Annotated in this window: 184 protein-coding genes, 1 tRNA gene, 7 pseudogenes and 1 riboswitch (2 of these 193 cut by a window edge); of the genes and pseudogenes, 85 read left to right on the top strand and 107 right to left on the bottom strand. The window is 64.2% G+C overall.

All coding sequences use genetic code 11. The features are described from left to right. From BJD12_RS20185 to BJD12_RS25130, 3 genes and pseudogenes are all read right to left on the bottom strand, one after another. Positions 1 to 696, bottom strand: a pseudogene (locus BJD12_RS20185) (DUF4097 family beta strand repeat-containing protein); it reaches 187 nt to the left of the window's first position. 11 nt (positions 697 to 707) lie between these two features. After that, positions 708 to 1,244, bottom strand: a complete 537-nt coding sequence (locus BJD12_RS20180) for a hypothetical protein (protein WP_005997095.1) — start codon at positions 1,242 to 1,244, stop codon at positions 708 to 710. Continuing rightward, positions 1,241 to 1,824 (bottom strand): annotated as a pseudogene (locus BJD12_RS25130) (RNA polymerase sigma factor). The gene BJD12_RS20180 and the pseudogene BJD12_RS25130 overlap by 4 nt, the downstream one beginning before the upstream one ends. 448 nt (positions 1,825 to 2,272) lie before the next feature. Between BJD12_RS25130 and BJD12_RS20170 the strand changes: the two are divergent. Then, entirely contained in the window at positions 2,273 to 2,521 is a 249-nt protein-coding gene (locus tag BJD12_RS20170) for a hypothetical protein (RefSeq protein ID WP_050812915.1), read from the top strand. Positions 2,522 to 2,795: 274 nt separating this feature from the next. Beyond that, positions 2,796 to 3,389, top strand: coding sequence for a mechanosensitive ion channel family protein (locus BJD12_RS20165; protein ID WP_005997098.1), 594 nt, complete (start codon positions 2,796 to 2,798; stop codon positions 3,387 to 3,389). A 147-nt stretch (positions 3,390 to 3,536) separates the two neighbouring features. On the opposite strand, the gene BJD12_RS20160 is transcribed toward BJD12_RS20165, so the two are convergent. Beyond that, positions 3,537 to 3,803: a DksA/TraR family C4-type zinc finger protein gene (locus tag BJD12_RS20160; RefSeq protein WP_005990928.1), complete on the bottom strand. Its 267-nt coding sequence runs from the start codon at positions 3,801 to 3,803 to the stop codon at positions 3,537 to 3,539. 131 nt (positions 3,804 to 3,934) lie between these two features. Between BJD12_RS20160 and BJD12_RS20155 the strand changes: the two genes are divergently transcribed. Next, the gene (locus BJD12_RS20155; protein ID WP_005990927.1) at positions 3,935 to 4,189 is read left to right on the top strand and encodes a DUF2789 domain-containing protein; all 255 of its coding nucleotides are present in this window, start codon (positions 3,935 to 3,937) and stop codon (positions 4,187 to 4,189) included. Positions 4,190 to 4,334: 145 nt separating this feature from the next. Here the strand turns inward: BJD12_RS20155 and BJD12_RS20150 are convergent, their stop codons facing one another. Further along, entirely contained in the window at positions 4,335 to 4,508 is a 174-nt protein-coding gene (locus BJD12_RS20150) for a DUF1328 domain-containing protein (RefSeq protein ID WP_003489471.1), read from the bottom strand. A 389-nt stretch (positions 4,509 to 4,897) separates the two neighbouring features. Between BJD12_RS20150 and BJD12_RS20145 the strand changes: the two genes are divergently transcribed. The 3 genes from BJD12_RS20145 (at position 4,898) to BJD12_RS20135 (ending at position 7,972) form a co-directional block, all read left to right on the top strand. Next, positions 4,898 to 5,425: a M48 family metallopeptidase gene (locus tag BJD12_RS20145; RefSeq protein WP_005990926.1), complete on the top strand. Its 528-nt coding sequence runs from the start codon at positions 4,898 to 4,900 to the stop codon at positions 5,423 to 5,425. Positions 5,426 to 5,460: 35 nt separating this feature from the next. Then, on the top strand, positions 5,461 to 6,717 hold the full coding sequence (locus BJD12_RS24385; RefSeq protein ID WP_005992016.1) for a 2OG-Fe(II) oxygenase: 1,257 nt from the start codon (positions 5,461 to 5,463) through the stop codon (positions 6,715 to 6,717). Between the two features lie 154 nt (positions 6,718 to 6,871). After that, entirely contained in the window at positions 6,872 to 7,972 is a 1,101-nt protein-coding gene (locus tag BJD12_RS20135; RefSeq protein WP_005992014.1) for a Glu/Leu/Phe/Val dehydrogenase dimerization domain-containing protein, read from the top strand. Between the two features lie 101 nt (positions 7,973 to 8,073). Here the strand turns inward: BJD12_RS20135 and BJD12_RS20130 are convergent, their stop codons facing one another. After that, a complete protein-coding gene (locus tag BJD12_RS20130; RefSeq protein WP_005992012.1) occupies positions 8,074 to 10,914 on the bottom strand; it encodes an autotransporter serine protease in 2,841 nt (946 codons plus the stop codon). Between the two features lie 159 nt (positions 10,915 to 11,073). Between BJD12_RS20130 and BJD12_RS20125 the strand changes: the two genes are divergently transcribed. From BJD12_RS20125 to pdeM, 11 genes and pseudogenes are all read left to right on the top strand, one after another. Further along, on the top strand, positions 11,074 to 12,249 hold the full coding sequence (locus BJD12_RS20125) for a thiolase family protein (RefSeq protein ID WP_005992010.1): 1,176 nt from the start codon (positions 11,074 to 11,076) through the stop codon (positions 12,247 to 12,249). Positions 12,250 to 12,372: 123 nt separating this feature from the next. Next, positions 12,373 to 12,714 (top strand): hypothetical protein, encoded by a 342-nt coding sequence (locus tag BJD12_RS20120; protein ID WP_005992008.1) that lies wholly within the window; start codon positions 12,373 to 12,375, stop codon positions 12,712 to 12,714. 227 nt (positions 12,715 to 12,941) lie between these two features. Then, positions 12,942 to 13,268: an XAC1346 family secretion chaperone gene (locus tag BJD12_RS20115; RefSeq protein WP_005992006.1), complete on the top strand. Its 327-nt coding sequence runs from the start codon at positions 12,942 to 12,944 to the stop codon at positions 13,266 to 13,268. 241 nt (positions 13,269 to 13,509) lie between these two features. Beyond that, entirely contained in the window at positions 13,510 to 15,231 is a 1,722-nt protein-coding gene (locus BJD12_RS20110) for a diguanylate cyclase (RefSeq protein ID WP_005992004.1), read from the top strand. Positions 15,232 to 15,327: 96 nt separating this feature from the next. Beyond that, positions 15,328 to 15,880 (top strand): annotated as a pseudogene (locus BJD12_RS20105) (bactofilin family protein). Beyond that, positions 15,877 to 16,242, top strand: coding sequence for a hypothetical protein (locus BJD12_RS24380; RefSeq protein ID WP_005992000.1), 366 nt, complete (start codon positions 15,877 to 15,879; stop codon positions 16,240 to 16,242). Before BJD12_RS20105 ends, BJD12_RS24380 begins: the two are co-directional and overlap by 4 nt. 244 nt (positions 16,243 to 16,486) lie before the next feature. Then, a complete protein-coding gene (locus BJD12_RS20095; protein WP_005991998.1) occupies positions 16,487 to 17,503 on the top strand; it encodes a ligase-associated DNA damage response exonuclease in 1,017 nt (338 codons plus the stop codon). Further along, on the top strand, positions 17,500 to 17,733 hold the full coding sequence (locus tag BJD12_RS20090; RefSeq protein WP_005991996.1) for a hypothetical protein: 234 nt from the start codon (positions 17,500 to 17,502) through the stop codon (positions 17,731 to 17,733). Before BJD12_RS20095 ends, BJD12_RS20090 begins: the two co-directional genes overlap by 4 nt. Then, positions 17,730 to 19,334 (top strand): ATP-dependent DNA ligase, encoded by a 1,605-nt coding sequence (locus tag BJD12_RS20085; protein ID WP_005991994.1) that lies wholly within the window; start codon positions 17,730 to 17,732, stop codon positions 19,332 to 19,334. Before BJD12_RS20090 ends, BJD12_RS20085 begins: the two co-directional genes overlap by 4 nt. Beyond that, entirely contained in the window at positions 19,331 to 21,832 is a 2,502-nt protein-coding gene (locus BJD12_RS20080; RefSeq protein ID WP_005991992.1) for a ligase-associated DNA damage response DEXH box helicase, read from the top strand. Before BJD12_RS20085 ends, BJD12_RS20080 begins: the two co-directional genes overlap by 4 nt. Beyond that, positions 21,822 to 22,466 (top strand): ligase-associated DNA damage response endonuclease PdeM, encoded by a 645-nt coding sequence (pdeM, locus tag BJD12_RS20075; protein ID WP_005991990.1) that lies wholly within the window; start codon positions 21,822 to 21,824, stop codon positions 22,464 to 22,466. The genes BJD12_RS20080 and pdeM overlap by 11 nt, the downstream gene beginning before the upstream one ends. A 337-nt stretch (positions 22,467 to 22,803) precedes the next feature. Here the strand turns inward: pdeM and BJD12_RS20070 are convergent, their stop codons facing one another. From BJD12_RS20070 to BJD12_RS20030, 9 genes are all read right to left on the bottom strand, one after another. Further along, positions 22,804 to 24,075 carry an FAD-dependent oxidoreductase gene (locus BJD12_RS20070; protein WP_005991988.1) on the bottom strand — a complete coding sequence of 424 codons (1,272 nt, stop codon included), beginning with the start codon at positions 24,073 to 24,075 and terminating at the stop codon, positions 22,804 to 22,806. 96 nt (positions 24,076 to 24,171) lie between these two features. Then, the gene (cspE, locus tag BJD12_RS20065; protein ID WP_003488188.1) at positions 24,172 to 24,378 is read right to left on the bottom strand and encodes a transcription antiterminator/RNA stability regulator CspE; all 207 of its coding nucleotides are present in this window, start codon (positions 24,376 to 24,378) and stop codon (positions 24,172 to 24,174) included. Between the two features lie 87 nt (positions 24,379 to 24,465). Further along, positions 24,466 to 25,218: an S-methyl-5'-thioinosine phosphorylase gene (locus BJD12_RS20060; protein ID WP_005991986.1), complete on the bottom strand. Its 753-nt coding sequence runs from the start codon at positions 25,216 to 25,218 to the stop codon at positions 24,466 to 24,468. A 222-nt stretch (positions 25,219 to 25,440) separates the two neighbouring features. Continuing rightward, positions 25,441 to 25,995, bottom strand: coding sequence for a hypoxanthine-guanine phosphoribosyltransferase (locus BJD12_RS20055; RefSeq protein ID WP_005991984.1), 555 nt, complete (start codon positions 25,993 to 25,995; stop codon positions 25,441 to 25,443). Beyond that, on the bottom strand, positions 25,995 to 26,996 hold the full coding sequence (gene nagZ, locus BJD12_RS20050) for a beta-N-acetylhexosaminidase (protein WP_005991982.1): 1,002 nt from the start codon (positions 26,994 to 26,996) through the stop codon (positions 25,995 to 25,997). The genes BJD12_RS20055 and nagZ overlap by 1 nt, the downstream gene beginning before the upstream one ends. A gap of 363 nt (positions 26,997 to 27,359) precedes the next feature. After that, complete coding sequence (locus BJD12_RS20045; protein WP_005991980.1) at positions 27,360 to 28,937, bottom strand: cryptochrome/photolyase family protein; 1,578 nt, start codon at positions 28,935 to 28,937, stop codon at positions 27,360 to 27,362. A gap of 170 nt (positions 28,938 to 29,107) precedes the next feature. Beyond that, positions 29,108 to 30,112 carry an NAD(P)/FAD-dependent oxidoreductase gene (locus BJD12_RS20040; protein WP_005991978.1) on the bottom strand — a complete coding sequence of 335 codons (1,005 nt, stop codon included), beginning with the start codon at positions 30,110 to 30,112 and terminating at the stop codon, positions 29,108 to 29,110. A gap of 42 nt (positions 30,113 to 30,154) precedes the next feature. Beyond that, a complete protein-coding gene (locus tag BJD12_RS20035) occupies positions 30,155 to 30,838 on the bottom strand; it encodes a DsbA family oxidoreductase (protein WP_005991975.1) in 684 nt (227 codons plus the stop codon). 126 nt (positions 30,839 to 30,964) lie between these two features. Beyond that, the gene (locus BJD12_RS20030; protein ID WP_005991973.1) at positions 30,965 to 31,489 is read right to left on the bottom strand and encodes a CYTH domain-containing protein; all 525 of its coding nucleotides are present in this window, start codon (positions 31,487 to 31,489) and stop codon (positions 30,965 to 30,967) included. A 191-nt stretch (positions 31,490 to 31,680) separates the two neighbouring features. Here BJD12_RS20030 and BJD12_RS20025 point away from each other — a divergent pair, with 191 nt between their 5' ends. Beyond that, positions 31,681 to 32,235 (top strand): hypothetical protein, encoded by a 555-nt coding sequence (locus BJD12_RS20025; RefSeq protein ID WP_228861588.1) that lies wholly within the window; start codon positions 31,681 to 31,683, stop codon positions 32,233 to 32,235. A gap of 47 nt (positions 32,236 to 32,282) precedes the next feature. Here BJD12_RS20025 and rlmD read toward each other — a convergent pair whose 3' ends face one another. Beyond that, positions 32,283 to 33,617, bottom strand: coding sequence for a 23S rRNA (uracil(1939)-C(5))-methyltransferase RlmD (gene rlmD / locus BJD12_RS20020; RefSeq protein ID WP_042827956.1), 1,335 nt, complete (start codon positions 33,615 to 33,617; stop codon positions 32,283 to 32,285). Between the two features lie 158 nt (positions 33,618 to 33,775). On the opposite strand from rlmD, the gene BJD12_RS20015 reads away from it, so the two are divergent. Beyond that, positions 33,776 to 34,498 (top strand): response regulator, encoded by a 723-nt coding sequence (locus BJD12_RS20015; protein WP_039424755.1) that lies wholly within the window; start codon positions 33,776 to 33,778, stop codon positions 34,496 to 34,498. Between the two features lie 118 nt (positions 34,499 to 34,616). On the opposite strand, the gene recO is transcribed toward BJD12_RS20015, so the two are convergent. From recO to rpoE, 10 genes are all read right to left on the bottom strand, one after another. Next, the gene (gene recO / locus BJD12_RS20010) at positions 34,617 to 35,339 is read right to left on the bottom strand and encodes a DNA repair protein RecO (RefSeq protein WP_005991966.1); all 723 of its coding nucleotides are present in this window, start codon (positions 35,337 to 35,339) and stop codon (positions 34,617 to 34,619) included. A gap of 141 nt (positions 35,340 to 35,480) precedes the next feature. Beyond that, positions 35,481 to 36,260 (bottom strand): hypothetical protein, encoded by a 780-nt coding sequence (locus tag BJD12_RS25040; protein WP_228861589.1) that lies wholly within the window; start codon positions 36,258 to 36,260, stop codon positions 35,481 to 35,483. Positions 36,261 to 36,283: 23 nt separating this feature from the next. Continuing rightward, a complete protein-coding gene (gene era / locus BJD12_RS20000; protein ID WP_005991962.1) occupies positions 36,284 to 37,183 on the bottom strand; it encodes a GTPase Era in 900 nt (299 codons plus the stop codon). Next, positions 37,180 to 37,860 (bottom strand): ribonuclease III, encoded by a 681-nt coding sequence (rnc, locus tag BJD12_RS19995; protein ID WP_005991960.1) that lies wholly within the window; start codon positions 37,858 to 37,860, stop codon positions 37,180 to 37,182. Before rnc ends, era begins: the two co-directional genes overlap by 4 nt. Next, positions 37,850 to 38,257 (bottom strand): DUF4845 domain-containing protein, encoded by a 408-nt coding sequence (locus BJD12_RS19990; protein ID WP_074052681.1) that lies wholly within the window; start codon positions 38,255 to 38,257, stop codon positions 37,850 to 37,852. Before BJD12_RS19990 ends, rnc begins: the two co-directional genes overlap by 11 nt. Next, positions 38,258 to 39,058: a signal peptidase I gene (gene lepB, locus BJD12_RS19985; protein WP_005991957.1), complete on the bottom strand. Its 801-nt coding sequence runs from the start codon at positions 39,056 to 39,058 to the stop codon at positions 38,258 to 38,260. A gap of 105 nt (positions 39,059 to 39,163) precedes the next feature. Beyond that, on the bottom strand, positions 39,164 to 40,954 hold the full coding sequence (gene lepA, locus BJD12_RS19980) for a translation elongation factor 4 (protein WP_005991955.1): 1,791 nt from the start codon (positions 40,952 to 40,954) through the stop codon (positions 39,164 to 39,166). 187 nt (positions 40,955 to 41,141) lie between these two features. After that, positions 41,142 to 42,743: a DegQ family serine endoprotease gene (locus BJD12_RS19975; protein WP_005991953.1), complete on the bottom strand. Its 1,602-nt coding sequence runs from the start codon at positions 42,741 to 42,743 to the stop codon at positions 41,142 to 41,144. A gap of 109 nt (positions 42,744 to 42,852) precedes the next feature. Next, on the bottom strand, positions 42,853 to 43,725 hold the full coding sequence (locus tag BJD12_RS19970; protein ID WP_005991951.1) for a sigma-E factor negative regulatory protein: 873 nt from the start codon (positions 43,723 to 43,725) through the stop codon (positions 42,853 to 42,855). Beyond that, the gene (gene rpoE, locus BJD12_RS19965; protein WP_005991949.1) at positions 43,722 to 44,342 is read right to left on the bottom strand and encodes an RNA polymerase sigma factor RpoE; all 621 of its coding nucleotides are present in this window, start codon (positions 44,340 to 44,342) and stop codon (positions 43,722 to 43,724) included. Before rpoE ends, BJD12_RS19970 begins: the two co-directional genes overlap by 4 nt. A gap of 235 nt (positions 44,343 to 44,577) precedes the next feature. On the opposite strand from rpoE, the gene BJD12_RS19960 reads away from it, so the two are divergent. Continuing rightward, positions 44,578 to 46,659: a 3-hydroxyacyl-CoA dehydrogenase NAD-binding domain-containing protein gene (locus tag BJD12_RS19960; RefSeq protein ID WP_005991947.1), complete on the top strand. Its 2,082-nt coding sequence runs from the start codon at positions 44,578 to 44,580 to the stop codon at positions 46,657 to 46,659. A 164-nt stretch (positions 46,660 to 46,823) separates the two neighbouring features. Here BJD12_RS19960 and BJD12_RS24375 read toward each other — a convergent pair. The 8 genes and pseudogenes from BJD12_RS24375 to BJD12_RS19925 all read right to left on the bottom strand — a co-directional run. Further along, positions 46,824 to 47,219, bottom strand: a pseudogene (locus BJD12_RS24375) (TonB-dependent receptor); the annotation flags it as partial. A gap of 3 nt (positions 47,220 to 47,222) precedes the next feature. After that, a pseudogene (locus tag BJD12_RS24370) lies at positions 47,223 to 47,519 on the bottom strand (tetratricopeptide repeat protein); the annotation flags it as partial. Between the two features lie 141 nt (positions 47,520 to 47,660). Continuing rightward, positions 47,661 to 48,626: a cation diffusion facilitator family transporter gene (locus BJD12_RS19950; protein WP_005991942.1), complete on the bottom strand. Its 966-nt coding sequence runs from the start codon at positions 48,624 to 48,626 to the stop codon at positions 47,661 to 47,663. Positions 48,627 to 49,188: 562 nt separating this feature from the next. Beyond that, positions 49,189 to 50,091 carry a 3-hydroxyisobutyrate dehydrogenase gene (mmsB, locus tag BJD12_RS19945; RefSeq protein WP_172797232.1) on the bottom strand — a complete coding sequence of 301 codons (903 nt, stop codon included), beginning with the start codon at positions 50,089 to 50,091 and terminating at the stop codon, positions 49,189 to 49,191. Positions 50,092 to 50,219: 128 nt separating this feature from the next. Further along, the gene (locus tag BJD12_RS19940) at positions 50,220 to 51,413 is read right to left on the bottom strand and encodes an enoyl-CoA hydratase/isomerase family protein (RefSeq protein ID WP_005991938.1); all 1,194 of its coding nucleotides are present in this window, start codon (positions 51,411 to 51,413) and stop codon (positions 50,220 to 50,222) included. Further along, entirely contained in the window at positions 51,398 to 52,195 is a 798-nt protein-coding gene (locus tag BJD12_RS19935; RefSeq protein ID WP_005991936.1) for an enoyl-CoA hydratase, read from the bottom strand. The genes BJD12_RS19940 and BJD12_RS19935 overlap by 16 nt, the downstream gene beginning before the upstream one ends. Further along, positions 52,192 to 53,373 (bottom strand): acyl-CoA dehydrogenase family protein, encoded by a 1,182-nt coding sequence (locus tag BJD12_RS19930; RefSeq protein WP_005991934.1) that lies wholly within the window; start codon positions 53,371 to 53,373, stop codon positions 52,192 to 52,194. Before BJD12_RS19930 ends, BJD12_RS19935 begins: the two co-directional genes overlap by 4 nt. Positions 53,374 to 53,383: 10 nt before the next feature. Continuing rightward, positions 53,384 to 54,889: a CoA-acylating methylmalonate-semialdehyde dehydrogenase gene (locus tag BJD12_RS19925; RefSeq protein ID WP_039420166.1), complete on the bottom strand. Its 1,506-nt coding sequence runs from the start codon at positions 54,887 to 54,889 to the stop codon at positions 53,384 to 53,386. Positions 54,890 to 55,023: 134 nt separating this feature from the next. On the opposite strand from BJD12_RS19925, the gene BJD12_RS19920 reads away from it, so the two are divergent. The 4 genes from BJD12_RS19920 to galA all read left to right on the top strand — a co-directional run bounded on the left by BJD12_RS19920 (position 55,024) and on the right by galA (position 63,526). Next, positions 55,024 to 56,412 carry a helix-turn-helix domain-containing protein gene (locus BJD12_RS19920; RefSeq protein ID WP_005991930.1) on the top strand — a complete coding sequence of 463 codons (1,389 nt, stop codon included), beginning with the start codon at positions 55,024 to 55,026 and terminating at the stop codon, positions 56,410 to 56,412. Between the two features lie 354 nt (positions 56,413 to 56,766). Beyond that, positions 56,767 to 59,460: a TonB-dependent receptor gene (locus tag BJD12_RS19915; RefSeq protein ID WP_039420164.1), complete on the top strand. Its 2,694-nt coding sequence runs from the start codon at positions 56,767 to 56,769 to the stop codon at positions 59,458 to 59,460. A gap of 299 nt (positions 59,461 to 59,759) precedes the next feature. Continuing rightward, positions 59,760 to 60,962 carry a glycoside hydrolase family 53 protein gene (locus BJD12_RS19910; protein ID WP_039420162.1) on the top strand — a complete coding sequence of 401 codons (1,203 nt, stop codon included), beginning with the start codon at positions 59,760 to 59,762 and terminating at the stop codon, positions 60,960 to 60,962. Further along, a complete protein-coding gene (gene galA / locus BJD12_RS19905; RefSeq protein WP_005991924.1) occupies positions 60,959 to 63,526 on the top strand; it encodes a beta-galactosidase GalA in 2,568 nt (855 codons plus the stop codon). The genes BJD12_RS19910 and galA overlap by 4 nt, the downstream gene beginning before the upstream one ends. A 644-nt stretch (positions 63,527 to 64,170) precedes the next feature. Here galA and BJD12_RS19895 read toward each other — a convergent pair. Further along, entirely contained in the window at positions 64,171 to 66,099 is a 1,929-nt protein-coding gene (locus BJD12_RS19895) for an alpha-L-fucosidase (RefSeq protein ID WP_005991921.1), read from the bottom strand. A 991-nt stretch (positions 66,100 to 67,090) separates the two neighbouring features. After that, positions 67,091 to 67,402 (bottom strand): hypothetical protein, encoded by a 312-nt coding sequence (locus tag BJD12_RS19890; RefSeq protein ID WP_005991919.1) that lies wholly within the window; start codon positions 67,400 to 67,402, stop codon positions 67,091 to 67,093. 310 nt (positions 67,403 to 67,712) lie between these two features. On the opposite strand from BJD12_RS19890, the gene BJD12_RS19885 reads away from it, so the two are divergent. From BJD12_RS19885 to BJD12_RS19875, 3 genes are all read left to right on the top strand, one after another. After that, positions 67,713 to 69,977: a methyl-accepting chemotaxis protein gene (locus tag BJD12_RS19885; RefSeq protein ID WP_039420159.1), complete on the top strand. Its 2,265-nt coding sequence runs from the start codon at positions 67,713 to 67,715 to the stop codon at positions 69,975 to 69,977. 663 nt (positions 69,978 to 70,640) lie between these two features. Further along, positions 70,641 to 71,165 carry a hypothetical protein gene (locus BJD12_RS19880; RefSeq protein ID WP_005994225.1) on the top strand — a complete coding sequence of 175 codons (525 nt, stop codon included), beginning with the start codon at positions 70,641 to 70,643 and terminating at the stop codon, positions 71,163 to 71,165. A gap of 348 nt (positions 71,166 to 71,513) precedes the next feature. Further along, the gene (locus tag BJD12_RS19875) at positions 71,514 to 71,879 is read left to right on the top strand and encodes a hypothetical protein (protein ID WP_005994223.1); all 366 of its coding nucleotides are present in this window, start codon (positions 71,514 to 71,516) and stop codon (positions 71,877 to 71,879) included. Between the two features lie 47 nt (positions 71,880 to 71,926). On the opposite strand, the gene mobQ is transcribed toward BJD12_RS19875, so the two are convergent. Beyond that, positions 71,927 to 73,513, bottom strand: coding sequence for a MobQ family relaxase (mobQ, locus tag BJD12_RS19870; RefSeq protein ID WP_005994222.1), 1,587 nt, complete (start codon positions 73,511 to 73,513; stop codon positions 71,927 to 71,929). A gap of 260 nt (positions 73,514 to 73,773) precedes the next feature. Here mobQ and BJD12_RS19865 point away from each other — a divergent pair, with 260 nt between their 5' ends. Then, positions 73,774 to 74,028: a hypothetical protein gene (locus tag BJD12_RS19865; RefSeq protein WP_042828215.1), complete on the top strand. Its 255-nt coding sequence runs from the start codon at positions 73,774 to 73,776 to the stop codon at positions 74,026 to 74,028. A gap of 39 nt (positions 74,029 to 74,067) precedes the next feature. Here the strand turns inward: BJD12_RS19865 and BJD12_RS19860 are convergent, their stop codons facing one another. After that, the gene (locus BJD12_RS19860) at positions 74,068 to 75,489 is read right to left on the bottom strand and encodes an XVIPCD domain-containing protein (RefSeq protein WP_005994218.1); all 1,422 of its coding nucleotides are present in this window, start codon (positions 75,487 to 75,489) and stop codon (positions 74,068 to 74,070) included. Continuing rightward, positions 75,482 to 76,174 (bottom strand): hypothetical protein, encoded by a 693-nt coding sequence (locus BJD12_RS19855; RefSeq protein WP_005994215.1) that lies wholly within the window; start codon positions 76,172 to 76,174, stop codon positions 75,482 to 75,484. Before BJD12_RS19855 ends, BJD12_RS19860 begins: the two co-directional genes overlap by 8 nt. Before the next feature lie 1,489 nt (positions 76,175 to 77,663). Between BJD12_RS19855 and BJD12_RS19850 the strand changes: the two genes are divergently transcribed. The 4 genes from BJD12_RS19850 to BJD12_RS19835 are packed head-to-tail and all read left to right on the top strand — an operon-like array spanning position 77,664 to position 80,394. Then, positions 77,664 to 77,915, top strand: coding sequence for a hypothetical protein (locus BJD12_RS19850; protein WP_005994213.1), 252 nt, complete (start codon positions 77,664 to 77,666; stop codon positions 77,913 to 77,915). A gap of 42 nt (positions 77,916 to 77,957) precedes the next feature. Next, positions 77,958 to 79,184 carry a His-Xaa-Ser system radical SAM maturase HxsB gene (hxsB, locus tag BJD12_RS19845; RefSeq protein WP_005994211.1) on the top strand — a complete coding sequence of 409 codons (1,227 nt, stop codon included), beginning with the start codon at positions 77,958 to 77,960 and terminating at the stop codon, positions 79,182 to 79,184. Between the two features lie 59 nt (positions 79,185 to 79,243). Continuing rightward, positions 79,244 to 79,537: a transposase gene (locus BJD12_RS19840; RefSeq protein WP_039421683.1), complete on the top strand. Its 294-nt coding sequence runs from the start codon at positions 79,244 to 79,246 to the stop codon at positions 79,535 to 79,537. Then, entirely contained in the window at positions 79,534 to 80,394 is an 861-nt protein-coding gene (locus tag BJD12_RS19835) for an IS3 family transposase (protein ID WP_005992929.1), read from the top strand. The genes BJD12_RS19840 and BJD12_RS19835 overlap by 4 nt, the downstream gene beginning before the upstream one ends. A 28-nt stretch (positions 80,395 to 80,422) precedes the next feature. On the opposite strand, the gene BJD12_RS19830 is transcribed toward BJD12_RS19835, so the two are convergent. Next, on the bottom strand, positions 80,423 to 82,258 hold the full coding sequence (locus tag BJD12_RS19830) for a site-specific integrase (protein WP_005992201.1): 1,836 nt from the start codon (positions 82,256 to 82,258) through the stop codon (positions 80,423 to 80,425). 268 nt (positions 82,259 to 82,526) lie between these two features. Here BJD12_RS19830 and mutS point away from each other — a divergent pair, with 268 nt between their 5' ends. The 3 genes from mutS to katG all read left to right on the top strand — a co-directional run bounded on the left by mutS (position 82,527) and on the right by katG (position 88,536). Then, entirely contained in the window at positions 82,527 to 85,082 is a 2,556-nt protein-coding gene (mutS, locus tag BJD12_RS19825; protein WP_005992203.1) for a DNA mismatch repair protein MutS, read from the top strand. A 248-nt stretch (positions 85,083 to 85,330) separates the two neighbouring features. Further along, entirely contained in the window at positions 85,331 to 85,945 is a 615-nt protein-coding gene (locus BJD12_RS19820) for a DUF937 domain-containing protein (RefSeq protein ID WP_039420179.1), read from the top strand. Positions 85,946 to 86,289: 344 nt separating this feature from the next. Then, on the top strand, positions 86,290 to 88,536 hold the full coding sequence (gene katG / locus BJD12_RS19815; protein ID WP_005992206.1) for a catalase/peroxidase HPI: 2,247 nt from the start codon (positions 86,290 to 86,292) through the stop codon (positions 88,534 to 88,536). Positions 88,537 to 89,063: 527 nt separating this feature from the next. Here the strand turns inward: katG and BJD12_RS19810 are convergent. Next, positions 89,064 to 89,471 carry an RNA-binding S4 domain-containing protein gene (locus BJD12_RS19810; RefSeq protein WP_005992208.1) on the bottom strand — a complete coding sequence of 136 codons (408 nt, stop codon included), beginning with the start codon at positions 89,469 to 89,471 and terminating at the stop codon, positions 89,064 to 89,066. Positions 89,472 to 90,203: 732 nt separating this feature from the next. Here BJD12_RS19810 and BJD12_RS19805 point away from each other — a divergent pair. Continuing rightward, on the top strand, positions 90,204 to 91,679 hold the full coding sequence (locus BJD12_RS19805) for an MATE family efflux transporter (RefSeq protein WP_005992210.1): 1,476 nt from the start codon (positions 90,204 to 90,206) through the stop codon (positions 91,677 to 91,679). A gap of 433 nt (positions 91,680 to 92,112) precedes the next feature. On the opposite strand, the gene rplS is transcribed toward BJD12_RS19805, so the two are convergent. The 8 genes from rplS to ffh form a co-directional block, all read right to left on the bottom strand. Then, the gene (gene rplS / locus BJD12_RS19800) at positions 92,113 to 92,520 is read right to left on the bottom strand and encodes a 50S ribosomal protein L19 (RefSeq protein WP_005989873.1); all 408 of its coding nucleotides are present in this window, start codon (positions 92,518 to 92,520) and stop codon (positions 92,113 to 92,115) included. Between the two features lie 144 nt (positions 92,521 to 92,664). After that, on the bottom strand, positions 92,665 to 93,423 hold the full coding sequence (trmD, locus tag BJD12_RS19795; RefSeq protein WP_005989874.1) for a tRNA (guanosine(37)-N1)-methyltransferase TrmD: 759 nt from the start codon (positions 93,421 to 93,423) through the stop codon (positions 92,665 to 92,667). A 66-nt stretch (positions 93,424 to 93,489) separates the two neighbouring features. Then, positions 93,490 to 94,002: a ribosome maturation factor RimM gene (gene rimM / locus BJD12_RS19790; protein WP_005989875.1), complete on the bottom strand. Its 513-nt coding sequence runs from the start codon at positions 94,000 to 94,002 to the stop codon at positions 93,490 to 93,492. A 43-nt stretch (positions 94,003 to 94,045) separates the two neighbouring features. Beyond that, the gene (rpsP, locus tag BJD12_RS19785) at positions 94,046 to 94,306 is read right to left on the bottom strand and encodes a 30S ribosomal protein S16 (protein WP_005989876.1); all 261 of its coding nucleotides are present in this window, start codon (positions 94,304 to 94,306) and stop codon (positions 94,046 to 94,048) included. A 109-nt stretch (positions 94,307 to 94,415) separates the two neighbouring features. Beyond that, positions 94,416 to 95,213 (bottom strand): aminotransferase class IV family protein, encoded by a 798-nt coding sequence (locus BJD12_RS19780; protein ID WP_005989877.1) that lies wholly within the window; start codon positions 95,211 to 95,213, stop codon positions 94,416 to 94,418. Then, positions 95,204 to 96,295, bottom strand: a complete 1,092-nt coding sequence (locus tag BJD12_RS19775; RefSeq protein ID WP_005989878.1) for an NAD(P)H-dependent flavin oxidoreductase — start codon at positions 96,293 to 96,295, stop codon at positions 95,204 to 95,206. Before BJD12_RS19775 ends, BJD12_RS19780 begins: the two co-directional genes overlap by 10 nt. A gap of 7 nt (positions 96,296 to 96,302) precedes the next feature. Further along, entirely contained in the window at positions 96,303 to 97,130 is an 828-nt protein-coding gene (locus tag BJD12_RS19770) for a DUF2314 domain-containing protein (RefSeq protein ID WP_005989879.1), read from the bottom strand. A 262-nt stretch (positions 97,131 to 97,392) separates the two neighbouring features. After that, positions 97,393 to 98,769 (bottom strand): signal recognition particle protein, encoded by a 1,377-nt coding sequence (gene ffh, locus BJD12_RS19765; RefSeq protein WP_039420145.1) that lies wholly within the window; start codon positions 98,767 to 98,769, stop codon positions 97,393 to 97,395. Between the two features lie 286 nt (positions 98,770 to 99,055). Here ffh and BJD12_RS19760 point away from each other — a divergent pair, with 286 nt between their 5' ends. Continuing rightward, positions 99,056 to 99,847 (top strand): cytochrome C assembly family protein, encoded by a 792-nt coding sequence (locus BJD12_RS19760; RefSeq protein ID WP_005989881.1) that lies wholly within the window; start codon positions 99,056 to 99,058, stop codon positions 99,845 to 99,847. Positions 99,848 to 100,216: 369 nt separating this feature from the next. On the opposite strand, the gene BJD12_RS19755 is transcribed toward BJD12_RS19760, so the two are convergent. Continuing rightward, entirely contained in the window at positions 100,217 to 101,266 is a 1,050-nt protein-coding gene (locus tag BJD12_RS19755) for an aldose epimerase family protein (RefSeq protein ID WP_005989882.1), read from the bottom strand. A 242-nt stretch (positions 101,267 to 101,508) separates the two neighbouring features. Between BJD12_RS19755 and BJD12_RS24365 the strand changes: the two are divergent. Continuing rightward, a pseudogene (locus BJD12_RS24365) lies at positions 101,509 to 103,092 on the top strand (alpha-N-arabinofuranosidase). Between the two features lie 156 nt (positions 103,093 to 103,248). Here the strand turns inward: BJD12_RS24365 and BJD12_RS19740 are convergent. Beyond that, a complete protein-coding gene (locus BJD12_RS19740; protein WP_005989885.1) occupies positions 103,249 to 104,214 on the bottom strand; it encodes a LysR family transcriptional regulator in 966 nt (321 codons plus the stop codon). Positions 104,215 to 104,348: 134 nt separating this feature from the next. Between BJD12_RS19740 and BJD12_RS19735 the strand changes: the two genes are divergently transcribed. Continuing rightward, entirely contained in the window at positions 104,349 to 104,624 is a 276-nt protein-coding gene (locus BJD12_RS19735) for a DUF2798 domain-containing protein (RefSeq protein WP_039420142.1), read from the top strand. 373 nt (positions 104,625 to 104,997) lie between these two features. After that, the gene (locus BJD12_RS19730) at positions 104,998 to 106,347 is read left to right on the top strand and encodes a glycoside hydrolase family 16 protein (protein ID WP_005989889.1); all 1,350 of its coding nucleotides are present in this window, start codon (positions 104,998 to 105,000) and stop codon (positions 106,345 to 106,347) included. A 31-nt stretch (positions 106,348 to 106,378) separates the two neighbouring features. On the opposite strand, the gene BJD12_RS19725 is transcribed toward BJD12_RS19730, so the two are convergent. Together BJD12_RS19725 and BJD12_RS19720 are read right to left on the bottom strand one after the other, a co-directional pair. Continuing rightward, the gene (locus tag BJD12_RS19725; RefSeq protein ID WP_005989891.1) at positions 106,379 to 106,747 is read right to left on the bottom strand and encodes a response regulator; all 369 of its coding nucleotides are present in this window, start codon (positions 106,745 to 106,747) and stop codon (positions 106,379 to 106,381) included. Continuing rightward, positions 106,740 to 107,903: a two-component system sensor histidine kinase NtrB gene (locus BJD12_RS19720; protein ID WP_005989893.1), complete on the bottom strand. Its 1,164-nt coding sequence runs from the start codon at positions 107,901 to 107,903 to the stop codon at positions 106,740 to 106,742. The genes BJD12_RS19725 and BJD12_RS19720 overlap by 8 nt, the downstream gene beginning before the upstream one ends. Before the next feature lie 157 nt (positions 107,904 to 108,060). Here BJD12_RS19720 and BJD12_RS19715 point away from each other — a divergent pair, with 157 nt between their 5' ends. The 6 genes from BJD12_RS19715 to trxC all read left to right on the top strand — a co-directional run bounded on the left by BJD12_RS19715 (position 108,061) and on the right by trxC (position 115,129). Beyond that, on the top strand, positions 108,061 to 111,231 hold the full coding sequence (locus BJD12_RS19715; RefSeq protein WP_005989895.1) for a response regulator: 3,171 nt from the start codon (positions 108,061 to 108,063) through the stop codon (positions 111,229 to 111,231). Beyond that, positions 111,204 to 112,052: a CheR family methyltransferase gene (locus BJD12_RS19710; RefSeq protein WP_172797228.1), complete on the top strand. Its 849-nt coding sequence runs from the start codon at positions 111,204 to 111,206 to the stop codon at positions 112,050 to 112,052. The genes BJD12_RS19715 and BJD12_RS19710 overlap by 28 nt, the downstream gene beginning before the upstream one ends. Further along, the gene (locus BJD12_RS19705) at positions 112,049 to 112,633 is read left to right on the top strand and encodes a chemotaxis protein CheB (protein WP_005989898.1); all 585 of its coding nucleotides are present in this window, start codon (positions 112,049 to 112,051) and stop codon (positions 112,631 to 112,633) included. Before BJD12_RS19710 ends, BJD12_RS19705 begins: the two co-directional genes overlap by 4 nt. After that, positions 112,630 to 113,754: a hybrid sensor histidine kinase/response regulator gene (locus tag BJD12_RS19700; RefSeq protein ID WP_005989900.1), complete on the top strand. Its 1,125-nt coding sequence runs from the start codon at positions 112,630 to 112,632 to the stop codon at positions 113,752 to 113,754. Before BJD12_RS19705 ends, BJD12_RS19700 begins: the two co-directional genes overlap by 4 nt. A gap of 381 nt (positions 113,755 to 114,135) precedes the next feature. Continuing rightward, a complete protein-coding gene (locus BJD12_RS19695; RefSeq protein WP_005989902.1) occupies positions 114,136 to 114,501 on the top strand; it encodes a DUF1428 domain-containing protein in 366 nt (121 codons plus the stop codon). A gap of 178 nt (positions 114,502 to 114,679) precedes the next feature. Further along, a complete protein-coding gene (trxC, locus tag BJD12_RS19690) occupies positions 114,680 to 115,129 on the top strand; it encodes a thioredoxin TrxC (RefSeq protein WP_005989903.1) in 450 nt (149 codons plus the stop codon). Positions 115,130 to 115,220: 91 nt separating this feature from the next. Here the strand turns inward: trxC and BJD12_RS19685 are convergent, their stop codons facing one another. Then, the gene (locus tag BJD12_RS19685) at positions 115,221 to 117,581 is read right to left on the bottom strand and encodes a TonB-dependent receptor (protein ID WP_005989905.1); all 2,361 of its coding nucleotides are present in this window, start codon (positions 117,579 to 117,581) and stop codon (positions 115,221 to 115,223) included. Between the two features lie 301 nt (positions 117,582 to 117,882). On the opposite strand from BJD12_RS19685, the gene BJD12_RS19680 reads away from it, so the two are divergent. Then, positions 117,883 to 119,520, top strand: a complete 1,638-nt coding sequence (locus BJD12_RS19680; protein WP_005989908.1) for a glycoside hydrolase family 43 protein — start codon at positions 117,883 to 117,885, stop codon at positions 119,518 to 119,520. Positions 119,521 to 119,743: 223 nt separating this feature from the next. On the opposite strand, the gene BJD12_RS19675 is transcribed toward BJD12_RS19680, so the two are convergent. From BJD12_RS19675 to BJD12_RS19635, 9 genes are all read right to left on the bottom strand, one after another. After that, positions 119,744 to 121,699, bottom strand: coding sequence for a response regulator (locus BJD12_RS19675; protein ID WP_208608568.1), 1,956 nt, complete (start codon positions 121,697 to 121,699; stop codon positions 119,744 to 119,746). Further along, entirely contained in the window at positions 121,689 to 122,564 is an 876-nt protein-coding gene (locus tag BJD12_RS19670) for a sensor histidine kinase (protein ID WP_005989912.1), read from the bottom strand. Before BJD12_RS19670 ends, BJD12_RS19675 begins: the two co-directional genes overlap by 11 nt. Beyond that, positions 122,561 to 123,571, bottom strand: a complete 1,011-nt coding sequence (locus BJD12_RS19665) for an ATP-binding protein (RefSeq protein WP_005989915.1) — start codon at positions 123,569 to 123,571, stop codon at positions 122,561 to 122,563. Before BJD12_RS19665 ends, BJD12_RS19670 begins: the two co-directional genes overlap by 4 nt. After that, positions 123,562 to 123,957 (bottom strand): ATP-binding protein, encoded by a 396-nt coding sequence (locus BJD12_RS19660; RefSeq protein ID WP_005989917.1) that lies wholly within the window; start codon positions 123,955 to 123,957, stop codon positions 123,562 to 123,564. Before BJD12_RS19660 ends, BJD12_RS19665 begins: the two co-directional genes overlap by 10 nt. Beyond that, the gene (locus tag BJD12_RS19655; RefSeq protein ID WP_005989919.1) at positions 123,954 to 124,316 is read right to left on the bottom strand and encodes an STAS domain-containing protein; all 363 of its coding nucleotides are present in this window, start codon (positions 124,314 to 124,316) and stop codon (positions 123,954 to 123,956) included. The genes BJD12_RS19660 and BJD12_RS19655 overlap by 4 nt, the downstream gene beginning before the upstream one ends. A 1-nt stretch (position 124,317) precedes the next feature. Then, the gene (locus tag BJD12_RS19650; protein WP_005989921.1) at positions 124,318 to 125,160 is read right to left on the bottom strand and encodes an STAS domain-containing protein; all 843 of its coding nucleotides are present in this window, start codon (positions 125,158 to 125,160) and stop codon (positions 124,318 to 124,320) included. Positions 125,161 to 125,948: 788 nt separating this feature from the next. Continuing rightward, complete coding sequence (locus BJD12_RS19645) at positions 125,949 to 128,273, bottom strand: tetratricopeptide repeat protein (protein WP_005989924.1); 2,325 nt, start codon at positions 128,271 to 128,273, stop codon at positions 125,949 to 125,951. Positions 128,274 to 128,297: 24 nt separating this feature from the next. After that, on the bottom strand, positions 128,298 to 130,166 hold the full coding sequence (locus BJD12_RS19640; protein WP_042827733.1) for an ATP-binding protein: 1,869 nt from the start codon (positions 130,164 to 130,166) through the stop codon (positions 128,298 to 128,300). Positions 130,167 to 130,390: 224 nt separating this feature from the next. Continuing rightward, positions 130,391 to 131,746, bottom strand: a complete 1,356-nt coding sequence (locus BJD12_RS19635) for a helix-turn-helix transcriptional regulator (RefSeq protein WP_172797400.1) — start codon at positions 131,744 to 131,746, stop codon at positions 130,391 to 130,393. A 914-nt stretch (positions 131,747 to 132,660) separates the two neighbouring features. Between BJD12_RS19635 and BJD12_RS19630 the strand changes: the two genes are divergently transcribed. After that, entirely contained in the window at positions 132,661 to 133,446 is a 786-nt protein-coding gene (locus tag BJD12_RS19630) for a winged helix-turn-helix transcriptional regulator (protein WP_005989930.1), read from the top strand. Positions 133,447 to 134,156: 710 nt separating this feature from the next. Here BJD12_RS19630 and BJD12_RS19625 read toward each other — a convergent pair. The 13 genes from BJD12_RS19625 to murJ form a co-directional block, all read right to left on the bottom strand. Beyond that, entirely contained in the window at positions 134,157 to 134,543 is a 387-nt protein-coding gene (locus BJD12_RS19625) for a DUF805 domain-containing protein (protein WP_005989931.1), read from the bottom strand. Positions 134,544 to 134,806: 263 nt separating this feature from the next. Further along, complete coding sequence (gene radA / locus BJD12_RS19620) at positions 134,807 to 136,201, bottom strand: DNA repair protein RadA (protein ID WP_005989933.1); 1,395 nt, start codon at positions 136,199 to 136,201, stop codon at positions 134,807 to 134,809. A gap of 196 nt (positions 136,202 to 136,397) precedes the next feature. Beyond that, positions 136,398 to 138,278, bottom strand: a complete 1,881-nt coding sequence (locus BJD12_RS19615; RefSeq protein WP_005989934.1) for a M61 family metallopeptidase — start codon at positions 138,276 to 138,278, stop codon at positions 136,398 to 136,400. A gap of 168 nt (positions 138,279 to 138,446) precedes the next feature. Continuing rightward, positions 138,447 to 138,782, bottom strand: a complete 336-nt coding sequence (cyoD, locus tag BJD12_RS19610; protein WP_005989936.1) for a cytochrome o ubiquinol oxidase subunit IV — start codon at positions 138,780 to 138,782, stop codon at positions 138,447 to 138,449. Further along, positions 138,782 to 139,414 carry a cytochrome o ubiquinol oxidase subunit III gene (gene cyoC / locus BJD12_RS19605; protein ID WP_005989938.1) on the bottom strand — a complete coding sequence of 211 codons (633 nt, stop codon included), beginning with the start codon at positions 139,412 to 139,414 and terminating at the stop codon, positions 138,782 to 138,784. The genes cyoD and cyoC overlap by 1 nt, the downstream gene beginning before the upstream one ends. Beyond that, entirely contained in the window at positions 139,411 to 141,411 is a 2,001-nt protein-coding gene (gene cyoB / locus BJD12_RS19600) for a cytochrome o ubiquinol oxidase subunit I (RefSeq protein ID WP_005989940.1), read from the bottom strand. The genes cyoC and cyoB overlap by 4 nt, the downstream gene beginning before the upstream one ends. Next, on the bottom strand, positions 141,411 to 142,346 hold the full coding sequence (gene cyoA / locus BJD12_RS19595; RefSeq protein ID WP_039423939.1) for a ubiquinol oxidase subunit II: 936 nt from the start codon (positions 142,344 to 142,346) through the stop codon (positions 141,411 to 141,413). The genes cyoB and cyoA overlap by 1 nt, the downstream gene beginning before the upstream one ends. A gap of 357 nt (positions 142,347 to 142,703) precedes the next feature. Continuing rightward, positions 142,704 to 142,779 (bottom strand) — tRNA-Thr (locus tag BJD12_RS19590). 137 nt (positions 142,780 to 142,916) lie between these two features. Continuing rightward, on the bottom strand, positions 142,917 to 143,867 hold the full coding sequence (gene ispH, locus BJD12_RS19585; protein ID WP_005989944.1) for a 4-hydroxy-3-methylbut-2-enyl diphosphate reductase: 951 nt from the start codon (positions 143,865 to 143,867) through the stop codon (positions 142,917 to 142,919). A gap of 65 nt (positions 143,868 to 143,932) precedes the next feature. Further along, on the bottom strand, positions 143,933 to 144,451 hold the full coding sequence (gene lspA / locus BJD12_RS19580) for a signal peptidase II (RefSeq protein ID WP_039423943.1): 519 nt from the start codon (positions 144,449 to 144,451) through the stop codon (positions 143,933 to 143,935). A gap of 306 nt (positions 144,452 to 144,757) precedes the next feature. Next, entirely contained in the window at positions 144,758 to 147,589 is a 2,832-nt protein-coding gene (gene ileS / locus BJD12_RS19575; protein WP_042827729.1) for an isoleucine--tRNA ligase, read from the bottom strand. Between the two features lie 6 nt (positions 147,590 to 147,595). After that, positions 147,596 to 148,681: a bifunctional riboflavin kinase/FAD synthetase gene (locus BJD12_RS19570; RefSeq protein WP_074059450.1), complete on the bottom strand. Its 1,086-nt coding sequence runs from the start codon at positions 148,679 to 148,681 to the stop codon at positions 147,596 to 147,598. A gap of 293 nt (positions 148,682 to 148,974) precedes the next feature. Next, the gene (gene murJ / locus BJD12_RS19565; RefSeq protein WP_039423948.1) at positions 148,975 to 150,567 is read right to left on the bottom strand and encodes a murein biosynthesis integral membrane protein MurJ; all 1,593 of its coding nucleotides are present in this window, start codon (positions 150,565 to 150,567) and stop codon (positions 148,975 to 148,977) included. Between the two features lie 116 nt (positions 150,568 to 150,683). On the opposite strand from murJ, the gene rpsT reads away from it, so the two are divergent. Then, entirely contained in the window at positions 150,684 to 150,953 is a 270-nt protein-coding gene (rpsT, locus tag BJD12_RS19560) for a 30S ribosomal protein S20 (protein ID WP_003484323.1), read from the top strand. Positions 150,954 to 151,044: 91 nt separating this feature from the next. Here rpsT and obgE read toward each other — a convergent pair whose 3' ends face one another. The 3 genes from obgE to rplU form a co-directional block, all read right to left on the bottom strand. Further along, positions 151,045 to 152,094 (bottom strand): GTPase ObgE, encoded by a 1,050-nt coding sequence (gene obgE / locus BJD12_RS19555; protein WP_005989954.1) that lies wholly within the window; start codon positions 152,092 to 152,094, stop codon positions 151,045 to 151,047. 248 nt (positions 152,095 to 152,342) lie between these two features. Then, positions 152,343 to 152,603, bottom strand: a complete 261-nt coding sequence (gene rpmA, locus BJD12_RS19550) for a 50S ribosomal protein L27 (protein WP_002807880.1) — start codon at positions 152,601 to 152,603, stop codon at positions 152,343 to 152,345. A 12-nt stretch (positions 152,604 to 152,615) separates the two neighbouring features. After that, the gene (gene rplU / locus BJD12_RS19545; protein ID WP_005989959.1) at positions 152,616 to 152,936 is read right to left on the bottom strand and encodes a 50S ribosomal protein L21; all 321 of its coding nucleotides are present in this window, start codon (positions 152,934 to 152,936) and stop codon (positions 152,616 to 152,618) included. Positions 152,937 to 153,228: 292 nt separating this feature from the next. Here rplU and uvrA point away from each other — a divergent pair, with 292 nt between their 5' ends. The 6 genes from uvrA (at position 153,229) to BJD12_RS19515 (ending at position 159,946) form a co-directional block, all read left to right on the top strand. Next, positions 153,229 to 156,195: an excinuclease ABC subunit UvrA gene (gene uvrA / locus BJD12_RS19540; RefSeq protein ID WP_005989961.1), complete on the top strand. Its 2,967-nt coding sequence runs from the start codon at positions 153,229 to 153,231 to the stop codon at positions 156,193 to 156,195. Then, positions 156,195 to 156,599, top strand: a complete 405-nt coding sequence (locus BJD12_RS19535) for an acyl-CoA thioesterase (protein WP_005989963.1) — start codon at positions 156,195 to 156,197, stop codon at positions 156,597 to 156,599. The genes uvrA and BJD12_RS19535 overlap by 1 nt, the downstream gene beginning before the upstream one ends. Positions 156,600 to 156,799: 200 nt before the next feature. Further along, on the top strand, positions 156,800 to 157,570 hold the full coding sequence (locus tag BJD12_RS19530) for an enoyl-CoA hydratase/isomerase family protein (RefSeq protein WP_005989965.1): 771 nt from the start codon (positions 156,800 to 156,802) through the stop codon (positions 157,568 to 157,570). A 71-nt stretch (positions 157,571 to 157,641) separates the two neighbouring features. Continuing rightward, entirely contained in the window at positions 157,642 to 158,547 is a 906-nt protein-coding gene (tesB, locus tag BJD12_RS19525) for an acyl-CoA thioesterase II (RefSeq protein ID WP_042827736.1), read from the top strand. A gap of 229 nt (positions 158,548 to 158,776) precedes the next feature. After that, positions 158,777 to 159,280 carry a putative signal transducing protein gene (locus tag BJD12_RS19520; RefSeq protein ID WP_005989970.1) on the top strand — a complete coding sequence of 168 codons (504 nt, stop codon included), beginning with the start codon at positions 158,777 to 158,779 and terminating at the stop codon, positions 159,278 to 159,280. A gap of 207 nt (positions 159,281 to 159,487) precedes the next feature. Then, entirely contained in the window at positions 159,488 to 159,946 is a 459-nt protein-coding gene (locus BJD12_RS19515; RefSeq protein WP_172797249.1) for a hypothetical protein, read from the top strand. A 351-nt stretch (positions 159,947 to 160,297) separates the two neighbouring features. Here BJD12_RS19515 and BJD12_RS19510 read toward each other — a convergent pair whose 3' ends face one another. Next, positions 160,298 to 160,879, bottom strand: a complete 582-nt coding sequence (locus BJD12_RS19510) for an EF-hand domain-containing protein (RefSeq protein WP_042827730.1) — start codon at positions 160,877 to 160,879, stop codon at positions 160,298 to 160,300. 39 nt (positions 160,880 to 160,918) lie between these two features. Here BJD12_RS19510 and BJD12_RS19505 point away from each other — a divergent pair, with 39 nt between their 5' ends. The 4 genes from BJD12_RS19505 (at position 160,919) to BJD12_RS19490 (ending at position 165,035) form a co-directional block, all read left to right on the top strand. After that, the gene (locus tag BJD12_RS19505; protein WP_042827731.1) at positions 160,919 to 161,833 is read left to right on the top strand and encodes an arginyltransferase; all 915 of its coding nucleotides are present in this window, start codon (positions 160,919 to 160,921) and stop codon (positions 161,831 to 161,833) included. A 51-nt stretch (positions 161,834 to 161,884) separates the two neighbouring features. Next, positions 161,885 to 163,108, top strand: coding sequence for an endonuclease/exonuclease/phosphatase family protein (locus BJD12_RS19500; protein WP_005989977.1), 1,224 nt, complete (start codon positions 161,885 to 161,887; stop codon positions 163,106 to 163,108). Positions 163,109 to 163,356: 248 nt separating this feature from the next. Beyond that, positions 163,357 to 163,959: a hypothetical protein gene (locus tag BJD12_RS19495; RefSeq protein ID WP_228860996.1), complete on the top strand. Its 603-nt coding sequence runs from the start codon at positions 163,357 to 163,359 to the stop codon at positions 163,957 to 163,959. 26 nt (positions 163,960 to 163,985) lie between these two features. Continuing rightward, positions 163,986 to 165,035, top strand: coding sequence for an XVIPCD domain-containing protein (locus tag BJD12_RS19490; protein ID WP_039425475.1), 1,050 nt, complete (start codon positions 163,986 to 163,988; stop codon positions 165,033 to 165,035). Positions 165,036 to 165,201: 166 nt separating this feature from the next. Here the strand turns inward: BJD12_RS19490 and purT are convergent, their stop codons facing one another. Further along, complete coding sequence (gene purT, locus BJD12_RS19485) at positions 165,202 to 166,404, bottom strand: formate-dependent phosphoribosylglycinamide formyltransferase (RefSeq protein ID WP_039425466.1); 1,203 nt, start codon at positions 166,402 to 166,404, stop codon at positions 165,202 to 165,204. Between the two features lie 131 nt (positions 166,405 to 166,535). Here purT and BJD12_RS19480 point away from each other — a divergent pair, with 131 nt between their 5' ends. The 5 genes from BJD12_RS19480 (at position 166,536) to BJD12_RS19460 (ending at position 169,466) form a co-directional block, all read left to right on the top strand. Then, entirely contained in the window at positions 166,536 to 167,405 is an 870-nt protein-coding gene (locus tag BJD12_RS19480) for an SPFH domain-containing protein (protein ID WP_039425469.1), read from the top strand. Between the two features lie 9 nt (positions 167,406 to 167,414). Continuing rightward, positions 167,415 to 167,699: a hypothetical protein gene (locus BJD12_RS19475; protein ID WP_005989987.1), complete on the top strand. Its 285-nt coding sequence runs from the start codon at positions 167,415 to 167,417 to the stop codon at positions 167,697 to 167,699. Further along, positions 167,696 to 167,875, top strand: coding sequence for a type II toxin-antitoxin system antitoxin (locus BJD12_RS19470; protein WP_005989989.1), 180 nt, complete (start codon positions 167,696 to 167,698; stop codon positions 167,873 to 167,875). The genes BJD12_RS19475 and BJD12_RS19470 overlap by 4 nt, the downstream gene beginning before the upstream one ends. 472 nt (positions 167,876 to 168,347) lie before the next feature. Further along, a complete protein-coding gene (locus BJD12_RS25035; RefSeq protein ID WP_228860997.1) occupies positions 168,348 to 168,653 on the top strand; it encodes a PH domain-containing protein in 306 nt (101 codons plus the stop codon). Between the two features lie 15 nt (positions 168,654 to 168,668). Next, a complete protein-coding gene (locus BJD12_RS19460; protein ID WP_005989993.1) occupies positions 168,669 to 169,466 on the top strand; it encodes a M15 family metallopeptidase in 798 nt (265 codons plus the stop codon). A 34-nt stretch (positions 169,467 to 169,500) separates the two neighbouring features. Here the strand turns inward: BJD12_RS19460 and BJD12_RS19455 are convergent, their stop codons facing one another. The 5 genes from BJD12_RS19455 to BJD12_RS19435 form a co-directional block, all read right to left on the bottom strand. Further along, complete coding sequence (locus BJD12_RS19455) at positions 169,501 to 170,175, bottom strand: DNA-3-methyladenine glycosylase family protein (RefSeq protein ID WP_005989995.1); 675 nt, start codon at positions 170,173 to 170,175, stop codon at positions 169,501 to 169,503. A gap of 1 nt (position 170,176) precedes the next feature. After that, positions 170,177 to 170,548: a DUF423 domain-containing protein gene (locus tag BJD12_RS19450; RefSeq protein WP_039426435.1), complete on the bottom strand. Its 372-nt coding sequence runs from the start codon at positions 170,546 to 170,548 to the stop codon at positions 170,177 to 170,179. 95 nt (positions 170,549 to 170,643) lie between these two features. Next, positions 170,644 to 171,825 carry a polyketide cyclase gene (locus BJD12_RS19445; RefSeq protein WP_005989999.1) on the bottom strand — a complete coding sequence of 394 codons (1,182 nt, stop codon included), beginning with the start codon at positions 171,823 to 171,825 and terminating at the stop codon, positions 170,644 to 170,646. Positions 171,826 to 172,190: 365 nt separating this feature from the next. Beyond that, positions 172,191 to 172,832, bottom strand: a complete 642-nt coding sequence (locus BJD12_RS19440; RefSeq protein WP_005990002.1) for a response regulator — start codon at positions 172,830 to 172,832, stop codon at positions 172,191 to 172,193. After that, positions 172,833 to 174,026, bottom strand: a complete 1,194-nt coding sequence (locus BJD12_RS19435) for a sensor histidine kinase (RefSeq protein ID WP_005990004.1) — start codon at positions 174,024 to 174,026, stop codon at positions 172,833 to 172,835. 231 nt (positions 174,027 to 174,257) lie between these two features. Between BJD12_RS19435 and BJD12_RS19430 the strand changes: the two genes are divergently transcribed. From BJD12_RS19430 to BJD12_RS19410, 5 genes are all read left to right on the top strand, one after another. Then, positions 174,258 to 174,857, top strand: a complete 600-nt coding sequence (locus BJD12_RS19430) for a GNAT family N-acetyltransferase (RefSeq protein ID WP_005990008.1) — start codon at positions 174,258 to 174,260, stop codon at positions 174,855 to 174,857. Positions 174,858 to 174,859: 2 nt separating this feature from the next. After that, complete coding sequence (gene minC, locus BJD12_RS19425) at positions 174,860 to 175,615, top strand: septum site-determining protein MinC (protein WP_058564149.1); 756 nt, start codon at positions 174,860 to 174,862, stop codon at positions 175,613 to 175,615. A 35-nt stretch (positions 175,616 to 175,650) separates the two neighbouring features. After that, positions 175,651 to 176,460 (top strand): septum site-determining protein MinD, encoded by an 810-nt coding sequence (gene minD, locus BJD12_RS19420; RefSeq protein ID WP_005994582.1) that lies wholly within the window; start codon positions 175,651 to 175,653, stop codon positions 176,458 to 176,460. A 2-nt stretch (positions 176,461 to 176,462) separates the two neighbouring features. After that, on the top strand, positions 176,463 to 176,720 hold the full coding sequence (gene minE / locus BJD12_RS19415) for a cell division topological specificity factor MinE (RefSeq protein ID WP_005994583.1): 258 nt from the start codon (positions 176,463 to 176,465) through the stop codon (positions 176,718 to 176,720). A gap of 141 nt (positions 176,721 to 176,861) precedes the next feature. After that, positions 176,862 to 177,359 (top strand): hypothetical protein, encoded by a 498-nt coding sequence (locus BJD12_RS19410; protein ID WP_050812885.1) that lies wholly within the window; start codon positions 176,862 to 176,864, stop codon positions 177,357 to 177,359. Between the two features lie 167 nt (positions 177,360 to 177,526). Here the strand turns inward: BJD12_RS19410 and BJD12_RS19405 are convergent, their stop codons facing one another. Together BJD12_RS19405 and BJD12_RS19400 are read right to left on the bottom strand one after the other, a co-directional pair. Then, positions 177,527 to 178,825, bottom strand: a complete 1,299-nt coding sequence (locus BJD12_RS19405) for a sensor histidine kinase (RefSeq protein WP_039420536.1) — start codon at positions 178,823 to 178,825, stop codon at positions 177,527 to 177,529. Next, on the bottom strand, positions 178,818 to 179,534 hold the full coding sequence (locus BJD12_RS19400; RefSeq protein WP_005994586.1) for a response regulator transcription factor: 717 nt from the start codon (positions 179,532 to 179,534) through the stop codon (positions 178,818 to 178,820). Before BJD12_RS19400 ends, BJD12_RS19405 begins: the two co-directional genes overlap by 8 nt. A 147-nt stretch (positions 179,535 to 179,681) precedes the next feature. On the opposite strand from BJD12_RS19400, the gene BJD12_RS19395 reads away from it, so the two are divergent. The 5 genes from BJD12_RS19395 (at position 179,682) to BJD12_RS19375 (ending at position 188,093) form a co-directional block, all read left to right on the top strand. Then, on the top strand, positions 179,682 to 181,415 hold the full coding sequence (locus tag BJD12_RS19395) for an ArnT family glycosyltransferase (protein ID WP_005994587.1): 1,734 nt from the start codon (positions 179,682 to 179,684) through the stop codon (positions 181,413 to 181,415). A gap of 98 nt (positions 181,416 to 181,513) precedes the next feature. Continuing rightward, the gene (locus BJD12_RS19390) at positions 181,514 to 182,278 is read left to right on the top strand and encodes a phosphatase PAP2 family protein (RefSeq protein WP_042828267.1); all 765 of its coding nucleotides are present in this window, start codon (positions 181,514 to 181,516) and stop codon (positions 182,276 to 182,278) included. Next, a complete protein-coding gene (locus tag BJD12_RS19385; protein ID WP_005994589.1) occupies positions 182,275 to 183,942 on the top strand; it encodes a phosphoethanolamine transferase in 1,668 nt (555 codons plus the stop codon). The genes BJD12_RS19390 and BJD12_RS19385 overlap by 4 nt, the downstream gene beginning before the upstream one ends. Before the next feature lie 110 nt (positions 183,943 to 184,052). Next, positions 184,053 to 186,071: a M2 family metallopeptidase gene (locus tag BJD12_RS19380; RefSeq protein ID WP_042828258.1), complete on the top strand. Its 2,019-nt coding sequence runs from the start codon at positions 184,053 to 184,055 to the stop codon at positions 186,069 to 186,071. Positions 186,072 to 186,203: 132 nt separating this feature from the next. Next, entirely contained in the window at positions 186,204 to 188,093 is a 1,890-nt protein-coding gene (locus tag BJD12_RS19375) for an XVIPCD domain-containing protein (RefSeq protein ID WP_005994591.1), read from the top strand. 270 nt (positions 188,094 to 188,363) lie between these two features. Here BJD12_RS19375 and BJD12_RS19370 read toward each other — a convergent pair whose 3' ends face one another. Together BJD12_RS19370 and BJD12_RS19365 are read right to left on the bottom strand one after the other, a co-directional pair. Continuing rightward, on the bottom strand, positions 188,364 to 188,768 hold the full coding sequence (locus BJD12_RS19370) for a hypothetical protein (protein WP_005994592.1): 405 nt from the start codon (positions 188,766 to 188,768) through the stop codon (positions 188,364 to 188,366). Positions 188,769 to 188,784: 16 nt separating this feature from the next. Further along, a complete protein-coding gene (locus tag BJD12_RS19365) occupies positions 188,785 to 190,038 on the bottom strand; it encodes a multidrug effflux MFS transporter (protein ID WP_042828259.1) in 1,254 nt (417 codons plus the stop codon). A 266-nt stretch (positions 190,039 to 190,304) separates the two neighbouring features. Next, positions 190,305 to 190,419: riboswitch (glycine riboswitch) on the top strand. Positions 190,420 to 190,508: 89 nt separating this feature from the next. Between BJD12_RS19365 and gcvP the strand changes: the two genes are divergently transcribed. The 4 genes from gcvP to BJD12_RS19345 all read left to right on the top strand — a co-directional run bounded on the left by gcvP (position 190,509) and on the right by BJD12_RS19345 (position 198,680). Further along, complete coding sequence (gcvP, locus tag BJD12_RS19360; protein ID WP_005994594.1) at positions 190,509 to 193,382, top strand: aminomethyl-transferring glycine dehydrogenase; 2,874 nt, start codon at positions 190,509 to 190,511, stop codon at positions 193,380 to 193,382. Positions 193,383 to 193,745: 363 nt separating this feature from the next. Continuing rightward, positions 193,746 to 195,416: a carboxylesterase/lipase family protein gene (locus BJD12_RS19355; protein ID WP_005994595.1), complete on the top strand. Its 1,671-nt coding sequence runs from the start codon at positions 193,746 to 193,748 to the stop codon at positions 195,414 to 195,416. A gap of 82 nt (positions 195,417 to 195,498) precedes the next feature. Beyond that, a complete protein-coding gene (locus BJD12_RS19350) occupies positions 195,499 to 196,353 on the top strand; it encodes an aldo/keto reductase (RefSeq protein WP_042828262.1) in 855 nt (284 codons plus the stop codon). 221 nt (positions 196,354 to 196,574) lie between these two features. Continuing rightward, a complete protein-coding gene (locus BJD12_RS19345; protein ID WP_005994599.1) occupies positions 196,575 to 198,680 on the top strand; it encodes a catalase in 2,106 nt (701 codons plus the stop codon). A gap of 278 nt (positions 198,681 to 198,958) precedes the next feature. Here the strand turns inward: BJD12_RS19345 and BJD12_RS19340 are convergent, their stop codons facing one another. The 3 genes from BJD12_RS19340 to BJD12_RS19330 all read right to left on the bottom strand — a co-directional run bounded on the left by BJD12_RS19340 (position 198,959) and on the right by BJD12_RS19330 (position 200,886). After that, a complete protein-coding gene (locus BJD12_RS19340; RefSeq protein WP_157999007.1) occupies positions 198,959 to 199,492 on the bottom strand; it encodes an Imm21 family immunity protein in 534 nt (177 codons plus the stop codon). A 56-nt stretch (positions 199,493 to 199,548) separates the two neighbouring features. Next, a complete protein-coding gene (locus tag BJD12_RS19335) occupies positions 199,549 to 200,280 on the bottom strand; it encodes an AraC family transcriptional regulator (protein ID WP_005994600.1) in 732 nt (243 codons plus the stop codon). A 129-nt stretch (positions 200,281 to 200,409) separates the two neighbouring features. Further along, positions 200,410 to 200,886, bottom strand: coding sequence for a hypothetical protein (locus BJD12_RS19330; RefSeq protein ID WP_005994603.1), 477 nt, complete (start codon positions 200,884 to 200,886; stop codon positions 200,410 to 200,412). A gap of 264 nt (positions 200,887 to 201,150) precedes the next feature. Here BJD12_RS19330 and BJD12_RS19325 point away from each other — a divergent pair, with 264 nt between their 5' ends. Next, entirely contained in the window at positions 201,151 to 201,546 is a 396-nt protein-coding gene (locus tag BJD12_RS19325; RefSeq protein WP_005994605.1) for a hypothetical protein, read from the top strand. A 182-nt stretch (positions 201,547 to 201,728) separates the two neighbouring features. Here BJD12_RS19325 and BJD12_RS19320 read toward each other — a convergent pair whose 3' ends face one another. The 3 genes from BJD12_RS19320 to BJD12_RS19310 all read right to left on the bottom strand — a co-directional run bounded on the left by BJD12_RS19320 (position 201,729) and on the right by BJD12_RS19310 (position 207,784). Continuing rightward, positions 201,729 to 203,864, bottom strand: a complete 2,136-nt coding sequence (locus BJD12_RS19320) for an alpha/beta hydrolase family protein (RefSeq protein ID WP_005994607.1) — start codon at positions 203,862 to 203,864, stop codon at positions 201,729 to 201,731. A gap of 589 nt (positions 203,865 to 204,453) precedes the next feature. Continuing rightward, entirely contained in the window at positions 204,454 to 205,299 is an 846-nt protein-coding gene (locus BJD12_RS19315) for a transporter (RefSeq protein ID WP_042828263.1), read from the bottom strand. Positions 205,300 to 205,831: 532 nt separating this feature from the next. Further along, positions 205,832 to 207,784: an OPT family oligopeptide transporter gene (locus tag BJD12_RS19310; RefSeq protein WP_005994611.1), complete on the bottom strand. Its 1,953-nt coding sequence runs from the start codon at positions 207,782 to 207,784 to the stop codon at positions 205,832 to 205,834. A gap of 482 nt (positions 207,785 to 208,266) precedes the next feature. Here BJD12_RS19310 and BJD12_RS19305 point away from each other — a divergent pair. Beyond that, positions 208,267 to 209,112: pseudogene (locus BJD12_RS19305) on the top strand (trypsin-like serine protease). Positions 209,113 to 209,340: 228 nt separating this feature from the next. Here BJD12_RS19305 and BJD12_RS19300 read toward each other — a convergent pair. The 9 genes from BJD12_RS19300 to BJD12_RS19255 all read right to left on the bottom strand — a co-directional run bounded on the left by BJD12_RS19300 (position 209,341) and on the right by BJD12_RS19255 (position 220,082). After that, the gene (locus BJD12_RS19300) at positions 209,341 to 210,159 is read right to left on the bottom strand and encodes an HDOD domain-containing protein (RefSeq protein ID WP_005994615.1); all 819 of its coding nucleotides are present in this window, start codon (positions 210,157 to 210,159) and stop codon (positions 209,341 to 209,343) included. A 321-nt stretch (positions 210,160 to 210,480) separates the two neighbouring features. Next, entirely contained in the window at positions 210,481 to 213,732 is a 3,252-nt protein-coding gene (locus tag BJD12_RS19295) for an error-prone DNA polymerase (protein ID WP_005994617.1), read from the bottom strand. Positions 213,733 to 213,897: 165 nt separating this feature from the next. Beyond that, positions 213,898 to 215,313 carry a Y-family DNA polymerase gene (locus BJD12_RS19285; RefSeq protein ID WP_058564061.1) on the bottom strand — a complete coding sequence of 472 codons (1,416 nt, stop codon included), beginning with the start codon at positions 215,311 to 215,313 and terminating at the stop codon, positions 213,898 to 213,900. Positions 215,314 to 215,322: 9 nt separating this feature from the next. Beyond that, a complete protein-coding gene (imuA, locus tag BJD12_RS19280; protein WP_058563327.1) occupies positions 215,323 to 215,973 on the bottom strand; it encodes a translesion DNA synthesis-associated protein ImuA in 651 nt (216 codons plus the stop codon). Between the two features lies 1 nt (position 215,974). Then, positions 215,975 to 216,580, bottom strand: coding sequence for a transcriptional repressor LexA (gene lexA / locus BJD12_RS19275; protein ID WP_005997492.1), 606 nt, complete (start codon positions 216,578 to 216,580; stop codon positions 215,975 to 215,977). A 507-nt stretch (positions 216,581 to 217,087) separates the two neighbouring features. Next, positions 217,088 to 217,591: a DUF6496 domain-containing protein gene (locus BJD12_RS19270; RefSeq protein WP_005997494.1), complete on the bottom strand. Its 504-nt coding sequence runs from the start codon at positions 217,589 to 217,591 to the stop codon at positions 217,088 to 217,090. A gap of 169 nt (positions 217,592 to 217,760) precedes the next feature. Further along, the gene (locus BJD12_RS19265) at positions 217,761 to 218,102 is read right to left on the bottom strand and encodes a cupin domain-containing protein (protein WP_005997496.1); all 342 of its coding nucleotides are present in this window, start codon (positions 218,100 to 218,102) and stop codon (positions 217,761 to 217,763) included. 64 nt (positions 218,103 to 218,166) lie between these two features. Next, positions 218,167 to 218,757 (bottom strand): GIY-YIG nuclease family protein, encoded by a 591-nt coding sequence (locus BJD12_RS19260; protein WP_005997499.1) that lies wholly within the window; start codon positions 218,755 to 218,757, stop codon positions 218,167 to 218,169. Then, the gene (locus tag BJD12_RS19255; protein ID WP_005997501.1) at positions 218,754 to 220,082 is read right to left on the bottom strand and encodes a DUF763 domain-containing protein; all 1,329 of its coding nucleotides are present in this window, start codon (positions 220,080 to 220,082) and stop codon (positions 218,754 to 218,756) included. Before BJD12_RS19255 ends, BJD12_RS19260 begins: the two co-directional genes overlap by 4 nt. A gap of 297 nt (positions 220,083 to 220,379) precedes the next feature. Here BJD12_RS19255 and BJD12_RS19250 point away from each other — a divergent pair, with 297 nt between their 5' ends. Genes BJD12_RS19250 through BJD12_RS19240 form a run of 3 tightly spaced genes read left to right on the top strand, consistent with a single transcriptional unit; the run spans position 220,380 to position 224,313 of the window. Next, the gene (locus BJD12_RS19250) at positions 220,380 to 220,958 is read left to right on the top strand and encodes a (2Fe-2S)-binding protein (RefSeq protein ID WP_005997503.1); all 579 of its coding nucleotides are present in this window, start codon (positions 220,380 to 220,382) and stop codon (positions 220,956 to 220,958) included. After that, positions 220,931 to 222,019 (top strand): FAD binding domain-containing protein, encoded by a 1,089-nt coding sequence (locus BJD12_RS19245; RefSeq protein WP_005997505.1) that lies wholly within the window; start codon positions 220,931 to 220,933, stop codon positions 222,017 to 222,019. The genes BJD12_RS19250 and BJD12_RS19245 overlap by 28 nt, the downstream gene beginning before the upstream one ends. Next, entirely contained in the window at positions 222,016 to 224,313 is a 2,298-nt protein-coding gene (locus BJD12_RS19240) for a xanthine dehydrogenase family protein molybdopterin-binding subunit (protein WP_005997506.1), read from the top strand. The genes BJD12_RS19245 and BJD12_RS19240 overlap by 4 nt, the downstream gene beginning before the upstream one ends. Before the next feature lie 362 nt (positions 224,314 to 224,675). Here the strand turns inward: BJD12_RS19240 and BJD12_RS19235 are convergent, their stop codons facing one another. Beyond that, entirely contained in the window at positions 224,676 to 225,227 is a 552-nt protein-coding gene (locus tag BJD12_RS19235) for a TetR/AcrR family transcriptional regulator (protein WP_228862365.1), read from the bottom strand. Positions 225,228 to 225,359: 132 nt separating this feature from the next. Here BJD12_RS19235 and BJD12_RS19230 point away from each other — a divergent pair, with 132 nt between their 5' ends. Both BJD12_RS19230 and BJD12_RS19225 read left to right on the top strand, forming a co-directional pair. Then, complete coding sequence (locus BJD12_RS19230; protein WP_005997509.1) at positions 225,360 to 226,433, top strand: NAD(P)-dependent alcohol dehydrogenase; 1,074 nt, start codon at positions 225,360 to 225,362, stop codon at positions 226,431 to 226,433. Between the two features lie 187 nt (positions 226,434 to 226,620). Next, positions 226,621 to 228,906, top strand: a complete 2,286-nt coding sequence (locus BJD12_RS19225; protein ID WP_042828686.1) for a glycoside hydrolase family 3 N-terminal domain-containing protein — start codon at positions 226,621 to 226,623, stop codon at positions 228,904 to 228,906. A 239-nt stretch (positions 228,907 to 229,145) separates the two neighbouring features. Here BJD12_RS19225 and BJD12_RS19220 read toward each other — a convergent pair whose 3' ends face one another. After that, positions 229,146 to 230,686: the end of a hypothetical protein gene (locus tag BJD12_RS19220; RefSeq protein WP_042828687.1), read on the bottom strand. 4,465 nt of this gene lie beyond the right edge of the window; the window shows 1,541 of its 6,006 coding nt (coding positions 4,466-6,006); the start codon falls outside the window, past its right edge — the gene reads right to left on this strand; it ends in the stop codon at positions 229,146 to 229,148.

The raw sequence follows: 230,686 nt of genomic DNA, 5'->3' as shown, positions 1-230,686 counted from the left end.
ACCCAGCGCGATCGTGCCGCTGACACTCTCTGCAGAGACGCTGCCGCCCGGCGCCAACCCAGCCACCGTCACCGCGGTCGAGCCAGACACGCTTTGCGAGCGCAGCTGCGAAACTTGGCCGGCACCGATCCGGATATCGCCAGAAACGGACTCGGCCGATACGATCCCGCTGGCCCCGGATTGCGCGTCGATCTGCCCGCTGACCGTGCCCAGCGTCACCCGTCCGCTGCTCACCATGCTGCGCAACGTCCCGCTGACCGTCTCCAGCTGAGCCTCCTTGGCACGCCCGCGCGCCACGACATCGCCACTGACGGATTTGAGCTGCAGCCGCGCAAGATCAACCTGATCCACGTCCACCGAGGCGCTGACCGCCTCCACCTGCAGCATGGCGGCACGCGGTACGCGCAACTCCAGCTGCGCCCCCTTGCCACTGCGGCTGCTACGCGGATAGATCACTTCAAACTGCAGCCGGTTCGAACTCGCATCGACCTCCAGCCGCTGGCCCTCGCCCAAGGTACCGGTCAGCGCCACCTCGTCGCGGTCCCAACCGCGCACACGGATCTGCCCGGCAATGTTTTCCAACTCCACACGCCCGCCGCTTGCCAACGGATGACTCTGGTTGACCGCAGTCTGCGCCGCCGCCGGTGCAGCGCAGACTGCAGCCAACAGCAACAGGGAAAAAGATGCGTAGCGCATGAGCATGGTCCTCAACTTAGAAAGGGTGTCTGGCCCTGAGCGGCAAGACGGGTCAGTTGCAGCCGCTTGGCGTAGGTGCGCTGCAGTTGCGACAACAAAAAGGCGGACTGCGGGCTCTGCGCGATGGCCGCATGGATGGCCTGCGCGCTTTGGTCCAGTTCGTCCAGCGCAGGGCGCAAATCCGCGGGCACCTGTTGCACCGGAACCTGGGCAATGGCCTGCTGATACTGCCCGGCCATCGCCCGTGCCTGCATGACGAGCGCAGGCTGCGAAGGACGCTGCGGCGATGTGTGTTGCCTGAGGCCAGGCACCACCGCGACCAAGGCCACGGCTGCCGCCAACGCAACGCCGAGCACCGGCACCGCCCAGCCACGGCGGCGCGGCCGGAGCGCCACGACAGAGGCGTGCGGCAACAATGCTGGCGCGATGCGCTCCCACACCTGCGCGGGCGGCTGACGCTGCTGCGGCAATGCCTGCAAACGCGCATGCAGCGCAGCGTCTTCGGCCGTGGGTTTGGCATCGATACGGTCAGGGTAGTCGGGGGTCATGCGTGTTCTCCAAGCCGGGCGCGCAGCAGACCGCGCGCGCGATGCAGTTGTGCTTTCGAACTGCCCACTGCCATCTGCAGTTGCTCGGCAATTTCTTGGTGCTTCCAGCCCTCGATGTCGTGCAACACCAGCACCGCCCGGGCACGCGGCGGCGGGGTTCCAGCGCGCGCTCCAGATCCATCCGTATCGAATGACACCCTGCGCCGTCGGGCACCGCCGCAAGCATCGCCTCGCTGTCGTCACTGGAGTGATCGCCAAACGCCGCGCGTGCGCGCAGCTCCATCAACGCGGTATTGACGGCAAGCCGATGCAGCCATGTGCCCAACGCGCTCTGAAAGCGAAACTGCGGCAATGCTTTCCACGCGGCGATGAAGGTGTCCTGCAGCACGTCGTCGGCGCGTGCGGCATTACCGCCGCACAAACGCCAGACCAGCGCATACAGCCGCGGCGAATGGCGGCGGTAGATCGCCTCATACGCTGCGCGTTCGCCAGCCGCTGCCGCACGCGCCAACGCCGCGTCGTCGCGGTCGGCGGGAGTGGCGCAAGGCAAGACATCGATGGGCACGGAGGTGTCGAGCATAGCCAGTTGGATGCACCAAACGGCGGAAAGGTTTAAAGCCTGGCGAATTTTTTTAGCACCGGTCGAAACACCCTAGATCTGCTGGCACGCCTGCGTTGCCGCATCGCCGGATCTCGGCGGGCGCCAGCCGTCGTGCCATTGGACGCGTTGCGGTGGTCATCCGTCGTACCCAGCGCGGCATCGACCACCGCTCCAGGAACGGCGAACAACACGTCGCGAGCAGTCGTCAGCTGGATAGGGATGAAGCACCCAGCACTGGAGCGTAAGAGTGATGCCTGCTGCATCAAGCACCGGCCGCGCCTGCTGGCGGCGGGCTCAGTCGTTTTTTATCTGCTCTAAACCTTTTGGCCGCCCGCCGCATCCAAATCTGCAATGGCGCGCTCTTGCGCCACATCGCTGCCAGCCGCCGCCACCGTGGCGTAGCGCTTGGTGTACGTTGGAGATCGTCATGCCACACCTGCTCGGCCTGGTTCTGGCCTTGTGCACATCCCACCACTGCGACGCGCTGCCACTGCAAGACGTTCAACTCAAGCTGACGCCTACCCGGGTCGATGTCTGCCTGCTGCAGCGCCGCTCGAAGCAGGCATCCTGCATCGGTGCCAGCGCGCCGGATCAGTGGGTTGCCGTCCACGCGATCGCGCAAACGCTGCAGCGGTTCGCGGCTTTGGTCACGCATGATGCGCGTGATCGGCGCTGACTTGAGGAGCGCTCACTGCGTGTGGGTGCTGCGCTGAGCGCAAACCCTGCGCTTCACTGCGTCGTCGGCACTACGCAGTGAGGGGTGTCCACGCGACAGCGACACCACCAATACGCTTGTCTGCACACACGTTACCGTCGCCAGGAAGGCAACCGACCGCGGGTTGGACGGGCCACCAGCAGCATTGCCACGCGCGCCAACGTTCATCCCCTGCACCGGTCACATCCGGGGCGCGCCGTTACAATGGATGCCCGCTTTGCCGCTGCCAGATCCGATGTCTGCGTCCGACCCCTTGCCCGCCATGATCCGTAGCCTGTTGCCTCACTGGAACCCGGAGTGGCTCGCAGTCGCAGTGCCAACGATCAAGATCGTGCTGATACTTGCCGTGGCCGCAGTGGTACGGTTGGTGTTGCGGCAACTGCTACGACGCCTGTGCACACGCTACAACGTGCCTGCCGAGATGATGATCGGCATCCGCCGCGTTGGTGGCTTCATCATTTCGATCAGTGCGTTGCTGATGGTCCTACGCGTGATCGGCGTCTCTGGCGGCACACTGTGGACAGCGTTCACCGGATTTGCTGCTGTCGGCGCGGTAGCGTTCTTCGCTGCATGGAGCGTGCTGTCCAATATCTTCTGCACCTTTCTGATCATCACCACGCGCCCGTTCCGGCTGCACGATCACATCGAACTGCTCGAAGGCGGCGACAAGCCTGGCCTCAAGGGACGTGTGATCGATATCAACGTGATTTACACGACCCTGGAAGAAACCGGGGACCATGCTGGGAGCGTTCTGCAGGTCCCGAACAGCCTGTTCTTCCAACGCACTACGCGACGGTGGCGCGAGAGCAGCAGCTTTAATGCGAACTGAGCCCTCAGTGGGTGAGCAGAGCGCAGCCACCATGATCTGCAAGCGCAGCGCTCTTGAACGTGTGCGCACCTGACCAAGCAAGTTGTCTTGTCGACAACTATTTGAAAGTTCAACCGAGACAGGCCGTTCGCGGGCGCACCAATAGACTCAGCGTAATTGGCTGTCTTTGCTGCCGCGACGGTTGAAGCCGCTTTGCGTGCTTTGTTCCAGGTCATGCGCCTCCTGGCAGTTCACACATAAATGCACGCCAGGCACCGCCTTGCGTCGCGCTTCGGGAATCGGCGCATCGCACTCTTCGCAGTGGGTCAGACTCGGCCCCTGGTGCAGCTGACTGCGCGCACGCTTGATCGCGTCTTCGACGGTGGCATCGATCTGGTCCTGCACCGCCCCATCGCCCGCCCATCCGGTCGCCATGATCGCCCCACCCTTGCTTGGTCAGGCTAACTAGATGGGCATTGGCGCAGGCAAATCCAAGCTGGCCGTGCACAACTCCCTCAAACTGGGTGATCTAACATTCAGTCATCCACACTTACGAAGGATTCGCCATGGAACAACCTGTCCACCCGTTCTCCGAACTGTTCGCCCAGCTTGGCCTGCCTTCCGATGAAGCCAGTATTCGCGCCTTCATCGCCGAGCACTCGCCGTTGCCGGGCGACGTACGTCTGGAAGAGGCGCCATTCTGGACGCCGGCACAAGCGCAACTCCTGCGTGAAGAACGTCTCGACGATGCCGACTGGATCGTGACGATCGACCAGCTCAATATCGCGCTGCATACCACGGCTGAAGACACCGGCGTCTAGTTCATATCCGTCGACTGTTGTGCTCGAGATCGTTTTCACCTGTCGCCTTGTACAACGTCTCGATGAAAAAGAGCGGCCAATGGCCGCTCTTTTTCTTGCGCACATGCAGCTTTTAGCAAGCCACTAACCGGCTGCACACCGCACGTCAGGTGACCTTCTTGGCGATCGTCATGCCCAATACAAACAGCACGATGGCAATGATAATGCCGGCCCAGAACAGGAACTTGGCAATTCCCATCGCGGCGCCTGCCATCCCGCCGAAGCCGAGCGCACCGGCAATCAATCCGATGATGGCGAAAATAATGGCCCACTTGATCATGTTGTTGTCTCCTAATCCGGCACGCTGCCGTTGTTCGATCGTGTGCTTGCGGCACAGCGCCGCAAAACATGCGCTGCACGCTACCCATCCACATGTGCCGCATTCGTGAATACAGCTGACACACGCCGCCACACGCAGGCTGCGTTCAGAGCCACTGGCACGCGGGTTTGAGACAACGACAAGCCGTGTTGACAGCCCGTCAACATCGCCAAGCGTTCTCGGTCGATCGCGTTTCAAGAGCATCGAGTCGATAGCGTGCATGCACACGGCAAACCGATCGCGCGCCCCTGCATGAAGCTGGTGGCATCGAGGCAATCGCAGGTAACGTTCAAACGCTACACCCATCACCTGCATTCCCCGATTGGCCAGCAACGCTTGCATCGGCGATCATGCAGGTCTTGCAGCAATCGATCGCCATGGACACTCTTCGCTATCTCGCCGGTTACCCGCCCGCCGTCCTGGATCAGGTCCGCGAGCTGATCGCACAGGACAAGCTCGCCGCGGTACTGGCACGTCGTTATCCGGAGCGGCACAGCATTCGCACCGATCGCCATCTATACGATTACGTGAAGGCAATGAAGGAGCGTTACATGCGCTCATCGCCGACCTTGCACAAGACGATCTACGACAACCATCTGCAGGTGGTGAAGCATGCGCTGGGCACGCATACCGCGATTTCGCGCGTGCACGGCGGCCGGCTCAAGGCCAGCCGCGAAATTCGGATTGCCTCGGTCTTTCGCGATGCACCGGAGCCTTTCCTGCAGATGATCGTGGCACACGAGCTTGCGCACCTGAAAGAGGCCGATCACAACAAGGCCTTCTATCAACTGTGCAACCACATGACCCCGGACTACCATCAGCTCGAATTCGACCTGCGCCTGTATCTGACCCACCTGGCACTCGCTGCCGACAGCTGATCGCGTTGCGCCGGGCCTCGCAGTAGGATGCCGCCATGCACGCCTCATCCCTCGCGCAGCTCACCCTTGCCGCACAAAGCCAACAGCCTGCGGCCATCAACGCATTGGCGCAGGCGCTGGTCCGCGCCGGCGAGACCGAGCAAGCCTTGGCCTGGTATGCCCGTGGCGCCGCCGCAGGCGATGCCACTGCCCAGATCGAGGCCGGCCGCATGCTGGCCTACGGCATCGGCGGTGCAGTGGATGTCACTCAGGCCATCGCGCACTGGCAACACGCCGAACGCAGTGGCGTGGCTGCAGCGTCTTATCTGCTGGCGACGCTAGCTGTTGGGGAGGACCCGCGACAGTTGGGAACACAAGCGCGTGCGCGGTTGCACGCGGCTGCGGCAGCACATTACCCGCCGGCGCTGCGTGCGCTAGCCATCCAGTACGGCCGAATCGATCATCCGCAGCAGCAACAGCATTGCGTGCGCCTGCTGGAGCAGGCCGCAGCCGCCGGCGACGTGCCAGCCGCGGCGCTGCTCGCCGAGCGCCTGCTGCGCGGCGAAGGCGTTACTGCCCAGCCAGAGGCAGCAAAACACCTGCTACAGCAACTGCAGCCACTCGGTGTCACCGCCCTGCCCGAGGTGCGAGTCGCGCCTCCTGATCCGGCCGAGGACACCGCGCTTGACCTCATCCACTTCACGCCGCGCAGCGCGCCAACGCGGCTCCACCAGCGTCCAACGATCGAACGGCATGCCGCCGTGCTGTCGGCCGACGAGTGCCGGCTGCTGATCCTGCTGGCACGCCCGCATCTGCGTGCGTCCCAGGTGGTCGACCCCGACGATGCAAGCAGCCAACGCACGCCGATCCGTACCAGCCGCGGCGCCACGCTGGACCCGATCCTGGAAGACTTCGCTGCCCGCGCTGCGCAGGCCCGGCTGGCGGCCTGCGCACGGCTGCCACTGACGCACGCCGAGCCGTTATCGGTGCTGTGTTACGCGCCTGGAGAGCAGTACCGCGCGCATCGCGACTACCTGCCGGCGAGCAGGATCGCCGCGGATCGTCCCGCTGCCGGTAATCATCAGCGCACCGTCTGCGTGTATCTCAATGCAGTCCAAGCGGGTGGCGACACGGAATTCCCTGTCGCCGGTGTCAGCGTGCAGCCGTGCGCAGGGGCGGTGGTGTGTTTCGACAATCTGCACGCCGACGGCCGGCCCGATCCTGAGTCGCTGCACGCCGGCCTGCCGGTCACTGCCGGGACCAAGTGGCTGGCGACGCTGTGGTTCCGGCAGCAATGCTATCGGGATTGGTGAACAGATTCATACACTGCGCCCTGCCGACGTGGTTTAAAATGTTGCAGCGCGACGTGATCGGACAGGGTCTGCAGACGTCGCTTTTTGTTTCCCCACTACACGGGCCCAGGCCCGGCGTCGGGGAGGCACATCACGCAGCCCCGCGGAGCCTTCGATGCTTTTCGAAACCCTCGACACCACCGGTCACGAGCAGGTGATCTTTTGCCACAACCGCGACGCCGGCCTCAAGGCCATCATCGCCCTGCATAGCACCCGGCTCGGGCCGGCGCTGGGCGGCGTGCGCATGCGCCCCTACCCCAACAGCGAAGCGGCGCTCGCCGATGCGCTGCGTCTCAGCCGCACCATGACCTACAAGAACGCGCTGGCGGGGCTGAACGTCGGCGGCGGCAAGGCGGTGATCATCGGCGACCCCAAGACCGACAAGAGCGAGGCGCTGTTTCGCGCATTCGGCCGTTTTGTCGACACCCTGGGCGGGCGCTACATCACCTCCGAAGATGTCGGTACCGACGTCAACGATATGGAACAGATCTACCTGGAGAGCGAGTACGTCACCGGTGTGCATCAGGTGCATCGCGGCTCCGGCGACCCGGCACCATTCACCGCCTACGGTGCGCTGCAGGCGCTGATGGCCTCGCTCAATCGCAAGCTCGGTCACGAGGAAGTGGGCAAGGCCAGCATCGCCATCCAGGGCCTGGGCCATATCGGCATGGAGTTGGTGAAGCTGCTCAAGGAGCGCGGCGCAAAACTCTATGTTGCCGATCTGAATCAGTCACTGGTGGACCGCGCGGTAGCCGAGTACGGCGCCGAGGCCGTGCGCCCGGACGAGATCCATCAGGTGGCGGCCGACGTCTTCGCTCCCTGCGCGCTGGAGGGGGCCATCAACGAACAGACCCTGCCGCAGCTCAAGGCCAAGATCATCTGCGGCACCGCCAACAACCAGCTGGCCAGCGCCGCCATCGGCGAAGAACTGCACAAGCGCGGCATCTTGTATGCGCCCGATTACGTGGTGAATGCAGGCGGGGTGATGAATGTGTCGCTGGAGATCGACGGTTACAACCGCGAGCGCGCCATGCGTCTGATCCGCAGCATTTATCACAACCTGGAAAAGGTCTTCGACCTGTCCACACAGTTGAATGTTTCGCCCCAGCAGGCGGCAGACCAGATTGCCGAAGCGCGCATCGAAGCCATCAGCAAACTCAAACTGCCGCTGGGCCGTACCGCACCGCGTTTCTTGCATAAATTGCGCGGCGAATAAGCGCGCCGACAGGCTCAGCCGCGTTTGACAACACCTGCGGTGGCGCAATCGCCGACGCACCATGACGCCCGGGCATTGCACCCGGGCGTCATGCAGACCGATCAGAAATCGGCGCTGTACTTCAGGCTCAACGCGCGGTCGTCGCCACGCTCGCCCACGCGTTGGTCGTAGCCAAAACGCAACTGGCTCTGCTGGCCCACCGGCGCCGAGGCCGCAATGCCGAACATGCCGCCCGAGCGCGCCGGCTGCATGCCGCGCAGCGGTGCCCATGCCTCCACTCCGATGAAGCTGGCATCCAGCATCAACCCCTGACTGCTCAGTGCCTGCTGCCATTCGGCATAACCACCCAGCTGCAGCCCGCGCCAGCGATAGGCCGAACGCAGACCGGCCAGCACTTGCGTACGCGAGGAGGTGCTTGCATCGGCACGCAGACCGAAACCATCGCCACCGCTTTCGCGGAAACCTTCGCTACGCAAACGCACGTAGTCCAGGCCCATGTACGGGGTCAGCGACGCAGTTGCATGGCCCCAGCGATAGCCGGTTTCCAGATTGCCGCTGAGATAGCTGCCACTGTAATCACTGAAGGCGCTGCTGCGGTCTTCGCCCAGTTGCAGGTTGCGCTCGATCTGCCGGTTGACGTTACCGAAGCCCAGCTGGCCCAGCGTGTACGCCGACCCCAGCGTCGTGCCCCAGTACAGCTGCGCCTGCACCTGCCGATCGCGGCCACGTGCGCCATCCAGATCGCCCAGGCTGTTGGAACGCGTTTCGCCAAACGCAAAGCCGGTGACTGCGCCAGACGCCAAGCGCAGGTCGTTGCCCATCATCCAGCCGGAGGTGGCAAATCCTGCAGTGGTCACCCCACCCTCGCCCGGTCCGCCCAGTGCGCGCTGCCATGTACCCAGCATGCGCGGCTGTTGCGACAGACCATCGAAATGCGCGGCCAACGCGCGTCGGCCCAGATCGATGGTGTCGAAGGTCATCGCCGCAGACGCGGCATGCGCACGTCCGGACAGGCTGCGCAGCGAGTCCGCTGCGGTCTTGGCATCGGGCGATTGCTGCAACGCCGCCGCGGCGCGAATGAAGCCGCTGCTGATGCCGCCGTTGCCCTGCAGCTGCTGCGCATCGACCTTCTGGAACGCCTGTTCGACGCGAATTGCCGACTCCATCGATGCCGTGCCGACTGCGCCCAGCGATGCGGCGACGGCCGTGACATCCATGCGCTGCAGCGACACGAACGCAGTGTTGGCCTTGTAGGTCACCGTGGCGTTGAGGAAGGTCACTGCCGGCCCACCGCTGGTCGTCGCAAACGTGCCCTGCAAACCGTTGGCCGCCTGCAATACCGGATAGGTCATGTTGTCGACGACATAATTGCGCCGGCCAAGCAATTGCAGGTCGCCGGCGATGGTCGCGGTGCCGGCGACATTCAAACGGTCGCCCACATTCAGCGCCAAACGGCCGTTGCTGGCCTGGGCGTAGTCGCCGTTGACCGAGAGCAGCGCGCTGTCGACCTGCAACGTGCCGGCATTGTCGACCCGTCCGCCGATCCTGCCGGCTCCGACCAGGCTCGCCCCGTTGGCGATCCCCACCCGCGCACTCTGCAGGCTGGCCGTCTGCAAGGTACCGCCAAGCACCTGCGTGTCGCCCGTAAAGGTATTGGCGTCGCTGCTCAACACCAGCGTGCCAGTGCCGCGCTTGGTCAATCCACCGCCGCCACTGATGTCGTTGGTCCAGGTCGACCGCAAGGTATTGACTGTGACATCCACCGTGCCCCAGTCGAAACGTGCCGGCCCCAGTACCGCCTTGCCCACGTTGAGCAGGCCGTAACCGAATGTCGGATCGACGCCAGCCGCGCCCAGATCGGTGGCGGTGCCCAACAGCGTCTGTCGGACCAGATCGTTGTTGAAGTACGGAAACGCCTGCCACACCAATGCCGCTGCACCCGAGACCAGCGGCGCGGCGAAGGACGTGCCGCTACCGTAGAAGTAACGGATATTGCTGGCGGTTGCATCAGGGTCGATAAACAGCGAGGTGCCCGGTGCCACCAGGCAATAACGCATCGCCACGCCGCAGGCATTGGAATACGAAGCCAATTGCGTCGGGTTGGCGGTATCCACCGCGCCGACCACCAACCATCCCCGTTCCAGATCGGCCGCCGGCAGCGTTCCATTTGGACCCAGCTGACTCGGAAGCGCCGCAGTGTCGGACGGCTGCGTCCGCGACTCGTTGCCCGAAGCGAACACCACCAATCCATCATTGCCGATGACGAACGGTCGATATTCCTGCGCGATCTGATTGGTCGCCGCCGGGTCGCTCCAATACAGGCCGCCCCATGAGTTATTCATGATGCGCACGCCTGCGCCGATCAGATCGGCATGCACTGGCCCAAGACCGAGCGGTCCGTCGACCTCATTGCCTTGACCACTGCCATCGTCCACCGGTGCGCGGTCGCTGATGATGCGCGCAGACACCAGGCCCGCACCCGGCGCAATACCACCCGGCCACTGCCCCACCGCACGCCCGGCCGCCAGTTGAGCGACAGACGTGCCGTGCCCGACCACATCGCCCACCGCGACATTATTGGTGCGCGGGTCGACATAGATGAAGCTGTCGCTGACCCGCCCCTGCAGGGCTGGGTGGTTGGCATTGATACCGCTATCGACGACCCCGATGCGATAGCCGGCTCCGGTGAAGCCCAGCGCCTGCGCTGCGCGTGCATTGGTCAATGCCAGATGCGCATCGACTGCTGGTTCCGGTGTCGGTGCGGTGACCGGCGGTGGTGGCGGTGGCGGCGAGGTGGGCGGCGGCGGCGGTGGTGAGGTCGGTGGCGGTGCAGTCGGCGTGGTCGGACGAATACCGCCTCCGCCGCCACCGCCGCCACAGGCAGTCAACGCCACAGCCAGCGCCGAGGCCAGGACAGTCCTGGCGACGTCTGTCTTCTTCATTTGAGTGTTCTCCCCGAACCCATTCCATGGATTGGGCCCCATCCCGGGCCCGAATCTCATCATATACGGCATCGGTCTGCCCCTGAAGCCGCACGTCGGTCAGCTGGCGCGAATCGGCCATGAGGCAGATAATCGTTTCACTTTAAACGGTATCCGCTCATGTCCGACATCGTCATCGTTGCTGCCAAACGCACTGCCATCGGCTCATTTCTTGGTCAATTCAACGGTGTGCCGGCACCGACGCTTGCCGCCGCTGCAATCGAAGGCGCGCTGGCGCAATCGGGAATCGCACCGACTGATGTGTCCGAGGTCATTGTCGGCTGCGTGCTGCCGGCCAACCTCGGCCAGGCACCGGCGCGTCAGGCCGCCATTGCCGCAGGTATCCCGACATCCACCGGCGCCACCACCATCAACAAGGTGTGCGGCTCGGGGATGAAGGCAATCATGTTCGGACACGACCTGATCAAGGCCGGTTCGGCGAGCATCGTGGTGGCCGGTGGCATGGAGTCGATGAGCAATGCGCCGCACCTGCTGCCCAATTCGCGCACTGGCAACCGCTACGGCAATTTCCAGGCGGTGGATCATATGGCATGGGATGGCCTGACCAATCCCTACGATGGCCAGGCGATGGGTGTGTTCGGCGAAGCCACCGCAGAAAAATTTGGCTTCAGCCGCGCCGATCAGGATGCTTTCGCGATCAGTTCGGTCGAGCGTGCGCAGGTCGCGCAGCGCAGAGGCGCGTTTGCAGATGAAATCGTTCCGGTAACCGTGGCGACGCGCAAGGGCGAGGTTGTGGTCGACAGCGATGAGCAGCCGGGCAAGTCCGACGTTGCCAAGATTCCGACCCTGAAGCCGGCCTTCAAGAAGGACGGCACGGTGACGGCAGCCAGCTCGTCGAGCATCTCCGACGGTGCGGCGATCACGGTGCTGATGAGCGCCGATGATGCACAACGCCGTGGTGTCACGCCGCTGGCACGCATCGTCGGCCACGTCACCCACTCGCAGGCACCGGAATGGTTCACCACTGCGCCGGTGTCGGCGATCCAGTCGTTGGTCGGCAAGATCGGCTGGCAATTGGACGACGTGGACCTGTTCGAAATCAACGAAGCCTTCGCTGTTGTAGCGATGACGCCGATCAAGGAACTGGGCATCGCGCATGAGAAGGTCAACGTGCACGGTGGTGCCTGCGCGCTGGGTCATCCCATCGGCGCGTCCGGTGCGCGCTTGGTAGTGACATTGGTGAATGCGTTGCGCACGCGCGGCGGCAAGCGCGGAATCGCAACGCTGTGCATCGGCGGCGGCGAAGCGACTGCCATTGCTATCGAATTGATTTGATTGCCATTAACAGCGAATTTGCAAAGCTGAATGGGCGGGCGCTTGACACTCGTCTTCGGGCCGTCATCATGTCGGGGGCGCGCAATAGCGCGTTGCCTAATCTAATCGACGAGGATTGAAACAATGACCATCAACAAGCTGCTGATCGCAATGGCTCTGGGCCTGGCCCTGACCGCTTGCTCGAAGCCGGAACAGGCTCAAGACGCTGCTGCTTCGGCCAACGAAGCTGCAACCGACGCTCAGACCGCTGCCGACCAGGCTGCTGCCTCGGGCTCGCAGTCGGCTGACGCCGCTCAGGCTGCTGCCACCACTGCCGCTGCTTCGGCCGACACCGCTGCTGACGCTGCCCAGGCTGCTTCCGGCGCCGCCACCGACGCTGCTGCTGACCAGGCTGCCGACGCTGCCAAGACGGCTGAAAACACCGCCGAAGCTGCTAAGGACACCGCTGAAGAAGCCAAGAAGTAATCACTTCTTAGCTCTAAGCGCGTTCGGAGAAAGCCGCTGGTTTCCAGCGGCTTTTTCTTTGCCTGCGATTTGAGTCGGGTGGTCCGCGCATCGATGGATGCGCAATGGATTGCGGGCTCCAGACCTCTGCTTGCGCGACGCCGCTGGCGAGCCGTACCTTGACGCAGACTGCATCCGCTCCTGCCTAAGCTTCGTTCTCCAACACCGGAACAGGAACAGGACCACCCATGAAGACGATCCGCATGCTGTCGTTGAGCGCCATCGCCGCCCTCACCCTCGCCGCCTGCCAGGGCCCTGATGCCGAACAGGCCCGACGCGATGCCGCATCTGCGGCCAAGCATGCTGCCGCTGCGACCGAACAGGCCGCAGACCGTGCCGCTGTAGAGGCCAAGGCCGCCACCGCCGATGCACGCGTGGCCGCACGCGAGATGGCAGCCGACGCCAGCCGCGCAACCGCAAACGCTGCCGACGCCACCGCCGACAAGACCCGCGAGATGGCCAACAAGGCCGAGCAGAATGCCGACAAACACGACGCCGAGCATCCGCAGCACTAAGCGCAACGAAAAACCGGCTGCGCTCGCCGGAGGGTGAGCGCAGTCCACTACAACAATGGCGTTTCCTCGCGTGCCCGCGTGCCAGGGCAGCATCCAGCCAGCAAGCTGCAGCCTGCAACGTCGGTTCGCCGTTCTGTCGGCTGATAATGCTACGTCTACGCGCGAACAAATTCGTGCCGGCGCGCACGTCCTGCACTGACATTGAGCTCGTGTTGTCGAGGCTGGCAGGCTAGCATTCGGCATGCCCACCTCTTTTACATCGCGGCGCCGCAATCAGCTGGCACTGGTTTTTTCTGCACTGATCTTTGTTGTCATCGGCGTCGGCATCTTCGTCGGCGCGCGCCGCTCGCTGGCCGATGCGGCCCTGGTCTCGCACACGCATGAAGTGATTGGACGAGTCGACGAAATCCAGGCGCGCCTGCTGGATGCCGAATCAGCGCAACGCGGCTTCCTGCTTACCGGCAACGAGGCGTATTTACTGGACTATCAGACCAGCGTGGATCGCCTGCCGATTCTGTTAGGCAATCTGCGCCGGTTGATTGCCGACAATCCTGCACAGGAACAGCATCTGGCGCAGCTGCATACCCTGGTGGAGACGCGGTTGCGGCAGATGCAACAGGTGCTGGATGTGTACTCGCAGAGCGGCCTGGAACCGGCACGTACACGCATCCGGCAGAGCGCGTTCCGCACCACCAGCGCCATCCGCGAGCAGGCATTGACCATGGTGCAACGCGAACAGGAACTCCTGGCGCAGCGCGCGGATAGCAGCCGGCAGAGCGCCGCCCTGCTGCTGACATTAGCCCTAGCCGGCATCCCGTTCGGGCTGTTGGTGGTCGGTGGCGTCTACGCGCTGCTGATGCGCGAATTGCGGCATCGGGCGCAGGCCGAACGCTTGGCCGCCCAAGCCAATCGCGAACTGGGCGACAGTGTCGTCGCATTGCAGCGCAGTACCGCCGATCTCAACCTGCTCAGCCGTTACACTGGCCTGCTGCAAAGCTGCATCAGTGCCGAAGAGGCGTTGGTGGTGACCAGCCGTACTTTGGCCAGCCTGCTTCCGGGCGTTGCCGGAAGCGTGTACTTGCTGCGCGCTTCGCAAGATCGGGCCGAAGCGATCAGCCACTGGGGCGAGCCGCTGGTGGAGAGTGCGCCGCAGCTACTGCCGGAAGAATGCTGGGCATTGCGTCGTGGCCAGCCGCACATCATCGAAGACCTGGCGCGGGATGCGCTGTGCGCACACATCGACGAGCCCGACAGCCAAACGCCGATCACCACCGCGTGCCTGCCGATGTCGGCGCAAGGCACGCAGCTTGGCTTCCTGTTTTTGTCTTCTCCCGGCCCCGGGCCGATGCCGCGCCTGGAAATTGCCGAGGCAGCTGCCGAACAATTGTCGTTGGCGCTGAGCAACCTGCGCCTGCGCGAGTCGTTACGCCGTCAATCGATCCGCGACGCGCTGACCGGGCTCTACAACCGCCGTTACCTGGAAGAGTCGCTGAGTCATGAGCTGGCGCGTTGCGCACGACGCGGCCTGCCGCTGTCGGTACTGATGCTGGACGTGGACCACTTCAAGCAATTCAATGACAGCCAGGGGCATGCCGGTGGCGACCTGCTGCTGGCTGCAGTCGGCGAGCTGTTGCTGACCCGGTTGCGCGCCGAGGACGTGGCCTGCCGTTATGGTGGCGAAGAATTCACCGTGATCCTACCTGAGGCCGATGGCGACGAAGCCATGCGCCTGGCCGAGCAGATCCGCAGCCATATCGCGGCGCTGGCGGTCAGCGATGGCCAGCGCGCATTGCCGCGGGTGACCGCCTCGATCGGCGTGGCCAGCTATCCGGCTGATGGCGAACTCGGCGCAAGCCTGATTCAAAAAGCCGATGCTGCGCTCTACGCAGCCAAGCATCGCGGGCGCAACCGGGTCGAGCGCCATGGCTCTGGTGCGGCGCACGGTACCGACCTGGGCGGGTGAGCAGGCAGGTCGTCGACACTGGATTGCGCGCTTCGTCACACAAAAGATCGATTGACGCAGCGATAGTCGGCCTTGACCCCGAAGCGAGGTAGTCCGATGTCGATGTGGCGCGATCAAGGTCCCAACAAGAAAGACGGCGTTCCCGCAGCGCCGGATGCTCCTGCTGCCGATGGACGCCTGTTTACTGCCGACGCCAGCCCTGCCCCACCGGTGCCGGCCGCAACCACTGTGCCCAGCGTGGTGCCCACCGCAGCGCCAGAGCGAGGCCAAGGAATCACTGATCGCCGCCGACATCAGCATTGAAGGCAAGATCGAGGGTGCCGGCCACGTGCGGCTGGCCGGCCGCTTCAAGGGCGACGTCAACGTCAAGGGCGATCTGACCATCGAACGTGGCGCCAAGCTCAACGGCGGCGTACGCGCCAACAAGGTGATCATTGCCGGCGAGCTGGAAGGCAATATCGAATCGGCGGCGCAGGTGGAACTGCAGACGTCCGGTGTGTTGGTGGGCGACGTCAAGGCCGGCAATCTTACCGTGGCCTCCGGTGCCCGCATGCGTGGCCAGGCCGACTTCGGCTGGGGCGAGGACACCGGCAAGCCGACAAGCACCAGCAAGACGACCGTCAGCGGCGACAACGACGCCACCACATGAGTGCACCCCGCCCGGGCGCGCCCGGAGCCACGCGCAGCTGCCCGCATTGCAAGGCAACGATCCTGGAAAGCGCCATCATCTGCCCTGCCTGCAAGCACCATCTGCGCTTTGACTCGGCGGCGGCGCAACATGCGCAGCCGGCCCCGATTGTGCCGCTGAAGGTCGACGGCACCATCCGTCATCCAGCCGACGGCGACCCGTGGGAATACACCGTGGTGGTGGTGGTGCGTAACGGCAAGGGCGAGGAGATTCGCCGCCACGTGGTCGATGTGGGCGCAATGCATGGCGGCGAAGAACGCGGATTTACGCTGGCGGTGGAAGCAAGCGCGGTGCGCTCGCCTGGGCGTCGGACGCGGCATTAGCACACTGGGTACCGCGTCGTGCCCATGAAAGCAGACTGGACGCACTGGTGGCGCAAGTGTCGCAACCGAAGTGGCGCTGAGGGCAACGGCGTCCACCGCCAAACCGCGTACAGACACGTCATTGCGCGCCATGCAGGCCGGTGCCGGAAACGCACGCTTACATTTACCGCAGCCAGCCGGTCGCGCCGTTGCGTGCCCTTCCCATTCTCAGGATCTGCACACCGGCTTGGCCAGAGTTGCGGGCATGCGCAACGGCAACGACACGAACACACGCGGCGATCTGGTGGTGCTTGGCCCGGAGGGGCTGTATTGCCCGCAAGGCGACTTTCATATCGACCCCTGGCGGCCGGTGCCGCGTGCGGTGATTACACATGGCCACGGCGATCACGCGCGTGGCGGCATGGGCGAATACCACTGCACGCACGACAGTCTGCCGATCCTGCAATGGCGCCTCGGCGAACAGGTCTATCACACGCATGCCGATGGCGAAGCGTTTACGTTGGGAAGGGCACGCGTGTCGCTGCATCCGGCCGGGCATGTGCTGGGCTCGGCACAGGTGCGTATTGAAGTGGATGGCGAGGTCTGGGTGGCGTCCGGCGATTACAAGCGCCAGCACGACCCCACCTGCACGCCGTTCGAAGTAGTGCAGTGCGACACCTTCATCACCGAAGCGACCTTCGGGCTGCCGGTGTATCGCTGGCCGGAGACGTCCGAAGTGGCGGCCGATATCGTCGCCTGGCGGCGCGAATGCGCCGAGCGCGGCGAGGCGGCCATCTTGTATTGCTACGCCTTGGGCAAGGCGCAACGTGTGCTGGCCGAATTGCGCGCCTGGGACACCCAACCCGCGTTGTTGCACGGCGCGATTGCTGCCGGGGTAGAGGTGTATCGCCAGGCCGGCATCCCGATGCTGGACACCCAACCGGTCAGCGAGCATGCGCGCGGCGCAGACTACGCTGGCCAATTGGTGCTGGCGCCGCCATCCGCTGCGGGCAGCCCCTGGATCCGCCGCTTCCGGCATGCGCAACAGGGATTCGCCTCAGGCTGGATGCGCATTCGCGGCAATCGGCGTCGGCGCAATTACGACCGCGGCTTCGTGGTGTCCGACCATGCGGACTGGCCGGATTTATTGCGCACCATCGAAGACACCGGCGCACGCCGGGTGATCGCCACCCACGGCAATACCGATGCCTTGATTCAGCACCTACGCGAGCGCGGTGTTGCGGCCGAAGCCTTCCGTACCTATTTTGGAGCCGAAGAATGAACCCGCTTCCCGCCCGCCGCTATGCCCGCGCACGTCCGCGTCTGCGCTTGAGCGGCGCGTTGGCATTTGGCCGGTATGCATTGGCGTTTCGCGTGCATCGAGGTGCACCGGCCGCGACTATCGGCCCACCACGTCTGCAGCGCCGCCCACGCACGCTGGCCGCGTTTACCCGGCGTGCGCTGGAGCTGCGCGCGCCAGCGCATCGCGCTGCACCTCAGGCGCGGCTGTGAAGCGTTTTTCCGCGTTGTACCGCACGCTCGACCGTAGCACCGGCACGCTCGACAAGCGCGCCGCGCTGGTGGCGTATTTCCGCCAAGCGCCCGCGTTGGACGCGGCCTGGGCGCTGTATCTGCTGGCCGGCGGCAAGGTCGCCGGCGCACGCATGCGCATCGCCAGCAGCGGCGAGCTGCGCGAGTGGATCACCGAGACCGCCGGCATTGCCGATTGGCTGGTTGCCGACAGCTACGACCATGTTGGCGATCTGGCCGAAACGCTGGCGTTGTTGCTGGACGACCCGGTCACCGAAGCAGCCGATCTGCCGTTGGCCGAATGGATCGAACAGCGGCTGCTGCCCATCGCCAACCAGGACGTTGCAGTGCGCAAGGCATGCATCGTGCAAGCCTGGCGCAGCCTGGGCTTCGACGAGCGGCTGGTATTCAACAAACTGCTGACCGGCGCATTGCGCGTGGGCGTCTCGCAGCGCCTGGTGCAACAGGCCCTGGCCGAATTGTCTGGGGTGGATATCGCGCGCATCGCCCAGCGCATGCTCGGCAGTTGGCGCCCGCATGCGACCTATCTGGCCGATCTGCTGACCAGCGAAGAGCTGCCTGGCGATCGTCAGCAGCCCTACCCATTTTTTCTCGCATCGCCGCTCGAAGCCGAGGTGGAGACACTGGGCGCTATCGACGACTGGCTATTGGAATGGAAGTGGGACGGCATCCGCCTGCAGCTGATCCGGCGCGACGGCGAAGCGGCGCTGTGGTCGCGCGGCGAAGAACGCCTGGATGGTCGGTTCCCGGAAATCGAACACGCCGCAATGCAGCTGCCCGACGGCACGGTCATCGATGGCGAGCTGCTGGCCTGGCAGCCGGAGCAGCCGTTGCCGATGCCATTCACTGCGTTGCAGACGCGTATCCAGCGGCTCAAGCCCGGCCCCAAGACCTTGGCGGCTGCGCCTGCGCGCGTGGTGGCCTACGACCTGCTTGAGCTCGGTGGCGAGGACTTACGCGAACGCCCTTTGCAGGAGCGTCGCGCATTGCTGGACGGCGTACTTACTGCGCTCGACGATCCGCGCATCGTCGCCTCTCCGTTGGTGCAGGCGAGCGATTGGCAGGCCGCCGCGCAGGTGCGCGTGCAGGCACGCGAACGCGGCGTGGAAGGGCTGATGCTCAAGCGCGCCAACTCGGTGTATCAGGCCGGCCGCCGACGCGGCGATTGGTGGAAGTGGAAGATCGACCCGCTCACCATCGATGCGGTGCTGCTGTACGCGCAGGCCGGCCACGGCCGCCGCAGCACGCTGTATACCGACTACACCTTTGGGCTCTGGCACGAGGGGCAGCTGGTGCCGATCGCCAAGGCGTATTCGGGCCTGGACGACAAGGAGATTCTGCAACTGGATCGCTGGATCCGCGCCAACACCACCGAACGTTTCGGTCCGGTACGCGCAGTGAGCCCGCATCATGTCTTCGAGCTGGGCTTTGAAGCAGTCAACCGCAGCGCGCGGCACAAATCCGGGATTGCGGTGCGCTTTCCACGCATCCTGCGCTGGCGTCACGACAAACCGTTTGCCGAGGCCGACCACCTGAGCAGTCTGCAGGCACTGGCGCGGTGACAGCGACGCAGCAGGCACGCGGCACGCCCTTGCAACAGTGGCGCGACTGGTTCGCACAGCGCGGCTGGGCGCCGTTGCCGTTTCAACGCGATGTCTGGAAGCGCTATCTCGCCGGCGAATCCGGATTGCTGCATACGCCGACCGGCAGCGGCAAGACGCTGGCAGCGTTCGGCGGTCCATTACTCGAAGCGCTAGCTGCACGTGGCCGCACGCTACCGACCACATCGGCTAGACCTGCCACTGCCGCGCGCCGACAACAACAACGCAGCTTACAGGTGCTGTGGATCACGCCCTTGCGCGCGCTGGCCGCCGACACCGCGCGCGCACTACGCGAGCCGGTAGACGCGCTGGGACTGGATTGGCAAGTGGGCCTGCGCACCGGCGACGCCAGCGCGCGCGACAAACGGCTGGCACGCAGCGGCAAGCTCGATGTCTTGGTCACCACCCCCGAATCGCTGGCCCTGCTGTTGTCGTATCCGGACACGGCGCCGCAGCTGTCCGCACTGCGTTGCGTGATCGTCGACGAGTGGCACGAACTGCTTGGCAACAAGCGCGGCGTGTTGCTGCAGCTGTGCTTGGCGCGTCTGCGCGGCTGGGCGCCCGCGCTGCGCATCTGGGGCCTGTCGGCCACGCTGGGCAATCTGTCGCAGGCGCGCGATGTACTGCTGCCGCATCGCCCCGATGCGGCGCTGGTGTCGGGCGTCAAACCGCGCGCGATGACGCTGGAAACGCTGCTGCCCGACAGCGGCGAACGCTTTCCGTGGGCCGGCCATCTGGGCCTGGCGCAGCTGGCGCGCGTGCTTCAGAAGATCATGCAGCAGCGCACCAGCCTGGTGTTTACCAACACGCGCGCGCAGGCCGAGTTGTGGCACCAGGCCTTAAGCGCGGTGTGGCCCGACGATCTGGCCACGCTTGCACTGCATCATGGCTCGCTGGACCCCAGCCTGCGCGCCGCCGCCGAGCAGGGGCTGCGCGACGGCAGCCTGCGCTGCGTGGTCGCCACCTCGAGCCTGGATCTGGGCGTGGATTTCCCCGCGGTGGATCAGGTGCTGCAGGTCGGCAGCCCCAAGGGCATCGCGCGCCTGCTGCAACGTGCCGGCCGCGCGCGGCACCGCCCCGGCGAGTCCGGGCATGTAGTGTGTGTGCCTTCGCATGCCTTGGAACTGGTCGAATACGCCGCAGCACGCCGCGCGATCGCGCACGGCCATATCGAAGCACGGCCGCCACCGCGCCTATCGCTGGATGTGCTGGCCCAGCACTGTGTCACCCTCGCCCTGGGCGGTGGCTTCGACGCCGATGCGCTGTTCGCCGAGGTGCGCGGCACCGATGCCTTCGCTGCGCTGGAAAAACCAACCTGGAACGCGGTGCTGGACTTCATCGTGCAAGGCGGCAGCGCATTGGCGCATTACCCGGATTTCCACAAGGTCGTGCGCGACGAGCACGGGGTGTATCGCGTCACCGACCGTCGTGTCGCGCTACGCCATCGTTTGTCCATCGGCACCATCACCAGCGATGGCAGCGTGCGCGTGCAGTTCCTGCGTGGCGGCCGGCTGGGTGCGGTGGAAGAACAGTTCGTCGGCCGCCTGCGGCGCGGCGATCGGTTTCAGTTTGCCGGGCGATTGCTGGAACTGGTGCGCCTGGAAGACATGACCGCCTACGTGCGTGTCGCCAAGGGCGGTAGCGGTGTGGTGCCCAAGTGGATGGGCGGGCGTATGCCGTTGTCGTCGGCGTTGGGGCGCGAAGTGGAGGCGGTGTTCGCCGCGCCCGGCGATGCACCTGAAATGCAGGCGCTGGCACCGCTGCTGCACCTTCAGGCATCGCTCTCGTCGCTGCCCGGCCCCGATCACCTGTTGGTGGAAAGCATCAAGGCGCGCGATGGCCGGCATGTGTTCGTCTATCCATTCGCCGGACGGCAGGTCAACGAAGGGTTGGCCGCGCTGCTGGCCGCACGGTGGGGCCGACGTCAGCGCAATACCTTCAGCTTCGCTGCCAACGATTACGGCTTTGTGCTCTCGCCCGCGCAGGAGGTGGACATCGACGCCGATGTCCTACGCGCTTTGCTGTCACCGGCCGGGTTGTTCGACGACCTGCGCGATAGTCTCAACCTGGGCGAGCTGGCGCGCCGGCAATTTCGCGAGATCGCGCGCGTGGCCGGGTTGCTGTCGCCGTCCCTGCCCGGCCGTGCACCGCGCAGTCTGCGCCAGCTGCAGGCATCCAGCGGCTTGCTCTACGACGTGTTGCAGCGCTTCGATCCCGATCACCTGCTGCTAGCGCAGGCCGAACGGGAAGTCTTCGAAGGTCAACTCGAACTGGCACGCCTGGCGCACGCGCTGGAGGACTGCGCACGCCGTGAACTGCGCCTGTGCGTGCCACGCAGTCTCACCCCGTTGTCGTTCCCGCTGTGGGCCGAACGCGTGCGTGGCCAATTGAGTACCGAGGACTGGAAGGCACGCGTCCTACGCGCCGCCGAGCAACTCGAGCGCAAGCATGGGCGATAGCGTGCAGCTGCAGCTGGCCGGCGAAACTGTGGAATTGCTCGGCGAACGTGCCTTGTATCGGCCGGCACAGCGCGCCTTGTTGATCGCCGATCTGCATCTGGGCAAGGCCGATGTGTTCCGACGCGCCGGTATTGGGCTGCCCGCCGGCGGCACCGCGCACGATCTGGAGCGCCTGGACGCGTTGCTTGCGCAGCGCCAGGTGGAGGCGCTGTGGATTCTGGGCGACCTGTTGCACGGCCCTGCCCCGCGCGCGGCCTGGCATCGCCGTTGGAGCGCGTGGCGCGAGCAGCATTGCGAGCTGCGCGTGATTGCCATCCGTGGCAATCACGACCGCGCCGTAGCCGGTGCGGATCTGCAAATCGAAGCCGCCGGCGAGCAGGTCGAAGACGGGCCGTTTGTGCTGCGCCACGACCCGTTTCCGCATCCCACCGGTCACGTGCTATGCGGGCATCTGCATCCGTTGGCGGCGCTGCCCGGTCTGTCGCGGCGTTGGCCGGCGTTCTGGTTGCGCGAGAACGTCACCATTCTGCCGGCGTTCTCGCATTTCACCGCGGGCGTGGTGCCGACGCTGATCGAAGGCGAGCGCCTGGTGGCCTGTGTGGAAGGCGACGCGGTGGCCTTACCGGTGCGTTAGTCGCTACGCCACTGGGAGCGGCCAACAAACGAACAGCGCTCATGACCAGGCAGGGGGCGATAACGCTCAGCCTGGCATGTACGCCTCAAACACCTACCCTCGTGCACTCCGATTGTGCATGCGCTGTCTACATCTCGCACTGCTCGCCACACCTTTTAGCCATTGCTGGCAAGCGCGCATCCCCCGGCTACCTCAGTGTTTGTACGACGCTTACTGAAAGACCGCCGACACCACAACGAACCGCCGCTAGGCAGTGCAGCGCATGCGCGAACACCGAAGCGCGCTAGCGACACAGGCGCCTTCCAACCACTCGCCACGCGCGGGCACAGTCGTGTTGTCAGCCGCCGTTGGCAACGCTTTGCGGCCGTGGCAGCGCCTCCGGCAATGGTTGCGCCAGCGCGTCCACGAACTCCGGCGCCAGCGCCAACTTGCCGAACCAGCCATGCTGGGTGCCACTGAGCACGCGCAGCATGTGGCCGCGGCCGCCAGGGACGCGCCCCATCGGCTGCAGCAACAGATCGCGCCCCCGCGCCCACACATCGCGCTCGGATTGAAACAGTGGCGTGAGCCAGCGACTCCAGCGGTGATAGATCGCCACATGCGCCTGGCGCTCACGCTGATAGCGCTGCAACGCGTCATCGATATCTTCGCCCGCGCGCAGTGCATCGCGCATGGCCAACGCATCCAGCAATGCCATGTTGACGCCCTGGCCCAGCTGCGGGCTCATCGCATGTGCGGCGTCGCCGGCCAGCACAAAGCGGCCGCGATGCCAACGCGTCATCACCGCATCGCGATAGCTGGCGCGTGCCAGCGCGGTGTGTACCTGCACGCTGTCCAGACGCAGATGCGCGTCTGGCCACATCTGCGCCACTTCATCGCGCCATGCGCCGATGCCGCGCTGCTCCCAGGCGGCGAAATCGCTGCACGGCAAGCTCCAGAAAAAACTCAGGCGCGAGGTGTCGTCGCCAGGCCGCGTGCCGACCGGCAGCAGCCCGATCATCTTGCGCGCACCGATGTAGCGCTGGCGCAGCTCATCGACAAACGGCCAATCCCCGCGCGGCAACAGACACCACAGCGCGCCCCACGGATACACCCGATCCAGCTGGGTGCCCTGTACCTGTGCGCGCAGCGTGGACGCCGAGCCGTCGGCGGCGATGATCAGATCGTACGGACCATGCCAGTGCCCGCGCTGGTCCTGCACGCGCCTGCCCTCGTGATCGATGGCGGTGATCTGGGTATCGGTGTGCAGCTGCGCGTATTCGGGCCAGGCCTCGCACAGCAGCGAGAACAACGCACCGCGCTGCATGCCCACACCCATCAGGCGGGCATCCAGATCGCGGTATTGCATGTCCATCACCGCACGCCCGCACGGCGTCTCGCCATACAAGCGGCGCACCGGCGCACCGTGCACCAGGGCCTGCGACAACAGCCCCATCTTCCACAGTACCTGTAGCCCACTGGGCTGCAGCAGGAAGCCGGCACCGACCGGCCCCGGCTTGGCGGCGCGCTCGAAGACGTCCAGCTGATGGCCGTCGGCGCCCAGCAATACCGCCAGCGCCTGCCCCGCTGTTCCATAGCCCACTACCGCAATCCGTAATGCTTGTTGCATCGTCCCTGCTCTGGTTCGCGAACACCGGCCCCGCATGGACCGGTGCAAAAAAAACCCCGCCGTGGCGGGGTTCTTCAACCGCACAATCGAGTCAGATTACTCGACCGGCGTGATGTTCGAAGCCTGGGCACCCTTGGGGCCCTGGGTCACGTCATAACTGACGCGCTGGCCTTCCTGCAGGCTGCGGAAGCCCTTGGAATTGATCGCGGAGAAGTGCGCGAAGACATCGGCGCTGCCGTCCTCCGGTGAGATGAAGCCAAATCCCTTGGCGTCGTTGAACCACTTGACGGTACCGTTCGGCATGGTGATGCGAGACCTTTGCAATAATTAATGGGTGGTGTACGGCGTTGCGTACGCGCCGAGTATGCAAAGCTTATTCCCCAATGACAATCACCCGCGTGCAAGTTCGCCAATCAGTTCGGGCAACCCGGACGAGGCAGCATCCACGTTGGCCAATACCTCTGCCATGGTGATTTCCTGCGCGTCGCCGCACCCGGCCGCCCAGTTCGCCACGATCGCCAAACACGCATATTCCAGGCCTTTTTCGCGTGCAAGCCCCGCTTCGGGCATGCCGGTCATGCCGACCAGATCGCAGCCATCGCGGCGCATGCGGGCGATCTCTGCAACCGTTTCCAGACGCGGTCCCTGCGTCGCACCGTAGCAACCGCTTGCCACCATCGTGACTCCGGTCACCTTGGCTGCAGCGATGACCTTGCTGCGAAACATCGGCGAATACGGATGCCCAAAATCCACGTGCTGTACCTCGCTACCCGGCTCTTCGCAGTACGTGGACACGCGCCCCCAGGTGTAATCGATCAGTTGATCGGGACATGCCAGCACGCGCGGGCCGAACTGGTCGGTGATGCCACCGACGGTATTGAGCGCAAGCACACGCGAGGCGCCGATTTGCTGCAATGCAGCGATGTTTGCGCGGTAATTGACCTTGTGCGGCGGCAGCGAATGGCCTTCGCCATGCCGCGCCAGGAACGCCACCCGATGGCCGAGCAACATGCCGACACGGATTGGCCCAGAGGGTGCGCCGTAGGGCGTGTCCAGCTGGTAGGCCTGCACATCGTCGAGCTGCGCGAGCTTGTAGACACCCGTGCCGCCAATGACGGCCAATGCGATGGAATTGGAAGACACAACCGACCTCTGCAACGTAACGGACGTGGACGCGCGCAGGCGCGCATGGGTGCCCGCGCTACGGCGGGCCGGTGACTCAAGGCGACAAGCAAAACCTGGCGAGCGATCGTCCGGAGGAGCCGGGCGCCAGGGGCAAGAGCACTCTGCCAGCCGTGCAAACCACCTCTTCGCCGCGACCGCGTTCGCCTGGCGCCGCCGCCGCGCCGACGATCGCCGCGCGTCTTACTGCTTCATCGCGTAGATGGCAGGAATGCCGCGCAGCTGTTCGTTGACGTCCATGCCGAAGCCGAACACATAGCGGTCGGCCACTTCCACGCCCACGTAATCGGCGGTGACGCCTGGCACGCAGCGGTCGTGGCGCTTGACGGTCAACACCGCCACGCGCACATCGGTGGCGCCCTGCTCCAGGCACCACTGGCGCACGCCCTGCAGCGTGTAGCCCTCATCGAGGATGTCATCGACCAGGATGACGCGACGACCGAACAGCGCGGTGGCAGGGCGGTGCTTCCACACCAGCTCGCCGCCGACGGTTTCGCCGCGATAGCGGGTGGCGTGCAGGTAATCGAACTGCAGGTCCTGCCCACGCGCGCCCAGCTCCAGCGCCAATTGGCCGGAGAACGGCAACGCGCCGTGCATGATGGTGAGATACACCGGCACTTCGCCGGCGTAATCGCGTGCGATGGCATCGGCAATGGTGGCGACGGCAGCGTCGATAGCCGGGCGGTCGACCAGCAGATCGGCTTGGGCCAGGGCCTGGGAAATGGTGAGCGTGGACATCAGGCAATTGATCCGAAAGGGGCGGAAGGAGTGTTGAAAGAGGCGTCGGTGCCGGCAAGCAGGCCGTCCCAGCCGAGCGCGCCGCGACCGATGAGGCCGATCAGCGCTGCAGTATTGAGGCTGCGACCTTGCACGGCCTGCAGTGATTCGTCGACCAGTTCCGGATGGCAGACCAGCACCACGTCGCAGCCGGCATCCAGGTGCGCGTGCACCCGGCCCGCCACGCCGCCGGCACTGAACGAGGCGGCCATACCGATATCGTCGGAAAACACCACGCCGCGGAAGCCCAGTTGCCCGCGCAGGATCTGCTCGATCCAGCGCTGCGAATAACCAGCTGGCTCCGGCGCGACTTGCGGGTAGACCACGTGCGCCATCATCACCGCGTCGGCGCCGGCCTCGATGCCGGCCACGAACGGCACCAGATCGTTGGCCTGCAGTTGCTCCAGCGAGCGCGGGTCGCTGGCGTGATCCACATGGGTGTCTTCCAGCACCGTGCCGTGACCGGGGAAATGCTTGAGCGTGGCCGCCATGCCGGCGCCGTGCAGCGCCTGCACATACGCGCGGGTGAAGGTGGCCACGACCTGCGGGTCGTCGCTGAAGGCGCGATCACCTATGGCGCGGTTGCCGCGGCCCAGGTCCACTACCGGCGCAAAACTCAGGTCCACGCCGCTGGCCCGCACTTCAGTGGCCATCAGCTGCGCATGCGCGCGGGCCGCGGCGAGCGCGCCTTCCGGATCCTGCAGATATTGGGTACCGAAGCTCTGCAACGGCGCCAGTGCACTGAAGCCTTCGCGAAACCGCTGCACGCGGCCGCCTTCCTGGTCCACGCACAGCAGCACCGGGCGCGGTGCCGCAGCGCGGATGGAGGCCGACAGCTCGGCCACCTGGGTGCGCGAGGCGAAGTTGCGCTTGAACAGCACCACGCCGGCGACGGCGTCGTGCTGCAGCCAGTCGCGTTCCTGTGCGCTGAGTTCGGTACCGGCAACGCCGATCAGAAGCATGTTGGGGGACTCCCGGGCCAGGCGCCACGAGGGCGCAGCGCGGCATTGTCGCAGATGCGCGTGGCAGCGTCAGATCGCGCATTCAGGCAGGCTCGCGTCCATCTGCCCAAGCGCCTTGCTGCCAAGCGTTGCGCTGCCCGCGCGCAGACTCTGCCCGCCGCGTGATCGGTATCGAAGTCGCGCTCGTGCGCTGGCTGGGCGGGGCAGACAGTCGCAGCGCAATCCGGTCGCTGACAAGACCCAGGCAGCCACTACCGTTGCGCTTTCCGCGTCGCCCGCATCCGATGCCTGCAGCGGGGTCGCACGCGGCGCAGACGCAACTGTCCTCCGGCCGTCAGACTGACGATTTCAACGGTCGCTGCCTCAAAGACGCTCCAGAGTCGCCCGCCAATGTGCGGCCTGGGTCTGGATGCCCTCCAGCACCTCGGGCGCCATGCCATCGAGCTGCCGATACGGCATCGCCAGGCGTTCGTTCGTCCCCAGCAGCGGGCGCTGCCGCGCCAGGAAATCCCAATACAGCGCGTTGTAGGGGCAGGCCCGCGCACCGACACGCGCCTTGCGCTGGTAGCGGCAACCGCTGCAGTAATCGCTCATGCGATCGATGTAGGCCGCACCGCTGATATAGGGCTTGCTGCCCAGCAGGCCACCATCGGCAAATTGGCTCATGCCCACCGTGTTGGGCAACTCCACCCACTCGAACGCATCGATATAGACACCCAGATACCAGCGATGCAGCGCCTGCGGGTCCAGCCCCGCCAGCAGCGCAAAATTACCGATCACCATTAACCGCTGGATGTGGTGCGCATGCGCATTGGCCAGCGAATTACCGACCGCATCGGCCAGGCAACGCATGCCGATCTGCCCGTCCCAGAACCAATGCGGCAGCGGCGCGTGCTGATCGAGCCGATTGGACTGCGCATAGCCGGGCATCTGCGACCAGTACACGCCGCGCACGTATTCGCGCCAGCCCAGGATCTGGCGAATAAAGCCTTCCACCGATGCCAACGGTGCATGCCCTTGCCGCCACGCCGCTTCGGCACGCGTAATCACTTCGGCCGGGTGCAGCATCTTGACGTTGAGCGCGAACGACAACAGCGAATGGAATAGCCGCGGGCTGCGCGTACTCATCGCATCTTCGTAGCGGCCGAAATCCGGCAACGCAGTGGCGATGAAGGCATCCAGATGCTGCAGGGCTTCGTCGCGGTCCAGCGGCCATGGCAGCGCCTGCGCATTCGGCATGCCAAAACTGCGCACGCCGGCATCTTCAATGCTGCGCCACAGGGCGCCATGGTCGTGCGCAGCGCGCCACTCCTGTGGTGCTGGCGGATCGCCGGGCCACGGCGCGCGGTTGTCGTGATCGAAATTCCAGCGCCCCCCTTCCGGTTGGCCGGAGGCGTCGAGCAGGATGCGATGGCGCGTGCGCATGCGCATGCGGCGATAGAAGACCTCCATACGCCACTGCGCGCCGGCGCGAAAACACCCCGCCACCTCATCGCGCGCTGTCAGAAAATGCTCGCTATCGACCATGTGCGTGGCGAACGTACAGCCCGCGCTCCAGTGGCGCAGCGCCTCATCCAGCCGCCATTCGTCCGGCGCCTGATACTGCAGATGCCGTGCACGGTAATGCACCATCAAGGCCTGGAGATTGGCCGGGATGGATTGCCGATTACTGGGGTCATCAATCGCGACATAGCGCACGCGATGCCCGCCCCGCCGCAGGCGCGCGGCAAACGCGCGCATCGCCGCAAAGATCGCCAGGATCTTCTGCGCGTGATGCAGCACGTAATCGGTTTCCTCGCGTACCTCCATCAGCACGTAGACCACGCCTGGATCGTGCGTGGCATACCAGCTGTGCTGCGGATTGAGCTGATCGCCCAGGATCAGGCGCAGCGTGTGTGCAGGCGTTTGCGAGGCACTGCTGCGCGTATCGAACTCATGCATCGGGGCTGGGTTCACGCCTATCGGCAGGACGCGTTCGCAGCGGCCCGGCGCCCGGGCGGCGGGTATTGGGCAACGATCCGGGCGACATCATGTGCATCTGCCTGCAACGCAAAAAAAACCGCTCTGCCCTTGCGTAGCGTTGGTTCAACCACAGCGGCCGCGCCACCGATTCATGCATCTGTCTGGAGCGCGATATCGCCGGCACTCACCCGCTGCGCCAATGCGGTTCCGCTTTGCCACGCACCTTCCACCTTGCCGCCCGCCAACCAGTCGCCGCACATGCCCAGGCGAAGCTGCGCATCCCAGACGCAGCCGGCCTGCAACGGCGGATCGGTGCTGGCCACCTCCCACCGATAGGCATCGCAGGCCTGCGGCAGCGGCAGGCCGAGCGCTGCCAGTTCCGGCAGCAGCATGGCGCTGACGTCTTCGGGCGTGGCATCGACATGCAGCTGGCTCCAGTCGGCCGTGGCGTGCAGCAGCCAGGTCTCGGCGCCCTGCCGTGCCGGCTTGCTGGAATCGCGTGCCACCCAGCGCAACGAGCCGGTGTTGACGAACAGCGCGTCGTAGCCTGGATCGATACGCGCGTCGAACCGCAGCACCACCGCCCAGGCCGGCTGCATGCGCGCATCGCCGGCAATGGTCGCAAGCGCAGGCGCAATCCCCGCCAACAACGCAGCCGCATCCGGCGCCGCAAGTGCGAGCAGCACCGTATCGACCATCTGCATCGCAGGCTCGCCGTGCACGCGCAACGCCCAGCCTTGGCCATTGCGTTGCAAGCTGCGCACCGGCGCATGTAACCGAACATCCAGCCCTATCGCCAGTGCGTGCACGGGAGCGGCCATCTCCGGCACTCCAACAAAACGCGTCAACGCGGTTTGAGAAGCGCGCATTTCGGTTCCATCCCAGCGTGCGATGCGCGCAGGCCAGCGCGCCGCCACGCCGGCGGCGCCCCATGCCTGCGCCACGGCCGCAAAGTCCGGATCGCGCGCAGTGAAATATTGCGCCCCCGCATCGCACTGCCAGCCGGCGCCTGCACGGCCACGCATGCGGCCGCCTGGCGCATCGCCCCGCTCGTAGACCGTCACCACCGCGCCGGCAGCCTGCAGCGCCTTGGCACAGGCCAGCCCGGCCAAGCCGGCACCGATCACCGCGACCGTGCGCGGCTGGTGCGACATCGATGGGTCAGTCGCCGGCACGGGCATGACGCAGGCGATCTCTCACACCGCACATCCATCTGGTCCGCATGCATCGGCGCCGCCAATCGGTACCGATTCGGCAGCCAACTGCAGCAGCGCCTGCGCAAACGCCTCCGGCGGCTGTGCGCCCTGGATCAGGCTGCGTCCGTCGATGACGAAGCTGGGCACTGCACGAATGCCAAGCGCGCTGGCCTGTGCCAACTGGGCCTGCACCTCCACAATGCCTTCGTCGGAGTCGAGCATCGCCTGCACCCGCGAGGCGGCCAGACCGCCGGCCTCACCGGCACGCACCAGCGTGTCGGTTGCAGCCACGTTCTGGCCTTGCGCAAAATGCGCATGAAACAGGGCTTCCATCACCGCACCGACATCGCCCTCATGCGTGGCCAGCCAGAGCAAGCGATGCGCACGCAGGGTGCTGACCTGCACTTGCCCACGCCCGAAGTCGAACGGCAGCCCTTCCGCGCGTGCGGTGTCCTGGGTCTGCGCAAGCATCTGATCGACGCGCGCGGCACCGCCAAACTTGCGCGCCAGTGCGTCGCGCAATGGCACCGGCTCGGCGCCGGCATCCGGATCGAGCTCGAACGCGTGGTAATGGATGTCCAATGCCGGCAACTGCGCCCCAAGTGCGGCGATCGCCTGTTCAAAACGGCGCTTGCCGATCCAGCACCAAGGGCAGACCACGTCGGACCAGATGTCGATGCGCATGAGCGGGGATTCGTTGGTGGGGATTGGGGATTCGCAGAGGATAAGGCCAATCCCGGGGCGGAGAGTGGAAATCGTGATTGGTGATTGGTAACTGCATCGCCCGGGGCCGACGCATCACCCGTGCGTTTACGAATCCCGGCTGCCCGATCCCGGCTCCTCGTCTCCCAGCCACTGCGAGAACGGATGCGACGCCAATGCCAGGTTGTAATAGCGCACGTCGTCGGTGACTTCCGCACCGATCCATTCGGGCTTGGCGAACGCCTCGTCGGCACTGCCAAGCTCGATCTCGGCCACCACCAACCCTGCGTTATCGCCCAGGAATTCGTCCACTTCCCAGACGTGTCCCTGGTACTCGACCAGATGCCGGCGCTTGTCGATCAAGCCACCCACGCACAGGGCCAGCAACGCGCGTGCATCGGCGACCGGGATCGGGTACTCGAACTCCTGACGGGTATGCCCAACCTCGCGCGATTTCAGATTGAGAAACGCGCTCTCGCCCTGAACACGCACACGCACCGACGCACTTTGCGCACCACTGCGCATCGCTGCCTGGTCGTTGATATAGCCCTGCGCCATCGGGATCACTGCATGCGCAGCGCTACGCCAGCCGTCGCCGGTCACCAGAAATTTGCGTTCGATTTCAATGCCCATGGCGACAAGTATGGCGGGACCTGCAGAAAAATGCCTGGCCTACCCAGCGTCGCCAGCACTACACTCCGCCGCCTCTCATTCAGGGACAGAACGCCATGACAGGCCGCCGATACTCCACCATGCACGTTGCCGTGCTCACTGCCGCGCTGTTGTCCTCGACCGTCACAGCTGGCACCGCTGCTGCAGCCACGGTGTCGCTGGCCCAGGCCCAACAGGCACTCGATGCGGCGATCGCCGATGACAAGGCAGCCAACACGCAGGGTCAGGACGACGACCTCATGTCCGCCATCTTTCATCCGCGCTTGACCGCGTTGACCGGCTGCGTGCCGGCTGTCGGCGCCAAACCAGAGACGCTCGATTGCATCGTTACCGGGCAGGCCGGGCCCAGCGAAAAACACATGACGCTGCGGTTTGTCCCGAAAGACAATGCATGGGCCTTGCAGCACAGCGAGAAGGAAATGGAGGTCGCCGCGCCGGTACCGCCGCAAGCTCGCGTACAGGTGCTCCTGCGCGAAGTCATCAGCCAGTTGCTTGCGCAGGAGAATGACGCAACGATGCGCACGCGCATTCAAGACGCCGCGCGTACGGCGCAAGTCGCCGCTGTCGAGCGCTGCAAACTCGGCAGCGAGGCGCCGGTGGTCGAGTGCAACGTCATCGTTGAAGCCGAAGGCAAACGCGGCACGCGGGCGATGGCCTTCGCCCTGGTCGATGGGCAGTGGCAAAACGCCATAGACGCTAAAGACTGACGTCATGTCGTCCGGGCAACGGGTTACCGTCGCCCGGACGATAAGGTCTAGCGCCGTTCGAACACCGCAATGCTTTCCACATGCGCGGTGTGCGGGAACATATCCATCGCACCGGCCGACACCAGCGTAAAGCCCTGTTCGTTGACCAGATAACCGGCATCGCGTGCCAGCGAGCCCGGGTGGCAGCTGACGTAGACGATGCGGTCGAACTTCTTCAGCGGCAGTTGCTGCAGCACTTCCAGTGCACCCGAACGCGGGGGATCCAGCAGCAGCTTGTCGAAGCCCTGCCGCATCCACGGCGCGTTGCGCTGGTCCTGGGTCAGATCCGCCGCATAAAACTGCGCGTTGTCCAAGCCGTTGCGCTGCGCGTTTTCCTTCGCACGCGCGACCAACCCGGCATCGCCTTCCACGCCCACCACCTCGCGCACCGTCCGTGCCAGCGGCAGGGTAAAATTGCCCAGACCGCAAAACAGATCCAGCACGCGGTCGTCGGGCCTCGCATCAAGAAGGGCGAGCGCGTGCGCAATCATCTTCTGGTTGAGCGACGCATTGACCTGGATGAAATCCAGCGGCCGGAACGCCAGCTCCACGTCCCATTGCGGCAGGCGGAATGAGAGCGGCACGTCCTGTGGCCACAACGGCTGCACGCTGTCCACGCCGCCGGGCTGCAAGAAGATCGCAAACCCGTGCGTCTGCGCAAACTCCACCCAGGCCTGCCGATCGCGCTCGCTGAGCGGCTGCATGTGGCGAATGGTCAGCGCCACCGCATCGTCGCCGGCGATGAACTCGATCTGCGGGATGTCGCGCTTGCCGTCCATGCTCTCGACCAGGGCGGCCAGCAGCGGAATCTTCTCGCCGATCTGCGGGATCACCGTGTAGCAGACCGACAGGTCGGCCACAAAGCGCGGGTCCAGTTCGCGAAACCCCACCAGGGTCTTGTCCTTCTTTTCCACCCGCCGCACCGAGAAACGGCCTTTGCGCCGATAACCCCACGAGTCGCCAACCAGCGCGGGCAGCACCGCCTGTGGGCTGACGTGACCGATGCGCTCCAGGTTGTCCATCAGCACGCGCTGCTTTGCCACGATCTGCTGCGACTCCTCCAGGTGCTGCAACACGCACCCGGCGCACACGCCAAAATGCGGGCAGCGCGGAGCCACCCGCTGCGGCGAGGCTTCCAGCACTTCTACCGTCTTGGCTTCATCGAAATGGCGGCTGCGCGCGGTGGGCTCGGCACGCACCAGTTCACCGGGCAAGGCGCCGCTGATGAAGGTGACCTTGCCGCCTTCGCCGTCGCGGCGCGCCACCCCACGGCCGTCATGGCTCAGGTCGGTGATGGCGGTCTGGAAGGGAGTACGGTCGAAACGGTTTCGGGTTCTGGCCACGTGGCGACAAGCTGCGGGCAAAAAGGGTGCGTATTGTCGCAGATGCGATCGACCGAGGCCGCACGGTGTGATGTGGCAATTGTCGTGCCCTGCAAACACAGGCAAACTGCGCCTGCGCGCCGCAGCTCAGGACGCGGCACCGCTGACAAGGAGGCAGCATGAACATGGCGACACGTCAGGAACCCCATCCACGACTCTTGTTGGTGGAAGACGACCCGATCAGCCGCGGCTTTCTGCAGGCGGCCCTGGAAAGTCTTCCGGCCCAGGTGGATTGCGCCGATTCGTTGTCGTCGGCGCTGGATCGCGCACGCGAACGTCGCCACGACCTTTGGCTGATCGACGTCAATCTTCCCGATGGCACCGGTAGCGGCCTGCTGCGCGCGTTGCGTCTGCTGCACCCGGACGTGCCTGCACTGGCGCATACCGCCGATGGCGACATGGCCATGCAGCGCGGACTGCAGTCCGATGGCTTTCTGGAAATGCTGGTCAAGCCGCTGACCACCGAACGCCTGTTGCAGGCGGTGCGTCGCGGCTTGGCACGTGGTCGTTACAGCGTGGCGCCGGTCGGCGTGGTCGACATCGCCGCCAGCGATTGGGACGAGGCGGCGGCGCTGAGCGCCCTCAACGGCCAACAGCACCACCTCAACGCACTGCGCGAACTGTTCCTGGCAGAGCTACCGGGTACACGCGACGCGGTCACCTCCGCGCTGAACATCAGCGATGAACAGGCCCTGCGCAATCACCTGCATCGGCTGCAGGCCAGCTGCGGTTTCGTCGGCGCGGCGCGGCTGGCCGGCGCGGTCCGCCTGCTGCGTGGCGACCCGCAATCGCGCACCGCGCAGACCCAGTTTCATGCGGCTGTAGCAGCGTTATTGCACTGAGCTGAGGGTCTCGTCGTCGGCGCCGCCATGGGGTCAGGCGCTGACTGGGTGTCGACAGGATCGGATACGCGGTTGGTCGAATGGCACGCAGCGCTGCACTTGGGCGTGGCCGTGCAGATCAACGCCGCCGCGCCAGATCCTCGAGCATTTCCCAGGATTTCAGCCCACGCCCGTTCAGATGATGCAGCAGCACGCTGCGCATGCTGCGGCGCAGGCCGGGCATGTCATCGGTGGCCGGCATGCTGTCTTCCGCCAGGGCCAACAGCGCCGCGCCTGTCACGGTTTCGCGCCGATCCTGCGCCAGACGTTCGCTCAATACCCGCATGGCGCCCTCCTGCGGATCGAGTCGGTAGCGCGCCGCCGGGTCGATCGGCTGTCCGTCGCTGTCGTGCTGCAGATCGAAGGCAAACCCCAGCCCCTCCAGCACATCGCGCTCGAACCGGCGCAGCGACCACGCCAGCGACAAGTCCGACGCCAGGTGCGCCCGTGCCTGTGCATAGCACGCGTAGAGTTCCGGTACGGAATCATTGCGAGGGGCCAGGCGCAGCAGCAGCTCGCTGATGTAGAAACCGGCCAGCATGCGCTCGCCAACCAATCGCGGCGCGGTATCGAGCGCTTCGGCCTGACGCAGTTGCGCAAGTTCACCACGTTGCACGGCCGTGAACTGGATCAGTTGCAGTGGCTGCAGCGCCGCACGCAGGGCCTGCTTGCGCGGGCCCTGCACGCCCCGCGCCAGCAACCCGACCCGCCCGTACTGCTCGGTCAGCACTTCCACCAGCACGCTGGTCTCGCGCCAGGCACGCACATGCAGGACGAAGCCGTGTTCGTGTTCGATCAGCATCTCAAGTCAGCGCTCACCAGCACATCCAGCCTAGGCACTGCCGTCGCCATGCCTTCGGCAGTGGAGGTGCGAACACCACTCGCAGCATTTTTCGAAAGCTCCCGAAGACGAGAGACAGGGCAAATGCAACGCCGCAACCAGCTAGGAAGCGCTGCCTGCCTCAATACAGCGCCTCAATTTATCTCTGGCTTGGTGACCGTCGTGCCACTCGATTTCGAACACCTGTTTGTTGTCGATGAGTAACCTGTAATGCGCCCTGTCGTCTATTCCGCCAAGCATTGCCTGGGCACTTGGAACCGCGAAGGCGATCGTGACCAATTCAGTACCAGGAGTGAGATAGTGGAAGGCACGCACGGTGGTCGGCTTTCCATCGCCCCCGTCCAGGCCCACCTTAATCAAGCCGTCTTTCTTGGGCCGCGGCAGTCCGGGGCCTGTGAATGACATCAACGCACGGCGATAGTCGCCGGCAGGGCCGGCCAGAGTCACGATACCTTGCAGATTGCCGTAAGCCGCAACGCAATTATCGCCAGGCTTCGCGTCGGGACCAGGGTCGAAGTGCTGCCAGAAACCCTTGCGGAAGCGCTGATAATTCGGATCGCTCGCAAGCTTGGCTTTCTCGCTCAGGAGCATCTGCGCCATGCCCAGGGCGGCAGTCGCACGTGACTTCAGCGGGTCATATTCTGGCTGCGCAGCACCTGTTGAGGCGGCGCCATCACGGACGCACAGCGGCGTAGGGGCAAGTCCGGGACCACCCGGTGCCGTCCCCACCATACGCTCACCGGCTCCAGGTGTATTGGAGCATGGAAAGGTCTGCGCACCCACTGTAAATGGCAGCAATCCCAGCACCAGCGCGCCAACCACCGCCCTGCCGCCACTCCAAGGCCTTAGACCGATAAAGTTCGCTTTCTTGAGCCACATCATGCACCTCCCTGTTTAATTCAAGATCAGTCGCCGTACCCAAATGCCTTGAGCGCGCCCTCATCGTCCGACCAGCCTTCGCGTACGCGGACCCAAGTTTCGAGGAAGACCTTGGCACCGAACAGTCGCTCCATCTGCAGACGTGCCTTGCCGCCGATTTCCTTCAGACGGGTGCCGCCCTTGCCGATCACGATCGCCTTCTGACCCTCGCGCTCGACCCAGATCACCGCACCGATCCGCAGCAGCGCGCCATCTTCGGCAAAACGCTCGATTTCCACGGTGGTGGCATACGGCAATTCTTCGCCCAGCTGACGCATCAGCTGCTCGCGCACCAGCTCGCCGGCCAGAAAGCGCTGGCTACGGTCGGTGATTTCGTCCTCGCCGTACATCGCCTCGGCTTCTGGCACCAGCTTGAGCAGATCGCTCACCAACGCTTCCAGTCCCTTGCGCTTGAGCGCGGACACCGGATGTACGGCGGCGAAGGTACGCCCCTCACTGACCTGCGCCAGAAACGGAAACAACGCGGTCTTGTCCTTGAGCCGGTCGACCTTGTTGACCACCAGCACCACCGGCACCTCGGCGTCGCTGAGCACACGGAATGCCAGCGTGTCTTCCTCGTCCCAGCGGCCGGCCTCGATCACCAGCACCGCCGCGTCCACGCCTTCGAGCGAGCCGCGCGCAGCGCGATTCATCACCCGGTTCATCGCGCGCTTCTGCTCGCGGTGCAACCCGGGCGTGTCGACCAGCGCCAGCTGCCCTTCCGGGAAGGTGGCAATGCCCAGCAACCGATGCCGCGTGGTTTGCGGCCGATTGGACACGATGCTGACCTTGGCGCCGACCAGGGCATTGGTCAGGGTGGATTTGCCGACATTCGGCCGGCCGATGACGGCAACGCTGCCGCTACGGTGGGGAGTGGTTTCGCTCACGTGTTTACATCCAGTTGTGCGATGACGGTAGCCGCCGCCTGTTGCTCAGCAAGGCGGCGCGACGTGCCCTGGCCCTCGGCGCGGGCGATAGGCTGCTCCAGGATGCAGGCGACGTGGAACTGCTTGGCATGTTCGTCGCCGCTCTCGCTGATCAGAGCGTAATTGGGCAGCGGCAGCTGCCGTGCCTGCAGCCATTCCTGCAGCCGGGTCTTGGGATCTTTTTCGGCCTTGCCGACCGGCAATGCCGCCAGCGACGGTTCGAACCACGGCAGCACCACCGCGCGGCAGCGTTCGAACCCGCAGTCGAGATAGATCGCCGCGACGATCGCCTCGACCGCATCGGCCAGGATCGAGTCGCGCCGATGGCCGCCTGACTTGAGTTCGCCCGGGCCCAGCGTCAGCCGCTCGCCCAGATTGAGCGTACGCCCGATCACCGCCAATGCACCTTCGCGCACCAGCTCGGCGCGCGCGCGCGTCAGTGCCCCTTCGTCGGCCTTGGGCCAGCGCTGATACAGCGCCTCGGCGATCAGCAGGTTGACGATGCCGTCGCCGAGAAATTCCAGTCGCTCGTTATGTGGCGTCCCGGCACTACGATGCCGCAGCGCCCGGGCGAGCAGACCCGGATCGGCAAAGGCATGCCCGATCGGATCGCTACGTTGGAAGGTTCTATTCGACACTGCGCCCTTTCATGTCCTCGAAGGTGTCGAACTTGCCCACGATATCCAGATTGCCGATCAGCTCGCGACGCACTTCGTAGTTGACCTTCATCCGCCAGCCTCCATCGACACGCTCAAACTTGACGTCTTCTTTTTTGACGTTTTCCGAGTAATTGATGTACAGGCGACGAAAGAACAGGTCCTGCAACTTGGACGGATCCATGTTGGCACTCCCCGGCTCATTGGCCAGGCCCTTCATTGCAGTACGGACGGAGTAATACTCCTGATACATCGGAAACAGCTTCATCCCGATGTACAGGCCGAATCCGACCACCGCCAGCACCACCACGAACGACGTCAACGTCATACCGCTTTGCTTGCGCTTCATTGTGCTTTCCCCGGCACGCCGTGCGTGCATTTACTGGATTCCCGTCCCGATCCGCGATGGATCGAAACTCCCCTTGCAGAACCACCCTTCGCAATTGAGCCAGATCAAGAACGCCTTGCCGCGCAGATTGGCTTCCGGCAGAAAATGCGTCTGGGTCCAGAACCGGCTGTCTTCGCTATTGTCGCGATTGTCCCCCATCACGAAATAGCTGTCTGCCGGCACCGTCCAGTCGCCCTGGCCGGCCGGCATGTTGCGGTCCACCCACTCCAGCACGGTATGCGTGCGGCCCGGCAGGTCCTCGACCAGCAACGTGGTGCCGGTCATCTCGGCGCCCTTGCCCTTGCCGATGTACTCGCCCTTGACCGTGTAACGCATCGGCGTGTCGTTGATATAAAGCGTATCGCCATGAAAGCCGATCTTGTCGCCCGGCAGGCCGACCACGCGCTTGATCCAGTTCTGGTCAGGCGCATGCGGCGGCTTGAACACCACCACGTCGCCGCGCTTGGGCTCGCCGGTCGGGATGAACTTGGTATTGGTGATCGGCAGACGGAAACCGTAGGCGAACTTGTTGACCAGGATGAAATCGCCGATCAGCAAGTTGGGCATCATCGAACTGGACGGAATCTTGTACGGCTCGGCCACGAAGCTGCGCAGGATCAGCACCACCGCCAGCACCGGGAAGAACGCGCGCGAGTAATCGATGATTGCCGGCTCGCTGTCCAGCAGCCCGGCACGTGCGGCACGGCGCTTGGCCAAAAACAGCTTGTCCAGCAGCCAGATGAAGCCGGTTCCCAGCGTCAGCACAACCAGGATGATTTCAAACCATTTCATTGCGGTTCCTTCGGAACGTAATTCGGGATTGGGGGTTGGAGATTCGCAAAAACTCAGGAGCCGGCGTGCCTTGACCACTCCCGAATCACGAATCCCGAATCCCTGCTACTTATCCATCTGCAGCACGGCCAGGAAGGCCTCCTGCGGAATCTCCACGCGGCCGACCTGCTTCATACGCTTCTTGCCTTCTTTCTGCTTTTCCAGCAGCTTTTTCTTGCGCGAAACGTCGCCACCATAGCACTTGGCCAACACGTTCTTGCGCATCGCCTTGACCGTGGAACGCGAGATGATCTGCGAGCCGACGGCGGCCTGAATTGCCACGTCGAACATCTGCCGCGGGATCAGTTCTTTCATCTTTTCGCACAGCTCGCGGCCGCGCCGGTCGGCATGGCTGCGGTGCACGATCAGCGACAACGCATCGACCTTGTCGCCATTGATCAGCACGTCCACCCGCACGAACGGGCCTGCGTCGAAACGCACGAAGTGATAGTCCAGCGAGGCATAGCCCCGGCTCACCGATTTGAGCTTATCGAAGAAATCCAGCACCACTTCGGCCATCGGCAGTTCGTAACTGATCTGCACCTGGCTGCCCAGATAATTGATGCTGATCTGGGTACCGCGTTTTTCTTCGCACAGCTTGATGATGTTGCCGATGTACTCTTCCGGCGTCAGCACGTTGGCGCGAATGATCGGCTCGCGGATTTCCTGCACCAGGTTCAACTGCGGCAGCTTGGCCGGGTTGTCCATGTTGATGATGGAGCCGTCGGTCTTGAGCACTTCATACACCACGGTCGGCGCGGTGCTGATCAGGTCCAGGTTGTACTCGCGCTCCAGGCGCTCCTGCACGATTTCCATGTGCAGCATTCCCAGGAAGCCGCAACGGAACCCGAAGCCCATCGCCTCGGAGCTTTCTGGCTCGAAGCGCAGCGCGGCATCGTTCAGACGCAGCTTGTCCAGGGCTTCACGCAGATCCGGATAGTCCTCGGCATCGACCGGGAACAGGCCGGCGAACACGCGCGGCTGCATTTCCTGGAAACCCGGCAATGCATGCGGCGCAGGGTCGGCAGCCAAGGTCAAGGTGTCGCCGACCGGCGCGCCATGCACGTCCTTGATCGAGGCGTTGATCCAGCCCACTTCGCCTGCGCCCAGCGCTGCCAGTTCCTTGCGCTTGGGGGTGAACACGCCGACCTTGTCGACCAGGTGCGTGCGCCCGGTGGACATCACCAGAATTTTGCTGCCCGGCTTGATCTGGCCCTGCATCACGCGCACCAGCGAGACCACGCCCAGGTAGTTGTCGAACCATGAATCGATGATCAGCGCCTGCAGCTTGTCGGTATCGCGCGGCTTGGGCGGCGGGATGCGATGCACGATCGCCTCCAGCACCAGATCGATGTTCAAGCCGGTCTTGGCACTGACCGCCACCGCGTCTTCGGCGTCGATGCCGATCACCGCTTCAATCTCGGCCTTGGCGCGCTCGATGTCGGCGGTCGGCAGGTCGATCTTGTTGAGCACCGGCACCACTTCCAGGCCCTGCTCCACCGCGGTGTAGCAGTTGGCGACCGACTGCGCTTCAACGCCCTGCGCCGCATCCACCACCAACAGTGCGCCTTCGCACGCGGCCAGCGAGCGGCTGACCTCGTAGGAAAAGTCGACGTGCCCGGGGGTGTCGATGAAGTTCAGGTGGTAGACCTGCCCGTCCTTGGCCGTGTACGGCAAAGACACCGACTGCGCCTTGATCGTGATGCCGCGTTCGCGTTCGATCGGGTTGGAGTCGAGCACCTGGGCCTCCATCTCGCGCGCCTGCAGGCCGCCGCACAGCTGGATGATCCGGTCGGCCAGGGTGGATTTCCCGTGGTCGACGTGGGCAATGATGGAGAAATTGCGGATATTCCGCATTGAATCAGAGGACATTGAGGTGGGCGCCGGCGGTGCCGTCGTCAGGGTAACGCAGCATTATCGCACGCTTTGGCGCAGGGATTAGGGAGTCGAGATTGGCGATTCGAACGGAAGAGCAAAGGCAGGCACCGCGAGCGGAGCCTGCCCTTGCCAATCCCGAATCATCAATGACGAATCCCGGCTGCCCTCAGCCGCCGGCCTTCAGGGCCACATAGCTGGTGGCCTTGCCGTCGGTGACCAGCAGCATGACCACGTCGCCCTTCTTGTAGCTGGACAGCGCGCGGTTCAGCTCGGCGACGCTGCCGACCTTGGTGCGGCCGACGCGGGCGATGATCAGACCCGGCGACAACGGTGGCTGGGTGCTGCGTGCCGCCGCACCGGTGACTGCGGCGATGCGCACGCCCTCGCCTGCTTGCAGGCCCAGGCGACTGCGCTCGGCGGCGGTCAGGTCGGCTACCTGCAGGCCCAGCAATGCCACACTGGCCGGGGCCTCGGGCTTGGCGTCGGCCGCTGCGGTGCGCGGCGCGGTGTCTTCGCTGCCGTCCTGCAACGGCGCCAGGACGACTGACACCTGACGCGGCTTGCCATCGCGCAGGACGTCCAGGGTGACCTTGGCGCCAGGCGGCATCAGGCCGATCATCGGCGGCAGGTCGCTGGCCACCTCGATCGGCTTGCCATTGACCGCGCGGATCACATCGCCCACTTCGACGCCGGCCTTTGCGGCCGGGCTGCCAGCGGGAATGTCGTTGACCAGCGCACCGCGGCTATCCGGCAGGCCCAGCCCTTGCGCCTTGAGAGAATCGATCGGCCCCACCGCCACGCCCAGCATGCCGCGGCTCACATGGCCGGTGGCCTTGATTTGCTCGGCGGCACTGAACGCCAGGTCGATCGGGATCGCGAAACTAATTCCCATGTAGCCGCCAGACGCGGAGAAGATCTGCGAATTGATGCCGACCACTTCGCCACGGGTGTTGAGCAGTGGGCCGCCGGAGTTGCCCTGATTGATCGCCACGTCGGTCTGGATAAACGGCACGTAGCGCTGATCGGCGTACGGATTGCTACGGCCGGTGGCGCTGACGATACCGGCGGTGACCGAATGATCAAGCCCGAACGGCGAACCAATCGCCACCACCCACTGGCCCGGCTTGAGCGTGTTGGAATCGCCCAGGCGCACCGTCGGCAGACCCTTGGCCTCGATCTTCAGCAGCGCCACATCGAACTGCTCGTCGCTGCCCACCACCTTGGCCTTGAACTCGCGTCGGTCGGTGAGCTTGACGGTGACCTCGCTGGCGCCATCGACCACATGATGATTGGTCAACACATAGCCGTCGGCGGAAATGATGAAGCCCGAGCCCATCGATTTGCCCGCGATGCCGCCATCGTCATCGCCACCGCCCTGGCCCGGCCCCTGCCGCGGGCCGCCCGGCATCTGGAAATCCGGGCCGAAGAAGCGCTTGAAGAACTCCGGCATCTGCTCGTCGTCCGGCATGCCGCCCTGGCCGGGCATGCCACCCTGGCCCCCACGCCCGCCACGCGCCGAACGCGCCATCGCATCCTTGCGGGTGATGGTGGTTTCGATATTGACCACGCCCGGGCCGACCTGTTCGACCAGGTTGGTGAAGTCCGGCAGGCCGGCGACCAGCTGCGGCGCCGGCGTCGTGCTGCGGTTGGCGGCGATCGGCGCGCTGGCCTTGGCCGGTGCCGAGGGCGGCGTCTGCTGGGCGCAGGCCGCCAGCGGCAAAGTCATGGCGATCAGGCCAAACATCTGGTTACGCATGCGGTGATTCATCGAATTGCCTCCGATGGCAGGGCGACAGGGGCCGCAACCCGCGACGTGACACGGGCCCGGCAAGTTAACGGAAGGAAGCGCGCCGACTGGATGAAGATCGGCAGCAGGGTCAGTTCTGCGGGACCGGCACCGGCCGGCCTGGCGCGGCGTTGCCGGCCGCCTGGGGCGCAGGCTCGAATGGATAGAACGCCGGACCCTGGCGACTCTGGCTGAAACTGGCGTTGAGCGGGCTGTCGCCCGCGCTGGACAGCGCGGAGCGTGGCCACGGGCGCGCCTGCAGTGTCGTATCCGGATGCGTGAATGGATTGGCGGTCGCTGCCGGGCTCACCGCTGACGCAGGAGGCGGAGTCGCGGAGGCCACCATCCGTGCCGGAGCCTGTTGCTGACGCGTCGCCGCGCTGCGCGCCACCTGTTGCTGACGGGTGGCGGCACCGCGCCGCGTGGAAGCCAGTGCCGCAGCCGGCACTGCCGCGACGAGCGCACCACCGTCGCCGGGATCGGCCGGATCGGGGGCGGCCGGCGCCTTCGGCGCGACTGGCGGCTGTGCGATGGCAGGCATTTGCGCCGTGGTGGCATAGACCGGCACAGCCGAGGTTGACGGCACCGCTTCCGGCAAGCGCTCGCGCGCCATGAACAAGGCAATTGCGGCAACCGACGCAGCAATCGCCGCCCCGCCCCCCCAACGCCAGCGCGCGGCCGAGCGCGGTGCCGGCTGCGCTTGCGGCGCTGGCTCGTCGGCAATGGCGCTGCGCACACGCGCAGCAAAATCCAGCGGCGCCGGCGCACTGGCCGCACCGCGCAGCACGTCGCCGCACAGCTGCCAGCGTTCGTGGCAGCCAGCCAGTTCCTCATCGTGCGCCAGACGGCGCAGCAAGAAGCGCGACTCGTCGGCGCTCAACTCTCCGTCGACCAGCGCAGACAACTGCTGCCGGTAGTGACGTTCGAATTTGTCGGTGGTGGACATGGCAGGGTTATCGCTCATACACGGTGTCGCTCACGGGTAGCGCTTTCGGTCTCCAGCAGAGGCCGCAGCTCGATGTCGATGGCCTCGCGCGCCCGGAAGATGCGCGAGCGCACCGTTCCGATCGGGCAATCCATCTTTCGCGCGATGTCCTCGTAACTCAGCCCTTCCACCTCGCGCAGGGTGATGGCCGACCGGAGTTCTTCCGGCAGGGCTTGGACCGCGCGCATCACCGTTTGTTCCAGCTCCTGTCGCATCAATTCGCGCTCCGGGGTGTCGTTGTCGCGCAAACGGGTCGCTCCATCGAACTGTTCGGCATCGCTGATCTCGATGTCGTCGGTGGGCGGGCGGCGGTTGTGCGCAACCAGATGGTTCTTGGCAGTGTTGACGGCAATACGGTGCAGCCACGTATAGAACTGGGAGTCGCCGCGGAAACTGTTGATCGCGCGGTACGCGCGCACAAACGTATCCTGGGCCACGTCCTGACATTCGCTCCAGTCGGCGATGTAACGCCCGATCAACGCAACGATCCGGTGCTGGTATTTGCGCACCAGCACATCGAACGCCGCGCTCTCGCCGCGCTGCACACGCCGGACCAGTTCCAGGTCCAGCTCCTGAGGTGTATCGACTTCGGCCATGGTGGGCCGCACTCCTGTCAGCCCACCGAAGTCGGGCAATAAGACCGCCGTTGAAGAAGAAAGTTCATACCGATCGGTACGATCGTCGCGTATCAGGGTAGCGGCCCGGATGCGCCGCTGGCGACGCCTCCCGCGAAGCGCATGCCGTCCTGTCGACTGGTATGGGTATTTGACGTGATGGAAACAACCTCTGGATGATAACGGCCTTTCCTTATATCGCCGGACGGCCAGACGCATGCTTCCAGGTTTCGACGGGCTCCGATTCAGCCATTGGCAGGCCGACCTGCGCGAGGACGGCGTGCTCGTGCTCAGCCTTGATCGCCAGGGCGCACCGGTCAACGCGTTTTCGCAGGAGGTGCTGCTCGAACTGGGCGCGCTGGTCGAGCGGCTGGCGCTGGACCCGCCCAAGGGCGTGGTACTGCGCTCGGCAAAGACCAACGGCTTCATTGCCGGCGCCGACCTGAAGGAATTTCAGGACTTCGACCGCAAGGGCACAGTCAACGATGCGATCCATCGGGGCCAGCAGGTGTTCCAGAAGCTGGCCGAGCTGCCCTGCCCCACGGTGGCCGCGATCCACGGCTTCTGCATGGGCGGCGGCACCGAGATCGCGCTGGCGTGCCGGTATCGCGTGGCCTCCGACGATGCCAGCACCCGCATCGGCTTGCCGGAAACCAAGCTCGGTATCTTCCCCGGCTGGGGCGGCAGCGCCCGCTTGCCGCGCTTGATCGGCGCACCTGCAGCGATGGATCTGATGCTGACCGGACGCACCGTCTCGGCCAAGGCTGCGCGGGCGATGGGGCTGATCGACAAGGTCGCCGCGGCGGCCGTCCTGGTCGATGTCGCCGCCGCATTGGCCTTGAACGGCACCACGCGTCCGTTCAAGCAACGCGCTACCGCGTGGGCCACCAATACATTGCTAGCGCGCAAGCTGCTTGCCCCGCAGATGCGCAAGCAGGTCGCACGCAAGGCGCGCAAGGAGCATTACCCGGCGCCCTACGCCTTGATCAACGTGTGGGAGCGCGCGGGCGGCAGCGGTATCCAGGCGCGCCTTGCGGCCGAGCTCAAGGCGGTGGTCAAGCTCGCCAGCACGCCGACCGCGCGCAACCTGATCCGCATCTTCTTCCTGACCGAGCGGTTGAAGGCGCTGGGCGGCAAGGATGCAGGCGCGGCCGCATTGCCGCCGATTCGCCATGTGCATGTGATCGGTGCCGGCGTGATGGGCGGCGATATCGCGGCGTGGGCCGCGTACAAGGGCTTCGAGGTGACCCTGCAGGACCGCGAGCAGCGTTTTATCGATACCGCGCTGACGCGCAGTGGTGAGCTGTTTGCCAAGCGGGTAAAGGACGACGCCAAGCGGCCGGCGGTGGCCGCGCGGCTGCGCGGCGATTTGGCCGGCGCCGGCGTGGCGCAGGCGGATCTGGTGATCGAGGCGATCATCGAAAACCCGCAGGCCAAGCGCGACCTGTATCAGTCCATCGAGCCGCAGCTCAAGCCCGATGCGGTGCTCACCACCAATACCTCGTCGATTCCGCTGACCGAGTTACGTGGCCATATCCAGCGCCCGGCACAGTTCGCCGGGCTGCACTATTTCAACCCCGTGGCGATGATGCCGCTGGTGGAAATCGTGCAGCACGATGGACTGGACCCGGCCAACGTGGCGCGCCTGGCGGCGTTCTGCAAGGCGCTGGACAAGTTCCCGGTGCCGGTGGCGGGTACGCCGGGCTTCCTGGTCAATCGCGTGCTGTTTCCGTACCTGCTCGAAGCGGCCACTGCGTATGCCGAAGGCATTCCGGGGCCGGTGCTGGACAAGACCGCGGTCAAGTTCGGTATGCCGATGGGGCCGATCGAGCTGATCGATACGGTGGGGCTGGATGTCGCGGCCGGCGTCGGCGCCGAGCTGGCGCCGTTCCTGCAACTGCCGATTCCTGCGGCGCTTGCCACCGTGGAGTCCGGCAAGCGCGGCAAGAAGGACGGCCAGGGCCTGTACAAGTGGGAGAACGGCCGCGCAGTCAAACCCGAGGTGGCCAGCGGCTATGCCGTGCCGCCCGACCTGGAAGACCGCCTGATCCTGCCGCTGCTCAACGAAGCGGTGGCCTGCCTGCATGACGGCGTGGTGGCCGACGCCGACCTGCTCGATGCCGGCGTCATCTTCGGTACTGGCTTTGCGCCGTTCCGCGGTGGCCCGATCCAGCACATCCGCAGCGTCGGTGCGGATGCGTTGCTCGAACGCTTGCAGGCATTGCACGCCCGGTATGGCGAACGCTTCGCCCCGCGTCCGGGTTGGGATTCACCGGTGTTGCGGGAGCCGGTGGTATGAGCGTCCAGTGCCGGGATACTGCCTGCGAAAGCACGCGAACCGATTGATCGTCGGCTGTTGCGCATCACGTTGCGGCGGCGCAACCATCGAGTGGACCATCACCACTGAACACAGAACGGCGAGCCAAGGCTCGCCGTTCTTTTATAACCAGTACCGCAACGCACTCAGAAGCGCAGCCCCACACTGGTGAAGATGTAACGCCCAGCCTGGTCGTACCCCCCCAGGGAGTTGCCGTTGAAGGTCAGGCTACCCCCAACCAACGGCGGTTCCTTGTCGGCGATGTTGTTGACACCCAGCGTCCAGGTGACGTAATCGCCCAACTGCATCGAACCGGACAGGTCGAAGTAGTTGTACGCCGACACCTTGTTGTCCTGATTCACCAGGCGCACGTCGGTTGTGCCCGGGGTTCCGTCGGTGTTCTGGTAGTCCAGCTCACCGATATAGCGCCAACGCAGACTGACGGTGTAACGGTCGAAGTTGTAGCGCGTGCTCAGCACGTGCCGCCACTCGGCACTGTTGCATGCCACGTTGACCAAGCCAGCGCAGTCGTAGGTCACTTCCTATTCGCCGTCCACGTCTCCCTGCGCCTGTTTCACCACGGCAATGGTCAACACGATCATCGGATCGGCAGGGCTGGTTGCCCGCGCACCGTCCCGGTATGCGATCGCGGCCTGCGTGTCGCCCCGTTGGTAGGCATGAACCCCCAGGCTATACAGCGCCTGCGGGTGCGCCGGCGCCAGTTGCCGCACGCGCTGCCATAACGCTTCGGCTTGCTGCCAGTTCCCTGCCGATGCTGCGGCACCTGCCTCTTGCACGAGAGCGGCAACCCGCTCGTTCACTGGCCCGACCTGTAACGCCATGACACCCGCCGTGTGCAGAACTCATCCCGCACCGATCATACGATGCAGGCGATTACGCGCCAGCCGGCCGTGGGGTGGAAGCGCTGGCGCCTACCCGGGTATCGCCATTGCACGCTTGCGACACGCCCCAGCTACCACTGCTCAGTGGGAGTGACCGCCATGTCCATGCGCGTGCCCGTGGTGATCGTCATGCGTGGCGCCTGACGCGGACGTTGGCGTGCCGCAGGGTTCGGTACCGCAGTCGCCGCTTTCCACCTGCAGCGTGACGTGGGCGATCTCGAAACGGTCGTGCAGCAGGGTGCCGAGCGCGTCGCGCAGGCGATCGCGGTCGGTGCTGTCGCCAACCACGACATGCGCGGTGAGTGCGGGCGTGCTGGAGGCCAGGGCCCAGACGTGCAGGTCGTGCACGTCGTCCACGCCCGGATAGCTGGTCAAGGCCTGACGCACCTGCGCCAGGTCGATGCCTTTGGGGACGCCTTCGAGCAGGACATTGATCGCTTCGCGCAGCAGCACCCAGGTGCGTGGCAGCACCCACAGGCCGATCAGCACCGCCAGCACCGGGTCGATCCACTGCCAGCCGGTCCAGCGGATCAGCAAGGCGCCGATGATCACCGCCACCGAGCCGAGCATGTCGCTCCAGACTTCCAGATACGCCCCTTTGACGTTGAGGCTTTCGCCGCTGCCGGCGTGCAGCAGCTTCATCGCGATCAGGTTGATCACCAGGCCCAGCCCGGCGATCAGCAACATGCCGTTGGACGAGATGTCCTGCGGCGCGCGAAAGCGCTGTGCGGCTTCCCAGAGGATGTAGCCGCCCACACCGAACAGCAGCGCGCCATTGACCAGGGCACCCAAAGCTTCAAGACGGACATAGCCGTAAGTGCGGCGCGCATCCGCCGGGCGCCGGCTCAAGCGCACCGCGAGCAGCGCGATCATCAGACCGAGCGTGTCGGTGGCCATGTGCGCCGCATCCGACAACAGCGCCAGGCTATTGGACAAGAATGCGCCAATGACCTCGGCCACCAGGAAGGTGGCGGTAAGGCCTAGCGCCCACCACAGCGGTGTTTCGTGGCGGATTTCGCTGGGTGCGTGGTTGTGATCGTGTCCCATGGGGTGCAGTGGCCTTGTGCGATGCGCGCACCTTAGGCGCGTGCGATGGCGGAGACTATTACACCCATGCGTGATGAGATCACATCACGTGAGCGCGGCGCTAAGTGTTATTGCCCGGGCCAGGCAGCACCTTGAAGCGGCTAACAAAAGTTTACGAACACCGTCGCAATGGCAGCACGTGCTGAGCCACTGCCTTCATCGGCGGGTAGTGATTTCGTATTGGCAGTGACAGTGCTCGGGTCGAAGGAGGCTACCCAGACCGCACTTCATCGAACACCGCGCCGCATGCGCTGCTTGCAAGCTTGCATACCGGCCATCTCGACAGCCCCTTGCCCGCCTATTGTCGCGGGACCTTATGCGGCATGGATGCCGCATAAGAGCCTACAGGGATGTACTTGCGGCGTGTCCCGCGATGGTAGGCGGGCAAGGGCCTCGCAGCCAAGCCGCAGATCATCGCTTCGCACCTACGCACCCCGTTCGATCACTTACACGACGGAAGCGAGTTAAAAAAACGCCGGCGACGCCCACTTGGCGGTGAGCGTAGTGGCCGTATAAGCCGCTATCAAACCTTGGCGACCAGTTTGACCACGCTGGAAAAATCCAGTGCGCCGTTACCGGCCAGGCTGTTCATCGCATACAGGTTGCGTGCCAACTCGCCCAGCGGGATCGACACGCCGGCCTGCACCGCAGATTCGGCCACCAGGCCCAGGTCCTTGAGCATCAGGTCGTTGCCGAAGCCGCCGCTGTAACCGCGCGACGCCGGTGCGTTGGGCAGCACGCCCGGCCAGGGATTGCAGACCTCGGTGGCCCAACTGCGTCCGGTGCTGACCGCCATCATCTGCGACAGCACCGCCGGGTCAAGCCCCTGCGCGACGCCGAGCGCCAGCGCTTCACCGGTGGCGGCCATGATCACACCCAGCGCCATGTTGTTGCACAGCTTGGCGACCTGGCCGGCACCGTTGTCGCCCACATGGAAAATATTCTTGCCCATGGCTTCCAGCACCGGGCGGGCGCGCTCCAGCACGTCGGCGGCACCACCGACGATGAAGGTCAGCGTGCCGGCGGCGGCACCCGCGGTGCCACCGGACACCGGCGCATCCAGCACCGCCAGCCCCCGTGCGCGCGCGGCATCGGCCACCTTGCGTGCGGACACCGGTGCGATGGTGCTGCAGTCGATCACCAGCGCGCCATCGGGAATCTGCGTCAGAATGCCGCCATCGCCCAGATACAGCGCTTCCACGTGCCTGCTGGCCGGCAGCATCGAGATGACGATCTCGGCGTCGGCCAGCGTGTCGGGCGCAGAGCTTGCTGCGTGGGCGCCGGCAGCGGATGCCGCATCCAGTGCGCCCTGCACCAGATCGAAGACGCGGAGCTGGTGGCCGGCCTTGATCAGGTTGGCGGCCATCGGGCCACCCATGTTGCCCAGGCCGATAAAAGCGATCTTGCTCATCGTGTCGATCTCCAGAGTGGAGCAACTATCAAAAGTATCGGGACGCGCTCAGTGCGAGATGACGTGCAGCTGTGTAAGCGACGTTACGCACGCAACGCGCGCGCAAGTTGCGTGGATACGCGAGCCCTGCGATACACGCGGCATCATGTCTGGTGCGCACCAAGATCCGCCAACGGATGCTGCGCAGCCGGCCATGGTGCATTGAAAAAGCCGGCCGCCCATTGCGTATCCGCTGCGCTCAGCGATGCCGGCTGCCACTGTGGCTGGCGGTCCTTGTCGATCAGCAACGCCAGGATGCCTTCGGCAAAATCGCCGTGCGCGGCGGCATGCAGTGCCGCTACGTACTCGGTGCGAAACGTCTCAGCCAGCGTCGCAGTGCCGGGATGACGTTGCAGTTCCCACGCCAACCGTGCCGAGCCAGGTGCGCCGGCGGCCAGCGTCGCGCGCGCGGCCTGCAACCAACCGTCCTCGCTTTGCAGGGCAGCGATCGCATCGACCACCTGCTCCAGCGTGTCGCCGGATACCAGTTGCGCGATCAATGCCGCATGCAGCTGCAGTGGGCCCGGTTCCAGTGGCTGCGCGATTCCCTGCAAAAACGCACCCAGTTGCTCGCGATCGTTGCCGGCATCGCCGGTCCATGCGTGCGCGCTCAAGGCATCCAGCACGGCGCTGTATTGCGCATGTTCCAACCGCACATCGGCCAGACCGGCGTAGATGGCATCGCTGGCGTTGAGCGGTGCGCCGGTCAAGGCGAGAAACAGGCCGGCGCCGTGCGGCACGCGCCGCAACAGCCAGCTGCCACCTACGTCTGGAAACAGACCGACGCTGATCTCCGGCATGGCCAGGCGCGAGCGCTCGGTGACCACGCGGTGGCTGGCACCGGACATCAGGCCAATGCCGCCACCCATCACGATGCCATGGCCCCAGCACAGCAGCGGCTTGGCATAGGTATGAATGCGGTAATCCAGCCAATATTCCTCTTCGAAGAATGCGGCGGCATAGGGATTGTCTTGCGGCCGCGCACGGCGCTGGGCCGCGTCGGGCACGGCATCGCGATGCGCGCGCATGCTCTGGTACAGCCCATGCAGATCGCCGCCGGCGCACAGCGCTTTGTCGCCGGCGCCACGCAACACGACGCAGGCGATCTGCGCATCGCCGGCCCATTCCTGTAGCTGCGCATCCAGCAACCGGGTCATCTGCAACGACAAGCCATTGAGCATCTTGGGGGCATTCAAGGTGGCGACACCGATGCGATGCCCATCGGCGCAATCGCGCTGCTCGAACAGCACCGGCGCTGCGTCGGTCGGGCTTCTCTCCGTCATCAGCGGCTGCTCCACTGCGGAGCGCGCTTTTCCAAAAATGCGGCAACCCCTTCGGCCTGATCGGCCTGCTCGAACAGGTCGACGAAGGCTTCGCGCTCGGCAACCAAGGCCGCTGCGTGCGTGCCATGGCGAGTGGATTGCACCAGGCGTTTGCAGGCCGCCACGCTTACCGGGCTCTGCTTGCCGGCACGCTGCGCCCAGGCGACTGCCAGCGCGCGCGACTCGCCCTTGCCCACCACCTCTTCCACCAGGCCGATACGGTGCGCGGTGGCGGCGTCGATGCGCTCGCCCAGCAGGATCATGCGCTTGGCCCAACCCTCGCCGACCAGGCGCGGCAGGTTCTGGGTGCCCCCCGCACACGGCAGCAACCCGACACTGGCTTCGGGCAGCGCCAGATGCGCCTGTTGCTCGGCAATGCGCAGGTCGCAGGCCAGCGCGCATTCCAGACCGCCGCCCATGGCATAGCCGTTGATGGCGGCGATCGACACGCCACGGAACGCGCTCAGCGCCTCGAACGCTTCGCCGAAGCGACGCGCGGCCTCACGTGCAGCGGCCTTGTCGCCGTCGGCAAACTGCTTGAGGTCGGCACCGGCACTGAAGAACTTTTCGCCTTCGCCGGTGATCACCAGCGCGTACACGCTGCGGTCGGCATCCAATGCGTGTACCAGGTCGCGCAAGGCGGCCAGGCTGTGCACGGTCCAGGTATTGGCTGGCGGATTGCTCAACGTGATGATGGCTACATGCCCATCGCGCTCGACCTGCAGGCCGGTATGCACACGTCCTTCCCAAGCGCTCATCGCAGTTCCTCCTCGCCGTTGAGTAGATGCCGCGCCACGATCATGCGCATCACTTCGTTGGTGCCCTCCAGGATGCGATGCACGCGACTGTCGCGCAGCAGGCGTTCGATCGGGTACTCGCGGATATAGCCATACCCGCCGTGGATCTGCAGCGCCTCGTCGCAGATTGCAAAGCCGGCGTCGGTGGCGAAGCGTTTGGCCATTGCGCACCACACCGTGGCGTCGTGGCTGCCGGCATCGAGCTTGCGTGCGGCGGTATGCACCATCTGCCGCGCGGCCACCAGTTGCGTGGCCATGTCGGCGAGCTTGAATTGCAACGCCTGGAAATCGGCCAGTTTCTTGCCGAACTGGCGGCGCTCGCCCATATAGCGACGCGCGGCATCCAATGCGCCTTGCGCGGCGCCCAGCGAGCAGGCGGCGATGTTGATGCGGCCGCCATCCAGCGCCTTCATCGCCATCTTGAAGCCCTCGCCTTCCTTGCCGAGCAAATTGCCGGCCGGGATGCGTACATCGGTAAAGGTCACCCCGCGCGTGGGCTGGCTGTTCCAGCCCATCTTTTCTTCCTTGCGGCCGTAGCTGATGCCGGGCGCATCGGCTGGTACCGCGAAAGCGCTGATGCCGCGTGCGCCATCGTCTCCGGTGCGTGCCATCACCACCAGCACATCGGTGGCGCCCGCACCGGAAATGAAGGCCTTGCTGCCGTTGAGCACATACGCATCGCCATCGCGCTGCGCGCGGGTTTTCAACGATGCCGCATCCGAGCCGGCACCCGGCTCGGTCAGGCAATACGAGCCCAGCTTGGCGCCGCTGGTCATCGCCTCGCCCCACTGCGCACGCACGCCTTCATTGCCGTAACTGGCGATCAGCCAGGTCGCCATGTTGTGGATGCTGATAAAGGCCGATGTGGACGGATCGACCGTGGCCAGTTCCTCGAACACCACTGCCGCATCGAGCCGGCGCATACCTAACCCACCCACGCCTTCGTCGGTGTACAGGCCGCAGAAACCAAGTTCGGCGGCCTTGGCGATGGCCGCGCGCGGGAAGTGGCTTTCTGCATCCCATTGCGCTGCATACGGGGCGAGTTCCTTGTCGGCGAAGTCGCGTGCGGCGGCGCGGAAGGCCTCCTGCTCGTCGTTCAGATCGGCCGCGTTGGGGTGTAGCTGGATGGCTGCATTCATGACGATCGCATCACTTGAGAGAAATGGTGGTGTTGACGCCATGGCCCAGCGTCTGGTCGTCGAACCAGCGCGCGGTGACGGTCTTGGTCTGGGTGTAGAACATCACGACCTGCTTGCCGTACGGGCCCAGGTCGCCGAGCTTGGAGGCGCGCGAACCGGTGAAGGAAAACAGCGGCACCGGCACCGGAATCGGCACGTTGATGCCGACCTGGCCCACATCGATGTCTTCCTGGAAACGCCGCGCGGCTGCACCGGATTGGGTGAACAACGCGGTGCCGTTGCCGTTGGGATTGGCGTTGACCAAAGCAATGGCCTCGTCCAGCGTGGCGGCTTCCAGAATCACCAGCACCGGCCCGAAGATCTCTTCATCGTAGATCCGCATGCCGGGTTTGACGCCGGAGAAGATCGTCGGGCCGACGAAGTTGCCTTGCTCGAACCCCGGCACGGCCGGAGTGCGACCGTCCAGTTCCAGCGTGGCGCCCTGCTCCACGCCGGAGGCGATCAGGCTCTCCACGCGCTCGCGCGCCGCGCAGGAAATCAGCGGGCCCACGTCCGTGCCCTGCTCAGTACCCGCACCCAGCTTCAAGGTCTTCGCCTTGGCGACCAGGGCGGGAATCCACTGCTGCGCTTCACCCACCAGCACCAGCGTGGAAGCGGCCATGCAGCGCTGGCCGGCAGCACCGAACGCGGCACCGACCATCGCATTGAGGGTTTGTTCCTGGCTGGCGTCCGGCAGCACCACGGCATGATTCTTGGCGCCCATCATGCATTGCACGCGCTTGCCGGCCAGCGATGCGCGGCGATAGACGTGCGTGCCCACGTTGGTGGAGCCGACGAACGACAGCGCCTTGATCTCCGGGTGATCGCACAGCGCATTGACCACGGCTTCGCCACCGTGCACCACGTTGAGCACGCCCTTGGGAATGCCCGCTTCCAAGGCGAGTTCCACCAGGCGCATGGTCACCATCGGGTCCTGCTCGGACGGCTTGAGCACGAAGGTGTTGCCAGTCGCAATCGCCATCGGAAACATCCACAGCGGAATCATCGCCGGGAAGTTGAACGGGGTGATGCCCGCGCACACGCCTAGCGGCTGCAGCAGGCTGTAGGTGTCCACGCCGGTGGCGACGTTGTTGGCCAGCTCGCCCAGCTGCAGGTTGCCGATCGCCGCGGCGTGCTCCACCACTTCCAGCCCGCGGAACACATCGCCTTCGGCATCGGCCAGGGTCTTGCCCTGCTCGGCGCTGAGCAGCGCGGCCAGCTCGGGCATGTGCTCGCGGATCAGCTGCTGGTACTTGAGGAACACGCGCGCGCGCGCACCGATGGGCGTCTTGCGCCAGCTGACGAAGGCACGGCTGGCGGCGGCCACTGCGGCGTCGACTTCTGCCGTAGTGGCGAACGGCACCTGCGCCAGCACCGACTGGTCGGCCGGGTTGACCACGTCCTGCCACTGGGTGCTGGCGGAGACCAGCATTTCGCCATCGATCAACAGGGAGACGCGGGGGACGGATTCACTCATCGCAGGGCTCGCTCGCAGAAGACATCGGGCCGGCTGGCCCAGTACTTCGCATTGTTCGCAGCCCACGCCAGCATTCCCAGCCTACACCTGCTTAATCGCGCTAAGCTGGCAGCACAATCTTGCGAATCTTGCGAATGCCGCAGTCCTTGCCGCCCGTCCTCCGCCACCAGCTCGGCCTGCGCCTGCAGCGGCTGCGGCAGCGCCACGGCCTGACCCAGGCCGAGCTGGCGCGCCGGCTGGCGTTATCGCCCAGCTACCTCAATCAGATCGAGCGCAACCAGCGCCCGCTGACGTTGGCGATCCAACAGCGGCTCAAGGCCACCCTAGGCGATCTGGACGGCCTGCTGGATGTGGACGACCCGGCCGCCCTGGCCGACCCGCTGGACGAATCGCTGCGCAGCCTGGGCCACACGCTGTCGCCGGCCGAGTTGCGCGCGCTCACCGGCAACCTGCCGCAGGTGGCGCAGGCGCTGCTGGACCTGCATCGCGCCCATCAGCGCCTGCAGGAGCGCACTGCCGCGCTGGAGATGCAGATTGGCGTCGAGCATGCGGCGATGCCATCGCTGTCGCCCGGTGAGCAGGTGCGCGATTACTTCAATCGCGCGCACAACTATCTGCCCGAACTGGATGAGCGCGCCGAGGCGCTGTACGCCGAACTCGGCCTGACCCCGGAAAACCTGCCGCTGCGGCTGCGCCAGCGCCTTGCCGACCGCCATGGCCTGCTGGTGCAGGAGGCGCCCGATCTGCGCAGCGACAAGCGCAGCGTGGATGCGCAGGCGCGCGTGCTGTGGCTGCCCGCCCATCTGCGGTCCGGCCAGCAGGCGTTCCAGATGGCCGCGCACCTGGCCTTGCTGGAATGCGCACCATTGCTGGAGGCGCGTATCGCCGATGCCGGCTTCATGGATGCCGAACGCATCGCGCTGTCGCGGATCGGGCTGTCGAATTATTTCGCCGGCGCGCTGGTGATGCCGTACAGCGATTTTCTGCACAGCGCGCAACGCTCGCGCTACGACATCGAATGGCTGGCGGACCGCTTTGGCGTGGGCTTCGAGGCGGTATGCCATCGTTTGAGCACCTTGCAGCGACGTGGTGCGGCGGGCTTGCCGATCTTCTTCATGCGGGTGGACCGCGCCGGCAATGTCTCCAAGCGCCACTCGTCCACCGACTTCCACTTTTCGCACGTGGGCGGCGCTTGCCCGCTATGGATCGTCTATGAGGCGTTCAATCAACCGGACCGCATCCTGACCCAGATCGCGCGCATGCCCGACGGCCGCCGCTATTTCTGGCTGGCGCGCCAGGTCAGCAGCGGCGCCCCCGGCTACGGCCGCCCGCGCAAGACCTTTGCGCTGGCGATGGGCTGCGACCTGCGCCATGCCGACCAGCTGGTCTACGCGCGTGGCTGGGACCTGGGCGCGGTAGATGACGCGGTACCGATCGGCCCGGGCTGCCTGACCTGCGAGCGCAGCGACTGCGTGCAGCGCGCGTTTCCCGCCCTGCCCCGTTTGCCCGCCAGCATGCGCTGACAAAGTCACGTCGCTCCGTCGCCATCTGGCCAACATTTAATCGCCCGGCACATGCCCTCACCGGCCAGCGACCAAGCAGACGCTAGCGCTGCACTGCAGCATTCCAAGCCAAGATAGCTCCCGCAAAATGCTTCATTGGAATGGAATGACTCGCGCTTCTACCCTGAAGCGGACACATGCAGGACAGGGGACGCCAGCGCGCGCATCGCGCCTCTCGGCGCCACACAAACACACCGCAACACGCATTACCGCCTCACGCCACGCCCGCCCATTCGCGCCAGATCCACGTCGGTGCCGGCAGGCCGACGCAGCCAACCACCTTTTTCGGTCATTAGTCCTGGGAGGGATCAACCGATGCCTGTTCACCACACTGGTCATTCGGCCAGCCGGCGCATGCGCCGCACGCCGGTCCGCGACGTCCTCTGCACCACCATCGCCTGCGTACTGGCTACCGCGTTCAGCGCACACGCGCAGGACACCATACCGGTGGCACCGCCGGCCAACGCTACCAGCAGCGCCGCCAGCGATGGCCAGGCACCGGTCACGTTGGACAACATCACCGTCATCGGCCAGCGCGCCAGCCTGAATCAGGCCGTGCAGGCCAAGCAGATGTCCGATCACGTCATGGAAGTGATCTCCGCAGACAACATGGGCCAGATGCCCAATGTCACGGTGGCCGAAGCGCTGGTGCGCCTGCCCGGCGTCAACGGCACCCGCGACCGCGGCAACGAGAGCCTGGCCACCGTGCGCGGCCTGGGCCCGCGCATGACCATGGGCACCGTCAACGGGCGCGAGATCGCCTCGTCCGAGCCCAATCGCGCAGTGCGCTGGGAAGTGTTCCCCACCGAGATTGTTTCCACCGTCAAGGTCTACAAGACCCAGTCGGCCGACCTGGTGGCCGGTGGCCTCGCCGCCACCGTGGACATTTCCACCATCAGCCCGCTGGACTACACCGGCCCGGGCTTTGTCGGCACCGCCGGGCCGGTGTTTTACGACCACGCCAAGGACGTGGACGGCTACACCCCATGGGGCAGCCGCTTCGGCGCCAGCTGGGTGCACAAGTTCAACGACAATCTGGCGGTGGCCTTTGGCGCCACCTATCAGAAACAGAAGAACGCCAGCTCGTCGATCGGCAGCTGGGGCTATACCGATGCCGCCACCTCGCGCGACGTCGATGGCGATGGCACCGTCGATCCCACCCCGTTCGGCGCAGCCGACCAGCTCAAGCTGATCGACCAGACCCGCACCGGCGCGATGGGCACCGTGCAGTGGAGCTCGGGCAATTTCGAACTGAAGTTCGATGGCCTGTACTCGCGCATCGAGATCGACGAAGACCAGCTGCAGAACTGGTTCAACGGCCTGGCCTTCAGCACCTTTTCCGGCGCGACCAATCCGTACACCACGCCGGGCTCGTCCTACACCATCGTCGATGGCGATGTGGTGGCCGGCACGCTGGCCAACTCGAACCTGCAGGTCGACCATGTGGTCAGCCATTACAACGAGGTCAAGACGCTCACCGCCGGTGGTTTGAATGCCAAGTGGAACGGCGATGTGTGGACCTTGGGCAGCGACCTGTCGTTCTCGCAGGCCAAGCGCGACAACACCTGGCAGGCGGTGCGCTTTGGCAGCAACCCGGACACGGTGTCGTTCGACTTCCGCCGCAGCGTCACGCCCACCATCAGCACCAGCTCGGACACGCCCGAATACGGCATCGCCGGCCAGACCGAACCGCAGGCGCTGCGCGACAAGATCGCCGCGCTGGCGCTCAATGCCAGCCGTGCAGTGGATGCCGGCCCGTTCACCTCGCTGGAATTCGGCGCACGCGCCGCACGCCGCGAAAAACAGAACCGCCACTTCATCAGCAACCAGTCCGGTTACGACCAACCGATCTCGGCGTACCAGGATCTGATCTACCCGGTCGCCATGCCGGACTTGAACGTACCCACGTTGACCGGCGGCAACCTGGCCGAGATCGCACGCGTCGGCTTTGGCGGCTTCGACCCGGGCACGCTCAATGAGCAGATGCTCGACCACTGGAACGTCAAGGAAGATGTGCGCGAAGCCTTCGCCAAGGCGGTCTTCAGCTCGCAGCTGTTCGGCACCGATGTCACCGGCAACGTCGGCGTGCGTCTGGTCAATACCAAGACCAGCAGCAACGGCTTCGATTCGGTCGGCGGCACCGTGCAGGCCAGCAGCGACAGCAAGGAATACACCGACGTCCTTCCCAGCGCCACGCTCAACTTCCTGATCGACGATCAACGCATCCTGCGCGTTGCGGTGGCCAAGGTCATCGCCCGCCCGCCGCTGGACGAACTGCGCACCGGCCGTCGCCTGGACGACCCCACTGTCACCGTCGGCCAGCTCACCGGCAGCGGCGGCAACCCGCAGCTGGACCCGTTCAAGGCCACCCAGGTCGATGTCTCTTACGAGTGGTACTTCCACAAAGAAGCGCTTGCCGCACTGGCCGTGTATCGCAAGGAAGTGGATTCGAGCATCGGCTACCGCACCGATCGCGAAGTGATCAACGGCCTGGATTATCTGGTCAGCGCACCGTTCAATGGCGGTGGCGGCTACATCAATGGCGTGGAGCTCACCTTCCAGACGCCATTCTTCTTCATCCCGCACATGGAAAACTTCGGCGTCTACTCCAACTACTCGTTGGTGGATTCCAACCTCAAGGAATTCTCGCCGGAAGACAATCCGTTGCCGCTGAGCGGCCTGGCACGCAAGACCGGCACCTTCGACCTGTGGTACAGCAACGGAACCTTCGAAGCGCGCGTGGGCTACAAATACCACAGCCCCTACACGGTGGTGTACGGCTGGAATGCTGCGCGGCTGGCACGCCTGCAGAGCGAAGGTACCGTGGACCTGAGCTTGAATTGGCAGTACAGCAAGCAGCTGGGCTTCCGCTTCCAGGCCGGCAACCTCACCAACGAACCGCTGCGCGCCTACACCGACAACAAGCCCAACCGTCTGGCCAATCAGGACGACGGCGGCTACCAGCTGTTCGGACGCCGCTACCAGCTGGAAGCGACCTACCGCTTCTAAACATGGCGGCGAATGCGCGAGGCGCAGGTGCGGCCATGCATGGGGCACGCAGGACCCGGCAGACACGCGTTATCGCTGCCGGGTCCATGCAGCCCCCCCTACGCCCGGCGCCTGCACCGTCGCGTTCGATCGCGCCCTACCCACGTATCCGGCGCCTGCTGCACCGGGCAGCAGGCGAGTGACATCCAGACGCGGAAACACGGCAACCCTGGTTGCGATTCCGCACATCGCTCGCGCTGCACGACGGCCACATGCAGCATGCTGCTGGCCGCTCCATGGTTGATTTGTCGAGGAATTGCATGCGCTCTACACGCCGCTTCTGGACCCCCACGCTGCTGACGTTGGCACTGTCCGTTTCCGCACACGCCGCCCAGCCTCCCGCCACGTTGTATCTCGGCGCAGACCTGTCCTACGTCAACGAGATGGAGGAATGCGGCGTGCAGTACCGCGAAAACGGCGTGGTCACCGATCCGTTCGAACTGTTCCATGCGCACGGCGCCAATCTTGTGCGCGTGCGGTTGTGGAACGATGCGCGCTGGACCAAGTACAGCGACCTGGCCGACGTCAAAAAGACCATTGCGCGCGCACGTGCGCAAGGCATGCAGGTACTGCTGGACCTGCACTATTCCGACGATTGGGCCGATGGCGAAAAACAGCTGATTCCCAAGGCCTGGGCCAGTATCACCGAGACCGACGAGCTGGCACGCACCCTCTACGGGTTCACCTACGACACGCTCAGCGTGCTCGATCGCGCCGGGCTGATGCCGGAGCTGGTGCAGGTGGGCAATGAAAGCAATTCCGACCTGATGGACAGCCAGCCCTGGGACAAGAAGCGCCCCATCGACTGGCAGCGCAACGCCAAGCTGTTCAATGCCGGCATCAAGGCGGTGCGCGACATGAGCGCGCGCTCGACGATCAAACCGCGGGTGATGCTGCATATCGCCCAGCCGGAGAATGTGGAGCCATGGTTCGCCGCCGCCACCAAGGCCGGCGTCACCGACTTCGACCTGATCGGCATCAGCTACTACCGCAAATGGTCTACCCAATCGATGGCGCAGCTGGGCAAGACCATCAAGCGCCTGCGCGGCCGCTACGATGCCGATGTGGTGGTGGTGGAAACCGCCTACCCGTGGACGCTGGACGCCGGCGACACCTCGCACAACCTGCTCGGCGAAGACTCCCTGATTGCCGGTTACCCGGCCACACCGCAAGGCCAGTCCAAGTACATGATCGATCTCACCCAGCTGGTGATCGATACGGGCGGCGCCGGCGTCGTGTACTGGGAACCGGCATGGACCAGCAGCAGCTGCAAGACGCGCTGGGGCACCGGCTCGTCGTGGGAAAACGCCAGTTTCTTCGATTTCAAGAACGGCAACGAGGTGCTGCCGGCGATCGACTTCATGCACCACCCGTACACCGGCGCGCCCCCCTCGTACACGCCCGCAGCGAACGCGCCTGCATCGGCAAAACCGGCAGACGTCAGCACGAGGACACAGCCATGACCGGCATCAATCGCCGCGCGTTGCTGCGCGGCATGCTTGCAAGCGGCGTGAGCGCGGCACTCCCGGTTGGCACCGCTGCCGCCGCGGTGCCCGGCAGTGCCGCCGCTGCATCGGCCACTGCCAAGACCGCCGCGTCGGTTGGCCCATTGGGCGATGCAACGCTGGCACCACGCGAGCGCCTGCTATTCGATTTCGGCTGGCGCTTTCATCTGGGGCACGCCAGCGACCCGTCGCGCGATTTCGAATTCGGCACCTTCCAGCGCACCTTCGCCAAGGCCGGCAAGGACACCGCCACCGCCGCGCAACTGGCGTTCGACGACACCGCTTGGCAGCAAGTGGACCTGCCGCACGACTGGGCCGCGACCCTGCCCTTCCGCCCCGAGCCGACCTCCGCCTCGATGAGCGAGGAAGACCCCGCGGCCGCACATGGCTACAAGGCGCTGGGGACAAGCTTTCCTGAAAACAGCGTGGGCTGGTATCGCCGTACGCTGCAGATTCCGGCAAGCGATCTGGGCAAGCGCATCTGCCTGGTCTTCGACGGCGTGTTCCGCGATTGCGTGGTGTTCTGCAACGGCCACATCGTTGGGCGCAATGCCAGCGGCTATTGCGGCTTCGAGGTCGACCTGAGCGAAGTACTGGACTACGGCAAGCCCAACGTTATCGCCGTGCGCGTGGATGCCACCCTGGGCGAAGGCTGGTTCTACGAGGGGGCCGGCATTTACCGCCACCTTTGGCTGCAGAAGACCGACCCCCTGCATCTGCCGCAAGATGGCGTGTTCGTCCGCAGCACCGTGCAGGGCGACAGTGCCACCGCGCAGGTGTCTGCCGAAGTACGCAACGACGGTACCGCGCCACGCCAGTGCAGCGTGCAGGTCCACATCACCGCACCGGATGGACGCGTGGTCGCGCAGGGAGTCAGCGCGGCGGTGACGGTGGCGCCGGGTCAGGTACAACTGCTCGAACAGACCCTCCCGCTGGGCCAGGCGGCCTTATGGTCGATCGACACCCCGCAGCTCTACACCCTCACCACCAGCGTACACAGCGATGGCAAGGCTACCGATGCGGTAGTCACACCGTTCGGCGTGCGCAGCATCGCCTTCGACGCACAGCGCGGCTTCCTGTTGAACGGCGCCCCGCTCAAGTTGCACGGCACCAACAACCACCAGGATCATGCCGGCGTCGGCACCGCCATTCCGGATGCGCTGCACGAATGGCGCCTGCGCCAGCTCAAGTCGATGGGCTGCAATGCCTATCGCAGCTCGCATAATCCGGCCACGCCCGAATTGCTCGCACTCTGCGACCGCCTGGGCATGTTCGTCATCGAAGAAACCCGCCGCATGTCCACCGACCCCGAAGCGATGCGCGAGCTCGAAACCATGGTGCGACGCGGGCGCAATCATCCCAGCGTGATCCTGCGGTCGCTCGGCAACGAAGAACCGCAGCAGGTCACCGAGCGCGGCGCGCGCATCGTGTCGCGCATGCAGCAGCGCGTGCGCCAGCTCGACCCCACCCGCCCGACCACCTTCGCCATGGACAAGGGCTTCGGCGATGGAGTCGGCCAGGTCGTCGATGTGGTCGGCTTCAATTACCGCACCAGCCAGATGGATGGCTTCCACGCGCAATACCCCGACATTCCGATCTACGGCAGCGAAACCGGCAGCACCGTGTCGGTACGCGGCAACTACCAACGCGACGACGCACGCGGCTATAGGCGCGCCTACGACCTGGACCACCCCTGGTGGGCCAGCACCGCTGAAGCGTGGTGGAGCTATGTCGCCCAACGCCCCTATATCGCCGGCGGCTTTATCTGGACCGGCTTCGACTACCGCGGCGAACCCACACCCTACAACCGCTGGCCGAATGTCGCTTCCCAATTCGGCGTGCTCGACAGTTGCGGGTTTCCCAAGGACAACTACTGGTATTACCGCGCCCAATGGACCAGTGAACCGGTGTTGCATCTGTTCCCGCACTGGAACTGGGATGGCCTACTGCAGGCGGACGACAACGGCCACGTACAGGTCTGGTGCCACAGCAATCTCGACGCCGTGGAGCTGCTGGTCAACGGCATCAGCCAGGGCCTGCAGCAGGTGCCCGCTTACGGCCATGTCGAGTGGCGGGTGACGTATGCCCCGGGCGCGATCGAAGCGCGTGGCTATCGCGGCGGCACCCTGGTCCTGAGCCAGCGCCGCGAAACCGGAGGCAAGCCGGCCGCGATCCGCCTGAGCTGTGATCGCGACAGCCTGCATGCCGACGGTGAGGACGTGGCGGTGGTCAAGGTAGAGATTGTCGATGCACAGGGCCGCATCGTGCCCAATGCGGACAACCTCGTGCACTTCGCTCTGCGCGGCCCCGCGCGCCTGATCGGCGTAGGGAACGGCGACCCCAGCAGCCACGAAGACGACAAAACCCCGCGACGCAAGGCGTTCAATGGATTGTGCATGGCGTTGCTGCAGAGCGCGCTGGCACACGGCGACATTGTGTTGCAGGCCACTGCGCCTGGCCTGACATCGGCGACCCTGCGCATTCCTGCCGAAGTGACCAGCACACGCAAAGCAGTCGCCTGAATCAACTCGCCCCGCGGCTACGGGGCGAGACTGGCTGCGCGGTGATAAAAGCGGCAAGTAGCACCAGCCACCGTGCGGCCATGCCGTGTCCAAGAGGCCGAGCGACAAAGTCTCGTCATCGCGCTGCGCATGGATCCAGGCGTGCAAACCTACGTACGTCTACTCTCCGGATCGCAGAAATACCACTTGAGCTTTTTATCTCACGCCTTGAAATTGCGTAAGTGTGTAGCCGTGCATGGGACGCGGATCGTAGGCCTAATTTTTTGGTCGGCCCGCGTGGGCGAGGCGTTGCGACGATGCCTCATTGCACGCCTTCCGAAGCGTGCCCGGATCTGAGTGCGAAACCATCAAGTGCCTCGGTTGCGTGGCCTGCGCCACCGTGCGGCAAGCAGAACGCTGAGCGCTTCGATGGCGGCCTGCATCCATGCGTGCCGTTCCCTACCCCACCAATTCGCTTGCGCTAAGCGCCGCGCGCCATAGCGTGTCATCCGTCACGGCGGTAGGCAGCGCAGCTCAGGTTCCTCTGCCTGCGTGACGTGAATGCGCAATGTATCGGTTCGCCTGTTGTAGCTCATGCCCACCAAATTGTCTCGCCGCAGCGATGTGCATCCGCACCGCGCATGGCCGCGCGGATGCACAGGCGCTCACCGCAACTGCGAAAACGCACCGATCCCCGCGATCGCCAGCCGCTCGGCAGGCACTGCCGTTTCAGCGAACGACAGCCGCAGATAGCGGATCTGGCGAACTTCGGGGAAATTCAGGCGCTGGGTCGAGAGCGCATAGGCGATATTGGACAGCTCGCCAGCGCCAGCCGGCCGCCAGCGTTGGCCATCTTCGCTGGTTTCGGCGCGATAGCCCTTTGGTGGCGCCGCGCCATTCATCACCGTGCGCGAGGGCGTCAGGCTGAAGCCAGCCACCTCACGCAGCGCGCCGAGGTCGATGGTCGCTTGTACGGGATGGCCGGGTGTAGGTGCGGGCGTGAGCCAGATCGTGCTGGCATCGTCGTCGAGCAGCGTCTCCGCCCCTGGCGCGCTCGCTTCGACGATGCGCCAGCCGGCGGAAGACAATACATCCGGCGCGTTCGCTGCTGGCCGCGCGACCGGCACTGGCGCAACCGCGCGGAACAGCGCGAATTCGCTGATCGCCGGGCACACCGGCGCCTCAAGCACGATCAGGCGCACCCGGCGCGCGGCGACCGGGCGATCCAGCCGCACGATGCGCTGTGCGCCGATGCACTGCGCTTCGGCCAGCCGCCGCCACTGCCCATCTACTTCAGCCTCGACCGCAAAGCGAGTGACGCGCACTCCCAGCGGGAGATATTCGCGCAGCCGGATCAAATCGAAACTGTGCACCGCCGACAGCTCCAGCGTCAGCGTCGGCGTGGTGACATCGTCCGACGTGGACCAATAGCTGTCCGGCTGGCGGTCGAGCACGCGCGCCGGCTCGAACCCGGCACCGCGCGATGCGCTGGCGCTGGCCTTGGCGCCCTTGGCCAGATCGATGGCGAAGCTGGCGCGGATCGCGTCGCCAAAACTCTGCAGCACCGCCACGTCATGGTCGGGGATGCGGCCGCGTCGGTCGGGCGGCAAATTGAGGTTCATGTTGGTGCCGCGCGCGACGGAGGTGTCGAAATAGCGCACCAGGTTCTCCGGGCTACGCACCTTCCCGTCTTCATCGGAATGGTAGAACCAGCCCGGACGGATCGACGTGTTGGTTTCGGCCGGCCACCATAGCGCCCCACCGCGCACGCCCGAATTGCCGTTTTCCTGGGTGTAGGGGGCATCGGGCATGGTCGGCCAGGAGGGATCGCCGGCAATGCCGTCCTCGTTGCCGCCCCAACGGATCTCGGCGCCGAGTGGGTCGAAGGTACAGGCCATCGGTTGGCGCTGATGCACCAGCTCTATCATCCGCGGCCAGTTGTAGTACGCGGGCGCATCGATCTTGCGCGATTCGCGCGCCCCACCGTAGTAACCGTCGCCACCATTGGCGCCATCGAACCAGAACTCGAACAGATCGCCATAGCCTGTGCACAGTTCGACGATCTGCTTGCGGAAATAGTCGAGGTAGCCGGGGCGACCATACTCGGCATGGTTGCGATCCCAGGGCGAGAGATAGATGCCGAACGCCAGGCCAGCGCGTCGACACGCCGCTGCCATCTCCCCGACGATGTCACCCTTGCCGTTCTTGTAGGGCGAGTTGCGGATGCAATGCTCGGTCAGGCGTGTCGGCCAAAGACAGAACCCATCGTGGTGCTTGGCCGTGAAAATAAGCCCTTTCAGATTGCCGGCCTTGGCAGCAGCAACAATCTGATCGGCTGAAAAATCGCTGGGATCGAATTTGCGCGGATCCTCGTCGCCGTAGCCCCATTCCTTGTCGGTGAAGGTGTTCATCGCAAAATGCACGAAGGCGTATTGTTCCCACCGATGCCACCGCAGCTGCCGAGCGCTGGGCACGGCGCCCCACGGCGCTGGACCATTCGGACGCGGTGCAGCCGTCATCCGCGCGGCGGATGCGCCGAAACTTGCGGCAACGGCCACGACACCTGTGGCAAGAAAGGTACGACGATCGATCATTAGCGCCTCCGACTCTGCACGAGTCCAGATCTTAACTTTTCCAACCGCAGAAGGGGTCTGATCGGAAGCCACCGACGGTGGTGCAAGGCGCGAGAAGCCCAGCGCTGCACTGCAGCCTTGCGATCGATCTGCCCGTTGTCGTCACCCAGACTCACGCCAGCCCGAGCACTGCCGACGCAACCGCAACGGGCGTGCGCTCGGCACTGCACTCGATGCGCATAAGCTGGATATTTCCTGCTCCCTGACCGACATTCCTGCGAGTGCGGGCGAAACCATGCAATCCAAAGTCTCGTGACGGACAGGAAGGCGACACGCAAGCCCTGTTGATCGGCCTAGGCACTGGCAGCGCAGCCGCTGGCGAAAGCCAAGAGGCGACAGCCACCACGCTATCAACGGACAACATATGGCGTAGTGCAATCAGTAGCAGCGGCGACACGGCATTTCTGGCAGCGTCCATGCCCGCTTGGCTCAAAGGCTTTGTCCTATGGACCCGACATGCGTTCACGCAGATGTCCCTGCGTTAAGCGGTTGGACAAACGCAACCGATGTAGCTTCCGCTCGAACTGTCCCATCTCGGCACCGCAACCGATCTATCACTGCCGTCACCGACACAACCCTCCATGCGATTTCCCAAACGTACATGCAGAGTCTGTCAGGGCTTTAAGTCGTCGCAACTCAACACCCTGACGCGCGTACCGCCTCACGCCTTAACTATCGAAGCAGGCCCAGCAACAGAGTAGTTGTCCATCGCGATACTTCTTTTTGCTGACACCACGAACGGCGAAGCTGCAACGCCCACGGTGACAGCACCCATTACCAGCAATGACAGCAGCCTCACCAGAAAATCTTTTCTAAGACGTCGTACGGGAAAGGCCCAGCAAGAAGACCGCGTCTTCAAAGCAATCGCATAAACGGCGCCTTCGGTAACTCACCGCAAACAACTGCCGTAAAGGGCGCCAGGAGTTGATCACCTTGCCCTGTATGCCGTTGATCAACCTGGCGCATCGTCCGATGAATGGTTCAAATCGCGCGGAAAATAACGGCGAAACTTCTCTTCCCACGCCTGGAATTGCTCCAGCGTATAGCCATCCATCGGCCGTTCCACCTGCGCGGTCGCCTTGTTTTGCGCCACGACGACAATGCGCTGGGACGACAATTCATCCCAGGCTTTTCTGAGCGTGGCAGGCTCGGGATGCGAGACCAGCATGGCCTCCAGCAAGGTGGCCTGCGCAACGCGCGCAGCCAGCAGGTCGCTGAGCGCATCAGTGACGGCCTGCATCCATTCGTGGTTCTGGGTATCCATGCGTGCATGTCGGACGTCGGTGTGGGCAGCGACTCTAGCGCGGCCTCCGACACAACTATGTGCACTGACGACTGAGCTCGCCGCTGCCGCAGGCTGCCACGTCAGCAGTCTGCAACCCCGCCCACCGCGTCTGCCAGTCAGGTGTTTCCCGACCAGTTGACAACGGCGACGCGGAGCTAAATCCACGGATCTTGGCGGGATCAAGTTTGCAGACATCGCGTCGTTATCCACCATGCCGACCCGATCCTCATGTGATCTTCACACGAATGGTCTGACCGGCATCTTCCAACCCTGGACTCGGGACTGCCGCATGACCGCCTTACTGCAACGCTATTCTGTCGGCCGCCGCCTGGGCGCCGCATTCGTCTTGTTGATCCTGCTGTCGGGTTCGCTGGTTGCCATCGGCTTGAATTCGATGGCCGGCGCGAAGAAACAGCTGGATTTCATCGTGCTCGACCGCATGGCCAAGATCCAGATGGGCAACGGGATGCTGGATGCCAACTCGTCGATCATGATCGCGCTGGGCACCTACGCGATGGCCACCAGTGCCGAACTCGACAACCAGGCCCTGGAGACGATCAAGACGCAGCGCCAGCGCTACAAGGATCTGCGCGCAAAGCTCGACACGCTTCCCAGCTCCGAAGAAGGCCGCAAGATTCGCGCGGAGATGGACGCGCTGCGCGCGGTCTCCGGCAAGATCAATGACGAAGTGATGACCCTGGCAGCTGCGGATGACAACACGCCTGCGCAGGCCCTGCTCAACCAGAAGGCGCGCCTTGCTAATACCGCCTGGCAGGACAAGATCCGTGAGCTGGTGAGCCGGCAGGAGCACCAAAGTCAGCAGGCCTATGCGGAAGCAGTGCAATCGATGAATCGCGCCAAGCTGCTGTTGCTGATCGGCGGAGTCGCCGTGGTCACGATCAGCGGCCTGCTTGCCTGGTTGATCACGCGCAGCCTGACCCATCCGCTGGCCCGCGCCACCAAGGCAGCCGAGGCCATCGCCAACGGTCAGCTCGACAACCAGGTGCAGACCGACGCGCAGGACGAAACCGGCCGCCTGCTGCGCGCCATGAGCGGCATGCAGACACAGCTGCAAGCCTTGCTCAGCGCCCAAGGCGACATGGCCAAGCGTCACAACGATGGGCAGATCAGCTTCCGCATCGATGCCAGTGCATTTCCCGGCGACTACGGCCGCATGGCGCAGGACACCAACACCCTGGTCGCCTCGCATCTGGCAGTGCAGACCACGCTCGCGCGCATCATGGGCCGCTACGCCATTGGCGATCTGAGCGAAAGCATGGATGCGTTGCCCGGCGAAAAAGCCGTATTGACCCAGACCATGAACGAGGTCAAGGCCAACCTGTCGGCGATGAACGCCGAGATCAAGCAGCTGGCGTTGTCGGCCGCCAACGGCGACTTCAGCGCACGCGGCGATGCCGACCGCTTCCAGTACGACTTCCACATCATGGTCGACAGCCTCAACCAGCTGATGGCCACCGCCGATGGCAATCTGCAATCGCTATCGTCGTTGTTGCAATCCATCGCTGCGGGGGATCTGACCGCACGCATGAGCGGCGAGTTCCGCGGCGTGTTCGCACAGATGCGCGACGACGCCAATGCCACCGCCGTACAGCTGGCCGAGATTGTCGGGCGTATCCAGCACTCGGCGGTGTCGATCAATTCGGCCGCCAGCGAGATTGCAGCCGGCAATCAGGACTTGTCGCAACGCACCGAACAGCAAGCGGCCAACCTGGAAGAAACCGCGGCATCGATGGAAGAGTTGACCTCCACCGTGCGCCAGAACGCCGAACATGCGCGCCAGGCCAATCAGCTGGCAATCGGTGCGGCCAGCGTCGCCTCGCAGGGCGGCGACATCGTCAGCAAGGTCGTGGGCACCATGACCGGCATCGAAGCCTCGTCCAAGAAGATCGCCGACATCATCAGCGTCATCGATGGCATCTCCTTCCAGACCAACATCCTGGCGTTGAACGCAGCGGTCGAGGCGGCACGCGCCGGCGAACAAGGCCGCGGTTTTGCGGTGGTCGCCAGCGAAGTGCGCACCCTTGCGCAACGCTCCACGGCTGCGGCCAAGGAAATCAAGAGCCTGATCGACGACTCGGTCGAGCGCGTGGCCGAAGGCTCCGCACTGGTGCACAGCGCCGGCACCACCATGGCCGAGATCGTCGCCAGCGTGCAGCGCGTTACCGACATCATGGGCGAGATTTCTGCCGCCTCGCAGGAGCAGTCGGCCGGCATCGAACAGGTCAACCTCACGGTCACCCAAATGGACGAAACCACGCAGCAGAATGCCGCGTTGGTGGAAGAAGCCACTGCGGCCGCACGCTCCATGGAAGAACAGGCAGTGCAGCTCAGGCAGGCGGTGTCGATCTTCAAGATCGAGGCCGAACGCCCGTCGGTCGTGCGTTCCGCTGCACCGACCGTGCTGCATCCCAAGAAGCCGACTGGCGTTACCCGACACACGCCACACGGCACCGCGACGTCGATCAAGCGCCCGGCCAAGCAGGCGGTTGTGGCCAGCGCGTCGAGCACAGGCGCAGATTGGCAAGAGTTCTAAGCCGTCGCTTCAGCAAAATTTGGCGCAATACGAAGGTCGGCTGCGTGAGCAGTCGGCCTTTCTTGCGTTGAGCAGACACAAGTCAAAACGGACAACCAACAGGCATCAGTCTTCAACCGCCGCACTGCGGATCGCGATCCTGGCCCTGCTCGGCTTAAACTTGTCTGCCCGCAGGTCGACCCGACCACCGCGGCCACCGCGCAGCATCTGCAGGCCAGTGCCGCACGCCCTGCACGCCACCGCCTGCCCGCCCCCACCGCGTCCAGACTTCGGAAGCCGTTTTCTTGCAAAGCACTGACACCAAAGACAAATCCAAGCCCAGCAGCGGGGTTCCCGAGCACACCCCGCTGATGAAGAAATCTTGGCGTGTGATGATCGTAAAGCCCAAAAGACTTGTGCAGAAAGGACTTTAAGAAGCGCACGAGGCCGACGAACAGCGCGTCGCAACAATTTCGCTACAATTTGGTCAACGTGTGCCGCCAAGCCTAGCGGTCCCGGATAGCTCCAATACTTGGAGTGGTACTGGCCTGCTTGATGCCCTGAGTTGCTTTTTCTGCTGCCTGAGACCCGTCGCGGAAACGGCTGCCGCTCTGAGGCCTCGCGTCTCAATTCATGAGAGAACCCTCGGCCACAGTTCGGGACACATCCCAAACGAGCCAGAGCATGACCGATCGCCTTTTTGCGCCAATCCCCAGCACGGCTGAGCTGCTGACGAAGATCAAGAAGCCCAGTAAACAGCGCTCCAATGCTGCGGAGGTCGTGCGATGGTCCTTCTATCTGCTCATAGCCCTTGTAGTTGCCATGGGGATTTCGGCGGGACTTAGCATCATTGGACTTCTAAGCGTTACAACGACGAGATCGGTCCTGACGGTCTTGATGACCATCGTTGCGTTGACGTTCTGGGTGTGGTTACTCGCTCAAACCTTGGATGTGTTTCTGACTCTGAAGGCTGAATATCGTTTGGCTGCTGCGGAAGTAGACGAAAACATCTTGCTTGAGCAGGGTGTGATTTCCACATTGACGCGATGCGATCCCTTACGCCTCCGGGAGCATGCAAAATTAATGGAACTTAGAGCTAAGATCCTGACAAGAAGGTCCCAGATGGGGGTGGCTGTATCAGCGGTCTGCGCAGTGCTAATCAAACTGCGGGAAGCTGGTGAAAAAGCGGCAGTTTGGGGAACGCTCTAAGATGTGGATCTATTCGTCTTGGCAGCAAGCTTGAGCGTTCTGATTGGTGCGGCGGCCGTCTTCTCGTTTGCAGGAAATTTAGAGCGGCTCTCGTGCCTACTGATGCTCGCCGCTGACCGGACCGATGCAGGCATCAAGTAACCTTTGACTCAGCGGAGCACAAGACGCCTCCAAGCCATGAATCAGCGAGACCTACCATTTGCCTCATGGACAGCAGAAGTCAGCTAATACCTTCTATAAAATTACCGAGAAGGTAGCTCTCGGATCTGTGAAGTAGCTCGTCAAGCGAGCTCTTGCGCAAGAGAAGCTACCTGCTTGGATGAGTGCTCACCCAACACAGGAGCACCCATGCATCACCAAACGCAGATCCAGGTCGCCAGTCGCCTGCTCGGCCACCTCCTTCAGCAGCGCACGACCCGCCTTCCCCCTAACGAAGTAGAGGACATCCAATACTCGCTCGACTTGGCTGCCGAGTTGCTGAGGCTCGGCGGGCCGGGGCCGGCCGGGCAAGTGCAGGCATCGACCATTGCTCCATCCAACCCCATCCTCGTCAAACGAGCGGTCGTTGAACGCAGCTTCGTTCCGGCTATGCCGGCGTCCGTCGAAGAGTGGCGAGAGGCGCGCAAGAAGAACAAGGAAAAGGACAACGTCCCCCGTCCCAAGGAACCTATTGGGATCGAGCGGATAGATCTCCGCCCTCGTCCCCGGCACTAAGGGCCCAGAAGAAGAAAAAGCCCCGCACTTGCGGGGCTTTGATTCCATCAGGGGCGTGGCCGACGGCGTGTTGGTTGCCGCGCTGGCATCGGGGAGGGCTTGGGCTCAGCAGGAGCGGCCTTGACCGACTCAACAGACCGGCTGGCGATTGCGAGCTCAGGACTCGCAAGAACTTCCTCGCTCCACTGCTCCACCTCAGCTGTGCGCAGCTCAATTTCATTTTCGCAGTCATTCCAGCGCTCCTCGGAAGCTGCCGCCCGGGCTGCGGCCAGTTCGGCTGTGCGCTTTTCCAGAACGGCCAAACGCCGCCCTCGCCGTTTTTCCCACTCTTGCGAGGCCCACTCGCCATCGGGGCGAGGATGGTCGCCGTTGAACTGCTCCCATGCTTGCTCGGCCAAGTGGAAGAGCTTCTCGGCACGCCCCAAGGCGCTGGTCCGCTGAGCAAACTTCAGCACGCTCCGCTTCAGACGACCCAGCCCTTCGACGAGCCCGTTGAGCCACCTGCGCAAATCGACACTGTCGCGCAGGGTCGCCGCATGCGCGGTCCATAGCCTCACCAGGCGCTGCGTGGTGGTCAGCGCCAAGTCGGGCCGGGTCGAAAGGATCTCCGCCAGGTTCCGAGCTGCCTCGGTGACCAGCTCACTGATGGGGCGCAGGGGTCGCATCTCTGCATCTTCCGCAGGCCGGCCCAGGGCGTCCGAGAGGCGCATGCCGCGGAGACCATGGATTTCCAACCCAGGCACAGCGGTTTGAAGGTCGTTCGTAGCACCAGCCCGGCGTCGACGGTCGCGCCGCGCCTGATCGTGGCTATGGCCGGTTGGGTTCGGAGTTGCCCTACCCTCTTGCTTGGCTTGAGCGAGCAACCGCTCGAAGGCCTCCTCATTTTCTCGAACGATGCGCGCGTTCTCGGCGGCACGGTCGGTCATGACGCCTTTGCGCGCCAATGCCGTGGCTGTCTTGCCCATGTGTTTTGTGGGCTGCCGGGACAGCACCATGGCTTCGGCCCAATCGCCGCGAGCCAAAGCTTCTTCGGCCTGGACTTCCAAGCGACGGTGGTCGACCCGCGCATCAATTCCCGCAGCGGCCAAATGCTCGTTGATCGTGGAAGCCATGGTCTGGCGGATCCACTCGATCTCAATCTTCCCCGACGCTCCGCCGTCCAGCTCCCTCGTTTTCTCTGTAAAGCCTTCGGGGGCCAGCCTGCGCGTAGTGGCCAGCAGGTGCACGTGATGGTTGAGCCCATCGCGGGAGCCCGGCGAGTGGATGCTGGCCTGCACGGCGAATCCATAGCGGGCAACCAGGGCTTGCCCAATGGCCACAGCGAGATCCGACCGTTGCTCATCAGTGAGTTCGTGCGGCAAGGCCACCTCGAACTCGCGGGCCACCACCGAGTTCTTGCGATTCTCCGCCTCCTCGGCTTTCGGCCAGAGCTCAGCCGGGACGAGGGCCCATGCTGGAGCATCGTGCGGGGCCAAGCACTCGGACGTCACCACGCCACCGCGTCGACGGTAGTCATGACGCTGACCAGTGAGATGGTCGATGAGAAGAAGGCCAGCCCGGTAGGCGGCTGCAGCAACGGCAGAGTCGCCGCGGGAACGACTAAAAACTTTGACGCGCGAGTGGTAGATAGCCATGGAGAACTCCGGATGAGGTTGCTCTCTTTATGCCGTGGCTTTTGATTTTCGCAAGCGCTCCGCGCTTGGGGTCCAAGGGGCGGAGCCCTTTGCGCGCGCTATGTCGAAGACATTGCATCAGTGCGCTCTTGCTTATTTCTTTCAAGCCTTGTTTTTCAGTGTCGAACGACTTTTGAGTGCTCCGATTTTTCGAAGCTGCTCGAAACTTGACGATGTGCTTTTCCGTGATTGACTCAAAGACTGGACCACAGGAGAAACGCATGACTGCCACTAGCCACTACCACGACCGCATCGCTCGAGCCACGGAACGGCTGGCCCAGTTGCAAGCGAAGGAGCTTTTAGCTAATCAGCGCCGCGAAGCGAAAATAAAGGAAGCCGCAAGGCGTGAGGAGATGAAACGACGGCGACGCGTGGCGGACCTCGTCGTTTCAACCGGCGCGCACATGCTGGAGGACTCGGAGCTTAAGGCTTTGCTTATCAGCCATATGAAGGGCGGGGCGGTCTCGCTGCACTGACTCGATAACCCATCAAGCAAGCTTCAACAGCGGGCGCTCTCAAGGACCGCTCATCGTCATCCGCGGTCCTTGTTCCTGCTGAGCCGTCTGTTGCTGGGTCTGTTCCATCTGCTGCTGACGCACCTGGTCCTGCTTGATGGTTTCTGCCTGCTGAAGGTTCTGCTGGGACGGCTCCTGAGCAGCTACGCGGCCGTCCACGTGGGCATGGAACTGCGGCGCTTTGTCCACCCCGTGCGGGGCATAGATCGCAACGACGTTCTGAGCGCCATCGTTCCCTAATCCTCCCGTGACCCTGTCCACTCGCTTGAGCAACGGATCGTCCACCTGCTGCTTGTAAAGCGCAGCCGAGACGTTCCTGGTCTCTTCTTCGTTCGAGTTGCCCGTGCCTTTGACCCAGTCGTGGATGCGGGAATAGGTCTGATGGTCGGGGTGCACCGGGTTGTCGGCCAGCACGACTTGGTCGCGGGAGACGGCTTGGGGTGCAAGGTCCGGTTGGCCGGCGCCCCCTTTTCCGACCTGCCTCACTTCCGCAGGCCTTAGCTGTCCATCGGAGGTATCGGCGAACCCGAAGGCTTTGCCCTGTCCACCCAAGGACACTCCTGCCGCTTGGATTTCTTCCGCTGAGCTGCCGAGCTCTTTTAGGTTGAGGCCCAGGCTCGGAATCGACTGGCTGGAAGCCCGGTCCAAGCCACGGGACACGGCGGCTCCGGCGGACACGACGTAAGACAAGTAAAAGGCGTTGTAGTCGGACTGCCCTAACGCGCCCAGGCTTTTGCCGGACTGATCGAACTGACAAATCGCCACGGATTTTACCGCCGAGCTGTCGATGCGGTTGTCCGTATGCTGGATGCCATCCTTGTCCAATCGTATACCCGGCTCTAATTGGCCGTTGGTCACGCAGGGGGTGGTGGGATCCATCCGCCGCAGCAAGTAGGCCTCACTCGCATTGGGGCGCTGGTGCTTGACGCGGCTCGCGACCGAATTCATTGAGACCAGTTCGGCGAACGCTTCGTTCTCACGCGATGCCTGGATGTAGTCCTTTGCGAATGGAGTGACATCGACGTTGGCGTCTCCGTAGCGCGCACCCTCTTTCAGCGCCTCGTCGATTCGGTAGGACAGCTTGTATGTGCTGATTTCGTTGGATCGGGCCATCAAGGCGTGACCGGTTTCATGCCCCAGAACGCCGGTAAGCTGATCCACGCGCTCTTCAGGCCTCGACCTTAAAAAGATATCGGCGTTGATGCTGATAGATCGCGTGTCGTGGCTGTAGTGCCCCCCCTCGTTGGGGGTCTTTGACACGGTGATGTGCTTCAGATCGCCGTGTTCAATGGCCTTGGTCATGACCTCAACCAGATAGGGTGAGGACTCAACCGCCTCCCGAAGATTTTGAGCGGCCCACGGGGGCAAGGCCGACCGACGTTCGGTTTCCTGGAGCATGCGCTCAATGCGGGGGTCAAGCATCGCGGCGGTCCAGCTCGAAGCTCACCACGGTGGCGCACGTTGGCGATTCCCGACGGTCCGGCGTCACCGCGATGAACAGGCCCAGGGACGGACCCACGGCCTTGTCAAACGAGATCCGCTGGTCGTCGCCGAAGGTGGGCACGTAAACGTGGAAGCCACTGGCTTCCAGCGGGCCTCTGATAGCGTCGTAAACCAAGCAGGCGTCTCTCGTTAAAGTTAGCTCGACGGTATGGCCAGGGCTCTCCGGATACGGCTTCCAGACTGCCCAAGAATAGCTTCCCTTGCCGACACGCCCCGACACTCCTTTGCGCTCTTGCTTTGCGTCGGGCGGCAATACAAGCCCCAGCACTCGTTCTACCCTGCTTGGGTCGGAATCGCTGTAACTGTGAATGGCCTTGGCCAGTGCCTGGATTTGCTCCAGCAGCTGGTGAGGAGAAAGCTCAGGACCTGGCCGCAAAGCAGGGTAGCCATTCCACGTCATCATAGGTGATGAGCCAGGGGGAAGCGCAGCATCCGAGATGGCGGCAACCCTGTCCTGTTCGCGCTTAAGGTCAGCGGAGCTTACATCCTGCATTGTTTTCTCCTGATGGGCGTTTGAAGGTTCCGCGCACGCGGCCAATCCCAACAGCAAAGCGCCTGTTGAAAGGGCTTTGGCGATGCAGCGTCCTTGGCGAAGAGAATCCATGGCCCACACTCGGGTGTCGGAGAGGGTGCACAGCTTACCTTTAGCCGCCGAATGCAGGCCATTTCAGGCAAAGAAAAAATCGGCAGCGTCATCCTAAATCCTGGGAGCTGCGCTCCATCAGCAGGCCCGCCTTAGGCGGGTCACAGGTCTCGGATACCTAGTTGCGGAACACCTTCGGACTGGCCGCGGCTTATCGAGTAGTTCTGGCTAACCAAGGCTATGAGCTAGAAGATTCGTCAATTCGATTCGAAGACTACAGCAGGCTCAACCTGGAGCCAATCCAAATCGAGAATGTCTTCCTTCACCCCGATGATGCGTTCATTCGACTAGATGGACGCAGCCGATGGTCGTGGGCTCCCAGATAGAGTCGCACATCTACCCGTGAGCAAGACCCAGCTAACACATCGCTTTAGTGTTTTCTGGACAAAGAGCCTAGCCAGTTGACTGGTCCTAACAAGAGGGAGGGGACATGGATAGCCCCTCCCCACTGCCAAGCCTTAGCTTCCTTTTTTGTGTTTATGTGGCTTGAGATCGGGCGTGTTTCCAGGCGTATCTTTGTTGTCGCGTCGACGTTGATCAGGCTTACCGGTTGATGGGGCGATCGGCTTCGGGCCAGGCTTGATGGGCATAACTTGACTCCTGATTGATGGGCCACGCGGGATGAATCTGGAGGCATGTCTTCATTTCTGTCAAGTTAATCTAACATAAAAAAACTAAAGTTTATTTTTTGTTCATCTATAAGTTAGTTTGTTTTTAGTTCTCATTGGTCTCCAAATTTTTAAACAGTATGATTTTGACTACGCAACCGCGAACAACTATCCCCTTAAAACCCTTGCTGCGCATAGGTTCTGTCAAACGAAATAGATCGGATCCGCAAGCCAAGGAAGAACTCCACTTGGTCGTCCCTGGAGTTTGCATCAGGAAATAAAAAGCTGTTCAATTTCGATTGACGTTTGAGCGGTTCGTCGTATCCCTACTTCCATTGTAAACAATGGAAGCAACGCAGTGACTCATCCACTTAACGACATCATCAGTAGTTACACCCAACGGCGGCCTTGCCTCGGAGTATGTGGAGACGTCGTAAGTAGCAAGTCGACGAAGCTTCGCCAGTTGTTCTTCTTTAAGCGGCTCAATCTGCTTGGACATCAGAAGATCACCTCCCGCTGCCTCGATAAGTGACGGGCGTTCATCACCTTTGTTGCGAGCTTTGACCATGGTGGGAACTCAGTAGACCTTGAAGACCGATGTAGAGCATCTTCAGGCTCAAATCAAGGCTCGGTGGTTGCGATGCCCTTAAAATCCGACTGCTACTCAGGACGGGGGGACGCCGCACTTCTTTAAAAAAATCTGATAACGAATGCCCTAGCGCTTGCTTAGATTAGCCCCAAAACCGCTTGAGTCCGCTCATAAAAACTAGGGCAGCGCTGCTAGCGACTTGCAACCAAAGGCGCCATGAGGATAACGTTGCTTATCCAAAGGGGGATGAGCAATGGAACGCTCGCATTATTGTGTTGATCGCAGCCTATACGGCGATGAAGTGGTGGCTCGAGCAGCTCACCGCTACACGGGCATTTACGACGTAGAAATGCGGATGGAGGGCAACTCACTCGTGGTCGCTTTTTCGAGCAAAGACAACGCTGCTGTCGCCCCGGACTTCATGCTCAGTTTTCTCGTGATCTACTCGATGAGCTTTTGCGTGCGCTGGTCCGGAATGAAACGCAAGGCTTGCAGCAGGAATTAGTCCGTGTCGCATTGAACCAAGCTCGACCTTTGACGCGTTCTAATGTCGAGGTTTAAGCCCAGGCAGGCCTTTGGCCACGCATCCTCATACAAGTTGCTGCCCCTTCGATTTCGGCGCCTGCCGTGGGATGAGACCCGCGCGTTCGTGTCATCAATGGCTGGCGACTGGCTCCTCATGGATATGGCTGATCTTCAACGGTTTGTCTCCCATGAGCTCTCTGCAGACTCTCCTTTGCTCGCAGATCTACAGGCTAGGCACTTGGCGATCGTGGAGACCGACCGCAGCAGCCTATCGCCACTCCTGAGTCAGATACGCACTCGGAAGTCCTACACGGTGGGCGGGCCGGCACTTCATATTTTTGTTGTGTCTTTGCGGTGCCACCACACCTGTAGTTATTGCCAAGTGTCCCGCCAAGCAACAACCGCCACTGCTTTTGATATGGCTGGCTCGCATGCGGAGCAAGCGGTCGAGCGACTCTTCGAATGGCCTAGCCAAGAACTCACTATTGAGTTCCAAGGTGGGGAGCCCCTGCTCAACTTTGAGCAAGTCATGGGCATCACGAAGCTCATCGTCAAACGCAACGTTTCCGAACGGCGAGACCTACGATTCGTCTTGGCTTCGACGCTTCATGACCTCACCGAAAGCCAGATCGCATTTCTAGCAGAGCACCGCTTTAAGTTATCCACCTCTTTAGACGGTCCGGAATGGCTCCACAACGCGAATCGCCCGCGACCTGGCCGTGACAGCTATCGTCGCACCCTGAATGGCATCGACCTGGGGCGGCGCTGGCTTGGGGAGGATGGGGTGTCGGCTCTGACGACGCTGACCAAGCTGAGCTTGGAAGTCCCAGAAGCGATCATCGATGAGTATCGGAAGCTAGGACTTCACTCCATCTCGCTGAGGCCTCTTAGCCCTTACGGGTTTGCGAATCGGACGGCCCGCCGAACCGGCTACTCCACAGAGGACTACCTTGCATTCTATGCCCAAGCCTTTGAACATTTGGTGGCCGTCAACCGCTCCGGTTACGCGCTAGAAGAGTCGTATGCGTCGCTGCTGCTCTCGCAGCTCTTCACCTCGTTCGGTCACGGATATGTCGATCTCAGGTCGCCTTCTGGTGCGGGCCTTGGTGCTGTCATCTATGACCACGACGGCCGGGTCTATCCATCCGACGAGGCCAGGATGCTTGCCGCGATGGGGGATGACCAGTTCGCGCTTGGAGACGTTTCCCAACCGGTCACCAGTTGGCTTTCGTCTCCAGTCATGGCATGAGCCACCCCTGATAACTCGGACACCTGAAAGCGAGGACAATCCTCGCAGGGAGGTGTTCGATGCAGAAGCGGCAGCGGTTTACAGCGGAGTTCAAGCGGGAAGCAGTGCGGTTGCTCAAGGCGGGAGATCGGCCAGCGGCCATGATCGCGCGGGAGTTAGCCATCCCGCGCAACCGGCTCTACAAGTGGGCCACGGATCTCGATGCGAAGGGCGCTGGCGCCTTTGGCGGCAGTGGCCGGCCCAAGGCCAACCCGGATGAACTGGCCAAGCTGCAGCGCGAGAACGAGCGGCTGCGCCAAGAGAACGAGATCCTAAAAAAAGCGGCGGCGTACTTTGCGCGGGAGCTACCGTGAAGTACGCCTGGATCCGAGATCAGCGGGGTTACCGGGTGCGTTGGCTCTGCCATGCGTTGGGCGTGTCGCCCAGCGGCTATTACGCGTGGTGCGCTCGCCGTCCGGGGCCACGCGCACAGGAGAATGCCCGGCTATTGCAGCGGATCGAGCAGTTGCACGCACAAACCCGCCAGGCGTATGGCAGCGAGCGCCTGTGGCGCGCGTTGCGTCAGCAAGGTGAGACATGCGGCCGGCATCGGGTGCGGCGCCTGCGGCAGGCACATGCGATCCGCACCAAACGGCGACAACGCTATCTGCGCACGCGCAGCACATACCAGCGTGCGGCGGTAGCGCCTAACCGGCTGGCATGGCCGTTCGTCAGTCCGGGGCCAGATCGGGTGTGGGTGGCGGACATCACCTTCATCCCGACCCGGATGGGCTGGTTGTACCTGGCGGCAGTTCTAGACATGCACAGCCGGCAGATCGCGGGCTGGGCGATGGGCCAGCGGGCCGATCAGGCGTTGGCCAGCGCTGCGCTGGCCATGGCGCTGCACCGCCGACGGCCAGCGCAGGGCGCAATCCACCATAGTGACCAGGGCACGCAATACACCAGCGGTGCATATCAGCGGCAGTTGCAAGAAGCTGGGCTGGTCGCAAGCATGAGCCGCAAGGGCATGCCTTACGACAATGCGGTGATGGAGAGCTTCTTCAGTTCGCTCAAACAGGAACTGACGCACCACGAGCGCTTCGCCAGTCTCGACGAAGCGCGCGGGAAAGTGTTCGAGTACATCGAAGTGTTCTACAACCGGCAGCGGTTGCACAGTGCGCTGGGCTATCGCTCGCCGGCCGAGTTCGAGAAGATGGCTGTTGTTCCCTAATTAACCTGTCCGAGAAATCGGGGGTGGCTCAGTCCGTCCCCTTCAGCCGGTTCCATACCCGCGGGCTCTTGGCGACCATCGCTTCCTCAACCCGTGCCATCGCTTCTCGCAACTTGGACCACTCCTGGTCGGTGTAGCGCTCCGACACCGCGGCCATCCTATCCTGGCCCTGCCCGCGGGTGTGATGGTGCAAGAGCTGCGAGACGATGCGGCTTTCTCCGAACAAATGCGCCGCGTAGCGCCCCATCGTCCGACGGAGATCATGTGGGGTCAGCCCGATGTCGATATCCTCGCTGAGGTTCAACAAGCCCGCATCGCGCCGGACATTGGCCACGATGCTCTTGCTGTCTGAGTAGTGCCCCGATCGGCTGCGGCTGGAACGCGCCGGGAAGACGTAGCGGGTTCGGTCAAGGGCATGGCGGGCCTTCTCCAATTCTGCCTCCAATCCATTGATCAGCTCCCGTCTAGCTCCTTTGGCTCTAGCGGCTCGAAGCAAGCCTTCCATGGTCGCGACCTCCTTCTTCGCCTCGGTATCGTCCAAGCGCTCATCCAGACGCCGCTGAAGCACCTGCTCAGCGAAATAGGTCACTGGCAAATAGCGCTCATCTCCGTTCTTGGTGTCGAACAGGTAGACCTGAGACCCCTCCCGACGAGTGAAAGGATTGACCTGCCCCGGTGGCGTCAAAGACACCCACGACACCTCGCGCTGAGTCAGCTCGCCTGGCGTGCACCGGTCGAACCACCGCAACGCGGCTGCTTCGCTGCGCCGGGTGCCCCACAACAGAGTCAGTAGCAGGTAATCGGCACCGGCGGCGTTCAAACCGCCCTGCTCATCTCGGCGAGCCAGGATGACCTTCAGCACCTTGGGCAGCGTGTCATCCCCCAACGGATTGCGCACCTCAGCCCGACTGTAGTGGTTGCGAAGGTCCTGAGCCCCGCGAAGCAAATCCTTGCTGTAGATAGCCTGGAATGGGTTGTAGATTATCTTGGGCTCCCGCCGAGCCTCATGCGCCTGTTCTTGTTCCACTTCGTTGAACAAGTCCACAGAGCGCTTGGCATCGGTGAAGGTGTGCTCGGCTGCGGCAAGTCCCGCGGCCCTTACCCGTTGAATGTATTTGCCGACGATGCCCAGTTCGCTAAGCTGAACTGTGGAAAGCTGGGCCCAGTCGTCGTGGGATGCCAAGGCCTGACGCATGGCGGTCGGGATACGGTTGGAGCGAAGCATGGCGCTCTTGCGCAACGCGTCGTATCCCCGCACCACGTCCTCGGTTCGCGTGTCCCGAATCTTCAGATCGGCCAACCCCACCTCGGGGCGCTCCAGGCGAGCCAAGCTGCTGCGGACAGCCTCGACACTGACCTGCTTCACCTTCTTTTTCCTAGCACGCTCTCCCATGCGCTCGATGTAGAGCTCCATGCATTGCCGAAGCGTGATGTCTTCTGAGCGCTTGTCTCGACGCTTGGCTCGGAGTTCTGCGCGCTCCTGTTGCACCGGATTGGTCCCGGTCTGCCTGAGCACCGACAGGTGCCCCTTGGCTACCTCGTAGGCTTCGTCCAGCCCCATGTCGGTGACGTTGCCCAAGGAAAAACGGCGGATGCCCGTCGGCACCCGCTTGACCACCTCGTATGTGGTCTTGGTTCTCCCTACCCGAAAACTAAAACCGGACGGAGCCTTGTCACTTCCATCCACCAAGCGGTAGGGTTCGCCGGCCTCTTCAGGAGACCTCTCCACCAACTTGACCTTGCCCGCTTTGTCCACCACGGGGATCCGATCCACCGACAGGCTCAGGACTTGGGCGTAGGTCAGCTTAAACTTGAGCGACCCACGCCTCTTTGGCAGGTCTGGCAGCTCCGACGTCTTGCTCATGCATCCTCCATTGCTGTCGTGTAAGTGCCGTTGGCTGCAACCAAAGTCGCAACATCAACGCACGCTTTTCTTACCATGCGAAGTCGTCGCAACATGCCAAATTGGGTTTCGCTTTGAATCGTCGCAACACGGTCGCAACAAAAAAGACCGTTACTCCCCGCCACACCTCTCTTTTGACCGTCAGTTCCGTTACAGAGCAAATTCATAAGTGACTGTTTCCTCAGATATTTCCAAGCCTGGCAAGGCCCCTCAAGAACACACGCCTGCCATGAAGCAATTCTTCGCCGCCAAGTCGGATTACCCCGACTTGCTGCTGTTCTTTCGCATGGGCGATTTCTACGAGCTGTTCTACGACGATGCGCGCAAGGCAGCGCGCCTGCTGGATATCACCCTGACCCAGCGTGGTAGTTCCGGTGGCGCCCCGATCCCGATGGCCGGCGTGCCGGTGCATGCCTACGAAGGCTACCTGGCGCGGCTGGTGGCGTTGGGTGAGTCGGTGGCGATCTGCGAGCAGATTGGCGATCCGGCGCTGGCCAAGGGCCTGGTCGAGCGCAAGGTGGTGCGCATCGTCACGCCGGGCACGGTCACCGACGAGGCACTGCTGGACGAGCGCCGCGACACGCTGCTGATGGCGATCTCGCGCAGCAAACAGGGCTACGGCCTGGCCTGGGCCGACCTGGCCGGCGGACGCTTTCTGGTCAATGAAGTGGACAGCGTGGACGCGCTTGAAGCGGAGATCGCGCGCCTGGAGCCGGCCGAGCTGCTGGTGCCCGACGAAGACAACTGGCCGGAATTCCTGCGCGGGCGCATCGGCGTGCGGCGTCGGCCGCCGTGGTTGTTCGATGCCGACAGCGGGCGTCGGCAGCTGCTGGCGTTCTTCAAGCTGCACGACCTGTCCGGTTTCGGCATCGACGACAAGCCTTGCGCAACTGCTGCAGCCGGCGCGCTGCTCGGCTACGTGGAAGAGACCCAGAAACAGCGACTGCCGCATCTGACGTCCATCGCCATGGAAGTGGCCAGCGAAGCGATCTCGATGAACGCCGCCACCCGCCGCCATCTGGAGCTGGACACGCGCGTGGATGGCGACACCCGCAACACCTTGCTGGGCGTGCTGGACAGCACGGTCACGCCGATGGGCGGGCGGTTGCTGCGGCGTTGGCTGCATCGCCCGTTGCGCTTGCGCGATGTGTTGGTGCACCGTCACCACGCAGTAGCGAGCTTGATCGACTCCGGCGCCGATGCCGATGTGCGCGAAGCCTTCCGCGCGCTTGGCGATCTGGAACGCATTTTGACGCGCGTGGCATTACGCTCGGCGCGACCGCGCGATTTCTCCACCCTGCGCGACGGCCTGGCGTTGCTACCGAAAGTGCGCACCCTCCTGGCACCGCTAGATTCCCCGCGCCTGCAGACCCTGTTCGCCGAACTCGGCGAGCACAATGCCACCGCGCATCTGCTGATCAGTGCTGTAGCCGAGCAGCCGCCACTCAAGCTCAGCGATGGCGGCGTGATCGCCACCGGCTACGACGCCGATCTGGACGAGCTGCGCCGCCTGTCGACCAATGCCGATCAATTCCTGATCGACCTGGAACAACGCGAACGCGCCAGCAGCGGCATCGCCACGCTCAAGGTCGGCTACAACCGCGTGCATGGCTATTACATCGAAATCAGCAAGGGCCAGGCCGACAAGGCACCGCTGCATTACAGCCGCCGCCAGACGCTGACCAATGCCGAGCGTTACATCACCGAGGAACTCAAGAGCTTCGAAGACAAGGTGCTGTCGGCGCGCGAGCGCTCGTTGTCGCGCGAAAAACTGCTCTACGAAGGCCTGCTCGATGCGCTGGGCAGCGAACTGGAAGGCCTCAAGCGCTGCGCTGGCGCCCTGAGCGAACTGGATGTGCTGGCCGCCTTCGCCGAGCGCGCGCAGGCACTGGACTGGTCGCAGCCGGAACTGGACAGCGCGCCGTGCCTGCGCATCGAACGCGGCCGCCACCCGGTGGTGGAAGCGGTGCGCGACCAGCCGTTCGAGCCCAACGATCTGGAGTTGCATGCCGACCGCCGCATGCTGGTGATCACCGGCCCCAACATGGGCGGTAAATCGACCTACATGCGGCAAAATGCGTTGATCGTGTTGCTGGCGCATATCGGCAGCTTCGTGCCGGCCAGCCGCGCAATCATCGGGCCGATCGACCGCATCCTCACCCGCATCGGTGCCGGCGACGACCTGGCGCGCGGGCAATCCACCTTCATGGTGGAAATGGCCGAAACCAGCTACATCCTGCATCACGCCACGCCGCAGTCGCTGGTGTTGATGGACGAGATCGGCCGCGGCACCTCGACCTACGACGGCCTTGCCTTGGCCGACGCGGTGGCGCGCCATCTGGCGCACACCAATCGCTGCTACACGCTGTTTGCCACGCATTACTTCGAGCTCACCGCGCTGGCCGACGAATCGCATGCCGGCGGCGCCAGCGGTATCGCCAATGTGCATCTGGATGCGGTGGAACATGGCGAGCGCCTGGTGTTCATGCATGCGGTCAAGGACGGCCCGGCCAATCGCAGCTTCGGCCTGCAGGTGGCCGCACTGGCCGGCTTGCCCAAGGCGGCGGTAACGCAGGCGCGGCGGCGCCTGGCCGAGCTGGAACAACGCGGCGGCGAAAGTCACAGCGCACACATGGCGCCCGCCGCGCTGGATGCACCGCAACAATTCGGGCTGTTCACCGCGCCGTCCTCGGCGGCACAAGAAGCATTGCAGGCGCTGGAACCGGACGAGCTCACGCCCAAGCAGGCGCTGGAGGCGCTGTATCGGTTGAAGGCGTTGCTTTGAGGGCAGGGATTGGGAAGTCGGGATTGGGGATTGGTTAGAGCGCAATCGGGTGGTTTATTCGTCAATGCCCAAGTTGCAAACACCCCAACCGCGCAGATGACCAGCTGCGTTCGCTTCGCCACTTGGCGATGATCACCCGCGCCCCGCATTGCATCACGCTTCGCATGCGCACGTGCGTGGGCGGATTGCCCTGGCGCTGCGACAAGCGCACCCTGCCGCAACACTTTGTCCAACAGGGAACTCGTCGCATGAGCACTTCTGCCTCGTTGACCGATCAGCTGGCCGCGCAGTTGCAAGGCCCGCAGCTGCAGCAACTTGCCGGCCGCCTGGGCATCGCGCCCGAGCAGGCGCAATCGGCGGTGCAGACCGCGTTGCCGTTGTTGATGGGTGCGCTGGGACGCAACAGCCAGCAAGCCGGCGGCACCGATGCCCTGCTGGGTGCCCTGCAGCGCGATCATGCCGCCAGCCCGGACATCGGCAGCCTGTTCGGTGCATTGCTGGGCGGCTCGGCCGGCGGTGCGCAAGCCAATGGTGCGGGCATCGTGAATCATCTGTTCGGCGACAAGGCACCGCAGGCAGCCGCTGGTCTGGGCCAGGCCACCGGGCTTGAACCGAGCAAGGCCGGCCAGCTGCTGCAACTGCTCGCGCCCATCGTGATGGCCTACCTGGCCAAACGGTTCCTTGGCGGCGGTGCTGCGACCAGCACCCAGCTCGGCCCCGCCCTGGCGCAGGAACATCAACAGGTCCGCAGCAGCAGCGGCGCTGGCAGCCTGCTGACCAGCGCGCTGGATCAGGATGGCGACGGCCAGTTGGGCCTGGGCGATGTCATGAAGTTGGGCGGCAGCCTGTTCGGCAAGCGCTGAAGTAAAGGCGAACCAGTGGGCACCGTCGTGCTATCCATAGCGCAACCCTATCGATATGGTTGAATAATTCGAATTCACCAAATGATCGATGCTCTTTATCGTGTGCCGACTGCCATGATGAGCCCGCCTGCAGCAGCCGTCTTTCCATCGTGCGTTTCGCCACTCATCGGTTACGTGCGACGCCAAGCAGACGCTAGCATTGGCAGACCCGGCAGCGTAGAGCGGCAGCGGCGTTGCTTTCGTCACCCAAAACTTGCCTCAGCGCTGTTCCACCTCGATTCCACCAGCATGTGCCACGCACCGGCATGTAGCTCCCCAAATGCTCACGCACATAGGTAAACGCCATGACCACCGAAGCAAAGTGCCCGATCAATCACGCCGTCGTCGGTGCCGGCACCACCAACCGCGATTGGTGGCCGCAGCAGTTGCGCGTGGACCTGCTCAGCCAGCATTCGAGCAAGTCCAACCCGCTAGGCCAAACCTTCAATTACGCCGAGGCCTTCAAGCGCATCGATCTACCGGCGCTCAAGCAGGAACTGCATGCGCTGATGACCGATTCGCAGGATTGGTGGCCGGCCGATTTTGGGCATTACGGCCCACTGTTCGTGCGCATGGCCTGGCATAGCGCCGGCACCTACCGCATCGGTGATGGCCGTGGCGGCGGCGGTCGCGGCCAGCAGCGCTTTGCACCGCTCAACAGCTGGCCGGACAACGTCAGCCTGGACAAGGCGCGCCGCCTGCTGTGGCCGATCAAGCAGAAGTACGGCCAGGCGATCTCCTGGGCCGACCTGCTGATCCTCACCGGCAACGTCGCACTGGAATCGATGGGCTTCAAGACCTTCGGCTTTGCCGGTGGCCGCGAAGACACCTGGGAACCGGACCAGGACCTGTACTGGGGCCGCGAGACCAAATGGCTAGGTGGCGATGAACGCTATTCGCACGGCTCACCGGGCGTGGATGAGGCGCACGGCGTGCTGGTCAAGGACGACGACAGCCAGGTCAAGCACACCCGCGACCTGGAAAATCCACTGGCCGCCGTGCAGATGGGCCTGATCTACGTCAACCCGGAGGGCCCGGATGGCAATCCGGACCCATTGCTCGCCGCCAAGGACATCCGCGACACCTTCGCGCGCATGGCCATGAACGACGAAGAGACCGTGGCGCTGATCGCCGGCGGCCACACCTTCGGCAAGACCCACGGCGCCGGCCCGGCCGATAACGTGGGCGCCGAGCCGGAAGCCGGCGAGCTGGAAAGCCAGGGCCTGGGCTGGCACAACCGCTACGGCAGCGGCAAGGGCGCCGACACCATCACCAGCGGCCTGGAAGTCACCTGGACCACCACGCCCGCGCAGTGGAGCAACGACTTCTTCGACCACCTGTTCAAGTTCGAGTGGGAGCTGAGCAAGAGCCCGGCCGGCGCGCATCAGTGGGTGGCCAAGAACGCCGACGCCATCATTCCCGATGCGCACACTGCGGGGAAGAAGCATCGCCCCACCATGCTGACCACCGATCTGGCGCTGCGCGTCGATCCGGCGTACGAAGCCATTTCGCGCCGCTTCCACGAGCATCCGGACCAGTTTGCCGATGCGTTTGCGCGCGCCTGGTTCAAGCTCACCCATCGCGACATGGGCCCGCGCTCGCGCTACCTGGGTCCGGACGTGCCGGCCGAAGAACTGATCTGGCAGGACCCGGTGCCGGCAGTCGATCATCCCCTGGTCGATGCGCAGGATGCCGCCACGCTGAAGCAGACCATCCTCGCCTCCGGCCTGAGCGTGGCGCACCTGGTCTCCACCGCCTGGGCATCGGCCTCCACTTTCCGCGGCTCGGACAAGCGTGGCGGCGCCAACGGCGCACGTATCCGCCTGGCACCGCAAAAGGATTGGCAGGCCAATCAACCCGAGCAGCTGGCCAAGGTGCTCGGCACGCTGGAGCGCATCCAGGCCGACTTCAATGCAGCTCACTCGGGGGGAAAGCAGATTTCGCTGGCCGACCTGATCGTGCTGGCCGGTAACGCCGCGGTGGAACATGCCGCGCACGCCGCAGGCCACAGCGTTACCGTGCCGTTCGCGCCCGGCCGCACCGATGCCTCGCAGGAGCAGACCGACGTCGAAGCGTTCGCCGTGCTGGAACCGGTGGCCGATGGCTTCCGCAACTTCGCCAAGCGCCGCTACGCGGTGCCTGCCGAAGCATTGCTGATCGTCAAGGCACAGCTGCTGACCCTGACCGCACCGGAGCTGACTGTGCTGATCGGCGGCCTGCGCGTGCTCGGCGCCAATGTCGGCGACTCGAAGAATGGTGTATTCACCACCCGCCCCGGCGTGCTGAGCAACGACTTCTTCGCCAATCTGCTCGACATGCGCACCGAATGGAAAGCGACCTCGGACGCGAAGGAACTCTACGAAGGCCGCGACCGCAGCACCGGCGAGCACAAATGGACCGGCACACGCGTGGATCTGGTGTTCGGCTCAAACTCCATCCTGCGTGCGGTGGCCGAGGTCTATGCCAGCGCCGATGCACAGGAGAAGTTCGTGCACGATTTCGTCGCCGCCTGGACCAAGGTGATGCAGCTGGATCGGTTCGACCTGGCGTAAGCGGCTGGTTCGTTCGATCCGGCCCACATAACCGCTGCAAACAAACGCCCCGGATGACCGGGGCGTTTGTTTTGCTCAGCGTGTCGATTGATCGACCGCAACGCGCATGCGCATGCGACTGTGGCAGTGCGCGCGCGCCGCCGCCTCGCGGCAGGCAACCAGCGTACACGCAGGTCTCTGGGCAACATGCCGCCTGAAAGAACCCTCTACAACCAAGACTGCGACAATTCACAAGGCAACGCATGCCCGTATCGACGGGCAATCAATGCGTCACGTCATTGCGTGCGGTCACTCTGAACGTGGAACGAAAGCTGATCCGTTCGTTTATTGGATAGGACACCCGGCCGCTACGACGCATCGATACCGACCAACGTCGTGATCAACCGGCGTGCGCGCCTGTCCGGTCTGCTTTCCGGCGCGCGATAACCGGTGCCCGCTGGAGACGCACTTGCGCATACGCCTCGCGCGCATGCGACCACGCTGAAAAATTCGAAAACCATCCGCCTCGTTCGATAAGACGCCAGCCGCTACAACGCGTCGATATCGCCCAACGCGTTGATCAAACGGCGTGCACGCTTATCCGGTTTGCCTTCCGGTGCGCGGTAACCGGTGCGCTCGGCAGCGCGCTGCAGCCGCCATTGCGCACGCGCCTCGCGCGACGGCTCACCTTCCACGTACAGCGCCTGCGCCACCGGGGCGGGGCCGCGCACGTCGCTGAGTGCGGCGACCGTGACCTCAAAGATTTCGCCGCCACGATCGATACGCACTTGCTCGCCGCTGCGCAGCGTACGCGACGGCTTGGGCCGCTGACCTGCCACATCCACCTTACCGTTCTCCACTGCGGTCTTGGCCAGGCTGCGTGTCTTGAAAAAGCGCGCTGCCCAGAGCCAGACATCCAGCCTGACCGTCTTTGCGTGTTCCGGCTCCAGATTCATTCGTATCGGCGTCTCGTGTCTTGCGCGAGGATGCGCACCAAACAGGGTGATGTGGTCAAGCACTGCGTTGTCGGGAACACTGGCGTTGCTGTCGACGCCGCGGGTGTGCTCTGATTGCGTCAGATTGATTGCGTCAAACCGGATGTTTGGGCAACGGCCAGGAACTCAAGCACCCGGGTAAGCGGCAAGATGTACGCGTTAGCGTGGCTGGAAATGGAGCGCGCACTCGTCAAGTTGCCATAGGCGGCGCCTCAGATGGCAGTGAAGGCGTGAGAATGACGCAGCGATCACCTGCCGCGTCCGCCTGTCGATAAACGCATTGTTTTGTGAGCCGCTCCTGTGCACCCCGCCTTGCCGGCCAATACCCACGACCGCGCGATCGCACCGACACACTGCCCGTCGGCGACCGCCACGTAGCGAGCCCTGTCGATGCGTCGGCACCGTCGATCACCAGTACCTCACAGGTCAAGGCACCGCTGACGCGCAACACCACCAGCCGCGAGCTGCGAAGCACGCCTTGGCGCTGTTGTGGGGAGCTGCATCGACGTGCAGGGAGGATGCTCCGAGAGGCGGTCAAAGGGCTGCCCCACCTGGCGCACCGGTAAACACAGCAACTGCGCATCGGCCGATCGCCACGCCATGACCTGGTCGCAGTCCAGACACCCTGCCCTGCAGCCGGGCTCACCCGCGCAATGCTAGTGTGCGCAGCTTCTGCGCGACGATCTACTTGCAATGCCCAAATCCGCTGTCCTGACCGAAGGCCCGATCGGCAAGAGCCTGCTGTTGTTCGCCCTGCCGATCATGGCTGGCAACATCGCCCAGTCGCTCAACGGCTCGGTCAATGCCATCTGGATAGGCCGCTATCTTGGCGAGGAAGCGCTGACCGCCGCAGCCAACGCCAATAGCATCATGTTCTTCCTGATCGGTTCGGTGTTCGGCATCGGCATGGCCTCCACCATCCTGATCGGCCAGGCCATGGGTGCACGCGACATCGCGCAGGCACGCAAGGTGATGGGCACCAGCGCAAGTTTTTTCGGCGGGCTGTCGGCGGTGATTGCCGTGGTTGGCTGGTTTCTGGCGCCGCACCTGCTCACCGCCATGGGCACGCCAGCCGCCTCGCAGGCGCTGGCCGAAGACTACCTGCGGGTGATCTTCCTGGCGATGCCAACGCTGTATCTGTTTGCCTTTCTGTCGGCGGCATTGCGCGGCACCGGCGATGCGCGCACGCCGTTTCGCTTTCTCTTGCTGTCGGTGCTGCTGGATATCGTATTCAACCCTTTGCTGCTGTTCGGCATCGGCCCGTTTCCTGCACTGGGCATTGCCGGCGCGGCCTGGGCCACGCTCATTGCGCAGGTGGCTGCGCTGGCCGGCCTGCTGATCTATTTGCGCAAGAAACGTCATATGCTGTGGCTGGGGCGGCGTGACCTGCACCTGTTCCGGATCGACCCTGCCATCCTGCGCGCACTCATCGTCAAGGGCGTGCCGATGGGCCTGCAGATGGTGATGATCTCGCTGGCGATGATTGCGATGCTGTCGCTGGTGAACGGCTTCGGCACCGACACCGCCGCCGCGTTCGGTGCCGGGCTGCAGCTATGGAATTACGTGCAAATGCCGGCCATGGCCGTCGGCGCCGCCTGTTCTTCGATGGCCGCCCAGAATGTGGGTGCCGGCCTGTGGTCGCGCGTGGATGCCATTGCACGCACCGGCATCGCCGCCAACTTCCTGATGACCGGCCTGCTGATTGCGTTGTTGATCGGGTTCGACCGCTGGACCCTGGCCCTGTTTCTGCCCGAAGGCAGCGCCACGTTGGAGGTCGCGCGGCACCTCAACCACATCGCGATCTGGTCGTTCCTGTTATTCGGCGTCAGCTTCGTGGTGTCGGGCGTGGTGCGCGCCACCGGCGCGGTAATCCCGCCATTGTTGATCCTGGCGTTTTCGCTATGGGGCGTGCGCGTGCCCTTGGCCAACCTGTTGATCCCGCATTTTGGGGCTGATGCGGTGTGGTGGAGCTTCCCGATCAGCTCCACCTGCTCGATGCTGCTGTCGCTGGCGTATTACCGCTGGGGCGGCTGGCGCAAGGCGCGCATGCTGGCCACGCCAGCGCATCCATCGGCATTGGCTGCCGCCGCTGAAGTGCCCGCGCACCCGGCTTCGCCAGTCGCCGACCCGGCTCCGATCACCGCATCCGCGCAAACACGGCAGCCTTGAACAAGCCATCGCCACACGACGGATGCCGCGATCGATCCTGCTCAACGCATGAACCCTCAATCCTTGAAAGAACACAGCAGTTGAGTGAGCGCTTCTAGAGCGGGAAGCTGTCGAACCGCGAAACGCCATGCCGGCCGACTTCGCGGTTAGGAGTTAGGAGTTAGGAGTTAGCGATTTTTGCCCGCCTGCTGCATCAGAGCGATCGGCCCGGTACACGAACTCCCCGCCTATGTCGTTGCCTGCTGTCTGCCGACGGCGAATGCCAATGAAAGAAGCCCGTCGCCTGAGAGGACTATCCACGACCGAGCCTGGGACAACTGCTACCACGGCCCGCGCAACCTCCCGCATCACCCTTGTACTGCATCGCCAAACGCAAACGGCCGCCCAAAGGCGGCCGTTTGGCAGTGGCAGATCGAAGACCTGCCCGTGTGGCTTACTCGGCCTTGGCAGCAGCCTGGCGAGCGGCCTTGGCCTGTGCAGCAGCGGCCAGATCTTCCTTGATGCGGGCAGCCTTGCCTTCCAGACCACGCAGGTAGTAAAGCTTGCCGGCGCGAACCTTACCGCGACGCTTCACTTCGACCGAGTCGATGATGGCGCTATGGGTCTGGAACACACGCTCGACGCCGAAGCCGTGCGAGATCTTGCGCACGGTGAACGCCGAGTTCAGGCCGGCATTCTTGGTACCGATCACGACGCCCTCATAGGCCTGCACGCGCTCGCGGTTGCCTTCCTTCACCTTGACGTTCACCACAACGGTGTCGCCCTGGTTGAATTCCGGCAGCTTGCGCTGAATCTGGGCGGCTTCGAAGTCAGCCAGGATGGTCTTGTTGAGTTTGCTCATGATGGGCACCGCGTGTCTGGTGATATTGGACCGGCAGTCGCCGCACGGCGATTGCTCGAGGTTCGTAAGAGGGCCAGACGCAAGGCTGGCCAGCAAGCCGCATATTGTACCCCAATCAATCTTGCAAGAGCTAGGGGTGAGCCCTCATTTCTCGTCGTCCCGGGCGAGTTCGCGGCGAAACTCGTCCAGCAGGCGGCGATCGTTCTTATCCAACCCGCCCTCGTCCAGCAGGTCCGGGCGACGCAACCAAGTCCGGCCCAGCGATTGCTGCCGGCGCCAGCGCGCGATGGCGGCGTGGTTACCCGACCGCAGAACATCCGGCACATCGCCCCAGGCATGGGTCGAGGGATGGCTGTAGTGCGGGCAATCCAACAGGCCCTGTGGCCCTTCAAAACTGTCCTGCGCGGCAGATTCGGCGTCGTTCAACACCCCGTCCTGCAAGCGCGTCACCACATCCACCACGACCGCGGCGCCCAACTCGCCACCGGACAATACGTAGTCGCCGATGGAGATTTCCATATCCACTGCCTGCGCCAGGAAGCGCTCGTCCACCCCTTCATAGCGCCCGCACAGCAGCACCATGCGCGGCAACTGTGCCAGCTCGCGGGCGAGCGGCTGGGTGAGCGGCCGCCCCTGCGGGCTGAGGTAGATCACCGGTGCAGGCCGCGGATCGGCGGCTTGTACCGCGTCCAGGCAGGCCCGCAACGGCTCGATCAACATCACCATGCCGGGCCCGCCGCCGAACGGGCGGTCGTCCACGCGGCGGTAATTGCCCTGCGCATGCTCGCGCGGATTCCAGCCCTGCAATTCCAGCAGGCCACGCTCCTGCGCCCGCCCAACCACGCCGAACGCCGCGCATTGCGCGATGAACTCGGGGAACAGGCTGATGACGTCGATGCGCACGTAAGAATCGGAAATCGGGATTGGGGAAGTGGGTAGAGCAAGAGCGAAGCCGAGGCACCGCCTTGATCAGAAATCCGGGTCCCAGTCGACCACGATCAGATTGGCCTCGAAGTCCACCGATTTGACGAACTCGGGAAACACGAACGGGATCATCCGTTCGCGATCGCCGCGCACGACGACCACATCGTTGGACCCGGTGGAAAACAGATGCGACACCGTGCCGAGCTTGACGCCCTCGACGGTTTCCACCTGCAGTTCTTCCAGATCCACCCAATAATATTCGTCGGGATTGGGTGGCGGCAACGCGCTGCGGGCGACGTAGATCTCGGTACCGTGCATGGCCTCGACCGTATCGCGGTCGGTCACGTCCGGGAACACCGCAATCAGATTCTTGCCCTGATCGCGTCCACGCACGCCGCTCACGACGGTTTCCTGCCCCGACGGCGAACGCACGATCCACGGTTGATACCGGAAGATCGCACTGCGCGGCTCGGTCCAGGACTCGAGCTTCAGCTCGCCCTTGACACCAAAAGCGCCGACAATCCTGCCTAACAGGATGCGGCGCTCGGTCGGCTTCATCTGTGTCGACTCCGGGCCAGGCAGCGATGCCCGGCCCTCAAGATCAGGCCGCAGCGGCCTGGGACTTGGATGCTTCGCGATACAGGTTGCGCACCTTGTCGGTCAGCTGTGCGCCCTGGCCGACCCAATGGTCGACGCGTGCAACGTCCAGCACGATGCGCGGTTCTGCGCCCTGCGCAACCGGGTTGTAGTAACCCAGACGCTCGATGTTGCGGCCGTCGCGCGCGCTGCGCACGTCGGTCACGATGATGTGGTAGAACGGACGCTTCTTGGCGCCGCCGCGGGTCAGTCGAATCTTGACCATGGTGTCGTTTTCCTGATTTGCCCAGTCGCCAGAGTGGCGCGGTAAGCCAGCGATTATAGCGGGCTCCGGCAGCGAAGCCAAGCCACCTTTCGCCGGCACCGCAGATTGCTCAGATCCTTTGCCAGGCATGGGTTTGCAGGGCCCGCTCCAGCAGCGGCAGCTGCGCCGCATGCGGACCCCAACGTGCCGGCCCCAGCGCCACGATGGCCTGCTGCCCGCGCGCATTGCAGGCGAACGCGCCATCAAAACGGTCCAGCTCGCTCAGCTCCACCGGGCGACTGACCTGGGCGATGCCCAGCGCCTTCAGCCCGGACTGCAGCAACTGCTGCCGGGTCCCCAGTAGCGCCGGCCCTTGCGGCCAGACCACCCCGCCGCGCTCCCACAGTCCCAGATTCCAGAACGCCCCCTCCAGCACCCTGCCCTGCTGATCCTGCAGCACCACATCGTCGTGGTCGGCCTGCATGGCCAGGCGGCGCAGATGCAGCAATGGGAAGGTACCGACATGCTTGAGTTCCGGCCGCTCGCGCACGTAATCGGTCACCTGCACGCGCAGCCCGGTCTCCGGCATGTCCGCTGGCGGCGAGATGGCGACCAGCACATCCAGTGCGACCTCGCGCAATGGATTGCGGAAATCGTACTCGGGCGCGAACACGGTGACGCGCAGGCTGGCATCGGCCATGGCCGATGCCACCAATGCAGCATGCAACTGCGCCCGCAGCCGATCCGCTTCCAGCTCCTGACCAAACAGCGCGCGGCTGCCTTCCTGCAGACGCTGCAAATGCAGGTCCAGCCCCAGCGTGGCACCGTCGCGCACTTGCAGCGTGGTGAAGTGGCCGTAGTTGATCAGCGCCGCAGCACCGAGCTGCTGCACGCTCGCCGGTGCGCCGTTGCAGAAGATCAGCGACATAACAGCGCCTGCGCCTGCGTCCACCACTGCGTGACCAGTTCACCGGCCGGCTGCGCGGGCGCCATCCATGCCGATTGGCCTGCCCAGGCCTGCATCGATGCCAGACGGTTGTCGCGCGCCGCTGCCTGGCGCATCGCTGCGGTCAGGCCGCGCTGCACCGGATATGGGGCAGGCGGCGGCGCATCCGCAGCAGTGGCGGCACGCACGTAAGAGGTGAGCAATGCCCGCCCCAACCGGCCTGAAAACGCGCGGGTTGGCTGGGTATCTTCCGGCTCGGCGTCCGCCAATGCATCGGCCCAGGCGTCGGGCAATGCCGCTTCGGGGGTGCGTAGCAAGCCGGTGCCGATCTGCACCGCGCTCGCGCCCAGCGTCAGCGCGGCAGCGATGCCGCGCGCATCAGCAATGCCGCCGGCGGCGATGACCGGAATCTCCAGCTGATCGACAAGCCGCGGCAGCAAGGCGAACAACCCGGTCATCTGCCGCTCCGCATGACCGGCATCGAACGCGCCGCGATGGCCGCCCGCTTCAGCCCCTTGCGCAACCACCGCATCCGCGCCTGCAGCCTGCGCCGCACGCGCTTCCTCCAGCGTGGTGGCGCAGGCGAACCAGGCGATGCCGGTCGCCTTCAGCCGCGCAATCTGGTCGGGCCGGAACAGGCCCATGATCGAGGAGGCCACTGCCGGGCGGACAGCGAGCAAGGCGTCGAACTGCGCATCGAAGTCGGCTGGGGTGGCATCGCCTGCGGCCTCGGCCACCGGCGGGCCCCACTGCGCAAGAAAACCGCGCAGGCGCGACTCCGCATCTGCATTGCGGACAGGGGCCGGATCGGGAATCCACAGATTGACCTGCGCAGGCCCGTCACCAGCCTGCCGGAAGGCGTGCATCCACGCCACGATGTCCTGCGGCTGCGACAACACCGCCCCCATCGCGCCCATGCCACCCGCGTTGGCGACAGCGGCCGACAGCGGCACCGGGCAGGCGCCGGCCATGGGACTGAGCAGGATCGGAACGCGCAAGCCAAAGCGCTCGCAGAAGGTGGCGACGTTTGAGTACGGGCCTTTCAACGCGAGCGACTGTGTCATGGCGACCTCAGGGATGCTCTTCGAGCAGTTGCACGATTCTGGGCCACTGCATCTGCCGCGCCAGGTCCAGCGCGGTTTTTCCCGAGGGCGTGCGTAGCGACGCATCCGCGCCGTACTTGAGCAGCAACGAGACCGGCTGATAATTGCCAGCCAAGGCATCGCGTTGCAAGAGCGTCCAGCCAGCGTCGTCGCGGAAATGTGCCATCTCAGGCTGGTCGCGCAGGCCCTGGTCGAACTGGGCGGTCATGTTCTCGCTCATCGGATGCTCGCACTCGGACGGATCCTGCTCCGCTGCGATGGGCTGAGCCGGCCTGCTGCCAAACATCTTGCCGAACAAACCGCCTTTGCGCTCCTGCACGCGCGCAGGCACCAGGCGCACTGCGCCCGGGCCGCCGAAATCCAGGCCCCAGGCGGCATCGTGTTCAGCGCGTTCGTCCTGCGACATCGTGCGACGCATCGCATCGATGGTGTGGCCGCCGTACGCCAGCCCGTCGCTGACGTACATCCAGTCTTCCAGTTCGCCAATGGGCGCAGAGACAGCGTCGCCTGCGGTCAGCCCCGAGATCCATGCAGGGTCGTTGAGCAGGTTGCCGGACAGCTGGTCGCCGTCGAACTGCACGTCCGATACCCACATGTGTTCGTGCGAAGGCGCACCAATTGCAGAAGCGTCCGTGGCAAACGGCAATTTGATCGCCGCCAGCGACAGCGCCGGCACGATCCGACGATATTCCCAGGACAGTTCCCGCCAGAAAAATTTGAATGTCGCGCGTGCATCGGCATACGCCGCCAACATCGCAGCGTCGTCCTGGGCGGGGTAAACAAGGCTTTCGGTCATCTATCCATCTCGAAGGCGAACTGGGCGCCACGCGTGGAAGGCGCAGTCAGGCTGCGGCGAGATCACGCCAGCGGCGCACAGCCTGGCATCATCTCAGAAAGTCTTCGCCTCAACGGCTTGCATGCCGGACCTACAATCAGCCAGCGCGCACGCCATTGGCGCGTCGCAGCTTCGTCGCAACGACGCAAAGGGCCAGACCTATCACGTCAATCTACCGAGCATCAACGCGATGCGCGGCGCACTCGCAAGCAATTGGGCAGACTCAACGGAACGGCATACCGCCGCGGCCGCCCATGGCGCCCATCATGCCCTTCATGTTGCGCATCAGGCCCTTCATGCCGCCGCCGGCCAGCTTGCCCATCATCTTTTCCATCTGCTGGTACTGCTTCATCAGCTTGTTGACGTCGGCCGGCAACATGCCCGAGCCACGTGCAATACGGGCGCGGCGCGAGCCGTTGAGCAGGGCCGGGTTGCGGCGTTCCTTCTTGGTCATCGAATTGATGATGGCGATCATGCGCGGCACTTCCTTGCCGGTGACCTGCTGCTTGACGTTATCCGGGATCTGGCCCATGCCCGGCAGCTTGTCCATCAGCCCATGGATGCCGCCCATGTTCTGCATCTGCTCGAGCTGTTCCTTCATGTCGTTGAGGTCGAACTTCTTGCCCTTGGCAACCTTGGCGGCGAGCTTGGCGGCCTTTTCCTGGTCGACGCTGTGCTCGACCTGCTCCACCAGCGACAGCACGTCGCCCATGTCCAGGATGCGGCTGGCGACGCGATCCGGATGGAACACATCCAGGCCGTCTGTCTTTTCGCCGGTACCGACGAACTTGATCGGCTTGCCGGTGATGTAGCGCACGCTCAGCGCGGCACCGCCGCGGGCGTCGCCGTCGGTCTTGGTCAGCACCACACCGGTGAGCGGCAGTGCCTCGCCGAAGGCCTTGGCGGTGTTGGCGGCGTCCTGGCCGGTCATCGCATCGACCACGAACAGGGTCTCGGTAGGGTTGACCGCGGCGTGCAGCGCCTTGATCTCGTCCATCATTGCCTGATCGATCGCCAGGCGGCCGGCGGTATCGACCAGCAGCACGTCGGCAAAGGACTTACGCGCATCGCTGATGGCCGCACGCACGATGTCGACCGGCTTTTGCGAGGCATCGGAGGGGAAGAACAGCACGCCGACCTGCTCGGCCAGGGTCTTGAGCTGCTCGATCGCGGCCGGGCGATAGACGTCGGCCGAGACCACCATGACCTTCTTCTTGCGCTTTTCCTTCAGGTGCTTGGCGAGCTTGCCGACCGTCGTGGTCTTGCCCGCACCCTGCAGGCCGGCCATCAGGATGATGGCTGGCGCCGGCACATTGAGGTTGAGGTCGGCCGCGGCGGCGCCCATGACGGCGGTGAGCTCGTCGCGCACGATCTTGATCAGCGCCTGGCCCGGGGTCAGCGACTTGAGCACTTCCTGGCCGACCGCGCGTACCTTGATGCGCTCGATCAGCGCCTGCACCACCGGCAATGCGACGTCGGCTTCGAGCAGCGCGATGCGCACTTCACGGGTGGCTTCGCGGATGTTCTCCTCGGTCAGGCGGCCGCGGCCGCGCAGGCGCTCCATGGTACCGGAGAGACGTTGGGTAAGGGACTCGAACATGCGCAAAGGACCGCGTAAGGGGAAACGGGCACCGATTATAGCGGCACCGGCTGACGGCCTGCCCCGGTCAGCGCCCCGCCAGGTACCAGGGCCCCGGCGTGTCCCGACATGATCAGCTCGCTCAAGCCGGCCGCGCCACCGCCAGCCCAACGACGCTTCAGGTCAATGCCCGGACCCCAGCTGCTTCGCTGCCAGCCCCTCAAATCTTGCGCGCCCCGGCTACTGCTTACCGAATCCCGATTGCCGAATCCCGAATCCCCGCCCACCAATATGCGAAACTTCCACGATGACAATCGTTCTCATCGCGTTCGCGTTGTATCTGCTGGCCGCGGCGCTGCTCACCCGGGCGGTGCTACGCGACGGCAACCAGGCACCTGCACACTGGCTGGCGCCTGCACTGGCGGCGGTGGCACTGCATGCCGGGTACCACGTGCTGGTAGCGTTCCGCACCGCCGGCGGGCCGGACATGCATTTTTTTGCAGCGCTGTCGCTGTGCGGCCTGGGCATGGCCGCGTTGACGGCAGTGTTTGGCGGCCGCGGGCGGATGGCAGCGGTGGGCGTGGTGGTGTTTCCGCTTTCGGCGATCCTTCTGGCCTGTTATCACTCCTACGGCCACGAGCCGAGCGCGGACCTGGGCTGGCGGCTGGAGTTGCACGCCTGGATGGCGCTGCTGGCCTACGCCACGCTGGGCATCGCCGCGTTGCTGGCGATCATGCTGTGGCTGCAGGAGCGTGCGCTGCGACGCCGCGACTTCCATACCTGGCTGCGGGCGTTGCCGCCGTTGACCGAACTAGAAACCTTGTTGTTCCGCACGATCGCGGTCGGCTTCGTGTTGCTGAGCCTGACCCTGTTGACCGGGCTGCTGTTTGTGCAGGATTTCCTGGCGCAGCGGCTGCTGCACAAGACCGTGCTCAGCATCCTGTCGTGGATCGTGTTCGGCGCACTGCTGGTCGGCCGCTGGCGCAATGGCTGGCGCGGCACCAAGGCAGTGCACTGGACGCTGACTGCGATGGCATTGTTGGTGCTGTCGTTCTTCGGCAGCAAGTTCGTAATCGAACTGGTGCTGGGGCCGCGTTGATGGCGGTGGGCGTGCAACTGCTCCGCACCTAACCTGGGGCGGGACGGCACGCCGGATGTGGACAACTTTGGGTCACTGCACGTTGATGCCACCGCCCCATGACCCACGCATCGGGCGTTTCGGCCAATGCGCGGACCATACGCCATCGAGTGCAGGCGGAACGGCTTGCCGCTGCGGCGTCTATCGACAATCAGGGTGACCTGACTGCTGTATGGATCGGCGTGCGATGGCGTGCGCGTGCAATTCCACTGCATCGCTGGCGCCCAACCAGCGAGCGCGCACTATGCCCAAACGGTTAGGAGACCCGGCCCCCTGTGCTGCAAGCAGCCGCCGCGCCGCCCGACCCCGTTCCGTTCGCTGAGGTGACCTTCAAGCATCCAGCGCAGCACTGACCACATCCCAAGGCTGGTCCGGGCCAGGGCTGGCGAAGCGATAGACGATGCGGCGGCGGTAGGTCTCGCCCGGGCGCAGGATCGTGGACGGGAAGTTGGCGTGATTGGGCGCGTTCGGATAGTCCTGTGGCTCCAGGCAGACCCCGCGGCCCAGGCCCGGGTGATGGGCGTCCAGATGCTGCCCCTCGTAAAGCTGCACTGCCGGTGCATCGCTGTGGATGCGTAGCGCCACGCCACTGTGCGGCGAGTACAACTCGGCCACGCGGTCCGCGCCGTGTGCCAGGACCAGGCACTGGTCATAGCCCTTGCCGAGCACCACCTGCGGATGCGCGGGGTCGATGCGGTCGGCCAGCGCAGCAGGCGTGCGGAAATCGAAAGGCGTATCCGCTACCGAGGCGATCTCGCCGGTCGGAATCGATTCGGCATCCACCGGCAGATAGCGGTCGGCAGGCACGCGCAACACCTGTGACGCTGCCCGCGTGTGCGGGTCGCCCGACAGGTTGAAGTACGGGTGATGGGTCAGGTTCAACGGCGTCGCGGCATCGCACTGTGCTTCGAAGTCCAGCTGCAGGCGGCGCTCGTGCAGCGCCAGACGCGCACGCACTTGCAGATTGCCGGGGTAGCCTTCTTCGCCATCGGGCGAGTCGTAACCCAGCAGCACGTGATCCGGGGCCTGCTCCAGCACGCTCCACACGCGTCGGCCAAAGCCACGCAGGCCGCCATGCAGCTGGTTGCGCCCTTCGTTGGCGGCGAGCAGATGCGTCACCCCATCCAGGGTGTAGCGCGCACCGGCAATGCGATTGCCGAAGCGGCCCACCAGGATATTGAGGCTGTCGCCATCGGCCGCATAGGCAGACAGGTCCGGCAAGGCCAACAGCAGCGGCACCACGCCCTGTGCGGTGGTCAGCCGCAGCGCATGCAGGATGCCGCCATAGGTCAGCACCTCGGCCTCCAGCCCGGCGTCGCTGCGCAGGGTAAGCGCGTGGACCTCGACACCGTCTGGCAACTGCCCGAACACTCGCTGCATGAATCGCCCTGCCACTGATGGAAGCTGGCGAGCATAGCCGTGTCACGCATCTGCCGACCATGCCCTTGCGCACATCTCGGCGGCAAGAGGTTCGCTGCCGCACACCAGCGCACCGGCCGTGCTTGCCTGTATCGCTCGCGCTGCAGCACGACAAGCAACGGCGCCACGCACTACGCTACCGCGGCACTGCTGCTGCGGCAGCGCGTGATCAACCCCAACGACCAACCCAGGAGCGCCAAACGATGCAGTGGATTTCCCTCACGTTGCGGACAGCATGCGGGCGGCTGGCGCATACCGTCGTTGCGGCCGCCCTGGCAACCAGCGTGGGTAGCGTGTCGGCGGCCGAGGTCAAGGTGACCGGGACGCTACGTGTGGATCAACCGGGCGCCCAGGTCTCGCGGCAGCTCTTTGGTCAGTTTGCCGAGCATCTGGGTACCGGCATTTACGGTGGCGTGTGGGTCGGCGCAGACTCCCCGATTGCGAACACACGCGGATACCGCAACGACGTGCTCGCTGCATTGAAAGCCATTGCGGTACCGAACATCCGCTGGCCGGGCGGCTGCTTTGCTGACGAATACCACTGGCGCGATGGCGTCGGCAACCCGGCCAAACGTCCGATCCGCGTCAACACGCATTGGGGTGGTGTCGAAGAGTCGAACCGGTTCGGCACCCATGAGTTCATGGATTTTACCGAGCTGCTCGGCACCCAGGCCTACATCGCCGGCAACGTGGGCAATGCGGCGCCGGACGAGATTGCGCAGTGGACCGAATACATGACCGCCCCCACCCGCTCCAGCCTGGCCAACGAGCGTCGCGCCAATGGCCGCGATGCGCCCTGGCAAGTGCCCTACTTCGGCGTGGGCAACGAGCTGTGGTGATGCGGCGGCAATATGCGGGTGGAATACGCCGCCGACGTGTATCGACGCTACCAGACTTTCGTCAAGGCGCCAGCCAATCAGCCGCTGCTCAAGATCGCCCCCGGCCCCAACAACGACGACTATCACTGGACCGAAGTGATGATGCGCGAGGCCGGCACGCTGATGGACGGCCTGAGCCTGCATTACTACACCGTGCCAGGTGGCTGGCCGCCGCGCGCGTCGTCGACCGACTTCGACGAGAGCGCCTGGATCGACACGCTGTCGCGCACGCTGGTGATGGGCGAATTGATCACCAAACACAGCGCGATCATGGACAAGTACGACCCAGGCAAGAAAGTCGCGCTGGTGGTCGACGAATGGGGCACCTGGTATGCCGGCCTGCCCGACGCGAACCCGGGCTTTCTGCATCAACAAAACAGCCTGCGCGATGCCCTGGTGGCCTCGTTGAACATCGACATCTTCAGCACGCACGCCGAGCGCGTGCGCATGGCCAACATCGCGCAGATGGTCAACGTATTGCAGGCGATGATCCTCACCGATGGCGACAACATGGTGCTGACGCCGACCTACCACGTGTTTGCGCTGTACAAGCCCTACCAGGACGCCACACACCTACCGCTGCAGTTGCAGACGCCCGAGTACCGCCACGGCGACGCGCATGTGCCGGCGGTACACGGCTCAGCAGTGAAGGCGAAGGATGGGCATGTGTATGTCGCGTTGACCAATCTGGATGCAACTGCCGCAGCGACTGTCACCGTGGACGTGAAAGGACTGGCCGCACGCCATGTCGATGGGCAGATTCTGACCGCGCCGGCGATCACTGCACATAACAGCTTTGCGCAGCCACGCGTCGTCGAGCCGAAGGCATTCAACGGTGCGCGTCTGCAAGCGAAGGTGTTGACGGTCGCGCTGCCCGCGCACTCGGTGGTGATGCTCAGGCTGCAGTGAGTGCGCCGTCGCGGCTCACCGTTTCAAGAGCGCGTAGCAAACGACTGCGCGACCACCACGCAGGCCAGGTCGGCGCTCGAAATCAGGTAACACGCGCACTCACCGTGAGTGCGCCATCCACACGCCTTGCGCCGCTCGATACGTAGGTGGAGCGATCTAAACCGATGTGGGCACCGATATCGGCAGCGCGTCCGGTTCGACGGCGCGCCATTCTGGCGGCAGGCGCTCGAGTAGGTGCGCCATAAAGGCGCGCACCTTCGGGGTGAAGTCGCGGCGGTCGGCGACGCAGAGAAACAAGCGCAATGGCTCGATCGCCGGCTGCATGGTGTCGCTGCCATCGGGCAGGAAGAGTGCCTGCAGCTTCCCGTGCTGCAGGTAGGGCTGCACGACGAAGGCGGCCAGCCGGGTAATGCCGCCGCCGGCCACCGCCATGGTGGCCAGCGCGTCGACATCGTCGCTGACCATCGCCTGCCCGAGTTGCGGTTGAAACCGCACGCCGTTGCGCACGAAGTTCCAACGCAGGAAGCGCCCATCGACCGGGTAACGCAGCAACAGGCAGTCGTGATACTTGAGCTCGTCCGGGTGCGTGGGCGTGCCGCAGCGGGCCAGATACTCGGGCGCGGCGCAGACCACGAACGGTACCTGCGCGATGCAGCGTGCCACCAGGCCGTCGTCGAGCTGCGCTTCGATGCGCAGGCTGACATCGATATTCTCCTGCGCATGCTGCACCACGCGGTCGGTGCACAACAGTTCGATCTCCAGCTGCGGATACCGTTGCCGCAGCGCAGGCAGCATCGGTGCCAGGACATGGCGCGCAAACGCGGCAGTGCTGGCCACGCGCAATCGCCCCGCAGGTGCCTGCTGCGGGCCGGCCACGAGTTGCCGCGCACGCTCCAGGTCGCGCTCAAGCTGCCGCACTTGTTCGAAATACAGCGCACCGCGCTCGGTCAGTGCCAGGCTGCGAGTGGTCCGATGCAGCAGGCGCGCGCCCAGGTGCTGCTCCAGCCGGGCAATGTTCTGACTGACCGCGGCGGCGCTGACGCCCAGCACCTTTGCCCCGCCGGCGATGCTGCCTGCGTCAACAGTGCTGACGAAACTGCGAATCGACTGAATAATATTCATTTATTGAGCAACTATTCCCGAGCCATTCGTAAGATCTGCTTACGTAAGCCGCAAGGTTACGCGATCTACCCGGCCAGCGACGCGCATTCTAGAGTTGCCCTACGCCGCTGGTTCGCGGCCATCGAGGTCACCGCATGTCGTCATCCCCACCTTCTTCCGCACTGGCACGCCCGCGCTGGAAGCTTGGCGCACGCGCCACCCCGTTTGTGTTTGCGTTCTATATGGCCGCGATCATGGCGCTGCTGATGTGCATCGTGATTACCGGCGCCAACACCGGCCTGGCGCCGGGATTCGGATGGCGCGTGCTGGACGCCTACCGCATTGCGATGCCTACCGCGTTTTGCTGCGTGCTGGTCGTGCGGCCGTTGGTGATCCGCCTGGTCGCGTGGACCGTGCATGCGGGGCACTGAGCAGTGCTGGTAACGCTGATGGTCGCCGCCGGCATGAGGCGCCGATGTCCAGAGGGACTGTCTGCGTACGACGCTCGGATGTCCTAAGCATGCTGCAAGCGCTTGCATGCGTCCTGAAAACCCCGGGGCTTCGGCTGGTGTAGGCAGGCCTGGATCTTCGAGGCATACCCGCTTCTGGGGATCGGCGATCGCAACAGGCTGCTGCCGCGCAACATGCAGCAGCAGCCTGTTGCGACCGTCGTCATACCGATGATGGAATATTCCAGAATGAACACCACGGAACGGAAACACGCCGAACAATTGCTTTGACTCTGAAGTAAGCGCTGCGCAGCGTTGCTCCTCCACGGACACCGGTCCATCGTTGGAGTTACGCATGAGCGTCGTACGCAGCGTCACCCTGCAGTTCGCTGTTGTGCTGGGCCTCGCACTGACACCTTGCGCACAGGCGCAAACCCTGGTGTGGGAAGACAACTTTAATGGGCCGTCCATCGATGGCAGCAAGTGGACCTACGACGTCGGCAACGGCTGTCAGCTTGGCTTGTGCGGCTGGGGCAATGGCGAGATGCAGTACTACACCAGCCGCCCCGACAACGCGCGCATCGAAAACGGACGGCTGGTGATCGACGCGCGCCGCGAGGCGTTCGGGGGCATGCCCTTCACCTCGGCGCGCCTCAAGACCGAAGGCCGCATGCATTTCAAATACGGCACGCTCGAACCGCGCATCAAGACGCCGGTGGTCGGCAACGGGCTATGGCCGGCGTACTGGATGCTCGGCACCATCGGCGTGTGGCCGGGGCGCGGCGAAATCGATCTGATGGAAGCCGGCATGGCTGCGGCGATCGCCAACGGCGCCGCCAATCGCCGTATCGGTGCCGCCGTGCATTGGGACTACAACGGCTCGCAGGCCGACTACGACACCAGCTATACCAGCCCGGTGAATCTGCACAATGATTTTCATGTGTATCGCATGACCTGGGACCCGCAGTTCATCCGCGTCTCGATCGACGGACAGCAGTACTTCGAATTTGCGATTTCCAACATCGAAGGCGCCTCGTTACACGAGTTCCATCAGCCGCACTATCTGCTGCTCAACCTGGCCGTGGGCGTCACCTACACCGGGGTGACCTCACCGGCAGCGGTCACCGCGCTGCTACCGGGCAAGATGGAGGTCGACTACATTCGCCTGTATCAAAACCCCGGTTCGCAACTGTACGTAGGCGCCCAACATACAACGCCGGCCGGACGCTTTGGCGTGTTCACCGACCAGGCCGATACCAGTGCGCGATTGACCTTCGGTCAGGACGCCGAACTCTATCTCTGGAACAACCTCAGCCCGATCGCGCAGGCACCGTTCGAAGGAGGCAATGTCATGGCATATCGCGCCAATGCCGGGGCCTGGTACGGGTTAGGAATTCAGAGCGATTACCGCAATCTGGCTGCCTACGCCGGTGGTGAGCTCAAGCTACAGGTAAAGACCACCACGGCATCGACGTTCAAGATCGGGATCAACACCAGCTTTGGTGACAGCTGGGTGGATTTTGCCGCCGGCGGCAACCAGTACGGACTGGTGCGCGATGGCGTCTGGCACGAGGTGAGTATTCCGCTCAGTGCGTTCCACGACCTGGATCTGCAGGCGGTGAAACAGCCTTTCATGCTGGTTGCCGATCCACCGGCAGCACCGGTGGAGATCGCCATCGACAAGGTGTACTACCAGAGTCGTTGAAGCCGCCGCAGCTGCTTGCTGCCCCCAGCGCTCAGGCGTTGGCGGCAGGCCCCTTCAATAGATCGATCAGCTGACGCAGACGATAGGGCTTGGGCAGGAAGTCGACGCCTGCCGGCAGCGGCGGCAGCTGCGCCTTCGCAAACCCCGATGCCAGAATGACGCGCGCCTGCGGCAGCAGCTGCGCCACCTGCTCGCTCAGCTCAATCCCCGACATGCCGTTAGGCATGCGGACATCGCTGAACACCACATCATACGGGCCGCTGTCGCGCAGCATATGCAAGGCGTCTTGCGCATCGTCAGCGGTGTCGACGTTGATGCCTGCATCGCGCAGTGCCTCGCCGATCAACTCGCGGAGTTCTTCTTGATCTTCCACCATCAGCAGACGCAGGGGTTCAGTCATGCTCGGCCTCCTCGATGGCCGGGAGAAACAGGGTGACAGTGGTACCGCACCCAGGTGCGGTTTGAAGATCGACAAAGCCACCGGATTGGGACGCAAAGCCATATACCTGGCTCAATCCCAGGCCGGAGCCTTTGCCGACATCCTTGGTGGTGAAAAACGGCTCACTGGCGCACTGCGCCACCTGCGCCGACATGCCGGGGCCATTGTCGCGTACTGCAATACTGACGTAACTGCGCACTGCGCCCTGCGGCGCCGACGGTGCGACGCGTCGCTGCGCAGCGGTGATCAGGGTGATGGCACCACCGGCCGGCATCGCATCGCAACTATTGAACACCAGATTGAGCAGCGCAGATTCCAATTGGCTGGGGTCCACGCGCACATCGGGTAGCGCATCGGCAAAATCCAGCGAGAGTGCCACCCCTGCCGGGCAGGCGCGGCGTAACAACTCAAGCGTCCGCGTCACCACCGCGTTGGTGGGGTGCCGCTCCGGAACGAGGCGCTGCCCGCGCGCGAAGGCGAGCAGCTGGCGAGTCAGCAAGGTGCCGCGATCCACCGCGGTCTGCGCCGCCTCCACCAGCATGCGCGTGCGCGCATCGTCGCCGGCACGCAGCGCGATCAGATCCAGGCTGGTCACCATCACCGTCAGCAGGTTATTGAAATCGTGAGCCATGCCCAGCGTCAGCCGCCCCAATGCGTCGACTTTCTGCGAATGCAACAGCGCCTGCTGCGCTTGCTGCAGCAGCCGTTGCGCTTCGTGACGGTCGGTGACATCGCGGGTGATCTTGGCAAACCCGACCAGCACGCCAAACTCCAGCACTGGCTCGATCACCACGCTGGCCCAGAAGCGGCTGCCGCCCTTACGTAGACGCCACCCTTCGGCGGCCAGACGTCCCTGTCGCTTGGCAATGTCCAGATTCTGCATTGGCTCACCGCGCTGCACATCTTCGGGAAGATAGAAGCGCGAAAAATGCGAACCAAGCACTTCATCGGCGCAATAGCCTTTGATGCGCTCACCGCCTGGATTCCAGCTACGCACGTAGCCGCCGAGGTCGAGCATATAAATCGCGTAATCGGAGACGCTTTGCACCAATAGCTGACATTGTCGGCTGTCGTGCGACAGCGGCCCCGCGTTATCGATGGGCGTTTCCGTCTCCATCTCGCGAAGTTTCCCCGCAAAAGCGCGCGACCTTAGTGATGCAAACGTGAAGACTGCGTGCAAGCCAACCCGGCTGCAAAGTGTCAAAAAACCGGCGATTGGCGCGTGAAAGTTATCGGCTACCATGACCGCCCTCCCAGTTAGGTGCGCGTGCCCCATGCAAAACATCTCGACCACACGCGACCGCTGGATCTGGGTCATTGCGGGGGGCCTGATGGCTGGCACGCTGGGCGTGGAATTGGTCACTCCGTTGGGATATGCGGTGTGGCTGACCTATTTCATGGCGGTGGGCGTGACGGTATTCCAGAACCGGCCGCAGGTGCCATTGGTGGTCGGCGTGCTGTCGTGCATCTTGCTGGCGATCGGTTTCCACCTGGCGCCGCCCAGCACCAATTCGAGTTTCTCATCGATCAACCGCAGCATTGGTGGCGTGTCGTTTGTGGCGATGGCGCTGGTAGTGAGGCAGGCAATCGGCGCGCGGCGCCAGGCCGAATTCGCGCTATGGCTGCAACGGGCAGAGAACACGGTCGAAGCGAGCCTGCGCGGCGATCAAAGCCCTGAAGATCTGGCCGATGCAGCGCTGCGCGCCTTGTGCGATACGTTGGATGCCCAGGTCGGCGCGCTGTATCGCGTCGAAGGCGAGCGCCTGCGCCTTACCGGCGGCGCGGCTCTACCGGTCGACATGCCCAAGACGCTGCCCAGCAACGCCGGACAATGGGGCGAGGTATTGCAGCGGGGCACGGTGCGACGCGTGCACGGTGTGGATGCAGGGCATTTGCAGATTGCCTCCGGCCTGGGCCAGAGTGCCTGCCAGGAATTGCTGCTGGCACCGGTGACTGCCGATGGCCGCGTGATCGGCCTGGTGGAACTCGGCCGTGTCAGCGATGCACAGACATCCGGAGCACGCGAGCAAGAGCTGCTTGTCCGCTGCGGCGAAAACATCGGCGTTGCGTTGCGCACGGCGCTGTTGCGCGCGCAGCTGGTCAGCTTGTTGGAAGAAACCCAGCGCCAGAGCGAAGAACTGCAGACGCAGCAGGAAGAACTGCGCGTAGCCAACGAAGAACTGGAAGAACAAAGCCGCAGCCTGCAGCAATCGCAAAGCGATCTGGAGCAGCAGCAGGCAGAGTTGGAACAGACCAACGTACAGCTCGAAGAACGGACCCAGGCACTGGAAGCGCAGAAGCAGGCCTTGCTCATCGCACAAGGCCAATTGGTACGCAATGGCAACGAACTGGCCACCGCCTCGCGCTACAAGTCGGAATTTCTGGCCAACATGTCGCACGAACTGCGCACCCCGCTAAACAGCGCGCTGATCCTGTCCAAGCTGCTCGCCGATAACAAGGACGGCACGCTCAGCCCCGATCAGGTGAAGTACGCGCAGGCGATTCTGTCGTCCAACAATGATCTGCTGGCACTGATCAACGACATCCTGGATCTGTCCAAGATCGAAGCCGGGCACGTGGAACTGGCCGACGAAACCGTCGCCACCAGCTCGGTGCTGCAACGGTTGCGCGACACCTTTGAACCGTTGGCGCGCCAGAAGGGCCTGACCCTGGAGATCGGTGCCGACGCCGGCGCACCGACGCAGCTGGTCGTGGACAACCAGCGTCTGCAGCAGATCCTCAAGAACCTGTTGGCCAATGCCATCAAGTTCACCGAGCGTGGCACGGTGAGCCTGGCGATCCAGGCAGGCGCGCCGGGCCGCGTGCTGTTCAAGGTCAACGACACCGGCATTGGTATTGCGCGCGAGCAGACCGAGGTGATCTTCGAAGCGTTCCGTCAGGCCGACGGCAGCACACGGCGTCGCTATGGCGGTACCGGCTTAGGCCTGTCGATCTCGCGCGACCTGGCGCAACGCATGGGCGGCAGCATCAGCGTGGACAGCGAGCCGGGGCGCGGCAGCTGTTTCACACTGGAAGTACCCACCGACGGTGCGCCGGCGGAGGAGGCAAGCGCCGCCGAGGCGACCTCACCCACGCCATCGAGCGCGACCAACGCTGCCCTGCCGTTGCATCGCTCCTCCGGCATGACCATGTCACCGCGGCTCAGCGCGCACTCCGCTGCGATCGCCACTGCAGTCCCGCTACCCATTCCCGCGCCGACCGCTGCGCCACAGCAACGCATGCAGGACGACCGCGATCGGCGCAGCCGTCCCGGCCGCCTGATCCTTGCGGTGGAAGACGACACCCGCTTTTCGCAGGCGCTGGTGGACCTGGCGCATGAGATGGACTTCGATTGCGTGGTCGCCCCCAATGCCGAAGAAGCACTGCAATTGGCTGCGGAACTGCGCCCGAGCGGCATCCTGCTCGACATCGGCTTACCGGATGCGTCCGGCCTGAGCGTGCTGGAACGCCTCAAACGCGACCCGGCCACCCGCCACATCCCGGTGCATGTGGTGTCGGCCTTGGAACGCAGCCAGATCGCGCTGGAACTGGGCGCGGTCGGCTATCTAATCAAGCCGGCCACACGCGAATTGCTCGCCGGTGCGATCCGTCAACTGGAAGACACCAATGCGCGGGCAGTGCGCCGCCTGCTCATCGTTGAAGACGACAGCGCCTTGCGCGAGAACCTGCAGCTGCTGCTGGCGCGCGACCAATTGGACATCGTTGCGGTGGGCAGCATTGCCGAGGCGATGGCGCAGTTGGCCAGCTCCACCTTCGACTGCATGGTGACCGATCTGGCGTTACCCGATGGCAGCGGCTACGACCTGCTCGAACGCATGGCCGGCAACGACGCAGTGGCGTTCCCGCCGGTCATTGTCTACACCGGGCGCGCACTGACGCGCGACGAAGAGCAGCGCCTGCGCCGTTATTCCAAGAGCATCATCATCAAGGGCGTGCGCTCGCCCGAACGCCTGCTCGACGAAGTCACGCTGTTCCTGCACAGCGTGGAAGCCTCGCTGCCCAGCGACCAGCAGCGCTTATTGCGCGAAGCGCGTCGCCGCGATGCGGTGCTCGACGGCGCCACCGTGCTGCTGGCCGAAGACGACGTGCGCAACATCTTTGCGCTGTCCAGCGTGCTCGAACCGCTGGGTGTGACCCTGGAGATCGCACGCAATGGTCGCGAAGCGCTGGAGCGCCTGGCCGAGCGCGAGGTGGACCTGGTGCTGATGGACATCATGATGCCGGAGATGGATGGCATCACTGCGATGCGCGAAATCCGCGCTAATCGCCAGTGGCAGGATCTGCCCATCATCGCGCTGACCGCCAAGGCCATGGCCGACGACCGCGAGCGTTGCCTGGAAGCCGGTGCCAACGACTACATCGCCAAGCCCATCGACGTGGACAAGCTGGTGTCGCTGTGCCGGGTCTGGTGCTCGCGGCAATGAATCCGGTGGAACTGTTCGATCTGGAACTGCGCGTCCTGCTGGAAGCGGTGTACCAACGCTACCACTACGATTTCCGCGATTACGCGGTGTCGTCGTTACGGCGGCGCATGCGCCATGCCATGGCGCGTTTCGAGTGCGCACGTGTGGCTGACCTGCAGCACCGGTTGCTGCACGAACCGGACACCTTTGCGCAGGCGATGCAGTTCTTCACCGTGCAGGTATCGGAGATGTTTCGCGACCCGGCGTACTTTCGCGTGCTGCGCGAACACGCGGTACCGGTGTTGCGCACCTATCCCTCGATCAAGCTGTGGGTGGCCGGCTGCAGCACCGGCGAAGAGGTCTGGTCGCTGGCGATCCTGCTGCACGAAGAAGGCCTGCTGGAGAAGGCCGTCATCTACGCCACCGACATCAATCCCGAAGCGTTGAACATGGCCGAAGCCGGCGCGTACGGCATCGACCGCATCGCCCAATTCAGCCGCAACTATCTAGATGCCGGTGGCCGTGGATCGTTATCGGACTACTACACCACCGCCTACGACGGCGCGGTATTCGACCGTCGTCTGAAGCGCAATATCGTGTTCGCCGATCACAGCCTGGCCACCGATACGGTGTTCTCCGAAGTACATCTGGTGTCGTGCCGCAATGTGTTGATCTATTTCAACCGCACTCTGCAAGACCGTGCCGTGGGCCTGTTCTTCGATGCGCTGGTGCACCGCGGCTTTCTGGGCCTGGGCAGCAAGGAATCGCTGCAATTCGGCGCGCATGCGCAGGCCTTTGAAACCTGCGCACGCGAACAGCGCCTGTATCGGAAGGCCGCATGAGCGGCAGACCTGTGCACCGGCAGTTCGATGCCATCGTGATCGGCGCGTCCGCTGGTGGCGTGATGGCGCTGCAGGCGCTGTTGTCGCACCTGCCCGCCGATTTACCGATGCCGGTGCTGGTGGTGCTGCATCTGCCGCGCGACCGCACCAGCCATCTGGCCGAGCTGATGGATGCGCGTTGCGCGCTGCCGGTGCGCGAGGCGGACGACAAGCAGCCACTGCACGCCGGCACCGTGACCATTGCCCCGCCGGACTATCACTTGCTGGTAGAGACCCGCGACAGTCTGGCCCTGTCGATGGACGCGCCGGTGCTGTTTTCGCGCCCGGCGATCGACCCCTTGTTCGAATCGGCTGCGGACGTCTTTGCCGAGCGTCTGCTGGCGATCCTGCTCACCGGCGCCAGCAGCGACGGTAGTGCCGGGGTCGCCGCGGTGCGCGCAGCCGGCGGCACCGCCTGGATCCAGCTGCCCGATGATGCCGCGTCTCCACTGATGCCCGCCTCTGCCCTTGCCCACGCCGGCGCCGATGCGGTGCTGACCCTGCAGGCGATCTGCAGCCGACTGGAAGCCTTTCACCCATGAACCTCACCGCGACCGGCCTTGCTGCACAACGCGACGAACCCGCCAAACTCCTGATCGTGGACGACGTGCCGCAGAATCTGGTGGCGATGGAAGCGCTGCTGCAGTGCGACGGCATCCAGGTGCTGTGCGCATCGTCCGGTGCACACGCGCTGGAACTGCTGCTCGAACACGATGTGGCGCTGGCCTTGCTCGATGTGCATATGCCGGAAATGGACGGCTTTTCGCTGGCAGAATTGATGCGCGGCTCGCAGCGCACGCGGCATGTGCCGATCATTTTCCTGACCGCCTCGCCGAACGATCCGATGCGTGCGTTTCAGGGCTACGAAACCGGTGCGGTGGATTTTCTGCACAAGCCGATCGAGCCGCACGTGATCCTGAGCAAGGTCAACGTGTTCATCGAGTTATACCAACAACGGCGGCTGCTCAAGGCGCGCAATGCCTCACTGGAACGCGCACTCACGCTCAATGAAACCATGATGGCGGTGCTCACCCACGACCTGCGCACGCCGCTGTCAGTGATCCTGTTGTGCGCGGACAAGCTGAGCCTGGACGTCGATGGCGACAGCTCCGCTGCACGCACGCTCGAACACCTGGAAAACAGCGCGCGGCGCATGGCGCGCATGGTCGAACAACTGCTGGATTTCTCGCGCCTGCGCACCGACGGGCTGTCGATGCAGTTCGGTCCCTGCAATTTGGGCGAGGTGGCGCACAGCGTCGTTGGCGAGGTGGCGCAAGCCAACCCGCACACCACCATCGACCTGCGTACCGAAGGCGACCTGGACGGCGACGGCGACGGCGACCGGCTGGCGCAGGTGGTGTCCAACCTGGTGGGCAATGCGGTGCTGCATGGCGGCAGTCAACCGGTGCAGGTGCATCTGGATGGCCGCGAGCGCGACGTTGTGCGGCTGTCGGTCCGCAACGCCGGGCACATCCCCGACAGCCTGATGCCGCGCCTGTTCGAACCCTTCAAGGCCAGCTTCCATGCCAGCCAGGGGCTAGGGCTTGGGTTATTCATCGCCGATCAGTTCGTCAAGGCGCATGGCGGTACGCTGCAGGCCCGCAACGAAGATGGCGATGTGGTGTTCGAAGCGAAGTTGCGACGGCACAATCTGGCGGCCTGAGCGCAGCGCGGCGGCAGGCACACACCTGTCGTCCTTCGAGCAGACGCAGCATCGGTGCGCGGCGCGCCTTGCATCCGCGCAGTGTGTGAAACGATTGCGCTGGCCCCGCCTCGATCAACGCATCTTTGCCTAATAGCTCGGCGCTTGGACTGGCAGGCTCATCCACCGCCGTTGTACACCGGCCGCCGCACCCAACCGAGCTCAGCGATTTCCTGCGGCGGTATGCGAGCGCGAGCAGTGCTCGCTGCCACAATGCACCGTATGCTCGCAACCATCGCGCCAGCCCCCACGCCTGGACGTCTGCTTCCACGTTCTCGATCGCACCAACATCTGTTCGTCATCATCAGGCGCACGCCGTGCGCCATGTCAGCGGAGGCGGTTATGTCGTATGTCGATGGGTTTGTTCTTGCAGTGCCTGCAGCCAACAAGGATGCGTTTATCGAGCATGCCCGCATGGGCGATTCGATCATCCTGGAGTACGGCGCGTTGCGTGTGATGGAGTGCTGGGGCGATGATGTCCAGCGCGGTCAGTGGACCGACTTCCAGCGCGCGGTCGACGCCACCGACGACGAGATCGTGGTGTTTTCGTGGATCGAATGGCCGGACAAAGCGACTCGCGATGCGGGCATGCGCAAGATGATGGACGACCCACGCATGGACCCATCGGTCAACCCGATGCCCTTCGATGGCAAGCGCATGATCTATGGCGGCTTCGTTCCGATCGTGGCAGTTGGGCAATCTGGCTGAACCACGTAACGCGCGTTGGCATGCGTGCTGCCAATGGCGGCTGCATGCCCGCGCGGCCGTCGGTCTACTTGCACAGCGTCTTCCGCCGTGACCGTTACACTGGCGATATGCAGCTGCACTCGCCGCCAGCGATAGCCGTGCGTCGCCACTGCACTGCCTGTCCATCGGAGACCACTGCATGACTGACGCACCACTGCTGATCGCCTGCCCGAGCTGCGCTGCCATGAACCGCGTGGCGCGCGCACGCCTGCGCGATGCGCCCAACTGCGGCAGCTGCCATCGGCCGTTGTTTCAGGGGACACCAGTGGCCTTGTCAGCTGCGGATTTCGACAAGCACGCCGTGCGCAGCGAGTTGCCACTGGTGGTGGATTTCTGGGCGACGTGGTGCGGGCCGTGCCTGAGCATGGCACCGCAATTCGCCGCCGCCGCCGCGACGCTGGAGCCGCAGGTGCGGCTGGCCAAGGTGGACACCGATCTGCATCCTGCGCTGGGCACGCGTTTTGGCATCCGTAGCATCCCTACCCTGCTGGTCATCCGCGGCGGGCATGAAATCGGCCGTCATTCCGGCGCGGTGAGCAGCGCGCAGATCGTCAGCTGGGTACGCTCGGTGCTCGAGAACCACGCATAAAAAAAGCCAGCTGCACACGCGCGCAGCTGGCCTTCTTCCATGCACGCGTTGGCGTTGCGGCGTGCGCCGCAACCAACGGATCAACCCGCGATCACTGCCAGTTGACGTTGACCGACACGCCTACAATGCGCGGCTCGTTGTAGACCGCGGCCATGTAGTTTTCGATCACGCCCTTGACGTTCTTTTCGTTGGTGATGTTGCGTGCGAATGCCGCCACTTCCCAGGCACCGTAGCCGCCGGTGTAGCCCAGCTTGAGACCGCCTTCGAAGTTGCCGTCGGCACGGAACTCGGTGGAGTCGTACAGCACGAAGCTGGTCTCGCCCTGCTTGTTCCAGTCGGTGGACACGAAGAAGGCGCCATCGGTACCCATCGGGATGTCGTAGCGCGCGGCCAGGTTGAGGTTGTACTTAGGCGCATTGGGCAAGGGGTTGCCGTCGATCTGCGCGAAGGTGTTGGCACCGACGCGAATGGTGGGGTCGTTGACCGTGCACACCACCACGCCATTGAGCGCGCAGGCCTGCGCAAACACCCGCTTGTCGTTGATTTCGCTATGCAGCAGGCTGAGGCCGGCGGTGAGCGACAGGTTGGAGATCGGGCGCCAGTCCAGATCCGCTTCCAGACCGTAGGCCTTGGCTTTGTCGGCATTGAACAGCACGCCATTGCCATCCGAATCGTTGCCGTTGAGCTGAATGTCATCGACGGTGTAGGTGAAGCCACTGACATTCAGGCGCAGCCGGTTCTGGAACAGGCTGCTCTTGATGCCGGCTTCCCACGACAGGATGGTTTCCGAATCGGCAGTAGTGAAGTCCGAATTGAACACCGCGCTGCGGCCCTGGATGGTGGGGCCGCGGAAGCCGCGTGCCACGCGCGCATACACGCTCAGGTCCGGGTTGAGTTCATACATCGCGCTGAAGTCCCAGCTGGGCTGGGTGTCGGACATGCGCACATCGCGACGGCCGCGGTAAGTCACCGCACCGGCCGCAGTGTCGGCGGTCTTGAGCAAACGGGTTTCCTTGGTGTCCTTGGTCTGGCGGATCCCGGCGGTCAGCGTCAGCGCATCGGTGGCCTTGTAGCTGAGCTGGCCAAAGCCCGCCCACGAGGTATTGGTATTGCGCAGCCGCACCCAGTTGTTGGGATTGCGCGCAGCGGTGCGCAGAAAATACGCACGCTGATAGAAATCGGTGGTGTCGCGGCCATCGAAATAGAACGCGCCCACCTGCCACTGCACCGTGTCGTCGCCCTCGCTGGCCAGGCGCAGTTCCTGGGTGTACTGATCCAGGTCGCGAATCTGTCCCATCGACTGGCCGAACCCGTTCGGCACGCCGTTGACCGGATAGTTGGCCGCCGCGCCGCCATCGGTGTCGCCACGGCTGTAGCCGGAGGTGGTTTCGTAGGCGGTGATCGAGGTCAGCGAGACGCCGCCGAAGTCGTAGATCGCCTTGATCGAGCCACCATCGGTCTTGTAGGCCTGCGGATTGTCGTTGGCTTCGTCGTAGGCCACGCGATCGCGTGGCACTTCGACCTTGTCGCTGCCGCGCGTCACCGCATTGCGCAAAAACAGCGTGGATGTGCCATCGTAATCGCGGGTGTGTACCGAGCCCAGAAGCGAGAACGCTTCGTTGGGCTTGAGCAGCACCTGCAGGCGCGCATTGCGGTCGTTGTAGCCGCCCATCGCGTCCTTGCGCGGCGTGCGCGTGCCATCGGCGCTGCTGCCGGCAAAGGTATTGTCCACCCAGTCGTCGCGGTGCTGGTACAGCGCCGACACCCGGAACGACAGCACATCGTTGATCGGCCCACCGAAGCCGCCGTCCAGCGACACGGTGTTGTAGCTGCCGTAGCTGGCGTCGACACGTCCGGTATAGGTATCGCTAGGTTTGATCGTGTCGAACTTGACGATGCCGGCGGTGGTATTGCGGCCGAACAAGGTGCCCTGCGGGCCGCGCAACACTTCGACCTGGTCCACGTCATAGACCGGGTTGGACTTGAGCACCACGTGCTCCAGCACCACGTCGTCCTGGATGATGGACACCGGCTGCGAAGCACCCAGATAGAAGTCGATGTTGCCCAGGCCGCGGATATAGAAACGCGGGAAGATGCGCCCGGTGGTGGTCTCGGCGTAGAAACCCGGCACGCGGCCGGACAGCGCCAGCAGCGTGTCGTCGCCGCCGGCAGTGAACTCGCGCATCGCCGCGCCCTGCACCACGCCTACCGACACCGGCACGTCCTGCAGGTTCTGCTCGCGGTGCTCGGCGGTGACGGTGACCGCGTCCAGCGCGGTGGGGCTGCCCTCGCCCTGGCTGGTCGGCACTTGCTGGGCCGATGCGGCGGCGGCCATCGAGGCGAGCAGCAGAGCGGCGCAGGCGCGCGCCAGCGGCGTACGTTGCGGTGCACGCGCATCGGAATGCGCAAGGACGGACGTCAGCGACGGAGAGACAGGCGAGTACAACGACATGCGGGTTGATCCTTGGATAAAGACGCGAAGGTGAGTCCGTTCGGCATGGGCCTGCCAGAAGGAGGCGCAGCGTGGCGCCGCGCGCACGATATGTCAGCAATGTTGCAGCGAAGTGGCAGGCGCACCGATCCGCGCCCACCGGCCACGTTACGCACAGCCATGCCACTCCACGCGCGGGACATGGCAAAACGTCATGCCCGGCCCGGCTGCGAGCTGTCATGCTGCCGCGAGGCTGGCGCCATGCCAGTGGGCGCGTATCGGGGGAACTGTCGTGAAACGAGTCGGATGGATAGTGGGCCTGATGGCCACCGTGAGTTGCCAGCTGGCCTACGCCGGCAGCGCGCTGATCACCCAGGTGGATTATCAGGGCGATGACGGCGGCCCGTTGCCGACCGAGGCGCAGTACCGCAATCCGGTGCTGGCGGGGTTTTATCCGGACCCGTCCGCGATCCGGGTCGGCGACGACTTCTATCTGGTCAACTCCACGTTCGGCTACTTTCCCGGCCTGCCGGTGTTCAAGAGCAGCGACCTGGTGCACTGGAACCAGATCGGCAACGCGATCGATCGCACCGACCAGATCGACTACGGCCGCGACGAGCTGACCCGTGGACTGTTCGCTGCCAGCATCAGCTACCACGACGGCACCTTCTACATCGCCAACACCTGTTTTTACTGCGACGGCGGCAACTTCCTGATCACCGCCACCGATCCGGCCGGGCCCTGGTCCGACCCGATCTGGCTCGACGCCAAGGGCATCGATCCGTCGCTGTTCTTCGACGACGACGGCAGCGCCTGGCTGGTCAACAACGATGTGCCCGCCGGCAAACTGCGCTACGACGGGCACCGCGCCATCTGGCTGCAGCAGCTGGACCTGGCCCGCATGAAGCTGATCGGCACGCGTCAGGTGATCGTGGATTCCGGCTTTCAACCGGCCACCAACCCCGAACACATCGAGGGCCCGCATCTGTTTCGCCGCGATGGCTACTACTACCTCACCGCGGCCGAAGGCGGCACCGGCGAGCAGCATGCGCAGATGATCTACCGCAGCCGCCAGATCACCGGCCCCTACGAGCCCTGGAGCGGCAACCCGGTGCTAACCCAGCGCGACCTGGATCCGAGCCGCAGCGCACCGATCACGTCCACCGGGCACGCGCAGTTCGTCGAGCTCAAGGACGGCAGCTGGTGGGCGGTGTTCCTGGGCACCCGCCCGTACCAGGGCAACCACTACGCGCTTGGCCGCGAGACCTTTTTATTGCCGGTGCAATGGCGCGACGGCTGGCCGCAGGTGTTGCCGCATGGCAGCGCCGTGCCGCCGGTAGGCACGCGTCCCGTCTTGCCGATCGGCACCCAGACCCTGCCCACCAGCGGCCCGCTGCAATGGAGCGAGCGCTTTCAGCAGGCGCGCGTGCCGATGCAATGGATGACCATTCACCCGCCCACCCAGCCGTGGTACCTGCCCGGCCCGGCGGGATTGCGCATCACCCCCTCGCCAGTGGCGCTGGGCGATCTCGGTCGCGGTCAACCGGCGTATCTGGGTCATCGCCTGCAGCATCACCACGCCACGCTGGCGGCCAGTATCGATGGCAGCGCGCTGGCAGTAGGCGAACAGGCGGGCCTTGCAATGGTGGCCAAGGAAAGCCATTTCCTGGCGGCCATGCTGGTGCGCGATGAAGCCGGCGCGTCGGTCGTGCTGTATCGCCGCGCCGGTCTGCAGGACCCCAGCACCGGCCGCGTGCTGGCACGCGCACCACTACCCGATACAACGCAGCCGGTGCAGCTGCGCTTCGCACTAGACGGCGCACGCGTGCATGTGGATTTCGCGGTAGGCAGCGGCCAATGGCAGACACTGCTCGACCAGGGCGACGCCACGCTCCTCAGCACCGAGACGGCCGGCGGGTTTCTGGGCGCCACGTTCGGGCCGTACGCATACTCGCGTTGATTGCCGGCACGCGCACACCGCAGTGCCGAGCAATCGACGCGATGCAACGCGAGCAGGAAGCACCGTTGCTTAAGTTGTCTGTGCCTGGCGAGGGCCTGATCGAATGTGCCGCTGCGGAGACGATTTATCGCATCGGTGCCGCAACCGCAGCGTCGTGCCCCAGAGTCGTCGCATCCCGTGGTCGCAGCGCATCCAGTCGCAGCAGCGCGCGGGACAACGTGCTTTAGACGGGCCCCAGCACGCTGCTGTCGAGCATCTGCCCCACGGTATTGAGCAGATCGTTGAGGCTGAAGGGCTTGGGCAGCAAGGCCATGCCGTCGGCAAGAAACTCTTGCCGCGTCACGGCGTTTTCGGCGTAGCCGGTGATGAACAGAATTGGCAACCCCGGGCGCAGCGTGCGCGCTACGTCGGCCATGTCGCGACCGTTCATGCCCGGCAGGCCGACATCGGACACCACCAGATCGATCTGCACATCAGTGCGCAACTGCTCCAGTCCGCCAACGGCGTCTTCGGCTTCGATCACCTGGTACCCGGCGTCGCTGAGCACCTCACTCACCATCATGCGCACCACGTCGGTGTCGTCCACCAGCAGGATGCGCGCATTGCGCGAGCGTGGCGTGGTCGGCGCCGGTGCCGGCGGCAACTCGCCTGCCGCCAGCCCGCGCGGCAACAACAGCGCCACCGTGGTGCCCTGGCCGATCACGCTGGTAATCCGCGCAGTCCCGCCGGACTGGCGCGCAAAACCATAGGTCATCGACAAGCCCAAACCGGTCCCTTCGCCGATGGGTTTGGTGGTGAAAAACGGCTCGAATACCTGGTCGAGAATCGCCGGCTCGATGCCGCTACCGTTGTCGATCACGTTGACGGCCACGTACTCGCCATCGTCCAGTTCCGGGTCGTTGAGCGCAGCGTAAGCGGCAGTCTGTACGCGGATGGCGCCTTGCCCACGCAACGCATCGCGGGCGTTGATCACCAGGTTCAGCACCACGTTCTCGAGCTGGTTGGCATCGGCAATGGCGACCAGCGAGGCATCGGCAAGCTCCAGCTCCAAGGCGATGTTCTCGCCGATCGAGCGATGCAACATGTCTTCCAGCGAACGCACGCGCAGGTTGACGTCGAACGGTTGCGCATCCAGCGATTGCTTGCGCGCAAACGCAAGCATGCGCTGGGTCAGCGCCGCCGCCCGGTGCGCAGAGCCGGTGGCAATTTCGGCCAGCCGCGGCACGCGCTCGATGCGGTTGGATTCCACCGCCAGCTGGATCATGTCCAGACCGGAAATGATGCTGGTCAACAGGTTATTGAAATCGTGCGCGATGCCGCCGGTGAGCTTACCCAGCGCTTCCATCTTTTGCGCCTGCAACAGCTGGATTTCGGTGCGCTGGCGCTCGGCGATCTGGTGCGCCAGTTCAGTGGTGGCAGTATCCAGTTCCTGGCGCTGCTCGCGCTCGCGCAGCCGCCGTTCGGTGACGTCTTCCACCAGCAGCAGACCCAGATCCGGCTCGCGGTACGGCGACACCCGCCATTCGGTTTCGCACAGTTTGCCGTCACGCAGGATCGATAGCGTGCCGCTCCAGCGTTCGCGCTGCGCCAGTGCGCTGGCCAACGCCTGCACCGTGGCTGTTTGATCCAGCCCGGCGGCACCGATCGCATCGGCCGGCGTGGCGTCGCCGATCAGGCGCTGGAAGGCCGCGTTGAGTTCATGCGTGTGCAGCGCGGCATCGACCACCGCGATCGGCGCACTGATGTGCTCGAAGATCTCGCGGAAGCGGGCCTCGCTGACCCGCAACGCTTCTTCGGCATGGCGCGCGCGCAACAGCGTGCGCAGCGTGGCGACCAGCACATTGGGGTCGACCGAATGGATCAGGTACGCATCGGCGCCGGCATCCAGGCCGGTGATCATATCGCCGGTGGCGATCGAGGCGGCCGACACGTGCACCACCGGCAGCAAGGCGGTACGCGGCTCGGCGCGCAGGCTGCGCACGATGTCGAAGCCGCTCATGTCAGGCAGGTTGACGTCCAGCACCACGCCGGCAAACGTCTGCGTGGCCAGCTTGTTCAATCCTTCGGTGCCGGTGCCGGCTTCTTCGACCACGAAGCGGTGAAACTCAAGCACGCGCCGCACCGAATAGCGCGTTACCGCATTGTCGTCGACCACCAGAATGTGTTGCTTACTGCTCAAGTGCATTCTCCGCTGCCAACGTCACCGGCAGAACCACAAAAAACTCCGACCCCTGCCCGACCACGCTATTGATGCCCACCCGGCCGCCGAGCAATTCCGCAAAGCGCTTGCAGATCGACAACCCCAGACCGGTCCCGGTCAGGCGCTTCTGCAGCGGCGAGTCCACCTGTACAAAATCTTCGAACAAGGCATCGTGAAGCTCGGGCGCGATTCCGATACCGGTGTCCTGCACGCTGAAACGTACGTGGTCCGTGCCTTCAAGCTGCGCCAGCACGCGCACATGGCCTTGCGGGGTGAACTTGAGCGCATTGGAAATGAAGTTACGCAGGATCTGCGCAAGCTTTTTGTCGTCGGTGTAGAGCATCGGCAGCACCGGCGGATCTTCGAAGATCAGCGTGGTGGTGCCCACATCGGTGAGCGGACGGAACATGCCGCGCAATGCCGCGAACAGATCCATCAGGTCGAACCAGCCCGGCGAGATGGTGATGCGGCCGGCTTCGATCTTGGCCAGATCCAGCAGGTCATCGACCATTTCGGTGAGCTCACGCGTCGAGGCGCTGACAAACCGCACCTGCTTGAGTTGCTCAGTGTTGAGCGGGCCGTCCATGCCGTCTTCCAGCAGCCGGGTGATGCTCAGGATCGATCCCAGCGGGGTGCGGAACTCGTGGCTCATGTACGACAGGAAACGGCTTTTGAGCTCGGACACCTCGCGTAGCTGTTCGGCCTGCTGGTCGAGTTCGGCGTACAGCGCCAGCACCCCCTGGTTGGTCTCTTCCAGCTCCTCGCGCAGTGCCTGATTCTGCTCGCGCAAGGTCGCCAGTTCGGACATCAGAGCGTTGCCCGGTCCTGCATCGGATGCGTTCATTGCATGCCCCCCAGGCGCATGACGAAAATGCACGCATCGTCGCGGCCGCGCGCGTAATCGCGTAGCAGCACGGCCGCAATGATGCGTGGATGGCGCGACAGCAACCCTGCGTGATCCCGCAGGTTCCAGCGGGTCTGCAGACCGTCGCTATGCAGGACCAGCAGCTTGCCCGCAGCCTGCGGAAAGTCGAATGGCTTTGCCCGGCGAAACTGCACGCCAACGATGCCCGGATGCGATGGCATGCCACGCACACCATCGCCGTCGCACAACGCTGCCGCAATATTGCCAACGCCGGCAAAGCGCACCTGCCCGCTATTGCCGTCGAACTGCATGACCGCCGTCGCGCCGCCACGGCTGCCGGACATGCCGGCATGCATCCGCGCCAGGCGTTCGTCCGGCTCGCCACTGGCACTCGCAGCGATGCGGGTGCCGGCATCGGCGGCATCGGCCGCGCCCGGACCGTGGCCCAGGCCGTCGATCATGGTGACGGTGACGCGTTGCGCATCGATGGCCATGTGCCAGGCATCGCCGCACACTACCTCGCTGTGCAACGGCAGCCGGATTGCGCCATACGGCAGATCGGGCGTGGCGCTTGCATTGGCATAGACGCGCGCAAGCACCACCGCACCGGTGCGATCCGAATACGCATCCAGCAGCGCCGCATGCCGCTGCACCACGCCCAGGCCATTGCCGGGGGTGCTGCCGGTGGAATAGCCGTCCGGCAGGCAATCGGCAAGCACGAAGCCCGGGCCCTGATCGAGCGCACACAACTCCACGCCGATGCCATCGCGGCCGGCAACGCTGCACAACTGGATCAGCCCGCCGCCGCCGTGGTTGAGCAGATTCGTCCCCAGCTCGGTCGCGACCAGCGCAACGCGGCCGCAAGCACCCTCATCGAACCCATTGGCCTGCGCAAGCGCCACCGCATCGCGGCGCACCTGCCCCACCTGTGTCCCTTCCTCTACGGGGATGATCTGGGTGAGTGCACCGGCGACATTCACTTCCATTTGGTGATGGTGATGCGCGTGCCCTTGCCGGCCCCACTGTCCAGCACAAAGTCGTCCACCAGCCTGCGGCTGCCGGACAAACCCAGCCCCAGCCCGCTGCCGGAGGTCCAGCCGTCGGTGAGCGCAAGATCCAGATCCGGGATGCCAGGGCCTTCGTCGCGGAAGGTCAGCTGCACGCCCTTGCGGATGCCGCTCTCCACCAGCGCCCAGTCCATATCGCCGCCGCCACCGTAAATCACCGTATTGCGCGCCAGCTCGCTGGCTGCGGTGACCAGCTTGGTCTGATCGACCAGCCGCAGACCACACTGCACCACCAGCTTGCGCACGGTTTGCCGTGCCAGCACCACATCCTGCTCGGTGCGAACCGGTTGCGAGCCGGTGGTCATGATGCGGTGCCGGATTGCTGCAACAGCCGCATGCCGCGTTCGACATCCAGCGCCGTGCGCACCGCCGGCAAGGTCAGTCCCAGTTCCACCAGCGTGATCGCCACTGCCGGCTGCATGCCCACCACCACGGTACGGGCACCCATCAACGTGGCCAGCCCGGAGATGGTGCTGATCATGCGGCCGATGAACGAGTCGACGATATCCAGTGCGGAAATATCGATCAGCACCCCACGCGCGGAGGTGGCACTGATCTTTTCCGACAGATCTTCCTGCAGCTGCAGCGCGAGCTGGTCGTGCATGTCCACCTGGATGGTGACCAGCAACAAATCGCCCATCCGCAGGATCGGGATGCGCTCCATGTCAGAGCGCCTTGCTCACGGTCACACCGGTGCGCTTGAGCGCCAGCGCCAACGCATCGGCCAGGTTGGCCTTGGTCACGATGCCCTGCAGATCCAGCCCCAGATGCACGATGGTCTGCGCAATCTGCGGGCGCACGCCGCTGATGATGGCATCAGCGCCCATCAGCCGGATGGCGGTGACGGTCTTGAGCAAATGCTGGGCGACCAGCGTGTCCACGGTGGGCACGCCGGTGATGTCGATGATGGCGATTTCCGAGCCGGTCTCGACAATGCGCTGCAGCAGCGACTCCATCACCACCTGGGTGCGCTGCGAATCCAGCGTGCCGATCATCGGCAGCGCCAGCACACCGTCCCACAGTTTCACCACCGGGGTGGACAGCTCCAGCATCTCTTCCTGCTGGCGCGCAATGATGTCTTCGCGGGTCTTCTGAAATGCCTTGACGGTATACAGGCCAAGACGGTCGAGCAGCTCGGACAGCGCCCACAGTTGCTGCGCGAGATCCTCCGGGGTGCTGGCATATTCGCGCTGCACCAGCTCGAACAACACGCGCTTGAGCGAGAAAATGAAGTTGGCGGTTTCCTGGGAATCGAAACCGCGGGTAGCACGATCGCGCGACAGGTTTTCCAGGAAGCGCCGCACTTCGCTCCACTCGGCGCTATCGAGACTGCTGCCGTCGTCCTTCAACGAGGCGGCCAGCAGACGCAGGAAGTCCGCGCCCTGCGCCTGCAGATCCTGCCGGGAAATGCGCGCATCGTTGCCAAGGCCTGAGCCCAACCAAGCGGCCAATAACGCCGCTTCCTGGCCACGGATCGCGTCGATCGAGCGCTGCTGCAATGCCACCATGAGATCACCCGCCAAAGTAGGAAAAGAGTTACGCATGCGGGCTGGACTGCGCCCTGATCGACGCGGCGCCCCCACGCCGATGCGCAGCAGAGTAAAGCAATTCAGTTTCGGCAACCAGCAACCAAACCTGTAGCGGTCAGAGGACGCTAGCGGCTGCAGTTTGACATTGCAGTGCAAGCACCGAACGTGCGCCGGAACACGTCGTGGGGATTGAAAAATGGGGACCGGGCGCTAGCTATCGGCAGTCGGCACTTTGGTGTCGGATGTCCGCAGGCGGCAGATGCGCGTGCGTGACTGGTCGCCGGTGCGTGACCTGAGCCAGGACGCCTACCGGCCGCTCAGAGACTGCATGGCGCCGCAGTGCGGTGCCGCTGCGCTGGCGCGTAGGGCCTGCGGGTGAACGCACGCGCCAGGAAGGCGCGCCTGACGCCAGTGCCGCGCGATCCAGGGCAACGGCCTTGGCGTGAATCAGCGCATCGGCGAGGAGCTTTTGAACGTCGCCACGGGTTTCAGCAAAGCTGCCGCCCTTATCCGTAGGTTCACTGGAGCGCGACCCAACTGCAGCTGATCGACGACGGACTGGGACGTTGCCGCGAACGCGACAACGTATTGCTCAAACCAGGCGTGTCCCACTGCAATCGTTGCACGCGCGGCAACCAATGCAGCGCCGTCGGCCGCGCAGACTGCACGGACGGCGCGCAACCCAGCACGCCAATCCCGAATTGCACTCCCCCAATCCCCTGCGCCGCCCAGCGACACCCCGGCCTGGCGACGAATGGAGCGCTGCCTTAAAGCCCGTAGCGCTCCACCGTTTCCAGGTGCGGACGCGTGTCCTGCTCGCAGGCTTCGGCCAGCCGCAGCCAGCACATCGGATGCGACCAGCGCGAGGTCGTGCATCGCAGCACGCGATGCAGTTCCTGCGGCGCGACGTTTTCCGGAAGCGCCACGGTAAACAACACGCCCGGCAGCCCGGACGTTGCATCCTCCGGGTCGAACGCATCCGGGTGTTCCGGGTCGACCACGCGATAGTCGTCGCGGCTATGCAGCCACATCTTCCAGCCGCGCGTCTCCATATCTGCACGCATCGCCTCGACCACCTCGTCGCCAGGATGCACGCCGTCCACCAGCCAGCTGCTGCCATACCCACCGGTTTGCAGCACATGCACCTGCGCATAGGTCGGCACGAAGCGCGCACGCTCAGCCTCGTCCTCCGGCGCCGGATACAACAGGTCCGCGTCGAATACCACCCAGTCGCCCACATGCTGACGGCGATGGGCCGGTGCGTTTTCGATGATGCGCGCGGTCACCGGGCCGGTGCGGCGCGCGTAGTACTCGGCCACTTCGCCGTCGTCCACGCACCGCACGATCACCCAACCCCAGTCTTCTTCGATCACGCCACTGGTGCTGCTCAGTTCCATGCCGATTGCGGCAGCAGAGCTACGCACCGCATCCCAATCCTGCGCGGCACTGGCGGCGGTCATATGGTCCCAGTGCGCCGAGCGCGGTTCGTCCATCAGCGCGATCAGTTGGCGATAGACCTCGGCGGCCTCGGCAAAACGGCCGGTATTGAGGTAAATGCGCGCCAGCAGCCCACGCGCACCATGCGAGCCGGGCGAGAGTTCCAGCAGTGCGGTGCATGCCTGCTCCAGCGCCGGCCAATCGGCCAGCCGCTGCGCAAGCTGGGCCTCGCACCACAGCGCCACCACCGGCACCTGCGGCCGATACAGCAACGCCAGGCGGCGCACGCCGGCGTCATCGCCACGGCCCAGCAACAGATTCATCAGGCGGAAGGTCGGGCCGGTTTCGCGGTCGGCATGCCGCTCCACGAACGCCCACAGGAGCGCAATCGCTTGCTCGTCCGCGGCGCAGGCGCTCAGTGCGGATGCCGCGGTATCGACCAGCTCGGCATCGTCCGGAAGCTCGGCTACCGCCTGCAGCAACCATTGCGCTTCGCGCTCGGGATTGCGCACCGCATCGTCGCCCTGCGCGTTCAACCATTCCAGCAATTGCGCGGCAGGCACAGGTGCATCCTCGCCTGCCGATGCGGAGGCGATGCGCGCCGCCCAGGCATCCAGCGCCTGCGTAGCGCCACGGTCCTGCCGCAGCTTGGGCACATGCGCGCGCGCCAGCGCCAGATGCCGACGTGCGGTCCACACCGCACCGCGCTGCAGCGCCAGATCGATCGCGAGCTCGGCGGCCTCGATCAAAATGCGATGCGCACCGACCTGCGCGTAATGATCCAGCATCACCTGCAAGCGGCTGCCCAGGTCCCAGGTGTTGCGCTCGGGCGCGCGCGATACTAGCACCGCCACCGCGCGTAACCAATGCAGGCGATAGCGTGGCGCCACCTCACGCCATGGCAGCAATGCATCCATGGCGTCTTCATCACGTTGCAGCAGCGCCAGCGCGCGTGCCTTTTGCAGACGACGCGGCTGACTGCAGTTGGCCCATTCCGCGCCCTCGCGCGCGGCCTCGGCTTCGCGCCGTTCGATCAGCTCCAGCGCATCGGCTGCGCGCCCCAGCGACAGCAGGATCGAGATCCGCATGTCCGGCACGCCGTCGTAGATCTGGCCCCCGTGCGCCACGATGGTCTGCGACTGCTGCTCCAGATAGCTCAGTGCCGCATCGCCGCGGCCATCGTCGAGCAAGGCGTCGGCCTTTTCGCAGCTCAAGCACTGGTAGCACGACCAACTCGGGTCGATGCGCCCCAGGGTTTCATCGCAGACCTCGATACGCTCGTCCACCCAGCCCGGGCCGTCGATATTGGCGTAGCACGCCGCCAGATCCTGGGTGACGCACACCGATTGCGGGCACTCCACCGCATCGGCGCGATGCGCGCGTTCGAACAGCGCCACCGCATCGCCCAGCGCGCGTTCGCCTTCGCATAGATTGCCCACCCGGTTGCGCATTTCCCAATGGCCGACGAACACTTCCAGCCAGGGGTTGGCCAGCGTCTTGCCAAGCGCGCGCGCCTCGGGCAACAGCGCCTCGGCACGCTCGATCTGCAGGTCGCAGATATGGTCGGTCAGGCGCGTCAGCAGCTGTGCATTCTGCGGCTGCCCGGCTTCGCCCAGGTCGTCCTGCAGCTTCTCCACCCAGTTCCAGATTTCCATTGCATTGTTCCTTGAGTGCCGCGCTCAGCGCGCCAGCAATTGGGTCACGGCCTCGGCAAAGTCGCCGAACGCCTTGTTGAGATCCGAACCGCCCGATTCGGCGCCGCCGGTCTGCGGCTGCGCGCGTCCCTGTGCAGACACGATCACCTTGAGCGAACGCAGCAGGCGTGCGGCGACCGCGGCCTGGGGGTTGCCCGCACGCTGTGCGGCCAGCAAGGCCTGCAGCGCAGGATTGTCGAGATTGAGATACAACCGCTGGGTCTGACGCGCTTCGATCCGCGCAGTGAACTGCCGCGCCAGCCGCAGCGCAGCAGTCGACACCCGCTTGTCGTTTTCGTCCTGCTCCAGTCGACGCTTCAGTTCTGCCTCACGGTCGGGCACCACCACCAACGGCAGCGCTTCGGGGCTGAAACGCGCTGGCACCAGCGCTTCGCCATCGCCCAGATGCTGTTCCAGCCACGCCAGCTCGTCGGCCGGCAGCGTATCGAGATGGAACAACTGGCGGTTGCCATGCTCGGTGCCCAGCTCGACCAGGCGCACGCCCTTGGCTTGCGCCCAGCGACGCAAAAACGGCACCACAGCGTAGCGGTTGCCGTAGGCAACCGGCACACCCATCGCACGGAACAGCATTTCTTCGAAACCGCTGTCGCTATCCAAGATCACATGCACCGCGCCACGTGCCGGCAGTTGCTGCGCCGGCAGGTCGCCCTGCGAGGTCGGCACGCGCACATGCTCCAGCAGCAGGTCGAACAGGCGCTCATCACACAGTGCCGCACCCAGCAGGGCTTCGTTATGCCGCAGCAAAATGCGACGCCATGCTTCGGGCTGTTGTCGCGCCACGTCCGCCAGGCCCTGCACCAGCGCTTCGGACAGGGCGTGCTGCACCGAGCTGTACACCGTATCGCGCTGCAGATCCTCGCGGCTCGCGGTCGGCGTCAAACGGCTGGATTCGATCACCCCGCCAATGAAACCGGCCCACGGCGGGAGCAATTCGCGCGCATTGTCGTCCAACAACATGCCGCGCAGAAACACCGACAGATTGCGGTTGTCGCTGGTGCCATAGGTGGCGCCGTCCTGCACCCACAGCAATCCAACCGCATCGCTGCCGTCGGCGGCACGCACCGGCATGCAGCACAACGGTTCGAAATTGCGCTCGAAGCGCGCCGCAAACTCGCGTTGCCGGCGCCATGCCTGCACCGGATGCAACGGCACCGCATCGTCCATGCGCCAGGGCGGCGGCTCCGGGTTGATCGGCTGCGTATCGGCACCGACCCAGATCGGCTCGCGCAGCAACGCGCAGTAACGAGACAGGATCTCGTGCAGGCGCGCGTCCTGTGCCAACGCCAGATATTGATCATGCAGTTCCAGCACCACCTCGGTGCCCACCTGCGCGCGGGCCGGAATCGGGCTGACCGTGTATTGCTCAGCGTTGCTGGAGATGTAGCAATGGCCCAGCGCCGGGCTCTTGTAGGACGTGGTGCGCACGGTGACGCGTCGTGCCAGCACGAACGCAGACAAAAAACCCAATCCGAACATCCCGATCAGGCCGCTGTCTTCGTGCCCGCCCTGACGCAGCCCGCGGGTATAGCCCACGCCCACAGTGGCCAGAAAATCGTGAATTTCCTGCTGAGTGAGCCCGGCACCGGTATCGGTGATGCGCACGATGCCCTGGGCCGGATCGGCATGCACATGGATGCGCGATTCACCCTGCCAATCGGGCTGCTCCAGGCGGCGACGCAAGATCGAATCGTGTGCGTTCTGCACCAGCTCGCGCAAGGCGACCACTGGAGTGGAATACAAATGTTTGCTGAGGACGGACATCAGTCCGTTGAGATCAACGCCGGCGCGGCGGATCTGTGAGGCGTCCGTCGCCTCGGAGATATGATCTTGCATGATCGTCGTCGTTTCCTTGGCGGCCACGCCCATCCTCGGACGCGCCTCCTGGGTGGCAGTGCGAGCCGGCAAGGATAGCCGCAAGCCATCCTGCACGCACGTCTCACTTTGGCGCTTGCTCCAGCCTGTGTACAGCTGCGCAACTACGGCGGACGCCGCCTGAATCGACAATCGGCAACGCGGCATCACGGCCCGGCGCACATGCCGGGCCGTGACGTCGTCGACTAACGCTGCAGGGTTTCCATGGGTGCCTCATTGAAGTGCTGGCGGTAACCCTTGGCGAGTGCTGAACGGCTGCCAACGCCCCAACGACTGGCTGCCTGCAGGACGCTGCCGCAACCGCCTTCGGCCAGCAATTCGTCACGGATGCTCTGCATGCGGTAACGCCGCAGCACCTGGGTTGGCGACAGCCCGGTGGCCGACTTGAATGCCTGCTGCAGCGCGCGACCGGTCACGCCAATCTGCGCGGCCACTTCGTTGATCGACAGGTCCGAGCGGTGCGCGTTGGTGATCATGTAACAGTAGGCACGGCGGTACTTGGCCGGCAGGCGCGCGGAGATATCGTCGCTGACGTGCGCCGGAGTGCCGCTTTCCAGCAGACGCGGTGCCTGCACTTCACTGCGCAGGCACTGCACCGCGCCCAATGCGTAGCGGTTATAGAGCAACAGGGCCTGTTCGGTACGGCCCAGCGCCTGGCTGATCTTGGCCTGGCAGTACTCGAACTCCAGATTCCAGCGCGGCGCATGGTGCCGGCCGGCACCGGCCAGGGCACGCTCGGCCAGATCGGCACGACCGACCGCCAGCGCGGCCAGTGCCAGCTCTACCTGCGCGTCCTGACGCGCGCACGGCGGGCACCCGGTGGCTGCGGCCGGCAGCGCATCGATCTGCGCGTCGAAGCCAAAGGTGTCGCCGCCAGCGATCCGCAACAGGTTACGGACATGCCGCATCCGCTGCGCCAGCACCGGCATGCTCTCGGCCAGATCGGCGATGCAGGCGCGCAGTTCGCCGGGCTCGAAGGCATGCGAAGCATCTTCCTGGCGCAGCGTGGCCTGCCAAAACACATGGTCACTCATGCGATCGACGCGCCGGATACGCAGCTGCGCGATCATGTCCAGGCGCAGCGCGGTCGCAATGCGCAACCACTCGGACGCACCGGCTTCCAGCTCTGACAGCGCCTCGCGAGCACGCTCAAGCGTCTGCAGGGCCAACGTGCTCTGGCCCAGGTGAAAATGGGTCAGCGCCTTGCCAAGCAGGCCTTCGCCGCACAGGCAGGCCGGGGTGTCGCGGTCCATTGCAAGCTGCGCAAAGCAGTTCAGCGCAGCACTCAGGCGACGCTGGCTCAACATCAGCCAGGCGGTGTTGCGGCACGAGAGCAGCCGCAGCTGCCGCTGGTGACCACGCATCGCCTTCAGGGCGTGGCGATACGCGTCTTCGGCCTCTTCCTGGTATTCGAGAATCAACAGGGCGTCGCCGCTGGCACCCAGCAGGCAGACCTCGTCGTCGGAGGCTTCGTTGGCTCCTTGGCCATCACGGCGTTGTTGAAGATGTTGCAGACCTTGCGGCCAGGCACCAACCAGCATCCTGCTTGTATAGGTCGGAAGACGATCTGCGTAAGACAACGCAGAAATCGCTGCGAAGTAGGTTGAAAGGATCATGCCGGGCTCTCTCTGAGGGGGGCGAGCAAAAACAAACAATGCGCCGGTCTGGCTGGCGCAAACGATTGTATGCAGCGGATCCAATGGAATTTCCCACCTGCGGGCACCGCAAAAATCAAAAAACCTCACTCTGTCTTCCGGCGTAGCGACCGTGCGTTTTGCATATGCGGAATTCTTTCTTGCAGCCCACGCGCGTTGTCTAGCGCAAGACATTCGCCACCGTCTGGACACGCAGGGTGCTCGCGAAACGATTCGGGACCAGAAGGGCCTCTGTGCAACGTCTGCCAACAGGTCGCCCCAAGCACGATTTGGGCGCGTTTTGGCCAAATCGGACACGCATCACCGGCATGTCTTTTGCCAAGCGACTGTGCCGTTGTCTCACTCATAACCAAAGTCACTTTCGTGTCACCACCTCAGATCGAGCTATTCCCTGAAGAAGGGCAGCTCGTCGTAATCGCAATACCTTGGTCTAGACCTTTCCAACCAATTTCTTCTGCCTCCTCGCTCAGCCAGGTCTAGAACCAGCACCCACTGCTGCGACCAAGGTATGCACGGATGCGCCGGTGCATACCTGACTTGTAAGAACTGCGTTACGCATAAATGAGCGCACGTTAAAGGACACCGACCCAAACCCGAAGAAAAGTACGCGGCAATGAAACTTTCTACCATCGGAATGGTACATACCATTCGTCAGACCTCGGTCAGACCCTCCCCCCTTCGCAGCCGGATGGTATGGCAATGCACTTATCTCTCTCTGTGGATTTTGTGGCGATGTCCATCGCCCGTCGCCGGCATCCCACGCAGGTCCGGTACACCTGCCGGCATGGGAAGGCCGGCTAATGTCCGGCCATCCTTCCGGAAAGCATGGATCGGCTTTCCTGTTGACGCAGGACGCGCGCCTGGCATCCCAGGTGAACGCGAGCCTGGCTCCGCTGGCTCCGCAGATTGCGGTGTTTTCCGATGAATTGGAGCTCTTGCGCTGCTTGCGGCATTCTCCGTGCGACCTACTGATTTTCGATGCGACATGCGTCGCCTCGGACGACAGTTCGCTCCTGGCCTGGCAGCGCTGCCACAGCGGCCACCCTACGCCGCTGATCGTACTTGGGCGTTTCGATTGCCCCGCCGACATTCTGGCCTGGTACCAAGCCGGCGCCCAGGAAGTGTTAGCGCTCCCATTCAATTCGCACGAACTACAAGTGCGGGCGGCCATGACGATTGCCCCGGCACCGGAGGCCTGCCAGGAATCACAACGCCTCAACGTGGGCCCGTATCAGCTGATCCGCGAAGAAAACACCGTCTACCTGCATGGAAAGCCGATTGTGCTTACTGCACGCGAATTCTCGATCGCCTGGCTGCTCTTTTCGAGCCCTGGCGTCTGTTTCCGCCGCTGCCAGCTTGCCAAGGCGGTCTGGGGCAGCCACACCGAGTTCACCGATCGCACGATGGAGCAGCACATCTACAAGCTGCGCAAGAAATTGAAGTTGTGCAACCACAGCGGAGCGGTACGCATCAGAACCGTCTACTCGCACGGCTACAAGCTGGAACTTGCATTGCAGGACAAGGACCCACTCATGCACGGCAAAAACGCAAGTCCGAGCGCCGGACATCATGCGGCGGCTTGCTGAGCACTGATTCGGATCGGCCCATCGCAATGCACTTACGAGGTAAGTGCATTGCAGAGCGTGACGCTATCGCCGTGCATCAGCCATAGGGGCGCGATGTCCGCCTCTGCTTGTCAGCTCATGTTTGCATGTTTGCATGTTTGCATGCCCGATGAAATTCATTCCAGACCATTTAGTTCAAATAAAACCATCGTAAATCGACCAACGCCGGATTAGGCGGCAGCTCCTGCAGAAACCGTAAATCCTGGTCGACCCGCGGCTTATGCACTGAGCAATTACAAAAGCCGCCAATCGAATATCTTGTCTGCGACTTTTAGGACGCTCTTCGCCTGGCGGGCGAGCTAGGGGCGCCAACACAGGCGCCCGTACAACCGATTGCAATATCGGCGCCGTAGCAGAGCATCTCGCTCACGGCAACGACATCAGGGCAGCGAACAGAACGACGCGTAGCCGCCAGGCTGGAACTGGCTTGATGCAGACGCAATCCGTTGCCGTGATCATCCGGGCTGCGACATGCTCAATGCACCCCGCACAGCCTCGGCTCTGCTGGCCGGTGCCCGGAATCGGCCGATAGCACGCTTACACCAGGGCTTTGGTTCGCGGTCAACACCTGCACACACCGCAGGCTACGGTTGCCAGCCGCTCCAACCGCATAAACGACGATGGCGCAGGAAACTCCTGCGCCATCGTTCACTCCACATCGTGCGAAGCGATTACTGCTTCGGGCTCTCGCCGTACTGGTTCGGGCCCGGCGTGCCTTCCAGGCACATGAACACGAGCACGATGAAACCGCCGACGTAGGGCACGAAGCTGATCAGATAGAACCAGCCCGACTTCCCCTGATCATGCAGACGGCGCACGGTCACAGCGATGCTGGGCACGATTAGCGCCAGCACGAAGATCGCCATGATGGCACCGACCACCCAGGCCAGCGGACCGGGGCCGTTGTCGCCCCCCATCACCGCCGCTGCAATACCAAACATGATGCCCAGCACCACCAGGACGATCACCTGCAAGAGCATGAACATCCAGTATTCCTTGCGGCGCGAGCGACCTTCAAAGTCGGCGTAACGCTTGAGCGGCAACAACATCCATTCCATCGTGGTTCTCCAGTACGAGCAGTCAGCGGTGTTTGTGATCCGCTGCACAGTGCAACGGGCCGCGCATGGTGCCATAGCTGCACTCTGGTGAAAACGTTTTCTTCACACCCGAATACAAATTGCCGCTGCCAGCCGACAGACGGTTGCCGGCCCTTGTAGAGTCCGCCGGGCGCCGGCACCGTTGAACGGCGACGCCTTGGGCATGCCGACAGCCAACTCGGCCACGCGCCTGCCCGTCACCGTCCACATGGCGGCTGCATGCCTCAGTCGGCTGCGGCCTCCAGCGCCTGGCTCAGCCGCTCCACCGCGATGATCTCCATCCCCTTGATGCTGGCCGTCTTCGGTGCATTGGCGCGCGGCACGATCGCACGCTTGAAGCCATGCGTCGCGGCTTCCTTCAGACGGTCCTCGCCATTGGGCACCGGACGGATCTCGCCGGACAACCCGACCTCGCCGAAGGCGATCGTCTTCTCCGACAACGGCCGGTCGCGTAGCGAAGACAGCACTGCTAGCAACACCGGCAGATCGGCTGCCGTCTCCTGCACGCGAATACCGCCGACCACGTTGACGAACACGTCCTGATCACCCACCACAATGCCGCCATGCCGATGCAGCACCGCCAGCAGCATCGCCAGCCGGTTCTGTTCCAATCCCACCGCCACCCGGCGTGGATTGGACAATGGCGAGGCATCCACCAGCGCCTGCACCTCCACCATCAAGGGCCGGGTGCCTTCGCGGGTGACCATCACGCAACTGCCGGGCTGTTGGGTACTGCCGCCGGACAGGAAGATCGCCGACGGGTTGGAGACCTCCTTGAGGCCCTTTTCGCCCATCGCGAATACACCCAACTCATTGACCGCGCCAAAGCGGTTCTTGAACGCGCGCAGCAGGCGAAACCGGCTACCGCTCTCGCCTTCGAAATACAGCACTGCATCGACCATGTGCTCAAGCACGCGTGGGCCGGCGATGCCGCCTTCCTTGGTCACATGCCCGACCAGGAACACCGCCGTGCCGGTCTCCTTGGCAAACCGCACCAGCCGCGCCGCACTCTCGCGCACCTGGCTGACCGACCCAGGCGCTGCGGTCAGCGATTCGGTCCACAAAGTCTGTACCGAGTCGGCCACGATCAGTTTTGGCCGCGCCACGCTGGCATGCTGCAGGATGTTTTCGATGCCTGTTTCGGCCAGGGCATTGAGGCCTTCCAGCGGCAGATCCAGACGCACCGCGCGCCCAGCCACCTGCGCCAGCGATTCCTCGCCGGTGACGTACAGCACCGGCAAGGTGCTCGCCATGCTGGCCAGCGCCTGCAGCAACAACGTGGATTTGCCGATGCCCGGGTCTCCGCCGATCAGTACCACCGCGCCTTCGACCAGCCCGCCGCCGAGCACACGATCGAACTCGCCGATGCCGGTGGACACGCGCGCCTGCTCGGACTGCTGCACGTCCTTGAGCGCGGTGATCTTGGGCGCCTCGGCCTTACCGGCCCATCCACTGCGCCGCGATGCCGCCGGCGAGGCCTTGCCACCGGAGGGACTGGCACTTTCCAGTACGATTTCGCTGAGCGTGTTCCAGACACCGCATTCGGTGCACTGCCCCTGCCACTTGGTGTATTCGGCGCCGCACTCGCCGCAGACATAGGCCGTCTTCGCCTTCGCCATCGTCGTCTTGCCTGTTGTCGTTGATGCGACAGGATAGTGGCTGACGGTCTCAGCATGCGCGACGCCGCCGCATCGCGCGGCCGGCATGCTATCGGGAAGTTCTGGTTCTGCAGCCACGAAAAAGCCGCAGGATCGTCGGTGCTCGGCCCTGCGGCTGGGTGGGCGACATGCGCGCTGACGCGCGCACGTCGGGCACTTACTTGGCCTTATACAACTCGCTCAAACGGTCCGGCCTGTCGGCGATGCGTTCCAGATGCGGGTACAGCAAGCCGCCGTGATAATCGATGCGCACGGTGTCGTAACGATCACCACGCTTGACCAGCAACTCGATCGGCGCCGTGGTGCCCTTGGCCCCCTTGATGGCGTCTTTGATCACTTCACTGCTGAAGGCGCGGCCGTTGACCGCAACGATCGTGTTGCCGGCGATCAGACCGGCATTGAACGCCGGGCCGTCCCACAGCACATCGCTGATGTCACCCGAAGCTTTTAAGGACACGCCAAGCGAATAGGTCAGGTTGGCGTCCTTGTCCTCGCTCTCGTCGGCCTTGGTGGCCAGATTCGGCTCCTCGTTGTAAACCAACTTCCAGCCATTGGCTTCGATGCCGCCGTTCAACGAACCATGCCCGTCCATGCGGCTGCGCAACAGGCTGGCCCAGTCATAGGGCGCCACACCATTGAGCGTGGCCACGATGTCGTCGAAGGTGTACGGATTGACGTCCCAGTCGCCGTTCTTCATGCCGAAGAACGCCTTGCCGAAATCGTCGATGGAGCGCTTGTTGTTGGTCAGCGCGCGCAACTTGCTGTCCACTTCCAGCCACATCATCTGGCCGCCGGAGTAATAGTCCTCGGCCATCTGATAGTTGCGATATGCCTTGGGCCGGCGCATCGACATGGTCGGGTCGTTGGTGGTGTCCTGCACCGTGCGCCAGGCCATGCCGGGGCGCCCACGTTCGTACTGGGCCGCCACGCCAGCGAGCATCTCGCGCGCCTGATCCTGCGTCCATAGCCCCGAACGCGCGGCCATCACTTCACCCCAGAATTGGGTCTGGCCTTCGTACAACCACAGCAGGCTGTCGCCCATCGGCACATTGAAATTGGGCGTGGCCAGATCGGCGCCGCGACGGTACTTGCCGTTCCACGAATGGTTGAACTCATGTGCGAGCAGATCGCGTCCGGTCCAGCTCTTGTCCCACTCGGTGAAGTACGTCGGCACGCCGCTGTTTTCGCTGGAACGGTGATGCTCCAGGCCGATACCGCCCAGTTTCTTGGTCAGCGCCAGCAGGAATTCGTAATGGTCGAAATGGCGCGCGCCGTAAAGCTTGTCCATCTGCTGGACCAGCGCCGCATGCGCCTTGATCTGCTCCGGCTTGGCCTCCAGCGACTTGGCTTCGTCGGCAAACACGTTGAGATAGACCGGCTGCTTGCCGCCGCTCAACTCCACGCGCTTGTAGTACTTGCCGGCGAACATCGGCGAGTCGACCAGGTCGTCGAAATCGATCGGCTTGAAGGTCACCGTGTCGCCGACGCGACGATCGGTTTCCAGCGCGGTGGCATAACTCCACCCGGCCGGCAACGTCACGCTGGCCTGCGCCTTGATGTTGCGCGCATAGGTGCCGGCCGGATACAGCGCGGTGGTATTCCACTGCAGGTTGAGCATTTCCGGGGTCATCATCACCCGACCCTGGCTGGGCGCCTGCGGCGAGAGGAACTTGAACTCGGCCACCAGTTCGGCAGCGCCCTGCGGCACATCCACAGTGAAGGCGTAGACGTCGAATTGGTCGCGCTTCCAGGGCACTACCTTGCCATCGACCTTGATCACCAGGCCGGCCAGTTTATCGATCGGGCCGGTTGGCGAGTGATTGCCGGGAATCCATTGCGGATACAGCAGCGTCATCGGGCCCGGTTTGGCCGGCATGGTGGTCTTGACCTTGAAGATGCGGTGGGCCAGGTCGGTGGCGTCGACGTCGATCTTCAAGGTGCCGTCGAACGGCACGTCCTGCGGCGGCGCGGTTTGTGCGGCGGCAGGCAACGACAGCGCTGCCAGCAGCGACACGGACAACAGGGTGGGCATCTTCATCGCAACTCCGCAGGTGACCTGGAACAGGCAAGCCCACGATGCTAAGCGCCCACCACGGCTTCCCCGTATGCCATTGGTCATGTTGCGGGCGAAATGACACGTAAAAAAAGCCGCCAATCGCTTGGCGGCTTCTTCGTCAACGATGCGTCGATCCGGCGTGGCGCCGTCTCAATGCATCATGTTGACGTTCATGTTGTGCAGCACCCACAGCGAGCCGACGATCACGATGCCGATGATCAGCAACGAGAACAGGCCCACCTGCACGTTGGAACGCTGCTCGGGCGTGCGATCCATATGCAGGAAGTACACCATGTGCACCAGCATCTGCACGGCAGCCATGACTGAAATCACGACGATGGTGACGCCCTTGGAGAACGCCCCGCTCATCACCATCGCAAACGGGATGACGGTGAGGATGACCGCCATGACAAAGCCGATCAGGTAGGACTTCAGACCGCCGGCATGCGCATCGGCCGCGGTCTCGGTGTGGTGGTGATTGGCCATTACAGCGCTCCCAGCAGATAGACGACGGTGAACACACCGATCCAGATGATGTCCAGGAAGTGCCAGAACAGGCTCAGGCACGCCAGACGCGTGCTGTTGCGCGCGGTCAGGCCGTTCTTGGAGATCTGGATCACCAGCACCGCCATCCACAACAGGCCCGACGCCACGTGCAAACCGTGGGTCCCGACCAGGGTGAAGAAGGCGGACAGAAACGCGCTGCGACCCGGGCCGGCACCTTCATGGATCAGGTGGTTGAACTCCCACACTTCCATGCACAGGAAGCCGATACCCAGCAGCGCAGTGACCGCCAGCCAACCGTACAGGCCGCCCATCTTGCGCTTGTGCGCAGCGATCATCGCGAAGCCAAAGCTCAAGCTGCTGATCAACAGCAGGAAGGTTTCCACCAGCACGAACTTCAGGTCGAACAGCTCCTTGGCGGTCGGCCCGTCCACCGTGGCGCCGGAGAGCACCGCATAGGTGGCGAACAGACCGGCAAACAGCAGGCAGTCGCTCATCAGATAGACCCAGAACCCGAAGACGGTGTTGCCACCGCCGTCGTGATGCTCGTGGTCGTGGTCGTGGCCGCCCGCGTGGGCGGCGTGGTCAAGCGTGGTCGAGGAAGCCATGGTCATACCACCTTCGCGGCCTGCGCCGCCTGTTGCTGTTCGAGCAGGGCAAAGCGCGCGTTTTCGATGCGCTCCACTTCGTCGGCCGGCACCCAGTAATCGATGTCGTCGTCAAAGGTGCGCGCGATGAAGCTACCGATCATGCCCACCAGGCCGATGATGGCCAGCCACCAGATATGCCAGATCAGACCGAAGCCCAACAGCACGCTGAAGGCACCGATGTAGACGCCTGCGCCGGTGTTACGCGGCATGTGGATGGCTTCGTACTTGGACGGACGCACCCAGCCCTTGCCGTTCTGCTTGTCGGCCCAGAACTGATCGCGGTCGTCGATGTGCGGCAGCATGGCGAAGTTGTAGAACGGCGGCGGCGAAGAGGTTGCCCACTCCAGCGTACGGCCATCCCACGGATCGCCGGTGTAGTCCATATGCTCCTTGCGCTTCCACACGCTGTAACCGATCTGCACCAGATTCAAGAAGATACCCATGCCGATGATTGCAGCACCCACCGCAGCGACATACAGCCACGGCGCCCACTCGGGATGGTTGTAGGTGTTCATGCGGCGGGTCATGCCCATGAAGCCGAGCACGTACAGCGGCATGAAGGCCACAAAGAAGCCGACGATCCAGCACCAGAATGAGGCCTTGCCCAGCTTCTCGTTGAGCTTGAAACCGAACGCCTTCGGGAACCAGTAGGTCAGGCCCGCCAGGTAACCGAACACCACGCCGCCGATGATCACGTTATGGAAGTGCGCGATCAGGAACAGGCTGTTGTGCAGCACGAAGTCCACGGCCGGGATGGCCAGCATCACGCCGGTCATGCCGCCGATGGTGAAGGTGATGATGAAGCCGATCGTCCACAGCACCGGCGAGGTCATGTGCACGCGACCGCGGAACATGGTGAACAGCCAGTTGAAGATCTTCACGCCGGTCGGAATCGAGATGATCATCGTCGTGATGCCGAAGAAGGCATTGACGTTGGCACCCGAGCCCATGGTGAAGAAGTGGTGCAACCACACCACGAACGACAGCACGCCGATGCACGAGGTCGCATAGACCATCGAGGTGTAGCCGAACAGGCGCTTGCGGCTATAAGTGGCGATCAACTCGGAGAAGATGCCGAACGCCGGCAGGATCAGGATGTAGACCTCCGGGTGACCCCAGATCCAGATCAGGTTGACGTACATCATGGCGTTGCCGCCGCCGTCATTGGTAAAGAAGTGCGTGCCCAGGTAACGGTCGGCGCCCAGCAGCGCCAGCGCCACGGTCAGGATCGGGAACGCAGCGATGATCAGGATGTTGGTGATCAGCGCGGTCCAGGTGAAGATCGGCATGCGCATCAGGGTCATGCCCGGCGCGCGCATCCGCATGATCGTCACGAAGAAGTTGATACCGGTCAGCAACGTACCTAACCCTGAGACCTGCAACGCCCAGATGTAGTAATCGACACCGACCCCTGGACTGTATTCCAGCCCCGACAACGGCGGATAGGCCAGCCAACCGGTCTGTGCGAATTCACCGACACCCAGCGAGATGTTGATCAACGCCGCACCGGCCACGAACAACCAGAAGCTCAGCGAGTTCAGGAACGGGAACGCCACGTCGCGCGCACCGATCTGCAGCGGCACGATCAGGTTCAACAGGCCGGTCATGAACGGCATGGCCATGAAGAAGATCATGATCACGCCGTGCGCGGTGAAGATCTGGTCGTAGTGATGCGGCGGCAGGACACCTTCGCCACCGTTACCCGCCAGTGCTTGCTGGGTGCGCATCATCGCCGCGTCGGCAAAGCCGCGCAGCAGCATGACCAGCGCCACGATAATGTACATCACACCGATGCGCTTGTGATCCACCGAGGTGAACCACTCGTTCCACAAGTAGCCCCACAGCTTGTACTTGGTGATGGCGCCCGCGATCAGCAGGCCGAGCAGCCCAGCACCACCCAGCGCGACCATGATGATCGGCTCGTGGTACGGAACTGCCTCAATGGTGAGTTTGCCTAGCATCACTTGTCTCCAGAAGTGCACATGGCAACCGGCTCTGCAGCCGATGCCTGATGGTCGCCGTGGCCTTTGTTATGGCCCGGACCATTCATGTATTTGTCGACCAGCGAGCGGAACATGCCGTCCTGCACCGACGAGTAGTAGGTGACCGGATACTGTTCCTTATCGTTGCGATTGGCAGCCAACACCTGATACTCGGCGGCATTCAACGCGGTCGGCGATGCCTTGACCTTGGCCACCCAGGCATCGAAGCCGGCCTGGTCGACCGCGTGCGCCTTGAAACTCATCTTCGAAAAGCCATGACCGCTGTAGTTGGTCGACAGGCCGAAGTATTCGCCCGGCTCGTTGGCCACCAGATGCAGCTTGGTTTCCATGCCCGCCATCGCGTAGATCATCGTGCCCAGATGCGGAATGAAGAACGAGTTCATCACCGTGTCGGAGGTGATCTTGAAGTTCAGCGGCGTATGCACCGGGAACGCGATCTCGTTGACCGTGGCGATGTTCTGGTCGGGGTAGATGAACATCCACTTCCAGTCCAGCGACACCGCTTCGATGTTGATCGGCTTGACGTCCGAATCCAGTGGCCGGTACGGGTCCAGCGCATGCGACGAGCGCCAGGTCAGCACCGCCAGCACCAGGATGATCACGCACGGAATCGACCACACCACCACTTCGATGGCGGTGGAGTGCGACCAATCCGGTTCGTAGCGCGCCTTCGTGTTGGATGCGCGATATTTCCACGCGAACGCAATCGTCATCACGATCACCGGGATGACCACGATCAGCATCAGCACCACCGAGGTGATTAGCAGTTGCTTCTCGTCGTGGCCAATCTGGCCTTTCGGATTGAGGATGGCCGAGTTGCAGCCTGCCAGTAGCAGGAACGGCAACATCAGGCCTGGACGAAGTAAACGCCCGAGATGTTTCAGCGGAATCATCGGTCGATCCAAGTGCGAAGGAACGCCAGCCTCGTTCGTCGTATCCGTCCTGGGATGTTCCCGACGCAGCGGCCTTCCCGAAGGAGATGCGCTGCGCAGACCGAAGACACGGGTTAGCGCACTAATTTTAAACTTTGCTGCACCTGCACGAAACCCATTGGCAATGATCCGACGCAAGAAATGCGCACAAAATCGTGCGACATGTTGTCGCAGCGCAGCGCAAGCAAAGAGAGAGGCCATGGCGACCGTCGTTGCGGCCTACAGCGGCGCCGTCACGCATGCGCAGTGCGTGAAATACGCTGACAAACGCCAAAAACGCAACTGGGCCGGCCAAGGGCCGACCCAGTGCTCAAGCGATGGTGCCGGAAATAGGAATCGAACCTACGACCTACGCATTACGAATGCGCCGCTCTACCAACTGAGCTATTCCGGCGAGCCGTGCATTGTAGAAGCGGAGCCAGGGGATGGTCAATCGCCGCAGCGACGGCGGGCTGCGCGGACAGTGTTCCGTGCAGCGGCGTCCGGACGCAGTCCACCTTCATTCAATCGACGTCGGCCGCCAACGCACGGTCAGCTGACCAGACGCAGCCGCAACTCCTTGGGCAGCGCGAACACCATCGATTCGGGTTCGCCTTCCAGCTCGGCTACGTTGCCCGCGCCCAACTCGCGCAAACGCGCCAGCACCCCATCCACCAGGACCTGCGGTGCGGAAGCGCCAGCAGTCAGACCGATGTGCTGCTTGCCGACGATCCAGGCCGGGTCGATCTCGTTGGCATTGTCGATCAGGTACGACTCCACGCCGTCGCGGCGGGCGAGTTCGCTTAAACGGTTGGAATTGGAGCTATTGGGCGAGCCGACCACCAGCACCAGGTCGCACTGGCGCGCCAGATCGCGCACCGCATCCTGCCGGTTCTGCGTGGCATAGCAGATGTCGTCGTGGCGCGGCCCCTGCATCGCCGGATAACGCGCGCGCAGCGCCTCGATAATGCCCATGGTGTCGTCGACCGACAACGTGGTCTGGGTCGTGTAGGCCAGATTTTCAGGCTGATCGATCTGCAGCGTGGCGACCTGCTCGATGTCTTCGACCAGATAGATCGTTCCCGGACCGCGCTCGCGGCTCCATTGCCCCATGGTGCCTTCCACTTCCGGGTGCCCGGCATGGCCGATCAGCACCACGTCGCGGCCGGCGCGGCAGTGGCGGGCGACCTCGAAATGCACCTTGGTCACCAGCGGGCAGGTGGCATCGAACACCTTCAAGCCACGGCGTTCGGCCTCCTGACGTACCGCCTGTGAGACGCCGTGCGCACTGAAGATCACCGTGGCGTTGTCGGGCACCTCGTCGAGCTCTTCGACGAAGATCGCGCCGCGCTGTTTGAGGTCGTCGACAACAAAGCGGTTATGCACGACTTCGTGACGCACATAGATTGGCGCGCCCAGCGTCTCGATCGCACGCTTGACGATCTCGATCGCGCGGTCGACACCGGCACAAAAACCACGGGGATTGGCGAGCAGGACATCCATGGCGGGCATTCTACGGGAATGGAGAAGGAGGGGTCGGGCCAGGGGTATGCGCCGGCACCTGCGCTTCAGGGGCGATTCCCGGTTCCCGGCTCGCGCTTGCCGCTCTTGTCGAACAACCCGAACAGGGCAATCCCGATCGCGCCGCCCACGATGGCCGAGTCGGCGATGTTGAACGACGGCCAGGTATGGCTGCCGATGTACCACTGGATGAAGTCGACCACGTGGCCGTGCATCAGCCGATCGATCACATTACCGATCGCACCGCCGATCACCAGCGCATACGGCAGCGCGCTGCGCCATTCGCCGCGCGCGGTGCGCGACAGCCAGAACGCCAGCAAACCGCTGATGCCCACCGCCAGCGCGGTGAAGAACCACAGCTGCCAGCCGCCGGCATCGCTCAAAAAGCTGAAGGCTGCGCCGGTGTTATAGGTGCGGTACCAGTTCCAGAAACCGTCGATGACCGGCACTGCGGTGTATTCGGGCAAGCTGGACAGCACCCAGGCCTTACTCCACTGGTCCAGTCCGATCACGACGGCCGAGAGCACGAGCCAGATCAAGGCGGAGGGTTTGGGGCGTTGACTCATGTCGAAGGATCACAGTTGAGGTTGCTTCTCCTGAAACGGAGAAGATGCCTGGATGGGAGAGGAGATGTGGCGATGAGACGTACAAGCATGGCACGGGCGACGAATCCATCCGCTACCGACCGCTCTGCCCCTGCCGCGTGCGGCACGCTTGAGCGGGCGGACGTCCGTAGCTGAGCACCAAGCGCGGCACGTGAAGGAACGCCGCTGACTGCGGCAAAACCCGCCACGTCATGCAACTAGTTCACACCGCAGCAGCGGCCACGCGTGGCGGACCTTCTCTGCCACGCGCGCCTTGACAACACAGCATCAGAACCAGCGACGTTCCTCGCCAGGTCCCTCAATATTGCTGACACAACGGCAGCACAGTTCAGGATGCCGCGCATCGCTGCCCACGCTGGCCTGGTGGTGCCAGCAGCGCACACACTTGGCCTTGGTGGTCGGTTGCGCGCTGACGAAGATGTCGTCGGTGCTTGCCGCAGTCACGCTGACGTCGCCACTGATGAACAGGAAACGCAGTTCTTCGGCAAGCGGCTGCCAGCGTTCAGCGGTCTGCGCATCGGCGGCAACAGTGATCTCCGCTTCCAGCGCCGCACCGATCGCGCCATTGGCCCGCATGGGCTCCAGCACCTTGGCCACCTGCTCGCGCAGCGCCAGCAACTTTTCGAAATCTACGCTGGTCAGCGCGGCATCGCCGGGCAGCGGCGCCAAACCGTCGTACCAGGTGGCAAACAACACGTTGCCGGCATGCTCGCCCGGCAGATACCCCCACAATTCTTCGGCGGTAAACGTCAGCACCGGCGCCACCCAGCGCACGAAGGCTTCGGCCACGTGATACATCGCGCTCTGTGCAGAGCGACGACCGCGCGAGTTCTCGGCCATCGTGTACAGACGGTCCTTGGTGACGTCCAGGTACAGCGAGCCCAGGTCCACACTGCAGAAATTCAGCAGTGCCTGCACGATCTCGGCAAAGTCGTAGCGCGCGTAGGCGGAGACGATCTTCTCCTGCAGCTCGTGCGCGCGATGCACGATCCAGCGGTCCAGCAGCACCATGTCGTCCAGCGCCACCAGATGCTGCAACGGGTCGAAGCCATGCAGGTTACCGAGCAAAAAGCGCGCGGTGTTGCGCAGACGGCGATACGCATCGGCGTTGCGCTTGAGGATTTCCTGCGACAACGACATTTCGTTGCTGTAGTCGGCCGACGCGATCCACAGACGCAGGATATCCGCGCCCAGGGTCTTCATGATCTCCTGCGGCTCGATACCGTTGCCGGACGACTTGGACATCTTTCGGCCGTGCTCGTCCACGGTGAAACCGTGGGTGAGGCACTGCTTGTAGGGCGCTGCCTTGTCCATCGCCACGCCGCTCAGCAGCGAGGACTGGAACCAGCCGCGGTGCTGATCGGAACCTTCCAGATACAGGTCGGCCGGCTTGGGCAGGCCGCGGTCCACCAGCACCGCTTCGTGCGTCACGCCAGAGTCGAACCACACATCCAGGATGTCGGTGATCTTGTCGTAGTCGGCCGCTTCATCGCCCAGCAGTTCGGCCGCGTCCAGCGTGTACCACACGTCCACACCGCCCTGCTCCACCCGGTCGGCCACCTGACGCAGCAGCTCGGTGCTGCGCGGATGCGGTTCGCCGGTTTCGCGGTGCACGAACAAGGCGATCGGCACACCCCAGGTGCGCTGGCGCGAGATGGTCCAGTCCGGGCGCCCTTCGACCATGCCAGCGATGCGCGCCTGGCCCCAGGCCGGGTACCAGGTCACCTGCTCGATGGCCTTGAGCGCATCGGCGCGCAGGTTGGCCTGCTCCATGGAGATGAACCACTGCGGCGTGGCGCGGAACGCGATCGGCGTCTTGTGGCGCCAGCAGTGCGGGTAGCTGTGCTCCATCTTGCTGGCGGCCAGCAACACGCCGGTGTCGCGCAGCGCCTCGATGATGACGTCGTTGGCCTTCCAGATATGCAGCCCGGCCAATACGGTGTCGCCCAGCGGCGGCGTGGAGGGCAGATACACACCACGCCCGTCCACCGGGTTGATCTGCGCGGCGGTGTAACGCCCCAGCAGGCCGTACTGCTTGGAAACCTGATAGTCCTCTTGACCATGCCCAGGCGCGGTGTGCACGGCGCCGGTGCCTTCCTCGGCCGAAACATGCTCGCCCAGCAGCAGCGGGATCTCGCGCTCGGCATAGAACGGGTGATCGAGCAGCATCTTGTCCAGCACGACACCCTTGGCATGGCCGTGCACCGTCACTTCGTCCACGCCGTAGCGAGTCAGCACCCTGGGTGCCAGGGCTTCGGCCACCACCAGCCAGCGTGGCTGGCCACGGTCGGCCGGCCCTTCGACCAGTACGTAATCGAGCTCCGCGCCCAGGCTCACCGCCAGCGAGGCCGGCAGCGTCCACGGCGTAGTGGTCCAGATCGGCACTGCCACGCTCACGCCAGCCGGTAGCGTCGCTCCAAATGCGGCAACCACCGCCGCCGGATCGCGTGCCGGATAGGCCACATCCACGGTCGGAGAGACTTTGTCGGCGTATTCGATCTCGGCCTCGGCCAGCGCAGAGCCGCAATCGAAGCACCAATGCACCGGCTTGACACCGCGAGTCAGATGGCCGTTGTCCACCACCTTGGCCAGCGCGCGGATCTCATTGGCTTCGAAGTGGAAATCCAGCGTCTTGTACGGGTTGTCCCAATCGCCGACCACGCCCAGGCGCTTGAAGTCGCGCCGCTGCAGATCGATCTGCTCGGTCGCGTATTCGCGGCACTTCTGGCGAAACTCGGCGGCATCGAGCTTGACGCCGACCTTGCCGTATTTCTTCTCGATGGCGATCTCGATCGGCAGGCCGTGGCAGTCCCAGCCCGGGATGTACGGCGCATCGAAGCCAGCCAGGTACTTCGACTTGACGATGATGTCCTTCAGGATCTTGTTGACCGCGTGGCCCAGGTGGATCTGGCCATTGGCATACGGCGGACCGTCGTGCAGCACGAACAGCGGCCGCCCAGCCGCGTTGGCGCGCAGCTGCGCGTACAGCCCCTCGCGTTCCCAGCGGTCCAGCATCGCCGGCTCGCGCTTGGGCAGGTCGCCGCGCATCGGAAATTCCGTCGCAGGCAGATGGAGAGTGGCTTTGTAGTCTTGGGTCACGGGAATCTACCGTTGCGCTGCATGAGGTGATGTGCGGGGATGGTGCGAGGGAGAGGCATCGACAGCGTCTGCGTCTGCCGAGCGGCGCGGAGCACTGCCATGTTGCGCCTCGCCGGAAAGACCGACGGAGCGAGCGATGCGCGCATCGGCAGGCAATCGCGAGGGACTGGCCTTGAGCACGGCGCGCGCCTGCTCGGCGTCGCGATGCATCTGCACGGTCAACGCATCGAGCCCATCGAACTTCTCTTCGTCGCGCAGCTTGGCGACGAATTCGACTTCGAGATGCCGGCCATACAGATCGCCCTGGAAATCAAACAGGTGTGCTTCCAGCAACGGCTCCACGCCGGCCACGGTCGGGCGCGTACCGAAACTCGAGACCGACGGCCACGGCTGCTCGGACACGCCATGTACCCAGGTCGCGTAGATGCCCGATAACGCCGGAGTGCGCGGAAAACGCAAATTGGCGGTGGGATAGCCCAGCGTGCGCCCCAGTTGCTTGCCGCGCACCACCCGGCCACCGATGGCGTACGGGCGGCCGAGCAGGTCAGCGGCATGCACGAACTCGCCGGCACCCAGCAGCTCACGAATCCGCGTGGCGGAAATGCGTTCGCCATGCAGATGCACCGGCGTAATTTCGCCAGCCACAAATCCATACTGCTCACCCAACGCGCGCAGCAAGGCGATATCGCCGCCACGCCGATGGCCGAAACGGAATTCCGGGCCGATCCACACTTCTTTGGCGCACAGCCGGCCGACCAGGGCTAGCCGCACGAAATCTTCCGCGCTCATCTTCGACAAGCGGCCATCGAAACGGATCAGTCCCACGCTGTCGGCACCGAAGTCGTACAGGCCTTCGATCTTGGCGCGCGCCAGGGTCAGCCGCGGTGGCGGCGCGGCCGGCGCAAAGAATTCGCGCGGCAGCGGCTCGAAGCTCAACGCCACCGCCGGCACGCCCAGCGCACGCGCACGCGCGATGGCGTGCTGCACCAACGTCCGATGCCCCAGGTGCAGGCCATCGAAGGCGCCGATGCAGACCACGCTTCCGTGCGGGAACAGCGTCCCGCCCTCGACGTCTCTAAACAGCCTGCTCATTCCTCGATCCAAACAGATGCCGGCCTGGTGGCCGACCCTCGCTGATACATAACTTGTAAGTATAGCCGTGCCTGTCAAGCCGCATGGGCGCGCAGCGGACGCGCAAGCGCTCACCGGCACGACGCCACTCCGGCCTCCTGTACCCATCGTTCGGGCAGGCCGCGGCCGGCAAGCAACCACCGGGCGTAGCCGTCAACATGGGCCGCGACACCGCTTTCATGCCGCCCTGGTCTTATCGATTCCAGACATCGGCAACGCGCGCCCGGCCCTGCCGCAGAGCCCGAAACCCGGGCTCAGCTCTCGCGCAGATGCCGCGGCCGTAAGCCCAGCGCCAGCTGCGCCACCAGATAGGTCGCCCCACCGCTGCCGACCAGCACCGCCAGCCAGCCGATGCGGTCCCACTTCTCCATCACGGTGAACGATGGCAGCCACCACAGCAGACCCAACAGCACCACTACCATCGCCGCACAGGCCAGCAGCAGGCGCGCCGCATAACCACCCCAGCCCGGTCGGCGCTGGTACACGCCGGATTTGCCCAGCCAGTACCACAGTAGCCCCAGGTTGAGATAACTCGACAGCGCACTGGCGATGCCCAGCGCCAGATGCAGACCTGGCTGCTTGCCCAGCGCCTGCATCACGCCCTGCGCCTTGAGCTCGGGCGGCACCATGAGGTGGTACAGCACGGCCAGGAACGCGAAGTTGAACACCATATTAGCCACCAGCGCCGCCACACCCGCGCGCACCGGGGTGCGCGTGTCCTGGCGTGCGTAGAAGGCTGGCAGCAGCACTTTGAGCATCGCGTAGGCCGGCAGGCCGAAGCTCAGGCCGTAGACCGACATCGCGGTCATCTGCGTATCGAAGGCGGTGAACCGGCCGTGCTGGAACAAAGTCGCCACGAGCGGCTCGGCCAGTAGCAAAAGACCCAGCATGGCCGGCATCGCAATCAGCAGCGTGGTGCGAAAGCCCCAGTCCAACGCGCCGGAAAACGCCGCGCGGTCGGTCTTGACGTGATGTCGGGCCAGCGCCGGCAGGATCACCGTGCCCAACGCCACACCGAACACACCCAGCGGCAGTTCCAGGAAGCGGTCGGCCAGCGACAGCCACGACTGCGAGCCATCGCTCAGCCGCGCAGCGATCACCGTGTCCAGCATCAGGTTGATCTGCGCGATCGATGAGCCGAACAGGGTCGGAATCATCAACGTCAGCACCTTGCGCACATCCGGATGGCTCCAGCCCCAGCGCGGCAGCGTCAGCAGGTCGATGCCCTTCAACGCCGGCAGCTGGAACAGCAACTGCAATGCACCGGCCACCAGTACTGCCCAACCCAGCGCCAGGATCGGCACCTCCAGCCGTGGCGCCAGCCACAGGGCGCCGGCGATCATGCACAGATTGAGGATCACTGGCGTCAGCGCCGGAATCGCGAACCGGTGGAAGCTGTTGAGCGCCCCGCCTGCCAGCGCCGTGAGCGAGACGAACAGCAGGAACGGAAAGGTCAGCCGTAACAGATCGACCAGCAAGCCGTATTTCGCCGGGTCGGTAGCCGCGCCGTCGGAAAATATCGATGCCAGCTGCGGGGTGAAGATCAGCCCCAGCGCGGTGATCACCAGCAACATGCCGCCCAGGGTGCCGGACACGCGCGCCATCAGCTCGCGCAGATCGGCGTGCGGTCGGGTTTCCTTGACCTCGGTAAACACCGGCACGAAGGCGGTGGCGAACGAGCCTTCGGCAAACAAACGACGCAGGAAATTGGGGATCCGGAACGCCACCCAGAATGCATCGGTTGTTGCATTGGCGCCGAAGGTGGCAGAAATCGCCAGGTCACGGACCAGGCCGAGGACCCGCGACACCATGGTCATACTGCTGAACGAGAGCAGGCCCCTCAGCATGCGGGGTGCGCTCATCGGGAGTGCCTCTTGACAACTGACTTGACGTACATATCTGGGTCCATCATACTTTCGCGCTTGCTTTTTCCACCATACCGATTTTTCAGGAACCCACCACCGTGGCCAATATCAAGTCCGCCAAGAAGCGCGCCAAGCAGACCATTGTGCGCAATGAGCGCAACACCGGTCAGCGCTCGATGCTGCGCACCGCCGTCAAGAAGGTGATCAAGGCCCTTGACGCCAACGATGCTGCAGGCGCCGAAGCTGCTTTCGCCGTTGCCCAGCCCATCCTCGACCGTTTCAGCGCCCGTGGCCTGATTCACAAGAACAAGGCTGCGCGTCACAAGAGCCGCCTGACCGCTCGCATCAAGGCCATCAAGGCCGCGTAAGCGATCAGCTGCGACGTTACCGGAAGCCTGGCTTTCGGTAGCACAGAAAAACCCGGCCTCGGCCGGGTTTTTTGTGTGCTTGCGGCTGCACTTAGCCCGCATTGCGTGCCTCGAGCTCGTCCTCGCGCTGACGGTCGAAGAACGCCATGACGTCCTTCATGATCGGGAAGGTGCCATCGCGACCCAGCGCGGACACCAGGTACCACGGCGCGGTCCAGCCCAGCTCGGCCACGATGGTTTCGGCGGCAGCCCTGGCCTCGTCCTCGAACATCAGGTCGGCCTTGTTGAGCACGAGCCAACGCGGCTTCTTCAACAGCTCGGCATCATGACGTTCCAGCTCGCGCTCGATGGTGCGCACCTGATCCACGGGCGACACATCCACCCCTCCGTCCATCGGCGAAATATCCACCAGATGCAGCAATAGGCGGGTGCGCTGCAGATGGCGCAGGAACTGCGTGCCCAGGCCGGCACCATCGGCAGCACCTTCGATCAGGCCCGGCACATCGGCGATCACAAAGCTGCGGTAGGCCTCGACGCTGACCACGCCCAGATTCGGATACAGCGTAGTGAACGGGTAATCGGCGACCTTCGGCGTTGCCGAGGACACGGCGCGGATCAATGTGCTCTTGCCGGCGTTGGGGAAGCCCAGCAGGCCGACGTCGGCCAGCAGCTTGAGCTCGAGCTTGAGCAGCCGCTCCTCGCCCTCCTCGCCAGTGGTGGACTGGCGCGGCGCACGATTGACCGAGCTCTTGAAATGCATGTTGCCCAGGCCGCCCTTGCCGCCTTTGGCCACCAGCAGACGATCGCCATGCTGGGTCAGGTCGCCGATCACTTCGTCGGTCTGCACGTTGATGACCACAGTACCGACCGGCACCACGATGACGCGATCTTCGCCACCCTTGCCATAGGCCTGGCGGCCCATGCCGTTCTCGCCGCGCTGCGCCTTGAAGGTGCGCTCATGACGGAAATCGACCAGGGTGTTGACGTTCTCGTCGGAGACGATCCAGACGCTGCCGCCGGCACCGCCATCACCACCATCGGGCCCACCGAGCGGAATGAACTTCTCGCGGCGAAAGCCGACACAGCCATTGCCGCCATTACCGGCGGTCACCAGGATTTCTGCTTCGTCGACTAACTTCATGAGATGACAACCGGGAATGGAGAATGGGGAATAGGGAATCGGCACAGCGAATGGCCGCCTCCTGCCAGCAAGAATGCTTGCCAGCACGGTCGTGGAATCCGGTCGGGGTGCAGAATCGCTTTTTCGATTCCCTATTCCCCACTCCCAATTCCCGGCCGTCAAACGAAAAACCCCGCCGAAGCGGGGCTCTCCGTGTCGTTCGCCACCGCGCTGGCGCGGCCACGAACTGATCTACATGGAGCGGGCGATTACGCCTCGGCAACCACGCTAACGGTACGACGCTTCTTCGCACCCTTGACCGAGAACTCGACCTTGCCGTTGACCAGCGCAAACAGCGTGTGGTCGCGGCCCAGGCCGACGCCGGCGCCCGGATGGAACTGGGTGCCGCGCTGACGCACGATGATGTTGCCGGCATCGATGGCCTGGCCACCGAAGATCTTGACGCCGAGGTACTTCGGGTTGGAATCGCGACCGTTGCGCGAGGAACCTACGCCCTTTTTGTGTGCCATGACTGGTTCTCCTTACTTCTTATCGCCACCGGCGATGCCGGTGATCTCGATTTCGGTGTAGTACTGACGGTGTCCCTGACGCTTCATGTGGTGCTTGCGGCGACGGAACTTGATGATGCGCACCTTGTCGGCGCGGCCATGGGCCACGACCTTGGCGGTGACCGAGGCGCCCTTCAGCGCATCGCCCAGCTTGATGCCATCGCTATCGCCCAGCATCAGGATGGTGTCGAACTTGATCTCGTTGCCAGCTTCGACTTCGAGCTTTTCCACGCGGAGCGTTTCGCCCTGCGCGACGCGGTATTGCTTACCGCCGGTTACCAGAACTGCGTACATGACCAGGTGTTCCTCTGTAGTTATTATGGTCGCCTGACTTGCCCATGGGGCAGACAGGAGCGGGATTGTACTGGCCTAACGGGTTTCGGGTCAACCCGCAAGCAGGTCTGCCGCCGCGCACCCGAATCGGGCGGGTGGAACGCATCATCCGGCCGCCACAACGGCCCCGGCAGACTGGCATTTGGGGCAATTGCCCTCACTTAGGTCGGCGGGTAGGCTGATCGACTGCCACTCATTCCTGCTGAGCACGCTCGCACCACCGCCGGTTCGCCGGCCCGACATCGGATCCCCCATGGCGATGGATTTCATCCGCATCCGCGGCGCGCGGACGCACAACCTCAAGAACATCGACCTCGACCTGCCTCGCGACAAACTGATCGTGATCACCGGCCTGTCCGGCTCGGGCAAGTCGTCGTTGGCGTTCGACACCATCTATGCAGAAGGCCAGCGCCGCTACGTCGAGTCGCTCTCGGCATATGCGCGCCAGTTCCTCAGCGTGATGGAAAAGCCGGACCTGGACCATATCGAAGGCCTGTCCCCGGCGATTTCGATCGAACAGAAATCGACCTCGCACAATCCGCGCTCCACGGTCGGCACGATCACCGAGATCTACGACTACCTGCGCCTGCTCTACGCACGCGTGGGCCAGCCGCGCTGCCCGGATCACGGCTTCCCGCTGGAAGCGCAGACCGTCAGCCAGATGGTCGACCACATGCTCACCCAGGACCAGGAGCAGCGTTACATGCTGCTGGCGCCGGTGATCCGCGAGCGCAAGGGCGAGCATGCGCAGGTGTTCGAGCAGCTGCGCGCACAAGGCTTCGTGCGCGTGCGTGTGGACGGCGAGCTGTACGAGATCGACGCGGTGCCGGCATTGGCACTGCGGCAGAAGCACACCATCGAGGCGGTGATCGACCGCTTCCGCCCGCGCGAAGACATCAAGCAGCGGCTGGCGGAAAGTTTCGAAACCGCGCTCAAGCTTGGCGAAGGCATGGTGGCGGTGCAGTCGCTGGACGACCCGGCCGCCGCGCCGCATCTGTTCTCGTCCAAGTACAGCTGCCCGGTGTGCGATTACTCGCTACCTGAGCTGGAACCGCGCCTGTTTTCGTTCAATGCACCGGTGGGCGCTTGCCCGAGTTGCGATGGCCTGGGCGTGGCCGAATTCTTCGACCCGGATCGCGTCGTGGTGCATCCGGAGCTGTCGTTGTCTGCGGGTGCAGTGCGTGGCTGGGATCGGCGCAACGCCTATTACTTCCAGTTGATCGCTTCGCTGGCCAAGCACTACAAGTTCGACGTGGATGCGGTATGGAACACCCTGCCGGCCAAGGTGCGCCAGGCGGTGCTGTTCGGCAGTGGCGATGAGGTGATCAGCTTCACCTACTTCACCGATGCGGGCGGGCGCACCACGCGCAAGCATCGCTTCGAAGGCATCCTGCCGAATCTGGAACGTCGCTACCGCGAGACCGAATCGCCGGCCGTGCGCGAAGAGCTGACCAAGTACGTCAGCCAGCAGCCCTGCCCGGCCTGCAACGGCACGCGTTTGAATCGTGCTGCGCGCAATGTGTTTGTGGCCGATCGCCCGCTGCCGGAACTGGTGGTGTTGCCGGTCAACGAAGCACTGAACTTTTTCCGCGGATTGTCGCTGCCGGGCTGGCGTGGCGAGATCGCGGCCAAGATCGTCAAGGAGATCGGCGAGCGGCTTGGCTTCCTGGTCGATGTGGGCCTGGATTACCTCACCCTGGAGCGCAAGGCCGACACGCTGTCCGGCGGCGAGGCGCAGCGTATTCGGCTGGCCAGCCAGATCGGCGCAGGCCTGGTCGGGGTGATGTACGTGCTGGACGAACCGTCGATCGGCCTGCATCAGCGCGACAACGAACGCCTGCTGGGCACGCTGACGCGACTGCGCGATCTGGGCAACACGGTCATCGTGGTCGAGCACGACGAAGATGCGATTCGCCTGGCCGACCACGTGCTCGACATCGGCCCCGGTGCCGGTGTGCATGGCGGCGAAATCTGCGCGCAAGGCACGCTGCAGGACATCCTGGAGTCGCCACGTTCGCTGACCGGGCAATACCTGTCCGGCAAGCGCCGCATCGAGATTCCCAAGCAGCGCCACAAGCCCAATCCGAAGATGATGCTGCATCTGCGTGGGGCGACCGGCAACAACCTCAAGAACGTCGACCTGGATATTCCGGCCGGCCTGTTGACCTGCATCACCGGCGTGTCAGGATCGGGCAAGTCGACGCTGATCAACGATACGTTATTCACGCTGGCGGCCAACGAAATCAACGGCGCTTCGCACACTGTGGCACCGCATCGCGAAGTCGAAAACCTGGACCTGTTCGACAAGGTCGTGGACATCGACCAGTCGCCGATCGGGCGCACGCCGCGCTCCAACCCGGCGACCTACACCGGCATGTTCACGCCGTTGCGCGAACTGTTCGCGCAGGTGCCGGAATCGCGTGCACGCGGCTATTCGCCGGGGCGTTTCAGCTTCAACGTGCGTGGCGGCCGCTGCGAAGCCTGCCAGGGCGATGGCATGATCAAGGTGGAGATGCACTTCCTGCCCGACGTGTACGTGCCGTGCGATGTCTGCCATGGCAAACGCTATAACCGCGAGACGCTGGAGATCCGTTACAAGGGCTTCAACATCAGCGACGTGCTGCAGATGACCGTGGAAGATGCGTTGCGCCTGTTCGAGCCGGTGCCGTCGATCGCGCGCAAGCTGGAAACACTGGTCGATGTCGGCCTGAGCTATATCAAGCTGGGCCAGAGCGCGACGACGCTTTCCGGCGGTGAGGCACAGCGTGTGAAGCTGTCCAAGGAACTGTCGCGCCGCGATACCGGGCGCACGCTGTACATCCTCGACGAGCCGACCACCGGCCTGCACTTCCACGATATCGAAGCGCTGCTCGGCGTGCTGCACAAGCTGCGCGACGAGGGCAACACCGTCGTGGTGATCGAGCACAATCTGGACGTGATCAAGACCGCCGACTGGATCGTGGATCTTGGGCCGGAAGGTGGCCATCGTGGCGGCACCATCTTGGTGTCCGGCACACCCGAAGACGTGGCCGCGCATAAGGCGTCCTACACCGGGCAGTTCCTAGCCAAGATGCTGCCGTCGGTCAAGGCGCGCGAGACGCGCCCCGCCGCGATGGCCAACAAGCCTGATGCGCGCCCGCCGCGCAAGGTCAAACCGGAGAAGGTGGCCAAGGTCGCCAAGTCCGCCACCAAGAAGACTGCGAAGAAGAAGGCAAGCTGATGAGCGAACACAAGATCCTGGCACGCATCCCGATCAGCGTGCGCTGGCGCGACATGGACAGCATGGGCCATGTCAACAACGCCAAATACATTTCGTACCTGGAAGAAGCGCGCGTGCGCTGGATGCTGGGCGTACAAGGCGTGTCGATGACCGACCGCATCGCGCCGGTGGTTGCTGCCACCAACGTCAACTACAAACGCCCGCTGGTGTGGCCCAACGACATCACGGTGGAGTTGTTCGTCGAGCGCCTGGGCAGCAGCAGCATCACCATCGGCCATCGCATCGTCGACCAGAAGGACGACAGCGTGCTGTATTCGGACGGCAACGTGGTGGTGGTGTGGATCGACACGCAGACCGGCAAGAGTGCGGCACTGCCGGATGCGGTGCGCGCAGCAAGCAGTTGACGCAGGCCTGCGCAGACGCAGGTCCATGATGCACGGCGGCTTCGTCAATGGAGCCGCCGTTTTTTTGCTCGTCTCCCCGCATGCCGGCGAAGGCAGAATGCGCGGCACTGGAAGTGATGCAAGTGCAGCGATGACGCTGCTCTGCACGCGCCGCCTGCAGCCACCGCCGTCTATCATGGCCCGACCTTCAGGAGCCCCGAATGAGCATCCAGATCTTAGACCACGGCCGAGTTCGCGAAATCCGTCTGGCCCGCCCGCCGGTCAATGCACTGGATACCGCGCTGTGCCACGCACTGAGCGCTGCCGTGCAGCAGCTGGACGCCACGGTCGACGGGGTGGTGCTATCGGGGAGCGAACGCATTTTTTCCGGCGGCATGGACGTGCCGCACCTGCTGTCGCATGGCACCGACCGCGCTGCGTTGCTGGCCAGCTGGACGGCCTTCTTCGAGGCAGCGCAGGCGCTGGCCAATTGCCCGGTGCCGGTGGTCGCGGCGATCGGCGGCCATGCGCCGGCCGGTGGTTGCGTGCTGGCGCTGTGCTGCGATTACCGGGTGATGGCGCGCAGCGCCGATACCGCAAGGCCGTACACGATCGGCCTGAACGAAGTACAGGTGGGGTTGGCGGCGCCGGACGGGATCCAGCGGCTGCTGCGCCGCGTGGTCGGTGCGCATCGTGCCGAACGCTTGCTGATTTCCGGGCAATTGCTGCCGGCCGAACAGGCCGCACAGATCGGCCTGGTGGACGAGCTGGTGGACGGCGAGCTGGTCACCGCACGCGCGGTGGCCTGGCTGCAGGAGCTGCAGCAACTGCCACGGCAGCCGATGCTGGCCACGCGCGCGGTGGCCAGGGCGGATCTGCGCGCTGCACTAGCGCCGGAACTGATCCAGCTGGAGCGCTTCGTCGATGGCTGGTACGCGCCCGATGCCCAGGCCGCGCTGCGTGGCCTGGTGGCACGGCTGCAAAAGGCCTGATTAGCCCGTCGCGCGGTGGCATGCAGGCGGCCCGCTATAATCGCGGTCCGTCGCACGCCCAGGCCAGCCTCTTGTCCGCCAACGCCGAACCCGTCGTCTCCGAACTTATCAGCCTGCTGTCGCTGGAGCGCCTGGAAGACAATCTGTTTCGCGGTCAGAGCCGCGATATCGGCACCAAGTACGTGTTCGGTGGACAGGTGCTGGGCCAGGCACTGTCGGCCGCGCAGGCCACGGTGGAGAACGGCCGCCAGGCGCATTCGCTGCATGCCTATTTTTTGCGTGCCGGCAATATCGACCACCCGATCGTCTACGACGTCGACCGCACCCGCGATGGCGGCAGTTTTTCGGTGCGGCGGGTCACTGCGATCCAGCACGGCAAAGTGATCTTTTTCTGCGCGGCCTCGTTCCAGGAACACGAAGACGGTGCCGAGCACCAGTCGGCCATGCCGGTGGTGCCGCCGCCGGAAGACATCGAACCGGCCGCGCCGCTGGCGCCGGACGTGCTGGCGAACCTGCCGGCAAAGGTGCAGCGCTGGCTCTCGCGCGGAGGCCCGTTCGAGTTTCGCCACGTCTTTCCGCGCGACGAGCTCAAGCCCCCCAAGCGCCCACCGTTCCAGCAGATGTGGCTGCGCCTGAACGACCCGATCGGCGACGATGTCAGCCTGCACCAGGTGCTGCTGGCTTACGCCTCGGATTTTCAGTTGCTGGGCACCTCCACCTTCCCGCACGGCATCAGCTACTACACGCCGAATGTGCAGATGGCTTCGCTCGACCATGCGCTCTGGTTCCACCGTCCCTTTCGCACCGACGACTGGCTGCTGTACTCGCTGGACAGTCCCACCGCGCAGGGCTCGCGCGGCCTGGCTCGCGGGCAGTTCTTCACCCGCGATGGCGTGCTGGTCGCCAGCACGACGCAGGAAGGCCTGATCCGCGTGGTGCCCGATGGCAGCACGATTGCCGTGCCGGCCAAGGGTTAGGCGCAGATGCGTGGCATAGCTGTGGCGCGGAACCATGGATCGACGACGCGGGTGCCGGGCGCGCTGCCGGTTCGCCATCCAGCATGCGAGTTGCCACGACCCGCGCCGGCCTGTTAGTCGACACACGTGCGGCCTCTCAGCAATAGCGATCAGCGACACCCTTCTTTCATCTTGAACCGGCGCAGCACTGGCGCCATCTGTTCCGGACCCAACGGCGGTTTCCACCAGCATGCGCAAGATCTTCAGCAGTCAACGTATCGAAACCGCCGAGGGCGTGGCCAATCTCTTGCGCAACGCCGGCATCGACGTGCGCATGAGCAACGGCCGCTCGTATGAAAGCAAGCGTACCGGCCAGTTCAGCTACCTCGAGCAAGGCAACGCGCAAGCGTATCCCACCGTGTGGATCGTGCACGCCGACGACCAGCCGCGCGCGCGCGACCTGCTGCGCGAGGCGCGCCTGCTCGATACCACCCGCCGCGATCTGCCGAACGTGGAATACACCTTCCGCGAAGGCGAGAACGGCTCCAGTACCACCGCACGCAGCTGGGCGTGGCGCATCCGTCTGGTGCTGTTGCTGGTGATCGCCGCGGTGGCCATGGTTGTGGTGATGCGACACCGCAGCGCCCCGGTGCCGGTCGCTCCGGCAACGCAGCCCGCATCACAGTTGCCCCAAGACGCGACACCGCCGGCGGACGAGGAAGAGATGCGGGTGCGGATCCAGCCTGCGCGCTGAGCGCCCTTCAACATCGGATATTGAAGGGCATGCGCCCACGCAGCGTGACTGAGCGGCACTTCTTGACTGTATCTCAATGAATTTCATTGCCACGCTTGTCTGCGAGTATTCCAGCGGCGGTGCCACTGGAACAGTGCAGCTCCCGCACACGGCGCTTGAAGAGACCAGGAGAGCAATGCAGTGAAAAAGATCGTGACCGCAGGCTTGATGCTGCTGAGCAGCGCTGGCGCGCACGCGGAAGGGCTGACGTCCTCGCACGACGGCCAGACGCTGGCAGTGAGCTTTGGAGAACCCACCATTAAACAGGTGCTCCACTATCGCAAGATGTACGAGAAAAAGCCGTTTCCCGATGCGGAGATTTATTACTACGGCAACGGCATGTACAAGATCATTTCGCAAGGCGAAAACCATTATGGCGTCTACGTCCTGCAAGGCAGTTTCGACGACGAGACCTACACGGTGAAGTTCATCTCACTGCCCTCTCCAGATTGGGGAAACAAAACCGCATTCCATCAGCTGACCTTCGTCCGCGGCGGCAACGAAAACGTCTTCATTCAAAACGCCATCGTCGAGACGGGTGAAGCCATCGCGCAGCAGAACGGGATCTACACGCAGGAAAAGAACACACTCACCGATCCTGTCCACAAGCAGTGGCACAGCAAATGACACCCTTCACTGGCATTGCGCTGGAATGCCCAGCAACCGCATCGGCAGCACTCTTTTCGCCGGAGAGTTTCCCCTCGCTGCCGAAACGTGACGGCAGCGGCGATGCTGCACCGGCCGGAACACATCGGCACATCGCGCTGTCGGCATCCGTGCGACTCGCCGTTACGGCATGAGCTTGCCCTTTCCAGCTACCTGCTCCGCCATTGCAGCGTATCGGTAGCGCAAAAAAGCCTCCCTTGCGGGAGGCCATGGGTCGATCGGCGCCTTGTTGCATCATCCGTGTGACTGAAACGTCCTCACCGCTACCGTCGACGCGACACGTGTTCAGCCGCGTACCGCGTCAACACGTGCTCAGTTGGCCGCAGCAGGCTTGGCCGGCATCGCACGCTTGCCATGCTCGCCCTGCCCCCAGCGGCCATGCTCGCCACGCATCTTCGATGCGGCGTCGAATTCGGCCTTGCTCAACTTGCCGTCCTTGTCGGTGTCGGCTTTGGCAAACCACGCATCGCGATGCTGCTGCATGCGCAGCTCACGGTCGGCGCGATCGACAAAGCCGTCCTTGTTGACGTCCATTTGTTCGAAGCGTGCGGCAAACTTCGGGTCGGCCTTGGCTTCCTCGCGGCTGATGCGACCGTCCTTGTTGGTGTCGAATTTGGCCATCCAATCGCCACGTCCCTCGCGGCCCGGGCCGCGATGGCGCGGGCGCTCATCGCGCGAAAGCTTGCCGTCCTTATTGGTGTCCAGCCTGTCGAACTGCGCGGCAAGCTTGGGGTCGGCGGCCGCTTCGCTGCGATCGATGACGCCATCGTGATTGCTGTCGAGCTTGCCAGGACGCGGCGCATCGCCGGCAGCAGGCGGAGTGGCGGCGAACACGGCGCCGGTAGACAGCGCAGCCAGCATGGCCAGGGCGAGGAAAGGTTTGCGAGACGTCATGAGAAACTCCTGATTGTGGGAACCACACGCGGCACCTGCATGGGCCGCATCGCGTGGGTGGCGCATCCGGATAGGCCGTGCGCTGCCACCAACACCCACATCAACGGGCCATCGGCGTGCGCGTTGACGCGGACACCTGGCGTATTCATCCGGCGGACAGTCGCCGCTGTTGCGACGCACAGGCGCTATCCTGCGCGCATGGCCATCCACGCCGACACCCACGACGACCTGCGCCTGTTCCAGACCGGCGAGCATGCCTGCGGCTATTGGCCCGAGCGTCGTGCGCGCGATCTGGTGCTGGACCCGCATGACCCGCGCCTGGGGACGATCTATCCGCAGGCATTGGCGTGGGGCTTTCGTCGCTCCGGCGATCTGGTGTACCGGCCGCATTGCGAACGCTGCCGCGCGTGCGTGCCGGTGCGTATTGCGGTGGATGCATTTCGACCGGACCGCAGTCAACGCCGCTGCCTGGCGCGCAACCAGGATCTGGTCGTGCGGGTGGTCGCAGCCGAACGCACCGACGAGCAACTCGCCCTGTATCGCCACTACCTCAAATCCAGGCACCCCGGTGGTGGCATGGACGAGCATGGCGCCACCGAGTTCGATCAGTTCCTGATCGGCGGCTGGTCGCATGGACGGTTTCTGGAGATGCGTGAGCCGGCGGTGGCGCACGCGCCGGGGCGGTTGCTCGCCGTTGCGGTTACCGACGTCACCGAGCATGCGTTGTCGGCGGTGTACACGTTCTACGCACCCGAGGCGGCCGCGCGCAGCCTGGGCACCTTCGCGATCCTGCAGCAGATTCAATGGGCGCAGCGCGAGCGACGTGCGCATGTGTATCTGGGCTACTGGATCGACGGCCATGCAAAGATGAATTACAAGCGGCGCTTCAGCGCACTGGAAGCCTACGACGGTCGCCAGTGGCGCGGGCTACCGGCACACGCATCAGCGCCGTGAATCCCAGCGCGCGACATCGGCCTGTCGCATCCGGCATGCGAGAATCACGCGATGATCAGACCTTTTCTGTTGCTTGCGCTGACCGCGCTCTGCGCCGCCTGCACCCATCGCACCCCCGCATCGGCCGATAACGCCACCGGCGAACCTGTGCCGACACAGCTGCGCATCGCCACCTACAACACCTCGCTGTACTCCGACGAGGCCGGCGGCCTGGTGCGCGAACTGCAGGGCGACAGCGCGCATGCACGCAAGATCGCCGCGGTGCTGCAGCGCGTGCGTCCGGATCTGGTGCTGCTCAACGAATTCGATTTCGACCCGGACCACCGCGCTGCCGATCTGTTCCAGCAGCGCTACCTGCAGGTCGCCCAACCGGGTGGCGGCGAACCGTTGCGCTATCCGTATCGGTATCTGGCACCGGTCAATACCGGCGTGCCGAGCGGCCTGGATCTGGACAACAACGGCACCGTCGGTGGCGACGGCCGCTCGCGTGGCAACGATGCCTGGGGCTACGGGCTGCACCCTGGTCAGTACGGCATGCTGGTACTGTCGCGCTATCCGATCGATGCGCAGGCCGTACGTAGCTTTCAATTGCTGAAATGGAGCGCACTGCCTGGCGCATTGCGGCCACTGGATCCAGTCACAGGACGTTCGTTCTACAGTGATGCGATCTGGTCGCAGCTGCGCCTGTCATCCAAATCGCATTGGGACGTGCCGGTGCACACGCCGCTCGGTGTCGTGCATGCACTGGTGTCGCATCCGACGCCGCCGGTGTTCGATGGCGCGGAAAAGCGCAACGCAGCACGCAACCACGATGAGCTCGCGCTATGGCGTGCGTACCTGGACAACGCGGCCGACAGCAAGCGCTGGCTGTGCGATGACAAGGGAGTCTGCGGCGGCCTGGCGGCCGATGCGCGCTTTGTCATCCTGGGCGATCTGAACAACGATCCGATCGATGGCGCCGGCCGCCACGAAGCGATCCGCGCATTGATCCATCATCCGCGCGTGCTGCACTACCCCACCCCGCGCAGCGAAGGCGGCCCGCAAAAGACCGCCGAGTACGCCGCACAAGGCATCGTGCACACCGGCGATCCGCACCAGGTCACCGGCGACTTCGGCCCGCAAGCCGGCACCATGCGCCTGGACTACGTGCTGCCGTCGCACCAGTTCACCCTGCTCGGCAGTGGCATCTTCTGGCCGGCCAGCACCGCCCCGGAAGCGGCGATTGCCGATGGCAGTGACCATCATGCGGTGTGGGTGGATATAGCCGCAAAGTAAGCGGCCAACCGTGATTGCAGGAGGCATGATGGCGGCCCGTCGACGGCGCGTCACGGTTCGCACGTGCTGATGAGCTGGAGTGAACGTTTACTGCCTGCTAACCAGCAGTAGCAACGCTTATTTCAACTGGTGTAGATGCTGAGTCGATTGATACGGGACAGGCCGGGCCGGACTGGTCCGGCTTCACACCGTGGGTTTACACTCCAGTGAAATCCAAGTAGTGCAAGGAAATACGGATGAGACCAAATTTGAAGAATCTGCATGTCATCTTCCGAGGCTTATGGCTGTCAATCATCATCGCCCCGATGCTGTCTGCCTGTAGTGCAAGTGCACCAGCGCCTACCGATAAGAAAGATCTTTTTCTTGTCCAACCATTCCGCACTGATGGTTCTGACGAACATGTCCGCTTTGAGTTTGAGGCAACTCCTGAAAATATAAATATTACTCAATCATACATCGTTGGATTAACCCTGAGCCGCAAAGGTCCATTCGACCCGGTCACCATGTTAAATCACGGCGAGCCCCCATTGCGGTACGCACTGAAGGTCGAGGCATGCAAGTGGACGGGAGATCAATGCCTCAAGATAAAAACAGAAGACGCTTTTCAAGAATATATAAGGGAAGAACCCAGCAGGAGTGAATTTTTTGAATGGAGAAAAGGAAAGGATGATGTTAAATATATCGATATTGGCGCCCACACTTCAGACGTAAGCCAATGGGTGGTTTGCAGACTACCGCTGGAAAACTACGGCCGTTATCGTATTGATATTTCAGCGCAGCCGGGCAACCCAGAATTGAAAGACCCTACAGCGCAAATTTCAATCCAGAAGAGATGGACATCTTCCAAATAATCTCAATGTCTCGCATGGAGCAAAAGATGGATAAGCAAAGTTATACTTTGACAATTGTTATCGCAGCACCTGGCACTCCGTTATATAAGGATGGCAAGCAGCAAATGGTCGATGGTGAACCGGCCAGCTCCGCGCCAGGGCACATGTTTTTTATAATCGACGACGGCAGAGGTAAACCTACTAGCTATGGATTCGCCCCTATCAACCATGGCGAGATGAACGGCCCAGGGAAAATATATAATTCGGACTCTAAGGAGTATCATAACCCGGCCTACTCAAGGACAATCGAAATAAGCAAGGAGCAATATGAAAAACTGCAAAAGTTCGGTGAAGAACCGGAAAAGCTAGGCTTCGACAAAGAGTATAGGGACGTACGCAATAACTGCGTCGACTTTACTTGGGCCGCTCTCGATCATGCCGGACTGCATCGCAACAAGAGCATCGACATGAATGTACTTGCCGGCCCTGCTGGGCAACTACTTCCTGACGTTCGCATACCGTTGCCCTTCGAAGGCTTGGGGAAAGATGCTTACCGCCCCTTACGCAACATCCATGGAGTGGAAAGTATTGAAGCGCCGTTTCCAGAGAGCCCCCTAAACAAGGAAGTCCGGCACCCGCTTCCCGCAGACAGATCGATTAAACAACATATTTTGAGTGATGAGCGGCAACCACCCTCACTGCGCAATCCCGATCATCCCGGGCACCCGCTGTTTGCACAAGCTCAGTCCCATGTGCAAGCCCTGGATCAGGCAAACAACCGACAGTCGGACGCACGTAGTGACAATCTGGCTGGCTGTCTCGCGGTGCAATCCTGCAAGATGGGAATGGACCGCATAGACGAGGTGCGTTTGAGCGAGGACGCCTCACGTGCATTCGCGGTACAGAACAATTCCAAATCATTAGGACAGCACGATCAGTTGCGTGCCCATGTGGATACCGTCGCGGCGCTCAACACTCCCCTGGAGCAGAGCAGTCAGAGCTGGGTCCAAACTGCAGCGGAACGCGCACAAGGCGAACAGCAAAGGCAGATACAGCAAGAGCAGAGCCAGCCACAGCCTACCAGGGCTTTGACCTGAGACCTGGCAGTTACAGGTCATGCATCCCTACTCGTCCGACACCTTCAGTGGCGCGGACGACGGTCTATTGAATTGCTGTCTGACAGTGGTTGGTCTCACCTGCACGGATGTAATGTGGGTGTTAGCAGTCCGGCCGACGCCCACAACACCGCGCAAACTGCGTTCTTTAGTTGCTAAGTTGAATCGTCAACGCTGCCGCCGCTACACGCGCCTTCTCGCGTGCTGCATCGATGCTGTCGGCACGTGCCAGCGTGACGCCAACGCGGCGGTGACCGTCCACGCGCGGTTTACCGAACAGACGCAGTGCTGCGTCCGGATCGCGCAATGCAGCGGCAACGCCGTCGAATGCCGGCACGCCATTGCCGTGCGCAAGGAGCGCGCACGATGCCGACGGGCCGCTTTGACGAATCACGCCACCGTCTTCTGCGCCGACTGGCAGACCGAGGATCGCGCGCGCGTGCAGCGCGAATTCGCTCAATTCCTGCGAGACCAGCGTCACCAGCCCGGTATCGTGCGGGCGCGGCGAGACTTCGCTGAACCACACTTCGTCGCCCTTGACGAACAACTCCACGCCAAACAAGCCCCAGCCGCCCAGATCGTCGGTGATGGCTTTGGCGATCTGCTGCGAGCGTTGCAACGCGGCCGCCGACATCGGTTGCGGCTGCCAGCTTTCGCGGTAGTCGCCGTCCTGCTGCCAGTGGCCGATCGGGTCGCAGTACGAGGTGCCGCCGGCGTGCCGCACGGTCAGCAGGGTGATCTCGTAATCGAAATCGATGAAGCCTTCGACAATGCAGCGGCCAGCGCCGGCGCGTCCGCCGGTTTGTGCGTAGTCCCAGGCCGCGTCGATGTCGGCTTCGCTGCGCAACGTGCTCTGGCCCTTGCCCGAGGACGACATCACCGGCTTGACCACGCAGGGCAGGCCCACCGCGGCGATGGCTTCGCGGTACTCGGCGGCGGTGTCGACAAAGCGGTACGGCGAGGTCGGCAGACCCAGCGTCTCGGCAGCCAGGCGGCGGATGCCTTCGCGGTCCATGGTCAGGCGTGCGGCGCGCGCGGTGGGAATCACGCGCTGGCCCTGATCGCGCTCCAGCGCCACCAGGGTTTCGGTATGGATGGCTTCGATCTCGGGCACGATCAGGTGCGGCTGCTCTTTGGCGATCAGCGCGCGCAGCGCGGCAGGATCGAGCATGTCCAGCACGTGCGAGCGGTGCGCCACCTGCATCGCCGGCGCATTGGCGTAGCGATCGGCGGCGATCACTTCCACCCCGAAGCGCTGCAGTTCGATCGCCACTTCCTTGCCCAGCTCGCCCGAGCCCAGCAGCAGCACCCGGGTGGCGGAAGGCGATAACGGCGTGCCAAGAGTTGTCATGAGCGCAGGTCCAGAGTCGGAAAGGGGGCGGTCATTCTAACGGGCCGGCATGGATAACTTCGGCCGGCGTCCTTGCATGGACTGATATCAGTTTGATATCTTTTCATCTCGCCATCCAAGGAGCATCACTCATGAAAGAGAAGCCGATCGGCTCATTGCCGGGTATCCCCCTCGTCCTCGTTGCCGGTACCGGCCTCGTCGGCGCGGCCTGGTACGTCTTGACGGCAATGGCCAGCACCAGCATCACGGCGAGCGGGTTGATCGGGGCGAGCCTGGTCGCGGCGGCCTGCATCTTCATCCTGGCCGGGCTCTATACGCTGGAGCCGAACCAGGCCGCGGTGCTGAGCCTGTTCGGCAAGTACGTCGGCACGGCCAAGGACGCGGGACTGCGCTGGAACGTGCCCTTCTACGCCAAGCGCCGGGTCAGCCAGCGCGTGCGCAATTTCGAAAGCGGCCGGCTCAAGGTCAACGAACTCGATGGCAGCCCGATCGAGATCGCCGCGGTGATCGTGTGGCAGGTCATGGATGCATCGGAGGCGGTCTACAACGTCGACGATTACGAAAGCTTCGTGCACATCCAATCTGAAGCCGCGCTGCGCGCGATGGCCACCAGCTACCCGTACGACCAGCACGAAGATGGGCAGATTTCATTACGCAGCCATCCGGCCGAAATCAGCGAGCAGCTCAAGCGGCATCTGGATGAGCGCCTGACCCAGGCCGGCGTGGACGTAATCGAAGCGCGCATCAGCCACCTCGCCTACGCGCCGGAAATCGCCCAGGCCATGCTGCAGCGTCAGCAGGCCAATGCGGTGATCGCCGCACGCACGCGCATCGTTGCAGGCGCCGTAGGCATGGTGGAGATGGCCCTGGCCGAGTTGCAGAAAAACGGGGTGGTGCAGTTGGACGAAGAGCGCAAGGCGCATATGGTCAGCAACCTGCTCACCGTGTTGTGTTCTGATCGCGGCACTCAACCGGTGGTCAACGCCGGCTCGCTCTATTGAGGTGAAACGATGAATGTCATGGTGCCCTTGGTGGTTGCTCTGTCCGGTTTGCCCGCACTGGCGATCGCCGCCTCCATCGGTGCGGACGATGACGACCGCGCGCGCGGCCTGGGCCTGCGCTGGGCCCTGATCAGCCTGGTGATCCTGATCGGCGCCGCCTGCCTGTACTGGGCCGGCGATAACCGCGCGGGTGTCTACGCGGTGGTGATCGGCATGATCATCGGCGTCAACGTCCTGATCGTCTCGATGGTCATGCACCTGCGCCGTTACAGCGGCCGCGGTGAGCGCGAGTGAGCGAAAAGAAGGCCTACCCGCTGCGCATCAACGCTGATGTACTGGCGGCCATGCAGCGCTGGTCCGACGACGAATTGCGCAGCCTCAACGCACAGATCGAATACGTACTGCGCGACGCGCTGCGCAAGGCCGGCCGGCTGCCGAAGCCGCGCGACGACGAGGAATCCGAACCATGAGCACGTGCCGCAACGCGCGAAGCGTCGCCACCTCGTTGCCATGTATCAAAAGCTTCAACGGCGATGGCATTCAGGTCGCGGCGGCCCATGACAAACGCCCCCGGCATGCTTGCGGTCAGACACCCACGCGTTTTGCCAAGTGCTACGCCGCAGGTGCCATGAAGGAAGCCCGATGACGACGCGATCCGGCCAACGCCCCGGCAATGTTTCACAGCACACGACACGCACCGGTCATCGCCTGCATCGGCGCGATTACGCCGTCGCTCCGGTCGCACCCTGGGGACTTGCGCTGTGGCTGTGGCTCCCGTTGCTGGCTGTCGCGTGTGTGATCGCCGTAGCCCATGCGGACAACGTCCGCAATGGGCATCCTGCCGCCCTGTATGCCCACCTGGCACTGCTGATAGCAATCGCAGTGAGCTGCACCGTCGCGCATGCGCGACGCGGTCTCCGGCTACAGGACGACCGCTTGATCGTGCGCTCGACACTGTTCACCAAGCAGGTACTTGTCGACCAGATGCGGCTGGACACGGCGCGCGTGGTGGACTTGGCCGAGCACACTGCCTTCAGGCCAGGCCGAAAGTCTTTGGGCTTTGGCTACCCGGGCTTTCATTCCGGGTACTACCGCAGCAGACAGTCAGGCCCGGGGTTCTATCTGATCACCCAGTCAGCCCGCGTGCTGATCCTCCCACTCAAGGGCGGCAGCATGCTCGTGCTCAGCCCGGAACAGCCGCGCCAGCTGCTGCAGGATCTACAGCAACTGGCTGCGCAACGCACTTAGCCCTACCCTGTCGCGATGCGCACACTGCCGTCCCTGCTACTCAACACCACCGCCATCGAACTGGTGCCGGCCACCCTCCTGCGTGCCCGCAGCAACGCCGACGCACGCGTGCTGGCGCAGGCCGACTGGCTGCTGCGGCGCAAGTGCGATGGACACTATCTGGCAGCGCAACTGCCGCACGGGTTGATGCCGCTGGTGCCACGACTGGCGCGTGAGCCAGGCCTGGACGAGGCACTGGATCGGCTACAGAACGCCACGATGCGATGTCACCAAGGCGACGAGAGCGTTCTTGCGGTCGAGGGCTTGCAGCATCGCCTGACCCGGCTCGGGCTTGTTGCCGATGACTATGTCCAACGCACCGGCCTGCGTCTGATCGCCGAACCGGCAACGCTGCAGTTCGCCGGCCGCGATCGCTTCGGCCGGCCGCTCTGGCTCAGCGCAGGCGCCGCGCGTGGCTGGCGGCAACTGCGTGCGGCCGCGCTGCGTGCGGACATCGTGCTCGATGCAATCTCTGGGTATCGCAGCCACGATTACCAACTGGGCATCTTCGATCGCAAGTTCGCACGCGGGCTGACGCTGGAGCAGATTCTGGCAGTCAACGCCGCTCCCGGTTTCAGCGAACACCATAGCGGTGACGCCCTGGATATCGGCACTCCGGGCGAACCACCGGCCGAAGAATCGTTCGAGGCGACCGCTGCGTTTGCCTGGCTGGGCAGTCACGCGGGCCAGTTCGGCTACCGCCTGAGTTATCCGCGCCACAACCCGCACGGCATCGTCTACGAGCCCTGGCATTGGCGTTGGCACGCACCCTGATGCACGCCTACGCCAAGCCCGGACAGCGAGTGCCCTACTCCTGCGAGCGCGGGGTCGGCACTTTTGCCGCGACGCTGAAGTCGGCGATCTTCCAGAGATAAAACGCAGCGTATGTGCGGTACGGCCCCCAGCGCTGCCCGCGCTCGGCAAGTTCCTTCGGCGTTGGCATCTGCTCCTGTTTGTCCACGCGTTGGGCGCCCTTGCGCACGCCCAGGTCGTCGATGGGTAACAAGTCCGGGCGGCCCAGGCGGAACATCAGCATCATTTCCACTGTCCAGCGGCCGATGCCGCGTACAGGCACCAATGCTTCGACGATGGCATCGTCTTCCATGAAGGCGAGTTTGCGCAGCGAAGGAATTTCGCCCAACGCTTCGCGCCGGACAAGGTCGCGCAGTGCCAGCGCCTTGTTGCCGGACACGCCGCAGGCACGCAGGGCGGCATCGTCCACGCGCCCCAGGGTGTCAGCGTGCAGCCGGCTCGATCCAATCGCCACCTCCACCCGCGCAACGATCGTCGACGCGGCCTTGCCGCTGAGTTGCTGGAACAGGATGGCGCGCGCCAATGCGTCCACCGGGTCGAACGGTTTGCGCCAGCCCGGCTGCGGGGCAATGGGGCCAATACGCTTCATCCACGCACCCAGCGCGCGGTCGCGCCGGCTCAACTGCGCGAACGCCGCCTCCACATCGAATCCGCGGGCATGGCGCGCCATCTCAGCGCCTCAATGCGCCGATCGCCAGCACCACCCAGCCCAACATCAGGCTGACCCCGCCCATCGGCGCCAGGCTGGTCGGCCAGTGCAGCAAAGCACCACCGACCAGACTGCCGGCAAACAGCAACGTCCCTAGCAACAACAAGTACAAGCCAACTCGTCCGAACGCACGCGTTTCGGTGGCGCCCAGTACAACCAACACGGCGCCATGGCCGAATGCGTACAGCGATGCCAGTTGCAGCCGCGACTGCACCAACGCATCGGTCACGCCGTGCGAGGCATAGGCCGACAACCCCACCGCGATGGCGGCCAGCAAGCCACCGCAAAACGCCAGCAACGAGGGATGTTTCTTACGACGTTCAAGCAAAGACATACGGGTCACTTCCTGGCAGCGCCGTGGCGCAAAAAAAAACGCGCCGCAAGGCTGCGGCGCGTTTTCGTCTGGATCACGTCATCGTGGTGAAACGATTACTTGATAGCCCAGTAGACGTCGTAGGTACCGTCCTGCGTAAACGACTTGTCCACGCCGCCCTTCCAGGACTCGTACGGACGCTCGGTCACGTCGTTGCCGCTGGTGGCAGCCCAGGCACGCAGGGAACTACGCACTGCATCCAGGCCGGCCATGTGGCCTGCGTAGGTTGCAAATGCCGAACGGTGCGGCTTGGTGCGCTCGTACTTCACCGGTGCTTCGGACGGGATGTTGAGCTTGAGCTCTTCGCCCGTCGCGGCAACCGGCGTCGCGTCGACCGGCGCAGCAGCCGCTGCGTCGTCCTTCTTGGCATCGGTCTTGGCGGTGTCGGTCTTGGCGTCTGCCTTCGGCGCGCCACCGGCACGCTTGCGGACCGGCTGCACGACATCGAACGCGTACTTGTCGCTTGCAAAGTCGGTGGTCACGATCCGGACCGGACCAGCAACTTCCAGACCATTGGCGTCCATCACGCGCTTGATCCACTCCTGGTTGTCCTTGATCGACTTCTTGATCGTCTCGTTGTCGCGATCAATGTTGCCCGCGGTGACGACCAACAGGTCCTCGGCCGGCACATCGACGATCTTGAGGTCGCTCAACACCGGCTTGCCATCCAGCTGCGCGCGGTAGTCGAAATTCGGCACGGTGGCCAGTGCGGTTGCCAGACGCGACAGCCCCAGCTTCAGGTCGTCGCCCACGTGGCGGCTGACATACAAGCCGGCGTAACGACCGAACAGGTTCCAGCCGTACTTGACGCTGTAATCCTGGGTGATCTTGACGTTCTTGTTGTTCTTGCCGGTCGGAGCCAGAGTGAAATTGGTGACCTTGTCGTAGCCCTTGGTGGGATCTTCGATCGCGATCTCAACACGCTCGTTCTTGACGGTGTTTTTGATTTCCCAGCTGCCGTTGCCGATATAGCCCTCGGTGGAGCTGTATTCGACGCGTGCACCCTTGCCCTCTTCCGGGCCGGCCAGCTTCAGCTGGATCTTCGGGTCACGCAGCACAAGCGGGTTCCAATCCTTGAAACGACGGAAGCTGTTCACGGTGTCGTAAACAATCGTCATTCTGCGGTTGGTCTCAACACTCTCGGACATCTGCCGCTCCGAGGGCAACACCAAGCCCACCACGACAAACAAGCCAGCCACGATCCCCAAGGCGATCAGGAACTCGATAATACGGGTCATTCAGGAGGTCTCCGGGGCCGATCCCACGGCCGGGTTGAGTGAAGCGAAGCCACCATCCTAGCAGGCTTCGAGAAAGATGTTCAGTTGTGCGACGGGTAGCGCGGTCTTGCGGTGTCATCCAGCGCGCAAAACGCCATTGCGAAACTGCGCAATCGCAGCTGGCGCAAGGGTTTGCGCCGATGACGCGCAGTCATCATGCACATCGCGCGCTGCGTGCGTGTGATGCCGTGCCAGTCGGAGTTGCGAACGGCCGCTTCACCGCCCTACCCGGCGCGGCAGGGCGGCGTATTGGAGTGCATGCAGAGCGCGATGCCGCGTTACGCAGACTCACTGTGCGCCGGCATCGCATTGGGCCGGCGTGGCGGTCAGACCAGCTGCAGCTCGAAGGCCTTGAGCACTGCGCGGGTACGGTCGCGCACGCCCAGCTTGGAGAGGATGTTGGACACATGATTCTTGATGGTGCCCTCGGCCACGCCCAGCGAATTGGCGATCTCCTTATTGGAGAACCCGCTGGCCATCAGGCGCAGGATCTCCGTCTCGCGGTCGGTAAGTGGATCGGGCCGGTCCAGGCTGACGAATTCGTTGCGCATGTGCTCCAGGCCCGAGAGCAGGCGCTGGGTGACCGCCGGCTGCACCAACGACCCGCCATCGGCCACGGTGCGGATCGCGCCGACCAGTTGTTCCAGCGAGACGTCCTTGAGCAGGTAGCCCTTGGCGCCGGCCTTGAGCCCGGCCAGTACCAACTGGTCGTCGTCGAAGGTGGTCAGGATGATGGTCGGCGGCAAGGTGCCGTTGCGCGAGAGCATCTGCAGGGCTTCCAGGCCGGACATGACCGGCATGCGCATGTCCATCAGCACCACGTCCGGCTGGATCTGCGGAATCTGCTCCACCGCCTGCTTGCCGTCCGAGGCCTCGGCCACCACCTCGATGCCGTTGTCCAGCGCCAGCAGCGAGCGGATGCCCTGGCGTACCAGGGTTTGGTCATCGACCAGGCAGACACGGATCATCTAAAACACTCCTTGAGTCACGGCCGCAGGCATCAGAGCCGGCGCGCCTGGAACGCAGATGCGCAGGCCGAAGCCGTCGCCGCGCCGGGTTTGGATTTCCAGCTTCCCACCATACTGGCTGAGCCGCTCACGCATACCGCGCAGGCCGTTGCCGGGCGCCACCGCATCGGCGCCGTGGCCGTCGTCACGGGCGTCGATCAGCACGGTGTCCGCATCGCGCCGTACCTGGATCCACAGATTGCGCGCGCCGGCATGGCGCACCGCGTTGGTGATGATTTCCTGGGTGCAGCGCAACAGCACCTGCGCCCGCTCCGGATCGTCCAGGGTCAGCGGCTGGGCGATATCCAGGTGGATGTCCAGCGAGGGGACCTGGGTCACCAGCGGGCGCAGGGCCGCCTCCAGATCGATGGCGCCGCTGTCGCGCAAATGACTGACTGCCTCGCGCACGTCGGTGAGCAACAGCTTGGCCAGCGTGTGCGCCTGGCGCACGTGTTCCTGCGCCTGGCCTTCGGTGATGTGGCCGGCCACTTCCAGGTTGAGGCTGAGCGCGGTGAGGTGGTGGCCAAGCAGATCGTGCAGCTCGCGCGAGATGCGTGTGCGCTCGTTGATGCGCGCGCTCTCGGCCAGCAGGGCGCGGGTGGCGCGCAGCTCGGCGTTGAGCCGGCGTTGTTCCTCGCGCGCCTCGGTCTGTTGCCGGGCGACCAGGCTGGTAACGAAGATGAACATCGAAAAGCCGCCATACAGCAGCGACTGCATCAAGGCGCCGGACACCGGAAACCCGAGCAGCAGATGGTAGACCGGCAGCACCGCCAGCTGGCTCAGCACCAGCCAAACCACGCCTACGCGCAGCGGCAACAACCAGGGAATCACCCCCGCCGCCACCATCATCAAGATGCTGCCGAGGCCGGTTCGGGTGAGATAGCTGACTGCCAGCGCGCAGACCGTGAGCAATAGCAGGATCAGTCGGTCGTACCAGTGCGCGTGGCCGCCACTGCTCAAACCCCGCGTCAGCCAGAAATAGCTGACACCAAAGCCGACGAAGAACGCCGACATCGTGGCCGCCTCCAGCACGCTGCGGTGGCCGCCATCTTCGGCAGGCGCCCAATAGATGAACACCAACGGCATGGCGATCATCGCCCAGGTGAACAGGCCGGCGAAGCGCAGGACGCGCGTATGACTGAGGTATCCCAACATGCTGGCATCTTAGGCCCAAGCGCCGCCGCTGCCCTCTTGCCGGAAGTCATGCATGCACGTGGTCGCCTGCACGCCGCTGCCGGCAACGCTAGGTTTGCGCGCGCGTGTTGCCCTGCGCGAAGGTGACGTGCGCGCCGTCGTGCGCACGGCGGGTCGCCGCTTCAGGCCACGCATGTAATAATCCGACGCAGATCCGATTTCGGGTCGAGAGCGTTACCCCACGGAGTCCCAATGTCGATCGTTATCCGCGACGTGCGCGAGCACGAGCTCGATTCCGTCCTGGCCCTGAACAATAATGCCGGACTGGCGATCCTGCCGCTGGATTCAAACAAGCTGCAACGCTTCTACGAGCAGGCCGAATATTTCCGTGTCGCCGAGCGCGACGGCAATCTGGCCGGGTTCCTGGTCGGGTTCGGGAGTGGCAGTGCCCATGACAGCAGCAATTTCGCCTGGTTCCGGGACCGTCATCCGGAATTCTTCTACATCGACCGCATCGTGGTCGCCAGCCGCCGCCGCGGCGGCGGTGTCGGGCGGGCGTTCTATGCCGATGTGCAGAGCTACACCGAGCTGCGCTACCCACAGCTTGCCTGCGAGGTGTTCCTGGACCACGGCGCCGATGCGGCGTTGCTGTTCCATGGCAGCTTCGGCTTCCGCGAAGTGGGCCAGAACACCATGCCCGACGTGGAGGTGCGCGCCAGCATGCTGATGAAGGACATGAGCAGCTATCCGTGGGTCAAGGAGACCTATGGCGGCAAGTTGCCCGAGCAATTGCCGTGGGTCGGCCGGCCGAGGCATGCCGTGGCCACCGACAATCCATCGACGGGGACCTGAGCGTGTCGAGTGTGAATGTGGATTTTGAACAGGCCGGCGAACTGAAGATCGGCCAGGTGGGCATCGCCAACCTGCGCGTGCGCACCCTGGATGTGCCGCGCCTGGTGCAGGAAATGCGCGAGCGCGTGACCCGCGCGCCCAAGCTGTTCGGGCGGGCGGCGGTGATCCTGGATTTTGGCGGACTGTCGCAAGTGCCGGACATGGCCACCGCCAAGGCGCTGCTAGATGGTCTGCGCGATGCCGGCGTGCTGCCGGTGGCGCTGGCCTATGGCACCAGCGAGATCGACCTGCTCTCCCAGCAACTCGGCGTGCCGCTGCTGGCCAAGTTCCGCGCGCAGTACGAGCCGACCGCGGTCAGCCCGCCGCCGCCGCCGCCACCGCCACCGCCGCCGGTACGTGCCGAACCCGCAGCGCCGGTCGCGCGCCCGGCGCCAGGCCGCATGCAGCGCAACGCGGTGCGTTCGGGCCAACAGCTGTACGCGGAAAACTGCGACCTGACCGTACTCAGTACGGTCGGCGCCGGGGCGGAGGTCATCGCCGACGGCAGCATCCATATCTACGGTACCCTGCGTGGCCGCGCTCTGGCCGGCGCGCAGGGCAACCCGGACGCGCGCATCTTTTGCCGCGACTTCCACGCCGAACTGGTCGCCATCGCTGGCCACTACAAGGTGCTGGACGATGTTCCCATGGACCTGCGTGGCAAGGCCGTCCAGGTCTGGCTGGAGCAGGATCAGATCAAGATCGCTGCGCTTGATTGACGCGGCCCAACCACAGAAATATTCGGAGAAATCCTTTGGCTGAAATCATCGTAGTCACCTCCGGCAAGGGCGGCGTCGGCAAGACCACCACCAGCGCGAGCCTGGCCTGCGGGCTGGCGCGGCGCGGCAAGAAGGTCGCGGTCATCGACTTCGACGTCGGTCTGCGCAACCTGGACCTGATCATGGGCTGCGAGCGGCGCGTGGTGTACGACTTCGTCAACGTCGTGCACGGCGAAGCCACGCTCAAGCAGTCGCTGATCAAGGACAAGCGGTTCGACAACCTGTATGTGCTGGCTGCCTCGCAGACCCGCGACAAGGATGCGCTGACCCAGGACGGCGTGGAGAAGGTACTCAAGGACTTGGCCGCCGACGGCTTCGAGTACATCGTCTGTGATTCGCCGGCCGGCATCGAGAAAGGCGCGTTCCTGTCGATGTATTTCGCCGACCGCGCGGTGGTGGTGGTGAACCCGGAAGTGTCTTCGGTGCGCGACTCCGACCGCATTATCGGCTTGCTCGACTCCAAGACCCGCAAGGCCGAGGAAGGCAAGACCGTGCCGGCGTTCCTGCTGCTGACCCGCTATAGCCCGGGGCGCGTGGAAGGCGGCGAGATGCTCAGCATCACCGACGTGGAAGAAGTGCTGGGGCTCAAGGCCATCGGCGTGATTCCCGAGTCCGGCGACGTGCTCAACGCCTCCAATAAGGGCGAGCCGGTGATCCTGGATGCCGAGTCCCCGGCCGGCCAGGCCTACGACGACGCGGTCGCCCGCATCATGGGCGAAGAGCGCCCGATGCGATTCATATCCGTGGAGAAGAAAGGCTTCTTCAGCAAGCTGTTCGGAGGGTAAGCATGGGCCTGCTCGATTTTCTCAAGAGCAAGAAGAACACCGCCGAGACGGCCAAGAACCGCCTGCAGATCATCATTGCGCAGGAGCGCAACCACCGCGGCGGGCCGGATTACCTGCCGCTGCTGCAGCGCGAATTGCTGGAAGTGATCAAGAAGTACGTCAACATCGACGCCGACGCGGTGCGGGTTGATCTGGTCAAGGACGGCGAGCACGACGTGCTGGATATTTCTGTCGCCCTGCCCGAAGACGGCGACAAGTAACGCGGTCATCGCCGCCAGCGTGCGGGCCATCGCGCGCTGTGCGGCAATCGCCGCACCATCATCACGACGGTACCGTGTTCGCACGGTACCGTTTTGGTATCTGCCCCAGTGCGCGCCTGCAGCGCGCCCGACCGCGAGCGACTGCGCGTGACTTCTCATCCTGCTCCCACATCCCATACCGCGGCAGTGCTGTGCGTGGCCGATATCGGCCTGGACGCCCCGGCCGCCCTGCTGGGCCGGTATGGTTTGCGTCTGCATCGCGTGGCCGCGGGTGCGGCGATTCCGGGCAGTTTCTGGGGCGAACCGGAGGCGGGCATCATCGGCTGCGATGTCTATGTCCGCGACGACACGCCGGTGCATTCGATGCTGCATGAAGCCGGGCATCTGATCGTGTTGCCTGCCGACAAACGCGCCGCCGTGCATACCGATGCCACCGACTCGGTAGATGAGGAAGACGCCACCTGCTACCTGCAGATTCTGCTGGCCGAGCACTTGCCGGGCGTGGGCAGCGCGCGGCTGATGGCCGACATGGATGCCTGGGGCTACACCTACCGGCTGGGGTCTACCCGTGCCTGGTTCGAGCAGGATGCAGAGAACGCACGCAACTGGCTGAGCGAACGCGGGCTGCTGCCAGTCTGAGTTGACCGCACGACGGTGCAGGCTCTTTCACTCGCCAGCAGGCGGGGAGCCTGCAGGGGTTGGTTGGCGCAGGCGCAGGAACATCGTCTATGCCTGCAGATCACATGCCGTCGCAGCATGCGCCGCACCACACCGTCTTGCGATGCAGGCAGTGCGCATCCTGATCGCTATGCGTGCGCCGCCTCGCTCGCCGCGTTGGCACCGAACAGATCCAGCGTCGCGACGGTGCCCTGCCCTGCATCGGATTCGAGGCTGAGCTTCCAACCCAGGTGCTCGCACAGCCGGCCGATCAGCTCCAGGCCAATGCCGTTACCCTGCCGCGCATTGCCGCGTGCCAGGCGTGCGTAGATCGCGCTGATTTCTTCCGGCGTCATGCCGTGGCCGGGGTCGGCGATGCGCACCACGCCAGGCGCCGTTAACGCAATGCGGATGATGCCGCGGTCGCTGTTTTCGATCGCGTTGCGCAGCAGATTGCCGATGGCGGTCTGCACGATGGCAACCGGAGCGTTAAGGCTGCACGGCGGCAACGGCTCGATGACCAGCTGCAGATCCTTGTCTGCGCATAAATGCGCGTGGTCGGCGACGATCTCCGGAATCAGATGGTCCAGCCGCAACGTATCGCTGCTGCCCACCAGCCGGCTGGGGTCTTTCGCCAGCACCAGCAACAAGGTGATCAGCTGCTCCACCGATGCGCTGGTCTGTGCGATGCGCCGCAACTGATGGCGCACCGCCGGCGGGGTACCGGGTTGCTCAAGCGCCAGTTCCACCGCATTGCCGATCACCGCGATCGGCGTGCGCAGCTCGTGACTGGCGCTGTCGATGAAGGCCCGCTCGCGCTCGACAAACTGGCCATTGCGCTCCAGGTAATCGTTGAGCGCATCGGCGATGACGTATAGCTCGGCGCTGCCCTGCGCGCCCACGGCAATCTGCTGCGCACGCTGTTCGGGGCGCAGCGCGCCGATATCGCGGGCCAGCTCCACCAAAGGGCGCACCAGTCGTGCCATGGCATAGGCGCCCATCAGCAAGGTGATGCCGATCAAGGCAACGCCGGCGGCCAACATCCAGCGGGTGAGGAATTTTTCCAGCGCTTCGAAGTCGGTGATGTCCAGCACAAGCACGAGACGACCCGCCCGCGGCGTGTCGCGCACCATCAATGCACTCGGGCGGCCATCGATTTCACGCTCGTGCAAACCCGGATGCAGCGTGCGCAACACCGGCGGCACGGAGGTGCTGCCATCGAGGCGATACAACCGCAAGGTGTCCGAATCCTGCCAGTGGTAACCGGGACTTTGCGCGCTGCTGTCCAGGATGCTGTCCAATTCCGAATTGAGCAACGAGCGCCACACGCCATGCTCGGCGCGCTCGTGCAGGTATTGCGCGGTGCCGAACACAGCCAACGTCATCAGCAGGCTGTAGCCGAACAGCCACACCATGACCCGACGTCCCAGCGGGCGCGGCTTAGCCATCGGTGCTATCGCTGCTGGTCGGTTCGATGGCGCTATCGAGTTCTGCCAACCGGTAGCCGAGCCGTGGCAGGGTATGGATCAGCTTCTGCGCGAACGGGCCATCCACGCTGCGACGCAACTCATAGATATGCGAGCGCAGCATGTCGCCGTCGGGCGGGTCGTCGCCCCACAACGATTGTTCCAGGCGCTGCCGGGTGACGGCAGCCGGGCTGGCCTGCATCAACACTTCCAGCAATTTGCGGCAGGCCGGATACAGGTGCAGCGCCTGCCCATCGCGAGTGGCCTCCAAGGTGGCCAGGTCCAGTCGCAGGTCGGCCACCTGCAACAGCTTGCCGCGGCGGCGACCATTTGCGCGCGCAAGCAAGGCCTCGATGCGCACTTCGAGCTCGGGCAGCGCAAAGGGTTTGGTCAGGTAATCGTCGGCACCGGCACGGAAACCGGCGATCTTGTCCGGCAATTCGTCGCGTGCGGTGAGCATGATCACCGGCAGTTCGGACTGGTGCTGCTCGCGCAGGCGGCGCAACACCTCCGGCCCGTCCATGCGCGGCATCATCCAGTCCAGCACCAGCACGTCGTACTGCTGGGTGGTGGCCAGATGCAGGCCGGTGACACCATCGGGCGCCGCGTCCAGGGTATGCCCGCGCGCTTCGAAATAGTCGAACAGGTTGGCAACCATATTGCGGTTGTCTTCGATGACCAGCAGCCGCATGGGCGGTTTCCAGAGCGGCCCGACAGGGACGGTGTGCGCATCCTAACCGAGGCGAGCCGAGCCCGACCGTTCCAGCCGAACTGGCGCGCATTCCGACAAAATTCCGACCTGCTTGCCAGCTATCGTTCTGCCCCTTTTAATCGGGGCGTGCACGTGTCGCCTGCCAGCTCTGCCTCTCTCCCTCGTCGGCGCGCGCTGCTCGCCGCGCTGCTGTTGATCGTCGTCAGCCTGCTATCCGGGCTTGGGCTGCGCCAACCCAATCCGCCGGACGAGCCGCGCTTTGTGCTGGCTGCGCGCACGATGGTCGAAAGCGGTCATTGGCTGCTGCCGCATCGTGGCAGCGAGTTGTATGCAGAGAAGCCGCCAGTGTTCATGTGGCTGCAGGCGGCGAGCTATGAGCTGGTGCCGCACTGGCCGGTCGCGTTTCTGCTGCCCTCGCTGCTGGCCGCGCTGGCAACGCTCTGGCTGACCTGGGACATGACGCGCCTGCTATGGAACCGGCGTGTAGCCGGCTATGCGGTGCTGGCGTTGTTTGCAGTGCTGCAGTTCGGCCTGATGGCCAAACGCGCGCAGATCGACATGGTCTTGGTGGCGCTGACCACACTATCGCTATGGGGGTTGCTGCGGCACGTGCTGCGCGGGCCAGATTGGCGCGCATGGACGCTGGGGTTGTTTGCCGCTGGCGTCGGCACGGTGACCAAGGGGGTCGGCTTCCTGGCGCTGTTGCTGTTACTGCCGTGGATGGCGCTGCCACGCCGGCATTGGAGCGTGCTGCCGGCGCGTGCACAGGCCGGGCGCAGCTGGTTGCTGGTGCTGCCCGCATTTTTGGCTGGCACTGCGGTGTGGCTGGGGCCGCTGGGCATCGCGCTGCTGCATAGCGACAACCTGCAATTGCACGCATACGCGCACGAATTGTTGTTCAAGCAGACCGGCACGCGGTATGCGCACGCCTGGCATCACGTCAAACCGTTCTGGTACTACCTGCAGGTGATCGCCACGTTGTGGCTGCCGGGCTGCCTGTTGTTGCCGTGGCTGCTGCCGGCATGGTGGCGCCGGCTGCGACGCGGCGACCCGCGCTATGTGTTGCTGCTGGCGTGGAGCGTGCTGGTGCTGCTGTTCTTCAGTGCCAGCCCGGGCAAGCGCGAGGTGTATATCTTCCCGATGCTGCCCGCGCTGTGCATGGCGGCGGCCCCATTGCTGGCCGGGCTGCTGCGCCGACGCGGTGTGCGCGTGCTACTCAACGCTTATGTCCTGCTGCTTGCGCTCGCCGGATTGATTCTGGGTGGCGGCATTGCGCTGCATCTGCACTGGGCAGAAAACACCGCAATAAAACGCGGCATGGAGCTTGCGTCGTTGCAGTCGGTGGGATTTTGGCTAATCGGTCTTGGCATCGCAGGCCTCGCGGTGATGGCATGGTCGCGCGGCCGCCGCGCGGGCACTGCAGTGCTCGTCATGACGGCGGCGCTGTGGCTCGTCTATGGCCTGGGCTTGATGCCGGCACTGGACCCTTACAGTTCATCCGCGCGGCTGATGCAACGCGTCGGCCAGCGTATCGGCCCGCATGCCGAACTGGGTATGCTGGCCTGGCGCGAGCAGAACCTGCTGCAGGCCGACCGCGCAGTGACCGACTTCGGCTTCAAGGCCGGTTGGCAGCAGCAATGGGACAAGGCAGGCCCGTGGCTTGCGCAAGCGCCGGAAAAACGCTGGTTGTTCGTGCTCAAGCAGGCTGTACCGGCATGCATCGACCCGGCGCAACGCATCGATATCGGCGAGTCCAATCGCAATCAGTGGCAATTGGTGCCCGGCACGGCGTGGCATGCCGGTTGCATAGCCCCTACGACCGACGCCGAACAAACCGGTAGTGACAGCGATACAGACTGAATGCCGTCCTTGGGTTAACGACTGGGCAACTTCATTCCGACCGCTCTCCGACATCCGGGTTTCGAAGATGCCGGGCATTGACACAGGCCGACATCTCGATGACCACGCTCCCCGTCCATGCGCCAGTTCTGGCGCGCACCGCCCACGATGTGCAGACGCGCTTTTTGGTTCGCCACCTGTGGCTGCCGCTGGCGGGCGTGCTGCTGGCCAGCGCGCTATTGATGGGCGCAGGCGGCGATCAATGGGTTGCCGATGCGCTGTACCGGCTGGAAGGCGGGCACTGGCTGCTCAAGGACCATTGGTTCACCAGCGGAGCGATACATCGCGTTGGCAGAGGGCTGAGTACGGCTTCCGGTGTCAGCGTCGTGATTCTGGCGGTGACGGCGTGGTGCAAGCCGCGCCTGCGCAAGCTGCGCTGGCCGCTCACCTATCTGGCTGCATCGGTCGCCTTGTCGACCTCGCTTGTGTCGCTGCTCAAGTCATGGACGGCGATGGACTGCCCCTGGGATCTGAGCCGATATGGCGGCACCCGGGCGATGATTGGGCTGTTCGAATCGCGCCAGGGTACTGCCGCGTCCGGTTGCTTCCCGGCCGGCCATGCCAGTGCCGGCTATGCATGGGTTGCGCTGTACTTCTGTGCGTTGTCGCTGCGTCCTGCCTGGCGCTTGCCGGGTTTGTCTGCAGGGTTGGTGGCAGGTCTCATTTTCGGCGTTGCGCAGCAACTTCGCGGGGCGCATTTCCTGTCGCACGATGTATGGTCGTTGGCAGTGTGCTGGCTGACAGCACTGGCTTTGTATCGTGTGATGCTGGCGCAGCCGCATCGCACGTCTGATTCGATGTTGCCATCGGGGGATGCAGCATGAGCACCTGGTTGCCGGAACCGCGTGGGCGCACCAGCGCACGCGCGCTGACCTGGAGTACCCGGCCGACCGTATCGACCGAAGCGCTGGTGCTGCTGTCGAGCCTGTTCTTTGCGTTGGTGTGCAATCAGTTGTTCTGGCGCACGGCCATGGCCACGCATCCGGGCAGTCTCGGGTTTGCCATTTCGTTGATGGCACTGCTGGTCGCGGTGCATGCGCTGCTGTTGGGCTTGCTGGTGTGGCGCTGGAACGCCAAACCGCTGTTGACCCTGCTGCTGTTCACCACCGCACTGGCTGCGCATTACATGGACAGCTACAACGTCTATCTGGATGCGGACATGCTGCGCAATGTGCTGCATACCGACCACAAGGAATCGCGCGAACTGCTCACGCCCGGGCTGATCGTGCCGATACTGTGCTACTTCCTGATTCCTGCCGTGCTGCTGTGGCGTACACGCCTGCGCGCGCGCAGTGCCGGCAAGACGCTGCTGGTCCGGGGAGGATTTTTGTTGGCGGTGGCGATCGTGGGTGCCGCCGGCGCCATGTTGTCGTCGCAGGATATTTCGGCGTTGATGCGCAATCACCGCGAAGTGCGTTACCTGGCCACGCCGATCAACTACATCGTCGCGTTGCGACAGAACCTCAAGTCCGAGTCGCCGATCAAGCATGCGCCCAAGCAGCCGATCGAACACGACGCCACCGCCACGCCGCGCGCTGCAGGAAGCCGCCCGCGCTTGCTGTTAGTGGTACTGGGCGAAACCGCGCGTGCGCAGAACTGGGGCCTCAGCGGCTATGCGCGCCAGACCACGCCAGAGCTGGCGCAGGCAGGGGTGATCAATTTCCCGGACATGCATTCGTGCGGTACCAGCACCGAAGTCTCGGTGCCCTGCATGTTCTCGCCATTCGGCCGCCGCGATTACAACGAAGACATGATCCGCGGCCACCAGTCGTTCCTGCACGTACTTGAACACGCCGGTATTTCCACGCTGTGGCGCGACAATCAGTCCGGCTGCAAAGGCGTGTGCGACGGGCTGGAGATCCAGAAGCTGGATGACGCCACCACGCCGGGGTTGTGCGCCGATGGCCGTTGCATGGACGAAGTCCTGTTAGAAGATCTGGCGGCGCAGGTGCGTGCCAAGCCCGGCGACCGCGTGGTGGTGCTGCATCAACTCGGCAGCCACGGCCCCAGCTATTTCGAACGTTACCCGACGCAGTTCGAGCGCTTCAAACCTGTGTGCAAGACCGCGGATCTGGGTAGCTGCAGCCGTCAGGACATCGTCAACGCATACGACAATTCCATCCTGTATACCGACCATTTTCTCAACCAGGCCATTCACACCCTGCGCGGCTTGCAGGACTACGACACGGCGATGATCTATCTCTCTGATCACGGCGAATCGCTTGGCGAAAAGGGCCTGTATCTGCATGGTGTGCCGTATGCCATCGCGCCGAAGGAGCAGACCCACGTGCCGATGGTGATGTGGTTCTCGCCCGAGTTCGCGCGTGATCGCGGCCTGGATGAAACCTGCCTGCGCCACCGTGCAGGGCAATACACCGATCAGGACGCGCTGTTCCCATCGGTGCTTGGATTGATGCAGGTCAAAACCAGCATCTATGCGCCCGAGCGCGACCTGTTCGCCAAGTGCACGGGCGCGACGTTGCGCTGATCGGTAGCGCCTGCAGCGAGCCCGCCCCTCGCATGCGTGGCGGGCGTTGCCTCTTGCCCTGAATCCCGGCGCGCTCTAGCCTTCGCCGGACTTCACTGCAAGGACCACCCGTGAATCCTCGTTTGCTGTTGCTGGCGCTGACTCTGGTTGCCGGCACCCTGAGCTTGTCGGCCTGCCGCCGGGATGCGGCACCGCCAGCCACACCCGCCGCGACCAAGACCGCGCCGACCGAAAGCGCCGACCAGTTCGTTGCGCGCATCAGTGCCGAGTACAAGGCCGCCTACCCGGAAGTCACTGCGGCGCAGTGGCTGTCGTCGACCTACATCAACGGTGACTCGCAGCTGCTGGCTGCCAAGGCCAACGAGCGTTCGCTGGCGCAGCTGGATCGCTGGATCGAACAATCCAAGCAGTACACCGGCACACCGATGTCGGCCGACGGTGCGCGTGCGCTGCAGTTGCTGAAATTAATGAGCGCCCTGCCCGCGCCGCGCGACCCGGCCAAGCTGGCCGAGCTCACCCGCATCGCCGCCAAGATGGAAGGCGATTACGGCGCCGGCAGTTACTGCGTGGGAGATGGCGAACAACGCCGTTGCCGCCAGCTCGGCGAGCTGGAACAGGTCCTTGCCAGCAGCCGCGACTACAACGAACAACTCGATGCCTGGCAGGGCTGGCATGGCACCGCGCAGCCGATGCGCAAGGACTACCAGCGCTTTGTCGAGCTGGCCAACGAAGGCGCACGCGGCAATGGCTTTGCCGATGTCGGGGTGATGTGGCGCAGCGGCTACGACATGCCGCCGGCGCAGCTGGCCAGCGAAACCGACCGCTTGTGGGAGCAGGTCAAGCCGCTGTATGCGCAGCTGCAGTGCTACGCGCGCGGCAAGCTGGACACCCAATACGGCAAGGACAAGGGCGAAGTGGCCGGCGGCCTGTTGCCGGCGCATCTGATGGGCAATATGTGGCAGCAGGACTGGAGCAATCTGTGGGATCTGCTGCAACCCTACCCCGGCGCCGGCGACCTGGACATTACCTCTGCGCTGGAAAAACAGTACCAGGGCAATCTGAGCGCGGTACTGGCGCGCAACACCGGCGGCGACGGCGGTGCGGCGGCGCGTTTCAATGCCGAGCGCGAAGCGCAACTGCGCACCGCCAAACAGATGACCGAGCGCGCGCAGGATTTCTACACGTCGCTGGGCATGCCCAAGCTTCCTGAGAGCTATTGGCAACGCTCGCAGTTCATCAAGCCGCTGGACCGCGACGTGGTCTGTCATGCCAGCGCCTGGGACATGAACATGGGCGGCGAGCCGAACCAGAATATCGGCGCGGATGTGCGAACCAAGATGTGCATCAAGCCCACCGAAGAAGACTTCACCACCATCTATCACGAGCTTGGCCACATCTATTACGACCTGGCCTACAACCCGCTGCCGCCGCTGTTCCAGAACGGTGCCAACGACGGCTTCCACGAAGCGATCGGCGACACCATCGTGCTGGCGATGACGCCAAAGTACCTGCAGTCGATCGGCATGGTCGGCGAACAGCAGGCCGGGCGCGAAGCCTTGATCAACTCGCAGATGCGCATGGCTTTGAGCAAGGTCGCCTTCCTGCCGTTCGGTTTGATGACCGACCGCTGGCGCTGGGGCGTGTTCGATGGCTCGATTCCGCCGGAGCGCTACAACCAGGCCTGGTGGGAACTCAAAGCCAACTACCAGGGCGTGGCGCCGGTGACCGCGCGTGGCGAGGAGTTCTTCGATGCCGGCGCCAAGTACCATGTGCCGGGCAACACCCCGTACACACGCTATTTTCTGGCGCATATCCTGCAGTTTCAGTTCTACAAGGGGCTGTGCGATGCAGCCGGACATCAAGGCCCGTTGTACGAGTGCAGCTTCTACGGCAACAAGGATGCAGGACAAAAATTCTGGTCGATGTTGCAACGTGGATCGAGTCAACCTTGGCAGACCACGCTGAAGGAGCTCACCGGCAGCGACAAGCTCGATGCCGACCCGATGTTGGATTACTTTGCGCCGATGAGCGAATGGCTCAAGCAGCAGAATCAAGGCCAATTATGCGGCTGGCAAGCGAAGGCGCCTGCTGCCGCGAGCAACGCGCTTGCGCCTGCCGCGCTGCACTGAGACCTCGCGTTTGCTGCGGCATGCGGCGGCCATCACCTTGGTCGCCGCATAACATTCCCTTGATAAACGCCTGAAACGCTGAAGATATACTGCGCGCCCGCTGCACCGGCGCAGCATGCAGGAAGCATTCTCATGAGCAACGCCTCCACCGGCCCAGACGCGCGCGATGTGGACCGTAACAAGCAGGTCATCGACGATGCGAACGGCCGCGCATTCAACCCAACCTACAGCAGCTCCAACAGCGAATACGCGGCGACAGTAGGGGGCGGCACTGTGTCGGTCAACCCGGCAGAACAGTCTGCCAAATATGCGCATAGCAACGAGCAGAGCAGCGGCTCGCTGAGCGCAGGCATTCTCAGCGATACCGGCGCGCAGACCACGACTTTCAGCCTTGAGGCCGACGCGCAGACCGGTCAGCAGCAAAGCCTGCAGTCCAAGCTCGGCGACAGCAAGCTGAGCGTCGAGGCCGGCGCCAGTGCCGGGCAGCGCATGCGCTACGCGCTGACGCTGCCGGGTGTGGACCAATCGCTGGAGGCCGCCAGACAGGTCAATCCGCTGCAGCCGGAGAGCCTTCCGATCGGCGCGCGCGCGGTGATGGACACCCAGACCTTCGTGCAGCGCGAATCCTCCGCGAGCCTGCGCGGGCTTGCCACGCAAAGCGAAATTACCGAAGCCAGCGGTCGCAGCTACATGATCGAACGCGTCGACGAGCGCCACGTGCGTGTGGTGACCGGACCGAACGCAGCCATCGAGGCGGTAAATGCGCTGGGCGTCAAGGCCGGACCGGCCCAGGCCCTGCTCGGACGCGCCGATTCGCTGGGCCAGTCGCAAGTGAACAGCGCGCAGTTCGACTTGGCCGATCCGCGCGCGCGCGCGGCCATGGGCGAGTTCGTGCGCGAGGGCAAGCTGGCGCCAGGCGTGCCCGGCGTCGATGAGATGCAGACGCTGGAGCGCATCGATTTCAGCTCGCAGCAGCGTCTGCAGCTGGAACTGGGCCCGCTCAGCGCCGATGTGGGCGGCAACCGCAACGAAGGCAGCCAGGTGCGTATCAGCACGCCAGGCCAGGACGGCTACACCCTGGTGCAACAGCTGCACTACGGCGACAACGTACCGCTGACGATCGTGCGCCAGTACGACGGCAACGATGCCGAACGCGTGGAGCAGCGCAGCTACCGCTTCGAAATCGATGGCGACGTGGCCGCACCGGGCTTGTTGCAGCGTCTGGGCGGGCGCAACGAGGCCAGCGAGGAAAAGGCGATCGCCCAGACCCTCAACAGCGCGTTGAGCGGCGAGATGACGGGCGCCGGCGCGATTGCGCCAGGGCAGAAGACCACGCTGGAATTCAGCGAAGGGCAGATGCAGGCGCTGCGGGAGCAGACCCGCGCCAGCGCCGACGCCGGCAAGATCGGGGGCAGCGCGCTGACCTCGCTGGTCGGCGACCGCCACGCTCCGGCGCAGTCGCCCGAGCAATTTGCGATCGCGATGGCCCGCAACGTGGGCGGGTCGCCTTACGCGTTTGCCGAGCGGCTACAGCGCATCGCCGATGGCGCCGACGGGAACTACGACGGCCAGCTGCAGCGTGTCGATGCCACGGTTCTGCCGCGGCCGACCGACGCCACCCCGACGCTCCCGGATCCGCGCGATGCAGCGCACCCGGATCATGCCCTGCTGCAGCAATGCACGGCGGCAGTGGGGCGCCTGCAAGCGGCACCCGGCCCTGCGGCAGGGATGGATGGCGAACGCCTGGCCTTGGGGTCGGTGGTGGCCGCACGCGAAAATGGCTTGCAGCGGGTCGATCACGTGCTGCTCGGCAACGATCCTGCGCGTGGCTTCGTAGTGCAGGGAGCGCTGGACTCACCCGCACATCTGCGTGGCAGCTTCGATGCCAAGGCTGTGCAGGAGGCACCTGTGGAAGCGAGCCTGCAGCGCCTGCAAGCGCTGGAACCCGGCACGCAGCGCGATGCCGCTACCCAGGCGCAGGTATCGCAGCAGGAAACGCAGCGGCAGGCACAGGCGCGCTGAGGCCGCGCGCCGGGTAAACGCACACGATAACGCAGGTCGAAGAGTTCGATCACGTGGCCAGCCGATTCATTGGCGCCGGCGCGCCGGGTCAATAACAAATGGTTGGCTGGCCCGACGACCTTGCTGCGCGATACAGCTGCGGGGCAGCGCCTACATGCCAGAACCGATGCCCGCCTGCTGCATACCCTTGCAGCAGGCCTAGCAGCCCAGTGATCGTTCAAATACGCCGTGCACCTGCGCGCGCCAGCGATGGCAAGCAGTGAAGATCACTCAATTGAGCTTGGCGCCGCCCTGCAAGCGCTCGCTCAACCTGGCCTTGAACTGCTCGAATTCCATGCCGTCGGCCTGGGCTTCAGCATGCGCAGCATCTTTCAGCGCATCCGAATACGTCAGGCGCACGGGAGTGCCCTGGCGTTCGTGCAGCTCGGCGGCGCGCATGATCAGCGTCAACACCTGCGCGGCGCTGGTACTTTCGCCAGCGATGCGCCCGTCCATCCCCAGCACCCATTCGCCGTCGCGGCGGACGATGCCGGCCAGCAACGTGCGCTGCTGGTCGCGCAGTTCGGCATGCGCCTCGATCGGTGATTCGGCGGTGGCCTTGGCAGCGGCCTGATTGCGCTGGCGCTCGGCGGCGCGCTTGCGGGCATCGCGGCGCAACTTGGAATCGGTGGACATGCGGGCTCCTGTAGGGTCAAAGATGGTTGGCCGGCTCCAGAGGCACTGCCTCGGTAGCCTGGCGGTGCCGCAGACGGCGGCCGCTGCGGCGCTCCCAGCGCCAGAATAGCCAGCCAAGTAGGAAAAAACCGGTCATGCCGATCGCCAGGTGCCGCGGGTGTTCACTCAGCAGCGGCGACAGCACCCCGGCCACCACCGTATTGGTCATGAGCTGAGTGAAGGCCTGCAGGGAGGAGGCCAAGCCCCGCTGCTGCGGGTACATGTCCAGCACCGCCAGCGCCAGGATCGGGAAGATCAACGCCATGCCGACACCGGCCAGAAAGATCGGCAGCACTGCCCACGGCAGCGCGATCTGCGCCACCGACAAGGTATAGCCCAGGTTGGCGAGCGCGGCCACGCCGCAGCAGATGAAGCCGATGCGGATCTGCCGCACCGGGTTCATCCGGCCGGCCATGCGCCCGGACAGGAACGAGCCCAACGTCATGCCGCCGATGGTGGGAATGAACAACCAGGCAAAGTCGCCTTCGCCCAGGTGCAGGTGCTGCATGATCAGCACCGGCGCCGACGCGATGTACAGGAAGATGCCGGCAAAGTTGAACGCACCGGCCGCGGCCAGGCGCTGGAAGCGCGGGTTGAAGCCGATCCGCACGTAGTCGTGCAGCAGGCGCTTGAGCTGCAGCGGTGTGCGCGCTTCCACCGGGTGAGTTTCCGGCAGCCAGATCAGCGTCGCGATCAACAGCACCAGCCCGAACACCACCAGAAACCAGAAGATCAGCGGCCAGCCGGCACCGCTGAGCAGGATCCAGCCGCCGATGATCGGCGCAATGGCTGGCGCGATGCCGAAGATCATCGACACCTGGCTCATCAGCCGTTGCGCGTCCGGGCCATGGAACAGGTCGCGGATCACCGCCCGCCCGACGATCATGCCCACGCCGGCCGACAGCCCCTGCAACGCGCGGAAGGCCAGCAGCGTGGGGAGGTCCTGCGACAGGGCGCAGCCCACCGAGCCGGCGATGAACAGCACCAGCCCGCCCAGGATCACCCGCTTGCGGCCCCAGGCATCGGACAGCGGCCCGTGTGCGATGCTCATCACCCCGTACGCCAGCAAATAGATGCTGATGGTCTGCTGGATCGCCACCTGGTCCACCGCCAGGCTGCGGCTGAGCCGCGAGAACGCCGGGAAGATGGTGTCGATGGAGAACGGGCCGAACATCGCCAGCCCGGCAAGCAGCAGCGCCATGCGACGGGTGGAGGGCGTGGTGGGGGGCATGCAGGGATCCGAAACGTGGTGCATCCGGGGCACACACCAGCGTCGGCCTGGTGCGGCGCCGGGATGAGCGTGAGGGCGCCGATGATAGGCGCTTGCGCCGACAAGGTTAAGCAAGCCCAAGTACGCGGCGCGTTGCCGTGCGTCCCCGCCCGCGCGCAAGCCGGCGCGGAGCCACGCTATAATCGCCGGGCAACACGGTGGGAGAAGCGGCACTGCCGCTGCCGAAGGCGCAACAGCCCGTAATCGCTCAGGCCCGATACCATCCGCAGTACAACTCTGGAGAGACCGGCCGATGCCGGCGCCGAAGGGGCACGGAACGCAGGCAGGCCGCAGGCCAGGCCGCGTTTTTAAACTCTCAGGCAAAAGGACAGAGGGGCGCGAGGAAGACCGTCGCTGCGACGGGTCGTGGTGCGCGTGCGCATCGGGCCGGTTTGGGGACGTGTCGACCATTCGTCTGCCCCCTGCCCCGGATGCCCGCCATGTCCCAGACCTCGTCTTCCCTGCGCGACCTCGAACACCACAGCGCGTTCGTCGAACGCCACATCGGCCCCAACGACGCAGAAATCGCGCAGATGCTGGGCGTGGTCGGCCACGCCTCGCTGGATGCGCTGACCGACGCCATCGTGCCGGGCAACATCAAATCGCCGGCCGCGCTCGCGCTGCCCGAGGCGATTACCGAAGAAGAAGCGCTGGCCAAGATCCGCGCCATCGCCAGCAAGAATCAGGTACAGCGCACCTTTATCGGCCAGGGCTACTACGGCACCCATACGCCGAAGGTGATCCTGCGCAACATCCTGGAAAACCCGGCCTGGTATACCGCGTACACGCCGTACCAGGCAGAGATTTCGCAGGGCCGCATGGAAGCATTGATCAACTTCCAGACCCTGTGCGCAGATCTGACCGGCATGCAGATCGCCAACGCCTCGCTGCTGGACGAAGCCACCGCCGCGGCCGAAGCGATGACGCTGGCCAAGCGGTCGGCCAAGTCGAAGTCGGACACCTTCTTCGTGCACGACGCGGTGCATACGCAGACGCTGGAACTGCTGCGCACGCGCGCCGAGCCGCTGGGCATCGTGTTGCGCGTCGGCACCCCGGAAGAAGCCCTGCAAGCCGAATGCTTCGGCGTACTGCTGCAATACCCCGACAGTTTTGGTCACATCGGCGACCACGCCAAGCTGGCCGACGCGGTGCACGCGCAAGGCGGCCTGGTCGCGGTGGCCACCGATCTGCTTGCCCTCACCCTGATCGCCGCGCCAGGCGAATGGGGCGCGGACATCGTGGTTGGCAACTCGCAGCGCTTTGGCGTGCCGTTCGGGTTTGGCGGCCCGCATGCGGCATTCATGGCCTGCCGCGATGCCTACAAGCGCTCGATGCCGGGTCGTTTGATCGGTGTGTCGATCGATGCCGCCGGTAACCCGGCGTATCGCCTCACCTTGCAGACGCGCGAACAACATATCCGTCGCGAGAAAGCCACCTCCAATATCTGCACCGCGCAGGTGCTGCTGGCAGTGATGGCCTCGATGTATGCCGTCTACCACGGCCCCGATGGCCTGACACGCATCGCACGGCGCACCCATCGCCTGGCCGCGATCCTGGCTGCCGCACTGCGCAGCGCCGGCGTCACTGTGGGCGAGCATTTCTTCGACACCCTGCACGTCAAGGCGATCGATGCCGATGCCATCCACGCCCGTGCACATGCGGCTGGCATCAACCTGCGTGCCATCGACAGCGAAGCGGTCGGCATCAGCCTGGACGAAACCAGCACGCGCGCCGATGTGGTGGCGCTGGCGCAATTGTTCGGTGCCCAGGCGGACATCGACGCGCTGGATGCGGCCACCGCCGATGCGTTGCCGCAAGGTCTGCTGCGCACCAGCGCCTTCCTGACACACCCGGTGTTCAACACCCACCACAGCGAACACGAACTGCTGCGCTACATGCGTTCGCTGGCCGACAAGGATCTGGCGATGGATCGCACCATGATCCCGCTGGGCAGCTGCACCATGAAGCTCAACGCCACCGCCGAAATGATCCCGGTGACCTGGCCCGAATTCGGCGCGATCCATCCGCTGGCCCCGGCCGAGCAGTCGGCCGGCTATGCGCAGCTGATCGACGAGCTGGAAGCAATGCTGGTCGAATGCACCGGCTATGACGCGGTGAGCCTGCAGCCCAACTCCGGCGCGCAGGGCGAATACGCCGGCCTGCTGGCGATCCGTGCCTATCATCGTTCACGTGGCGAGGCGCATCGCGATATCTGCCTGATTCCCGAATCCGCGCACGGTACCAACCCGGCCTCTGCACAGATGTGCGGCATGACCGTGGTGGTCACCAAGTGCGACGCCAACGGCAATGTCGATGTCGACGACATTCGCGCCAAGGCGGAGAAGTATTCCGATCGCCTGGCCGCGCTGATGATCACCTACCCGTCCACGCACGGTGTGTTCGAAGAGGACGTGGTGGCGATCTGCGACGCGGTCCATGCGCATGGCGGCCAGGTCTACACCGACGGCGCCAACATGAATGCCCTGGTCGGCGTGGCCAAGCCCGGCAAGTGGGGCTCGGATGTGTCGCACCTCAACCTGCACAAGACGTTCTGCATTCCGCACGGCGGCGGCGGCCCGGGCGTGGGCCCGTGTGCGGTGAAGTCGCATCTGGCGCCTTTCCTTCCCAAAACGCTGGGCGGAGAAGGCGACGTCGGCATGGTCAGCGCGGCCAGCTACGGTTCGGCCTCGATCCTGCCGATCAGCTGGATGTACGTGACCATGATGGGCAGCGGCGGCTTGCGCAAGGCCACGCAGGTGGCATTGCTCAATGCCAACTACATCGCCAAGCGCCTGGCACCGCATTACAAGACGCTGTACACCGGCCGCAATGGGCTGGTGGCGCATGAGTGCATCCTCGACGTGCGGCCGCTGGAAAAGACCAGCGGCATCGGTGCCGAGGACATCGCCAAGCGGCTGATCGACTTCGGCTTCCATGCGCCGACGCTGAGCTTCCCGGTCGCCGGCACCTTGATGGTGGAACCGACCGAAAGCGAATCGCAGCACGAGCTGGACCGTTTCATCGACGCGATGATCCAGATCCGCGAAGAGATCCGCGCCATCGAAGACGGCCGCCTGGACCGCGACGACAATCCGCTCAAGCACGCACCGCATACGGCAACGCAGGTGTCGGCCAGCGAGTGGACCCACGCCTACCCGCGCGAGCTGGCCGCCTTCCCGCTGCCCAGCCTCAAGCAGCAGAAGTACTGGCCACCGGTGGCGCGGGTGGATAACGTCTACGGCGACAAGAACGTGATGTGCGCCTGCATCCCGGTGGATGCCTACAAGGAAGACGCCGCCGTCTGAGCACGTTGCAGACGCAGTCACCATCAAACCCGGCCGGTAACACGGCCGGGTTTTTTATTGCGCCCTGCGATGCGATCACGTTGCGCGAGATCGGCGCCACCTGCGGCCGCGCGCCCCTTGATGCCCATCGTTGCGCGCACCATCGACCTCTTGGGATCGATGCTGTCGCTACCGTCGCAACCCTCAAGACTGCCAACATCGGCCGAGACCGCACCCGCGGACATGCGCCGCGCGTCAACGCCAGCATCGCCCTGGTTGCGACCACCTCCGCATACGGCCTACGCAGTGTGGTTCCGTTTGCCTGGCCTACACGCGTGTTGGGCATGATGGCGAACGCCTCCCACACATGGCAGACACTCGCTCATGCTTGCACTGAAACATCTGGGCACCTTGGTGTTGTCAGCCAGCCTGCTCATCGGCTGCACGCCACGTCGCCCTGGCGAGGTGCCGGCGCTGGTGCATGCGCCCGATGCGCGCGCCGAGGTGGTACGGACCGATAGCGGTGCAGTGCGCGGTGTGGCCAGTGCACACGGCAAGGCGTTTTTGGGCGTGCCGTTCGCCGCACCGCCGGTGGGCGCATTGCGCTTCCATGCACCGCAACCGGCAGCGGCCTGGAAGGATGTTCGCGATGCCACGCAAGCAGGGCCGGCATGCCTGACACGCTATGGCTTTGGGCAAAAGAACGTTTCCGAAGACTGCCTCACGCTCAATATCTACGCACCGCCCGGCCCTGCGCCCGCGCATCCGCGCGCGGTCATGGTGTGGATCTACGGTGGCGCATTGGAGCTGGGCAGTAATGCCGACTACGACCTGAGTGCATTGGCGGCGCGACAGAATGTCATCGTGGTAGCACCCAACTATCGGCTGGGTGCTTTCGGATTCCTGGCGCACCCCAGTCTGCGTGGCGAAGGCGAAGGTGCGTATGCGCTGCTGGATCAACAGGCCGCATTGCGCTGGGTCCAACGCAACATCGCCGCATTCGGCGGCGACGCGCACAACGTCACCGTATTCGGCGAATCCGCCGGCGCATGGAGCATCTGTTACCAGCTTGTGTCACCAGGGGCGCGTGGGCTGTTTCAGCGTGCAATTCTGCAGAGTGGCAGCTGCCTGACTGCTGATTCGAGCGTGCCACGCCATGACGCCGAGCGCGGCGGCACCCGCATGGCGCATACGCTCGGCTGCGTGCAGGACGCGGATGCCGCCGCATGCCTGCGGGCACTTCCCGCCGACGCAGTGGCCCATGCAACACCGCAACGCCGCGGCTTGACCGGCAGCGATGCCTGGGCACCAATGACCGGCGGCGATGTGCTACCGGCAACGCCCGCCGAAGCCATCGCCAATGCGCAGCATATGCAGGTTCCGGTACTCATCGGCAACAACCGCGATGAGGGACGCCTGTTCGCGCAACTGCTGTCCTACATCGGCAAGCTCACGCTGCGCAGCGGGTATGAAGCGCGTATCCAGCGCATGTATGCGGCGCCCGCACCGATCATGGCGCACTACGCGGATGTTGCGGCGCAGTCGCGCTGGGAGGCGTTTGCCGACATCGTCACCGATGGCGGCCTCGCCTGCCCGACGCGCCGCCTGGGGCAGGCATTGCGCGTGCATGCCGCGGTGTATGCATATGAGTTCGACGACCCGCAGGCACCGTACGGCCTGTGGCGCTTGCCGTTCTCGCGCCCGTTGGGCGCGTTTCACGCCTCCGAGCTGGTATATCTGTTTCAGCGCCCCTGGGTGCTCAGTGGCGACCCGCAGTTCGGTGCCGCGCAGCAGGCCTTTTCCAACACCATGCAGGACTATTGGGGCGCATTCGCCCGCACGGGCGACCCCAACGGTGGCCGGCGGCCACCATGGCCGCGCTTTGATGGCGACACGCCGTTGACGCTGTCGCCGCGCAGGATCGGTGCCACGCCCGACTTCGTACAACGGCACCGCTGCGCGTTCTGGGATGCAGATGCGCAGGTTGCCGTGCTCCCGTTACGCGCGCCTTCGCAGCAACATCAGTCGGACCTCACACGCGATGATCAACGATGAGCGCGTCGCCGCAGCAGCGAAGCACGCCGATTACACAGCCGGCTTCGCTCAGTCGCCCGCAATAACGTTACGGGAGTGCTCCATGTCCACATCCACCTCACCCCTCTGCCCCGACGTACTGTTGCGCACCGGGCGTCGCGTCCCGGCGCTTGGTCTGGGCTCCTGGAACCTGGGCCAGGGCCGGCATCCACCGCAACAGGAGATCGAGGCATTGCAAACCGGCCAACAGCTGGGCATGCGGTTGATCGACACTGCCGAGATGTACGGCAATGGGCGTTCCGAACAGTTGATCGGCCAGGCCATGGACAGCGCACTGCCGCCGTATCTGGTGTCGAAGGTGCTTCCCAGCAATGCAAGTGCGCGTGGTATCGCACGCGCCTGCGAAGCCAGCCTGCAACGGCTAGGCGTGCGCACGCTGGATCTGTACTTGCTGCACTGGCGCGGCGGTAGTGATCTTGCCGAAGTCGTCGCCGCATTCGAAGCCTTGCGCGACGCCGGAAAGATCCGCGACTGGGGCGTCTCGAACTTCGATGTGGACGATATGCAGGACCTATGGCACATCGATGGCGGGCAGCGCTGCCTGGTCAATCAGGTGCTCTATCACGCCGGTAGCCGCGGCATCGAATTCGATCTGCTTCCCTGGTGCGTCGATCATGAAGTCACGGTCATGGCGTACTCGCCGCTCGGTAGCCGTGCACTGCTCGATCACCCGGTGCTCCATGCCATCGGTGCACGGCGCGGCGTGGCAGCCACCGCGGTGGCATTGGCGTGGGCGATTCGCAGCGGCAAGGTGATCGCCATTCCCGAATCCGGGACGCCCGCGCATGTGCGTGACAATGCCGCAGCATGCACCTTGCAGCTGGACGCGCAGGATCTTGCTGCGCTGGATAGCGCGTTTTCGCCGCCCACGCGTAAACAGCCGCTGGATCTGCTGTAGATCTATCATCCAAGCCCGGTCACGCGTCGCCGCACATGTGGCGGCGCTCGCATCACGCGCGTGCACCAGTTGGCAATGCAGAGTGCACGGCCGCGCACGCTTCGTGCTGCGACAAGCGGATGTGTGAGTGTTCGTTCGCATGCAGACACATCTATTTAACAGCGCCGCTCCCAGGCTCGACCGGATCAGCTCGCATCCAGCCCGCCAACGTGGAGTTCCCCATGGCCAAGTCCCCAAGCAATCCCGTGCAGATTTCTGCTGCCGTCAATCCCGCAAGTGCCCAAGAATCGCGCGGTTCTGGCGACGAACTGCACCAGAAAGCCGGCGGCTCGCATCCGCAACTGACCACCAACCAGGGAATCCCGGTTGGCGATAACCAGAACTCGCTGCGCGCGACGCCGCGCGGACCGACGTTGCTGGAAGACTTCATCCTGCGCGAAAAGATCACCCACTTCGATCATGAGCGCATCCCCGAGCGCATCGTGCATGCACGCGGCAGCGCCGCGCATGGCTATTTCGAGCTGACCAAGTCGTTGAGCCAGTACACCACTGCCAAGATCTTCACTGAGGTGGGCGAAAAGACACCGTTGTTCACTCGCTTTTCCACCGTTGCAGGCGGAGCCGGCTCGGTGGACACCCCGCGCGATGTGCGTGGATTTGCGGTGAAGTTCTACACCAAGGAAGGCAACTGGGATCTGGTGGGCAACAACATCCCGGTGTTTTTCATCCAGGATGCGATGAAGTTCCCGGATCTGATCCATGCAGTGAAGATGGAACCGGACCGCGGCTTTCCGCAGGCCGCCAGTGCGCATGACACATTCTGGGATTTCATTTCGCTCACCCCCGAATCGATGCACATGATCATGTGGGCGATGAGCGATCGCACCATCCCGCGCTCACTGCGCATGATCGAGGGCTTCGGCATCCACAGCTTCCGCTTCCTCAATGAAGCCGGCGAGAGCACCTTCGTCAAGTTCCATTGGCGCCCCAAGCTGGGTCTGCAATCGACCATCTGGGACGAAGCGGTGAAGATCGCTGGCGCCGACCCGGACTTCCAGCGGCGCGATCTGTTCGAGTCAATTCAGAACGGCGATTTTCCGGAATGGGAACTCGGCGTGCAGCTGTTTACCGAAGCGGAGGCCGACGCATTCCCGTTCGACCATCTGGATTCGACCAAGGTCATTCCGGAAGAACTGGTGCCGCTGCAGATTGTCGGCCGCATGGTGCTGGACCGCTGGCCGGACAGTTTCTTTGCCGAAACCGAGCAGGTGGCGTACTGCCCGGCCAACATCGTGCCCGGCATCGACTTCAGCAACGACCCGTTGCTGCAAGGCCGTCTGTTCTCGTACCTGGATACGCAGCTGAGCCGCCTGGGCGGGCCCAATTTCCACCAGATCCCGATCAATGCACCCAAGTGCCCGTTCGCCAACAATCAGCGCGATGGGCATATGCAGATGGGCGTGCCGAAGGGACGCGTCGCCTACGAACCCAGTTCGCTGCAGGCCGATGCGCCGCGCGAAGCGCTGCGTGGATTCCCCAGCCATGTAACACCTGCGGAAGATGGCGCAAAGGGCCGTGTGCGCGCAGAGAGCTTCGCCGATCACTACAGCCAGGCACGGATGTTCTACCGCAGCCAGACGGCACCAGAGCAAGCGCATCTGGCCTCGGCACTGGTGTTTGAGCTGTCCAAGGTCGACACCGCGCACGTGCGCGAAGCCATCGTGGGGCATTTGCGTCATGTCGACCCGGCGCTTGCGCAGCGCGTTGCAGACGGCATGGGCATGACCAAGCTGCCGCCCGCACCTCCCGCAGCAGTGGCACCGACGGATATGCCGCTGTCGCCCGCGCTGCAATTGATCGGCAAGATGAAAGACACCCTGCAGGGGCGCACGGTGGGCATCCTGATCCACGACGGCTCGGATGCCGCAGCGATCAAGGCCGTGCGCAAGGCCGCCGAAGCAGCCGGCGCCATGGTGAAGATCGTCGCGCCCAAACGCGGCGGCGCCAAGCTCAGCGATGGCAAGCAGTTGGCCGCCGACGGCCAGTTGGCCGGCACGCCGTCGATCGTGTTCGATGCAGTGGCTGTGCTGCTGTCCTCGGAAGCGGCCAAAGTGTTGACCAACGAATCGGCGGCACTGGATTTCGTCAGCAACGCCTGGGCCCATCTGAAGGCGATTGCGTTTGACGATGGCGCGCAACTGCTGCTCAAGGCGGGCAACGTCGGCAAGGATCCAGGCATTGTCCCGGCTTCCGATACCAAGGCATTCATCGCCGCCGCGAAGACGCGCCAGTGGGCACGCGAGCCGAAGGTGCGCATGCTGGCGTAACCGCATTAGCGCAAACAACTCCAGGCGCGAGCGACGTTAGTGACGTCGCTCGCGCCCTAGGTGCAATACCGATAGGCATCGCTGCTCTTCCGCTCGGTGGTAGCGGTTTTCCAATGCCGATAACAGCAGCTCTAAGTTGCGATGCATTTCGATGCAATGCCCAACCGTCAGGCATCTCGCTTGACTGCGTGGAGATGGGTCTTTGATTGGACGTGCGCCCCCCCCCTAACCCAAGAAAGATCAGAAATTATCAGTCACGGGAAGCGTCCCGAACGACCTTAGCCAGATGCATCAGCACCATCGGGCGCGAGGCGATGAATCAGAGCGCAGATCTTCGAAGATGGCTTAAAGACCGCGCTTGCGAGTGAAAGCCGCGGCATCGCCAGGGTGACAACCAACGATTCAGACCTGTTCGCATCTACATGCGCACCAGGCACTGCCGAATCGAAGAGAAGGTGTACGCCAGCGCGCGTCGAAAAAACACCTGACGTTACGAATTCAAGCGTGGGCAATGCACTGTGCAACGCTGATAGCAAGGCATCTTCCGACGGCGCCCAGCGCCATCGGACAATGAACACGGCCTCATCGCGTTCGATCAGCGCTGTCCGATCAGGCTCATCGCCCAACACCAGCGCGCACCCGGAGGCGGTCGCCACCAGACCCATGTCGTCATCGATCCAGCACGCACGCGCGTAGTCGGTTGTGCCGCTATTTGATAGAGCCGGGGCAGTTCCTGACCAGCCGGGCAAACACGCCGCATGCATCAGAACAAGTGGCCCGCCAGCTGATTCAATCCATTGCAGCTGCCTCATCTTTTCCTCGACAGGGACTAAAAACGGCCAAACATAGGCGTGCGATGGCGCGGCTGTCATTCGATCGCAGGCAGCGGCATGTGCTGCTGCGCATTCGCCAGCGCGCGGTACTCGCGTGGCGTCATGCCTACCGCCAGCTTGAATTGCCGCGCAAAGGCGCTTTGATCGCTGAAACCGCAGGCATGGCCAATTTCGGTCAGGCTCTTGTTTCCGTGCAGCAGATGCATGGCCATCTGCAAACGCAACTTGGCCAGCACCTGCTGCGGGGTGAGCTGGAACACCTTGCGGAACGAGCGTTGCAGCTTGGACATCGAAAACCCGGTGATCTCCACCAATGCCTGCATGCGCACGTTTTGCGCGTAGTTGGCGTTGAGGTAGGCCAACGCAAGCCTGAGTTTTTCGTACTGCGATTCGTGCCCGTCCTGCGGACCGAGATCGCGCGAGATGCCGATGATGCCCTGCACCTTGCCGTCGACCAGCAGCGGGCGCTTGCAGGTGAGGCACCAACCCGGTTCGCGATTGGCGAACAAATGCAGTTCGAGCAGGTTATCGATCACCTCGCCAGCGAGCACCTGCTCATCCTGATTGGCGTAGTTGGCGCCCAGACCGCTGGGATAGACCTCGGCGACGCGCTTGCCGATCAACTCCTTGCGCGACTTCAGGCCCAGGCGCCGCAGCATGGTCTGGTTGACGTGGGTATAGCGACCCTCGCGGTCCTTGACGAAGAACAACACGTCCGGCACGGCATCGAACAACGCTTCCAGGTCGGCAGGATCGATGCTCTTCATGCAAGAGGATTCATGCGGTACGGGGGACTCGGGCCAGGAGAGGCGAAGCGATGCGAAAGACGCACCGACGCCCGCATACACCGCCGGTGCGCAGCGCGATGATACGCCGCACCTATCGCTGGCAGGCGCTCAGCGCGGCTGTTCGGCCACAGCACCGCTGATCGCGGCCGGGGCGTCCTTCGGGGCATCGATGGACGCGCTGGTGGCGCCCATGCGATCGGCCGGCGCCCGCTTCGCAGTCCAGTTCTGCACCACTGCCGCACCCGAGTGTGAGCCCACCTGCACGCGTAGACGCGCGCCGGCACGAGGCGCCACAAATTCGATTTCGCAATCGCCCGCAGCCATGCAACTATCTGCCGCCAGCGGATCTACGGGCTGCCAGCCCTGCTCGGCAATGGCCTGCGAGAACGCGCGGTAGTTCATACCCTGCTTGAGCGTCGCCGGCAACGGCACCAGCAGCTCGCTACTGGCGGCGTCTGTCGGGCTGGCAGCGCCAGACACCGGCGCGTGTGCAGGCACCGCCGCCGTCGGCCGCGGTGCAGCGCTCCAGGCAGGGCTGAAGATCAGGGCGAGCCCAAGGAAAGCGGGGCGAACGAACGTGCGCATGCGAAAGATCCTTGCGATCCTGGCAGGGAGTGGGAAAGTTAAAGAAGCGCTATTTTGACATGCCGACATGACGACAGGGCGATGGTGCCCGCGCGCGACCAGCCGCCATTTCATCGCCGGTTACCAAGGGGGGGAGCCGCAAGCGCACTCGACTGCAGCTGTATCGGCAGCGCGTCGCGCCACTTGAGCGAGCGCTACAGAGCAGCCGTTTTCGCGGCATTCTGCGCGCGGTTGCCTCATAGAGGTTTGTGTCGGACGTGCCCCATGACCCAAGCCCCTTCCTCACTCTATGCAATTGGCCAACTCTGGCGCTGTCGTGGCAGACATGCAGAGGAGATTCCGCTGTTGCTGATCAACCGCATAGACACCCATCCACTTGGTGGACAGATCCTGCATACCACTATGCGTGAGGTGCGCATTCGCAGGGCAGGCGGAGAAGACAACATCCTGCGCACCCTGCCGCACGTTCCGCTGATTGCGCAAACATTGGAGCGCAGCGAGGCGGTCTTGATCGGCAACGATGAGGTCGGCGAGACGTACCTACCTGGCTACATCCAATGGAAAACTGCATTTGATGCCGGGCAAGCAGGCTCGTATGGCATCGCAGTGGCTGAAATTCAGGACATCGTGGAGCGGCATCTGGCGCAACGCGCAAGCTAACTACCCGCGGCCGCACAAGGAAGCCAGCGCGCCGACCGCTCGAGAGAAGGGGCAAGCACCGCTGCCCATCCATCAGACATGCTAGTGGCCGCACGTTCCTGTAGCCATCATGTGATGTGTTTGCCTTGCGGAGGCACCGCACTGCCACGCCGCTGCTTGCGACGTGGCAGTGCGCCGACGCATTACTGGCCGATGTGCTGCTTCAACCAGCCATTGACGGTGTCATGCCACAGGATGCTGTTGTCCGGCTTGAGTACCCAATGGTTCTCGTCCGGGAAATACAGGAACTTGGAGTCGATGCCCTTGCGCTGCAGCGCGGTGAATGCGGCCAGGCCCTGCTCGACCGGGATGCGGAAATCCTGCTGGCCGTGGATGACCAGCATCGGCACCTTCCACTTGTCTACGTGCAGCACTGGATTGAACTTCTCGTAGCCGGCCGGGTTCTGCCATGGGGTGCCGCCGTTTTCCCACTCGGAAAACCACAACTCTTCGGTGGCGTAGCCCATGGTGCGGTTGTCGAACACGCCGTCGTGGTCGACCAGGCACTTCCAGGGTTGATTCCAGTTGCCGGCCATCCAGTACACCATGTAGCCGCCGTAGCTGGCGCCCAGCGCACAGGCCTTGTCGCCGTTGAGGAAGCCGTATTGTTTCTGCGCGGCAGCCCAGCCCTTTTGCAGGTCTTCCAGCGGGCGGTCGCCCCAATGCTGGCTGATCGCATCGGTGAAGTCCTGGCCGTAACCAGTGGAGCCGTGGAAGTCGATCATCACCACCGCATAGCCCTGGCCGGCGTAGGTCTGCGGATTCCAGCGGTTGCTCCAGCCGTTGCCGAAGCTGCCCTGCGGGCCGCCGTGGATCAGGAACGCCACCGGGTAGGTCTTGCCTTCTTGGTAGTTGTACGGCTTGACCACGTAGCCGTGCACGGTGTCGTTGTTCCAGCCCTTGAACTGGAACTGCTCGTAGTCGCCGAATTGCACGTCCGGAAGCTGCTCCTCGGCACTTTGAGTGATAGCGCGCATCGCGTGCGCGCCCCCATCGTTTGCGCCGATAGGTGCCGTAAACAGCTGATTGCCTGTCTTCAGCGAATTGGTCATGACCGCCAATGTGCCGCCTTTTACGTCGAATTCGGCAACGCTGTTGCCACCAACGATCTGAGACACGCTGCCATCGGCGATCTTAATTTCGAACAGTGGATGCTGACCCATTTCCTGTGCCGGCACGTACAGGGAGTCGCCGTTGGCCGATACCTGGATGCTGTCGGCCGAGCGATCCCACTTCGGCGCGATCTCGCGCGTCTTGCCGCTGGCCACGTCCATCGCCATCACGCCGAAGCGGTCGGCCTCGAAGCCGGGGCGCTTCATTGCGCGGTAGTACAGCGTTCTGCCGTCGGCACTGAACACCGGGCCGGCGTCCCATGCCGGGTTGGCCGCAGTGAGATTGACCGGCGCGGACTCGCCGGCCGCATCCAGGCGATACAGGTCGAAGTTGGTCTGCCACGGCTCGTCGTTGCCAGTGGGCTTGGCGGCAGACTTGGCAGCCTTGCCGGCCTCCGGGCCATGCGGCTGCGGAATGCGCACGCTGGCCACCACGCTGGCGCCGTCGGGCGACCAGGTGTAGTCGTCGTTGCCACCGAATGGCTTGGATGGCGCATCGCCGGCCAACGTGGCGCTGATCGCCGAGGCGCCGACCACCGGCTTGGCGCCGCTTGCAGGCAGCTCGGAGACGAACAAGGTGTTGCGACGGCCATCGTTCCAGGTGTCCCAATGGCGCACGAACAGTTGGTTGTACACCACGCCGCTGGCCTTGGCATTCTTGACGCTGGCGAGCTTTTTCTTGGTGCAATCCAGGTCAGACCCGCAGTCCTGAAACACGCCCGCACTGAAGGCGATGCGCTTGCCGTCCGGGGAAAGCTTGTAGCTGTCCACGTCCACCGCGAACGCGGTGAGCTGTTGCGGGGTGCCGCCGGCCAGCGCTTGCGCATACAGCTGCTGGCTCCCGGACTTGCTGCTGAGGAAGTACACCGTCTTGCCATCGGGCGACAGCGCCGGACTGTTGACGTTCCAGCCTTCGGGGGTGAGCCGCTTGGGCGGCGACAAATCGCGGGTGCGCAGGTTGCGCACCCACAGGCTGGTGGCCGGTTTGCCATTGGCGGTCTTGGCCTGGCGCTTGGCGAACAGCACCACGCTGCCATCGGGGCTGAGCGTGGGCGAAGACACCCGGTCCAGCGCCACCATGTCGCGCACATCGAAACCGCGCGCGGCGGCAAGGCTTGGCAAGGCGGCCAGCAAACACAAGGGCAATACGGCGTGACGCAGCTTCATCGAGAGTTCCTGCAACGGCAAAACGTCGATGGTAGGCGTTGCTGCGGCGCACGCGCAAAGACTTGCGCTTGCGTCTGCCTGCGCGGTCGCGTGGGCGTGGCCGCATGCATGGAATCGCACGCATCGGCACGGCGACCAGACCGCCAAGGCGCGTGTTGTCGAACGCGCATGGCCGTCGCACGTGGCGGCAGGGTCCATGCGGCTAGCAAGCTGATCGCCGGCCAGGCGCGCATGGCGCGTAGGCGCAGCGTTGGACAGGCTGCGTTGAACACGTGATTGCGACAGTATCCGCTACGCGGAGAAAGGCTTCCCCTGCGGTCGCACCAGCACGGCGTTGGACGCGTTGGCGCATTGCGCATGGCCACGGGCGTGGTGCTTGGTGACGCTGCAGCGATGCACCATCGGGCGTTCCAGATCCAGCTCGCCCGAGGCCAGCTGATTGGCGAAGTCTCAAACATCTGCAATGCCCGGCGTACCGCCTACCGATGTGACGAGGCGCCAGTCGAGCTGCCGCCTCGTCACATCGGCCATCCTTCTCAAGCAGTGTGCACGTACCAGCAGCGCACCCCGCCCCGGCCTATTACACGCATCAGAAGCGGTGCGACATCCCCACATACACCTGCGCATCCGGGGTGCGGTCGTTGAGGCCGAAGTTGGCACCCACGTCCAGCTGCAACAGCGGGTTGATCAGATACGCCGCGGCGATGTCGGCCGAATACTGCTCGATGGTGTCGGCAGGGTCACGGTTGATCGAGGACCACACTTCCACCGCCATCGACAGCTTCGGCGTCAGCGGGCGGGCCAGGTTGATCGCATTGATCACCGCGACGTGATTACCGCTGCCATCGCTGTCGGCCAGCCAGTCGAGCTCCGGGCCGAAGGTCAACGAGAAGGCGTTGGGCAAAGCGAAGTTGATCGGCAAAGCGATGCCGCCTTCCCACTCGTCGTTGCCCAGACCGGTGCGCGCGGTGGGCGCCTTGACGAACGGCAGCACCGCGACGGTGGCGGTCTCGCTCTCGTAGAACCGCGCCTTCATGCGCAGATAGATGTCGCCGCCCCCGCTCAGGCTGCTGCGTGCACCGGTGGCGCGATCGGTGGTCTTGACCTGCAGTTGCGGCGCCCAATTGAGCTGTAGATCGATGCGGTCACTGACGCCGTACTTGAGCGTGGGATTGGTGAACACCGAGGTTTCGACGCGCGTGCCGGGCTGGCTGTCGCGGGTGTAGCTGCCGATGTCGGTTTCCAGCTGCCAGGCACCGGTCGGCACGGTACAGGTGGAATTGGACTTGGTCGGCCGATCGGTGCATAGGGCCGCTTCGGTGGCGTCTTGCGCCTGCGCTTGAACGGCCAGCCCGCACAGCACGCCGGCCATGGCGATGGTCAGCAGCGGAGTGCGCGCTGGGCGGGATGAGGAACGGGGAATAACAGTCAGCATTGCAGTAGCTCCATGGCAAAGCGCTGGATCGATGACACGACACCAGCAGTGAGTGGGTGGGGGTGCACGTGGAGAGGCGGATCGACTGCACGATGCCGGAATGGCAGCGTCCGCTTGGTCCTATCGAACTGTCGAGTTCGTCAGGCAAAAAGCGGCCATAACCGCGCTTTGGAGGCGGCGTACTGTGATTGGTCTAACGTTTTTGTCGGCAGCAGCGGCGGCGCGATGGCCTATGGCGCGAAGATCAGCGGTGTCGATCGAGGCATGCAGCAGCCGTAGCGCATCATCCGTGCGGGAGACGGAACGATACGAAGCGACGGCATAAAGGCGCTATGCATCACGGCTGGACCTGGCATAAAGCCGGCGCAAAGACGGGCTGCAGACCAAGAAGTTCCGTCAGGGACGGCCGATGGGGTCTGCGGCGGCGGTGCGCGGTGATGGTGCAGGTGGCAGCGGCACGCGCTGCGGGCAGGTCACCTTGCACGCCTGCCGGGACGGCGCATGCATCGCATGCGCCGTATGTGTCGCAGGCTCAGGCCGCCTGTTCGCCGCGCTTGCCGACGCGGTACAGCAGCCAGCCGACCAGGGCGAGAATGACCAGGCCGATCCATTGATTGAGATGAAAACCTTCAGGCAACGCAAGCACGTCCTTGTTGTTCGTGATCACAATCGGCAGCGCAATGCCAATACCCATCAGGGCCTCGCCAGTAATCAGTCCGGCAGCAAACAGCACGCCCGGGCGATGAACGCGGTCGCGGCCTTCCTCGTCGTCCCCGCCAATCTTGTGAAACCGTTCCACCAGATGCGCGATCAAGCCACCAAGGAAGATCGGCACCATCAGTTCCAATGGCAAATAGATTCCGATCGCTGCAGCCAGTACCGGCACGCGGAAGCGCTTTCCGGTTCTTTTCAACCACTCATCTACCGCGATGATCGCCGCGCCCACACCAGCACCGATGGCGATAATGGCCCACGGCAGCTGACCTCCAAAGAGCCCTTTTGCCACCGATGCCATCAGCATTGCCTGAGGTGCGGGCAATGTCTTTGAGCCGATACCATAGGCTGCTGCAAGTAAATTAAGCACCGGCGCCATGATCAGAGCGCACGAGAAAGCACCGATAGCCAGCATAAACTGCTGCTTCCAAGGTGTGGCGCCCACTAGGTAACCCGTTTTAAGATCCTGCAGGTTGTCGCCGCCCACCGCCGCCGCACAGCACACCACCGCGCCGATCATGATGGCCGCCACCGCGCCCAGCGGTGCGGCACCGATACCCACTGGCACCAGACCGTCCTTACCCAGCAACAGCACCAGCACCGCCGAGGCGAACAGGATGGTGGAGATGGTGATGCCCGACACCGGGTTGTTGGACGAGCCGATCAACCCGGCCAGATAGCCGGACACCGACACGAACAGAAAGCCGGCCACGATCATGATGATGGTCATCGGGATCGACACATGCCACTGCTGCACGATGGCTTGATACAGGGCAAGCAGCGGCAAGGTGCACAGCACCAGCGCCACCAGCATCCACTTCATCGGCAGATCGCGCTCGGTTTCGGCGACCACGCCACCACCGCTCTTGCGCGCGGCGGCAAAGCCGCTCTTGACGCCGGAAAACAGCGATTTGCGCAGCGAGAACAAGGTCCATACGCCGCCGATCAGCATCGCGCCGACGCCCAGGTAACGGATCTTGGCGCCCCAGATGCCGAATGCCGCATCGGCCGCCGGCGCATCGACCAGGCTCTGTGCCAGCGCCGGGTCCGAGCCCATGAAGAACTGCTGATACAGCGGGATGGCGATGTGCCAGGACAGGATGGAACCTGACAACACCACGATGCCGACGTTCAAGCCGACGATGTAGCCCACGCCCAGCAGCGCTGGCGACAGGTTGGTGCCGATATAGCCCACTAGCCGGCTGCTGCCCAGGTAGGTGGCCTGTGCCCAGGTGTCCGGGATCACGCGCAAACCGCTGGCGGCGGCAAGCTTGACCAGCGCGCCGATGGCACCGGAGGCGGCCAGGATCTTCAGACCCGGGCCTGGGTTTTCGCCGGCCTTGAGCACTTCGGCCGCGGCCTTGCCTTCGGGGAACGGCAGCGGGTCTTCGACGATCATCGAGCGCCGCAGCGGCACCGAGAACAGCACGCCAAGCAACCCACCCATACCGGCGATGCCCAGCACCCACCAGTATTTGAAGTCGGGCCAGTAGCCCATGATCACCAACGCGGGGATGGTGAAGATCACCCCGGCGGCGATCGACGAACCGGCCGAAGCACCGGTCTGGACGATGTTGTTCTCCAGAATGGTGCCGCCGCCGAGCAGGCGCAGCACGCCCATCGACACCACCGCTGCCGGGATGGCCGTGGCAATGGTCAGACCGGCAAACAGGCCGAGGTAGGCGTTGGCGGCCGAAAGCACCACCGCCAGCACGATGGCCAGTACGACGGCGCGGAAGGTGAGCTGGCGCGGTTGCGCGTCATGGCTCATTGGGCATTCCCCTATGGGCAAAAAATCCGTACCACGCTAGCGCCTGCGCCGATGCGAGTCCAGCTGCGGCGCGGCGTGACAGTGTGCGTGCTGTGGCGGGTGGGCTGCATAGACGAGGCGAAGACACTCACTCGAGCGACGTATCCCAGGCCTCGCAGGGCGAATGGGAATCCAGTTCCGGCACGTCGCCAGCCCTTTCCTCACACCCCAGGGGAAGGATATGGCTCGTTGCCCTAGGCGTACCGCGCTTCGAGTTACGGAGGATGATTGCTTCGGCTTTATTTCGACCGAGAGCGGCATTGCGGCAACGGTGACAGCGCATGTGCTTTTGAAGCTTCGTTTCCGGGCTTCCGTCGCCTCCCATTCCGCTTCGTCGGATGTTGGTTCCTTATTTGGAGACTGCCCCCCCACTATCTTGCGTAAAGAGTCGCAGCAGCTTGCGGACGCAACATCATCTCAACACGTCAAGGGAGTGGCAGCACATGGGTCGTTGGCTTTTTCTTGTCTTTCTTAGCCTGTCATTTGCAGCGAAAGGCGTTGTCATTCGTGGCGATGTTGACGATTCGAAGTATCGGATCGATCGCGCAGAATTTCCGGCACTGGCCGACCTGCCGGGCGAAGGACATGGTGTTCTCATCGCGCCGAAATGGATCCTCACCGCCGCTCACGCGGCCCCTATGGAAGGCATGCCTACAGAGGTGACTGTCAATGGGAATGCCTACAAAATCGCGCACGTCCTGCTCCATCCCGGCTACAGGCCGATGCCGGATGCGCTAGCGCAGCAAGCACTGAAGTCCGGCGACCCTTCAAAAATCCATGCTTTTCTGGCGAACTCGGACGACATCGCCTTGATCGAACTGGAATCTCCGGTGGAGCGGGTTGCACCCACGATGCTGTATCGCGGCGATGACGAAGTCACGCAAGTCACCATGCTGGTGGGAAAAGGGGCCACCGGTGACGGTGACCATGGGCAGCGTCCCGACGCTCCGCATCGTGGCGCGCTGAGGCGGGCCTACAACGTCATCACCGGTGCCAATGCCCGTTACCTGTGGTATCGATTCGACCCTCCCGCGCGTGGCCTGCCTCTGGAAGGCGTACTTGGAAGCGGGGACAGCGGTGGCCCCGTCGTCGTGAAGGCTCAGAGCACTTGGCAGCTCATCGGCTTGGCATCCTAGATCTCGGCGGTTCCAGAGCACGCGCTAGAGGCTGGCTTCTATGGGCAGATGGCATACAACGTCCGTGTCTCGCGATACATCGCGTGGATCGATGAGGCGATGTGCGTGGCAGATGGCACATGCGCAAAACCTCGCCAGCGTCTGGATCACTGAGGCGCCCGGCGGCGACCGGCTCACACTGGCCGCGCCTACCGTCAACGCGCGCGCCGCCAGAAAGATCGCAACGTTTACATCGGCCGCATCGGTGTCAGCACTCGCCGCACTGCCAACTGCACCAGTCACACACCTGGCGGCCGCTGACGCCGCCAGGCCGCTCAATACGCCCGAATCGCAAGGGCGGTACCGGCGTATCGTCAAGGCGATGGCCGGCACCTTAGTGACTCAGTGCAGCAACTCGGCGAATGCGCGATCGGCCTCGATGACGTCGGGCAAGGTGGCGAACAAGCCATCCAGATCGACACCGTCCATCAGCGGCCCGCGTAGCGCGTCCAGTACCTGCGCGGTGGCGCCACCGTGTGCGTGCAGCGCATCGGAGACCTGCACTGCCTGGGCGACCAGCAGCGGCATGCGCGCACCGTCGGGCGCGGCGGCCGGGCGCACCTGGTAGGCGATGGCTTCCTGGATCACCGCCGGCAATTGCCAGCGACGCACCAGTTCGGCGCCGACTTCCGGGTAACCGAATCCCAGTTGCAGGGTTTCTTCGGCGGCATGAGCAGCCGATGAGGTGTCGTGATTGATGCGGCTGGCGTAGTCCGGCGCGCCGGACTGGATCAGCAGCTCGCCGATGTTGTGCATCATCCCGCAGGTGAAGGCGGTTTCCGGGTCCAGGCCGTGCTGGCGCGCCAGCAGGCGGCAGATGCCGGCGACTTCGAAACTGTGCCGCCAGAACGCCTTGAGATCGAAGCCTGGGCCGGCACGGAAAGCACCTGTCATCGCCGAGGCCAGCACCAGGGTGCGCAGCGTGTTGAAGCCCAGCCGCATGGCGGCGTCTTCTACACTGGTTGAATCGCGCAGGCCATGGAAACGCGCAGAATTGGCCAGCCGCAACACCTTGGCAGCGATCACCGGATCGCGCTCGATGTTGTGCGCCAGTGCATCGATATCGGTTTGCGGATCGTCGAATTGACGGATCATGTCCTGCGCCACCTTGGGCACGGTGGGCAAGGTGTGCAACTGGTCGAACAACGCCTCCAACTTCATGATCGCCTCGTGGTTGAACGGATAAGCCAGCGCGGCTGGCAGACCTGCATGGTGTAGCACACAGCGGTTGGCTGTCGGTGACCGATGCGAAGCTATTCATGCACGCGTACGGATTTGCGTTGGCAGCAGTATCGCGCACGGCGGGGGCGATGGCACGGGCCAGCGAACTCGACAGGTGCGCCCATGCGATTGCCTGCCAGTAGCCGCAGACGGAAGCGCTGGATCAGTACAGTGGGCGAGACGCAGCATTGCACTGGGCGCGACGGCAGCCTGCGCGGATAACGCATCGTTGCGTGCCCGGACGCCTTCGTTCGCTGGCAGTCAATGGAAATCGCGCGACGGCAGCTGCATCTCGCCGAGCAAATCGCTGAGGTCGTACAGGTCGCCGGCAATCAGATGCTCCACGTCGTCCACGCGCTCCCAGCGGCCACGCACGGCGAGCAGGCGCGATTCGAGCAATGCGCGGCGCCGGCGTAGCACCAGATGCGACCAGACGATGACGTTGATCATGCCGTGTTCGTCTTCCAGGGTAACGAAGATGGTGCCCTTGGCGGTGGCCGGGCGCTGCCGCTGGGTGACCAGCCCGGCCACATGCACGCCACTGCCATGGCGACGACCCCGCAGGTCGCGCAGACCCAGGATGCGCCGTTGTTGCATCTGCGGGCGCAGCAGCGCCATTGGGTGCTGGCGCAGGCTCAGACCGACCGAGCGGTAATCGGCAAGGATCTCTTCGCCCGCACGCGGGGCTTCGAACTCCACCGGGCGCTCCTCCGGGCTGCCCGGCAACAGCGGGCGCCGCGCCTCCACGCCGGCCATGGCCCAGCGCGCGGCATTGCGGTTGCCCACCATGCCCTGCAAGGCCCCGGCTTCGGCCAGCGCTAGGCGCGCTTTTTCGTCGAGTGCGGCGCGCAGGCAGAGATCGCCGATATCGGCGAAGGTCCGTTGCGTGCGTGCAGCGACGATGCGCTGTGCCACCACTTCCGATAATCCAGCGACCTGCCGCATGCCCAGGCGGATCGCCGGTTGTTCGCCAGGATCTGCGTCGCTGCGCCACGGCCGGCCGCCCACCAGGGTGTTGTCCCAGTCGCTGTGCAACACATCCACCGGCAACACCTCCACGCGCGCGCGCTCGGGGCTGCCGCGGCGCGCGTCCTGCACGATCTGGCTGGCCGAATAAAACCCCATCGGTTGCGCATTGAGCAGCCCGCAGGCAAATGCCGCCGGCTCGTGGCGTTTGAGCCAGCAGCTGGCGTAAACGAGTTTGGCGAACGAGGCGGCATGGCTTTGCGGAAACCCGTAGGAGCCGAAGCCTTTGATCTGCTCGAAGATCTGGTCGATGAAGGCGGAGGCGTAGCCTCTTTTCTGCATGCGCTCGCGTACGCGGGCGCGGTGTTGCTCCATGTCGCCACCGCGACGCCAGGCCGCCATCGAACGGCGCAGGTTGTCCGCTTCGCTCTCGGTGTATTCGGCCGCATGCATCAGCAGCTCCATTACCTGTTCCTGGAACAGGGGAACACCTAGGGTCGGCTTGAGGATGTCTTCCACTTCCGGCGATGGATAGTTCACTTCTTCGCGGCCCTGCCGCCTGCGCAGATACGGGTGCACCATGTCGCCCTGGATCGGGCCGGGGCGCACGATCGCCACTTCGATCACCAGGTCGTAGAACACCGCAGGCTTGAGCCGCGGCAGCATCGCCATCTGTGCGCGCGACTCGATCTGGAACACGCCCACGGTGTCGGCGTGCTGGATCATCTTGTAGGTGGGCGCATCCTCGCCCGGTAGAGTGGCAATGCTGTAATCGCGCCCGCGGTGCCCGCGTACCAGGTCCAGCGTCTTGCGGATGCAGGTCAGCATGCCCAAGGCCAGGCAATCGACCTTGAGCAGCTTCATGGTTTCCAGATCGTCCTTGTCCCACTGGATGATGGTGCGGTTGGCCATCGCCGCGTTTTCCACCGGCACCAGCAGCGATAACGGCTCATCGGAAATCACGAAGCCACCGACATGCTGCGACAGATGACGCGGGTGATCGCGCAGATGCTCGGTGACTGCAAGAATCTTGTTGATCAGCGGGTTGGCCAGATCGAACCCGGCTTCTTCGATGCGCTGTTCCATCGGCGTGTCGCCGTTGCCCCAGCCATAGCAATTGGCCAGCAACGCGATCTGGTCCGGCGGCAGGCCGAAGGCCTTGGCCACATCGCGCACGGCGCTCTTGCCGCGATAGCAGATCACCGTGGCGGCCAAGGCGGCGCGCTCCCGGCCGTATTTGTTGTAGACGTATTGCAGCACTTCTTCGCGGCGTTCGTGCTCGAAGTCCACGTCGATGTCCGGTGGCTCATCGCGTTTTTCGGAGAGAAAACGCGCCATCAACAAACGGGTTTCGTCCGGATTGACGGCCGTGATCCCCAACGCATAACACACCGCCGAATTGGCCGATGAGCCGCGCCCCTGGCAGAGAATCTGTCTGGAGCGCGCAAACCGCACCACGTCCTGCACGGTCAAGAAAAACGCCTCGTACCGCTTTAGCGCGATCAGCGCGAGCTCTTTTTCGATGTCTTCGCGCACCTTGGTCGAGATACCGTCCGGCCAGCGCTCGCGGATGCCTTCCTCGGTGAGCTGGCGTAGGTAGCTGGTGGGCGTATGCTCTTCCGGCACCAATTCTCTGGGATAGCTATAGCTGATCTTGGAAATATCGAAGGTACACCGCTGCGCCAACTCCACCGTGGCCTGCAACAGCGCATCGGGATAGATATTGCCCAAGGCGCGCCGCGTGCGCAGGTGGCGCTCGCCATTGCGGAACAGATGCGCGCCGCATTCGGCCAGCGGCAGCGTGTGGCGGATGGCAGTCAAGGTGTCTTGCACAATGCGCTCGCGGCGCTGCGCCATATGCACATCACCGCTGGCCAACGCGGTCATCCCCAATTGCTGCGCCAGCGCTTGCAGGGCCTGCAAGCGCGCGACATCGTCCTGCTCGCGATGCAATTCCACTGCCAGAAACGCCCGCTCGCCGAAAACCTGCTGCAACCACGCCCCCTGCCCCACCTGTGGCTGCGCGCCGGGCAACCACAGCGCAAACACGCCCGGCGCCACGTCGCGAAACTGCGCCTCCACCTCCGCGCGCCCCAAGCGGTAGGCGCCCTTGCTTGCCGCACGCCGCGCGGTGGTGATCAGCCCGCACAACTGCGGGTAACCGTGCGCGTTTTCCACCAGCAACACAAAGCGCGTGCCATCGACGAGGGTGAATTCACTGCCGACGATCAGCCGTACCCCGGTCGCGCGCGAAGCCTCCAGGCCACGCACGATGCCGGCCAACGAGCATTCGTCGGTGATGGCCAGGGCGCTGTACCCGCAATCGCGCGCGCGCGCGAACAACTGCTCGGCGCTGGAGGCGCCACGCAAAAACGAAAAGTCCGACAGGCAATGCAGCTCGGCATAGTCAGGCAGGCCATCGGCGAGCAGCGCGTGGGTGATGTCGTCATTGGCCGCGCGTAGCCGTGACGCGACATTCCAGGCACGCGGCATGCGCCCGCCCGGCGTGTCGCGGTCCACGCCATCCACAGCGTCATCCCAGCTCATGCACGCACTCCTGTAACAGTGCACGGGCACTGCACCCTGGTTGCAATGCCAAGCAGATCGCCTGGTTGCAGCCACTGCTTGGCGTCATGGTGCTGGGCGCGTGCGGCAGTGCGGCGGCGACCAGCCAGCCACCCATGCTGCATTCCGGCAATGGCATGCGTGGGATCATGCAAACCACCCATGCAGCATCCAGCCCTCCACATGCCCGGGCGCGGCGAACACCCAGCCACGGCGGCCGCGCGCGGTCTCCACCACGTAGTAATCGCGACGCGCCTCGTCGTCCCACCAGCCGCTTTCCAGACGCTCCGGGCCGGAGACTATGCGCAGGTGCGGGTCGTGCAGCGGCACCGGTTGCGGCAGCAGCCAGGTAGGGCGCGGCGGACGTGGTGGCGCGGCAGTTTCGCGCACCGCATCGCCGATGGCGCGACGCCAGGCACGTTCCGGGCGCGGGTCGTTGGCTGGCAGCACGCGGTACACCGCCTCATCGCCCAGCCGCGCACGCAGCCGTTCGCGCAGTTGCGGCCACTCCACCGATTGCTGCGCGCGTTGATCGAACAGGTCGCGCATGGCCGGCACGAATGGCGGCAGTTGCCGTGCCAGCAGGCGCATCGCCACCACCGGCCGCGGAATCTCCACCCGCTCCAGCCGGTTGCGGGCCAGCTCGAACAACAACGTGGGCGCACGCTCCGGCGTCAGCAACCCGATTTCCACATCGGTGGCGCCCTGTTCGTGCTCCAGACGCAGCAAAAAGCGTTGCACGCCGCCATCGCGAATGGACAGATACGTACACAGATCGCCGATCAACCTGCGCAATGGAAACAGCAGCGCCGGATGGGTTTCCACCTCGTAGCCCAGCTCCACCCGTTGGTCGAAATGGTCCGGAGGCGCGTAGCACTCCAGTGGGTCATCGACGTTGCCGTAGAGCCGATCCAGATGATCGAGCAGGCCCGCGCCGAAGCGTCGCTGCAACCCGTCGCGCGGCAAGGCACGTACCGCCGCGAGCGTGCGCACGCCCATGTGCTGCAGGCGCTCGCCGATATCGCCTGGCAATGCGGCGCGGCGCACTGGTACGTTGTCGAGCGTGCTGTGCAGGGCCGGCAACTGCGTCACCGCCATGCCGTCGCGCAGGCCGGCCAGCACGCGTGCGGCGCGCGGTGTGGGTGCCAGGGCAAGCCGATGCTGGAAGCCCAACGCCTGCAATTCGTCGCGCAGGCGACGCTCGAAGCGCGGCCAGGGGCCGAACAGGCGAAAGCTGGCGCCCGCCTCCAGCACGATGGCACGCGACCATTGCTGGCTCACCAACGAACTGTGCCGGTACGCCCAGGCCGCCAGAAACCGCTGCGTGCGCGCTTCGTTCTGCGCGTCGTAATCGATGGTGCGTACCTGCGTCATCAACGCATGCGCTGCCGACAGCCGCATGCCGGCCTTCAGCCCGGCCGCGGCAGCGGCGGCATTGACCGAGTGCAGGCTGCGCAACTGCGCCGGGCCTTCCACCAGCACCAGTGGCGCCTGCGGCTCTTCAAGCCGCCGTAGAACGGCGTCCAGCGCCAGCTGGGGCAATAAGATGCAGGCCCACAACATGCGCGCGGCTCAATGCGCCAGCCGCAAGGGCTGCGAAGGCACCTGACCACCGCGGCACTTGCGCACCTGCCAGGCATCGCGCTCGGGCAGGAATTCCAGCCGCAAGGCCGCCGGCGATGCATTCACCGCATGGCGGCGATCGCGCAATGCAAACGCGCAGCAATTGCCGCTATCGGCCGCCACCTGCAACCGGCGCAGCGCACGCGCATCGCCGGTCTGGGGCCACCCCAGCACTGCGGCACAGGCGCCGCTGCGCAGGCATTGTTCGAACGCCCACAAGGCGTCGCGCGGCTCGGCCTGCACCACTTCCAGATACTCCAGCACCACCCCGCCCGCTTGCCAAGCCGGCGCATACGGAATGAACGGCGGCGCCACCAGCATCACCCGGCTGCTGGCGCCGGTCATCCGCGCCAGCGTGGGCAACAACAAGGCGATCTCGCCGATGCCATGCGCAGGCAACAACAACTCGGTCAATGCACGCCGCGGCCAGCCGCCATCGGGCAGCAGCGCATCCAGGGCGGCATGCCCGGTGGATTCGCCGCCATTGGCGGTGGCGGTGCCTTGGCCTGCACGCCATACCGTGCGCGCGGCCAGCAAGGCGTCCAGCGGCATGGCCAGCGCGGCATTACCGTGTTGTCGCAGCTGCACCGGCTCGCTCATCTCAGCCCTGCCGGATCAGGCCGCAATACAGCCCTTCGATCGCGAAGTCGGCATCGGCCGCCACCACGATCGGCGCATGCGCGCGGTTGCGCGGCAGCAGGCGGATGCGCTCGGGCCCGCGCTCCAGGCGCTTGATGGTGATTTCGCCATCCACCCGCGCTACCACGATCTGCCCGTCGCGCGCCTCGTTGCTGCGATGCACGCCGACCAGGTCGCCATCCAGGATGCCGTCGTCGATCATCGAATCGCCCTGCACCTTCAGCAGGTAATCCGGGCGCAGCGAAAACAGCGTACGGTCCAGCCATAGCTGCCGCTCCAGCCCGATATCCGCCCCGATCGGCACACCGGCCGCCACCCGGCCCAGCACCGGCAAGGCCAGCAGGGCATCGCGCCCGGCGCCGCCCGGCACGCGGATGCCGCGCTTCTGGTTGGGCAGCAGTTCGATCAACCCGGCCTCGGCTAGCGCCTGCACGTGCTTTTGCGCGGCATTGCGCGAGGCGAAGCCGAACGCCTGCGCAATCTCGGCCAGGCTGGGCGATACGCCGGCCTGGGCCTGCTGCTGCAGGAAGGCCAGCACCGCAGCACGTTTGGGGGGTAAGGGGGTCATGGAAGATGAGGACCGCGCGGGACAAGGTGTACATTTGTACACTTATCGGTCGCAACAGGCGAGATTGGCTGGTGCAGGTTGCTGACTCGCTTCAGCACGCGTGGCTACGAGCTTGAGGCTCCGAGTTATGACTTTGGCACTAACACGTCCGCAACAGCTATCACCGACCGCGCGCGTCTACTGGATTTGATGAAGTGGCCCGCAAGCGTGACCCACGGGCTTGCGCGCTATACCCGTTCGTCGATGGCACAAACGCACTGCCCGTGTTTGCCATCGGGCGTTTCTAGCGCGCACTGCAGCCGAGCTCACGGCGTCGCAGAAGTATGTCGCCATGATGAGATTGGCCGGTGGCGCAAGGAGCGAGGCGACTTTGCCCACTGATTGCGCCCACCTATGCGCCTGTAGGCAGAGCCACAGGTCGTCCGCCCTCAGTGCTTGACGGCTGACGTCGCATACGTGCGGCTCGAATGCATGCAGGCATTGGTGCCTGCACTTTGCCCGTCGCGCTTAATCGGCCTGCTTACGCGTCTTGGCGGCTTTCTTGGCAGCCTGCTTGCGTACAGCCGGACCTTTGGTTCTGGCTGCCTTTTCCGCGGCCGCCGAACGATCGCTGACGGTGCGTTTTTTTGCGGCCTGCCTGGTCTGGGTCGACAACGCATGCTTGCCGACGGTCTTCTTGGCCGTGGTCTTCTTGCTCGCCGTCTTCAAGGCTTTCTTAGCGCCTGCCGAACGCGTGGGCGAGGTGGGCGTATCGGACGTGGCGGCTGCCTTGTCCTGGGCGGCTTTTTTCTTGGTGGCTGTGGACGCGGACTTGGACGGTGCGGCATCCACGCCATCGCGGCGCGCCTTCGACAGACCGATCGCGATCGCCTGCTTGGTGTTCTTGACGCCATGCGCGCCCTTGCGCACCTGGTCGATTTCTTCTTTGACGTATTCGCCGGCTTGCGTGCTTGCCGACTTTCCTTCGCGCTTGTCCTTGGCGGCCGCGCGGCGCGTGCTGGCTTCTGGCATGAGACGTTCCACAGCGTGAGTGATGGCTGGATGTAGCAAGCCCGGCGTCAATGCACGGTGGTTGTCGCGCTCACAAAACGTTGAAGCGCCAGCACCAACCGGATGCAGCCGGCCGGCAGTGCATTGGCGCCTGATGCGGCAACGCGTTGATGCAAACGCCAACGCCGGTCTACGACTCGCCGGCCGGCAATGGTTCTCCTTGCGCGTCGTATGCAGGCGGGTGATAGAAGTTCACCGTTTTTAACGGGGTGGCGCCGGTGTTACGGATCTCGTGCACCTGGCCGCGTTCGATCGCAATCAAGCTGCCGGCCTGCAACGGATGCGTGTGTCCATCCACCACGGCCGTGCCGCTGCCATCGACCACATACACCCATTGATCGGAACCGCGGTGACGATTATCCGGCCCACCTTCGCCATCGCCGGGCGCGATCACCATTTCGGCGGCCTGCACCTGGCGCACCGAAAACAACACCTTGAACGCTTCGGTCAATGTCAGCTGCGCGCTCTGCATGCGGCATCTCCTCATGAACTGCGGCGATGCTGGGCGCACCTGCGTCAACGCGTTGGCAACATGGCTACCGGCCGCGGCAATACCAGGTCCACACCTGCTCGGGCAGATGCGCCTGCAACGGCAGATCCAGTACGCGGTAGCCATCGAGCACATCGCGCAGCGCGCGTTGCGCCGGTGTCGTTGCGACCAGGCCATCCAGTTCGTCCGGGCTCAGCTGCACCGCAGACCAGTCGTAGAGCCGGTCGATCCGCTGCGCCATTGCTGCCTGCAGCCAGTCGTGCAGCACGAACACGCGGTACCCGTGCGTCTGCAGGTCCGCCACTGCCAGCTGCAGCGCGTCACTCACCCCACGAAACCACTCGGTATGCCCACCGGCGATCGCACGGATCGCCATGGGCGCCGGTGCGTTGTGGGCAAGCAGCGGACGACGCAACTGCAGCTCCAAATCACGCGCATCGCGCTCGCGTTCGGTTTCCACCAGCAGACCCCGCTCCAGATCGAAAAAATCGAACCAGCGCGGATGCAGGCTGCCGATGCGCCCCAATGGATCGCGCGAAAAACCGATCTTGCAATGGTCTTCCCACTGGCACGGAAACACATAGGTAAAACAGCGGCCATCGGTCGCGACGGGTGCAGTGCTGCGCCGCGTACTCATCGCCGGCCTGCACGTGCGCGCGTCGGCACAGCGGCGCGCACCGTCTCCGGCGCCTGCTCCCAACCGAACACACTGCGCCCGCCGAAGCGATGCGACGCAGCGCGTTCCTGCGCGATGTAGTCCTCTACCGTGGGGCCCTGCGCAGTGGCTTCGAGCCGGCGTGCCTGCGCATCCAGCCGCGCAATCGCCTGCAGCCGTTCCTCGTTGCCCAACTTGGCCTGCTGCATCGCGTGTTTGAGCACCCCGATGGTGTGGTCGAGCACATGGGTCGGCACCGGAAACGGCTGCCTGTCCTTGCCGCCATGGGCCAGCGAAAAGCGCGCCGGGTCGCTGAACCGGCACGGTGTGCCATGCACCACCTCGGCCACCATCGCAAGCGAGCGCAACGTGCGTGCACCGACGCCAGGCACCTGCAGCAAGGCGGTGAAATCCGTCGGCCCCGCCTCCGCTGCTGCAGCCAGACTCGCGTGCAATCGCCGCGCAATTACGTTCTCGCTGCGCACCTCATGGTGATCGGGCATGGACAGATGCGGCTGCTGCGCCGGCTCCCAGGCATGGCCGGCAAACAGATCGCCGGTCACCGGCGCTTGCACCGCAGGCGGCGCAGGCGCGGCCGCATCGGCGATGCGCTGCCACTGCCGGGCCAGTTGATCCGGCGCGGTGGTGCGCAACAACGCCACCTGCGCCTCACGCGAAGCCGCGGCGCGCTGGTCGGCGAGGTTGACGATGTTGCCTTGGTGCCTGCCGTCGATCGCCGCATGCGGCGCATCGACAAAACTGCTCAAGCCTTCGGAAAGCCAATGATAACGGCGCGCCTGCTTGCGCTCACCATGCATGCCCTGTTGCACCACGACCCAACGCCCGTCGTCGCTGACGATGAAGCCATGCAGGTACAGGTCGAAGCCATCCTGCACCGCAGCGCTATCCACCTTGGCCACCAGGCGGCTGGCCTGTGCCAATGCGGCGCCATCGAGCCCGACTGCGTCGCCCACTGCCAACAACTCGGCAGGTGTAGCGCGCGAATGCCGGCCGCGCCCGCCACACACATGGATACCAAGCTCGCCAGCCAAGGGCGTCAGTCCGCGCTTGAGTGCGCCAATCACGCTGGTGGTGATGCCGGACGAATGCCAGTCCATCCCCATCACTGCGCCGAACGATTGAAACCAGAACGGATGGGCAAGCCGCCGCAACAATTCATCGCGCCCATAACTGTGCACGATCGCCTCGCACATCACCGCGCCCAACCGCGTCATCCGCTGGCCCAGCCACTGCGGGACGCGCCCGCCGTGCAGCGGAAGATCCGCACTGCCGCCGCGCCGGCTCATTGCTGCCACTGCTGATTCATGCGGCAAGGATAACGGCGATGCGTCGCAGCAGCTGGGACGCATGCGCGACAGCCGGCAGATATATCTGACGAATTCAGCTCGCCACGCCAGCGCGCGAAGCGTGCAACAGATGCGCGCAATGCATGCCCGCACGGGCAGGAGTGCAACCGTCACAGTGGCGCAGATCACCGCCACCGGCCGCATCGCATCGGCATCAATCACCCATGTGGTCACTCAGCGTTGACCACATCGCCGTCAAGGTGGTGTTCCTCCTCAAGCCATCGCCACGGGGTTCGCATGAATGCCACGCCCGCCACCGCCCATGACACGGCGCCGGCAACCGCTACTGCACACGCACCGACCTATCCGGTCAATCTGCGCATCAATGGTCAACCCTATCAATTACAACTGGAAGCCTGGATCAGCCTGCTCGATCTATTGCGCGACCGGCTCGATCTCACCGGCAGCAAAAAAGGCTGCGATCATGGCCAATGCGGTGCCTGCACGGTGCTGGTCGACGGCCGCCGCATCAACAGCTGCCTGACCCTTGCAGTGATGCAGGACGGCGCCGAGATCACCACGGTCGAAGGCCTGGCCGATGGCGAGCAGCTGCATCCACTGCAGCGCGCCTTCATCGCACACGATGCCTTCCAGTGCGGCTATTGCACGCCGGGCCAGCTGTGTTCCGCAGTCGGCCTGCTCAATGAAGGCAAGGCGCATGACCGCGACCAGGTGCGCGAGCTGATGAGCGGCAATCTCTGCCGTTGCGGTGCGTATCCGCAGATCACCGACGCGGTGATGGAAGTGATGGGCAAGCCCAGCGACAGCAGCGACAGCGCTGCCACGCCGTGGACGCCCGGGACGGTGCCGGCATGATCCCGCTCAGCTACGCGCGCCCGGACAGCGTGGATGCCGCGCTCGCCGCCATCGCACCGCGCGGCAACGACCCGCATCCGGTGCCATCCGATGCGCCGGTGCGCCTGATCGCCGGCGGCACCAATCTCACCGATTTGATGAAGCTGCAGTTGATGCGGCCCAGCAGTCTGGTCGACATCAATCGCCTGCCGCTGGACAGCATCAGCGCGCTGCCGGAAGGCGGCCTGCGTCTGGGCGCGCTTGCACGCAATGCCGACACCGCGTATCACCCCGACGTCGAGTCGCGTTACCCACTCTTGAGCGCGGCAATCCTGGCCGGCGCCTCGCCGCAGATCCGCAACATGGCCAGCAATGGCGGCAATCTGTTGCAACGCACGCGCTGCATGTATTTCTACGACCGTGCCACACCTTGCAACAAGCGTGCTCCGGGCAGCGGGTGTTCGGCCATTGGCGGGCTAACCAAGTACAACGCCATTCTCGGTACCAGCGCACACTGCATCGCCACGCATCCCTCGGATATGTGTGTGGCCTTGGCAGCACTGAATGCGGTGGTGCATGTGCAAGGTCCACACGGCGAACGGGACATTGCGTTTGCCGACTTCCATCGCCTGCCCGGCGATCACCCGGAACTGGACAGCACCCTGGCGCCAGACGAACTGATCGTGCATATCGATCTACCCGACGCGCAACGCTTTGTCGCCCACAGCGCTTACTTGAAAATCCGCGAGCGCTTGTCGTATGCGTTTGCGCTGGTGTCGGTGGCTGCCGCGCTGGATTTAAGAGAGGACGGCAGCATCGGCGAGGTGCGTGTTGCCCTCGGTGGGGTGGCGCATAAGCCGTGGCGCAACCCCGATGCAGAAGCGCAGCTGGTGGGTTTACCTGCCACGGCAGACACGTTCGCAGGTCTGGCCGATGTCTTGCTGCAGGGCGCAAAACCGCAGGGCGAAAATGCCTTCAAGCTGCCTTTGGCGCGCCGCGCCATCGTGCGCGCACTGGAGGTCGCACGCGAGGGCACCATCGACAACCGCGGGCGCACCAGCGCGCTGGAGGAATCGCCATGAACGTACGCAGTACCGATCTGTCCAACAGTGAATTGACCCCGCCGGTCGCCGATCATGGCACCGGCTTCCGCCCCACCGGCACCGGTGTGCCACGTATTGATGGGCGTGCGAAGGTGACCGGCCAGGCGCGCTATGCGGCCGAATGGCCGGTGCCGGATCTGGCCTATGGCGTGGTGGTTAGCAGCAGTATCGCCAAGGGCACCATCGTCGGCTTCGATCTGGCCGCCGCACGCGCGGTGCCGGGTGTGCTGGAGATCGTCACCCATGAAAATCGCCCGCACATGCGTGGCATGGACCTGTTTTACAAGGACATGACCGCACCGGCCGGCTCGCCGTTTCGCCCGCTGTACGACAACACCGTGCTCTATAGCGGGCAACCGATAGCGCTGGTGGTGGCAGACACGTTCGAGGCTGCGCGCCATGCGGCGCATCTGGTGCAGGTGGAGTACGCCCAGGAGCCGCACGAAACCAACCTGATGACCAACCTGGACCGGGCGCACAAGCCCAAGTCGTTGAAGGCGGGATTTTCGCCACCGCCCAAGGACAAGGGCGAGCCAGACACCGCTTTCGTCAACGCCGCCTGTCAGGTGCAGGCCGATTACTACAGCGGTGTGGAACACCACAACCCGATGGAGTTGTTCGCCTCCACCGTGATCCGTGAGGACGACGGCCACTTCACCATCTACGACAAGACCCAGGGCTCGCAGAACAGCCGCTGGTACGTGTCGCATGTGTTTGGCCTGAGTAAACGCAAGGTCACCGTGCGCAATCCATATGTCGGCGGCGCGTTCGGCTCCGGCCTGCGGCCGCAATATCAACTGGCGCTGGCGGTGATGGCGTCCATCATGTTGGACCGCTCGGTGCGTGTGGTGTTGACACGGCAGCAGATGTTCACGTTTGGCCATCGTCCGGAAACCGTGCAGCGACTCAAACTTGGCGCCGACCGCGATGGCACCCTGCGCGCCATCTGGCACGAGGCCATCGCCGAGACATCGCGGATCGAAGATTACGTCGAGGTGGTGGTCAACTGGAGTGGGCAGCTGTATGCCTGCGATAACGTGCGCCTGGGCTACAACCTGGTCAGCCTGGATCAGTACAGCCCGATGGACATGCGTGCGCCCGGCGCCACCCACGGCGTCCATGCGCTGGAAGTGGCGATGGACGAGCTGGCCTACGAGGTAGGGATCGATCCACTGGCGTTGCGCTTGAAGAATTATGCCGAGGTCAATCCGGCCGACGACAAGCCGTTTTCCACCAAGGCGCTGCGCGAGTGTTACCAGCAAGGCGCCGAGCGCTTCGGCTGGGCACAGCGCCCGCTGCAGCCGGGCGCACGCAAGGAAGGCAGCGAATGGGTCGGCTGGGGCATGGCGACCGGGCAGTGGGATGCAATGCAGATGTTTGCGCGCGCCCATGCCGTGCTGCACGCCGATGGCCGCCTGGTAGTGAGCAGTGCAGCCAGCGATATCGGCACCGGTACCTATACGGTGATGGCCATGATCGCTGCCGAAGCGCTCGGTCTGCCGCTGGAGCAGGTGACCTTCAAGCTCGGCGATTCGACGTTGCCTGTCGCACCCATCGAAGGCGGTTCTTCGCATGTCACCACGATCGGCTCGGCAGTAGACGGGGTGTGCGGCAAGTTGCGCACGCGGCTGCTGCGCTTGGCCCAGGCCCTGCCCGATTCGCGTTTTGCACGGGCCAAGCTGGACGATGTGGTCTTTGCCGATGGCACGATCGCGTTGCGTGCCGATGCCAGCAGCGCCATTGCATTACCGGAGTTGCTGCGCGCCGCCGAACTGGAGCAGGTCGAAGACAAGTTCCTGTTGCTGCCCAATGTGCTCAAGCAGCGCAAATACACCCGTGCCACGCACGGAGCGGTGTTCGTGGAAGTGCGCGTGGACGAAGAGCTGGGCACCGTGCGGGTGACGCGCGTGGTTAGCGCGATTGCTGCGGGCCGCATCCTCAACCCCACCACTGCACGCAGCCAGATCATCGGCGGCGTGGTCTGGGGCATCGGCCAGGCCTTGCACGAACATACCCAGTCCGATCACCGCTTCGGCCGCTTCATGAACCACGATCTGGCGCTGTACCACGTTTCCGCCAATGCCGACATCCACGACATCGATGTGATCTTCGCCGACGAAGACGACCGCGTAGTCAGTAGCCTGGGCGCGAAGGGGGTCGGCGAGATCGGTCAGGTAGGTGTGTCGGCAGCGATCTGCAACGCCATCTTCCACGCCACCGGCAAGCGCATCCGCAGCACGCCAATGACGCCGGACAAGGTGATGGCGGACTGAAGCCACCCGCTGCGGAATCTGATGGTTCCGCAGCACATGCCATGGCATCTGGTGACGGCTCGACATCGCACGGTGTCGAGCCCGCTGTTCAATCGGGGCCGCTGCACAAGCGCAGGCTCATTGCCACTGAAAGAAGATCAAACAGCACAGTCTGGCGACCTCGGCACGTGCCATCACGCACAGTGATCGCTGCAGGACATGACCTTGTCCTATGCGTCGGCTAAGCAAGCGCAACACACGTCCAGTGCCACCAGCCCGCGGACATCAACTGCGATAGCCAATTCAGCGCGGCGCAGCGCCGACACGCACAAGCCATCCCACCTGAGTGCCACCGGCATCACCGTCCCCGCACGGCCTTGTGCTTACCCGGTGTCTGCGCATTCCCCGCCTGCACCGTGGACCAATGCCATGGTGATCAGCCCGGCAATCAAACGCCGCAGCACCGCTTCATTATCCGCCGAGGCCTTGAGGCTGGTCGTGGCAAGTCGCAGGATGTAAGCAAGATCGGCCGCGGACATCGCACTGTTTGCGTGTACATGCGGGCTGAGCAACCGCACCAGCATGGCTTCCATCTGCTGGTACAGCGCATCCAGCGCGGCGGGCGCATACACCCCGCAGTTGGCCACCAGATCGATGCCGTTGTCCGAGTCGATCACCGCTGCCACCGGCTCCAGCACCCAGATATCGAACAGATGCCGTAACTGGGTCTGCAGGTCCTGCGTATCGCGCACGCGCTGCAGTGTTTCGGCCGTGCAAACGTCGCGCTGACGCGCCACCATCGCGGCGAAGATCGCCTCCTTGTTGGCAAACGCGGCGTACAGCGACGGCCGCGACATCTGCGTGGCTTGCGCGATATCGCTCATGCTCACCTTGCGGTAGCCGTGCCGCAAAAACAGCTGCAGCGCGATATCCATGACGCGCGCCTGCTTGCTTTCGGCAGGCGCCGCGACAGTGGCAGTCGCCTTCTTCGATGACTTTACACTTGACATTTTTTGTAAATACGTAAATCTTACAAGTTCTGCCAATTGTAAAGCACAGCCACCGACATGACCTCAACCAATCCCACCACCCGCGGCGCCAGCCGCACGACCCGCGCCTATGCGGCGCTCGAGAAAGAAGGCGCCATGGTGCCGTGGCAGTTCGAGCGCCGCGCAGTACGCGCCACCGATGTCGCGATCAAGGTGCTGTTCTGCGGCGTCTGCCATTCGGACCTGCACTCGGTGAACCAATGGGGCAGCGAGTACCCACTGGTCCCCGGCCACGAAATCGTCGGCGAAGTCATCGAACTCGGTGCGGACGTCGAAGGATTCGCATTGGGGCAGAAAGTGATGGTCGGCACCATTGTCGATTCCTGCCGGCACTGCGCGCCTTGCCAGGCCCACGAGGAAGTGTATTGCCGCGAGTTTCCGACGCTGACCTTCGATGGCGTGGACCGCGTAGACGGCAGCCGTACGCGCGGCGGTTATTCGGAGTACTACGTTTCCGACGCCCGCTTCGTCTACCCATTGCCCGACGGCCTGGACCCGGCCGCCGCCGCGCCATTGCTGTGTGCCGGCATCACGTGCTTTGCGCCGCTGCACCGCTACGGAATCGGCCCCGGCCACACCGTAGGCGTGGTCGGCATCGGCGGGCTTGGCCACTTGGGCATCAAGTTCGCGCGCGCCATGGGCGCGCACGTGGTGGCCTTTACCACCTCGCCGAAAAAAGCGGCAGAAGCCCAACGCCTGGGCGCGCATGAAGTGGTGCTATCGACCGATGCGGCGCAGATGGAGGCACAGGCCTTCCGTTTCGACTTCATCCTCGACACCGTCTCGCGCAGCTATCCGATGAACGACATGCTCAAGGCACTGAACCTGGACGGCACCTTGTGCACGCTGGGCCTGCCCGACCAACTGGATTTTCGCCCGGTCTTGCTGGCCATGGGGCGGCGCAAGGTCACCAGCTCAGGCACCGGCGGCACCGCCGATACGCAGGCGATGTTGGCGTTCTGCCAGCAGCACGGCATCGTCGCCGACATCGAGTTGATCCGCATGCAGGACATCAACGGCGCCTTTGTCCGTGTGCACAACAACGATGTGCACTACCGCTTCGTGATCGATCTGCAGGCATCGGCCTGGTAAGCCGGGGCCGTGGTGCAATGCCGGCGCGGCACGCACGTGTGCCGGCACTCCGTCCGGACGCTGCGACGTGCTTCCGGGCCACCGGCCATGCCTTGCCGAAACTCCCATGTCGAATGCGAACCCGACCCGCACGCGGGGCACCACGCTGATGTAGCGTGGGCGCATCTTCCGCCCAGCAAGGCTCTGCATGCCTCCGCGCACCACTCGCCGTCAATTGCTCCGTGGTGCGGCCACGCTCGCAGCGCTTGCGCGCATTCCGGCCGGGTGGGCACTGCCGCCGGGGCCAGCGCGTGGCCCGGCCTTTATCGAGACGTTGATCGCACGCATGAGCGTGGAAGAAAAGGCTGGCCAGCTCAGTCTTTTCAGCTCCGCAGAACAGGTCGACAAGGCGATCGTCGCCAACCCCCTGAGCAAGGACGCGGCCGGACGCAGCCAGCTGGCTGCGGCGCGGGCCGGGCGCTTGACTGGCGTATTCAACGGCTCCAACGTGCGCTGGCATCAGCAGTTGCAGCAGGCCGCACTCAAAAGCCGCCTGCAGATTCCCTTGTTTTTTGCCGCCGATGTGATCCACGGTTTTACCACTGTGTTTCCGGTGCCGTTGGCCGAAGCAGCCAGCTTTGAGCCCGCGCTGGCACAACGCACCGCACGTGCCGCAGCGATGGAGGCCAGCGCAGTGGGGATCGATTGGACCTTCGCGCCGATGGTGGACATTGCCCGCGATGCGCGCTGGGGCCGCGGCGTGGAAGGCGCGGGCGAAGACGTGCTGCTGGCGCAACACTTCGCGCAGGCGCGGGTGCGTGGGTTTCAAGGCGATGCCGGTCTGTCGCATGCCGACGCGCTGGCGGCCTGCCCCAAACACTTTGCCGCCTATGGCGCCGCCGAGGGAGGGCTGGATTACAACAGCGTGGATATCTCCGAGCGCACGCTGCGCGAGGTGTATCTGCCACCGTTTCAGGCCGCCTTTGTAGCCAGCGCGGTCACCACCATGGCCGCATTCAATGCATTGTCGGGCGTGCCGGCAACCGCCAATGCCTGGTTGCTCGACACGGTACTGCGGCAGGACCTGCGCTACAGGGGCCTGGTGGTGTCCGACTTCACTGCCGATCGGGAGCTGGTCGCCCATGGCGTGGCCGCCGACGACCGCGACGCGGCGCGGCTGGCGTTTCTGGCCGGGGTGGATATCAGCATGGAAAGCGGCCTGTATCTGCAACACCTGCCCGCGCTGGTCGCCGCCGGCGCGATCTCGATGACAAGGCTGGACGCATCGGTACGCCGGGTGCTGGGCTTCAAGGCGGCACTGGGCTTGTTCGACGACCCATTCCGGCGGATCCAGCCTGCACGTGCGCAACCACGGCAGCGCCGTGCAGACACCATGGCCCTGGCGCGCGAAGCGGCGCACAAGTCGATGGTATTGCTGAAGAACGACGGCGAGCTGTTGCCGTTGCGACGCAGCGGCCAACGCATTGCACTGATCGGGCCAATGGCGCGCGACTGGGTCGATCATGCGGGGCCATGGAGCCTGTTCGACCAGGACGATCGCGACAACACCCTGGCCACTGCCATGTCGCGCGCCATGACGGACCCGCAGTTGCTGCAGGTCGTGGACGGCAGCGGCTTCGATCACCCGCTACCCGGCGGCGTGCAGGCCGCGGTGGCGGCCGCGCGCAGTGCCGACGTGGCGCTGCTGGCGATCGGTGAGCCAATGACCTACTCGGGCGAGTCGCAATCGCGCACCGAGATCTGCATCCCCCAGGTCCAGCAGCAGTTGCTGGCCGCGGTGGTGGCCACCGGCACGCCGGTGGCGGTACTGCTGAGCACCGGACGCGCGCTCGCGCTCCAAGGCCCCGCACTGCAGAGCGCGGCGATTCTGGTCACCTGGTTTCTCGGCTCGCAAGCCGGCAATGCGATGTCCGATATCGTGTTCGGTGTGCAGGCGCCGTCTGGCCGTTTGCCGGTGAGCTTTCCGCATGCTTCAGGCCAGGTGCCCTACACCTATGCGCATCCGCCCAGCGGTCGCCCCAATCTGGATCCGCACAGCCTGCAGCCGTACACCACGCACTACAGCGGCGTGCCCAACACAGCGTTGTTTCCATTTGGCCATGGCCTGACCTATGGACGCATCGCCTACAGCGATCTGCAGCTGAGCGCGCCGCAGATGATGGCCACCGGGAGCCTGCAGATCACCGTGCGCATCAGCAACCGGGGCAGCCGCGACGCCGACGAAGTGGTGCAACTCTACCTGCGCGACCGCGTTGCCAGCGTCGCCCGCCCGGTGCGCGAGCTCAAGGACTTCCGCAAAGTGAAGGTGCCTGCCGGCGGCAACGTCACCGTGCAGTTCTCGCTACGCCGCAGGCATCTGGTGTTTGTCGGGCAGGCAATGACTGCGATCGTGGAGCCGGGCCTGTTCGATGTCTGGGTGGCCCCTTCTGCGGAAGCGGCGGGCGTGACTGCGAGCTTTGAATTGATGGGCTGATGCATGCCGCGATGACCAACGTGGCGGCGCTGGTCATCGGCACGGCCTGCACGTGGAGTCGCTACGTCCAGATCGCTGCCGGCTGCACGCGCCTGGTCGACGCGCCAACCATCGACGCCGCTGCCGCTGCCCTCGCGCGATCCTGCAACGCTGCCGATCCGCGCATCGCCCGTGTGCCTGCGCGGTCAGGACGGCGTTCAAGCGCGCCCGGCGCACGCAGCGCTGCTCATCGGCCAAGGTCATTGCTCATCGCCCAAGGTGATCTCATCGCCAGCACTGGCCGCTGGCGCAGCATCGTCGGCAGAAGAGGCCTTCAACATCGCCATCATGGCAGCCCGCGCCTGGTCACCTAGGTCGCGCGCACGCGTCATGGCCTGCTGTGCGGCACGTGTGTGTGCATCGATGTCGCGCAACGCATCAGCTTCTTCAAGCAGCCTGGCGCGCAGGCTGTACACCAGTGAGAGAAGCGCGCCAATGCGATCACGCGTCTCGGCCCATTGCTGGCGGACCCGGCTCAACTTCGTTTGCGCATCTTTCAAGGCCCTGGCCGCCTCAACCGTGCTGGCGAGGTCGTTCGCCGAAGCAGCGGCGCTCGACGTCTGCATCTGCAGTGCATGCAGCGCCTGGCGTCGGGTGTCAGTATCACGCTCGGCATCTTCGACCGACTGGCGCTCCAGTTCAGACACGCGCTGCAGATCCTTCAAACGCGGCAGCAGGTCGTTCAGCCTGTCGTCCACGTCCTGCAGTTGCGCCTCTTGCGCGTCATACGCCTGTGCGGTCCGACGCAGGAGGTAGTGGACCGCCTCAACCAGAGAGGACTCGCCCTGTGCAACCTGCTGCAGGAATTCGAACGCATGCTGAGCTACCGCAATGTCCTCAATCCCGCTGCGTCCGGCCATGTGGCTGCGCAGGCGACCGTGCGCCTGGGCGAGCGCGTGATCGGCCTGTTCCACCATGGCGCCATCAGCCTGCAGCGACGCAAGCGCCTGGCGCAAGCTCCACGACGCGAGCGTCGCGTTGTTCATGTCCTGGCCCGTCGGCCCAAGTCTGGCCAACAGCCGGTCGATGCGTTCACCTGCCTTGGCGTGGGTCAGGCCCACCGATTCCAGCAATGCAGCGCAGGTGCGGCGCTGCGCCTCAATGCGCTGCGTGTGTTCTTGCAGGCGCGCCAATTCGCGCGTCAGCGCGCGCAGGTGAGGACCATCCGGCAGCATGCCCGCCTGCAGAGACCGTTCGAACGAACGGTCGCGCGCCTCCTGCAAACCGGGGCGTTCACCTCGCGGAGAGACCGGGCCGGGTGGCGGCACCTGCGCCGGCTGACGTTGCCCAAGCGCTTGCACGCCGGCCTGCTGCAGGCGATCCAGTGGGCGGCGCAGCGCACGCGCACCGGCTTCGAGGACTTCCGCCCCTTCGATGCGATCGTACAGCCCGTAACGGAACTGAATCTCCGCCTCGAACAGTTGGTGCGACGCCACCGAAGTGGCCGCCACATTCAACAGCGGCAGGCCGACACGGCTGGTGACCGGATTTTCGTCGGTGTTGTGCACGGCGATGGCCGCAAGCCGGTACAGATCCGGCGATTGCTGCGCAGCGATGAGAACGTCCTGCCAGGACATACCCTCGCTGGATGCCGGCAACCCCAATGCCGCTGCCGCCTGTGCCTGCTGCCTGGCGGCCAGCGCGTCGTTGATCGCCACCATGGCCTGCGGCCGCATCTCAAACACGAAGCGGACCTGATTGACATGCGGGATGTCCTTGAACCTGCGCAACACCTCCCCCA

The organism is Xanthomonas vesicatoria ATCC 35937 (genome assembly GCF_001908725.1).
Taxonomy (GTDB): domain Bacteria; phylum Pseudomonadota; class Gammaproteobacteria; order Xanthomonadales; family Xanthomonadaceae; genus Xanthomonas; species Xanthomonas vesicatoria.
The sequence above is the reverse complement of the archived record's forward strand: the minus strand, read 5'-3'. Positions and strand labels throughout refer to the sequence as shown.

Bases quoted from the DNA above. Each gene is read 5' to 3' on its own strand.
- BJD12_RS20180 (WP_005997095.1), bottom strand. From the start codon at position 1,244: ATGACCCCCGACTACCCTGACCGTATCGATGCCAAACCCACGGCCGAA.
- BJD12_RS20170 (WP_050812915.1), top strand. From the start codon at position 2,273: ATGCCACACCTGCTCGGCCTGGTTCTGGCCTTGTGCACATCCCACCAC.
- BJD12_RS20165 (WP_005997098.1), top strand. From the start codon at position 2,796: ATGTCTGCGTCCGACCCCTTGCCCGCCATGATCCGTAGCCTGTTGCCT.
- BJD12_RS20160 (WP_005990928.1), bottom strand. From the start codon at position 3,803: ATGGCGACCGGATGGGCGGGCGATGGGGCGGTGCAGGACCAGATCGAT.
- BJD12_RS20155 (WP_005990927.1), top strand. From the start codon at position 3,935: ATGGAACAACCTGTCCACCCGTTCTCCGAACTGTTCGCCCAGCTTGGC.
- BJD12_RS20150 (WP_003489471.1), bottom strand. From the start codon at position 4,508: ATGATCAAGTGGGCCATTATTTTCGCCATCATCGGATTGATTGCCGGT.
- BJD12_RS20145 (WP_005990926.1), top strand. From the start codon at position 4,898: ATGCAGGTCTTGCAGCAATCGATCGCCATGGACACTCTTCGCTATCTC.
- BJD12_RS24385 (WP_005992016.1), top strand. From the start codon at position 5,461: ATGCACGCCTCATCCCTCGCGCAGCTCACCCTTGCCGCACAAAGCCAA.
- BJD12_RS20135 (WP_005992014.1), top strand. From the start codon at position 6,872: ATGCTTTTCGAAACCCTCGACACCACCGGTCACGAGCAGGTGATCTTT.
- BJD12_RS20130 (WP_005992012.1), bottom strand. From the start codon at position 10,914: ATGAAGAAGACAGACGTCGCCAGGACTGTCCTGGCCTCGGCGCTGGCT.
- BJD12_RS20125 (WP_005992010.1), top strand. From the start codon at position 11,074: ATGTCCGACATCGTCATCGTTGCTGCCAAACGCACTGCCATCGGCTCA.
- BJD12_RS20120 (WP_005992008.1), top strand. From the start codon at position 12,373: ATGACCATCAACAAGCTGCTGATCGCAATGGCTCTGGGCCTGGCCCTG.
- BJD12_RS20115 (WP_005992006.1), top strand. From the start codon at position 12,942: ATGAAGACGATCCGCATGCTGTCGTTGAGCGCCATCGCCGCCCTCACC.
- BJD12_RS20110 (WP_005992004.1), top strand. From the start codon at position 13,510: ATGCCCACCTCTTTTACATCGCGGCGCCGCAATCAGCTGGCACTGGTT.
- BJD12_RS24380 (WP_005992000.1), top strand. From the start codon at position 15,877: ATGAGTGCACCCCGCCCGGGCGCGCCCGGAGCCACGCGCAGCTGCCCG.
- BJD12_RS20095 (WP_005991998.1), top strand. From the start codon at position 16,487: ATGCGCAACGGCAACGACACGAACACACGCGGCGATCTGGTGGTGCTT.
- BJD12_RS20090 (WP_005991996.1), top strand. From the start codon at position 17,500: ATGAACCCGCTTCCCGCCCGCCGCTATGCCCGCGCACGTCCGCGTCTG.
- pdeM (WP_005991990.1), top strand. From the start codon at position 21,822: ATGGGCGATAGCGTGCAGCTGCAGCTGGCCGGCGAAACTGTGGAATTG.
- BJD12_RS20070 (WP_005991988.1), bottom strand. From the start codon at position 24,075: ATGCAACAAGCATTACGGATTGCGGTAGTGGGCTATGGAACAGCGGGG.
- cspE (WP_003488188.1), bottom strand. From the start codon at position 24,378: ATGCCGAACGGTACCGTCAAGTGGTTCAACGACGCCAAGGGATTTGGC.
- BJD12_RS20055 (WP_005991984.1), bottom strand. From the start codon at position 25,995: ATGTCCACGCTCACCATTTCCCAGGCCCTGGCCCAAGCCGATCTGCTG.
- nagZ (WP_005991982.1), bottom strand. From the start codon at position 26,996: ATGCTTCTGATCGGCGTTGCCGGTACCGAACTCAGCGCACAGGAACGC.
- BJD12_RS20045 (WP_005991980.1), bottom strand. From the start codon at position 28,937: ATGCATGAGTTCGATACGCGCAGCAGTGCCTCGCAAACGCCTGCACAC.
- BJD12_RS20040 (WP_005991978.1), bottom strand. From the start codon at position 30,112: ATGTCGCACCAGCCGCGCACGGTCGCGGTGATCGGTGCCGGCTTGGCC.
- BJD12_RS20035 (WP_005991975.1), bottom strand. From the start codon at position 30,838: ATGCGCATCGACATCTGGTCCGACGTGGTCTGCCCTTGGTGCTGGATC.
- BJD12_RS20030 (WP_005991973.1), bottom strand. From the start codon at position 31,489: ATGGGCATTGAAATCGAACGCAAATTTCTGGTGACCGGCGACGGCTGG.
- BJD12_RS20015 (WP_039424755.1), top strand. From the start codon at position 33,776: ATGAACATGGCGACACGTCAGGAACCCCATCCACGACTCTTGTTGGTG.
- recO (WP_005991966.1), bottom strand. From the start codon at position 35,339: ATGCTGATCGAACACGAACACGGCTTCGTCCTGCATGTGCGTGCCTGG.
- BJD12_RS25040 (WP_228861589.1), bottom strand. From the start codon at position 36,260: ATGATGTGGCTCAAGAAAGCGAACTTTATCGGTCTAAGGCCTTGGAGT.
- BJD12_RS19990 (WP_074052681.1), bottom strand. From the start codon at position 38,257: ATGCACGCACGGCGTGCCGGGGAAAGCACAATGAAGCGCAAGCAAAGC.
- lepB (WP_005991957.1), bottom strand. From the start codon at position 39,058: ATGAAATGGTTTGAAATCATCCTGGTTGTGCTGACGCTGGGAACCGGC.
- lepA (WP_005991955.1), bottom strand. From the start codon at position 40,954: ATGCGGAATATCCGCAATTTCTCCATCATTGCCCACGTCGACCACGGG.
- BJD12_RS19975 (WP_005991953.1), bottom strand. From the start codon at position 42,743: ATGAATCACCGCATGCGTAACCAGATGTTTGGCCTGATCGCCATGACT.
- BJD12_RS19970 (WP_005991951.1), bottom strand. From the start codon at position 43,725: ATGAGCGATAACCCTGCCATGTCCACCACCGACAAATTCGAACGTCAC.
- rpoE (WP_005991949.1), bottom strand. From the start codon at position 44,342: ATGGCCGAAGTCGATACACCTCAGGAGCTGGACCTGGAACTGGTCCGG.
- BJD12_RS19960 (WP_005991947.1), top strand. From the start codon at position 44,578: ATGCTTCCAGGTTTCGACGGGCTCCGATTCAGCCATTGGCAGGCCGAC.
- BJD12_RS19950 (WP_005991942.1), bottom strand. From the start codon at position 48,626: ATGGGACACGATCACAACCACGCACCCAGCGAAATCCGCCACGAAACA.
- BJD12_RS19935 (WP_005991936.1), bottom strand. From the start codon at position 52,195: ATGAGCGCTTGGGAAGGACGTGTGCATACCGGCCTGCAGGTCGAGCGC.
- BJD12_RS19930 (WP_005991934.1), bottom strand. From the start codon at position 53,373: ATGAATGCAGCCATCCAGCTACACCCCAACGCGGCCGATCTGAACGAC.
- BJD12_RS19925 (WP_039420166.1), bottom strand. From the start codon at position 54,889: ATGAGTGAATCCGTCCCCCGCGTCTCCCTGTTGATCGATGGCGAAATG.
- BJD12_RS19920 (WP_005991930.1), top strand. From the start codon at position 55,024: ATGCCGCAGTCCTTGCCGCCCGTCCTCCGCCACCAGCTCGGCCTGCGC.
- BJD12_RS19915 (WP_039420164.1), top strand. From the start codon at position 56,767: ATGCCTGTTCACCACACTGGTCATTCGGCCAGCCGGCGCATGCGCCGC.
- BJD12_RS19910 (WP_039420162.1), top strand. From the start codon at position 59,760: ATGCGCTCTACACGCCGCTTCTGGACCCCCACGCTGCTGACGTTGGCA.
- galA (WP_005991924.1), top strand. From the start codon at position 60,959: ATGACCGGCATCAATCGCCGCGCGTTGCTGCGCGGCATGCTTGCAAGC.
- BJD12_RS19895 (WP_005991921.1), bottom strand. From the start codon at position 66,099: ATGATCGATCGTCGTACCTTTCTTGCCACAGGTGTCGTGGCCGTTGCC.
- BJD12_RS19890 (WP_005991919.1), bottom strand. From the start codon at position 67,402: ATGGATACCCAGAACCACGAATGGATGCAGGCCGTCACTGATGCGCTC.
- BJD12_RS19885 (WP_039420159.1), top strand. From the start codon at position 67,713: ATGACCGCCTTACTGCAACGCTATTCTGTCGGCCGCCGCCTGGGCGCC.
- BJD12_RS19880 (WP_005994225.1), top strand. From the start codon at position 70,641: ATGACCGATCGCCTTTTTGCGCCAATCCCCAGCACGGCTGAGCTGCTG.
- BJD12_RS19875 (WP_005994223.1), top strand. From the start codon at position 71,514: ATGCATCACCAAACGCAGATCCAGGTCGCCAGTCGCCTGCTCGGCCAC.
- mobQ (WP_005994222.1), bottom strand. From the start codon at position 73,513: ATGGCTATCTACCACTCGCGCGTCAAAGTTTTTAGTCGTTCCCGCGGC.
- BJD12_RS19865 (WP_042828215.1), top strand. From the start codon at position 73,774: ATGACTGCCACTAGCCACTACCACGACCGCATCGCTCGAGCCACGGAA.
- BJD12_RS19860 (WP_005994218.1), bottom strand. From the start codon at position 75,489: ATGCTTGACCCCCGCATTGAGCGCATGCTCCAGGAAACCGAACGTCGG.
- BJD12_RS19855 (WP_005994215.1), bottom strand. From the start codon at position 76,174: ATGGATTCTCTTCGCCAAGGACGCTGCATCGCCAAAGCCCTTTCAACA.
- BJD12_RS19850 (WP_005994213.1), top strand. From the start codon at position 77,664: ATGGAACGCTCGCATTATTGTGTTGATCGCAGCCTATACGGCGATGAA.
- hxsB (WP_005994211.1), top strand. From the start codon at position 77,958: ATGTCGAGGTTTAAGCCCAGGCAGGCCTTTGGCCACGCATCCTCATAC.
- BJD12_RS19840 (WP_039421683.1), top strand. From the start codon at position 79,244: ATGCAGAAGCGGCAGCGGTTTACAGCGGAGTTCAAGCGGGAAGCAGTG.
- BJD12_RS19830 (WP_005992201.1), bottom strand. From the start codon at position 82,258: ATGAGCAAGACGTCGGAGCTGCCAGACCTGCCAAAGAGGCGTGGGTCG.
- mutS (WP_005992203.1), top strand. From the start codon at position 82,527: ATGAAGCAATTCTTCGCCGCCAAGTCGGATTACCCCGACTTGCTGCTG.
- BJD12_RS19820 (WP_039420179.1), top strand. From the start codon at position 85,331: ATGAGCACTTCTGCCTCGTTGACCGATCAGCTGGCCGCGCAGTTGCAA.
- katG (WP_005992206.1), top strand. From the start codon at position 86,290: ATGACCACCGAAGCAAAGTGCCCGATCAATCACGCCGTCGTCGGTGCC.
- BJD12_RS19810 (WP_005992208.1), bottom strand. From the start codon at position 89,471: ATGAATCTGGAGCCGGAACACGCAAAGACGGTCAGGCTGGATGTCTGG.
- BJD12_RS19805 (WP_005992210.1), top strand. From the start codon at position 90,204: ATGCCCAAATCCGCTGTCCTGACCGAAGGCCCGATCGGCAAGAGCCTG.
- rplS (WP_005989873.1), bottom strand. From the start codon at position 92,520: ATGAGCAAACTCAACAAGACCATCCTGGCTGACTTCGAAGCCGCCCAG.
- rimM (WP_005989875.1), bottom strand. From the start codon at position 94,002: ATGAAGCCGACCGAGCGCCGCATCCTGTTAGGCAGGATTGTCGGCGCT.
- rpsP (WP_005989876.1), bottom strand. From the start codon at position 94,306: ATGGTCAAGATTCGACTGACCCGCGGCGGCGCCAAGAAGCGTCCGTTC.
- BJD12_RS19780 (WP_005989877.1), bottom strand. From the start codon at position 95,213: ATGTCGCTGATCTTCTGCAACGGCGCACCGGCGAGCGTGCAGCAGCTC.
- BJD12_RS19775 (WP_005989878.1), bottom strand. From the start codon at position 96,295: ATGACACAGTCGCTCGCGTTGAAAGGCCCGTACTCAAACGTCGCCACC.
- BJD12_RS19770 (WP_005989879.1), bottom strand. From the start codon at position 97,130: ATGACCGAAAGCCTTGTTTACCCCGCCCAGGACGACGCTGCGATGTTG.
- ffh (WP_039420145.1), bottom strand. From the start codon at position 98,769: ATGTTCGAGTCCCTTACCCAACGTCTCTCCGGTACCATGGAGCGCCTG.
- BJD12_RS19760 (WP_005989881.1), top strand. From the start codon at position 99,056: ATGACAATCGTTCTCATCGCGTTCGCGTTGTATCTGCTGGCCGCGGCG.
- BJD12_RS19755 (WP_005989882.1), bottom strand. From the start codon at position 101,266: ATGCAGCGAGTGTTCGGGCAGTTGCCAGACGGTGTCGAGGTCCACGCG.
- BJD12_RS19740 (WP_005989885.1), bottom strand. From the start codon at position 104,214: ATGAATATTATTCAGTCGATTCGCAGTTTCGTCAGCACTGTTGACGCA.
- BJD12_RS19735 (WP_039420142.1), top strand. From the start codon at position 104,349: ATGTCGTCATCCCCACCTTCTTCCGCACTGGCACGCCCGCGCTGGAAG.
- BJD12_RS19730 (WP_005989889.1), top strand. From the start codon at position 104,998: ATGAGCGTCGTACGCAGCGTCACCCTGCAGTTCGCTGTTGTGCTGGGC.
- BJD12_RS19725 (WP_005989891.1), bottom strand. From the start codon at position 106,747: ATGACTGAACCCCTGCGTCTGCTGATGGTGGAAGATCAAGAAGAACTC.
- BJD12_RS19720 (WP_005989893.1), bottom strand. From the start codon at position 107,903: ATGGAGACGGAAACGCCCATCGATAACGCGGGGCCGCTGTCGCACGAC.
- BJD12_RS19715 (WP_005989895.1), top strand. From the start codon at position 108,061: ATGCAAAACATCTCGACCACACGCGACCGCTGGATCTGGGTCATTGCG.
- BJD12_RS19705 (WP_005989898.1), top strand. From the start codon at position 112,049: ATGAGCGGCAGACCTGTGCACCGGCAGTTCGATGCCATCGTGATCGGC.
- BJD12_RS19700 (WP_005989900.1), top strand. From the start codon at position 112,630: ATGAACCTCACCGCGACCGGCCTTGCTGCACAACGCGACGAACCCGCC.
- BJD12_RS19695 (WP_005989902.1), top strand. From the start codon at position 114,136: ATGTCGTATGTCGATGGGTTTGTTCTTGCAGTGCCTGCAGCCAACAAG.
- trxC (WP_005989903.1), top strand. From the start codon at position 114,680: ATGACTGACGCACCACTGCTGATCGCCTGCCCGAGCTGCGCTGCCATG.
- BJD12_RS19685 (WP_005989905.1), bottom strand. From the start codon at position 117,581: ATGTCGTTGTACTCGCCTGTCTCTCCGTCGCTGACGTCCGTCCTTGCG.
- BJD12_RS19680 (WP_005989908.1), top strand. From the start codon at position 117,883: ATGGCCACCGTGAGTTGCCAGCTGGCCTACGCCGGCAGCGCGCTGATC.
- BJD12_RS19670 (WP_005989912.1), bottom strand. From the start codon at position 122,564: ATGAACGCATCCGATGCAGGACCGGGCAACGCTCTGATGTCCGAACTG.
- BJD12_RS19665 (WP_005989915.1), bottom strand. From the start codon at position 123,571: ATGGAAGTGAATGTCGCCGGTGCACTCACCCAGATCATCCCCGTAGAG.
- BJD12_RS19660 (WP_005989917.1), bottom strand. From the start codon at position 123,957: ATGACCACCGGCTCGCAACCGGTTCGCACCGAGCAGGATGTGGTGCTG.
- BJD12_RS19655 (WP_005989919.1), bottom strand. From the start codon at position 124,316: ATGGAGCGCATCCCGATCCTGCGGATGGGCGATTTGTTGCTGGTCACC.
- BJD12_RS19650 (WP_005989921.1), bottom strand. From the start codon at position 125,160: ATGGTGGCATTGCAGCAGCGCTCGATCGACGCGATCCGTGGCCAGGAA.
- BJD12_RS19645 (WP_005989924.1), bottom strand. From the start codon at position 128,273: ATGGAAATCTGGAACTGGGTGGAGAAGCTGCAGGACGACCTGGGCGAA.
- BJD12_RS19640 (WP_042827733.1), bottom strand. From the start codon at position 130,166: ATGCAAGATCATATCTCCGAGGCGACGGACGCCTCACAGATCCGCCGC.
- BJD12_RS19635 (WP_172797400.1), bottom strand. From the start codon at position 131,746: ATGCTGGTTGGTGCCTGGCCGCAAGGTCTGCAACATCTTCAACAACGC.
- BJD12_RS19630 (WP_005989930.1), top strand. From the start codon at position 132,661: ATGTCCGGCCATCCTTCCGGAAAGCATGGATCGGCTTTCCTGTTGACG.
- BJD12_RS19625 (WP_005989931.1), bottom strand. From the start codon at position 134,543: ATGGAATGGATGTTGTTGCCGCTCAAGCGTTACGCCGACTTTGAAGGT.
- radA (WP_005989933.1), bottom strand. From the start codon at position 136,201: ATGGCGAAGGCGAAGACGGCCTATGTCTGCGGCGAGTGCGGCGCCGAA.
- BJD12_RS19615 (WP_005989934.1), bottom strand. From the start codon at position 138,278: ATGAAGATGCCCACCCTGTTGTCCGTGTCGCTGCTGGCAGCGCTGTCG.
- cyoD (WP_005989936.1), bottom strand. From the start codon at position 138,782: ATGGCCAATCACCACCACACCGAGACCGCGGCCGATGCGCATGCCGGC.
- cyoC (WP_005989938.1), bottom strand. From the start codon at position 139,414: ATGACCATGGCTTCCTCGACCACGCTTGACCACGCCGCCCACGCGGGC.
- cyoB (WP_005989940.1), bottom strand. From the start codon at position 141,411: ATGCTAGGCAAACTCACCATTGAGGCAGTTCCGTACCACGAGCCGATC.
- cyoA (WP_039423939.1), bottom strand. From the start codon at position 142,346: ATGATTCCGCTGAAACATCTCGGGCGTTTACTTCGTCCAGGCCTGATG.
- ispH (WP_005989944.1), bottom strand. From the start codon at position 143,867: ATGGATGTCCTGCTCGCCAATCCCCGTGGTTTTTGTGCCGGTGTCGAC.
- lspA (WP_039423943.1), bottom strand. From the start codon at position 144,451: ATGAGTCAACGCCCCAAACCCTCCGCCTTGATCTGGCTCGTGCTCTCG.
- BJD12_RS19570 (WP_074059450.1), bottom strand. From the start codon at position 148,681: ATGAGCAGGCTGTTTAGAGACGTCGAGGGCGGGACGCTGTTCCCGCAC.
- murJ (WP_039423948.1), bottom strand. From the start codon at position 150,567: ATGCTGAGGGGCCTGCTCTCGTTCAGCAGTATGACCATGGTGTCGCGG.
- obgE (WP_005989954.1), bottom strand. From the start codon at position 152,094: ATGAAGTTAGTCGACGAAGCAGAAATCCTGGTGACCGCCGGTAATGGC.
- rpmA (WP_002807880.1), bottom strand. From the start codon at position 152,603: ATGGCACACAAAAAGGGCGTAGGTTCCTCGCGCAACGGTCGCGATTCC.
- rplU (WP_005989959.1), bottom strand. From the start codon at position 152,936: ATGTACGCAGTTCTGGTAACCGGCGGTAAGCAATACCGCGTCGCGCAG.
- uvrA (WP_005989961.1), top strand. From the start codon at position 153,229: ATGGCGATGGATTTCATCCGCATCCGCGGCGCGCGGACGCACAACCTC.
- BJD12_RS19535 (WP_005989963.1), top strand. From the start codon at position 156,195: ATGAGCGAACACAAGATCCTGGCACGCATCCCGATCAGCGTGCGCTGG.
- BJD12_RS19530 (WP_005989965.1), top strand. From the start codon at position 156,800: ATGAGCATCCAGATCTTAGACCACGGCCGAGTTCGCGAAATCCGTCTG.
- BJD12_RS19520 (WP_005989970.1), top strand. From the start codon at position 158,777: ATGCGCAAGATCTTCAGCAGTCAACGTATCGAAACCGCCGAGGGCGTG.
- BJD12_RS19515 (WP_172797249.1), top strand. From the start codon at position 159,488: ATGCTGCTGAGCAGCGCTGGCGCGCACGCGGAAGGGCTGACGTCCTCG.
- BJD12_RS19510 (WP_042827730.1), bottom strand. From the start codon at position 160,879: ATGACGTCTCGCAAACCTTTCCTCGCCCTGGCCATGCTGGCTGCGCTG.
- BJD12_RS19505 (WP_042827731.1), top strand. From the start codon at position 160,919: ATGGGCCGCATCGCGTGGGTGGCGCATCCGGATAGGCCGTGCGCTGCC.
- BJD12_RS19500 (WP_005989977.1), top strand. From the start codon at position 161,885: ATGATCAGACCTTTTCTGTTGCTTGCGCTGACCGCGCTCTGCGCCGCC.
- BJD12_RS19490 (WP_039425475.1), top strand. From the start codon at position 163,986: ATGGATAAGCAAAGTTATACTTTGACAATTGTTATCGCAGCACCTGGC.
- purT (WP_039425466.1), bottom strand. From the start codon at position 166,404: ATGACAACTCTTGGCACGCCGTTATCGCCTTCCGCCACCCGGGTGCTG.
- BJD12_RS19480 (WP_039425469.1), top strand. From the start codon at position 166,536: ATGAAAGAGAAGCCGATCGGCTCATTGCCGGGTATCCCCCTCGTCCTC.
- BJD12_RS19475 (WP_005989987.1), top strand. From the start codon at position 167,415: ATGAATGTCATGGTGCCCTTGGTGGTTGCTCTGTCCGGTTTGCCCGCA.
- BJD12_RS19460 (WP_005989993.1), top strand. From the start codon at position 168,669: ATGCGCACACTGCCGTCCCTGCTACTCAACACCACCGCCATCGAACTG.
- BJD12_RS19455 (WP_005989995.1), bottom strand. From the start codon at position 170,175: ATGGCGCGCCATGCCCGCGGATTCGATGTGGAGGCGGCGTTCGCGCAG.
- BJD12_RS19450 (WP_039426435.1), bottom strand. From the start codon at position 170,548: ATGTCTTTGCTTGAACGTCGTAAGAAACATCCCTCGTTGCTGGCGTTT.
- BJD12_RS19445 (WP_005989999.1), bottom strand. From the start codon at position 171,825: ATGACCCGTATTATCGAGTTCCTGATCGCCTTGGGGATCGTGGCTGGC.
- BJD12_RS19440 (WP_005990002.1), bottom strand. From the start codon at position 172,832: ATGATCCGTGTCTGCCTGGTCGATGACCAAACCCTGGTACGCCAGGGC.
- BJD12_RS19435 (WP_005990004.1), bottom strand. From the start codon at position 174,026: ATGTTGGGATACCTCAGTCATACGCGCGTCCTGCGCTTCGCCGGCCTG.
- BJD12_RS19430 (WP_005990008.1), top strand. From the start codon at position 174,258: ATGTCGATCGTTATCCGCGACGTGCGCGAGCACGAGCTCGATTCCGTC.
- minE (WP_005994583.1), top strand. From the start codon at position 176,463: ATGGGCCTGCTCGATTTTCTCAAGAGCAAGAAGAACACCGCCGAGACG.
- BJD12_RS19405 (WP_039420536.1), bottom strand. From the start codon at position 178,825: ATGGCTAAGCCGCGCCCGCTGGGACGTCGGGTCATGGTGTGGCTGTTC.
- BJD12_RS19400 (WP_005994586.1), bottom strand. From the start codon at position 179,534: ATGCGGCTGCTGGTCATCGAAGACAACCGCAATATGGTTGCCAACCTG.
- BJD12_RS19390 (WP_042828267.1), top strand. From the start codon at position 181,514: ATGACCACGCTCCCCGTCCATGCGCCAGTTCTGGCGCGCACCGCCCAC.
- BJD12_RS19385 (WP_005994589.1), top strand. From the start codon at position 182,275: ATGAGCACCTGGTTGCCGGAACCGCGTGGGCGCACCAGCGCACGCGCG.
- BJD12_RS19375 (WP_005994591.1), top strand. From the start codon at position 186,204: ATGAGCAACGCCTCCACCGGCCCAGACGCGCGCGATGTGGACCGTAAC.
- BJD12_RS19370 (WP_005994592.1), bottom strand. From the start codon at position 188,768: ATGTCCACCGATTCCAAGTTGCGCCGCGATGCCCGCAAGCGCGCCGCC.
- BJD12_RS19365 (WP_042828259.1), bottom strand. From the start codon at position 190,038: ATGCCCCCCACCACGCCCTCCACCCGTCGCATGGCGCTGCTGCTTGCC.
- gcvP (WP_005994594.1), top strand. From the start codon at position 190,509: ATGCCCGCCATGTCCCAGACCTCGTCTTCCCTGCGCGACCTCGAACAC.
- BJD12_RS19355 (WP_005994595.1), top strand. From the start codon at position 193,746: ATGCTTGCACTGAAACATCTGGGCACCTTGGTGTTGTCAGCCAGCCTG.
- BJD12_RS19350 (WP_042828262.1), top strand. From the start codon at position 195,499: ATGTCCACATCCACCTCACCCCTCTGCCCCGACGTACTGTTGCGCACC.
- BJD12_RS19345 (WP_005994599.1), top strand. From the start codon at position 196,575: ATGGCCAAGTCCCCAAGCAATCCCGTGCAGATTTCTGCTGCCGTCAAT.
- BJD12_RS19340 (WP_157999007.1), bottom strand. From the start codon at position 199,492: ATGAGGCAGCTGCAATGGATTGAATCAGCTGGCGGGCCACTTGTTCTG.
- BJD12_RS19335 (WP_005994600.1), bottom strand. From the start codon at position 200,280: ATGAAGAGCATCGATCCTGCCGACCTGGAAGCGTTGTTCGATGCCGTG.
- BJD12_RS19330 (WP_005994603.1), bottom strand. From the start codon at position 200,886: ATGCGCACGTTCGTTCGCCCCGCTTTCCTTGGGCTCGCCCTGATCTTC.
- BJD12_RS19325 (WP_005994605.1), top strand. From the start codon at position 201,151: ATGACCCAAGCCCCTTCCTCACTCTATGCAATTGGCCAACTCTGGCGC.
- BJD12_RS19320 (WP_005994607.1), bottom strand. From the start codon at position 203,864: ATGAAGCTGCGTCACGCCGTATTGCCCTTGTGTTTGCTGGCCGCCTTG.
- BJD12_RS19315 (WP_042828263.1), bottom strand. From the start codon at position 205,299: ATGCTGACTGTTATTCCCCGTTCCTCATCCCGCCCAGCGCGCACTCCG.
- BJD12_RS19310 (WP_005994611.1), bottom strand. From the start codon at position 207,784: ATGAGCCATGACGCGCAACCGCGCCAGCTCACCTTCCGCGCCGTCGTA.
- BJD12_RS19300 (WP_005994615.1), bottom strand. From the start codon at position 210,159: ATGAAGTTGGAGGCGTTGTTCGACCAGTTGCACACCTTGCCCACCGTG.
- BJD12_RS19295 (WP_005994617.1), bottom strand. From the start codon at position 213,732: ATGAGCTGGGATGACGCTGTGGATGGCGTGGACCGCGACACGCCGGGC.
- BJD12_RS19285 (WP_058564061.1), bottom strand. From the start codon at position 215,313: ATGTTGTGGGCCTGCATCTTATTGCCCCAGCTGGCGCTGGACGCCGTT.
- imuA (WP_058563327.1), bottom strand. From the start codon at position 215,973: ATGAGCGAGCCGGTGCAGCTGCGACAACACGGTAATGCCGCGCTGGCC.
- lexA (WP_005997492.1), bottom strand. From the start codon at position 216,580: ATGACCCCCTTACCCCCCAAACGTGCTGCGGTGCTGGCCTTCCTGCAG.
- BJD12_RS19270 (WP_005997494.1), bottom strand. From the start codon at position 217,591: ATGCCAGAAGCCAGCACGCGCCGCGCGGCCGCCAAGGACAAGCGCGAA.
- BJD12_RS19265 (WP_005997496.1), bottom strand. From the start codon at position 218,102: ATGCAGAGCGCGCAGCTGACATTGACCGAAGCGTTCAAGGTGTTGTTT.
- BJD12_RS19260 (WP_005997499.1), bottom strand. From the start codon at position 218,757: ATGAGTACGCGGCGCAGCACTGCACCCGTCGCGACCGATGGCCGCTGT.
- BJD12_RS19255 (WP_005997501.1), bottom strand. From the start codon at position 220,082: ATGAGCCGGCGCGGCGGCAGTGCGGATCTTCCGCTGCACGGCGGGCGC.
- BJD12_RS19250 (WP_005997503.1), top strand. From the start codon at position 220,380: ATGAATGCCACGCCCGCCACCGCCCATGACACGGCGCCGGCAACCGCT.
- BJD12_RS19240 (WP_005997506.1), top strand. From the start codon at position 222,016: ATGAACGTACGCAGTACCGATCTGTCCAACAGTGAATTGACCCCGCCG.
- BJD12_RS19235 (WP_228862365.1), bottom strand. From the start codon at position 225,227: ATGGATATCGCGCTGCAGCTGTTTTTGCGGCACGGCTACCGCAAGGTG.
- BJD12_RS19230 (WP_005997509.1), top strand. From the start codon at position 225,360: ATGACCTCAACCAATCCCACCACCCGCGGCGCCAGCCGCACGACCCGC.
- BJD12_RS19225 (WP_042828686.1), top strand. From the start codon at position 226,621: ATGCCTCCGCGCACCACTCGCCGTCAATTGCTCCGTGGTGCGGCCACG.